The organism is Paenibacillus glycinis (assembly GCF_009909185.1).
Taxonomy (GTDB): Bacteria; Bacillota; Bacilli; order Paenibacillales; family Paenibacillaceae; genus Paenibacillus_Z; species Paenibacillus_Z glycinis.
Map to the genome: position 1 here is coordinate 1 of NZ_JAAAMV010000024.1, position 225,340 is coordinate 225,340.

Sequence of the window (225,340 nt, forward strand, 5' to 3'; positions counted from 1 at the left end):
TCGATAGGTTCGAGGTGGAAGCGCGGCAACGTGTGGAGCTGACGAATACTAATCGGTCGAGGGCTTATCCAAAGACATGCGTAACATCAGCTAAACAAGACACCTTTCGCAAAGGTTCGTATCCAGTTTTCAGGGTGGAAGCTCGATAGCAAGTTGGAGTGCCCACCGATGTGGGTTTTATTTATGGGAAAAGCTGACCAACCCTTGGTAATGCATTACTACATAGTATCATGGCGATCGTGGCGAAGGGGTTAACGCACCGGTTTGTGGATCCGGCATTCGTGGGTTCAAGTCCCATCGGTCGCCCCAGTAATCTTTTTACCGTTTCTTGCGGAAGTGGCTCAGCGGTAGAGCATCGCCTTGCCAAGGCGAGGGTCGCGGGTTCGATTCCCGTCTTCCGCTCCATCCTTTACGACGACAAGTCTTTGTCTGCGCTCGGCGCGGATGAAGGCTTTTTTGTGTTTGCTCGCGAGGGCCAGGGTTTCGCAAGCGTTGGAGACGACCGATTATGCCAGCATAGCGAGTAAACTTGGCATGATTTTATAAAGGATTCCGTGTATTTGTCATACGAATGCGCGGGAGATGTTCTATACTAATCGTAGAAGAAGCAAGGGCAGTCGAGGGGGAGTTCATGTTGGCCGGAGAAGTTTCCTATGCAGGTCCGCTGCGGAATTTGCAGCGGCTCATGATGCAGCCGATACGAATCGGGGGACTCACGATCACGTTATTGGATGCGCTTTCAGCGGAACATGAGGAAGCTTGGTCGCATCCTCCGCATCGTCATCCCTGGTATGAATTCAATTATGTGGGGGACGGCGGGCTGTTCACGACTTCGGCCGGGACCGAGTTTCGGATCGAAGCCGGGCATTCGTACTTGATTCCTCCGGGCGTCGTGCATTCGCATCGGCATGGAGCAGGCGAGGCGGACGACGGATTTTGCCTGCGCTGGCAGTTCCAGCAGGAAGACGGAGGCGATGCCGTCAGCCTTGCGGAGGAAGCAGAGTTTATTCGCTGCTTCTCTACGGTGCGCGCCTATGCGCTGAAACCCGAAACGGCGGCGCCGCTATTCGCGCTGCGGCCGGAGTCGAGCCTGCTGTCGCTGCAAACGGCTTTCGCGGGCTGGTTGACGGGGCTGTTCGAGGACTGGCGGGCCGCTGCGTCCGCTGCGCCGCTGCAGGCGCATGATCATGGCGACATCGTTGTCCGCCAGACGCTGCTGTTTCTGAAAGCGTATTATGCGAACGAGGTTCGCGTGCAGGATATCGCCAATGCCCTGCATGTCAGTTACCGGACGCTCGCAAGGCTGTTCCGTTCGCAAACGGGGCTGACGGTCGTGGAGAAGCTGAACGACATCCGCGTGCAGCAGGCGAAGAAGCTGCTGATCGAGACGGACATGCCGATGAAGCAGATCGCGCTTGCGGTCGGATTCAAGAACGAGTTTTATTTCTCGAATTTGTTCAGACAGGTCGCGATGGCGACGCCGTCGGAATTTCGGGCTCTCCGCCATGACGCGCGCGCGGCGAGTCCCCGATCCGTAGAAAGGGGCAAATGACATGCATCATCACTTATCCGCGATGATCGGAAAATATCCCGAGCTGATGGCTTGCGTGCAGGAGACGGCTCTGGCATATGAGCTCTTGGCCGATTCGTACCGGAACGGCGGCAAGCTGCTCGTATGCGGCAATGGCGGCAGCGCCGCGGACAGCGAGCATATCGTCGGCGAGCTGATGAAAGGCTTTGTTTCCAAACGGCCGGTGCCGGCAAGCTTCAGGGAATCGTTGATCCGCCTCTTCCCGGCGGACGGGGCGCAGCTGGCGGACCGATTGCAAGGCGCGCTGCCGGCGATATCGCTCGCGAGCCATGCCGCGCTGATGACCGCATTCGCGAACGATGTATCCGCGGAAACGGTGTTCGCCCAACAGGTTTACGGCTACGGCAAAGAAGGCGACGTGCTTCTCGGATTAAGCACCTCCGGCAATTCGGCGAATGTCGTTCGGGCGATCCAGGTAGCGAAATCGCTCGGCGTGCGGACGATCGGCCTGACCGGCCGCGACGGCGGAGCGATGAACACGCTGTGCGACGTGACGATCCGGGTCCCGCATGACCGGACGCCGGATATCCAGGAACGGCATCAGCCGATTTACCATGCGCTGTGCATGATGGTGGAGGAGGCATTCTTCGACGCATGAAGCTCTTGGCAGGTATCGATATCGGCGGTACGAAGTGCGCGGTCAGCTTAGGCGCGTTGGATGGCGAAGGGGGCATCGCGATCATCGGCAAAACTCGGATGCCGACGCCTTCGGCTCCTGAAGCGGCTATCGCGCGCATGATCGACGCATTGGAGGAGCAGTTGGGGAAGCTGGCCGAGGGCGAGCTATCCGCGATCGGCATCAGCTGCGGCGGCCCGCTCGACAGCCGGCGGGGATTGGTGCTGTCGCCGCCGAATCTGCCGGGATGGGACGCGGTCGATATCGTGACCCCGTTCGCCGATCGGTTCGGCGTTCCGGTAGCGCTTCAAAATGACGCCAATGCCTGCGCGCTGGCGGAATGGAAATGGGGGGCGGGGCGAGGCTGCCGCAACATGATTTTCCTGACCTTCGGAACGGGCATGGGCGCAGGCCTGATCCTGAACGGCGCGCTCTATTCGGGCACGAACGACCAGGCCGGGGAGGTCGGCCATATCCGTTTGGAGCCGAAAGGCCCGGTGGGCTACGGGAAAGCCGGATCGTTCGAAGGCTTCTGCAGCGGAGGCGGGATTGCCCAGCTGGCGCGGATGATGGCAGAGGAGCGCTTGAACGAGGGCGATCCGCCGTCGTTTTGCCGGACGACAGAGGAATTGCCCTTGCTCACCGCGGAGCTCGTGGGCCGCGCGGCCGAGCGGGGTGATCCCATCGCGATCGAGATTTACCGGTTGTCCGCGCGGAAGCTCGGGCGGGCGCTCGCATTGCTCGTGGATATCTTGAATCCCGAGCGAATCGTCATCGGCAGCATCTACGGCAGGCAGCGGGCGATCATGGAGCCTGTCGTGCTGGCGGAGATGCACCGGGAGTCGCTGCCGCTCTCCGCATCGGCATGCGAAGTCATGCAAGCGGGTCTGGGCGAGCACATCGGCGATTACGCGAGCTTGTCCGTCGCCATAAACCATTTGAACGAGAAAGGCGGCAATCGAATATGACCAACAGGGCGAAGCAGAAGATTCATCTGATCGGCAATGCGCATCTGGACCCCGTCTGGCTGTGGCAGTGGCAGGAGGGATACGCGGAGATCAAGGCGACGTTTCGTTCGGCGCTCGACCGCTTGCGGGAATATCCGGATTTCGTGTTTACCCGCTCTTGCGCGGCCTATTACCGCTGGATCGAGGAGAACGCGCCGGACATGTTCGCGGAAATCAAGCTGCGCGTGGCAGAAGGCCGCTGGGTCATCGTCGGCGGCTGGTGGATCCAGCCGGATTGCAACTTGCCCTCGGGCGAATCGTTCGCCCGGCACGGCTTGTACGGGCAGCGGTACTTTCAGGAGAAATTCGGGACGATGGCGAAGGTCGGCTACAATGTCGACTCGTTCGGCCACAATGGCATGCTGCCGCAGCTCTTGAAGAAGAGCGGGATGGATTATTATGTGTTCATGCGTCCCGAGAAACACGAGAAGGAGCTGGAGCGCAATCTGTTTTGGTGGGAATCCGAGGATGGGAGCCGCGTCATGGCGTTCCGTCTGTCGGACAGCTATTCGACGAGCTGGGGGCTTCCGTTCGAGGAGAAAATCCTTGCGCACGGGGATATGGCGGATACGGACGGTCATCCGCATATGACGTTCTACGGGGTGGGCAACCACGGGGGCGGTCCGACGATCGCGAATCTGGAGACGATCGCAGCCTTGCAGGCCCGCTACGGGCGGGAGCGTATCGTGCTGAGCTCGCCGAACCGCTATTTCGACGAGCTGGCGGCGGCGCAGCCGAAGATTCCGGTCGTGAAGGACGAGATGCAAATGCATGCGATCGGATGTTACTCCACCCATTCGGAGTCGAAGGAGAACAACCGGCGCGCGGAGCATCGGCTCTTGACCGCTGAAAAATTCTCGTCGGCCGCGAACGTGCTGCTCGGCTTGCCGTACCCGCAGGAGCAGCTGAAGCTGGGCTGGGAGAACGTCATGTTCAATCAATTCCATGACATCATGGGCGGCTGCAGCATTCGCGAGGCGTTTCAGGATGCGCGCGAATCGTACGGGGAATCGCTGCATATCGCGGCGAAAGCGTTGAACGCGGCCGCGCAGCGGCTGTCCTGGTCGATCGACACGGTGAAGCCGGAGATCCGGTCGCTGAGCAAAGACAAGCATTGGCTGTCCTGGGAGCATGGCGATCTCGGGACTCCGCTGGTCGTATTCAATCCGCTGTCCTGGGAGGTCGAGGTGCCGATCCATGCCAACCGTCGCATGACGGGCGTGACGGACGATCAAGGCAATGCCGTGCCGACGCAGACCGTCCGCGCGTCGCGTACGAACGGACAGGACAACTGGGATACGCTGTTCATGGCGCGCGTCCCGGCCATGGGATATCGGGTCTATTGGTGCTTTTTGAGCAAGGAAACGGCCCCGGCGGCGTTGAAGACGCCGGTGACGGCAGAAGCGAACGCGCTGGAAAACGCCTTCGTTCGTGTGGAGTTCGAACGGCATACCGGTTATATCTCCCGACTGCTCGACAAGAGAACGAATGCCGACGTATTCGGCGGTCCTGGGGCGGTGCCGGTCATCATCGACGAGCATCACAGCGATACGTGGGGCCATGGCCTGCAAAGCTACCGCGATCTGATCGGGTATTTCGCGGATGCCGAGGTCAAGGTGCTGGAGAACGGCCCGCTGCGCGGCATTGTCCGCGTCACGAGCCGCTATAACGGTTCGACGCTGCGTCAGGATTTTATTCTCCACGCCCATGCCGCGGATATTCAAGTGAAGGTGCAGCTGGATTGGCGGGAGAAGCACAAGATGCTGAAGCTGTCGTTCCCGGTTGCCGTAGAGCAGCCGGAGTCGCATTCGGAAATTCCGTACGGCTATATTCGGCGCGAGACGGATGGCAGGGAAGTGCCGGGCCAGCAGTGGATCGACGTCAGCGGCAAGGTTCCGGATTCGGAGGAGAGGCGCGGGTTGGCGATATTGAACAGCGGCAAATACGCCTATGACGTGCTGGATCGCGAAGCGAGAATGACCGTGGTTCGCAGCCCGATTTTCGCCGATCATTACGGGGTACGCGACGACCAGGTCGAGTTCATGGACCAAGGGCTGCAGGAGTTCACGTACGCCCTCGTCCCGCATGACGGCAGCTGGCAGGACAGCGGCATCGTGCGCAAAGCCTACGAATTGAACGTGCCGCCGATTGCCGTATGGGAGACGTACCATGAAGGGCCGCTTCCGCAACAGCTGGAAGGCATTCGGATCTCGGCGGCGCAGATCGTATCCTCCGCGTTCAAACGGGCGGAAGACGACGACGGCTGGATTCTGCGCTGCTACGAAACCGCGGGCCGGCCGGCGGAAGCCGAGATCGCCATTCCGATGCTGAACCGCCTATGGCAGGGATCGTTCGGCAAATGCGAGATCAAGACGTTACGCATACCGGACGACGCGGGACTTCCGGTCCGGGAAGTGAATTTGCTAGAGTACGAGGCTGCGAAGTAACGATCCTTCGATAATCGGCACCAAATCGAAATCCCTTCGGCCATGATCGTTGCGGAAGGGATTTTTGATTGCGGCCGTCAATCACCGATATGCGATTGAGATCCATATGCGAGACCCAAGGAGCAGAGCCCGTTCGGTTAGGAATCGGCTCCGTGAAACAAGAAGAGCAAGGGATACGCCTCATGCGTCCCTTGCTCTTGCATTATCCGCCTATAACGACCCGGTCCGATTCAAGCGCGTAGCCTTCCGGTCCGACAAGTTCCAGTTCGACCGAGGCCGGCGAGACGACGCGCAGCTTCATGACCTTCGCGCCTTCGTCGATCTGCCAGGAGACGTCGATCCGCCCGCTGCCCGGAAGGGGGACGGAACCGCGAGCCCAGGCGAGACCGGACGGCTTCGGCGCGATGCGCACCTTGGTCCAGCCCGGCGTGACGCCGCTGACGCCCAGCACCTCCGAGCCGAGGAAGAAGACGGGACCGGCCGACCAGGCGTGGCAGTGACTGCGAGTCGGCATCTTATCGTTTTGGGTGATGCCGCTGGTCGGGTATACTTCCCAGACGGTCGTAGCGCCTTTGTCCACCATGGCGCCGTATTGCGTCAGGATATCCTGCGTCATGACATCCTGCCGGCCGAGCTTCGCCAGCGCCTCGTGGTAGAAGAACGACATGAACGGACTGCCGATCTGTACGAACGCGGCCGGCGGCTCCACGATATAGCCCCGCAGCCATTCGGAGCGTTCGCCGTCGGGAATGCCGCATAGGCTGGCGACGACTTGCGTCTGCATGCTGAGCGTCTTCGAAGGGCGGCCGTCGGCGTGGATGCAGTCGAGATACGCCTGTCGATTCTCGTCCCAGAGATGCGCATTGATCGCATCGCGCAGCCGATTCGCCGTCTCTTCGTAGTCGGCTTGCGCTGCGGTATCGTCCGCCGCCGCCGCAAGCGCAGCCGCGTCCCGAAGCGATTTCACCAGGAACATGTTCTGCGGCGCGACGACCCCGTCTCCCGGCTGCTCGAAGTTCGCCCAGTCCAGCAGATTCCACCCTCTGATCTTAAAAAGACCGCGTTCATCGATTTTCGCGAGATAATGGTCCAGCGTGAAGCGGACATGCGGCCATAAGTCGCGCGCGAATGCCGCGTTGCCGGTATAGCGGTAATGCTCCAGGCAGGCCGTGACCCAGAAAAAAGTCCAGTTCGGAATGACGCTACTCCAGCCGCTCGGCACTTGATCGGCATACAGCGGCGTCTGGAACGCCGATTCCGGCACGAGCCGCAGGATGCGCTCGACGATCTCGGCGGAACCGAAGGCGTAATAGTTGATCAGCGAAGCGTTGCGCGCGTCCCCGACCCAGAACGTCTGCTCGAAGGCCGGACAGTCGACGAACGTATCTTCCATGCACAGCCGCGTCGTGTCCCGGCTGATGCGCCAGATCTCGTTCAGCATCGCGTCGCTGGATTGGAAGGTCCCGGCATCGGCGACCGGAAAATTGCTCTGCAGCAGCTTCATGTCGTAGAGCTTAGCCGGTCGCGACGCGCCCCGTACCGTTATCGCCAAATAACGAAGGCCGCGACGGACCAACGACGCGTAGGCTTGTCTGCCTTCGCGGCACGTGTAGCGCAGCGTGTTGTCCAACTCGTACGTATACTGGCGCCAGCCGTCGCGCATGTATTCGAAGCCGTAGAAATCGACGATCGTGCCTTCGGCGGCATCGAGCTCGAACGCCAGGTAACCGCTCAATTCGCGTCCGAAATCAATGAGAATTTCCGTGTCCAGCTCCGCGTGCAGCGGAATGACGCCGGGATCGGCGCTGGCCAGCACGGCGCGCTGCAGGGCGGCGGGCACCGGCTGCGGCCGGTCGACGACGCGCCATGCGGTCTGGCTGTAGACGTCCGCCGTATGATAAAGCCGCGGATCGATCGGCTTCACCCACTCCCGGTAATCGGCCAATTGACGCTCCGAAGCAACCTGCTTGATCGCCGCGTACAGAGGCGGATTGCGATCGATGACGCTTTCCGGCTCATGGTCGATGTGCTCCGCCCAGCCGAAGGAGCCGATCGCGGCAAACGGAACCCCGGAGCTGTCGCTGCCGCCCATGCCGATGCGCGGCGAGCGAACCTCGAACGGAACGTCGCTGTCCAAGCCCAAATGGTACGCATGGCCGTGCATTTCCCGGTTCAAGTCGAGCAGCAGCAAATGCTCGCCGGCCGCGAGGCGCGCTTGCACGAATTGCTGCGGGGCTTCGCCGTAATAATCCGCCTCGGCGCACCAGTGTCCATCCAGGCTGACGCGCAGCGGCATGCGTCCGTTATCGACGCTGCCGACCGTCAGCACGCCGTCCTCCGCCATCGTGACGACGGCGGCGAGCAGCCCGATGATCGTAACCGTATTGGCGTGGTTGACGCTCTCCGGCACCATGATCGTTCGCACGTCGAACGCCGCGCTCCACGGAACGGGCTTCACGAAGTTCATTTCCTCGACCCGCGCCGGATAGACCGGCTCCTCGGTCAAGTAAGGGATCGGGCGCGGCGACAGGGTCGTCCACGGCGCCATGCCCGGAGCGCCGATCGCTTCGGCGCGTTCCCATGCGGAATCGTCGAATTCGGGCAGCTTCCAGCCCTCGTCCCACCCGCGGCCGTCGAATCGCTCCGTAAACCCGAGCTGGCAGGAAATTCGCTGGGAGGTGGCGTCGTAAGCGCCGTGAATCGCGGTCGTCCAGGACGCGTCCGTGCGGACCGGCGTCTCGGAGACTTGTCCGTCCGCGCCCAAACGGTCGACCTGGAGCAGCAGACCGCCGCGACCGCGCAAATATTGAAACGTCGCCAGACCGTAATGGAGCACGATGACGGCGATGGCGTTCTCCGCGCCTTGCTTCAACAGGTGGCCGATCTCGTATTCGTCATAGGGCAGGTTCGAGGGAAAAGAGCGGATCGGCCCCCGTCCGACCTGCGTTCCGTTCACGTACAGCACGTAACGGGAATCCGCGGTCAGCTTGAGCTTCGTCTCGCCTCCCGCCGCAGCCGCCTCTTCGCCGTAATGGAAGGTTTTGCGGAAACAGCGCCATTCGTTGCGGGGGCTTGCTTCGCCTTGCCCCCATATCCAGGATGCTTGCCACATCGGTTGTTGCCTCCTTGTAATCGTATTCATCCCCTTCATTGTAAAGGAGAAGCGGCGCTTGGACAGGGATTGATCCAGACTTAATTCGGGGTCATTTCAGACATTTGGGCTGCGCGAAATCTCGTCAAGCGCAAGGTACCGCTCCCATGCTGACATAATGTGGCAGATAGGCCGATTTAGCCTCCATAACGAATGGTGAGGGCAGGAGAACGCGGAATACGGCCCGAATACCGGCAGGAAGCGTTTTCCTCGATTGCCGGGCATGAATTACAATGACACCAAGCCGATTGCGGCTAGGTGCGCGTAGGAGGACAAGAACGAATGAAAGCTGGAATCGGGCTGCGATGGAATGTCAGAAGATTCGGGGGGACCGTCCCGCCGGAAAGGCAGCTGGGGAAAGACGCGGTGACCGCTCTTCTGATTCATGGCTGCTTTCAGTTCGGGGCCTCCATGTCGGGGCTGTTCCTGAACTTGTACTTGTGGCGCCTGACGCAGGATCTGTACGTGAACGGGATTTACAATATTATCGTTTTTCTATTAACGCCGTTCGCTTTCGCGGTCGGGGGCAAAATCACCAAGATGAAGGACCGGATGGTCACGTATCGGCTCGGCATCGTGACGATCGCGATCTTCTATCTGCTCGTCGTCATCGCGCGGGAGAACGTCGCGGCGTGGTTCATCCCGTTCGCCGTCTTCAACGGCATCGCGACAGGCTTCTACTGGACCGGTTATTTGGTGCTGATGTACGACGTGTCGACGGAGCAGAACCGGGTGCGGTTCCTGGCGGTGAACATGGTCGTCTTCAATTCGGCCGGACTTATCGGCCCGGCGTTAGCCGGCTTTATCATTCAACTTAGCGGAGGCTTGCAGGGCTATATTTTCGTGTTCCTGTTCGCTTTCCTGATGTTCGTCGCGGCTTCCGTCATCAGCTTCCGCATTCCGAGGATCGTCTCCCACCACAAGGCGTACTATTTGAAGCTGATGGGGCTGGTCATGCGGCGCAACGCGCTTTGGGCGAAGGGGCTGCTGGCATTTCTGGTCCTGGGGCTGTTTCAAGGCATCATGCTGTTCCTGCCCAATATCCTGCTCTTCCAAACCGTCGGCCGGGAGGATCACGTCGGTTATTTGGGCGTGTTCTTCTCGGCGCTGACCGTCGGCACGGGCTACGTGATTTCCAGGCGGGTCGGCAAAGAGCCGGTGCGCAAATTCGTGCTGTACTCTTCAAGCGGCATCGTGCTCGGCGCCCTGTTCCTGCTCTATGACGTATCGGCGTGGACGGTGCTCGTGTTCATGATCGCGTTCTCCATCTGCAATCCGCTGGCGGTCAATACGTTGACATCCTATTATTACGGGCTGATCGGCAAGCTGCCGCTCAAAGGGCAGCTGAGAGTCGAATCGGTCGTCATGCGGGAAACGTTCCTGAATACGGGACGGGTCCTGTCCATCGGATTGCTGCTGCTTCTCTCCGGGGACTTGACGTCCATTTGGCTGCCGATCGTCCTGCTCGCGATGGCCGTCATCCAATTCGTGCTGTTCTGGTTGATTCGGGAATAGCGGCCGCCGCTTGAGCGCGTCCATGCCCATACATATTTCGCTCGCCCCCTTCATACTAATTAGTTCTCGGGATCAAGGAGGGCTGCGGCATGGACGTCTGGAAGGAAATGAAGCGCCTGCAGGTAGAGCAGGTCGTGTTCTGCCAAGAGGAGCAGGCCGGGCTGCAGGCGGTAATCGCGATCCACAGCACCCGGCTCGGGCCGGCGCTCGGCGGCTGCCGGATGTGGACGTACGCCACGGAAAACGACGCCGTCGCGGACGCCGTCCGGCTTGCGCGCGGCATGACGTATAAAGCGGCCATTTTCGGCCTGCCTTACGGGGGCGGCAAAGCGGTCATCGTCGGCAATCCTTCGACCGACAAGAGCGAAGACAAATTCCGCGCCTTGGGCCGATTCATCGAGCGGCTGCAGGGGCGTTACATTACCGGCGTCGATCTGGGCACGACGGTGCGGGACATGGACTGGATCCGGCTGGAGACGCCGCATGTGACGGATACGACCGGGACGATCATGGCGGCAGGCGATTTCACGGCGGAGATGACGGCCTACGGCGTCTACCTGGGCATGAAGGCATCGGCGGATTACCTGCTCGGCAGCGGGGATTTGAGCGGAAGAACCGTCGCGGTCCAAGGGCTTGGAAAGGTCGGGTTCCTGCTGTGCGGCCTGCTGCGCGACGCGGGGGCGAACCTCGTCATCGCGGATATCGACAACGCCTTGGTGGAGAGAGCGGTAAAGGCCTATCATGCGAGAGCCGTCGCGCCCGACGCGATCTACGGGGAGAGCTGCGACATCTTCGCGCCGTGCGCGATCGGCGGCATCCTGAACGATGCGACGATCGCGAAGCTCAGATGCGCCATCGTCGCGGGCTCGGCGAACAATCAGCTGCAAGAGGAGATCCGAAACGGCGAGGAGCTGGAGCAGCGGGGCATCCTCTACGCGCCGGATTACGTGGTGAACGCGGGCGGTCTCATCATTACCGCTTGCGAGCTGCAAGGCGTGTCCGTGCCGGAGATGAAACGGAACGTGGAGCGCATCTACGGAATGCTGCTGAAGGTGTACCTGCATGCGAGGCAGGAGGCCGTGCCCACGTGGCTCGCCGCGAACATGCTGGCGGAAGCGGAGCTATCGAAGCCGTGACGGGAGGCAGGAGCATGGCGGTTGCATGGGGCTCGGCCGCGGGTTCAGGCAGCCAGGATCGACGCAGGGAAAAGACGGCCGTCACTTCATCGAAGCGACGAGCCGTCTTTTGGTTTGTTTCCTGCGCAAGAAGCGTATAAAGCGGCCGAGCTTCGAACCGCGGGCGCTTCGCGCCGCTTCCTCCCCGTGCGAATACCGCTCGCTGCGGAATTCGTTTTCCCTCTCGTTTTGCCGGTATCGGTACAATGTCTCCTCCGTGTAAGCAACCAAATATCCATGCATGTTCATGTCCTCCTCGACGGGTTTCTCTCTCTATTATGCGGTCGCAAAAAGAGGGTAAAAAGAGTAGAATATAGCCTACGGACTTCCTCTTTTAGAACGGAACGGGAGGGTTGACGAAATGATGCAGGCAATTCACGCGGAACGTTATCTGGAGTTGGTTCGACGATTCGCCGATGGACAAGCCGCCGGCGCGCCGGTCGAAGTCACCCTGGATGAATTGGCGCAGGCGCTCTTCTGCACGGTACGGAACGCCAAGCTGATCCTTCGCCGCATGGAGGAGGAAGGATGGATCCAGTGGCAGCCCGGACGGGGCAGGGGTAACCGGTCCCATCTGGCGTTCCGGATGGAGCCCGATGTCTTGCTGCTGGATATGGCCAAGCAAACGGCCAGCCAAGGCAGCTATAAGCAAGCGTTCGAGCTGATTCATCGCCACGGCGGAGGGACGCCGGCCAAGGAACGCTTCAATGAATGGCTGACTGGCCATTTCGGCTACCGGTCGGAAACGGAGGACGGCCGACGGCACGTGGATATGCTGCGGCTGCCCGTGCATGTGCCGCTCGTCACCATGGACCCGGCGCAGGTTTATTACGCGTTCGATGCCCATATGATCCGGCAGCTGTTCGACCGGCTGGTATCGTTCGACGCGGCCTCGGGGCAGGTTAAGCCCGCGCTGGCGCATGCCTGGGAATGCTCGCGCGACGCGACGGTCTGGCAGTTTCATCTGCGCCGGGGCGCGTATTTTCACCACGGTCACGAGCTGACCGCGGACGACGTCGCCTATACGCTGGAGCGGCTGCGGGAAGGCAAAGCGAACAGCTGGCTGCTGCGCAACGTCGAGGCCATCGAAGTATCGGGTCCCCGGCTGGTGACGGTTACGCTCGCGAAACCCAACCGGATCTTTCATCGTTTCCTATGCTCGACGGCCGCGTCCATTCTTCCTCGCGACCCCGTGCAGCGCGACCCGGAACACTACTGGCTCCGCCCTTCGGGAACGGGGCCGTTCATGGTCAAGGAGCGGAACGAGGACCGGCTCGTGCTTGACGCTCATCCCGGCTACTATGGCGGCCGCGCGCATCTGGACGGGGTCGTGATCGCGCTCGTGCCGCCCGACCAGGGCCTCGATTCGCAGCAATGCTGGGAGAGGCTGGTGCTCGATCACGATGCAAAGGAACAAGGGCGCGAGCACGGCTGGCCGAAGCTGGAATCGCTGCTGCAGGGCTGCATGCTGATGACGTGGAACCGCAATAAACCGGGGCCGCAGCAATCGCAATTATTCCGCAAGGCGATCGATCTGCTGCTCGACCGTTCCCTGATGCTGGGCGAGCTTGGCGAGAACCGGATGTTTGCCGCGCGAAGCTTCAGACCCGATGCGCATACCGCGCTCCGGCATGTCCGCAGCGACGGCGAGCAGGCGATGGCGCTGCTGCGGGAAGCGGCTTACGACGGCACGCCCTTCATGTTGTACACGCGCAGATGGCATGAACGCGACGCGCGGTGGATTCAGGCGCGCTGCGCGGAGTTTGGCGTGGGGGTGGAGGTTCGCGTGTTCGAAGGCAACGAATGCCGCGGCGAAGACGTGCTGGAGGCGGCCGATGCCATCCTGTACAGCCTCGTGTTCGCGGAGGACGAGGTGTGCGAGATCGAGACGTACGAGCAGCAGGGTAGTTTCATGAACGCGCATATGGAGCCGGCTCTCCTGGAATGGGCCAAAAGCCGGATCGATCTCGCCGTTGCCGCGGAGTCGGTTGAACAGCGGCGGTTCCTGCTTCAAGAGATGGAGGACCGGCTGCGCGACGAGACGCAGGTCATCTTCCTGCTTCATAAGAAAAGCAATACGTCGTATAAACCCGAGCTGCGGGGCATTGCGCTGTCGCCGCTCGGCTGGATCGATTTCAAGGACGTATGGGTGCAATCGGGGCTTGGAGATGCGCCTCTGGTATAGAGTTAGAGCCGCGCAGTGGCCGGGCGAAGATAATCGAGGAGGATGACGAACCATGAATCATAATACGCGGGATAATCAAGCAGCGGATCCGGAGCATCTCCGGTATCCGATCGGGAAGTTCGTCTGGAGCGGGGATATCGAGAGCGAACAGCGGCAGGCATGGATCGCGGAAATCGCGGCGCTGCCGGCTCTGCTGCGGGCTGCCGTGTCCGGCATGTCGGAGGAACAGCTGGACACGCCGTACCGGGACGGCGGATGGACCGTTCGACAGGTCGTTCATCATGTGCCGGACAGTCATATGAACAGTTATATCCGGTTTAAGCTGGCATTGACCGAGGACAAGCCGACGATTCGGCCGTATTACGAAGACCGCTGGGCGGAACTGGCGGATTACTCGGGGCCGGCGGAGGTATCCTTGGCGCTGCTCGATGCCCTGCACGAACGCTGGGTCAAGCTGCTCGGCAGCATGGGCGACGCGGATTATGCGCGAAGCTTCATCCATCCGGAGTCCGGGGACGAGATCCGGCTGGATTACAACCTTGGCGCTTACGCATGGCATGGCAGGCATCATCTCGCGCAAATCACGGAGCTCGCGAAGCGAAGGGGCTGGCAAGGCAAGTCCTAGTCTTGACCCGGACGAACCTGCATTAGAACCGGCCGCGGTTGAGGATGCGCGTTGCTGCGGTTATTGGGGGTGCGCAGGCTAAGCATGACCGTGCGCTAAGAAATGCCCTTCGGCATGCGCGGGTTTGCCGCCGTTCCGGCTAATCCGACAGCTCGTCGAGCGTTTTGCTGAAGCTCGGCGCCATCTCGGCCAGGAACCAATCGACCTCCGGCATGCCGAGGGCGGCGAGCTTGATCTCGGTCTGGCCTTTCGCCACCGCGAATTCGCGGTTGCCGGAGGACAACTCGGACAAGCATTTCATATACGCGTCAAGCAGGTCGGCCGCCTTCACCATTTTGCGCAGCTCGGCCTGTTCGCCGTCCGGCGCGGCATCGAGAATGAGCGGCTCGTAGACGTCCCGCAGCGGCTCCGGCACCATGCCGAGCAGCCGTTCGGCGGCCATGGCCTCGATCTCGCGGAAATTGGCGAGCATCTTCGGATTATGATGCTTGACCGGCGTCGGGATGTCGCCCGTGAACACCTCGGCGGCATCGTGAAAGAGCGCCATCGACGCGGCCCGGTCGGCGTTCAGCGTGCGGCCGAACAAGCGGTTGCCGATCTCGCAGAGCATGTGGGCGAGCAGCGCGACATGATAGGAATGCTCCGCGACCGTTTCGCGGTTCGTATTGCGCATGAGGCTCCAGCGTTCGATATAGCGAAGGCGGTACATATAGGCCATGAAGTGGCTATCCATGATGTCGCAATCTTCCTTTCCTATTAGAATCAGCGCCGGCCCCGGTCAGCAATTGCAGTGTGCCCGCCAAGTTCCGATGTGGTATGATAGATTAGAGTCATTATAATATAGATTATATAGGGAAAGACGACTACCGACCAGAGAGAGGAGCCATATTGGACTCATGCAGCATTTCGAACAAAGCGTATACGACCTTATCGTAGAAACCTCTACCAACCTTCCTGGTGATGTCCGGAAGGTTATTCAAGCCGCGCGGGAAGCGGAGGATCGCGCGACGCGCGCCGGCCTGTCGCTCTCGACGATCGCGACGAATATCGAGATGGCGGAGACGAACGTCTCCCCGATCTGTCAGGATACCGGCATGCCGACGTTCGTCGTGCATACGCCCGTAGGCGCCAACCAAATCGTCATGAAGCAGCAGATCCGCAGCGCCATCGCGCGCGCGACCAAAGACGGCAAGCTGCGCACGAACTCCGTCGACTCGTTGACGGGCGCCAACACCGGCGATAACCTCGGGCCAGGCACCCCGGTCATCCACTTCGAGCAATGGGAGAAGGAAGACATCGACGTCCGCCTGATTCTGAAAGGCGGCGGCTGCGAGAACAAGAATATCCAATACAGCCTGCCGATGGACATTCCGGGTCTCGGCAAGGCCGGACGCGATCTGGACGGCATTCGCAAATGCATCATGCATTCCGTGTACCAAGCGCAGGGCCAAGGCTGCAGCGCAGGATTCATCGGCGTCGGCATCGGCGGCGACCGGACGACGGGCTACGAGCTGGCGAAGCAGCAGCTGTTCCGCCGCACCGACGACGAGAACGAGATTCCCGAACTGCGGCAGCTGGAAGAGTACGTCATGGAGAACGCCAACAAGCTCGGCATCGGCACGATGGGCTTCGGCGGCGAAGTGACGCTTCTCGGCTGCAAGGTCGGCGTCATGAACCGCCTGCCGGCCAGCTTCTTCGTCTCCGTCGCGTATAACTGCTGGGCGTACCGCCGTCAAGGCGTGCTGCTGAACGCGGAGAGCGGCGAGATCCAATCGTGGATCTATCCGAGCGGATCGGATACGCCGATGAAGAACGGCGCGGCCGACGAAGCCGCGGAAGCCGTAACGGAGCGCGCCGAGCGCCGCGAGGTCGTGCTGAACACGCCGCTCAGCGAAGAAGACGTCCGCGGCCTGAAGGTCGGCGACATCGTCATCATCAACGGCGAGATGCACACGGGCCGCGACGCGATCCACCATCATCTGATGGATCATGACGCGCCGATCGATCTGAACGGTTCCGTCCTCTATCACTGCGGGCCGGTCATGCTGAAGGACGAAGCGGGCTGGCACGTGAAAGCGGCCGGGCCGACGACGAGCATCCGCGAGGAGCCGTACCAAGGCGACATCATCAAGAAGTTCGGCATTCGCGCCGTCATCGGCAAGGGCGGCATGGGGCCGAAGACGCTGGCCGCGCTGCAGGACCATGGCGCCGTCTACCTCAATGCCATCGGCGGGGCCGCGCAGTATTATGCGGAATGCTTCAAGAACGTCAACGGCGTGGACTTCATGGAATTCGGCATTCCGGAAGCGATGTGGCACCTCAAGACGGAGGGCTTCGCGGCCGTCGTCACGATGGATGCCCACGGCAACAGCCTGCACGCGGAAGTGGACAAGGATTCCTTCGCGAAGCTGGAGCAATTCAAAGCGCCCGTATTCAAATAACCCGGGCGGGATCGGCAGCAGAGCCGTTTGGCTGCGATCCGCGGCCGGATAGAATAGAGAAGAAGGGATGTCTCACGCTCTTATGCGCAGCTTCGGACTCGCCTTTAACGCAAGGTTTGAACGATGGATGTTCCTTATTATCCCCGGATCCCTTGTCCTGGGATTCTTTTTTTCTCCGTGGCTGGCACGCTTCGTGCCGGCCGTGCCGTATCTGTTCGCGTATGTCACGCTGACGATGGCGATCGGCTGCGGGTTCGGGCAGCTGCGCGCGGTCGTGCGCCGGCCCGGCGTCCTGATGCTGACGTTCCTCATCGCGCACGTGCTGTCGCCGCTGATCGCTTACGGCATCGGAACGTTGTTCTTCGGGGCGGATTCGCCGTACGTCGTGGGGTTCGTCCTGTTCACCATCATCCCGCTCGGCGTGTCCACCGTGCTCTGGGTCGGGATGTCCGGCGGCAGCATCCCGCTGATGCTGGCGATGGTCGTGATCGATTCGGCGCTCAGCCCGTTCGTCGTGCCGGGCGGCATTCATCTGCTCTTCCATCAGGCGGTCAAGACGGATACGTGGCAGATGATCCGCGATCTGCTGCTGATCATCGTGATCCCGACGATCATCGGGGTGGCGCTGTACGCGCTCTCCAAAGGCCGGATCCAGGAGGCCGTGAAGCCGGTCGCGGCGCCGGTCTCGAAGCTGTGCTTCGTCCTCGTCGTCCTGCTGAACGCGGCTGCGATCGCGCCTTACGCGGAGAAACTCGGAGGCGACCTGCTTCGCCTCGTGCCGCTTTCCCTGGCGATGGTCGGCATCTGCTATGCGGTCGGCTACTTCGGCACGATGTTCTACCGCAACCGCGAGGTGCAGGTGACGGTATCGTACGCGACGGGGATGCGGAACATCTCGCTCGGCATCGTGCTGGCCATGGGTTATTTCAGCCCGCTGACGGCCGTGCCGGTCGTCCTCTCCATTCTGATTCAGCAGCCGCTGGCCACGCTGCATCATTATGTTTTACAAAAGCTTCATAAAACTTCGTCTGGCGTTGAAGGCTAAGTGGAAGTACGATGGGGGATGTAGGAGACAGCCTTGGGAGTTGAGACGGAAAATGAACAGTTTTCGCGTGCGGCTGACGCTGATTCTGATCGCCATGATCGGACTCGCGGTACTGGCCGCAGGAATATTCATGGGCAAGACTTATCGGGATAACCATCTGGAAGCCCTGCAGGACAACATGATCCGGGAGATGAGACTCATCCTCGACGACATGGACCTGAAGCAGGGCAATCCGGACGATTTGTACGCATACTATACGAACGCGGCGAAGCATCTGAAGGTGATCACGGATTCGAGGGTGACGTTCATCCGCGCCGACGGTCTCGTGCTCGGCGATTCCGATCACGATCCGAAGACGATGGACAACCACTCGACGCGGAAGGAAGTCGTCGAAGCCAAGAAGGACGGCGTGGGTCATACGACGCGCTACAGCGACACGATCAAGGAAAATCTGCTGTACGTGGCGATGCTCGATCATCCCGAAGATCCGAATTCGGATATTATCCGCCTGTCGCTGAGCCTGAAGAAAGCGGACGAGAGCGTCCAGCGGATCTGGACGGCGCTTCTGGCCGGGCTGCTCATTCTGTTCGTTCTCGCGGCGTTGATCAGCTATCGGGTGGCTCGCGGCTTGACCCGTCCGCTCGAGCAGATTACGCGGGTATCGAAGCGGATCAAGAACCTTGATTACAAGGCCCGGGTCGACGTGAAGAGCAACGACGAAATCGGCGAGCTCGGCATGGCGATCAACGCGATGGCGGACAGCTTGCAGGTGCAGATGACGCGCATCCATCAAAATGAACGGCAGCTCGGCACCGTGCTCGACAATATGATCAACGGCGTCGTCATGATCGACGCCAGCGGCACGATCGTGCTCCTCAACCGGATGGCGGAGGAAGTGCTCGGCTTCTCCGCGCTCGACCTGGTCGGTCATCACTACGCTTCCGCGAAGCAGCAATACGAGCTGTCGCAGATTATTCAGGAAGCGTTGGATTGCCGCGAGCATCTGCGCGACGAGGTGACGTTTTATTTTCCGGAGGAGCGGCTGCTTGATCTGAACCTGGTGCCGATCTTCGAGGATAACGATGAATTCGGCGGCGTGCTGCTCGTGCTGCAGGACGTTACGGCGATCAGAAGGCTCGAGCGGATGCGGAGCGAATTCGTCGCGAACGTGTCGCATGAGCTGAAGACGCCGGTGACCGCCGTGAAAGGCTTCGCCGAAACGCTGCTCGGCGGCGCGGTCGACGATCCCGAGACGGCCCGGTCGTTCCTGCAGATCATCTACGACGAGAGCGACAGGCTGAACCGCCTCATCGGCGATATCCTGGAATTGTCCAAGATCGAATCGCGCCGGGTGCCGCTGCAATTCTCGCCTGTCGAGCTGTCGTCCTTCGTCAACAAGACGATCGAGCTGATGAGCGCGGAGGCGGTGCGCAAGCAGATCCGGGTGTCGGCGACGGTCGAAGAAGGGCTCTACGTAGAGGCGGACGAGGACAGATTGCGCCAAATCGTCATGAATTTGCTGGCGAACGGCATCGCCTATACGACGGATGGCGGCAGCGTCTCGATCGTCGTCGAGCCGGTGCACGACCCGAACCTGTCGCTGGACGAACACGGCCAGGAGAATTACGAGCATATCCGAATTCACATTACCGATACCGGCATGGGCATCCCGAAGAAGGACTTGCCGCGCATCTTCGAGCGGTTCTACCGCGTCGACAAAGCCAGGTCCCGCAGCTCCGGCGGAACGGGGCTCGGCCTGTCCATCGTCAAACATTTGGTTGAATTGCACAAAGGCACGATTACCGTCGAAAGCAGAGTGGGCGTGGGTTCCACCTTCACGATCGAGCTTCCCGTACTCCAGTAGCGGGGAGCCCGGCCGCCGAGGGACTTACCCTTTGCCAGAAACAATGATATGATAGTGTAAAAGAACGTGAAAACCGTGTTGGATTAAGCAACATGGCAGCCGGGGGGTCAACATGACACAAAAAGTGTTGGTCATTGAGGACGAGCCGACATTGGCAAGATTGCTTTCGTACAACCTGTCTCAGGAAGGCTACGACACAACCGTGATCGATCATGGTGCGGAAGGCTTGCAAGTCGCGTTGCAGCGCTCGTTCGATCTTATTATTTTGGATATCATGCTGCCCGGAATGAACGGGTTCGAAATTTTATCCCGCTTGCGTCAGAACGGAAATCGCACGCCCGTTATCGTGCTCACGGCGCGCAATGCCGAAGAGGAAGTCGTGCAGGGCTTGAAGCGCGGCGCGGACGATTACATGACGAAGCCGTTCGGCGTCGCGGAGCTGCTGGCCCGCGTGTCCGCGGTTCTTCGCAGGACCAACCAGGACGACAGCAAATTAACGGAGTCGACGGATAAAGTCATCACGGCCGGCGATCTCTCGATTTATCCGGAGCGTTACGAGGTGATTCTGAACGGCGAGACGGTACCGCTTCGCCCGAAGGAATTCGAAGTGCTGCTCTACCTCGTCCAGCGCCCGGGAATGGTCATCACCCGCGACGATCTGATGAACGTCGTATGGGGCTTCGATTACATCGGCGGCCAGCGCACGGTCGACGTGCATGTCAGCTCGCTGCGCAAGAAGCTGGAGCTCGGCCAGCAGTCGGTCGAGATCGAATCCATTCGCGGCGTCGGCTACAAGCTCGTCATGCCCAAGAAACTCGGATCATCGAATTGATGATGCGGGTTTTTTTATGCTTGATTTGCCGGTATATAATGGAAGAAACGATGAAGGACAGTGTTCATAGCGGCGGCAAAAAGTGGTACAGTCGAGATGTACATACTCATGGAGGTGTTTGGACATGATTTCCTATGGATGGTGCAGAGGGATTGAAGACGCCGGACTGTTGGCGGGATTGAATTACGACTTTATCGAATGCGCGGTCGTATCGCTCCAATTGGAGAACGCCGCGGCACATCGGGAGGCGCTGCCGGCGTATTTGGAAAGTCCGCTTCCTGTAAGCGTGTTCAACGTGTTTTTTCCGGGCGAACTGAAGCTTGTCGGACCCGAAAGCGATCGTGACCGCACGAGAAGGTACGTGCATTCGGCGGCGGAAGCGTTGCACCGGATCGGAGCCAAGACGGTCGTGCTGGGGAGCGGGCGTTCCCGGAGCTTGCCGGAGGGCTGGGAGCGGGCAAGGGGCGAGGAACAGCTGCTTCGCGCGCTGGAGTGGATCGCGGAGGACTTCAAGGGCGCTGGCTTGACGCTCGCCATCGAGCCGCTGAATGCGAAGGAAAGCAACATCATCACCAGCGTGGACGAGGCGGTCTCGTATGCCAAGCAGATCAATCATCCGGCGATCCGGGTGCTGGCGGATTTCTATCACATGGACGAGGAGAACGAAGCGCTGGATACGCTCGTGCGGAACAAGGAGTGGCTGGCGCATATCCATCTGGCGGATACGGGCCGCATGTCGCCGGGGACGGGGTCTTATCCGTACGAGGAGTTCGCGGCCCGGCTGAAGGCTGCGGGGTACGGAGGAACGATCTCGGCGGAATGCACGGTTCGGGAACCGGAGCGCGAGCTGGAAGCGGGTCTTGCCTTCATGAAGCGGATGTTCGGATAAGGCCTGCCGGGCGGATTGCCGGCAGAGGAGCGTTCAAGCCCGGTTCCACTCCAGCATTTTTTTCTGGAACTGCTTGGGGGAGCAATCGTTGTACTTCTTGAACATCTTGTAGAAATGCGCCATGTTCGGCATGCCGATGCGGTCGCCGACTTCCGAGATGCTGAGGTCCTTCGTGAGCAGGATGCGCTCCGCCCATTTGATCTTGCGGTAATTGACGTATTCGGTGAAGGAAAGGCCGATCGCCTTCTTGAAAAATTTCACGAAATAATAGTAGCTCATGTTCGCCATCTTGGACACGTCTTCCACTTGAATGCGATCGGTCAGATGCTCTTCGACGTAATCGAGCACGCCTCGCAGGCGGGCGCGGTCGAAGTCTTCATGATCCGCGAGCACGCGCCGGGAATCGTTGCGGATGAGCAGCAGCAGCAGCTTCTTGATCAGCATGCTCACCGCGAGCTCGTAGCCGTTTTGCTTGGAGGTGACCTCCTTGAGAATTTCGGTGATGCACGCCGCGGCATCGATCCGGGCCTCCTCGTTTTCCTGGAAGATATAATTGGCCCGGCTGAGCGGATTTTTCGTTTCGGAGAAGAAGCGCATGTAGGGCATGGAGCTTTGGTCGATAAACTGCTCCAGATCGAACTGCAGGACGATGTAATCGACCGGATTGCTGACGCTGCGGTCCCGGTGAAGCTGCCTCGAGCCGATGAGGGCGACGTCGCCGCTTCCGAGGCGAACGGCTTCTTCCTCCATATTTACGTCAAGTTCGCCGCTCAGGACAAGCAGGAGCTCGATCTCGCGATGATAGTGCCAATTGATGAACAAGTCGTTGTTGCGCTGGGATTGAAACACTTTGATTGACAATAGAGGGTTTTCATAAACGACCTTCTCATTGTAAAATTCCACGGTACCATCCCTTCGACAGCAAAATCACATAAAAGCAGGCCATTAAAGCGCCTATATTTTTGAATGGGCCATGCACTATACTGTATCTAGCATGCGTCTCTGTGCATCCTTTGCGATACAATGAGCACGCGTACTACAAATTATATCATTTCCCGACTTATGGAGGTAGAAATTTAATGGCAAAGGCTCGCGTAGGTATTATCGGCTGCGGCGGTATCGCCAACGGCAAACATCTTCCTAGCTTGGCGCAAGTGAAAGAAGCCGAAATCGTGGCATTCTGCGATATCATCGTCGAGAAAGCGGAAGAAGCGAAAGCGAAATACGGCAATGAAGAATCGAAAGTATACGCTGACTATAAAGAACTGCTGAAAGACGCTTCCATCGACGTCATTCATGTATGTACGCCAAACGACTCCCATGCGACGATCTCCATCGACGCGCTGGAAGCCGGCAAACACGTGCTTTGCGAGAAGCCGATGGCTAAAACGGCCGCCGACGCCCGCAAAATGCTCGAAGCCGCGAAACGCACCGGCAAAAAACTCAGCATCGGTTACAACAACCGTTACCGCGCTGACAGCCGTTACCTGAAACAAGCCGTCGAAGCCGGCGAGCTGGGCGAAGTGTACTTCGCGAAAGCGCACGCGATCCGTCGCCGCGCCGTTCCGACATGGGGCGTATTCCTGGACGAAGAAAAACAAGGCGGCGGCCCGTTGATCGATATCGGCACGCATGCGCTTGACCTCGTTCTGTGGACGATGGACAACTACAAGCCGAAAGTCGTGCTTGGCCGCACGTACCACAAGCTGTCGCAAACGGAAAACGCCGCGAACGCATGGGGCCCTTGGGATCCGGCGAAATTCACGGTCGAAGATTCCGCGTTCGCGATGATCACGATGGAAAACGGCGCGACCGTTATCCTCGAGTCCAGCTGGGCGCTGAACACGCTTGACATCGACGAGGCGAAAGTTTCCTTGAGCGGCACGAAAGCCGGCGCCGACATGAAAAACGGCCTTCGCATCAACGGCGAAGACAACAGCCGTCTGTACGTCAAGAACATCGAGCTGAACAGCGGCGGCGTCGCTTTCTACGAAGGCGCGAGCGAAACGGCAGAAGTGCTGGAAGCTGCATGGTGGATCGATGCCGTGCTGAACGACAAAGAAACGTTCGTCAAACCGGAGCAAGCGCTCGTCGTTTCCGAAATTCTTGAAGCGATCTACGAGTCTTCCCGTACGGGCAAAGCGGTTTACTTCGAATAGGATTCGTTATCGAAAGCCCAAGGCGTAATATGCCTTGGGCTTTTTCGGCATTCTTGCAAGCCGCGGGAATGACCGCAGCTTGTTCGATCTGAATGGCTGGATAACAGCCTTCAACTGTTAGGAAGGCTAGGCGGCGGGCAGCAGCGGATAGCGAGTGAAAGCACGAAAATAGCCTGCGCTCTCGTACTGCAAAGAGGGCAGGCTATTCTTGTCGCGTTGAGGCAAAAGAATGCGAGCGCAACGCGCCAAGCAGCCGAGTCGCGTTTAGTCGCCGTCCTTCCGGGCATTCACGTAGCCCGCGACGCCGGAGGACGATTCGTCCGACAGCTCGGCGAGCGATTTGACCTCGCCATGCGGTTTCTGGTTCTGCTTGCGGCTCTTCCACGCATTCTCGCGGCGGTTCTGGGATGACGTCATTTTCGCGTATGCTCCTTCGCGTGCCGTAGTCCGCGCAGTCCGGAGCGCAGTCGCTGCGGAAGTCCGCGGTTGCTGCCGCTTACTGCCCGCAATGCCGCGCTGCGTGTTAGCGGCTTGCCTTAGTGTGCGCAGCGCCGTGCATTCTCATAACGGACGATTACGTTTCGTTCTCGGCTTGCGCGAGCCCCACCAGAACAGAAATCCGACCGAAAGGATCAAGACAAGAAACGGCGCGACGAAAATCAGGAATTCCTCGATCATGGCAATCTCCTCCGAAATCGTTATTTTCCGCGCTTGCCCTGCACGTATTTCGTATCGAACAGGAACAGCCGCATCAGCAGGTAAAGCGACGGGACGAGCAGCAGCAGACCGAGGATGAACACCGAGATGAGGGCGATCGCCATCGGTTCGCTGGTGAAATTATCGTGAATCGTCAGGTACGGGTACAGCACGTACGGCATATGGCCGGCGCCGTAGCCGAAGAAGGCGAAGCCGAATTGCAGCACGACGAAAACGAAAGCGATGCCGAGCCGCTTGCGCGTCCAGACGTGATACACCGCGACCAAGAAGCAGGCAAAGGACAGTACGAATAGCCAGGCGTAATGCTCCATCCGCTCGAAATGGACCGGGTTATGATTGCGGATCGCGAAGAAAACGAGCAGGCTGCACAGAATCGTCGGACCGCTCCAGGCCAGCGCGTATTTACGCACGACCTCGAAAGCGCCGCGGTCTTGGGCACGGTCGGCGTAGTAGCTCAGGAACATCGCCGAGATGTAGAGCACGCTCACGAGCGCGAGCAGCACGACCGTCCAGGAGTAGGTCGAGGAAAAGAGCTTGGCGTACAGGAACGTGACTTTGCCGGTGCTGCTTTCTTGGATATAGCCGCCTTCCGAGATCGTCATGACCGTGGAGAGCGAGGCGGGAATCAGCAGGCCGCTGGCGCCGTAGAGCAGCATGTAGAAACGGTTGTTCTTGTTGGTGCCGTACGAGTTGAACGCGTAATAGGAGCCGCGGATCGCGAGCAGGACGATGGCCACGCTGCCCGGCACCAGCAGGGCGGTGCCGTAATAATAAGCCGTGTCCGGGAAGAAGCCGACGATTCCGACGAAGAAGAAGACGAGGAAGACGTTGGTGACCTCCCATACCGGCGACAGGTAACGCTCGATGATGTTGTTGATCAGATGGCGCTTGCCGGTGACCGAGCTGTAATAACTGAAGAAGCCGGCGCCGAAATCGATGGAAGCGACGATCAGATAGCCGAACAGGAATAGCCAAAGCACGGTAATGCCGAGCACTTCGTAGCTCATAGCTCGTCGCCTCCTTTAAATCCCTTTGCCGCGATCTCGTCTTCGGCCCGGTTGCTGCGGAACATGCGGATCAGCACGGTGACCGCCGAGACGCCGAGCACGAGGTAAAGCAGGGCGAAGACGACCAGCATCGTATCGACGTGCTCCGAGGCCGTCGCGCCCTCCGAGGTGCGCATGATGCCGCGCAGCAGCCAAGGCTGGCGGCCGATCTCCGAGAAGATCCAGCCGTGCTCGATCGTCGCCATGGCGAGCGGCGCGGCGAGGATGATGCCGCGGAGCATCCATTTATTGCTGTATGCGGCGTCGCGCTTGCGATACAGGAGCACCATGAATGCTCCGGCGACGAGCACCATGAGCGCCACGAAGCCCATTTTCAGATCGAAGAGATAATGAATGAAGAGCGGCGGGTGTTCATCCTCCGGAATGTCGTTCAAGCCCTTTACTTCCGCATTGGGCAGGCCATGGGCGAGAATACTAAGCGCGAACGGGATCTTGAGCCCGTATTTGATCTCGTTGTCGTCCGTCAGCACGCCGCCGAGCACGAGCGGAGCCTGCGCCGACGTATCGAAATGCCATTCCATCGCAGCCAGCTTCTCCGGTTGGTATTTGGCCAAATATTTGCCCGACAGGTCGCCGATGATGGCGCTGGCGAGGATGAAGACGAACGCGGACATCATGGTCAGCTTGAGCGCCTTCTTGTAGTAGACATGGTTGCGGCCCTTCAGCAATGACCAGGCGGCGATCGCCGCGAGCACGAAGGCGCAGGTCACGTAAGCGGTGACGAGCACGTGCGAGACCTTCGTCGGCATGGCCGGGCTCAGCATGGCGCCGAAAGGAGAGATATCGACGATCTTCCCGTCCTTCACCGACACCCCGGCCGGCGCGTTCATGAAGGCGTTGACGATGGTGATGAAGCAGGCCGAGGCGGACGAGCCGATGACGACCGGGATGAGGAGCAGGAGATGCGTCGTTTTTTTCTTGAACCGTTCCCAGGTGTATAGATAGATGCCGAGGAAGATCGCCTCGAAGAAAAAGGCGAACGTCTCCATGAACAGCGGCAGGGCGATCGACTGTCCCGCGACGCGCATGAAGGTCGGCCAGAGCAGGCTGAGCTGCAGGCCGATGGCCGTGCCCGTCACGACGCCGACGGCAACCGTGATGACGAAGCCGCGCGCCCAGCGGCGCGCCATGAGCAGGTAATGATCGTCGTTGCGCTTGATGCCGATCCACTCGGCGAGCGCGATCATCAGAGGCACGCCGACGCCGATGGTGGCGAATATGATATGGAAAGCAAGCGTAAGTCCGGTGAGCATCCGGCTGTACATGACCGGATCGTAACCGCTTAGCAGCATCGTGATCCCTCCCAAGGATTGAGTATAATATGGATGTTTGCATGCGCCTTACTTATTATTCGAACAAATAGCGGGACAAGGACAGCAACATGATGACGGCTACGATGATACATAACAGAATGAGACGTTTCTCCTGCTTGGCGACGCGGTTGTTGTCCTTCCCGGAACGCTGTTCTCGGGCCATATGCGGATCCCTTCTTTCGGTTGGAAATATGGTGGTTACTGGTAACGTTAACCTGTATAGCGTTATTATAAACGATCGTTGTGATTATTTTCACAATATTTGTGACGACGATTTGAATTTTGTGATTATTTTCACAAAGGTGTCAAAATCGTTAATCGTTGATCTGGGAAAATAAAGCCCGTTAGTCGATTTTACAATAGTAAACATGTTTGTCGATAACGCAGCGAAGCGACTAAGATTGCTGCAAGTAGTTTTTTGATCGATAGTGTAATTCTCCTGATAAAAATGTCAGGCAAGAACGCTTTGAGGGATTTATTATGTTCGGTTTCGATCAAGATGGGTTTTTACTGAATTTTATTTATGAAATAACCGAATAAGCGTCGAGATTTCTACAATGGATTCTTTTTGCCCATTTTTAATCCACATCACCCAAATTTCAAAAACCCCTGCACTCATAAAGTCGATCCAGTAGTTTCGTTTCGCTCCCGTCCAGTCCGGAAAGGGAATAATCTCATCATAAAGCTGAGCAACGTGAATTTTGAAAATTTGATAAATCAGCCCGATATAATCGCCTTCGATCGCCATGTGAAAATCCTTGGAAAGGTCAAGAAAAAAGCTCGTTAGATCGGCTATTTTCTGTTCGTGGCTTTTTTTAATGGCGATTTTATTAAATATATCGGCGAATTTAGGTTCGTAGTATTCCTTCAATACTTGTTCAAGGTTTTCATAATTTCTATAGAATCCCATTCGACTGACACCAGCTTTTTTGACGACCTCTGTAACGGTTAGTTTTGAAAGTCGATTGGTCTTTAAAAGCTCCAGCAACGCAAAAGCAATCCATTCTTTAGTGTCTTTTTTTATGTTTTGGGCGTGTTCCGTCGCTGCCATTACACTTCCTCCATTCTGTCACAGATGTTTGTCTTCCACTTGTTTTAGAGAATATTCAGCTTTAAAATAGTGTACAACTGTTACAAGTGTAACGTCAATGAGAGGAGCATTCACGATGGCGGAAAGCAACAAGCCCTTAGTTCTTGTGACCGGCGGTTCAGGATTTATCGCGGTTCATATTATGTTGAAATTACTCGAGCAAGGTTACAGTGTTCGGGCATCGCTTCGTACCATGAGTAGACAAGATGAAGTAAGAGATATGCTAAGATCAGGCGGAGTTACCTGTTTTGAAGGCCTGTCGTTTATTCAAGCGGATTTATCTAATGATCATAATTGGGGCGATGCTGTTAAAGGAGCGGAATATGTCATTCATGTTGCTTCCCCGACGCCCAATAAAGTGTATAAAGACGAGAATGAAATGATTCAACCCGCACGTGATGGCGTTTTGCGCGTGCTAAGAGCCGCGCGTGACGCGGGAGTCAAACGAGTTGTTTTAACCTCCGCTTTCGGAGCGATCGGCGTGGGCCACAAAAATCATAAAGGACCTTTCACCGAAAAAGATTGGTCGAATACGGACGCGAACATTCATCCCTATCAAAAATCCAAAACCATTGCCGAAAAGGCGGCCTGGGAATTTATTCGCCAAGAAGGAAATGGTTTAGAACTGGCAACGGTAAATCCCGTTGGCGTGATGGGGCCGATCTTAGGCAATGATTATTCTCATTCAAACAGTAGCATTCGTCAGATGCTGGAAAGAAATCAAAAGTATGTCCCCAAAATTTATTCCGATTATGTAGATGTTCGTGATGTTGCCGATTTGCATCTTTTGGCCATGTTGCGTCCCGAAGCAAATGGAGAGCGTTTCATCGCCTCTAGCGCAGAGACGTTGTCGATGTTGGATATTGCGAATATTTTAAGAAAACATTTGGGAGAAGACGCTAAAAATGCTCCAAAAGGTGAACTTCCAAATATTATGGTTCGCGCGATCGCGATCTTCAAACCACACTTAAGAATGATAGCAACACTCCTGGAACAAGATATGTCAACTAGCAATCAAAAGGCCAAACGTTTACTTGGATGGACACCGCGTTCGGCGGAAGAAGCCATAGCTGCAACGGGTAAGAGCATGATAAAGATCATTAAAGAGCAGAAGAAGTCGTAAAAATATAATGAATAAAGCCTCGAAACTTATGAAGTAGTGATCATTTAAGAGGCGTTTATGAGTCACAAAAAGGCTCCCGATCGGGTGCCTTTTTATTATTCGCCGATATAAGGGTTAAGCAGAACTTTATCACATGTGACGTAGAAAAATTAGGTGTAAGAAATGGCCAGCTGTCAAAGCTTATAGCTCCTGTCTAATGCCTGTAGCAGCCGCGAGCTCGATGGTCTCCAGCAGCCTATGCAAGCGGGCCGCGTCGTGGAAGCTGGGCGAAAAATAAGTACCGCCAAGAATATCCGCGGCAAAACGCTCTTGCGCCTTCGAAACAAGAAACTTCATTGATTCTTCCTCTGCAGGAAGTGCCGTGAAGTGCTTGTCGTCAAGCGCTGCCGGGATGCCAGAAGCATACAATGTTTGGTACACCTGCAGGTTGCCAAACTGTACATGGCCGACAGAATGCTGCTGCTTCAATTGAAGCATACCTTTCTCTCCGTAAATATCCATTTGAAATCCGGGATAAGTTCCGTCCTGAATATGGACTGACGCGGAGGCACCGCTGCGTAACATCCCCTCAACCATGATCTGGTCGGCTGCGTCTTTGGCAACCTTTTCAAATGTTTCCAACACCACCGCCTCATTGTAATTGCAGATCATGATAGCCGACAGCTCCTTAAAGTCCCCAAGCAGGCGGCAAAGCACATCCAGCGAGTGTCCGCCATTGATGGCTAGGAGCGTTGCGCCGTTTTCCTCCTTTAACAGATAGGAACTGTCACGGCTCGTAACACTCCCCCTGGTGGTCGATAAGCGCATATTGCAGGACAAAACCCGGCCAAGCTCACCGGATTCGATCCGCTGCTTGATCTTGGATGACAGTGGATTGTCTGGCCTGAAGACCGACGGCATGATGAATGCCGGCTTGATCGGCAAGCACCGCCAATTCTTCAGTAAAATTTCTAACGAAACTTTAATTTCCTGAATCAATCGTCGTCGTCTGGAGTCAGCATTTGCCCGACATCGAACAGCCGCCTACTTTGCGTAGGCGGCAGTTTTTTTGCGTTTCGAATGCGACATTGTTCATCACAATTCATTAACGGAATAGCGGCTCGACGAACACGTGGAAGAGTTTGTCTTTAATCTCATCTCGTGAATATCCGCGATGCTGCCTTTGGAATATATAGACGTCCGGACGCAGCGTCGCCATGATGGCATCCGCCATAAATACAGCATCCAGGACGAGCTGCTCGTTATTCGTCGCGACTTCGTTCAACAGTTGGACGATAACGGAATGAATGGACTCGTAATGCTCCGAATAGAAAGGGACGTTTTGCTGCTCATCGCCGCCGCTGTTGGCTTGGATGGCCGCAAGAACGGGAGAATGCGTCTCAAGCGATTCCAAATGGTACAGAAGGACGGTTTCCAAACGATCTTTAACCGGGCTGGAGGCGCGATCGCCCAAAAACGATTGGATCCGATCGTAGTTCTGGATGCAGCTTTCGCCGATGAGATCCCAGCACAATTCCCCTTTGTTCGTATAGCTTCGGTAAAGCGTGCCTTGTCCGACTCCGGCTTCGCGCGCGATCTGGCGCATGCTGACATGCTCGACCCCATATTCCGCGAACAAAGCGGCAGCCTTTTCTAAAATGATTTGCCTGCGTTCTTCCGCGTCTTTGCGAAGGTTTTTCTCCAACATTTAGATTTCCCCCGTTTACTAAGCATTATCCAGTTGACAATCGGACCGCAGTCCGGTTATATTGTTCAGCAAGCGGACCGCGGTCCACTTATGGGCTTGAATAACTCTCATTAGAACATATCTTATCCATCTTGGATAGGTGGGTCAATATTGCAGGAATGGAGTCCAACGCCCGCGATCGCCAATCAGATTAGAGGAGGAACTATAATGTCGAATCAACAAAAGCAAGCCAATCGCAAGAAAATCGGTGTAGGTATTATCGGGGCAAGTCCTTCCAACCCGGGGTGGGCAGTCGCAGCGCACATCCCGGCTGTTCAAGCGTTGCCGGATTTCGAACTGGCCGCAGTGAGTACAAGCAATCGCGAATCCGCGGATGCAGCCGCCAAAACGTTCGGCGTTCCGGGGTTCGATAATTACCAGGATCTGATCCATCATCCCGGAGTCGACCTTGTCGTGATCGCGATTAACGTGCAATACCATTACGATATCGCTCGTGCCGCGATCGAAGCGGGCAAAATGGTATACAGCGAATGGCCGCTCGGCATGTCTACGGAGCAGGCGCAAGATTTGGCGGACCGTGCCAAGGAGGCGGGCGTTCGAACGTTTATCGGACTGCAGGCGCGTTATTCTCCGGCGATCCAACACGCCCGCGATTTGATTCATCAAGGCTATATCGGCGACGTGCTTGCGACTACGCTATCCGGAACGGCTTTAATCTGGGGCCCCGTCACCATCCGGAAATTCGCCTATACGTACGATGTGAACTCCGGCGCGACCATGTTGGCGTCCGCGGGAATTCATGCCATCGACGGACTGAATGAGGTACTCGGCGATTATGCCAGCGTGTCCGCGAAGCTGGAAGTTCGCCATCCCGAAGTTCAAATTGCGGATGATGGGACGACGCTCAAAGTGACGGCGCCGGATCACATGGCCGTTATCGGCACGCTTGAGAGCGGCGTGTTGGCGACGACCTTATACCGCGGCGGGACATCGCGAGACTTCGACCTGCGTTGGGAGATCATCGGTACCGAAGGCGAGCTTGTCATCACCGCCGATTTCAATGGCAACATGCAAAATACGGAACTGAAATTGAGGGGCGGCAATGGGGATGACAAGACGCTCAGCGATATCGTCATCCCAAGCCGGTATACCGAAGATATCATGGCGATTCCCGAAGGGCCGGCAAGGGCAAGCAATATCGGGAAATTTTACGCAAGCTTGGCTAGAGACCTTCGCGAAGGCACGAATGAAACGCCGGACTTCGCGCATGCCGTCAAGCGCCACCGGCTGTATGACACGATCATGACGGCCTCGCGCACCGGAGTCGCGCAACAAGTGAATCGCACGAACACGCACTACTAATAAACAGTTTCCATTATGATGCCGCGATACACACGAGCACGTTCAATGCGCACCGTGTACTGCATTCTTCGGCGCAATTCGGCAAATCGCACGGAGACTCAAGACTGCTACAAGATGGGGGTTAGTTACGTGAGTGATCGGATTTCCAAAGCGAATATGCTCTTATTGATTTTGGTTTGTTTGGCGCAATTTCTAGAAGTCATGAATTCTTCCACAGTGACTGTGGCAATACCGTCGATTCAATCGGCGCTTCATATGGAGGCGACTCAATTACAGTGGATCGTAACGTCTTATGTGCTCACCTTCGCTTGTTTTCTGCTCATTGGCGGACGCGCAAGCGACTTGATCGGAAGGAAACGCGTGTTGACGCTTGGTTTAGCGATTTTCGCGGCGGCATCGCTCGCCGGGGGCTTCGCGGTGAATCCGGTTTGGCTCATCGCAAGCAGGGCGATACAAGGGATCGGCGCGGCGCTGTCCATTCCTGCGGCAATGTCGCTGATCAGTACGTCCATTCCAGAAGGCGCGCAACGGAATAAGGCTTTTGCCATCTTCGGCGCGTTGGGCTCGGGCGGTTTCGCGGCGGGTTCGATCGTCGGCGGACTGCTGACGGACTCGGTCGGCTGGCGATCGTTGTTTTTCCTGAACGTTCCGATCGGGATTGCGATCATGATCGGATTAATGTTTGTCAAAGAAAGACCCGTGGAGAAAAAGAAGAAACAATCCATCGATTTGCCCGGCGCGATTGCCGTGCTGTTGGGCATATTCGTTCTTGTGTACGGGTTGTCCATGAACGACGTCGACGGCAGCTGGCCGGCTGCCAAAATCGGAACCTTGATCGCCGGTGCCGTTATTCTGGTCGGATTCGTCTTCATTGAGAAATATGCCAAAAATCCGCTCATGCCGCTCCGGCTGTTCCGTATCGGTTCGCTTGTATCATCGAATATGATCGGATTTTTGATGTATTCCTTCATGACCGCTTTTATTTATTTCTCGACGTTGTATTTTCATGCGCTTGGCTATTCTTCATTAGCAACGGGCTTGGCTTTTCTGCCGCTTGGCTTGTCGTCCGTTCTGGCTACCCAAATCACTCCTTATTTCATGCGTATATTCGGAGCGAAAATGCTGTTGATCGTTTCGCAGCTCGTGAATGCACTCGGCTTGTTCTGGTTAAGCGCCATGTCCATGGACAGCGTCTATGCCGCGTTTATTTTACCGGTCTTCATTCTATTGGGGCTGTCGACGGCAGCCGGATTCACAGCTATTATCGTGGGCTCCGTGAGGGACGTGCGGCCTGAAGAGCACGGCGTCGCAGGCGGCATCGTAAATACGTTCCTGCAGCTGGGAGGCAGCCTCGGATTGTCCATTCTGGCTACGGTCGCAAGCTCGGTCACCGCTTCGGCAACCGATCCATCGTCCAACGAAGCCATGCTGTCAGGCTTTCAAACCGCATTAGTCGCGGGCGGCTGCTTCGCATTATTCGCTTTGCTGCTAGCCCTGCTAAGCTTGGGAAAGAAAAAGGCAGCGTTGCGGAACGCTTAAATAACTCGTTAACTACAGCAAGAATGAACCGGCATGAATACGAGTGCGATAAAGAAGAAATGGAAATTTCCAGTCTGCCGCAAGTCGCATGCATCGCACTAGGGAATATGATGACATCCGCGGCGATGAACGGAATCGACGATTCATGTCCGACCGAAGGCTTCGTGCCAGACAGAGTCAACGAGAATATTGGCAAAACGATATTGTAGAATAATAGAACCCATGACAAAGGAGCTGCCGCGGCAGCTCCTTTGTCATGGGTTTGGATTTGCTCCTCAAACGTGTCGACTTGTTCGGGTGTCTTTCTTTGGGTTCTTTTGCAGCTTATCTGATTCCTCTAGATTTTTGAAAAAAATGATTTTATCATCGACTTTCTCCAGCGTCTTTTCAAGTTCCTTCATTTGATCGATAACCTTAATGCGATACGTTTCCATGAATTCTCGTCGAGCCGTTATCGCGGGGATTTGACTATCGTTCAAGGCGAAAAACTCCTGCATCTCCCGAATGGGCATCCCCATCGCCCGAAAGTAACTTAACACCTGAAACCAAACGATATCGGATTGCGAATACTTACGGTATCCATTTTCGTCCCGTTCAATACCGTCGATTAATCCGATTTGCTCATAGTATCGTAAGGTATGGATGCTTAGCCCCGTCGTTTCGGACACCTGTTTGCTTGAGAAATTGTTTTCCATGAGCTTTATTATACCACCGGTTAGAAAGGTATTGCTATCGAGTGCACGCGATACTTTATCATAACGCCTGTAAGCAATCATATTCATTTTTAGGAGGACTTCATGATGCGAATTTTTGTTACGGGAGCTACGGGCTTCATCGGTTCCGCCGTCGTCCGCGAACTTATCGGTGCAGGGCATCGGGTTGTAGGTCTTGCCCGTTCAGACAAGTCTGCCGCGGCATTGGCAGCGGCGGGAGCGGACGCGCATCGCGGCAGCCTCGACGATCTCGACAGTCTGCGCGGCGGCGCGGCTGCGGCGGACGGCGTCATTCACCTGGCCTTCATTCACGACTTCTCGGACTTTGCAGCCGCGGCGGAGACCGACAGGCTGGCGATCGAGACGATCGGAGAAGCGCTTGAGGATTCAGGCAAACCATTCGTGGTCACCTCCGGGACGCTTACGCTCGCACCGGGACGCCTTGGCACGGAAGAGGACGCGGCGATGCCGACTGCGCACCGGCGCTCCGAAGAGGCGGCGATGGCAGTGGTTAAGCGCGGGGTGCGCTCATCCATCGTCCGACTCTCACCATCCGTGCACGGTCCGGGCGATTATGGCTTCATCCCGTCCCTGATCGACATCGCCCGCGCTAAAGGCGTATCCGCCTACATCGGCGACGGATCCAACCGGTGGCCGGCCGTGCATCGCCTCGATGCGGCGCGCCTCTTCCGTATGGCGGTGGAAGGCGCGCCGGCTGGCTCGCGGCTGCACGCGGTCGGCGATGAGGGCGTGCCGCTCCGTGATATCGCCGATGTCATCGGTCGCCACCTGGACCTGCCGGCGATCAGTATATCCCATGAAGAAGCAGCCGATCACTTCGGCTGGATCTCCTTCGCCGCATCTGTCGACAATCCGACTTCAAGCGCGCTCACTCAGGAACGCTTGGGCTGGCGGCCTGAGCACGCCTCACTGATCTCGGACCTCGAACAGGGGCATTATTTCAAAGTCTGAAGGTCAAAACAAAGCGTGAAATGTAAACGAAACCCACGATAAATCGTGGGTTTCTGTATTCATCCCGATTAGATCCTGCGGATCGCGCTTAGACGTCGGCTTTCGCGGTATAGACGTTGACGTGGTCGATATACGCCGATTTGCCTTTAGGAGCCGTCTTCGAGCCTACGAATTTCAGTTGATGATCGCCAGCCGGATACACGTAAATTTTGTCGTTTCCGTTGAACTTTACTTCCTTCGGCATGCCGAGCGCGTCAATGACGGAGTTAAACGTGAATTTACTGAGGCCTCTCGATGGGTCCGTCGGCGGAAAATAATAGCGAAGATCGTACACGACACCGGTTTTGCTGCTGATTCCGAAATCGTATGCGCCTTTGCCCATGCTGAAATCGTATCTCTCGTAACCGCTGCCCAGGCTTTCAAACGAAGCGCCCCAAAGCTTATGAACCTCTTTGATGTTTGTTTTCCCGGAGACGAAGCTGCTGCCTTGCACCTTGCCTTGCTTAGCTTGCGCCAAAATGTTTTTGATCGTTCCATTCTCTTTTGTCGCTGCTGCTTGCGCGGCTGTCTTCGTCGCGCTTGCCGCATGAGCAGGAACGACGGCAGCCAGCGCGCCGATCGAGATCATGGCTGCCAAGCCGATTGCGGACCATATGCGAAGATTTTTGCCGTTCGTGATGCGATTCATTGTTGTACACCTCGTGAAGTTTATTTGGGATCCCTTATGAAATCGATTTTATTTCATACGCGTGCGGCACAAGTTACAATAAATTTAAGGCCCGATGACGAAAAGGTTACAATCCTCGCCGCATGGAACTTGTCGACGGAGACGTCAGCCGTACAAACGGCGCTTCGTTCCATACAACCGTGAACATTCGCAGGTTCTCTGCCTCCTTGCGCATATTTGTACAACATTAACATGATATGGTGCTTGCAGACTATTCTAAGCAATCTCCTAATAATTGATAATCAGTCTGTACAAAAAAGTCATCTTTTCAATGGAGGTATTTGCATGTACCGGAATGAAGCGATTAGACTTATGAAGAAGCCGTTGCGATTACTTGCGTCTATCGGTCTCGCGCTGCTGATGTTCGGCTTGACGGTATTGCCCGCCTTTGCGGCGACGCCCGGGAAAACGGTGAACGCTTCGGCGACGCTCGCTTACAATCTGAAAGGGCTTCATCATAACCTGGCCGTGCAGAAAGCTTACATCGCGTCCACGTATCTCTATGTCACGCAGCGGTCCGGCGGAACGGTGTACCTGTCCAGATTGCTGATGAACGGGACGAACGCGACCTATGTGGACGAGATGACCGTTACCAACGCAGGTCATGGCCAAACCTTGGATATGTACACGTACAAGGATAGCAATTACTTTTATTTCAGCTCCAAGGCCGATCCTTCGACGACGTACGACTGGTCGCTTCAGGTAGCGAGACTTCAATACTCGGCCGGCGCGACGTACGACTATACGGATCTCCGTCGGTTCACCTACATGAATTACGCCAATGGGACCGGCACGAGATTGGGCGAGACGTATCGCGTCGATGGCGGCGGCAATAGCGCCTATACGATTTTCCGCATTCAGACCGCGGAAGGAACGGTCACTTGGTCCGTGTACGACACGATCGCCTTGAACCAGCTTCTCGACGGCAGCGAACAGGTCAGAATGGACAGCGCGGCGGCGGTGAACGCAAACGTCTCCAGCGTTACCCAGGCGGATGGCGCGATCGTCCGGCCGAACGGATCCTTTCAGGGCTTCGACATGCTTTCCGGCACGGATATCTATACGTCTGGCGGGGCCGAGGGCGATACGCCGCAGATTGCGATGATGTCGAGCGCGGGCGCGTACAAGACGCTGGTGAAAATAACGAACGTGGGCACCCATGAGATCGAGGGCGTGCAGACCAAGGACGGAAACGTGTATTTTACCGTCGTGACGGACACGGCGAACAAGCAGGACACGCAGAAAATCTACTACGTTCCGGACAGCCTTTTCTAATCGCGTGACCGGGCGTTCGGCCGCGAAGTTGGGCGGAAGCGATTCGGCAATGAGTTGCCGGGCGCAATCCGAGAAAGAGCGGATGAAGAAAGGGATGGGATCGGGATGGACATAACCGTAATGACGTTTAATTTGCGAACGAGCACGGCAAGCGACGGCGATCATGCCTGGGTCTACCGCCGCGACAAGGCGGCCCGGATGATTCGGGACCATGAGCCGACGATCGTCGGCACGCAGGAGACGCATGCCCATATGCTCGAAGAGCTGCAGCTGTCCGAGTACGCCTGGGTCGGCGAAGGACGACGCGGGGGCAACGAGGACGAGCATTGCGCGATCCTGTACGAGAAGGAACAAGTGACGCCGATCGACCACGGCACCTTCTGGCTGTCGGAACAGCCCGAAGCGCCGGGCAGCATGAGCTGGGACACCTCGCTGCCGCGCGTATGCACATGGGCGCACATGCGGCATTCGGCGGACGGAACAGAGTTCATCGTGTTCAATACGCATCTGGACCATAGAGGCCCGCTGGCGAGGGAGATGGGAATCAAGCTGATATGGAACCGCATCCGTGAGATGCGCGAACGGAAACGGCTGCCGGTCGTGCTCATGGGCGATCTCAACTCGACCCCGGACGAGATCGCGGTGCGAATCCTGCGCGGGGAAGCGCCTGCCGCGGACGGCTTCGTGGACATGCGGGATGCATACGCGGCGATGGACGGGCCGGCAGGGGCGTCCGCCAATATGAATTTTACAGGCAGTCCGGACGGCGAAACGATCGATTATATTTTCGTCACGCCGGATATCGCCGTGCTCTCCGCCGAGATCGACCGGCGCCGAATCGACGGCAAGTTTCCATCGGATCATTACCCGGTGACGGCTCGGCTGCGGTTCCTTGTCGGCGGTACTGATTAGGGGGCGTCCGGCCCCGACGTCGGCTGCCGGGAAGACGACGGAAGTGGTTCTATTTAAGCAGAGACCCGAGTCCATAGACGGACTGGGGTCTCTGTTTATCTCGGGCTGTTTTTATGTAGATTGAATCGTATGGACGCTGCGCGGCTATGGCGAATTTCGAGCTTTGGATATTATCGAGGCTTTGACGGACAGCTGCTCCGGAATGTCGATGAATTCCGGTTCGCCGGCCGGCTCGGCGGAATCTCCGGGCGTATCGTCGCGGAATCGATAGGCGAGGCGCTTGCCGTACGTTCGCTTGTTATTGCTTATATATCGCGAGGAGCCTTGCCCGGCAAGGCTTCTTTTCCCTTTTCGGCAACCGGTCAGCGACGGAGACGGGGCTTTGGCTTCCATAATCTTGGCGAGCGTTTATAATAGGATTATCCGTACGAGAGAGGATGTTGATCCGTTATGAAGTTTGAGGAATACCGTTATGAACGACCCGATGTCGATGCATTCAAACAGGCCTTTACCGCGCAGTTGGGAAAATTGAAGGACTCCGCGACGTTGGAGGAGCAGAAAGCGGCCGTTATCGCCATCAATAAGCTGCGCAGCGAATTCGATACGATGCAGACCCTGGTCAGCATCCGGCATTCCGTCGATACGACCGATGCGTTCTATAAAGCCGAACAGGATTTCATGGACGAGACCGGGCCCGTCGTGCAGGAGTACATAACGGATTATTACAAGGCGCTCGTTCATTCCAAGTTCAGGGCCGAGTTCGAGCAGGAATGGGGCTCGCAGCTGCTCCGGCTTGCCGAGATCTCGCTTCGCACGTTCAGCCCGGAGATCATCGAGGATTTGCAGCTGGAGAACAAGCTGTCGACGGAATATTCCCAGCTCATCGCCTCCGCCAAAATCCCGTTCGAAGGCGAAGAGCGCACCCTGCCGCAGCTTACGCCGTTCGAGCTTTCCACCGACCGCGGCATGCGCAAGCGCGCGTCCGAAGCCAGATATGACTTTATGTCCGGACACGAGTCCGACTTCGACCGGATCTACGACGAGCTCGTCCAGGTTCGCGTCCGCATCGCGAAGACGCTGGGTTACGACAGCTTCGTCGAGCTCGGCTATGACCGCATGATGCGAACGGATTACAATGCCGGCATGGTGGCCAATTTCCGCAAGCAGGTGCTGGAGCATATCGTCCCCGCGGCGCAGAAGCTGAAGCAGCGGCAAGCCGAACGGCTGGGGCTGGAACGCTTGAACTATTACGACGAGAACTTCAACTTCGAGTCCGGCAACGCGACGCCCAAAGGCGACCCGGATTGGATCGTCGCGAACGGCGCAAGGATGTATAAGGAGCTTTCGCCCGAATCGGACGCGTTTTTCGCGTTCATGCAGGATAACGGGCTCATGGACCTGGTCAGCAAGAAGGGCAAGCAAGGCGGCGGCTATTGCACCTTCATCAGCGATTACAAGGCGCCGTTTATTTTCTCGAATTTCAACGGCACCTCCGGCGATATCGACGTGCTGACGCATGAAGTGGGCCATGCCTTTCAGGTTTTCGAGAGCCGTAACCTGGACGTGCCGGAATACGCGTTCCCGACCTACGAAGCGTGCGAGATCCACTCGATGAGCATGGAGTTCATCTGCTGGCCGTGGATGGAGCTGTTCTTCAAGGAGGACGCGGCCAAGTACCGGTTCAACCATCTGGCGGACAGCCTGCAGTTCATTCCGTACGGCGTCGCCGTCGACGAATTCCAGCATTACGTCTACGACAACCCGGATGCGACCCCGGCCGAGCGCAAGCAAGCATGGCGGGAGATCGAACGCAAATATTTGCCGCACCGGAGCTATGACGGCAACGCGTACCTGGAACAAGGGGGCTTCTGGCAAAAGCAATCGCATATCTTCCGTTCGCCGTTCTATTACATCGACTATACGTTGGCCCAGATCTGCGCCTTCCAGTTCTGGAAACGTTCGAACGAAGATTTCGAATCCGCGTGGAGCGATTATTTGCGGCTTTGCCAAGCGGGCGGAAGCATGTCCTTCCTGCAGCTGGTCGAGCTTGCCGGCCTGACCTCGCCGTTCGAGGACGGCTGCATCGGCTCGGTCATCGGAGAGATCGAAGGCTGGCTGAACGGGATCGACGATAAAGCGCTATAAGCAACGATTAGGCGTCAAGTCGGTAAACTCGATAAGCCACCAAACCAGCGCCTCCCGGCTTTCCGGGCGGCGTTTTGCATTGAAAAGATAGCGGTTCCGTTCAATGGTTGGAAAAGCAATTCATATTGGACTCCGTGCAACAAACTGGCTTTTAATTGGTCTACTTGTTGGAAGGATCGGAATTTTCAGGAGATAGGAGGCCGTTAGCATGAAAAAGCTGACCTGCGCGCTCGCCCTGCTCGGGGCGGTCGCGTTCGGATCAACCGCCGCCGCCGCGGACCCTATCGGCATTACGTGGATGGGAAAGCCCGTGCAGACGGATGCCCCGCCGATTGCCGACAAGGGCCGGGTGCTGATCCCGCTGCGCGCCGTCTCGGAGGCGCTCGGCGCCGACGTCGCTTGGAACCGACAGACCCGTACCGTCACCGTCGACAAATGGACGGAGCATCTGACGCTGACGCCGGGACAGCAGGTCGCCGTCATTGAATACGAGGGCGGATCCAAGGAAACGGTTCGGCTGGACGTGCCGGTCAAAGCGGTCCATGATCGGATCTACGTGCCGCTTCGATTCGTGTCCGAACGATTCGGCTACCGGATCGAATGGACCGACGGTACGGTGTCCATCAAGTCGCCGATGAGCGACGAGGAGCGCAAGGCGCTCTATGCCGGGGATCTTGCGACGGCCCGGAAGATCGCGCTCAAGACGAGAGAGGGAGGCGCCCGTTACGAGAAAGCGCCGCTGCAGGCCGACCATCCGACGCAGAATTACAACAACGAGTTCATCTTTCCCGAAGGCGAGGCGCTGCGTTTCATCTATGTTTCCGGCGGCGAAACGGCGACCTTGTTCGAATTCAAGGACGACTTTCTCGTGGCGACGTGGCAGGCGCGCCTCGACCCGTTCGCCGGAGACTCGTTCGTCCAGCTGCTGAACGGCCGGTTCAAGGACGCGACGGGCCCGATGCCCGATATCGGAGGTTCTTTCTACTACTACGATACCGGCTTCTCGGGTCCGACGGGCTGGGAAGACAGCGGCCGCGTCGGAGCGGACGGCCAAATAGCGGTGACGGCCTCCGTCCATAGGGATGCCGCGGATGAGATCCATACGACCGGCACGATCGCGTACGCGCTGCCGCAGGAAGTTCGCAAGGAAACCGTGAAAGTGCCGCGGCTTTGAAGGAACGATTCGGATAGCTAGGCCCATGAACCGCGCAATGCGCGGTTTTTGTTTTGCTTGCCGATCGGCTACGTCGCTGGACGGATACCGCGATCAACCCGGAGACGCTTACCGTCCGAAGAGGAATTTTTTATACTAATTGCGAGTGAATTCCATAAGTGACAGGGGGGCAGCCCGGATGAGCCGAACGGCGTATGAAGCTAGAGGCATCAGTCAGGTCTACAAGAAAGGAAAGCAGCGGGTCAGAGCAAACGACGACATCTCGTTAACGGTCGGGGAAGGCGAAATCTTAGGCGTGCTCGGTCCGAACGGCGCGGGCAAGTCGACGCTGATCAAACAGCTTGTCGGTCAGCTGAAGCCGACGGAGGGCGAGGTGCTGTTCTTCGGCCGCGACGTGCTGCAGCAGACGCGCACGGTCGCGGAGTACGTCGCTTATTTCTCGCAGGAACCGCATGTGCTGTCGGTGCTGCGCGCGCATGAAGCGCTGGCGTTTACCGGACGGCTGCGCGGGATGGATGCCCGGGAGGCATCCCGCCAGGCGCATGAGCTGCTCGCGCGATTCGGCATGGCGGACATGGAGAACAAGTTTCTCAAGCAGTTGTCCGGCGGGCAGAAGCGACTCGTCGGCATCGGCACGGCGCTCATCGGGAACTCCCCGGTGCTCATTCTCGACGAACCGACGAATGAATTGGATCCGAAAAACCGCCGATTGGTGTGGCAGATGATCCAGGAACATAACCGGGCCGGCGCGACGGTCATATTGGTTACCCACAACGTGCTCGAGGCCGAGCAGGTGGTCGATCGCGTCGCGGTCATCAACCATGGACGCCTGCTCGCGATCGATTCGGTGGCGAAGCTGAAGCGGCAGGTCGATCAGCGGTTGAAATTCATGATCACCGTCGAGGTCGGCAGGCGGGAAGAAACGGAGACGGCGCTTCGGCCGTGGGGAATCGTGCAGGAAGCGGGCGAGAATCGGCTTCGGGTGCTGGTCGACAAGCGCAATGCGGGCGAACTGCTCGACTTCATCATCCGGCATACGGAACTGCCGATCGAAGAATATGCGGTTACCCCGCCCAGCCTGGAGGATGTATATTTTCACATCGACGAAGCGTCGGCGGTCCGGGAGGCGATGAACGCATGAAGACGGCAAACGGGTTGGCCGGATTGCCGGATATGGCGCATACGCGCGTTCGGGACGGCGGACTGCGTCGGTGGCGGACGGAGCTGTCCATTCTGTTCCGCATTCAATTCGCGATTATCCGCGACAGCTGGGTCTGGGTCGTGCTCATGGCGACGCTGCTTCCGCTGGCCATGATCCTGTTCATGAATTTCTTCATGGAAAACCCGACGCCGGAGACGATGGTGCGGATCCTGGCGGGCAATTTGATCTTCGGCGTGATCGTCATGGGCCTTAACAGCATGGGACAAGAAATTTCATGGCAAAAGCACCAGGGACACTTCACGTTCTATGCGTCGCTGCCGATCTCCAAGCTCAATTTCGTGATCGCGAACATGCTCCGGGGCTTGATGAGCACCCTTCCGTCCTTCATCATCCTGGGTGCGATCGGCCAGTATGTATTGGGCGTGGAGATTCACTATTCATGGGGGCTGCCGGTCGTCGTCTTGCTGTCGATGTCGAGCGTCGTCGGTGCCGGCGTGGCCCTCGGCTTCTGGTCGCCGAGCCATCAGCTGACGAACGTGCTGGCGCAGTCGCTGATGATGGTCGTGTCGTTCCTCTCGCCGGTCATGGTGGAGATGAGCAGTTTGCCGCCGTTCGTGCAGTGGATCTCTTATCTGCTGCCGACGACGTACGCCGCCGATGCGATGAGAGCAATGCTGCTGGGCGGCTGGAATACGGGCGTGCTCGCCGATTGTTTGATCATGCTGGGCTTTACGGCCGCTTCGGTGGTGTTGATCAATCGGCTGGTCAATTGGCGGGTGAAAGCCTAGATCCTGACGCGGCGGCGTGCGCCGAGGGTACGCGTCGCCATGCGCGGCCGCGGACAAATGGACCGTTCATGGTCAGGCCGCGGCAATGATTGCTTTAATGCTTCCCGATCGCCGCCAAGAAAGCTCGCAGCTTGATCCTCAGCAAGACGAAAGGAAGATGGCTGGGCTTCTTGTCGGGTATTTGCATCCACTTCCAGGCGTTTTGATCGAACTCCTTGAGCTCCTTATTTATTAGCCTCATCTGTTCTTCGTAGAAGTAGGGATGGTTGATCACCGGCTTCGCGCTCCTTTCGTCTATCTAGTGTAAAAAAAGAAGTATGACAGCATCCTGTCATACTTCTTCGTAGCGCACTAACATGTTTTCGATTTTCTTTTTCATCCGGCGCCTCAGCGAAGGGGGTTCGAGTACGACCGCCTCCTCGCCGAAGCCGAGCAATTTTTCGATGAGCCAATCGGTATCGATCGCGTTGAAGAGAGTCAGCGTCAGCGAGCCGTCAGCGTGGAACGTTTTCTCGTCCAAATAAAATTCGTCCAATACCCTGGCGAGCGAACCGCCCGTAAAACGAATGACGGCATGCTCGACCTGCTCCTGGCTGGAGCTGCGGCCGGATAAAACCTCTTCGGTATGTACGTCGCGATGGCGTTCGAATAATTCCGGCAGGACGTCAAGCTCCGAGATTCTCGTCAGCTTGAACACCCGATAGTCGGAGCGCGAGCGACAATAACCATATAAATACCAAGCGTCGAATTTGAGCACCAGGCTGACGGGCTCGACGGTCCGCGCTTGCCGTTCGCCCTTGGCATTCACATAGCGGAAGCGAACGAGCTGGCCGGCGTTAATGGCCGCGTGGAGCATACGGAGGTGCGATATATAGGCTCTCCAACTCCCGAGATCCAGCGTAAGGCTAGGGGGACGGCCGGTGTCGCGCTGAACGGTCTTCAGCCGCTCGATCGTATGATGGGTCCGTTCATCCTGAAACACGGTTGTCGTGCTGCTCAGCAGGGTGATCAAGGACGCGATGTCGTCGGAGCTGAGCAGGCTCTTGTCCATCTTGTATTCGTTCATGATTCCGTATCCGCCATTCGCGCCTTGATGGGAGACGACCGGAATGCCTGCCGCGCAGATCGCTTCGATGTCCCTGTAGATGGTTCTCTGCGAGACGCCGAATCTCTCCGCCAATTCCGATGCAGACACGACTTCTGTATTCAACAGCATGTAGGTAATGGACATTAATCTCTCCAGCTTCACGTACGAACCTCCGCCTCCGGCCGATTTTTTGCATGGCGCCTATTAGATCTTAGTCTAGTTGAACAAGGCGTGAATGAAAAGGAATATGCCGGGAATTGTCGAATATGGTTTTGAACATGAAATGCGAAAATCAGGAAACGAGGTGTGAAATCATAGCTTCGACGCTTATTATTCGAGAGGCACGGCAAGAGGATATAGCTATGCTATGGGAGTTTCTGCAACCGTATTCGGATCACGAGAATGCTTTTATGAAGCGGGTCTCATTGAAAATGAGCGACACCGATCACCACATTGCGATTGCGATGACGGGTGCGCAAATTGTCGGCTATGCATGGGTCCAGGATTACGGCGCACACGTGAGAACAGGCTTCAAAACGGCTCGTTTTCATGATTTGATCGTTGCAGAGCCATGGAGAATGCGAGGTATTGGCCGTGAATTGTTTCAATCGGTGAAAAGCTGGTCGCAGCATCGCGGAGTTAGATGGTTACAGTGGGAAGCTAGTCCCAAGGCCGTTGTCTTTTACGAACGAATCGGGTTAACAGGAGATCCTTGCCCTCAACCGGACTATCAATTCTTTGAAATAGAGTTTACTCTATGATAAGTTAACTAGGCGCTAAACTCGCAGTAAAAGGGCGAAAGAAAATCATCCCTCTTGCATTTACGGGCATACGAGACTAAAATCGGTTTAGCAATCGCGTTTATCGCGCACAATGAAACGAAGATCTTGGAGGTGATACGACAATGACCTTGGATATCGATATCATGGCGATATGCAACTGCACGAAGATAAGGCGCGCCCAACGATTGATCACGCGTCTCTACGATACCTGCCTAGCCGAGACGGGCTCGGGACTGCGTGCGACCCAGTTCTCCCTCTTGGGCTATCTCAAGAGCAGGGGGCAGAAAACGATGCTGGAGCTCGCCGAGCTGATGACCATGGATCGCGCCACGATCGGACATAATCTTCGCCCGCTGGAGCGCGAAGAATTGGTGCGCATTCAGGTCAGCGAATCCGATCGCCGTGCCCGTATCGTTTCGATTACCGATGAAGGGCTTAGACGGTTTGAAATGGGGAAACCGGGATGGGAGCGGGCGCAAGCCGAATTCGACAAGCAGTTCGGCGCGGAGCGTTCACAGAGAATGAGGGATACGTTGGACGAAGTCGCGGGTCTTTCCTTTCACCTATCATAAAGAGTTGATCCGGCCATCGACGATGAGTCGTCATCGTCGAATTGTTTCCAACATTCACAGCACGAATTAATGTCTTGCCTAATAGGGGCATACGAGACTAATTGGCGCATGTTTCCTCGTTCTTTCAGGTTATACGAATGCAATCATCGCGCATATGGCGTCGATACACGTTCGGAGATTGCATGCACGAAACAATGCTCCGGCGGAAGCCGGGAATTTTCTAAGCATCGAAAGGAGAATCAGCATGGGGAGAATGTTGTTGGTCGTGCTTATCATGTCCTGCGCGGCGACGTATGTTTCTTCGTTGTTTCCCGTGTACGGGGAGCATTATCAGATCAGCAGTTTGGAAATTACGATTTTGTTTGCCGTGTATGCCGCGATATTGCTGCCGACCTTGCTGGTCGTGGGAGCCCGGGGAAGCTACTGGGGATTGAAGAAGGTTCTTCGTTACAGCATCTGGATCTCCATCGCCTCGACGCTGCTCTTCATCCTCAGCACCAACGTTTGGATGCTCTTCGCTTCACGAATACTCGAAGGCATCGCTTACGGCGCTTTCACGGGCGTGGCAAGCGCGTTCCTGCTGAAGCAAACCGCTCCCGGCAAGATCGGTACCGCGCTCAAATTGTCCGGGGTAACGGTCAACATCGGGTTTGGCTTGGGACCGGCCATCTCGGGTCTAATCGTGCAATATTTGCACGTGCAGCCGCTTCGTTTGCCGTTTTGGTTCCTGCTCGGCATGTTGGCGATCGCTTTGGCGGTGTTGGAGCTGCTGCCCAAGCATGAGGATCCGAACGCGCGGAAGCTTAAGATATCGCTGGGCATTCCCCAAGAAATCAGCATGCCATTTTGGTCGTTTATCGGACTTCCGATTTTCACCGTGTTTACCCTGGGCGGCATCGTATTATCGCTTATTCCGTCCTTCGTGAAGAACGTGCTTCATTCCGGGAATCTTTCCATATCGGGCCTGCTGATCTTGCTGCTGTTGGGCGGAGGGGCGTTGATGCAGTTCTTCCCATGGCCTCGCAACCCCGTCACCCGGATGCGCATCAGCATACTGGCGCTTGCCGTCGGTTCGTGGCTCATCGTTTTTTCCGGAGAGACCTCGAGCTTGGCACTGCTCTGGGCCGGTTTTTTCATTCAAGGCATCGGAGCCGGCTGGACGTTTCAAGTCGCCTTGCGGTTTGCCGGCCAGCTGCCGCAGCCGGAAGGAAGACCGCGCGTCATCTCCGCGTTCTATATGTGCGCGTATGCCGGATTTATCGTGCCCCCGGTCGCCGTAGGCGTGCTGACTCAGTTCTTGAATTTGAACGCGTCGCTGGTCATCCTTAATTCGTTCGCCGCCATGATCGTCGTCTACGTGTTGATCTATTCTGTCTCGTTCCAACGATATTATGCGACATTCGCTTCGCGGCAATGAACGTTGCCGGCCGTCATTCCTCCTGCGCATACTGCCGCAGGCCGCCATGATGATCGTTCGGATATCCTGCAACGGCGAACGAGCGAACAGCCTTTTATATTCCCGGCTGAACTGCGTCGCGCTCTGGTAACCGACCCGCAGCGCCGCATCCGTCACGTTCGCCCCGTCGAGCAGCAGCCGGCGCGCCTCTTGAAGCCGCAGGCGCTTCTGATACTGCAGCGGAGCCATGGCGGTGACGGCTTTGAATTTGGCGTGCAAATTCGAAGCGCTCATGTTTCCCAGTTCCGCGAGTTCTTCGATCGTAAAGGGGCTGTCGAAGTGCGCTTTGATCCAGTCGATCACTTTGGCGATGCCGGAAGCCTCCTGGTGCAATAACATGTTCTTGTAGAAGCGCGGCCCGTCTTCGCCGTCCAACAAACGGTAAATGATCTCCCGCTTCACGGCCGGCGCGAGGTACTTGGCCGCCCGAGGGTCGGACGACAGCCGGAGGAGACGCTCGAAGCCTTCCAGCACGTCGGCGCCGGGCTTCCCGACGAAGATGCCCGCCTGCAATCCCGATTCCGCGCGCGGAACCAAACCGGCTTCCAACGCCACGTCGGCAACTTCTCCCGGCGTCAGCTCGATGCGCAATGCCAGGTACGGCGAATCGGCCGCCGCTTCCGTCACCTGCCCGTTGACCGGCATCTCGATGCTTGCGGCCAGATAATCCCCGGTCTCGTATTCGATCGTCAGGGGGCCGATCTGCAGCCGCTTCTTTCCCTGCAAGACGATGCATAAGGACGGCTTGAGCACGCCGTGCGCCAATAAGGTCGGGCCGGTTTCCTTCAATACCGTCAGAAACGGAATCGCCGTCTGCACCACCCTCGCGCTGCCTGGAAGCCGCATGCCTCCGATCAGCAGCCGGTCAAGCATCTCCTTCGCTTCAGTCCGCTCGCTGTGCATGGCTTGTCGTTCCTCCATCTTTGTATGCTTAGGCATTATTTAATCACGAAACATACAGGAAATCAATGTACGGCAGGAGGATTAGGCAGAAACCTCGTACGAATGAACTATCGTGCCGGACGTAACTGTTCCTATAATAGCTTATGTCGGGATGACGCAGTCGCAGATGGCCGTTGCCCCGGCTCCGAACGTAACGCATTATACTCGAGGAGGCTATCGTAGGATGCAGTATCAACAGCTTGGCAACACGGGTTTACTCGTCTCGCGGCTCGCGCTTGGCGCCATGACGTTCAGCAGCGGTCAGGGCATTCATAAAATCGTCGGATCGGTCGGGCAGGACGAAGCCGATCAGATGGTGAGAAAGAGCGTGGATATCGGCATCAACCTGTTCGATACGGCCGACGTTTACGGGGACGGCGAGAGCGAGATCACGCTGGGCCGGTCGTTTCGCAATCTGGGAATCGCGCGGAAGGATGTCGTCGTGGCGTCGAAGGCCGGCATGCGGGTCGGGCAAGGGCGTAATGACATCGGCGCCTCGAGAGGCCATATCATGGATGCCGTCGATGCCAGCCTGAAGCGGCTGCAGACGGACTATATCGACCTTTACCAAATCCACCTCGACGATGCTTTGACTCCCGTGGAAGAGACGCTGCGGGCGCTGGACGATTTGGTCAAGCAGGGGAAAGTGAGGTATATCGGGGTATCCAACTGGCACGCATGGAAGATCGCGGATGCGCTGGGGATCTCGAACCAGAAGAACCTGGCCCGATTCGAAACGCTTCAGGCGTATTATTCCCTCGCCGGGCGCGATCTGGAGCGCGAGCTGGCGCCGATGCTGGAAGCGAAGAAAATGGGCTTGCTGGTCTGGAGTCCGCTGGCCGGCGGTCTGCTGTCTGGCCGTTACGACCGCCGCAACCGGCAGGCGGAGGATTCGCGCCGTTCGGCATTCGATTTCCCGATCGTGGACAAGGAACGCGCCTGGAACATTATCGACGTCCTGAAGCCGATTGCGGAAGCGCACGGGTCAAGTCCGGCGAGCATCGCATTGGCATGGCTGTTGACGAGGCCGGTCGTCACCTCCGTGCTCGTCGGCGCGAAGCGGCTCGAGCAGCTCGAAGCCAACGTGGCCGCCGCCGATCTGGAGCTGACCGCGGAGGAGATCCGGCTTCTCGACGAAGCGAGCGCCCTTCCGCCCGAATATCCGGGCTGGATGGTCGATTACCAAAAAATCGGCCGGCTGGAACCAACGGAGAATCGTCTGGAGGCGCACCGACGTTAAACGAACCGTCAAGTCCAACAATGATGCGAGCCGGTTAAGATAAATACGAGATGCCGGTCAGCGACTCCGAGACCTCCCACAACCGGCTCATTAGTCGCGGGTCGTACAACGTCAGCACGGATCCGTCGACCTTGGGATACCCTTTGTTTCCGCCTCTCCCGTCCGGACCGACGTATTCGCCGCCTGCGAGCGACGGGTGCGTCGCCGCGTATAACGTCGGCAGGGCGCCCATCCCGGCCGATTGCGTGCGCAGGAGCTTCACCACGATTTTCATGAGCGGACCGACTTGCTGCTTGCCCGATCCGAGCGAGTACAGATTGGTGTTCGCCCTGCCCGGGTGGCTGCCCAAGCTGACGGTCGAGGCGCCGCTTGCCTGCAGCCGCGCATTCAGCTCGCGGGCGAACAACAAATTGGCGAGCTTGCTTTGACCGTAGAATTTGATTTTTTTGTAGCCTTTGCTGCCGTCCAGATTATCGAAATCGATCGCGGCTCCTTTAATCGCGGTGCTGCTCAGCGTCACGACGCGGGAGGAGGGGACGTTGGCCATCAGGGGCAGCATAAGTCCCGTAAGCGCAAAATGCCCGAGATGATTGCTGCCGAACTGAAGCTCGAATCCGTCTTTGGTCCTCTGATACGGCGGGGTCATGACGCCGGCGTTGTTGATCAGCAGCGTGAGCGAATCGTACGTTTGCCGGTATTCCTCGGCAAATCGGCGGATGCTGGCAAGATCGCTTAGATCCAGCTTCATCAGATTCAACGCCGCGCCGGGATATTCGTGCTTCAGCTGCCTGGCGACCGTTTCGCCTTTCTCCATGTTCCGGATGGCCAGCACCACCTCAGCGTTTTTCGCGGCAAATGCCCTTGCGGTCTCGTAACCGATCCCGCTGCTTGCGCCCGTTATCACGACTCTCGTTCCGCGTTGATCGGGCATGCGGTCCGTTGTCCAGCCGTTTCCCATGATGAATTTGGCCTCCCCGTGGATTGCTTATTCCGATACGCGCTCTGTCCCGCCTATCGGTTGATGTTCATTATAGAGCGATCCTGCCTATATGCAATCGCTAATGCGGGCGCTTCTGTCCCATATCCGACATTCGCCGCGGAAGTGTTGAAGAACAACCCGCGGACAGCAAAAAAACGGCAGAAATGCCGTTTTTTTTGCGCCGTCCCGCGGTTGCGGGGCGTTCACATGTCCGACAAGCGAAGGGGAGCATCGGATGCAACGCGGATGGGCCGGCGGGAAGCGGACGATTCGTATTCGTGCACCGGCGATCGCTCCCGGACGGATACGCTTACGTATACTTCAAGGGCGATATTCGCTTCCGCCTTCGCAACCAGGTGAGCACGAATAACAGGGGAATGAAGGCATACAGGAACCACAAGCCTACCTGATTATATAGCGTCCGTATCGGTTGGATGTCGTTCAAGTCCTTGATTGCCCCCTGCAAGACGGCGAACAGCAGTAGGCATACGACGAGAACGATTCGGGGTTTCGCCCGGAAGGCCAGCTTGGCGCTGTGGCAAACCGCCCACAAGCCGAGCGAGATATTGGCCAGGATCTTGATGAGCCATATCGAGAGAATCAAGTATTCCAGTCGCTGCATAAGCGGAATTTCCAAGACGGAAATCATATTCAGCGTCGGCCAGATCGTATGCAGGATTTGGCCGCGGCTGAAATACATGAACGCGGCGAGGAGCAGCCAGAGAAACATGCAGGTCGACAACAATACCCCGGCATGCGCCCACTTTCGGGACGAAGACGGGTGCTGCAGCAAGGGATAAGCGACGAGCAGCACCTCGAAGCCGATGTATTGAGCAGCCATCTGCTTGGACGAGCGCATGACCTCCGCGAACGAATGATCGAACGCGGGCATCAGGTTGACCGGGTGCAAATAGGGAATGAGCATCATCGAGAAAGGCGCGACGAACAGGAGGGAGCTCAGCAGTCCCCAGAAGCAAATGCCGGCAACGGCCTGAAGGCCCCCGTTGACGGCGTAATAGAGCAGCACGAGGAACAGCAGGCTGAACGGCCAGAAATTCATGGTCGGAAATATCCAGAGCTTGCACATCTCCAAGTATGACCGGTACGTCAGGAACGCGCCGAGCAGGGCGAACGCCATGAACGCCGCATTCAAGACGCTCCCCACCGCTCGGCCGAAACAGAAGTTGTTGATCGCCACGATCGTGGCGTTGGACGGTTCGTAACGGGAAACGATGCCGAATATGAGCCGCAGCAAGAGATGCACGCCGAGGCCCGCCAAGAGAACGGACATCCACGCATCGTAGCCCGCGTCGTTCACGACCTCGCGCTGAAATCCCATCAGGCTGACATCGACGATGCTTACGTACATGACGCACAATAAATGGATGGAAGAAATGGTGTACCTCTCGCGTCCCGCGGCCTCCGTCAATGCGCTCACCTCGTCAGTATATTGCCTAACTTGCCGACGCCCGCCTGCGTAATGCGAAGGTCGACCTTCACGTCCGTTCGCAGCGACGGGTAAGCGGCGTAAAATGGCTTCTCCTTCCAGCCCCTCGTCCGGCTTCGGACGAAATCGCCGAAGCCGACGGGATCCACGTCGAGCTTGACGCAGCGGGCGATAAAGGCCGTAATGCTGCCCTTCAGCTCTTGCTCCAGCCCGGACTCCAGCCGCGCTAAGTCGCGATCGGTGGCCACGCGCAGCGAACGGGGAATATCCTTGAGAACGACGTTCAGCTTTACGCCGAGTTCAACGGCGGGCACCGGCGCTTTCCGCAGGAGACGCATCCTCGTCTTCGACGAGATGCAGCGAATGACCAACGCTTCTTCGGGCCGCGCATTCGGCACCGGCATCGTATAGCTGCCGTCCCGGGCATTTTCCACCAGCAGCTTCAAGATGAACGCTTCATTGATTCCGATCCGGTCCCGGTAGGCTTCGCCTTTGAATAAAGCGATGCCGCCGATGTTCAATTCTCCGCGGTCCAGGGCAAGGGACGGCAAATAAAAATCCCGGCCTTCGCCGAAATAGTCGAATAGCGTGTCTTGAAACGCCCGATGCGGCAAATTGCCGTACCGCATGTTGTCTTCGATGAGATTCATCGCGTACAACGGATCGTTCGATCGGAGCGTGGCCGCGAGCAGCTTGGACGCCTCTCCCTCGGCGACGGCCAGCTGGAGCTTGCTCGATACTTTGGAATCCCGGAAGAAATTTTCCAGTATGGAGCCGATGCCTTGCCCGGCAAAGGAGCGGCCGAACATAATCATGCGCAACTGCCCGTATTGAACGGTTTTGTGCGATTTGGCATGCAGCTTGGGAATCATGTCGAAGGCGGTTCTGGATTCGGTATCGAGCAGGACGATTTTGGTTTCCCCTTTTTTGAAATATTCCCCGATCACGACCGCCGTTTTGACCCGATCCCCGGCCAAGTCGTAGCTGCCGGTCTGGGCGAGGTTGATTTTGTTGATGATCTGCTGGTTGCTGCAGGCGCTTAGCGCCGCGGCGGAAATCAAGATGCCTATGGCGCGAATCCAAGGTGCGCTGGCCGCCAAGATCGTCACTCCTTGTCTAGTATGCTTTCGCGCTTGACGGGCTTCGGTTTATAGCGTAATCGGGATTTGGGCTTCAAGTATCCCGGCCGTTCATTCAGCGCCTGGTACGAGGAACGAACGAGACTGTCCTTGAGCTCCTTCGGCCCCAGCGGATAGAACGGCGCCGTATACGGGGACCCCAACGATCTCAACCGGGTGATGTGAACCAGCAGGAAGCCGCAGCCGAGCAGCATTCCCGGACCGCCCCACAGCGCCGCCAACAGAATGATCGGAAACCGGATGAAGCGAATGGTATTGGACATCTTGTAGATCGGCGTAACGAAGGAAGCGAGCGCCGACAGGGACACGACAATGATGAGGATGTTGCTCGTCAGCGCGGCTTCGACCGCGGCTTGGCCCAATATGATGCCGCCTACGACGCCGATGGTTTGACCGATCCGCTTCGGCAGCCGCGCGCCCGCTTCGCGCAGCAGCTCGACCGTGATCTCCAGAAACAGCACTTCCATGATCGGCGAGATCGGGATGTTGTTCCGGGAGAAGATCAACGGATTCAGCAGATCCTTCGGCACGACTTCGTAGTGATAGGTCGTGATCGCGACGTACAAGGCCGAGGCGAACACCGAGTATACGACGCCCACGACCCGAATGATCCGAAAGAACGATGCCAGCGTCCAGGGAAGCAGATAGTCTTCCGAGGACAAAAAGAAATCGAACAAGGTCGAAGGTCCGACCAGAAAATACGCGGAGCCTTCGCTCGCGACCGCCACCTGGCCCATCAATAACGCGAAAATAACGCGATCCCTTCGTTCCGTCGTGGTGAACAAGGGAAAAGGCGACATGGAATTATCGGAGATGATCTGATCGAGCTGCGAGGTGTCGAACAAGACATCGAAATCCACGCCCTCGAGCCGATGCAGCATATTGGAGACATGATCCTCGTTGGCGACGTTGTCCAAGTAGAGGACGGCCACTCTCGACCTCGACATGCTGCCGATGGCGACTTCCTTCACGACGAGATTAGGGACGTTCAGTTGGCTCCGGATCAAGTGGATGTTGGTTTCCAGATCCTCGATGAAGCCGACGTTCGTTCCGACGACGCTGAATTCGCTCTCCGTGATATTGCTTTGACGGACGCCCTGGCGGCTGTCCAGGGGAATGAGCGCGCAGGCGTCGCCCCGTTGGTTCGAGCGCAGCAGGACGTGGCCCTTGAACAGCTTCGTTTGAATGACATGAACGTCGGCGGTAATTTCGATACCGTCGATGGGCAGCATGCGCACGATCGCCTCCAGATCGGAGGATGCCGGTTCCGGCGCCCTGGTCTGGAGCGGGTCAAGCAAATGCTCCCGCAGCAGCTTGTTGTCGATCAGCGTTTTGAAATACGAGATCGACAGCGGCGCGCCGGAGAAGGCGAGCTCGCTCGTCACGAAATCGCTCGACCGCTTCGCCAATCCGATCAGCGACGCCAGATCATTCGCTTCCGTGTGGACCATATGGATACGCCTCCCCGATCAGATTGCTCCCGTGCAGCGGACGATGATAGAGCGTCCATTATTGTCCGGCATAATGCCCAAACTTATGCAATTTCCGCAATAATTCCCGTTTGCGGGCATACGCCGGATGTTCGGCCGATTTCGAAACCAACGCGGCTTTCAAACGTAGAGAAGAGTCAATACGTGAAGGAGGCGATCCCGTTGAATTGTCCGATTTGCAACGATTCCCGCATGCGGGAGGTGGAGAAGGACGGCATTTTGATCGATGTCTGCCCGAGCTGCAAGGGCGTATGGCTGGACCGGGGCGAGCTGGATAAGCTGATGAACGATGTCCGCGAGGTGCGGGACGAATACAATCAATGGCATAACCGCGACCGGGACCGGGATGATGACGACGACCGCGACGACGACCGCTACCGGATGAATCCGAACCAGCGCGGCGGCTATCCGACCAACAACCAGCAAGGGTACGACAACCGCAACCCGAATTACGGACAAGGGTACGACAACCGCCAAGGCTCCTACGGCCATCCCCATAAGAAGAAGAAGAAATCCGTTTTGGACGTGTTCGGCGATTTGTTCGAATAGCGACGCGATAAAGCGGAACGAAACACCGGTCCGGGCGCAAAGCCCGAGACCGGTTTTCGCATTTGGCGGCGATCCGCTGGGGCGGAAGAACGACGGTCGGCCTGGACGGGTTTACCGCTTCCGCGGTCATTCATGCATGCGGGCTGCACGGCTTCATGCGGCTTTATTCGTTTTGTGGTACGATGTTTGCAAAAACCGCACCGCCATGGGGCGAGGAGGTGTCTTCGGTGACGCTGCAGCAATTAAAATACATTATCGAGGTGGCGAACCGCGGCTCGATCAACGAAGCGGCCAAGCGTTTGTTCATCTCGCAGCCCAGCTTGTCCAACGCGATCCGGGAATTGGAAGAGGAGATGGCGATCTCGATCTTCGAGCGCTCGAACAAGGGCATCGCGCTATCCAAGGAGGGGGCGGAATTCCTCGGCTATGCCAGGCAAGTCGTCGAGCAGGCGGAGCTGCTGGAGAGCCGCTACCTGAACGCCAAGCCTTCGCCGCAGCATTTCTCGGTATCGACGCAGCATTACGCGTTCGCGGTGAACGCCTTCGTCAGCCTCGTGCAGGAGCACGGCCAGGACGAATACGAGCTTGCGCTGCGCGAGACGAAGACGTACGAGATCATCGAGGACGTGAAGAGCATGCGCTCGGAGATCGGCATTTTGTATTTGAACGAGTTCAACGGCCAGGTGATCCGCAAGCTGCTCCATGCCGCTGGCCTGCAGTTCACGAGCCTCTTCACGGCGGAACCGCATGTATTCATCAGCGTCCACAATCCGCTCGCCAAGCAGTCGATCGTCACCATCGAGCAGCTGCAGCAATATCCGTACCTGTCGTTCGATCAGGGGGAGTACAATTCCTTTCACTTCGCGGAGGAAATCCTGAGCACGCTGGCGCACAAGAAGAGCATCCGCGTCCACGACCGGGCCACGCTGTTCAACCTGCTGATCGGCCTGAACGGCTACACGATCTCGACGGGCGTGCTCAGCTCCGATCTGAACGGCAACGAGATCATCCCGGTCCCGCTGGATTGCGAGGAGACGATCAACGTGGGCTGGATCAGCCCGCGCAATATGACGCTGTCGAAGCTCGGGGCGGCGTACATCGAGGCGCTTCACCGGGCAATCGCTGCCGTTTGAGGGATTCGTTATAGCTTTTGGCTATGGCTGGCAATAGATTATCGGAGTTACGCTATATCCGAGCAGGCATGATATCTTTCTTGTAACGAAGCTGCGACGGGATGTTGGCCCGGGACGCACGCAAAAAGGAGAGATCATGATGGTGAAGAGCGGCGTACTGGGTTACCCTCGGATTGGAGCGGACCGGGAATGGAAGAAGGCGCTGGAGGCGTATTGGTCCGGACGGCTCGGGGAGGCGGAGCTGCACGAGGCGCTGCGCGGCATTCGGCTGGCGCATTGGCGCAAGCAGCGGGATGCGGGCATCGATCTGATCCCCGTGAACGACTTCAGCTACTACGATCAAGTGCTGGATCATGCCGCGATGTTCGGGATCGTTCCGAAGCGGTTCGGCTACGCCGCGCGCGAAGGCGAATCGGTCCCGCTGCCGGTGTACTACGGCATGGCCCGCGGCACGGCCGAGGCGACCGCTTCCGAGATGACCAAATGGTTCAATACGAATTATCATTATATCGTGCCGGAGCTTGGCGACAGCGTACCCGTACTGACGGAGAACCGGCCGCTCGCCGCTTACCGCGAGGCGAAGGAAACGCTCGGGATCGAAGGGAAGCCCGTCATCATCGGACCGCTTACCTTCCTGAGACTGTCGAAGGGGTATGCCCCGCAGGAGGCCGACCTCTGGCTGAACAAGCTGCTGCCGCTCTACGTGCAGCTGCTGCGGGAGCTCGAACGGGAAGGGGTGCGTTGGGTGCAGGTCGACGAGCCGATCGCGGTCACCGGACTCGACGAAGACGAGCTGCGACGGCTTCGAGCGGTCTATGAAGCCTTCGCCGCCGCGGTGCCGAAGCTGAACATCCTGCTGCAAACGTATTTCGAATCCGCCGAGCATTACGCCGTGCTGAAGGAGTTGCCCGTTCAAGGCCTCGGCCTGGATTTCGTGCATGGCCGGGCCGCCAACGTCCGGGCGATTCGCGAACACGGCTTCCCGCAGGACAAGGTGCTGGGAGCGGGCATCATCGACGGCCGGGGCATCTGGCGGGCGGCGCTCGGCGAGAAGCTGGCGCTGCTGGAAGAGCTGACGGCGTACGTGCCGCAGGAGCGCCTCATCGCGCAAACCTCCTGCAGCCTGCTGCACGTGCCGGTGACGGCCAGTCGGGAGACCGAGCTTGCGCCGGTGCTGAAGGATGCGCTGGCCTTCGCGGACGAGAAGCTCGCCGAGCTCGTGCAGCTCACGTACGGGTTGAGCGGACGCGCCGAAGCGTTCGCCCCCGAGTTTGCCGAGAGCGACCGGGCGATCCAAGCGTTGCGCGGCTCCGCGGAGCGCAACCGCCTCGACGTGCTGCAGGCCGCGCAGCGGATCGCCGCCGAGCCGGCGGCGCGCTCGCTGCCTTTCTCGGAGCGCCATCCGCTGCAGCAGCGGCACTGGCACCTGCCGATCCTCCCGACGACGACGATCGGAAGCTTCCCGCAGTCGCCGGAGGTGCGCAAGGCGCGTCAATCGTGGCGCCGGGGGGAATGGAACCAGGCGGCCTACGAATCCTTCATCGACGCCGAGATCGATCGCTGGATCGCGCTGCAGGAGGAGATCGGCCTCGACGTGCTGGTTCACGGCGAATTCGAGCGGACCGACATGGTCGAGTTCTTCGGCGAGAAGCTGGCGGGGTTCGCGTTTACCGGGCATGGCTGGGTGCAGTCCTACGGTTCCCGGTGCGTGAAGCCGCCCGTCATCTACGGCGACGTCGCTTATATCGAACCGATGACGGTCCGCGAATCCCGTTACGCGCAGTCGAAGACGGCCAAGCCGGTGAAAGGAATGCTGACGGGTCCGATCACCATCTTGAATTGGTCGTTCGCGAGGGAGGATCTGACGCGCGAGCAGATCGCCTATCAGATCGCGTACGCGCTCCGTCAGGAGGTGGAGGCGCTGGAGTCGGCGGGCATCGGCATGATCCAAGTGGATGAGCCGGCCGTTCGCGAAGGGCTGCCGCTCAAGCCGGCCGAACAGGCGGACTATCTCGCCTGGGCGGTCAAGGCCTTCCGCGCGACGACGTGCACGGTCGCGGATACGACCCAAATCCACACGCATATGTGCTATTGCGAGTTTCACGACATGATTCCGTCCATCGAAGCGATGGATGCCGACGTCATCTCGATCGAGACCTCGCGCAGCCACGGCGAGCTGATCGAGAGCTTCGAGCATCATACGTATCCGCTCGGGATCGGCCTCGGCGTGTACGATATTCACAGCCCCCGCATTCCGTCCGCGGCGGAGATGACGGCGATGATCGAGCGGGCGCTCCGCGTGCTGGATCCGCAGCTGTTCTGGATCAATCCCGACTGCGGCCTCAAGACGCGCGGCCTGCCGGAGACCGAGGCTTCGCTGCGCAACATGGTGGAAGCGACGGAGCTTGCGCGCGCAAAGCATGCGGCGGTCGTGCCCGCCGGCTGACGGAAGAGAGGGCCGGCTTGACCGGTCGCTGTCGAAGACCTGATGGAAGAAGAGCGTACCGCCGTGGCGGCGCGCTCTTTTTCGTTGCAGAAATGATAGATTGACATCCATTAAATATAGGTAATAATATATACATATTATAAAAAACATATATCGAAAGCAGGTGCCCATCATCAGCATGCTTCGTCCCCCAGCCGTTCCCTTGGTAACCGTAGATCCCTTTTTCAGCGTTTGGTCGACCGCCGACCGCCTCACGGACGACTTCACCCGTCATTGGACGGGACAGCGGCACGCCATGACCGGCTTGCTGCGCATCGACGGCACCGTTTGGCGGTTTGCCGGGAAAGCGCAAGCGAACGCGGAGCGCTATTATGCGGAACCGCCCGCCATGGAGCAGACGAGCCTGACCGTGACGCCGCTCAGCACGATCTATGCGTTCGAAGCGGCCGGGACGGCCTTGACGGTTCGCTTCACGACCCCTTTGCTGCTTGACGATCTCGACGTCTTGTCGAGGCCGGCGTCCTACGTCTCGTTCGCGCTTCAAAGCCTGGACGGCGGGCAACATGATGTCCAGCTGTACTTCGACGTAACGGGCGAATGGTGCGTGGATCAGCCCGGGCAGTCCGTCGTGCGCACGCGGGAAGAAACCGGAGCGTGGCTTGCGCTCGGCATGTCCCATGACGGGCAAAGCGTTCTGAATCGATCGGGGGACGACCACCGCATCGATTGGGGGACGTTCTACTTGGCGGCCGCCAAATCCGACGGTACCCAGGCGTTCGAGGGATCGGCCGAGCTGCGCAAGGCCTTCGTCCGCAACGAGGAACTGATCCAGCAACGACCGCCATCCGGTACGCCGTCGGTCGTCGGGGACGAGCAGCCGGTCATGGCGCTTGTGCATGATTTCGGCCGCCTGGCCGAATCGCCCGCGGCGACGACGTTCGTGCTGGCTTACGACGACGTCTATGCCGTCGAATATTTCGGCGACAAGCTGCAGGCGTATTGGAAGCGAGACGGGCAAAGCACGCCCGAGATGCTGACCGCCGCATTCTCCGACTACGAAGCGCTGACGGCGCGGTGCGCGGCATTCGACCGGCAGCTGCTCGAAGATGCAACCGCTTCCGGCGGGGCGAAATACGCGGATCTCCTCGCGCTGTCGTACCGGCAGGCGATCGCTGCCCACAAGCTGGTAACGGATACGCAGGGCGAGCTGCTGTTCCTGTCCAAGGAATGCTACAGCAACGGCTGCATGGCGACGGTGGACGTCAGCTATCCTTCCGTGCCGCTGTTTCTTCTGTACCGGCCCGAGCTCGTCGAAGCGATGCTCCGACCGATCCTGCGCTATGCGCAGAGCGACTTATGGCCGTTCGAATTCGCGCCGCACGACATCGGCCAATACCCGCTCGGCAACGGCCAAGTCTACAGCGACAATGCGATCGAAGGGCAGATGCCCGTCGAGGAATGCGGCAATATGCTGATCATGGCCGCCGCCGTCTGCTTGGCGGGAGGCAAGCCGGCCTGCCTGCTCGGGCACATGAAACTATTGAAGCAGTGGGCGGATTACTTGGCTGAGCATGGCCTCGACCCCGAGAATCAGCTGTGCACCGACGATTTCGCCGGGCATCTGGCGCGCAATGCGAATTTGTCCGTCAAGGCGGTCATGGGCGTGGCGAGCTACGCGATTCTCGCCGGATTGCAGGGCGACGCGGAGGCGGAAGCCGCATACCGCAAGCTCGCGCGGGAGATGGCGGCGCAATGGGAGACGCTGGCGGCCGACGGCGAATGCACGAAGCTCGCGTTCGGCCACGAGGGAAGCTGGAGCTTGAAATACAATTTGATCTGGGACGTCCTGTTCGGAACGGAACTGTTCGCGGCAGAAACGCTGCGCAAGGAGACGGCGTGGTACCTGAAGCGCGGCAACGTCTACGGGACGCCGCTGGACAGCCGGGCGACCTACACGAAGTCCGATTGGGTCTTATGGTCGGCCGCGCTTGCGGAGGAACGGAGCGATTTCATCGCGCTTATGGAGCCGATCTGGACCATGCTGAACGAAACGCCGGACCGCGTGCCGTTCTCGGATTGGACGGATACCCTGACGGCCCGGCAGCTCAACTTCCAGCATCGAAGCGTCGTCGGGGGCATATTCATGAAGCTGCTGCGGGACAAAGGGATACTGCTCCGCCCGTAACCGGAGCCAATGCCCCGCGGGCACGACGGCGCATGATGGCGGCCGGCGACGTCCGATGATCGCGAACCTCCGACGCTTCGCCTTTCGTTAAAGCGCTGCCAAAATGTGCTATAGTGAATCTAGCAGATTTGCGGTTCATGCGCGCTGACGCCAACGAGAAGGGAAGAGGTAGAATGGGAAAATTCAATTACGGCATCATCGGCCATGGCTGGAGGGCGGATTTCTATCTCCGCATCGCGCGGGAGCTGCCGGAGCTGTTCGGCGTAAGCCGGATGCTCGTGCGCCGCGAAGAGACGGCCGCGGCACTGCGCGCGGCTTGGGGCGTGGAGACCTTTCACGACCTGGATTCGTTTCTCGCGGACGCGGAGCTGGCGTTCGTCGTCGTCTCCGTGCCCTGGGAGACCTGTCCGGTCTATATCCGCGAGCTGTCCGCGCGCGGCGTTCCGGTCTTGGCGGAGACGCCGCCCGCGCCGGACTTGGCGGGATTGACCGAGCTGTACGAGGCGGTGGGAAGCGGGGCGAAGGTCCAAGTGGCCGAGCAGCTCCTGTTCCAGCCCATGCACGCGGCGCGGATCGCGCTGTCGCGGTCGGGCAGGCTCGGCGACGTGACGCAGGCGCAGGTATCGGCCGCGCACGGCTACCATGGCATCAGCCTGATCCGGCAGCTGCTGAACGTGCGCTTCGAGGAGGTTGCCGTGACGGGGCAGCGCTTCGTCTCGCCGATCGTGCAGGGACCGGGCAGAGAAGGCCCGCCGAAGGAAGAGATCCTGAAGGATTCCGCGCAGGATATCGTCACGCTCCGCTTCGGCGACAAGCTGGGCTTGCTCGACTTCACGGGCGATCAATACTTCTCGTGGATCCGCCGCGAACGGATGCTCGTCCGGGGATCGCGGGGCGAGATTCAAGGCGACGAGGCCGCCTGGCTGGAGGACTTCCGCACGCCGGTCGTCACGAAGCTGCGGCGCATCGACAACGGGTTCGACGGCAACATCCTCGGCTTTAATTACAGCGGCATCCTGCTCGGCTCGGAGTGGCTGTACCGCAATCCGTTCGTGCCCGGCCGCTTGACGGACGACGAGATCGCGATCGCGACGTCCTTGGTCAAGATGGGCGAGTACGTCGCGGGCGGGCCGTCCTTCTACAGCTTGGCCGAAGCCTCGCAGGACCATTATTTGAGCATGCTGATGGAGCGGTCCATCGCCGAAGGACGAACGATCGTCTCCGAACGGCAGGTCTGGCATTCCTGACCGCCTGCGCGGCAGCGAAGCAAGATGACCTGCGCGATCGCGAGATGACGCAGGAAGGCCCCCGACGTTTAGTCGGGGGCCTTTAGCGTTTCTAACATCGCGACGATCCGCGTGCTCGGCGGCGGAGCTCCTCTTATGAACGGGTGCCGCTGCTTCGTTGACGCTACTCGAACCGCACGCCCGAGTAGTTCTTTTTGCCGCGGCGCAGGATCAGGTACTTGCCGTGGAGACGCTGGTCCGCGCCGATGACGGTGTCGATGCCCGATTGCTTGACGCCGTTCACGTAGACCGCGCCGCTTTCGATATCCTGGCGGGCCTGCCGTTTGGACGGGGCCAGGTTCGCCGCGACGAGCAGGTCGATCAGCAGGGAACCGTCCGCCTCCTTCACGACGGCGCTGGCCATATCCTGCATGGCCTCGAGCAGCTCGTCTTCGCCGAGCGCGGACACGTCGCCGGAGAAGAGCGATTGCGTGATTTTCTCCACGCTCTCCACGGCTTCCGGACCGTGCACGATGCGGGTCACTTCGCGCGCGAGCGTCTTCTGGGCGATCCGCTTCTCGGGGCTGGCCTGCAGCTCGGCTTCCAGCGCCGCGATCTCTTCCCGGGAGAGGAAGGTGAAATACTTGAGGAAGCGCACGACGTCGGCATCGTCCGTATTGAGCCAGAACTGATAGAACTGGTAAGCGGTCGTCTTGTTCCGGTCGAGCCAGATGGCGCCGGACTCCGATTTGCCGAATTTCTTCCCGTCGCTTTTGGTCACCAGGGGCATCGTCATGCCGAACGCTTCGCCGCCGCCCATCTTGCCGATCAGGTCGAGCCCCGCCGTGATGTTGCCCCATTGATCGCTGCCGCCGATCTGCAGCGAGCAGCCGTATTCCTCGTGCAGCTTGTGGAAGTCGTACGACTGCAGGATCATGTAGCTGAACTCCGTGAACGAGATGCCGTTCGCGAGTCGCGAGTCGACCGAGTCCTTCGCCAGCATGTAGTTGACCGTGAAGTGCTTGCCGACATCGCGCAGGAACGAGATAACGTCGAGCGGCGCGATCCAGTCATAGTTGCTGATCAGTCGGGCCGCGTTCTCCGGCGCTTCGAAGTCGAGGAACCGGGAAAGCTGGCGCTTCAGGCTGTCCGTCCAGGCGGCGACGGTCTCCGGGCCGTTCAGGGAACGTTCGCTCGAGCGGCCGCTCGGATCGCCGATCAGGCCTGTTCCCCCGCCGACGAGCGCGATGGAGCGGTGTCCGGCTTGCTGGAAGCGGACGAGGGTCAAGATGGGAAGCAGGCTTCCGATATGCAGGCTGTCGGCGGTCGGGTCGAACCCGCAATAAAGCACGACGCGCTCCGAAGCCAGCTTCTCGCTCAATTTCTCGCGGTTCGTCACTTGGTGCAGAAGGCCGCGGTATTCCAGTTCTTCCAGCACGTCCATTGGGGCGTTGCCGCCGGTAGTCGTCGTTGTCATCACAGCTCACCTCTATCGTAGATTCCGACACAATAACAAAAGAGACCCGCCCCTGTCTATAGACAGGGACGAGTCATCGTGGTACCACCCTAGTTGAGCTTGGCGCATCCCGAAGGGACGGACCGTGCTCCGCTCGAACCAGATAACGGCTGGTTACCGTCCCGCCCTTCCGCGCGGCAAGGCCGCCGGGTTCGGACGAAGACGCTCCGGGACGTAATTCGCGTTCGATCGCATGCCGGCTCGCACCAACCGCCGGCTCTCTGCACTGCTTTATCGCACGCTACTGGATTCCCATCATCGCAATTCCATGTGTCGATCACGTTATAACATTTTTGCGGACAAGTGTCAATATTGCGGAGGGAATCCGGCCGCGCAGCGGTCCCGGGGATTGGATTCCCCGGCCAGCAGCCGGCAACGGTTCGTCAGGAGGCTCGGGCGGCGGGCTCGGCGCTGCGGCCGGGCTTCGGCTTTCCCGGTTTGACGCCCCAGACGGCCAATACCGCGCAGAGCAGGGCGCAGCCCGAGAACAGGTAAAACAAAACCGTCTCGTTCTTCGTCAGCACCGAACCGATCAGCGGCCCGGCCGCGACGCCGATGAATCGCGCGCTGCTGTACAAGGAGGTAATCGTGCCCCGCTCCTGCTTCTCGATGCCTTCGGTGATGAGCGCGTCCAGGCTGGGCAGCACCAGCCCGATGCCGACGCCGCTGACGAACATCGAGGAGAGGAGAAACCAAAGCGCCTTCGTGTTGACCAATCCGCACAAGACCATGGCCGCCGTCAGCAGCAGCAAGCCGACGACGCTGAATACCTTCATTCGCCGTTTGTTTTCGCCGACGATCTTGCCCGTAATGAACGAAGCCGCGCATATCGCGCTGAGCGGGATCGCCAGGAGGAGCCCTTTGACGATGCCGTCAATGCCGTAGTGGTCTTCCAGCACGGAGGACAGGTAGTACAGGAAGCCGAACGTGATGAACATCGCGATGCCGCCGATGGCGAAAATCGCGTACAGCCAGCGCTTCTCGGCCAGCAGGGACTTCAGGCTGCCGGCGAAAGCCCGGATGCTTCGATCGCTCTGGTCGGCTTTCTCCGGCGTCTTCTTCTTCGGGGCTTTCACCAGAAAGGCGACCGAGAGGATGGAGACCGCCGAGATGACGGGGATGACGGCGAACGGCATGTACCATATGATCAGGGCAAGCGCCGAACCGAGCACGGGGCTGAGCACCTTCCCGAACGTATTGGCGGTCTCGATCATGCCAAGGCCGCTGCTGACCTCCTCCTCGCGCTTGAACATATCCCCGACCAACGGGAGCACGATGGGAAACGCCCCGGCCGCGCCGATGCCTTGGACGAAGCGGCCCGCCAGAATCAGCCAATAGCCGCTGTGCCCCATCAGCCATACGGCCAGGCTCGAGACGACGCCTCCGATCGCCGCGATGGAGAGGCCGATCAGAATCACGAGCTTGCGGCCGAACCGATCCGAGAGATAACCCGCGATCGGAATGCAGACGATGGATACGCCGGCGTAAATCGTAATGATGAGGCTTGTCTGCAGGGCGCTTATTTTCAATTTCCGCTGCATCAACGGCAGGATCGGAATCAGCATGGAATTGGCCAGCGTCATCACGAGCGGAATGGAAGACAATGCGGCTAAATCCCATTTCTTTTTCTCTGTCACCACAGAATCTCCTTTGGGCCTGAATCGAGGATTCGGCTGAAGCTACACTTGAATGATGATCGGCAGGATCATCGGTCTTCGCTTGGTGTAGGTATACAGGAATTTGCCGACGTCGTCCTTGATGGCCTGCTTGTAGGCGCCCCACTGGTTGGTCTTCGGCTGCTGCAGCTGCGTGACCGCGTGCAGCGCGATTCGCTGAACCTCTTCCAGCAGGCCTTCCGATTCCCGGACGTAGACGAAGCCCCGCGAGATCACGTCGGGTCCGGAGGTCACCTTGCCGTCCGATTTGGCGATGGACAGCACGAGGATCAGGATGCCGTCCTCGGACAAGACCTTGCGGTCCCGCAGGACGACGTTGCCCACATCGCCGATGCCGAGGCCGTCGACGAGGGTATTCCCGTTCGCGACCTTGCGTTCTTGGCGGGCGGCGCCATCGACGAAATCGACGACGTCGCCGTTGTTGACGATGAACGTATGGCCGGGTTCCACGCCGACCGCTTCGGCCAATAACCGGTGCTGGTGCAGCATGCGGAATTCGCCGTGAATGGGAATGAAATACTTGGGCTTCATCAAGGTAAGCATGAGCTTCAGCTCTTCCTGGCTGGCATGCCCGGACACGTGCATGCCCGTGACCGTACCGGGGCCGTAGATCACGTTCGCCCGCCGTTCGAACAGATTGTCCACGATGCGGGCGACGTTTCGCTCGTTGCCGGGGATGGGCGAAGCGGCGAGGATGACCGTGTCGCCGGGCGAGACGCCGATCTGGCGGTGGCTGCCGCTCGCCAAGCGGGCCAGCGCCGCCAGCGGCTCGCCTTGGCTGCCCGTGCAGAGCACGACGATCTGCCGCGGCGAGAGCCGGTTGACGTCCGAAGGCTCCACGAGCATGCCGTCCGGCAGGCGCAGATAGCCGAGCGAAGAAGCGATGGTCACGACGTTGACCATGCTTCTGCCCAGCAGGCAGATCTTGCGGCCGACCTTGTCGGCGGCATCGATGACCTGCTGCACGCGGTGCACGTTGGAGGCGAACGTGGCCAGGAAGATTTTCCCTTCGGCCTTGACGAATTCCTCCTCGATGTGCGCGCCGACGAGACGCTCCGAGGGGGTAAAGCCCGGCCGTTCGGCATTCGTGCTCTCGGAGAGCAGGGCGAGCACGCCGTTCTTGCCGATGTCGGCCATCTTGTGGATGTCGGCATGCTGCCCGTTCACCGGCGTCAGATCGAATTTGAAGTCTCCCGTGTGGACGACCGTTCCCTGCGGGGTGTGAAAGGCGACGCCGAGACAATCCGGGATGCTGTGATTCGTTCCGAAGAAGCGAACCTGCACGTCGCCGAAGGTCAGCTCGCTGCCCGAGTCGATCTGATGCAGCCGGGTGGAGCCGAGCAGCCCGTACTCCCTGAGCTTGCCCTGTATGAGCCCCAAGGTCAGCCGCGTCGCGTAGATCGGCAGGTTCAGCTGCTTGATGATGAAGGGAATGCCGCCGATGTGGTCTTCATGGCCGTGGGTGACGATCAAGGCTTTGACGCGGTCCCGATTCTCGAGCAAGAAGGCGATGTCGGGGATGATCACGTCGATGCCCAATAAGCTTTCGTCGGGAAATTTGGAACCGCAGTCGATGACGAGGATATCGTCGTTATATTGCAGGACGTACATGTTTTTGCCGATTTCGTTCACGCCGCCGAGGGCGACGATCGAAAGCCTGTCCGCTGTCCGCTTCATGTCTTTGAAACTCCTTTCGTCACAAGCGCTTGCCGGGTCCGTTCCTGCACGGAAATCGAGAATAATGTGTCTCGGAAGAGAGAAAATTATCCATCGCCGCAGCCGAAGCGCGTAATTTTTGGTATAATAAGACAGCGCTTTCAATCGCATGCGCGCCAATGGAATCGCAGCCGCGGTCGCGGCAATCCAGCTTTCCGAAGGGAGTTTTGCCGGATGTCAGAAATGATTCATGCGGTGCCGACCGCAAGCAAAGCCATCGCCGTTACGTTCGACGACGGTCCGAACGCCGAATACACGCGGAAGACCGCGGACATGTTCAACGCCGTAGGAGGCAAAGCCACGTTCTTCATGATCGGCGAGAAGATCGAAGCCCACCCGGATTTCGTGCGGGACATTCACGACGAAGGACATGAGATCGGCAATCATTCGTATTCGCATCCGTTCCTCACCCGGATCAGCGGCGATGAAGCATTCGCCGAATTGGCGCGCACGGACAAGCTGATCGAGCAGGCCACGGGCATCCGCACGGCCGTATTTCGCGCGCCGTACCTGGACAGCAATGACGAGACGCTGGCCATCGCCGACCGGTTCGGCTACAGCTCGATCGGCGCGCTGAACCTCGATACGCGCGATTGGGAGATGCCCGGCACGGATCACATCCTGGCGCAAACGTGGGATCATGTCCGGGGCGGCGCGATTCTGTTGTTCCATGACGGCTCGGGCGACCGTTCCCAGACGATGGAAGCGATTCGCATCCTGCTGGACAAGCTGACGTCGGAGGGCTACGAGCTGGTCACGGTCAGCGAACTGCTGTCGCGACGCAGCCGCTAGTTCGGCTGCGACGACCGCAGCGATCGAGCCGCGTCCGCAGTCCGCGGGCGGTACGTGCTGCTGGCTGCTTGCACGAGGATCGTGTGTCGTGGAGCGGCTACTCCAGCAAGCGGCATTCACCGGCCGGACGGTCCGAATTGTTCGCGTGTTCGGATACGGATATCGCGCGTCAAGACCTCTCGCCTTCGCATGAAGGGAGAGGTCTTGTTTCGTTTGGTGACAAGAACATAGCATTAAGGGCCGCGAAAATCGCGGCTTTTTATATTTATGGGATAGAGTTCATGTCAACATGTCTGGACGGAGGAGATTTGTGTAATTTACTTCCATATTTGTATTTACGAAGTTCAGCAATTTGCGTAAGATGGGGGTATTCACGAAGTTCGTGGATATGACGTTAGCTGAAATTTCCAAAATCGATATTGACTAAGGAGACAGAAATGAAAAGAAATGTTGAAATCTTTTTAGAACATATTGAAGCGATATTCGATAATGATTATAAGATCAACAAGTTTGATGCGATTGATGGCGGATCTCCAATACATTTATTTTCTTATAAAGATATACCTGAAGTTGGCATGACCACATTTATCACTTACGGACTTTCTGAGGGAAACCATACAGAATGGGTGGGTGGGAAACCTGAATTGATATTAAGCCTTGAATCAGTTGATTCAGCTTGGGGCAACGCAATAGCTTACTTAGTATCAGAAAGAAGAGGAATAAAAAGATTTTCTTATGGGGATTTATTTACCTTTACAGATCCTATTAGTCTGGAATCTAGGATGTCAGGATTCGTTGTTTTTTCACCGGCCATATTAGACAAAGAAACAATAAAGATTGATACTAATGACAAACCAATTTTCTTAACGGGCATGTACCCAATTTATATAGAGGAAGCTCAATTAATAAATGAAGTCGGATTAAAACAATTTTGGTTTACTCCAGGCTTTGATCTATATAAAGTCAATAGAAAGAACCTGGGATTGAAGGATTGTACATAGAAGTGGGAACTTCACATAACACCATATTCACGCATCGGGCCATTCGGCTCTCGGTCCGGCAGAAGTTAGAAGCGAATTCGGTGGGGAGCTTTCAGTAGCGAGGAAGCGAAGTCAGCCGGGCGCACCCGCAACACCTAACCGCATCGCGGCCGGTCACTTCGCGACCTTAAGGTGGTGGGGCATCGTGAATACAACAACGTTATATGAAAGTCCAGAAGACTACTAAAATCTTAAATCGGAGGATAAAGAAATTGAATAAAATACTCAATTTCTATTTAGTGCAAAATGCAATAAGCAATTTTGGCTGGCATAAATGTAGCTTTATTAATGAGTTTAGGTTCTTTATTGGAAGGAATGAATATTTTGATGAGATTTCTATCCTTGAAATTGTTTTTCAATATTCTGCACACGAGGATTATTTAATAAAGGTGCAATTTAAAGAATTAGGGAATTATGAATTAAGAGCCGGTGGATCTAGAATACAACTAATTAGCTTTGAGATTGAAGATATTCGAGATCATGGATTGAATGAAATTAATTATAGAATTAAAGACTATGAAAGAGATGAAATACAACTGTATTGCAAAGAAATTGAAATAATCTCAATTGATAATTGTTAGCAGATCAAAGAAGTCCGGAACTTCATAATAACACCGTATTCACTCTTCGGGCATGCGCCTTCGGCCCGGCTAGGTGTGGAAGAGATGGGGGTGGAATCAGCCGGAAAACCCTGCGTGCCCAAGTCTGACGACCCGTTCCCGTTGGTCACATAAGGCTCTCGGGTTTGTGAATACAAGAACGTTATCTCTAATAACCATAAAGCTATGAAGGACTGGTTTAGATGTGGCTTAATATTATTGGTTGGATAATCTCTATTAATAGCTAGTACAGGTTGGTGGATAGCTATAACTAATTTAAATAAACAACATAGAAGAAATCTTGATCTTGACAGCCAAAAATTTATGCGTGACATGCAAATAAAAACTGCCGATGAAGCAATCAAACTACTTTCAAAATCGAGGGAGAGCCTTGGTGAGCTAAACTTGTATTTAATACTATTACCCGGAAATTTACGCATGTGATACACAGTAGATTTTGATATCAATATAGATAGTTGGGAAAAACCTAATGAACAAATTTTAAAACTATGGAATAACTCTTCAAAGGCAATTATTGAGTTTACATATTACTTTGAGTCAAGAGAAGTTATATTAAATCAATTTACTGAAATGAAGCAAGTTTATTTAGATCAGCTGGGCGAGATAAGAACAATGGCAAGTGAGTATTCTGAATACGTAGGTTCGATTTATTATTCTAAATATCTAACTAGAATAGTGCTATCAGAGGAAGAGATGAGACTCTTTGAAGCTAAGACTAATGACTTTAATCAATTTTTAGCATATATTCAAGATTTTATAGTGGAGCTACAAAATACCTTCTTGAGTAAAACATTTGGATATTCAATACCAGTCAGACAGCCAAATGATCCTAAATATAAACTACTAAGGGCGAAATGAAAAATGTTAGGGAATTCAGGAAGATGGTTACTTCAGATTATTCACGCGGCGGGCTGAGGCCCTCGGTCCGGCCGAAGGTATAGAGTAGAGGTAGAATCAGGCGGACAACCCTGCATTGCCTAACCGCGTCGTGGCCGCTCCCGTTGATCGCTTAAGGCAGTGAGGACGTGAATACAGGAACTTTTATCAGTAATTACCGAAATGCTTAATCCGTGCGGGCGCACGGTAGCAGGATTCTGCGAGGGACGCTGCCAAAGATTAGTAATTTTTCATAGTTCGAACCTCTCATTTCGCCGAACGGCTGCGAATTTTATAATAGAATTATCGTTCAGCATGAGAGGAGTCGATATGAAAAAATTTACGATCGCGTTCGCGGCGGCGATTGCGCTTGCCGCATTGCCCGGCGCGGACGCCGATGCCTTGACGTCGGAATTCAAAGACATTCCCGCCACAAGCCCGTACCTGGCTTACATTAGCGACCTGAAGGCGCTCGGCGTCGTGGAAGGCGTCTCCGAAGGCCTGTTCGGTCCGGAACAGACGCTGACCCGCGCGCAATTCGCCAAGCTGGTGTCGCTTGCTTTTCAGTTGAAGGATAACGGCGGCCAAGCGCCGTTCGCGGACGTCCGGGATCACTGGGCCGCCGCGTACGTGCGCGCCGCTTTTCAGGCGGGGATCGTGGAGGGCACTTCCGCCACGACCTTCTCGCCGAATGCCCCGGTCAAACGCGAGGAAGCATCCGCCATGGTGTGGCGCTACGCCAAGCAGAAGGGGCTCGCTCCGGGCGCCGCGCTCAATTACGGCGACCAGCCGGATGCATGGGCAACGGAAGGGATCGACGGAATCATCGCCCATGGCTGGCACGGCGTGGACGCCGTGCAAACGGCCGGCCAATGGTCGTACCGGCCGCAGGCGCAAATGACCCGGCAAGAATCGGCCGCCTTGGTCGATCTGGCGATGAAGGACATCCCCGGCAGCCGGACGGAGCCCGTGAAGCCCAAGCCTCCCGCAACCTCGAACGGCGTAAGCGCAGGCCTGCCTTCGGGCGCCGTCACGTACGGCAGCATGGTCGTCTTGACCGCGTCCAAGCCCGAAGCGACCGTCTATTACACGACGGACGGCAGCGATCCGCGCAAATCGGCCACGCGCAAGCACTATGTCTCGCCGATCAAGGTGCTCGGCGCCCTGCAATTGCGAACCTGCGCCGTGTACCATCCGACCGCAGAGAGCACCGTGGTCAGCGAAGTCGCCATTTACCGCTATACGTTGACCGGCGCCGGAGGACCGACGGGCGGTCTGAACGATCCGCTCTCCGACTACAAGCAGCTGTTCAATCGTTCCAACGTGTACGTCGCGACCGATCATCCCACCTACTTCGGCGACGATGCAAAGCGCGTCGCCCGCGCGTCGACGGCTTCGGGAAGCGTGGTTTATCATACGGGTTACGATATGACCTCCTTTCAGACCTCCAGCTACTTCTTCACGGGCATCGACAAGCAGAAGAACCGCTACTACGCGTCGAAGGACGGCAAGACGTATACGGAAGTGACCGCGAACTCCTATCCGGTCGGCAATCCGGCGGGCAATTGGCTGCAGTACGTCGACGAATCATATTCGCTGCCGGCGAAGACCCGATATTTGAAAATCGAGCTGCGCGGTACCGCCCAAGCCTGGTCGCCGCAGCTTTCCGGCGTGCTCATCAATCGCAGCACCGGTTCCGTCGACATGAAACAGACCCGAAGCGCGGGTTCGCTTCAGGTCGCGCTCTCTACGGCTTCGACGGGGGCCAGAATCTACTACCGCAAGGACGGCGCCGCGAAGTTCGAGCTCTATTCGCAGCCAATCCAGCTCACCGGGTATACGGTGCTGGAAGCTTACGCCGTCAAGGACGGCAGGGAACCGAGTCCCATCCGCAAATACAAGCTTAACGGGAGCAGCGATTTCACGGTCGACGCTTACGGCCAGATGGCCGCCGCGAATTTTCCGGAGAAGGTGACCAGCGATCAGGAGCTGAAGGCGGACGCCGCCGCGGACGCCGCGTATTACGGCGGCCTGCATCCGACCGCGAAGCTGGATAGCTACGGCGGTCTCGCCGGCAGCGCGGCCCAATACGGGATCAAGGGCACCGGTTACTTCGCGATCCAGACGCTCGGCAGCCGCAAGGTGATGAAGACGCCGGACGGCGATATCTTCTTCAGCCTGGGGATGAACGGCATCCATGAAGACGAGACCTATACGGTGGTCAAGGGCCGGGAGGAAGCGTTCGAATCGATCCCTGCCTACGAGGGGGCTTACAAGCCGGCGTATATTACGCCCGATCATGGCAGCTTCTCGTTCTACATGGCGAACAAATACAAGAAAACCGGCACGTTCCCGACGGACAGCTCCTTCTATGCGGAGGCGGTGGGACGCCTGAAAAAATGGGGCTTCAACAGCGCCGGGGGCTATTCGCCCGAGCAGTACGGCGCGGCGAACAAATTCCCTTACGTGCGGATGCTTCCGATCGACATGAACTGGGCGAAGCTGGACGGGATCTCGATCTTCGATATCTTCGCGCCGGGCGCCGAAGCCAAGCTCGACCAGGCGTTCGCGGCGGCGGTCAAGCCGAACAAGAACGACAAGCTGCTCATCGGGTACTTCATGGGCAACGAATACGATTTCCATAAATTCTACTCCGACGTGCCGAAGCTGAAGGCCAGCAAGGCCGCGATCAAAGGCCGTCTGGTGAAGATGCTCCAGGACAAGTACCAGAAGATCGATGCGTTCAACGCCAGCTGGGGAACAAGCTTCGCTTCCTTCAACGACATGCGGGAAGCCGAGCTTCCGATCAGCACTTCGGCTTCGTGGCAGGATATGGACACGTTCTTCCGGTATTACCTCGACACGTTCTACGGGACGGTATCGCGCATCTACCGCAAATACGATCCGAATCATCTCCTGCTCGGGGACCGCTGGATCACGACTTCGTTCCATAACGCGAAGTTCCGCGACGTAATGGCGGAGGTGGAAGGGAAGTATTCGGACGTCATCAGCATCAACTACTATTCCTACAAGATCGAGAGCGATCTGCTGCAGGACGTGTACGAGAAATCCGGCGGCAAGCCGATTCTCATGAGCGAATTCGGCTACGGCACCGCGGAGCAGGGGCTCGCGCCGTTGCTGCCCAACGCAGCCGTGAACCAATTCCAGCGAGGGATGCGCTACCGGAATTACGTAGAGGGCGTTGCCGGCTTGGGATACGTCGTAGGGGCCCATTGGTTCAATTACGTGGACCAAGCCGCGCTCGGACGGTATTGGCAGGGAGCCGGCGATTGGGCGGAGCATTACAATTCGGGCGTGCTGAACGTCGCCGACCGTCCGTACAAGTCGTTCCTGACGGGCGTCATGCAGTCCAATTACGACATCTACGACGTGCTCCTCGGGAAGCGGGCGAAATTCTATTACGATTTCAACGCAACCAGCGGTTGATGTCGCATCCGCAGTCCGCAGGCATGGCCGTTTCATTTCAAAACATACCTATATGAAAAGTTGAATATCGGATTTTCAAAGCGTATGATAGAAACGGACGGGCATGCCGATGCATCGGGTACCAGACTGCCGACCGTCATGTTCAGCATCTCGAATCTATTTTGGGAGGTAGGATCATGTCAGATATCGCCATCATCGGAGCAGGTCCGGCAGGCGGAAGCGCGGCGCTGTTCGCGGCCAAAGCCGGGAAGAAAACGCTGGTGCTCGACAGCGACCAAAGCGTGACGAAGCGAGCTTGGGTCGAGAACCACTACGGCGTACCGGAGACGTCGGGACCGGATCTGGTCGAGATCGGCATCCGGCAGGCGAAGAAATTCGGCGCGGACGTCGTGCAGGCCAAGGTCACGAAGATCAGCAAGACGGACGACGGCTTCAGCATCGCGACGGAATCCGGCGACGCGTACGAAGCGAAGGTCGTCATCGTCGCATCGGGCTTGTTCCTCGATTTCGCGGAGGCCTCCGGGCTGAACACGAAGCCGGGCACCGAGCCGCGGATCAAGACGATTCTCGACGCGGACGCCGATGGCCGGACCAACGTGGCGGGCATCTGGGCCGCCGGCACGTGCGCGGGCGTGAGCATGCATACGATCATCACGGCCGGAGACGGCGCGAAGGTCGCCGTCAACGTTATCAGCGAGCTGAACGGCGCGCGTTACGTCGATCACGATGTTTTGAAATAAAGCGCCATTTTCCAATCGCGTTTTTCATCACGAATCTCTCTTTCTTCTCGGGGGCATGCGGCAGCATCGCCTTCGGAGGAGAGGGGGATTTTTTGTTTGGGGCTTGCAGGAAATCGTGCGGCCGGGTGGAATGAATAATTCGAAAGCGGATTCAAGTAGCGGGGGACCAATTTGATTCGCGGAGGGTTAATCATGCGGCTGAGCCAAGCGCAAGTCGATTTTTTCGAAACGTTCGGGTTTTTGAAATTTCCGGGGCTGATGGCAGATCGTTTGGACTGGATCGTCGACGAGTTCGCGAAGACATTTCCGGAGGACAACAAGCATGACGGCACGAAGCGGACATGCGTCGTGCCGTTCATCGACCAGCGCATGTCCGTGCTGATCGACGATCCGCGCATCCTCGCGATCGGCCGCACCCTCCTCGGCGAGGATTTCAACTATATGGGCAGCGACGGCAACTACTACACGGGCGATACCGGCTGGCATCGCGACGGCTACCACGAGAAATACAAGCATTTGAAAATCGCCTTCTACCTGGATCCGCTGGACGGCAACAGCGGCGCGCTGCGCGTCATACCGGGCAGTCACCGGCTGCACGACAAATACGGCGACGATCTGACGCTTCGCATGCGGGACGCGGCGGCGGCCTGGAACATCGGCGGCGCGGACGTGCCGGCTTGCGTGCTGGACGTGACGCCCGGCGATATTCTGGTCTTCGACCACAATACGTTCCATTCTTCGTGGAACGGCAGCGCGAGCCGCCGCATGTTCACCATCAACATGTGCCAGCGCTACGCGCAGGAAGACATCGGGGAGCTGCGGGATTATATCGCGGGAGCGGCGAGATTTTGGATCGACCGCGCCTTCTCCGAGACGATGATGAACACGGCATCGCCGGAGCGGATGGTGCATTTGGAGCAGGTCATGGCGAACGACGACCATCTGGCGGCGCTGAGCGCCAAGGCGCGGCAGGAAATGGCGGAGCCGTCGCGGGGCTGATGTTGGATGTGCCCATCGCGCACGGATGGCAGGACCGGGACCGTTTCGATGGAAGCGGTTCTTTTCGTTTGCGGGAGCAGCGGATAGGCGAACGTCGTCGGCGTCCGGAGGCTCCTGCCGTCCGCGGCAGGCCGGGCACCGTAACCGGGCCTGGCCGAGACGGATGCCCAGCTTGGCGGCAGGGCGCGTTGGCCGAGCCTGCCGAATCTATCGTTCAGGCAGCGCTGCGGAAGCAGCAATCGCTTCCCGTAGGCATGAACGGAGCTGTGCGCGATCGGCGGTGCGGCATGTCGCTCGCACGCTTGCGTCGCGACATGCAGGTACCGCTTAGCGGGCTCTTTTACGCCCCTTCCGCTTGTGCCGTCTCCGGAATGAAGAGGTGTCCGCGCCTTCGGCAGCCGCTCCGCCCGTCAACGAATCGGTTTCCTGGGCGTCCTCCACGACGTCCTTCGACTTGTCTTCTCCCACGATGGGGAGGATATCCGCGTTCCCGAACAGGATCGTCCCGTTGTTGGTGACGATGATCGCGGTTCGAATCCAACAGGCCATACCGGCATCAGCATCCTCGTCGTCATGTAAGTGAATCGGCTAGTCTAACCTATGCCGGCATAGCCGCGCCCGAATTGGCGCGTATCCCGCTCGCGCGAGAAATCGCTGGGGCCCGGATTAGAGGCGGGCGATTCAACCGCCGGTTGAATCGGCCCTTTCAACCGATAATTGATAGAGCCGGAGCAAGCGGCATGCTATGCTGAATGCAGGCAGTGCGCACTGTACGAATCTAGCAAGCGGAGGCGTTCGATAATGGAAATGCGCAAGATCGGAGCTTATATCTCGAGACTCAGAAAAGAAGCGGGCATGACGCAGGCGGAGTTCGCCGAACGGTTAAGCCTAAGCCATCAAGCGGTATCGAAGTGGGAACGAGGAGAATCGCTCCCGGATATCGGCTTGCTGCCGGCTATCTCCGGACTGCTCGGAACGTCCATCGACGAGCTGCTCGCAGGCGAGCGGCGGATCGTGCTTGCGCCGGCAGCGGCGGCTGCGGAGCTTGCCGCCGGGGAACATGCGCCTGAGCAAGCGGCGCCAGCGCCTGCGGCACCGCGCACGGATGACGCGGCTTACGCGGCGGAGTTATTGGAAGCCGAGCCGGAACACGACAGTTTGGCGCATGAACTTGAGGAAGAAATAGAGCTGGAACTGGAACGAGAGGAAGAACAAGTAGAAACAGCAGAAGCAGAAGCAGAGCAAGAAGATGAACGAGAACTTGTTGAGCAAGAGCCAAGCGAGCGAGATGTAACCGCGGCCGTCGAGCCGATCGACGAGGCGGTCGACGAGGAAGACGCGGACGGGAACCACCCGAGCTTGAGCGCGATCTTGCGGTTGGCGCCGTTCCTGGGCAGCGACACGATCGACGAGATGCTCGCCTTCGTGGAAGACGGCCGGTTGAACGCGGATGTTATTCAAGCGTTGGCGCCGTTCATGGGGCATGAATCATTGGCCCGCGTGGTTGATCGCGCCGCCGGCGGTATTTTCGACATGCGCCAGCTTGTCGCGCTGGCGCCTTTCTTGGCCGAGGAACATATCGACCGGCTCGTGCTGCAGGCGGAGGGCGGCGCGACGAACTGGGAGGTGGTGCACGCGCTGGCGCCCTTCATCGGCCGCGAGACGCTGGACCGCCTAGCCGATCAGACTGTCGATGGCGGGGTCGAAGTCGGCCATATCATTGGACTTGCCCCGTTCTTGAGCAGGGGAAGCCTCGAGAAGCTGCTGGGGCATGTGGAATCGGGCAAGCTCGGCGCCAACGTTCTGACCGGGCTCGCGCCTTTTCTGCACAAGGAGGCCTTGGACCGGCTGGTGCGGCGCATGCTGGATAAGGCGCTGACGCCGGCAGCGAAGCAAGGATAGACAAAATCGGACCACCGGGAGGAAACCGTATCATGAGCAGAACCGGTTCGCAAGCCATTCCGATGCTGGCGGTAGACGATGCCGGCCGGGCAATCGATTTTTATCGACAAGCATTCGGAGCTGTCGAGGTCAGCCGGATCGAGACGGAAGAAGGGAAAGTCGCGCATGCCGAGATTAAAGTCGGGGATGCCCGGATCATGGTTGCCGACGAGTTTTCCGGACACAACCATGCGGCCAAATCGCTTGGCGGCACGCCAGTCATCATTTACCTATACGTCGAAAACGCGGACGACACCGTCCAAGCGGCTGTGAAGGAAGGCGCGATTTCCCTTCGCCCGGTTCAGGATCAGCCGCACGGGGACCGGGTGGGGAAGATCGAGGATCCTTTCGGTCATGTGTGGATGGTTGCTTCTCGGCTGGATGAAGGGAACGAACGGTAAATGCGGATAAAAGGCAGCGGTCTCGCTGCCTTTTATCGTCGTAGAAACGCGGAAGAAACTCACGAAATACGCTATCTTGGACTCGTGGAGGGAGATGTGACCGATGACGCTGCCGCTGGCATTTACGGCCGAAGAAGCGCTTGCGTTCGCGAAGGCGGATTGCTTGGAGGAATGGGTGCATCTGTTCTTGCGGACGGCCGGCAATAACGCCCCGTTCTCGGAAGGACTGAAGCTGCAGAAGCGCTTCTGGGCCGGTCCCGTGCTCGTGCCGCTTGCCGAGCTGGAACGCTGCTGCGGACCGGAGCCGGAGATGGAATATTACAATCCGCCGGAAAGTTGGGAAGCGCGGGTGGAATCGCTCATGGCGGCGCTTCGCGGCGGATGGTCCTGCGCGCCGCTGATCGCGCAGGTCGCGGACGGCAAGCTGTCGATCCGCGACGGCAATCACCGGCACGAGGCGCTGCGCAGGCTCGGCGTCTCGTCGTGCTGGACCATCGTGTGGGGCAGCGAGAGCCAGGAAGAATTGGCGGCTTGGGACGGCGCTTCTTAATCGCAAGCCATGGCTGGCCGCGGCATTATTCCGCTGCCGCTACCTCGAAGATCGAGTCGATTATGACGGGCAGGTTGTCCCGCAGCGAAACGGCGCCGAGAACCGGGCGCGCATGAACGCCCTTGTCGCCGAATACGTCCAGCAGCAGGTCGGAACAGCCGTTCAACAACTTATGGTGTTCCTCGAATTCGGGGACTGCGTTCACGAAGCCTTGCACTTTCACGACGCGCTTGACGTTGTCCAGCGATCCGACGGCGGACTGCACGACCGCCAGGGTCTCGATGCCCGCCAGCCGCGCGAAACGATAGCCGTCCTCGGTCGTGAACGCGTGCCCGAGCTTTCCCTTCGGATGGCCGGAAGGGCCTTTGCCCGAGACGAACAACAAGCCGTTCGCGATGACGTAATTAGCGTATCTGGCGGCAGGTTCGCTTGCGGCCGGCAGGACGATGCCAAGCTCGCGCAGCCGTTGCGAGATCGTTGGTTCGGACATGCGAATTCCCCCTCGTTATTAAGAATTGGAAGGATTGTACGCCCAAACGCGGGAAGCCGTCAAGACTTGTGGATGATTTCGGGCTCGCGAGTACCGTGACGTCCGGTCCGAGGGGCATTGCCGCATCAGCCTTGAATACCCTATATAGGCAATGCCCGATTCGCCATTCAACGACAAAACGGCAGCTCCGGATGCTAAACATGCATCCAAGCCGCCGTTTCCGTTTATAGCACCAATATCCGCGCTCCGTATTCCAAATGCTCCACCATGCGCCGCTTCGCTTCTTCCCCTTGCCCGTCCTGGATCAATTCGAAGATCTCGAGATGATCCCGGTAGGAGGCGAGAATGCGGCCGTTGTCCTTCCGAAGCACCTTCAGCGCCAGCTGAAACAGGCGATCCTGCAAGTTTTCCATCATCTGCACCATCTCGTCGTTGTCGTAGACAAGGGCGAGCCGCCGGTGGAAATCCGAGTCGGCATGCGTAAACGCCAGGTAATCGTGCTGCTCGGCCGTCTGCCGCTGCAGCTCCAAATTCGCGCGGAACCAGGCGCTCTCGTCCGGCGAGAACTTGCGGCTCGACAGCTTGAGGACGATGTGGCTCTCCAGGGCGACGCGGAAGTCGAAGAAATCCGCGACCCGCTGCAAGGACAATTCGGGCAGGCTGAGCCCTTTGTTCGGCGACAGGTTCAGCAAGCCTTCGGCGGCCAGCTTCTCGAGCGCGGCGCGAATCGGCGTCCGGCTCATCTGCAGCAGCTCGACCAAATATTTCTCGGTCAGCTGCTCGTTGCCGTTAATCGTGCCTTCCAGCAAGTGCGCGCGCAGCTGTTCATAGGCTTTCTCTTTCAACGTTACGGGTGGCATAGTCGTTATCCTCTTCTTCCATAAAATGAACGGACCGCAGATAAGCGATGCTTCGTTCCATCCAATCGCGCTCGACGGCGATCGTGTCTTCGACGGAATTCGCGTAAGGCGTCCATAATTCCAATATCGCATTGACGCCGGTCTTGCCGCTGGCCGCGATGATCTCTCTCAGCTGCGGGATGTCCAGCCGTCCCTCGCCCGCCGGCGTGCCGAGAATCTCGAAGCCCATCATGTGATCGACCCGCCGGATGTCGAAATCCTTGATATGCAGGTTGACAAGATACGGCGACAGCGCGCGAACGACGTGATCCGGGGCTTCCAGCGCGCCGAACGAATTCACCGTATCGAGGCAGCAGCCGACATGGGCGTGATTCAGGTTCTGAAATAATTGTACCAGCTGTCCCGTCGTATGCAAGCCGTGATTTTCGACAGCAAGCACGACATCGGCGGCTTCGTAGGCCGGCAGCGCCTCGCGGATGTGCGATTCGGCCGCCGCCAGATCGGGCGTCGTGACGATCGTCCTGACGATGGAGGAGCCGAGCGTGCCCGCGATGGCGAGATAACGGAGCAGCAGCTCCGGCTCGGTGCCGCGCGTGCCGACTTCCAGCTCGACGCCATGCTCGTCGGCCGTCCGTTTCAGCCGAAGCAGCTCATCCTCCGTCCGGAGATGAAGCGGCAGGTTGTCCGCGATTTGCAGCAGGTTCAATCCATGGCTGCGGGCAAGCTTGACGAGCGCCTCCGCCGTAAGCGCCTCCTGCGGGCGCGCGTAGCCGGGGACGCCTACGGACCAGGTTAACGTATAGGTGCTGAGCCCGAGTTTCATCTTCATCTATTTCCTCCTGACCCGTGCTTCGTTCCCGCTTGGGCGCTCCTGCAGCCGGACGCGGCCCCGATGCCGGACTTCGAGCATGGGATATTGCTTCCAGCATAGCAGGATTTCCGATAAGGAGCAATAAATTATATATAAATTGTATACATTTTGTATTGAACATGTTTTTGTAATCGGTTATGCTAGTGGCATCATCCTTGCGGGTGCGGTACGCAACGGACTGAATCCGCTTTAATTCGATTGCAAAGGGGCAAGGAGCATGGCTACTTCTATTCAGATCGCGATTCTTGGCGCGGGCGGCAAGATGGGCTGCCGGATAACGGATAATTTGAGGAAAACGGATTACGGGCTCCTGCTGGTCGAACAGGCCGATTCCGGCAAAGCAAGGCTTGCGGAGCGCGGTCTGTCGGTCACGTCGAACGAAGAGGCGCTTGCCGCTGCGGACGTCGTCATTTTTGCCGTGCCGGACGCGGTCATCGGTCCGCTCTCGCAGGCGATCGTGCCGGGTTTGAAGCCCGATACGACCGTCATTCTGCTGGATCCCGCGGCGGCATACGCGCAGCAGGTCGCGCTTCGCGACGATTGTCATTTCGTCGTGACGCATCCCTGCCACCCGGCGCTGTTCGAGGAGCAGGATTCGCCGGAAGCGCGCCAGGACATGTTCGGTGGAATCGCGGCGAAGCAGGACATCGTCATCGCGCTGCAGCAGGGCACGGAAGAGAAGCTGGCTCAAGCCGAACGAATCTGCATCGCGATGTTCGCGCCGGTTACCCAGTGCCACCGTATCACGGTCGAGCATATGGCGCTGCTCGAGCCGGCGGCCGCGGAGGTCGTGGCCGCGGCGGCCGCCTGCATCATGAAGGAAGCGATGGACGAAGTCATTCGCATGGGGGTGCCCGCGGCGGCGGCCCGGTCGTTCATGCTCGGTCATATCCAGATTCCGCTCGCCATCGCCTTCAACAATGTCAATCCGTTCTCCGATGCCGCCAAGATCGCGATCGAATACGGCTTCGAGAAGATCTTCAAACCGGATTGGAAGCAGGTGTTCACGAAAGAATCGCTCGACGAAGTGCTGCGCTTGATGCTGCATTTGGACGGGAAGAGGAGCTGAGGCGAACATGGAGAAATCATGGAAGGTCGGTCTGATCGGCACCGGCTTCTGGTCGGATAAGCATCTTCAGGCGTGGAGCCGCATTCCGGGCGTTCAGATCGAGGCGCTCTGCAACCGGTCGGAAGAAAAGCTTCGCCTTGCCGCGGCCAAATACGGCGTGCCGGAGGAGCGGCTCTTTACCGATATCGACGACATGCTGGCACGCACCGACATCGATATCGTGGATATCGTGACGGGAACGGAGACCCATCTGTCGTTCGTGACCAAGGCCGCCGACGCGGGCAAGCATATCATGTGCCAGAAGCCGTTCGCGGCATCGCTGGCCGAGGCGGAGGAGATGGTGGCGCATGCGAAGGAGCGGGGCGTGCGCCTCATGGTAACGGAGAATTGGCGCTGGCTGGAGCCGTTCCAGACGATCAAGGGCGTCTTGGACAGCGGCGAGCTCGGCAAGGTGCAGGTCGCGCGCTACATCCATACGGATTACTATACGCCGCGCATGGAGCCGGACGCGGAGCTGCCGCAGCCGTTCTTCCGGACGATGCCGAGGCTGCTGTTCTACGAAATGGGCGTCCACTGGTTCGATACGTGGCGGTTCCTGTTCGGCACGCCGAAACGGCTGACGGCGGAATTGGCCCGCGTAAGCGATTATATTATCGGCGAAGACAGCGGTATCGTCATCTTGGGTCATAACGATTTTTACGGCTTCATGGATATGAGCTGGGCGACCCGCCAGAAGCTGGATCAGCCGCTCGGAGAGCGCGTCGGTCCCGTTCATCTGGAGCAGTTCGTCATCGACGGCAGCGCCGGAACGCTCAAGATGTACACCGACGGCAAGATCTCCGTCGTCTCCAAGGACGGCGGCGAAGAACGAATCGTGAAGGCGAAGACGGGACTGGATCACGAGGAAAGCCATGTCCGGCTGCAAAGCCATTTTATCGCCTGCCTGAACGACGGGAACGCATTCCAGACGAGCGGCGAAGACAATATGGTCACGCTGCGAATGACCTTCGCGGTCTACGACAGCGCGGCCGGGCATAAGACGATTTCCCTTCAGTAGAGGAGATGGATTGGATTGACGATCATCGACGTTCATGCGCATTACGGCTGGGATTACGTGTTCGACGAGGATTTCACTTTGGAGGAGCAGTTGGCCAAGCATGCGGACTTCGGCGTGGGCGCCACGATCCTGCAGCCGGCTTCCTGCCACGACCTGGAGCGGGTGATCGCGCAGCATGACGCGATCGCGGAGGCGGCCCGATTATTTCCGGGGAAATTTTACGGCATGGCAAACCCCAATCCGCATCTGCGGGACGATATCTACGAGGCGGAGCTGCGCCGCTGCGTGGAGGAGCTGGGCTTTATCGGCGTGAAGCTGCATACGTTCGCCCACGCCGTCCATCCGGGCGGGCGCGACGGCACGAAGGTGTTCAAGCTTGCGCGCGAGCTGGGTATTCCCGTGATGGTGCATACGGGCGCAGGAATTCCGTTTGCCAATCCGTCCAATCTGATCGAGGTGGCGGACCGCTTCCCGGAGGTTCCGATCGTGATGGCCCACTGCGGGATGATGATCATGGCGGGAGAGACGATACTTGCCTTGCGAAGATGCGAAAATTTGCATGCGGATATTACATGGACGGCCGGCTTCCAAATCAAGCATTGGGCCGACGAGGTCGGGGCGGACCGGTTCATGTTCGGCACCGACCACGCGGACAATACGGGCACGGAGCTTGCCAAGATTCGTACCTGCGGCTTGAGCGCCGAGCAGCAGGAGCAGATATTGCACGGCACGGCGGAGCGGATTTACGGCATTAAGCTTTAGTCGCAAGGAAGGCGAGGTCGCGATTCGCGGCCTTGCCGCCTGCAGGTTGAGGTCAGCCCGGATGCACGGGCTGGCCTTATTCGCGTTGGCGTACATACGCTCGCGCCGGCTGCGGCCGAGGCTGGCAGGAGGACGAAGGCTTCGCCGGCATCAGGTCAAGATGACCGGGATCGCGCAGCCGTTCGCGTTCAAGGAGGACCGGCCGTTCCTGTTCACCGTCCGGAACGCGACGACGGGCGTCATCGCGTTCATGGGCAGCGTCGCGGATCCGTCGGCGACGGCGGCAGAGTAGACTGCGGCAAGTAGGCGAGTGCGGAGGATGCGTTTGGCGAACGGGCGTCGCGAAACCAAGCTTTATCTTGACGTACGACGGATTATTTCTTCAGCTATACGCTTATCCCTTTCTTCGGGACAACGATATGCATACGCTATCACTACTTCATGCAACGAAGGATGTGATAGAATGCCAGCGATACTCCTTGATTACAAGGTCAGTCAGCCGAGCAACGGAATGCCTGGCGGCGTGCTGCCCGGCGACATTCCGTTACCGGTTACCGTCGAGTCCCCGGATCAGATACTGCTAGCGGATATCGGATTATTTCTAAGCAGCGGTCCGCCGAATCGAGTGGAATTAAGCATCACCGTAGGCGTGGATCATCCTTCCAACGATCTGGAGACGATAGCGGTCGAGTTTTTGCGGGATGATGTCGTTATTTGGACGGGACTGCATGATTTGGAAGGCGTAGGCGATTTGGAAACGGAGAATTTTCAAATTATCACCGCCACGGGCGCCGATTTCGACGTACCCGAGGGGTTCCATGTCTACCAATGCCGGCTATCGTTTACCCTGCAGAGCATCGTTACGATCGATGGGCCGGTCACATTTAGCGGAACGGCTTATGCCATGACGTAAACCGAAAAAGCAGTTCATCCTTAACTGAGGGCGGGCTGCTGGCGGCGCGAACGGCCGGCCTGCGGGGGCCGGTTTTTTCTTGCGAAAAAAGCATGGCGAATCTCTCATATATTTATTGTATACATATTGTGTACGTGAATGGGATGTGATAGTCTGGGACTACGGCCGAGTCCGGCCGGCAGCATCGCAATCATGGGGATTCGATCATTCACACGAAACGGGAGCGTGAGCGGGAACATGACGACGAAGCGTTTGCAGCGTCTGAAGGTAAGCGATAACAAACGGTATTTGATTCAAGAGGACGGCACGCCGTTCTTCTGGCTGGGGGATACGGCATGGGAATTGTTCCATAAACTGAACCGCGAGGAAGCGGCCGAGTACCTGCGGAATCGGGCAGCGCTGAAATTCAACGTCGTTCAGGCGGTCGCGCTGGCGGAATTGGACGGCATCGGCGGGAACAACGCTTACGGACGACGTCCGCTGCGGCAGAACGCGGAAGGCCAATACGATCCGACGCTGCCCGATCTGGACGGCGACGACAATTACTGGACGCATGTCGATTATATCGTGGATCTCGCCGCGTCGCAGGGACTCTATATCGCGCTGCTGCCGACGTGGGGAGATAAGTATCACAGAGGGGGCTTCGGCAAGGGCCCGGAAATCTTCGACGGGGAGAATGCGAAAGCCTACGGCCGCTGGCTGGGAGAGCGCTACGGCGATCGGTCCAACATCGTCTGGGTGCTTGGCGGGGACCGCTCGCTGATCATCCGCAATCATTTCGAAGTGAACAACGGCTTGGCCGCCGGACTGCGGGAAGCCGTCAGGGACACGCAGCTGATCACGTTCCATCCTTGCGGCAACGCGTCTTCTTCCCATCACATGCATGACGAGCCGTGGCTCGATTTCAATATGATCCAATCCGGGCATCACGAGCAGGTGCGCGAGAATTACAAGCACGTGAAGGCCGATTACGATCGGCTGCCGGTCAAACCGACGGTCGACGCCGAGCCTGCATACGAGGACCATCCCGTTAATTTCAATCCCTCCAAAGGGTATTTCGACCAAGCGGACGTGCGCACCGGCGCCTACTACGGCGTGTTCGCGGGCGGATTCGGCACGACCTACGGGCATCACAGCATCTGGTCGATGACGACCGAGCCCAAGCCGTACTTCATCATGACCTGGCAGGATGCGCTTCATCGTCCGGGCGCGGCCCAGATGCGTCATCTGCGCGAGCTGATGGAAGCGCGTTCCTACCTGGATCGCGTGCCGGATCAAAGCCTGATCGCGGATAATCACGAAGGCGCGAACTATATGGTCGCCACCCGCGGCGAGCAGTATGGCCTGATCTACAGCCCCAACGGCATTCCGTTCCGGGCCTCGCTCGGCAAATGGAAAGGAAGCAGCGTGTCGGCATCCTGGTTCGATCCCCGCACCGGCGAATACAGCGCGATCGGCGATTACGCCAACCGCGGCGAAGTATCGTTCTCGCCGCCGTCGAGCGGCAGAGGCAACGACTGGGTGCTGGTGCTGACGGTGACGGGATAAAGTCGCCCCCCGCGGCAGAGCCAATAAGCGACGAACAATCGCCCGCCATTATGCGTACTCGCATGATGGCGGGCGATTTTTGCCCGCTCGGCCGTGATGCCCCGCCGAGGCTTGCGTTATGTCGCCCGCCTCGCGATCGCGGCGGTTTTGCCCGCTCGGCCGTGATGCCCGCCGAGGCTTGCGTTATGTCGCCCGCCTCGCGATCGCGGGCGGTTTTTGCATGATCGGCCGTGATGCCGGCCGAAGCTTGCGTTATGTCGCCCGCCTCGCGATCGCGGGCAGCGTGATGCTGACCGTCGTGCCGCGTCCGGGCGCGCTCTCGTACGAGAGCCCGTAGGCAGCGCCGTACTGCAGCTGGATGCGCTCGTGAATATTCTTGATGCCGTAGCCGTGAAATTCGTCGACCGTCTCCCGGTCCAGGATCTGTGCGACGATTTCGGCGGGCATGCCGTTGCCGTCGTCCGCGACGGTAAAGACGAAGACGTCCCCACGGCGCGCGCCGGCGATGCGGATCGTGCCGGACTTGGCCGGCGTCCGCAGGATGCCGTGCAGGATGGCGTTCTCGACGATGGGCTGCAGCGTGATTTTCAGCATTTCCAGCGTCAGGACCTCTTCGTCGACCGCGACCTCCAGGCGGATTTGGTCCTGGTACCGGAGATTTTGCAGGGTGACGTAGGCTTTGACATGCTCGATCTCGTTCTTGACCGGGATAATGTCGTCGCCCTTGCTCAGTCCGATCTTATAGAACGTCGACAGCGACTGGATCATCGTCTCGATCTCGGCATTGCCGCTCATGACGGCCGACCAATTGATCATGTCGAGCGAATTGTACAGGAAATGCGGGTTGATCTGGGATTGCAGCGACCGCAGCTCGAGCGACTTGATCTTCTTGCCCGTCTCGAACCGCTCCTCGATCATGGCCGCCATCTCGGTGACCATGTAGTTGAAATCCCGCGAGATTTGGCCGATCTCGTCCCGCGACGACACCCGGATGCGCGTCGTGAAGTCGCCGCCGGTCACCTTGCGGATGTTCTTGGCCAGATGCTTCAGCCGCAGCGCGCTGGAATTGAACCACAGATAAGCCAGGAAGAACGAGATAAGTCCGGTCGCGAGCAGCATGAGGATCATGTAGAACCGGATGTCTTTGCCGGTCGACTTGATCTCGCTGTACGGAATGACGGAGATGAACGTCCAGTCCGAATTGGCGACGGGCCGCGACAGCGTCAGGTAATCGTCCTTGCCCGCCCGGATATCGCTGCTTGTCCCGCTGCCGCGCGCCGCGTTCTCGGCAGCGGCGCGCAGCTCGCGGTCCGCCAGCAGCCTCGCGTTCCCGGAGGCGGAGATGAGGTCGCCGCCGCTGTTGACGATATAGGAAAGGCCCATGGACGTGACGTTCGCCTGCTTGACGATCGCGTTCACGACGGGCTCTCGCATGTCGATGCGGATGACGCCGTCGGTCACGTTGAAGGTCTTGATCGTGATCCGCCGCGCCAGCGAGATGATCGGCGTGCCGTTATTCGTCTCCGACGCGAACCGGTCCGGCGCGATCCAGGTCACGACCGACTTCGAGGCCTTCAGCACCTCGTACCACGGCAGGCCGTCCAGGTCCTTGAACACGAAGAAGCTCGCGTTGTCGTACGAGTAGCCGGGAATGTCCCGGATGTACAGCCGGATGCGCTGGACGTCGGCGTTGCGCTCGATTTGGTTAAAGAGCGTCGTCAGGTTGTTCTGGTCGATGTTCTGCTGGATGAAATCCTCGTCGTAGATGGCCGGATTCGTCGTATGCACGTCCTGCAGCGTCTTGTCGAAATAGATGATGTCGGTGGCGTTCAGCAGGTTGCTCAGCTTCGTCTCGAGGTAGGTCTCCGACTGGTCCAGGGCGTTCTGGGACGTGCGCAGCATATTGTCTTCCATCTGCGACGAGACGCGCCAATACGTCAGCGTCGTCAGGACGATCAGCGGCACGAAGATCAGCACCAGGTAGGAGAACAGCAGCTTCGTCTTGATGCTGACCGTCATTTGAGCGCGTTCTCCCGATAGTCCGAGGGCGTGATGCCGGTAATGCGCTTGAACGTCTTCGTAAAATACTTGACGTCGTTGTAGCCGGTCCGGGCGGCTACCTCGAGCAGCTTGACGCCGCGGTCGGCCAGCAGCTCCTTGGCGCGGTCGATCTTGTACGCGTTAAGATAATCGTTGATCGTTTGGCCGGTGTCCTTCTTGAAGAGCTGGCTGAGATAGGCGGGGGTCAGATGCAGATGGCCCGCGATATCGCTGATCGTGAACCCGCCGTTCCGGTAATTTCGCTGGATATAGCGGATCGTCTCGTGCACGACGCGGCTCTTGGCGCCGACCGACGCGACCGCGGCGAAATACTCGCGCACCTCCGATTCCAGGAACGCGAGCAGCTCGTTCAGGGTAACGGCGTCGCTCACCCGATGCCACAGGTATTCTTCTTTCCGCTCCTCCATGTACCGGCCGAGAAATTTGTTTTGCGCTTCCGCGTAGAGCTTGAGCAGCAATCGGTAGAACAGCATTTTCACGTCGTCGATCAAGCTCGCGTCATGCCGGCGAATCTCTTGGGCGATATGGGCGATGAACGGGAAGACGGCCTCGTCGCAGGCGAGCAGATAGCCGGCGAAGGGCTGATCGAAGCTGTCGTCGAGTCCCGCGTGCGCGGCGGGCCTTGCTTCGAACACGGCGACGCGGCCGTTGCCGAGGAAGAAAACCTGCTGCACGGCGGCAACGGCCGATTGGTACGAGAGGTGGATCTGTTCCATGCCCTTCGCCGTCCGGCCGATGCCCGCGAACAGCTTATGGGGCGATCCGGGCCCGCAGAGGCGCGCGAAGTCGGTGCCGATCCGCTCGGCGGCGGAACGAATATCGTCCTGGGTCAGCCCGTTCGCGACCAGCAGATGCGCGACGAGCCGCGTGCCGTCGACCGTGCCGGCCATGGCGGTAATCCGCAGGCTGCCGAGTACGCGCGTGATGGCCTCGTGGAGGAAACCGCGCAGCTCGGCCGTGCGTTGTATCGGGATGTCGGGCGCGAAATGGATGCGGAATAAAACGCTTACATAATGCCCCGCGAAAGGCAGCTCATAACCCGATGCGGCGAGCAGCCGGTTGAACTCCCCGGCATCCGGACCGCCCTGCGCCAGCTGGACCGCGAAGTCCCGCTGCAGCAGACCGATGCTCGTCTCCAGCTTGGCGGCCGTCTCGGCCAGCCGCTTGGACTGCTCCGCTTCCTGCCTGCAGGCTTCCGTCAACGAAGCGATGCATTCCTCCAGCTCCTTGACGCTGATCGGCTTCTCGATATAACGGATCGCTTTCAGCTGGATCGCGGCCTTCAAGTATTCTTTGTCCGAATACCCGCTGATGAAGACGAACTTGCAGTGCGGCAGCTCCGCCTGCGCCTTCCGGGCCAGGTCGATGCCCGTCACCGTCGGCATCCGGATGTCGGAGAGGATGATGTCCGGCTTGTACGCGAGCGCGAGCGCGAGCGCGGTATGGCCGTCGTCCGCCTCGCGGATCTCGCCGATGCCGTAGCTTTGCCAAGGCAGGCACATTTTAAGTCCATCGCGGGTTCTCTTCTCGTCGTCGACGATCAACAGCTTCAGCATGCTCGCATCTCCCCTTGGAACGATTTCCGTATCTTCAAAATAGCAGAGTAGGCCGAGGGTCTACAAGACGGCGCGCGAAATGTCTATCGAATAGTGCACCAAATCATACGATCGTATCCTGTTGAAAGTGCTTTCATCGCTCTATAATCAACTTAAGAAATCCCAGACGACGTAAAACGGAGAGAGCGATCGCACATGGTCCGAAAACGAAACTTCCTGTTCTACCTGGTTCAAAACCGCGCCTTCCTGCTGATGATCCTACCTGCCGTCCTGTTCTTCATCCTGTTCTCGTACCTGCCGATGGCGGGGATCATCGTCGCCTTCAAAAATTTCCGGTTCGACCAAGGCATCTTCGGCAGCGAATGGAACGGCATCAACAATTTCCGGTTCCTGTTCCTGTCCGGGCAGATCTGGAACATCTTCAAGAACACGTTCTTCTACAATACCGCGTTCATCGTGACGGCCACCGTATTTCAGATCGGCGTCGCGGTCCTGTTGTCCGAGATCACCTCGAAGTTCTACAGCCGGTTCTCGCAAAGCCTGATGTTCCTGCCGTATTTTATTTCCTGGGTTATCGTGGGCGCGTTCTTCTACAACATGTTCAACTACGATTACGGTTTGATGAACGCGGTGCTGAAGGCGTTCGGCGCCGACCCCGTCGACGTGTACAGCTCGCCCGGCATGTGGAAATACATTCTCGTCTTCTTCCACAACTGGAAGTGGATCGGCTACGGCTCGGTGCTGTATCTCGGCGCGATTCTCAGCATCGACGAGGAGATGTACGAGGCGGCGGATATCGACGGCGCGAACGTGTTCCAGAAGATCTTCCGCATCACGCTGCCGAACATCATGCCGACGATGATCGTCATGGTGCTGCTGCAGGTCGGCAATATTTTCAGAGGCGACTTCGGGATGTTCTACCAGCTGGTCGGGAACAACGGCAACCTCTACGACGCGACCGACATCATCGATACGTACGTCTTCCGTTCGCTGTCCCAGATGGGCGATATCCCGATGTCCTCGGCCGCGGCATGCGTGCAGTCCGTCATGTGCTTCGCGACGATCAGCGTCGTGAACGGCCTCGTCCGCAAGTTCAGCAAAGACAACGCCCTCTACTAAAGGAGAACGGAACATGAAACCGATCCGCATCGACAAAGTGGTCTTCAACCTCATCGCGTACGCCGTCATCGCCGTCGTCGCCCTGCTTTGCGTCATTCCGTTCATCATGGTCGTATCGGGCTCGTTCTCCACCGAGGCGTCCGTGACGGCGAACGGCTACGGCCTGTGGCCGTCGTCCTTCTCGGTCGAATCGTACCGGGCGATCCTGACGGACCCGACCTCGCTGCTGAAAGCTTACGGCGTCACGCTGTTCATTACGATTACCGGCACGCTCGTCGGGCTGTTCCTCACCGCGATGACGGCCTACGTGCTCTATCGCAAGGAGTTCCGGTACCGGAACTCGTTCGCGTTCTTCTTCTACTTCACGACGCTGTTCAGCGGCGGTCTGGTCGCGTACTATCTCATCATGCTGAAGTACTATCACATGAAGGACAATTTGCTGGCCCTGATCGTGCCCTTGCTGCTTTCCCCGTATTACATTCTCATCATGCGCAACTTCCTGAAGTCGGTGCCGGACGCGATTCCGGAATCCGCCAAGGTCGACGGGGCGGGAGAGTTCACGATATTCACGCGGCTCTGCCTGCCGCTCATGAAGCCGGCGTTGGCGTCCATCGGCATGTTCATCGCGCTCGGCTATTGGAACGATTGGTACCAAGCGGCGCTGTTCATCGACGATCAGAGCAAGTTCCCGCTGCAATACATGCTGTACAAGATGATCACCAACATCGAATTTCTCTCCTACGCGGCGGGCAACAACGGCATTCCGACCGTGGAGCTGCCCCATGAGACCGTCAAGCTCGCCATGACCGTCGTCTCGATCGGGCCGATCGTGCTCATCTATCCGTTCGTGCAGAAGTATTTCGTCAAGGGGCTGACGGTCGGCGCGGTGAAAGGATAAACGCAAGGCGCGGCAACGGTTAATGCCGGGATACGGATTAACATAGATGGCGTATGCAAAAACACGAGGAGGTCATCCAGTTTGAAAACGCACTCAAAAAAAGCATTCATGATCGGAGCGCTCGCCCTGTTCCTCAGCACGTCGCTGGCGGCATGCGGTTCGAACGACAACGGCGGCAGCGACGGCACGTCGAACGGCAACAGCTCGAATACGGGCACGAAAGCGACGAACGACGCGCCGGCGGCAGCCGATGCCGCCACGTCGGGCACCGACGCCGCGGCGGCGGGTCCGGATACTTCCAAGCACGTGAATCTGACCTGGGCCGCGCTCGGCGATCCGCCGAAAGACTTCGACGCGGTGAAGGCGGAGCTGAACAAGAAGACGAACAAGGATCTGAACGCGGACGTCGACTTCGTCTGGATCGGCTGGGGCGACCTGAACAGCAAGTATCCGCTGATGCTGATGTCGGGCCAGAACGTCGACATGATCTATACGGCCGGCTGGCTGGATTACAACGGCAACGCGAAGAAAGGCGCCTTCACCGAGCTGACCAAAGACATGCTGGACCAATACGCGCCGAACGCCGTGCAGAAGCTGCCGCCCGAAGCCTGGTCCAATGCGACCGTCGACGGCAAAATCATCGCCGTGCCGCGGAACTTCCTGGAGTATCAGGATGCGGGGCTTGCCGTCCGGGGCGATTACATGAGCAAGGCCGGACTTACGGCGATCACCGGGCTCGACGACGTGGCGAAATACCTCGAGGTCGCGAAGGAAGCCGATCCGAAGGTCACGCCGTACAACACGGGCGCGGACGTAGGCGATTTCCCGCTGACCTCTTACGTGACGCGGAAGGATTCGCTGATCTCCGTGCCGGGTCTCCCTGCGAACATGCTGCTGTTCAATCCGCTGGAAACCAAGCCGCAGGTCTCGTCCGCGTTCGACAATGCCGATCTGCTGGCCGCGTATCCGAAGATCCGCGACATGTTCCTGAAAGGCTATATCAACAAGAGCGTCCTGAACAACAAGACGCCTTCGCGCGACGCGTTCAAGGCCGGCCAATCCGCGCTTGCGGCCTACGGCGACAATCAATTCCGCGACGCGTACAACGATATCAACACGGCGCATCCCGACTGGAACATCTCCTTCCAATCCTTCGCGCCGGAAGGTCCCTTCATCAAGCTGGCCTACGATTCCGGCATGATGGCGATTCCGTCTTCCTCGAACAACAAAGAGCGGGCGCTGATGTTCATGGATAAGTTCTTCAGCGATCCGAGCTATTACATGCTCATGATGAACGGCATCGAAGGCAAGCACTGGGCCTACACGGCCGACCAGGCGAAGATCGAGGTGCCGGCCGGGACGGATCCGACCTTGTATCCGAAATGGCAATATCCGTGGGGCTTCGGCGACTGGGTCGGCTTCAACAAGCCGTCCACGACGGACTATCCGGACTATGCGAAGCACGTCGAATACATGGCGGGCGTGGCGAAGCCGAACCCGTACGCGAACTTCAAGCCGGACATCGATTCGATCAAGAACGAGATCGCGGCGCTGAACAACGTGTTTACCAAATACGCCGGCGCGCTGTCTTACGGCGCCGTGGACCCGGACGACGCGCTGAAGAAAGCCGCCTCCGAGCTCAAGGCAGCCGGTTACGACAAAGTGAAGGCCGAAATCCAGAAACAGCTCGACGCTTTTACGCCCGGCTCGTAAGCAAGCCTGGCGGGCCGTAAGACCGGCCGCGTACGACGCGACATGCACGGGGGACTGCTGACGACGAATCATCAGTCCCTTCTCGCATGCCTGCATTGGAAGCGCATTCACTAAATTCGAACAAGGAGGATCATGCACACATGATCAGAAAAGCAATCGGCTTGGCCGTCATTTTCGCGATGCTGCTCGGCTTGTTCTCGCCAGGCGCCCGTTCCGCCGCGTACGCGGCGGAGGGAAGCGCGGCGCATTCCCTCAAGGTCAGCATGAACGGCACGTGGGCGAATTTCTCCCAGGATGCCGCCGTGTCGACGAACAGCAGCTATCAAGCTTCCTTCTGGATGAAAGGGAGCGGCACCGTCACGTTCCGGATGATGAGGAGCGACTGGAACGCGACGATCGCCTCTCAAACGTTCGCGGCGACGGGCGAATGGAAGAAATACACCATTCCGGCCCTGAACACGGACAGCAACGAAACCCTGCTCTTCTCGATTACGGACGGTTCCGCGGGAGGCACGGTGTATATCGACGATTGCTTCCTGGGCCAGGCCGGCGGCGCGAACGCGCTGTCGAATCCGGAGTTCGCGGACGGCATGAACGGCTGGACCAACGACGAGTCGCAAGGGCCCGTGTTCAGCCTGGACGACGTCGAGGATCATCCGGGCGCGTCCGGACCGGCGGAGAATCCGCTGGATGCGAACGGGCTGGTCGACGAATTGAACGACGCCGGGCAGCTGTTCGCCCACAGCGACAAGTATGGCATCGACACCTCCAACCCGAACGTATTCGGCGGCGATGCGAGCCGGTTGAGCCGCGGAGCCGCAGGCGTGGGCGAAGAGGTCTATGCCGTGTACAAGACGGACTACGACGTGCGGTCGTTCTCCGCGGACGCGTTCTATTGGGACAGCCAGCCGGTGCGGGACATCGCGGTGTCCGTGTCGACGGACGGCACGAGCTACGAGCCCGTCGGCCTGAATAAGACGGATTTCGGCGGCAGCTGGCGGAAAGTGAACTTCAGCTCGTACGCGCTGCCGGACGGCGTGCGGTACGTGCGGGTCGCGCTGCCCGATCTGCAGGACGGCGAGAACGGCTGGGCCGTGCAGCTCTCGAGGGTCGTGCTCAATAACAGCACCGCGGCGGTGACCGCCGATCCGCCGTCCGGCAAGCTCGCGGGACCGTCGGATGTCGCGTTGTCCTCGGAGACGCCGGATGCCGAGATCTACTATTTCACGGATGCCGATCCGACGGAGAAGCGTTACGACGCGCCCGTCCATATCGACGGCTACACGAAGCTGTACGCCTACGCCACGAAGGCCGGCAAGGAAAACAGCTTTACCGACGTCTTCACGTACTTCACCGCGAATCAGGAGAAGGTGGATACGTACGGGCAGCTGAAAAGCGCGAATTTCCCGACGAAAGTGACGAGCGATCAGCAGCTGCTGGACGACGTTGCCGCGGACCAAGCCTATTATGACAGCCTCCAGGCGCCGGAACGGGACAGCTACGGCGGTCTTCCAGGCAGCAAGGAGCAGTACGGGCTCGAGGAGAAAGGCTACTTCAACATCCAGAAGCTGGACGGCAAGTTCGTCATGGTCGATCCGATCGGCAACCTGTACTTCAGCGTCGGGGTCGACGGCACGGGCTACGTCGGGGATACGTTCACGCAGGTGAAGGGACGGGAATACCAGTACCAATGGCTGCCCGACAAGAACGATCCAACGTATGCGAGTGCGTTCCTGAACGGCAATCCGGACAATTTCTCCTTCTACGTCGCCAACAAAATCAAGAAAGCCGGCGGCAACCCGTTCAATGACGCGGATTATTACAACGAGAGCGTGGAACGGCTGAAGAAATGGGGCTTCACGAGCGAAGGCGGCTTCTCCAATCCGCCGTCCGCCGACAAGCTGGCCGATCCGTTCCCGCAGGTGAAATTCGCGGATCTGCCGACGCAGGACATGATCGGCAGCACGGGACTGTTCGACATCTACAAGCCGACGGCCGCCGCCGATATCGCGCAAGCCCTCGCGGACGAAGGCATCGCCGCCCGCAAGGACGATCCGCTCATCATCGGCTACTTCTTCGGCAACGAGCTGCCGTACCAGAATTTCAGAAGCGTCTTCGCCGCCGCGGATCCCGACGCGAAGAACGCGACCAAGGGCGCGCTCATCGACGAGCTGATCGCGAAATACGGCGATATCGCCACGTTCAATGCGGCTTGGGAAACGACGTTCGGGAGCTTCGACGAGCTGCGCGCGGCTTCGCTGCCAGTCACGTCGGAAGCGGCTTCGGCCGACATGGACACGTTCCTGGAGCATTACCTGGACACGTTCTATTCCACGATCACGAGCGAGTTCCGCAAGGTCGATCCGAACCACATGATGCTCGGCGACCGCTACCTCGTGAACACGATGAACAATACCGACATCCGCGAGATGATCAGCCGGGTCGCGGGCAAGTACCTGGACGTCATCTCGTACAACTACTATACGTACGACCTTGACCTGAACCGGATCAAGAAGATGTCGGAGCTGGCGAACAAGCCGCTCATCTTCACGGAATTCCATTACGGCGAACCGACGCAGGGCTTGACCGGCGGCGTGCGCGTGCTGGACAACGAGCAGGAGAAGGGCGAGGCGTACCGCAATTACGTGGAGAAGGCCGCCGCTTCCGGCGTCGTCGTCGGCGCGCACTGGTTCGAGTACCTGGATCAGGCCGCGACCGGCCGCTGGTTCCAAGGCTATAACGGCGAGAGCTACGGCATCGGGCTGCTGAACGTGGCCGACCGTCCGTACAAGACGATGCTGGAATCCGTCAAGGCGACCAACGACGGCATCTACGACGTCGTGCTCGGCAACAAGCAGCCGTACTCCTTCGACTTCGGTCCGGGACGTTCGGAGCGCAATTCGGACAACAAGACCGACATCAAGAAGACGGCCGCGCCGATGGCAATCGACGGGGAGAAGGACGCTTCCTGGCCGACCGGCGCGACGTTGTCGCTGGACGACAAGGACCGCATCTTGGGTGCCCAGAAGCCGGATGTTTCGGCCGCGTTCGATCTGGCCTGGGACGCCGACAATCTCTACGTCTACGCGCATGTATCGGATCCGACGCCGATGCAGAACGCCTACGAGGGCTTCGATATCTGGAACGGCGACGCGCTCGAGCTGTTCGTCGGCCCCGAGTTCCTGGATAAGCCGGGCGCGCTCCGCGTCTCGGATTCGCAGATCATCCTGAGCGGCGCCGGCGGCTTCTACTGTTACAACAACAAGGATCCGCAGCCGCCGATCGACACGGTCGTCAAGCCGGACGCGGACGGCAAGGGCTATTCGGTCGAAGCCGCCATCCCGCTCGCCGGCCTCAACGTCGCCGACGCGGCCGACGGCCGCCAGCTGCGCTTCGATATCGGCTTCGACAACGGGGAAGGCAACAACCGCGTCGGCCAATATTTGTGGAACGGCGTCGACGGCAACTCCTCGAGCCGCGACAAGTGGGGCATGGCGACGCTCGTCGACCGTCCGGATCCGGTCGCGGGCGGAGGAGGCGGCATCTTCATTCCGGCGGACGGCTTGACCGTCGACGCGGAGAAAGGCGTCATCCAGACCGCGACGCCGGACTTGAACGCCGCGACGGGAGAAGCGGAAGCGACCGTCCCGGCATCGGCATTCGGGCAACTGCCGGCTTCGGCGCCGACGATCACGGTGAACGTGCCGAAGAAGGTAGGCGCGACGGGCTATGCGGTGAACGTGCCGACGGCAGTGCTGGCGCATGCCGCAAACGATCAATCGGTCGTCATCCACACCGCGGCCGGTACGCTGACTTTGCCTTCGAACATGCTCGGCGGGATTGACGTTCAGCAGGCGGAGACGGTGACGCTGGTCATCGGCGCTGCCGACGCAACCAAGCTGGGAGACGATCTGAAGCGCAGCATCGGCGCGCATCCGGTCGTGTACGTCGCGCTGAGGGCGAACGGCAAGGACATTCCTTGGCGCAATCCGCTGGCTCCGGCGTCCGTATCGCTTCCGTATACGCCGACGGCAGCCGAGGCGGCGAATCCGGAGCATATGACGATCTGGTATATCGGCGCAGACGGCCGGCCCGATCCGGTTGCGAACGCGCGGTACGATGCCCAATCGGGCAGCGTCACCTTCCGAACGACGCATTTCAGCATGTATGCGATCGTATACGTCGAGAAGCATTTCGCTGATTTGGATCGCTACGCGTGGGCGAAGAAGCAAGCGGAGGAGCTCGCATCCAAAGGCATCATTACCGGCACGACGGATCAAGCCTTCTCGCCGGCGGCCGACATCACCCGGGCGGACTATCTGACGCTGCTCGTGAAGACGCTGGGCTTGACGGCCGACTTCGACGGAAACTTCGACGACGTGCAGCCGGGCAGCCATTACTACGAAGCCGTCGGCATCGCCAAAGCGCTCGGCATCGCGGCAGGCAGCGGCGGCAGCTTGTTCGAGCCGAAGGCGGCCGTCTCCAGACAGGAAATGATGACCCTTGCGGCGCGCGCGTTGACGAAGCTCGGCAAGCTGCACGCCTCCGGCGGCACGGCGGTTCTCGAACGGTTCAAGGATCGCGGCGACATCGCTTCATATGCGGCGGACGGCGCGGCGGCGCTCGCGGCGGCCGATCTGATCCAAGGAGCGGGCGGAATGCTCAATCCGCGCGGCGCGGCGACGCGCGCCGAAGCAGCCGTATTCCTGTATAACGTCTACCATCTATAATTCTCGCGTTCATCAGTACGCATAGGAAACGCAAACAGCCGGGCGAGTCATCCAGACGCAGCGCCCGGCTTTGTTTGTTTCCATATATCGATCACGGCAGCGGAAAGGGGGGAACGAACGAAGGGGTTCAAGGCAGTTCCAGGATGCAAGGAAAGCGCTAGATGCAAGCCCGAGATGCAAGGAAAGCGCAAAACGAATGCAATCGGGAAAAAACGTTGGAGGTGTTCGTTTGAAGTTCAAAAAAGGCATGATGGCCTGTTTGGCCGCCGCGCTCGTCCTGAGCTTGCTTGCTTTCGCGCCGCGGGCGTCGGCGGCCGTGCCGAGCCCGTGGCAGCAGCAGGATATCGGCTCCGTCGGCATCGCCGGCTCGGCCGATTACGCGTCGGGAACGTTCACGATCCAGGCGTCCGGCACGGATATCGCCGGAACGTCGGATCAATTTCGCTACGTCTACCAGCCCTTGAGCGGCGACGGCACGATCGTGGCGCGCGTCGCGTCGATCTCGAACACGGGCGCTTGGGCCAAGGGCGGCGTCATGATCCGCGAATCTCTGACGGCCGGCGCGAAGCATGCGTCGACGGTCATGGAATACGCGTCGACCTCGGGCGCGCAGCTTATCAGCCGCAGCGCGGCTTCGGGCAGCACCGCGACGGTGACGCAGACGGGCGTCGCGGCGCCGTATTGGGTCAAGCTGCAGCGCGCGGGCAACGTGTTCACGAGCTCGATTTCCGGTAACGGCTCATCCTGGACGACGGTCGGTTCCGTGTCGGTCACGATGAACTCCGGCGTGTACGTCGGACTGGTCGTCAGCGCGCAGAACAACGCGGCGCTGAACACGACGACAATCGACAACGTCAGCGTGACCGGCTCCGGTTCCGGCGGCGGACCGGTGTTCGTGAAGGGCATTAACCTGAACGGCGCGGCGACGACGATCGAAGGCAACGGCTGGATCTCGTACGCCTCCGCGCTTAGCAGCGGACTGTCGGTCACGAACGCTTCGGCCTGGAGCGGGACGTATGGCTTCTCGCTAAACCCGACGCCGGACGCCAACACGCTGTCCATGCTGCAATCCGCCTTGTACCGCTCCGCTCCTCCGAACGGGCAGGGCTTCGGCTTGAACCAGACGATCGCGAACGGCAGCTATCAGGTCTACCTCTGGACGATCGAGAATTACCAGAGCAATTTCCGCAACGAGGACGTGAAGCTGGAAGGGGCGACGGCGGCGACGGGCATCGGCGATCTGGAGCTCGGCAGCTGGGCGAAGTACGGCCCGTACGGCGTCACCGTCAGCGACGGCGTGCTCAACATCGACATCCTGCGCTCCACCAAGGGCGATCCGCAGCTTACCGGCTTGGCGATTTACGCCGCCGGCAGCGGCACGCCCGATACGCAGGCGCCGACGGCGCCGGGCAGCCTGGCGTCGCCGTCCAAGACGGACACGACCGTCAACCTGACCTGGTCGGCTTCGACGGACAACGTCGGCGTGACCGGCTACGACATTTACCGGGGCGGCACGACGCTGGCCGGGACGACGACCGGCGCCACGAGCGCGACGATCACGGGCTTGACGGCGAACACGGCGTATACGTTCACGGTCAAAGCGAAGGATGCGGCGGGCAATTTGTCAGCCGCCAGCAATTCGCTCGGCGTGACGACGAACGCCGGCACGGGCAACCGCAGCGGCCTGCCGTGGAAATCCGGCGTCTACCGGACGACCAACGATCAAGCGAACTGGACCGCCATCCAAAATTTCGAAACGTGGCGGGGACGCCTGGCGGACGTGACGACGAACTTCCCATATCGCTATTCTTGGGATATCATGACGGAGAGCGGCGCGTTCTTCGCCGGCTGGCAGAATGCCCCGTGGACGCCGACCTACGCGGTGCCGATGTTCCCCGAGAATATCGGGGCTACGTTCTCGGGCTGCGCGGCCGGCAGCTACAACAGCCGCTGGACGACGTTCGCGCAAAATCTCGTCAGCCATGGCCAAGGCGGCGCGATCATCCGGCTCGGGTGGGAATTCAACGGCAACTGGTTCGCGCATTCCGTCACGACCGCCAACATGACGGATTGGAAAGCGTGCTTCCGGCAGGTAGCCGCGACCATCAAGGCAACCGCGCCGAACGTGAAGATCGATTGGAACGTCACGCGCGGCGACGGGCTGAAGGCCGCCGGCAACGCGGATCCGGCGCTCGTCTATCCGGGCGACGACGTCGTCGATTACATCGGCGTGGACAGCTACGACCAATGGCCGCCGGCTTTCAGCGACGCGACCTGGACCAGCAGCCATATGGGCGGCTCGTACGGCCTGCAGCACTGGATCGACTTCGCGGTTGCCCACGGCAAGAAGTTCAGCGTTCCGGAATGGGGACTCTATCACGGCGCGGCGCCCAACTTCGGGAACGACAATCCGTTCTACATCGAGAAAATGTGGTCGTTCTTCAACAGTCTCGGCTCCACGCTCGCTTATGAGGCTTACTATGACGAGGACGTGCTGACGCTCGGCAATCTCTCTTACGGCAGCAACAATCCGAACAGCGCGCCGGTGTATAACTCGCACTGGTAGCCGGCCTCAAGCAGCCGCCGCCCGAACGTTTCGGGCGGCGGCTTTCTGGCGCGGGCGAATCTAGCGGCGAACGCCGGAGCAGCGGAAGAGAACAGCCGCAACGAGACTTGGAAATGTCCGCCTATCGGACCGGCGCCTGTTTCTGTTTCCCTGGCGGCCGTCTAAGAGGTAAGAAAGACAGACGCCAAGGAGGGAGCAATCATGCTTCCATTCATCCACGCCAAACTGACGCAACTATCGCTCGCGCTCCTGATCCTGTTCGCCGCGCCGATGCTGCTGTCGCCCGCAACCGAAACGCGATCGCAAGAGCCGCCGGCATGCAGCGCCCCGCTGGTTCAGCCGCCGGCCAAGCTTCAGACGCTCCGGCCGTACGAGTGGGTCCGGCAGACGCCTTTGATCTCGCATGCCCTCGGCGGCATCGACGGTCACGCGGGAACCAACAGCCGGGAAGGGCTTATCCATGCCTACAATTGCGGGCACCGGGTATTCGAGACGGATATCAGCGTCACCGCCGACGGGGAACTCGTGCTGCGGCATGATTGGGAAGCCGGAACGTACCCCGTCCTCGGCCAGCCCGTCCCGTCTAACGCCGGGCCGATGCCGCTTGCGACATTCCGGGCGTTTCCGATTCAGGGGCATTACTCGCCCATGACGTTCAAGGAACTGCTGGCCTTCATGTCCGATCACCCGGACATGCTGCTCGTCACGGATACGAAAGAGCCGGACGACGCCAAAGCGGCGGCGATATTCAAGCGGCTCGTGGCGGAGACCGAGGCCGTCGATCCGAGCCTGCTGAACCGGTTGATTCCGCAGCTCTACCAAGCGGGGAATTACGAAGCCGTGACATCCGTCTATCCGTTCGATCAATTCATCTACACGCTGTATATGAACGAGGACTCGGACGAGCAAGTGATTCGCGACGTCTCCAGGCGCGGCATTCGGATCGTCGTCATGAACGAGAAACGCTATTCGCCCGAATTCGTCCATGCCTTGAAGGAAAAGGGCGTCTATGCCTACGTCCATACGATTAACGACGTCTCGCGGATCCGCAAGCTGAGGGAGCAAGGCGCGCAGGGCGTGATGACGGATTTCGCGGTGCCCGAGGAACTTGATGAAGCGCTTTGACCTGCGGCGATGTATGGTATAATTCCCCTATGCAACTTGTCCCAGTGGAGGTAAAATGACGATGAACGTAACGATTATCCATGCCGCAATGACGCATGACCGAGAGAACGGCTACCGGGGTACCGTGCAATTCGAGGCGGAAGGCCACAAGCATCCGTACGAAATCACGCTGCAGCTGAACAGCCTGCGCGGCACGACGTGGGATTACAGCCTTCGCTTCGCGAAGGATCCGGGCTCGGAGGAAGAGATCGGCGCGATCGAAGCCGCGATCGAGGCGGATGACGATTTGTTCGATAGACTGATCGACGCCGCGGCGGATACGCTGCCCGACGATCACAACGAAGAGGAGGCTTAACGCATGATCGGAATCGATTTGAATGGCCGTACCGCGCTCGTGACGGGCGCGACGGGAGAATTGGGGCGCGTCATGGCGCGTACCCTGGCTGCGGCCGGAGCGGACGTGGCGGTTCACTACAACACCAACGGGGCCAAGGCGCAGGAGCTGGTCGCGGAGATCGAAGGGATGGGCAGAAGAGCCGTAGCGGTTCAAGCCGACATCACGAAATTGGATTCCATCCTGGCGATGCGCGACGCCGTGACGGCAGAGCTCGGCCATGTGCACATCGTCGTGGCGAATGCCGTCATCCAATACCAATGGACGTCCGTGCTGGAGCAGTCCGAGGACGATTACCGCAGCCAATTCGAATCCTGCGTCCTGCAGAGCGTCCACTTGGCCAAGGCGTTCGTGCCGGCCATGATCGAGCAAGGCGGCGGCCGGATGATCGGCATCAACACGGAGTGCGCGATGCAGAATTTCGAGACCCAATCCGCGTACGTCGCGGGCAAGCGGGGCATGGACGGCGTATACCGCATCCTGGCCAAGGAAGTCGGGCCGCATCAAATCACGGTCAACCAGATCGCGCCGGGATGGACCATCTCGGAGCGCGACCGGACGAACGGCACGGAGCGCAGCGAAGGGTACGACAGCCGCGTGCCGCTGAAGCGCAGAGGCACGGACCAGGACATTGCCAACGCGGTCGCGTTCATCGCGTCGGACTTGGCCGGATTCATAACGGGCACGTACATACCGGTTTGCGGCGGCAACGTCATGCCGGCGATTTAGCTCTCATTCTTTCTTCGTTTCGAATCATCTATTCCATAGGAAGGGCGAACCCGCTCGTCGACCGACGACTCCGGGACCGCCCTTCTTTTTTGTCTTGCCGGCGTTACGTGTCCGCCCGGTCCGCCGACGCTTGCGGCTTGCGGCGTCCGGCGGCGCGTCCGAAGCGAAGCAGCGCGCGGTAAGCGATATCCGCGAGCAGGATCCCGCATGCGGCGTCGAGGACCGTATGCTGCTTGATAAACAACGTCGAGACGATAATAAGCGTGGACATGCCGTAGATCAGGGTTTGATTGATGCGGTTGCGGAAGCCGCTTCGGAACAAGGCTTTCATCACGAGATAGCTGGAGAAGCAGTGAATGCTCGGGAAGCAATTGAACGGCCGGTCGCGATGATAGATGAATAAGAGCAGCCGGCTCGCGGGATCGTCGCCGCTGACGACCGGGCGCGGCACCGTCGTCTGGAAGAAGACATAAATGCCGCAGCAGATCAGCGCGCACGCCACGTACGCGACGAGCGTGTCGCGATAAACGGCGGGATCCTTGACGAAGAAATAGACCAGGCAGGCATACAGGTAAAAAATCCAAACGGCATACGGCAGCGCGAACAGCTTCACGAACGGAATCGCCCTGTCCAGGTCCGTCATCAGGCTGTAGATCCGATGATGGGGACGATGATCCGGGTTGTCCGTGAGCGCGTACAGCCATCCCAAGACGGGGAACGCAAGCATGCCGGCGAGCGGCAAATAACGTTTCACGCGGCTCTCTCCTTCCGACGCGGCTCCTTCTCCCAGACTAGCATCTCTTCTTGCAATTCGGTAACATAATAAGATGATCTCCGGGTGCGCGCGAGCACCGAAGTCCCACAGGAACGAGAGGCGATAACAGGAATGGCGAAAATTGCAGTCGTGGACGACGATCCGCATATCCGCGAGCTGGTCCAGCTGTATCTGCGCGACGAAGGCTTCGAGATCGTCGAATTCGCGAACGGCGAAGCCGCGTGGCGATTCATCACCGAGCATACGGTCGACATGGTCATCATGGACATCATGATGCCGCGCATGGACGGCTGGGAGCTGTGCCGCAGGATTCGGGCTTCCGGCGACATGCCGATCCTGATGATCACGGCGAAAGGCGAGTCGGAAGAGAAAATCAAAGGGTTCCAGCTCGGAACGGACGATTACATGACGAAGCCGTTCGATCCCATGGAGCTGGTCGTGCGCGTGAAGGCGCTGCTGAAGCGGTACCGGATCTCGGCCTCGCAGATGATCTCGGTCGGCGGCATCGTGCTGGACAGGCTCGGGTACCAGGTGATCTACAAGGATACCGAGGAAGCGGCGACGATCCCGTTGAAGGAGTTCGAGCTGATGTACAAGCTGGCGAGCCATCCCGGCCAGCTGTTCACGCGGGCGACGCTTATCGAGCAGATCTGGGGGTTCGAGTACGAGGGCGACGAGCGGACGGTCGACGTGCACATCAAAAGATTACGCGAGCGCTTCGCGGCGTATGAGGAAAAGTTCAAAATCGTAACGCTGCGCGGTCTCGGCTACCGTTTGGAGGTCGTCCATGACTAGGTCGCTGTATGTCCGGACGGTGCTGATCTTCATCGCCGCCGTCATCATCAGCCTCGTCTTCTCGTTCGTGCTGGCGATCCATATGTACAGCAGCAACGTGACAACGCTCGCGGAGGAGCAAATGATAGCCCAAGGCAAGAAGATCATCTCGGAACTGACCGAGGCGTCGCCGGAAGAATTGGCGACCGTGGTCGGCAACGCGGTCGAGGTCCCCGGTCTCCGGGTCAAGATCATGGACGCGGAAGGACGCACCGTCGGGTATGGCGACGGAGGCAGCAAGCAGAGGACGCCGATCTCGAAGGCCCAATTGGACCTTGTGCTGCAGGGCGGCATCTACCGTGGGACGGTCGCGTACACCAAGGAGCATCCGGGTCCGGCCGCGCTCCTGATCGGCCTTCCGTTTCAATTGTCGGATAAGCCCTACGCGCTCTACATCACGCCTGAGCTTTACCGTATCTTGGACATGTTCCGCAAATTCACGCTGACCGTGCTCGGCTACGTGCTGGTCGCCGGCAGCCTGTTGATCCTGCTCGCCGCACGGTACATCGTCAAGCCCGTGCAGCGGTTGACCGACGCGACTAAACGAATGGCGAAGGGGGATTTCGGCATCGTGCTGGAGTCCCGCCGCAAGGACGAGATCGGCGACCTGACGGAAAGCTTCAACGAGATGGCGGGCTCGCTGCGCATGCTCGATAAACTGCGGTCGGACTTCGTCAACAATGTGGCGCACGAGATCCAATCGCCGCTGACGTCGATCGCGGGCTTCTCCAAGGCGCTGCGCACGAAGACGATGACGGAGGAAGGGCGCAAGCATTACTTGACGATCATCGAGGAAGAAAGCCAGCGCTTGTCGCGGCTCAGCGCCAATCTGCTCCGCCTGTCGGTGCTGCAGCAGGATCACGAGCTTCATAATCCCGGCTTCTTTCGCCTGGACGAGCAGATCCGCCGCAGCGTTATCGCGAGCGAACCGCAGTGGCGGGCGAAGGACATCGAGCCGGAACTCGAATTGGCGGACGTGACGGTCTACGGCGACCCGGATAGTCTCGAACAGGTGTGGCATAATTTGATTAGCAACGGCATCAAGTTCGCGGAACGGCAAGGGGAAATCGCGATCACGCTCCGGCAGGAAGAGGACGAGGCGGTCGTGGAGATCCGCGACAACGGACGGGGCATCGGGGAGGACGAGCTCCAGCATATATTCACGCCGTTCTACAAAGCGGACCAAGCGAGGGACTACGCCGTGAAGGGCAACGGCCTCGGCTTGTCGATCGCGAAGGAAATCATCGACATGCACCATGGAAGCATCGAAGCGGCAAGCGAGCCCGGCGTTCAAACTTCGTTCACAGTTCGGCTGCCGATCGGGCGAAATTCGGGCCCTGTCTGATTTTGTAACGCCCAGTTCATGATGAGTTCAAAAAACTCCGGTATGATTCGCACTAGATATAGAGAAGAGGAGAGAGTGCCAGAATGAATGCTTTAACGAGATTCAGTTTGAAAAACAGCGTCGCGGTCGTCATTCTCAGCTTGCTCGTCTTGGGCTTCGGATTTTATTCCTCGACCCAGATCAAGCAGCAGACGTTTCCGGACGTGACGTTCCCGGCCGTCTTCATCCAGACGGTATACCCGGGCGCATCGACCGAAGAAATCGAATCCGAGGTCACCAAGCCGATCGAGGACAGCTTGATCGGACTGAAAAACTACGATTCGCTGACGAGCTCCAGCACGGAGAATTCGTCGAGCATTTTCCTGCAGTACGCATTCGGCACGAACATGGACGACAAAATGAAGGACGCCGAAGCCGCGGTCGCCAAGCTGACCCTGCCGGACAACGCGAAGGTCACCGTGCAGCGGCTGTCGTTCGGCGAAGCGCCGATCTACCAGGCGGCGATCTTCTCGGCGAAGGAGGATCCGGCGGCGCTCCAGAAGACGCTCGAGGAGCAGGTGGTGCCGAAGCTCGAGAAGGTATCCGGCGTTAGCTCCGTGTCCCTCACGGGCACGCAGTCCCAACAGCTCCGCATCGACGTGGACAAGGATAAGGCGGCCCAGTACGGCCTCTCGCTGAACGCGATCCAAACGGCGATTCAATCGCTGGATTACGCGTTGCCGCTCGGTTCCGTCAACGCGGGCGACAACACGATTCCGATCCGCCTGGTCGGCAAGATCGACTCGCTCGACCAAATCAAGAACCTGCAGCTCAGCCAGGGCATGGGCGGCGGCGGACAAGGCGCTCCGGGAGCCGGGGGCCAAGGACAAGCCGGTGCCGGCGCGGCCAAAGTGAAGCTTTCCGACATCGCGGAAGTGAACACGGTCTCGTCCCAGAACGAGATCACGCGCTACAACGGTCAGGCCAGCTTCATCGTCGGCGTCGTGAAGACGCAGGACGCCAATACGGCGGACGTATCCGACGCGGTCAAGGACGTGCTGCAATCCTATCAGGATAAAGGCACCCTCGACGTGCGCTTGATTCAAGACCAAGGCGCGGACATCAAGCATTCCGTCTCCTCGCTGATCCGGGAAGGACTTTTCGGCGCTCTCTTCTGCGTCATTATCATTTTCCTCTTCCTGCGCAACGTCCGGGCGACGCTCATCTCCATCCTTTCGCTGCCGATCTCGATCTTCGCGACGATCGCGCTGCTCAACCAGATGGGGTATACGCTGAATATCATGACGCTCGGCGGCATCGCGGTCTCCATCGGCCGAATCGTCGACGACAGCATCGTCGTCATCGAGAACATTTACAGGTGGCGCCAGGAGAAAGGCCGCGAGATGGACGGCAAAGAGCTCGCGTACCGCGCGGCCAAGGAAGTTATCGGCGCGGTGGGCTCGTCCACGATCGCGACGGTCGTCGTATTCCTCCCGCTGGCGTTCGTAACGGGCATCATCGGCGAATTTTTCCGTCCGTTCGCCATCGCGGTCGTCATCTCGATTCTGTGCTCGCTGCTCGTGGCCATGATGCTTATTCCGGTACTGGGCGCGAAGTTCTTCAATTCCATCAAGCCGCATAAGCAGGGCGGCCGGTTCATCGCGTTCTACGAGCGGCTGATCCGCGGCGCGCTGAAGCGCAAGGCATTGGTGCTGATCGTGTCCATCCTGCTGCTGGTCGCTTCGTTCGGCACGATTCCGCTGCTCGGCGTCGCGTTCCTCCCGGCCGGCGAAACGGCCTCGATCGCGGTCAACGTGAAGATGCCGGCGCAAACGCCGCTCGAAGAGACGAATGCCGTCGGCGCGAAAGTGGAAGATTATTTGAAAGGCCTGCAGGACGTCGATAATTATCAAGCGATGATCGGCGGCATGGATAATCCGTTCATCCAGATTCCGAGCACGAACACGGCCTCGTTCAACGTACAGTTCAAGGAAGGCGCCGACGTCGACACGAACGCGCTGATCGACAAGGCGAATAAAGACTTGAAGGAAATCGTGACGGCCGCTTCGCCGAAGGCGACGGTCAACATCACGGAAGGCGCGCAGAACGGGCCTCCGACGGGGAACGAGGTCACGATCGATCTGTACTCCGACGATCTGGCGGCCCTGTCCAAGGCAGCGGTGCAGGTCGAGAATCTGATGAAGGCCAACGCCGACATGAAAGACGTCTCGAACAACCTGAAGGACGTCTCGCCGAAGTGGGTCATGTCGCTGACGCAAACGGCGAAGGATCTCGGCGTATCCTCGTTCCAAATCATGGCTGCCGTCAACGAGCAGCTGCGGCCGGTCAACGTCGGCACGTATACGCTCGACAGCAAGGACTGGGATATCACGATGGGCTTCAAACAGCAGATCTCGTCCAAGGCAGAGCTGGAAAACATCAGCATTCCGACGGTCGGCGGCGTGAAGAAGCTGAGCGAGCTGGCGGACTTGTCCGAATCGACCGCTCCGGTGTCCATCAACCATGAAGAAGGCAAGACGTATGCCGAAGTGAAGGGCAGCGTGAAGGATACGGACAAGACGGCTTCCGTGACGAAGGCGATCCAAGCGGACATCGACAGCCTGTCGCTGCCGGACAACGTCGACGTCAAGATCGGCGGCGGCCTCGAGATGATCACGAGCGGCTTCAAGAGCATCGGCATCGCGATGGGAGCCGCGATCGGACTCGTGTTCCTGGTCATGAGCATTACCTTCGGCGGTTTGCGCACGCCGCTGATCATCCTGTCCTCCCTGCTCTTCGTGCCGGTCGGCGCGCTGGGCGGCCTGCTCATCACGAACAACTCGCTCTCCATGAGCGCGATGATCGGGATGCTGATGCTTGTCGGGATCGTCGTCACGAATGCGGTCGTGCTCCTGGATCGCGTCGAGACGAACCGCAAGTCCGGCATGGAGCTTCGCGAATCGCTGGTCGAAGCGTCCAAGACAAGGCTGAGACCGATTCTGATGACGGCTTGCGCCACGATTCTGGCGCTGCTGCCGCTGGCGCTGTCGAAATCCTCGACAAGCCTCATCTCAGGCGGCTTGGCCGTTACGGTTATCGGCGGTCTCACGACGTCGACGCTGCTTACCTTGGTCGTCGTGCCGGTCATCTACGAGATGACGGGCAAGCGAAGCAAAGTTCGCAAGGACCTGGAGATCTAAACGAAAGCGAAGCGAGGCACGGGTGCATTCCTTCCGGGGAATGCGCCCGTTTTCTTTGATTCGTCATGGCAATTTCCGGTAAACTGGAGCTGGAGGTGGGCGATCATGAAGCAGAACAAGTACGACGACGAAGGCTTCTTCGAGAAATACAGCCAAATGCCGCGTTCGGTGCAGGGGCTGGACGCCGCGGGGGAATGGGCTTCGTTTCGCCCCATGCTCCCGGATATGAACGGGAAGCGGGTGCTGGACATCGGGTGCGGCTTCGGCTGGCACTGCCGGTACGCGCGGGAGCAGGGAGCCGCTTCGGTCGTCGGCATCGATATTTCGGAGAACATGCTGGCGCGGGCCCGAGAGATGACCGACGACGCCGCGATCACGTATCGCAGGCTCGCGATCGAAGACCTCGACTATCCGGCAGGAGCGTTCGACGTCGTGATCAGCTCGCTCGCGCTGCACTATATCGAGCGCTTCGATATCGTCTGCCGGGAGGTGCATCGCCTGCTGGCGCCGGGCGGGAGCTTCGCGTTCTCGGTGGAGCATCCGGTCTTCACGGCGCGCGCCGCGCAGGACTGGCATTACGGGCCGGGAGGCGAGAAGCTGCACTGGCCGGTGGACGATTATTACGGCGAAGGCTTGCGGCAGGCAAGGTTCCTGGAGAACAACGTGATCAAGTACCACCGGACGGTATCCTCGATCATGAACGCGCTGATCGAGGCGGGCTTTGTGATCCGGAAGCTGTCCGAGCCGCAGCCGACGCCGGAGATGATGAAGGCGAACCCGTCCATGCGCGACGAGCTGCGGCGTCCGTTGTTTCTCTTGATCGCCGCCGAGCGGCAGGATTAAATCGACAAAAAAAGGCATGTCCGATGCGCGAACATCGGAACATGCCTTTTTTGCCGTTTTCGCTTACGAATGCAGCGTTTTGCCTTGCAGCGGCGCGCCAGCCTCTTCCCGTCGGCGGTTGACGGCCGCGTGCGCGACGAAGGAAGCGACGGCCATCGCCGCGGTCGCGACGGCGAGCCAGGCGACGGGCGTCAGGCCGCCGCCGTCATAGAGGACGCCCATGACGTAAGGGCCGATGACCCGGCCGGCGGAACCGATGCCGCCGGCAAGCCCCAGGTAGAACGGCGCATGGCTGCCGCCGTTCTCGCTGAGAAACGCCGGAATGGCGGGCGCGATGAGCATCTCGCCGAGCGTGGTGAGCAGCATGCCGAGCACCATGCCCGTAAAGCTGTGCATCGCCAGGATGACGGCGTACCCGCTCAGATACAAGACCGCGCTGGCCGTGAGCTGCGCCTTGATGGAGCTGGCCGAGACCCGCTTGACCAGGTTCGTGACCGGCTGGGCGACGAAGATCAGGATGCCGTTGAACGTCCACAAGTATCCGAACATCTGCTTCGACATGCCGTGCTCGATGATGAAGGGCGATACGCCGGTGTTCCAGATGCTGTTGCCGAGATTGATCAGCATGCCGCCGAGCGCCATGAACAGATAGAGCCGCACGTCCTTGAGGAGCAGCCAGATGCCAGCCTCCGCGGACCTTTTCTTGATCAGGGAAATCCCGCTGCCGCCGGTTCCGACATGCTTCAGGTAGAACAGGAAGAAGACCGCGAAGACGCCGGAAGAGACGCCGTTCAGCACGAAGCTGAGCGAGTAGGACATCTCCGCGAGAAATCCGCTGAGCGCGGTGCCGACCGCGACGCCGATATTGTTGGCGATGTAGACGACGTTGTACAGCTCCCCGCGGCGCTCCGCGAAGCGAAAGCCGATGAACGCCTGGATAGCCGGCATGGAGAGCGCGTTGAACAGCCCGATCAATCCCATCATGACGATGAAGACGGGCCAGTTGTGGCTGAGCGCCGGAAGCAGCAGCAAGCCGGCCGCGTTGAGGCCGAGCGCGCCGATGATCAGCCGCTTCACGCCGATCCGGTGATACAGCGCGCCGCCGAGCAGCTGGCCGGCGATGCCGCCGAGCGATTGGATCAGAATGACGAGCCCGGCATCCGCCATGCTCCGGCCCAGCTCGTCGAACACGAACATGGTGACGAGCGGCCACATCAGCGCGCTGCCGATGGCATTGATGAGACTGGCGAGCAGGAAGACTTTGATTTCCTTCGGATAAGAAGCAAGCATGCTTGGGGCACCCCCGATGAGTTGAGCACAGATGGCAAGCTTCCATTATACCGTATCCGGGCGTGTTAGCCGAAGACGATTTTTGCCAGCGGCGTCATTCCGGCTTCCCGCGCCACTGCGTCGGCGTGACGCCGATGTATTTCTTGAACACGGTCGCGAAGTGCTGGCTCGTCTTGTAGCCCAGATCGAGCGCCACGCCGGTCACGCTGGCGCCCGGATCTCGCAGCAGCCCGCAGGCGCGGTTCATTCGCAGCCGGTCGACGTAGCTGGCCGGCGATTGCCCGTGCAGGTCGTGGAACAACCGATAGAAATGCGATTCGCTTACGCCGATCCTCGCGGCAAGCTCCTTGTTCGACAGGCGCCGTTCGGGCTCCGCGTCGATATCGGCCGTAAGCCGAAGCAGCGCTTCGCGGAGGTCGAGCGGCATTTGCCGCGCGACGGGCGGGTAGAGCAGCTGCAGCAGAATATCCAGCAGATAGTGGCGCAGGAGGAACAGGTCATGCTCGCTGCCGCGTTCGATGAGGCCGCGCAGCTTGAGGAATGGCTCGCGGACGCGCATATCCGCGTTCACGATCCGCGGCAGGGCGGCGAGCGCGTCATGGATGCGGCGCCGGTCGGCGTCGTCCAACCCGAGCCAGCCCGGCATTTCGCCCGGATCCACGAGGATGAGCCACCAGATGCTGGACGGCTCCACGTAATTGGATTTGGCCCGATGCCATTCGCCCGGCTTGGTATGGAAGAACTGTCCCGCATGGGTCGGATAGAGGCCGTCGTCCACTTCCCAGGCCAGCTTGCCGTGCTCGACGTAGACGAATTCGAAGCCGCGCGCGTGCTGGTGATCGTACAGCGGCGACGCTTCGTGAAACCGGTCGAAGCCGATCATCTCGAGTTCGGGCAACGCGGCGAATACGCCGGACTCCGCCCATTCGTGCGCCCAGCGGGCGGAATCGTTTTTGCTGCGCGGCATGGCTGTGCAGCTCCTTTCGCGTTCGTTTCCGATCATCCGGATGTTTCTAATCCTATTGGATAGGTTTTCGGAAGTCAACGCGGCGCGCCTGCTCTTACAATAAGGGCAGCAACCGGATTTCCGCGACCTTGTTAGAGACGAGACTAGACACGAGAGAGGCGATTCAGCGATGGGCGTCATTCCTTACGACGTGACGGAAGAGGACAAAAGGCGGTTCGACGAAGACGGGTATTGGATCAGCCCGAAGCTGCTGGACGACGATACGATCCGGCGGCTGCGGGAGGCGCACGAGCGGGTATGGAGCAAGAAGCATGACGGCCACGGCCTGCCGTTCTACGACTATTCGCTGCCGGAGAACCCGCTGGCGCTGCGCAAGCTCGACAACGGCTGGTGGATCAACGACGAGATTCGGGCCGTCGTGACCGACCGCGAATTGGGCAAGATGGCATCGGAGCTGCTGGACGAGGCTGCCATCCGGCTGTGGCACGACCAAGTCATCTACAAGCCGGGCACGAGCGGGCAGGAGACGAAAGCCGGCAACGTGGGCTGGCATCAGGATTACGGCTATTGGCGCGTGAGCAGCACGACGAACATGGTGACCGTCTGGATCGCGCTGCAGGATACGGATCTGTCGAACGGCGGCATGATGACGATTCTCGGCTCGCACAAATGGGGCGCGGTCGAAGGCAGCGACACGTTCTTCGAGCAGGACATGGGCAAGCTCAAGGCGAAATTCGCCACGCGCGACTGGGTGGAGGAGCCGTGCATTCTGAAGGCGGGCCAAGCGAGCTTCCACCACGCGCTGACCTTCCACGGCTCCGGCACGAACTATTCGAGCGAGCCGCGGCTGTCGGTCGTCGCGCATCTGATGCCGGGCGACACGCATTTCCGCGACGTCAGGCAGAAGCACGACAATTTGCGGCTGCTCGGCGGGCGTCCGGTACCGGGGATGCGCTTCGACCGCGACGAATATTTTCCGCTGCTGTACGCGAAGGAGTAGTCTATTGCCAATACGGAAAGGCGCCGGTCCGATCGGATCGGCGCCTTTCGATTAGCGGTATTGCGCGCCGGATCATCCGTTTGGACTTAAAATCCGACGCCTGCCGAATTCGGGGAGCTTCCGCCAAGTACCGCATGGCAAGCGGCCGCATGCCGTTATTCCTCGCGCGGATCCGATTTCAATTCAATCACGTTCCCTTCCGGTAATGCTCCATTCGCAGGATAATTCCGGTTTCTTTCAGCTTCATGGCGGATCCTCCCCGTTATTTTGATCAGTATGCAGGAATTGGCTGCGATTAGCATCTCTTGATATAAACATACTTTAGTGTATGTAAAGTGTCCATTCGATTTATGTGATAGATGCGATAAGCCGCAGTTATTCCATAAACGGCAAAAAAAGCGCCCATCGAGCCGGAGCCGGCTTCCTGGATGCGTTTGGCGCGCTTGCTTATGCGGATTGCAACGATTAGCGGAGTCGAACGTCGGCGGGCGGATCAACGAATGCCGCTCTTGCGGGAGGAACCCGACCAAGAAGCCTGCCTCTTCGGTTTTCCTTTCGCGGATGCAGGGTTCGAGGGACGCTCGTCCGTTCCCGCCTTGTCCTCGTCCAAGATCAGTCTGCACAGCAAAGCCGTATAGGTCATACCCCAGGTTCTTCTTCTCAAGTTCTCACTCCCTTTTCGTGATCATGCCGATTGAACGATTCCAATCAAGCCCTCGAGGGCCGTGCCGACATGGTAATGAATGGATGTTTGCTTATCTTTCATTAACCGCTGCTCGAAATTTAAATCAGGCATCAGCCGCATTCGGCGGAAATAGCAGGATGATGAAGCCAATATTGACCAATCATGGTCGCGCATTGAAGGGCGAATCCACAACCGCAAAGACCCGCTTCCGTTGACTTAAACGGGAACGGGTTTTTGTTTTTGCCCGAAACCATAATAGTATTTTTGTTTTTGTTTGAAATTGTATATTCAAAAACAAACAAACATGCTAGACTAGGTTCAGAAGCTATTATCACATTCATTCGGAGGTAGCAAAATGGTACAGAGCTTATGGGATAACGCAAAGGCATCGGAGCTGCAGGACGGACTCGCGCAGCTCGTTTATCGCTCCAACATCATCGGCGCGGACCGCCGCGTCTGCAATTGGGGCGGAGGCAACACGTCGAGCAAGACGACGGTCACGGATTTCCGGGGCCGCGACATCGAAGTGATGTACGTGAAGGGAAGCGGCTCCGACCTGGCGACGATGAAGGCCGGCAATTTCACGGGACTGCGCATGGACGATATCCGTCCGTTGTTCGAGCGCGAGTCGATGTCCGACGAAGACATGGTCGCGTACTTGGCGAACTGCATGATCGACGCCAAGCACCCGCGCGCCTCGATCGAGACGCTGCTGCACGCGTTCCTCCCGTTCAAGCATGTCGACCATACGCATCCGGATTCCATCATCAGCTTGTGCTGCGCGGACAACGGCAGGCAGCTGGCCGAAGAAATTTTCGGCAACCGCTTCGTCTGGGTGCCGTACGTGCGCCCGGGCTTCACGCTGTCCAAGATGATCGCGCAGGGCGTGCTCGACAATCCGAACGCCGAGCTCGTCCTCATGGAGAAGCACGGTCTCGTGACTTGGGGCGAGACGAGCGAAGCGGCTTACGCGCAGACGATCAAGATCATCAGCGAAGCCGAAGCGTTCATCGAAGCGCGCGTGAACGAAGCGAAGCTGTTCGGCGGCGCGAAGCATCAGCCGCTGGACGCGGACGTCCGCAGAAGCCTCGCGTCGCAAGTGATGCCGACGATCCGCGGCGCGGTCGGCGACGCGAAGAAAATGATCCTGACGTTCGACGACGAGGCGGACGTGCTCGCGTTCGTCGGGGGCACGGACTCGGCCGAGCTGTCGCAAGTGGGCGCGGCCTGCCCCGACCATCTCGTGCACACGAAGGTCGTGCCGCTCTTCATCGACTGGACGCCGGACGCAACCGACGCCGAAGGCTTGAAAGCCATTCTGAAAGAAAGCATCGCCGCGTATAAGAAACAATACGAAGCTTACTTCGAGCGCAACAAGAACGAAGGCGACGTCATGTTCGAAGCCGCGCCGCGCGTAATCCTCATCCCGGGCCTCGGCATGATCAACACGGGCAAGAGCTGGTCCAATTCGAAAGTCAGCGGCGCGCTCTACCACCGCGCGATCGCGGTCATGCGCGGCGCGACGGCGCTCGGCCGATTCGTTTCCTTGAGCGAAAACGAGTCCTACAACGTCGAATACTGGCCGCTCGAGCTGTATAAATTGTCGCTTGCTCCGGCGGAAGCCGAATTCTCCCGCAAGGTCGCGTTCATCACGGGCGGCGCCGGGGGCATCGGCAGCGAGACGGCGCGCCGTCTCGTGTCCGAAGGCGCGCACGTCGTGCTGGCGGACCTGAACCTGGAAGGTGCCGAGCGCGTGGCCGGCGAAATTAACGAGAAGCACGGCGAGGGCCGCGCGATCGCCGTCAAGATGGACGTGACGAGCGAAGAAGCGGTCATGGCCGCGATCGCCGCCACGTCGCTCGCTTACGGAGGTCTCGACATCGTCGTCAACAACGCGGGACTCGCGACGTCGAGCCCGTTCGACCAGACGTCGCTGAAGGAATGGAACCTGAACATCAGCGTGCTCGGCACCGGCTATTTTCTCGTGGCGCGCGAAGCGTTCAAACTGTTGAAGGAACAAGCCATCGGGGGCAACATGGTGTTCATCGGCTCCAAGAACTCCATCTATGCCGGCAAGAGCGCGTCGGCCTACAGCGCGGCCAAAGCCTTGGAAGCCCATCTGGCGCGCTGCGTCGCGGCGGAAGGCGGCGAGTTCGGCATTCGCGTCAACACGATCCTGCCGGACGCGATCCTGCAGGGCTCGACGATCTGGAACGGCAGCTGGCGCAACGAGCGGGCGACCGCCTACGGCATCGAGCCGGATCAATTGGAAGAGTACTACCGCAAGCGCACGACGCTGCTCGTGAACATTTATCCGCGCGACATCGCCGAGGGCATCGCTTTCTTCGCCTCGTCGAAAGCGGAGAAAACGACGGGCTGCATGCTGACGATCGACGGCGGCGTGCCCGCGGCCTTCACGCGATAAGAGAGGACGGTGCGGACCATGTATCAAGCAAGAGGCGAGAAGCATTGGATCATTCCGGACGGGTTTATTCCGCCGACGAGCGCGCCGGGCGCCTACGAGAGCCATGAATCCATCTGCGTGCTGAACTGCTCCTCGGAGGAGGCCTTGCTGCGGATCACGATTTTCTTCGAGGATCGCGAGCCGCTCGAGAACATACTATCCGTCGTGCCCGGCAGAAGAACCAAACATATCCGCACGTCGTCCCTCGCGGCGAACGGGGCGACCATTCCGGTGGGCGTTCCCTACGCCATCGAGGTGCTGAGCGATATCCCGATCATCGTGCAGTACAGCCGGCTGGACGCCACGCAGGCGGAAAACGCGCTCATGTCGGTGATGGCGCATCCGATTAAATAATAACGAAGGAGCAATGATCATGGACCAAAGCATTGTTGCGAATTACGAAGCGGCCAAAGCGCTGTACGCGCGCCACGGGATCGACGTCGATGCGGCATTGGAGAGGCTCGCGGAGATCAAAATCTCGATGCACTGCTGGCAAGGGGACGACGTCCGCGGATTTTTGAACAAAGATCAAGCGCTTACAGGCGGCATCGCCGTAACGGGCAATTATCCGGGGGCGGCAAGCACGCCGGCCGAGCTTCGTTCCGATCTGGAGAAAGCGTTCTCGCTGATCCCGGGCAAGCATAAGGTCAACCTGCACGCGATCTACCTGGACACGGACGAGAAAGTCGAGCTGGACGCCATCGAGCCGAGGCATTTCGAGAAATGGGTGGCGTGGGCGAAGGAGCAAGGCTTGGGACTCGACTTCAACCCGACCTGCTTCTCGCACGAGAAATCGGCCGACGGCCTCACGCTGAGCCACCCGGATCCGGCCATCCGCCGATTCTGGATCGACCATTGCAAGGCGTCCCGCAAAGTGAGCGCGTACTTCGGCGAGCAGCTCGGCCAAACCTGCGTGACGAACGTATGGATTCCGGACGGCTTCAAGGATACGCCGGTCGATCGGTTAGCGCCTCGCCAACGGTTGAAAGAATCGCTGGACGAAGTGTTCGCGGAAGAGCTGAACCCTGCTTATCACCTCGACGCGGTCGAAAGCAAGGTATTCGGACTCGGCTCCGAGGCGTACGTCGTCGGCTCCCACGAATTCTACATGGGGTACGGGATCGCGAATAACAAGCTGATCTGCCTGGATGCGGGCCATTTCCATCCGACGGAAGTCATCTCCAATAAATTGTCCGCCTTGTCGCTGTTCGCGGACGGCTTCCTGCTCCACGTCAGCCGTCCGATGCGCTGGGACAGCGATCATGTCGTCACGCTCGACGACGAGCTGATCGACATCGGGCGCGAGCTCGTCCGCGGCGACCTGCTCGGCAAGACGCATATCGGCCTCGATTTCTTCGACGCCAGCATCAACCGCGTCGCGGCTTGGGTCATCGGCACGCGCAACACGATCAAGGCGCTGCTCCGCGGCTTCCTCGATCCCGTCGAGGAGCTCCGCAAAGCCGAGCTCGACTTCGACTTCACGACGCGCCTGGCCTTGCAGGAAGAGTTCAAATCGTATCCGTTCGGCGCGGTGTGGGACTACTACTGCGCGAAGCAAGGCGTGCCGGTGCGCGAAGCCTGGCTGGCCGACGTGAAAGCGTACGAGCAAGACGTGCTGCTGAAGCGCGGCGCGGAAGCCGCGGTAGCAAAGCCGTAATCGCGCGCGCCGCGCATGGCAATAGCCGCGGCGCAGCGAACTTCGCGCGCGGCCTAGCGGCACGGCGGATCCCACGCTCGCGGCGTATGCCTGCGGCAGCGAACTTCGCGCACGGCCAAGCGTCGCAGCGGATCCTACGCTCGCGGAGTATGCCTGCGGCAGCGAACTTCGCTTGCGGCCAAGCGTCGCAGCGGATCTCCGCCTGCGGCGTATGCCTGCGATGCGGAAATAGCCGCCGGCGTGAACTCCGCTTCGGCCTTCATCCGCGGCCATCTTGGCGCGGCTGGGGGCCGAAGCGGTCCCGGGCGGCGAAAGACGAACGTTTGGGAGGGTTTCATTTGCCTAGCATTTTAGCGTACGACCTCGGGGCAAGCAGCGGCAGGGCGCTGCTCGGCCGCCTGACCGACCGCAGGATCGAAGTGGAGGAAGTTCACCGCTTCGGGAATGATCCCGTCGCGGTGGGCGACCGCCTGCATTGGGACATCCTCCGCTTGTTCCATGACATCAAGCATGGCCTCTTGAAGGCCAAGCTTGCCGGCGAGACGCCGGGCAGCCTGGCGATCGATTCCTGGGCCGTCGATTTCGGACTGATCGGCCGCGGCGGCGAGCTGCTCGGCAATCCGTACCATTACCGCGACCGCCATACCGACGGCGTCATGGAACGCACGACGGCGCGGTTGACGCCGGGCCGGATCTTCGGCCGGAGCGGCATCCAGTTCCTGCCCTTCAACACGATCTATCAGCTGGCGGCATTGAAGGAAGCAGACTCGCCGCTGCTTGCGCAGGCGGAGCGCTTCCTGATGATCCCGGACCTGCTGCGGTACTTCCTGACGGGCGAGATGCACAATGAATTCTCCAACGCGACGACGACGCAGCTGTACAATCCGCTGCTCGGCGGCTGGGACGCAGAGCTGCTCGGCGATATCGGCATCCCGTCATCGCTGTTCGGCACCGTCGTGCAGCCGGGCACGCCGGCCGGCCGGCTTCGCCCGTCCTTGAAGGAAGAGCTGGGCATCGGGGCGATTCCGGTCTACACCGTCGCCGAGCACGATACCGGATCGGCCGTCGCGGCGGTGCCGGCGCTGGAGCGCGATTTTGCCTACCTCAGCTGCGGCACGTGGTCGCTGATGGGCACGGAAGTGGATTGGCCGGTGATTACCGATCTCGCGCAGGAGCTGAATTTTACGAACGAAGGCGGCGTCGGCGGGACGTACCGGCTGCTCAAGAACATCATGGGCTTGTGGATTTTGCAGGAAACCCGGAGGACGTGGGAGAAGGCTGGGCTGACGCTCGGCTTCCCCGAGCTGGTGGCGCTTGCGGAGCAGGCGCCGCCGCTGCGAGCGTTCATCGATCCGGACGACGCGATGTTCCTGCACGCCGGCGACATGCCCGCCCGCATCGCCCGGTATTGCGAGCGCACGGGTCAACGGGCGCCGGGAACGCCGGGCGAAATCGTTCGCTGCATCCTCGAAAGCCTTGCGCTCAAATACCGTTATGTGCTTGAATTAACGGAGCGGCTCTCGGGCAAGCGGTTCGGCGGCCTCCATATGGTCGGCGGCGGCATTCAGAACGCGCTGCTTTGCCAATGGTCCGCGAACGCGATCGGCAAGCCGGTCTGGGCCGGTCCCGTCGAGGGCAGCGCGCTCGGCAACCTGGCGGTCCAATGGATCGCGCAGGGCGAGATCGCGGATATATGGGAAGCGCGCAAGATCATCCGCGAGTCGTTTCCGGTCACGAATTACGAGCCGCGGGACGGCGCGCAGTGGGAAGAAGCGTATGGAAGGTTCCGCGCGTTGACGAGGCTTTCGTAAGCTTTGGATCGGTAGTGGATACATGTACGGGATGCCTGCCTATTGGCCGGCATTGCGAGGAATAAGAACGTCATCGCTACGTTTACGGGAAGAGGTCGACATATGCTGGTTGCGGAACGCTATGAGAAAATTGTTGGGCTGGTGAACGATCGGGGCAGCATCCGGGTCACGGAGCTGAGCGAGCTTTGCCAAGTGACGGAGGAGACGATCCGCCGCGATCTCGATCGGCTGGAACAGGCCGGCCGGCTCCGCCGTTCTCATGGCGGCGCGGTCAGCGTGAAGGATACGCCCCAGCAGCCGGAGATTCCGTATGCGGAGCGCGAGATCACGCACGCGGAAGAGAAGCGGCGCATCGCCGAGGAAGCGGTCAAGCTGATTCGTCCGAAGGATCGGATCTTGCTGGACGCGAGTTCGACGGCCTGGTACATGGCGACGTACCTCCCGGATTTTCCGCTGACGGTGCTCACCAATTCCATCAAAGTGGCGATGGAGCTGAGCATCAAGGAGCGCATCGAGGTCATCTCGACGGGCGGGCTGCTCGCCCAGCGATCGTTGTCCTACGTCGGTCCGCTGGCCGAGCGTTCGCTGGACGCCTACCATGTCGACAAGGTGTTTTTCTCGTGCAAAGGGGTGCACCTGGAGCGCGGCATCAGCGAATCCAACGAGCTGCAGGCGCGCATCAAACAGAAGATGATCGGCATGGCGGACGACGTCATCCTGCTCGCCGATGCCAGCAAATTCGGCGTGCAGGCGTTCACGCACGTGGCGGAGCTCGGCGACGTGGATACGATCATCACGGACCGGCGTGCGCCGCAGGAGACGCTCGGCGCGCTGGCGGAGCGGGCGATAACGGTACATACGGCGTAAGGGCCGCGCAAGCGCCTCATGCCGTTCCGAAACGCGACGTTCGGCGGCGCGAACGCTCGTTTACCGACCCTATGATTTCGCTTGTTTGTTCCCGATGCGGATTCGAGCCGTCCACCAGGCTGTTCGAATCCGCATTTTCATATTGTCAACCTGTCTGATAACCTGATAAAATAATGGCATAGACCACTCGAAGCGAGGTGCCTGGTTACGTGAAAGTGTCCTTGTTTATTACTTGTTTGAGCGATGCCCTCTACCCCCGCGTAGGGGAAGCGATGGTGCGCCTGCTGGCGAAATACGGCGTCGCGCTGGAGCTTCCGTCCGTGCAGACCTGCTGCGGGCAGCCGGCGTTCAACAGCGGCTATTGGAAGGAAGCGCGCGAGTCGGCGAGCACGATCATCGCCGCTTTCGAAGACGCCGACTTCGTTATTTCCCCGTCGGGCTCCTGCACGTTCATGATCCATCATTATCCGAAGCTGTTCGAGGACGATCCCGTCATGCTGGAGAAAGCGCTTCAATTGCAGGCGAAGGCGTACGAATTCACGCAATTCCTCGTGCAGGTGCTCGGCGTCACGGACGTCGGCGCGCAATTTCCGCACAAGGTCACGTACCATCCTTCCTGCCACGGCAGCCGGCTGCTCGGCGTGAAGGAAGAGCCGCTCCTGCTGATGGAGCGGGTGGATGGGCTGGAGCTCGTGCCGCTTCCGTTCGCCAACGATTGCTGCGGGTTCGGCGGGACGTTCGCGGTCAAGATGTCCGATATTTCCGGCGCGATGGTGACGGAGAAGTCCGATCACGTGCTGGAAACGGAAGCCGAGGTGCTCGTCGGGCTCGACATGGCCTGCCTCATGAACATCGCGGGCAATTTGCGGTATCGCGACAAGCCGGTGCGCGTCATGCATTTGGCGGAACTGCTGTATGAAGGGGTGAAGGGCGCATGAGCGCAACGGGAACGCAGGCTGGGGGAGCGACCGTCAAGGAACGCGCGGAGCTCGCGCTGAACAACGATTTCTTGCGGAAAGCGGTCAAATTCACGACGGAGCGGCTGCGCGCGGGCAAGGAAAACGCCGCCGCCGACCACGGCAACTGGGACGACTGGCGCGAACGCGGACGGCAAATCCGCCTGCATACGATCGCGCATCTGGACTATTATTTGAATCTGTTCGCGGACAACGCGCGGGCGAACGGCGTGCATGTCCATTTCGCGGATACGGCCGCGGAAGCGGTCAAGATCTCGCTCGATATCGCGAAGCACGCGCAGGCGAAGACGGTCGTGAAGTCGAAGTCGATGGTGACGGAGGAGCTGCATCTCAATCACGCGCTCGAGGAGATCGGCGTGGAGGCGATCGAGACCGATCTGGGCGAGTATATCATTCAACTGGCGGGCGAGACGCCGTCCCATATCATCATTCCGGCGATTCACAAGAACCGCTATCAGATCGCGGAGCTGCTCTCGGCCGACGCGGGCGAGACGCTGGCGCCGGACACGCAGGTACTGGCGGGCTTCGTGCGCCGCAAGCTGCGGGAGAAATTCCTCGAAGCGGACATCGGCATGACGGGCTGCAATTTCGCCATCGCGGAGACGGGTTCGATGGTGCTGTTCGAGAACGAAGGCAACGCGCGGATGGTCACGACGGTGCCGAAGACGCAGATCACGCTGATGGGCATGGAGCGCATCATCCCGTCCTTCGCCGACCTCGAGGTCATGGCGACGCTGCTGCCGCGTTCCGCGACCGGGCAGAAGCTGACCGTTTACATGTCCGGCATTACCGGACCCCGCCGCGACGCCGACGCCGACGGGCCGGAAGAAATGCATATCGTCATCGTGGACAACGGCCGTTCCCTGCAGCTCGGCGATCCGGAGTTCCAAGAGCTGCTCAACTGCATCCGCTGCGGCGCCTGCCTGAACGCCTGCCCGGTCTACCGCCATATCGGGGGCCATGCCTACGGCGGCACGTACAGCGGTCCGATCGGCGCGGTGCTCACCCCCGCCCTGAAGAAGAACGTGGCGGAATGGGACGATATCGCCAACGCCTCGAGCCTGTGCGGCGCCTGCTACGAAGCCTGCCCGGTCAAGATCCCGCTGCACGAGATGCTGATCTATCTGCGCCGGCGCAAGCTGGAAGCCGGACGCGGCGACAAAATGGAGGCGCTCGGCATGAAAGGCTTCGCCGCCGTCATGTCGAACGCGAAGCGTTACCGGGCGGTCGTCAAGCTCGGCCAGCTCGGGCAAAAGCTCGTCGTCCGCGACGGAGGGATCCGCGTGAAGCTCGGTCCGCTGAAGGGCTGGAACACGTACCGCGTCACGCCGAGCCTGCCGAAGGCATCGTTCCGGCAGCAATGGAAGACGATGGAAGAAGAAATCCGCCACGGGCTGCAGGACATGGACCCGGCCGTGAAGAGCCGGATGGAACAGATCGTGAAGGACCGCGAATCGGGTAAAGGGGGCCACGGGCATCATGGCTAAATCGGAAGAACATCAATCGTGGCTGGCCGAGCTGGACGCGAAGTCGCGCGCGAAGCAGGCCGGCTTCATCGACGGCATCTCGGGCAAGCTGAAGCGCCCGCGCGTGACGGCGCCGCCGGCGCATCCTTACCGCGGGGCGCCGGATTTCTGGAAGGCGTTCGAATGGCCGCTCGAGGAGCGGATCGCGAAATTCCAAGCGAATTTCAAGGCGGCCGGCGGCCATACGGAACGGCTGGCCTCGATGGAGGACGCGCGCGCCTTCATCGCCGGCAAGGCGGCGGAGCTGAGCGCGCGGTACGTCATCCGCCAGAACCAGCCCGAGCTGAACGGCCTGGGCTTGGAGGATGCGATGCCGGACGCGGCCTTCTCCGTCTGGAACAGCGATCCGCAGGAGCATTGGAAGGCGCGCGCCGCGGAAGCGGACTTCGGCATCGTCGTCGCCGATTACGCGGCTGCTTACACCGGGTCCGTCACGGTGCTGTCCTCTAAGGACAAGGGCCGTTCCGTCAGCCTGCTGCCGACGGTGCTGATGGTCATCATTCCGCTGGAGCGGCTGCACACGCGGCTGGGCGAGATTTTGATCGACTTCGACCGCGCTGGGAGAGAGCATCTCCCGGCGGGCATTCATTTCATCTCCGGTCCGAGCCGCTCGGCGGATATCGAGAACGACCTGACGATCGGGGTGCACGGCCCCGGCGTGGTGTACGCGCTGCTCGTAGGTTGAGGGCCGAACGCCGGCCCGTTGCATTGCGGCACCGCATGATGGTACGATTCTCCAGTGTGCGGCATGCCGGAGGCGACATTGCGCTTGGCCGCATGTAGCAGGAAAGGAGCTTCAGCGATGGAAATCACCCGTTTATCCAAACGCAACCATTACGAGGAGATTGCCGAGCAGCTGAAGCGGCTGATCCTCGACGGCAAACTGAAGGTCGGCGACAAGCTGCCCTCGACCAAGGACATGTCCGAGCAGTTCGGCGTCGGACGCTCCACGATGAGGGAGGCGCTGAGCGCCTTGAAGGCGATGGGCTATATCGAGATTCGCCAGGGCGGCGGCTGCCGCGTCATCAGCAGCGCGCCGTCCCCGTCCCCGGTGGAGCTGCCGGAGCTGCAGACGCTGCGGATGAACCGCGCGACGCTGCTCGAGCTGCTGGAGGCGAGGGAAGCGCTCGAGGTATCGAACGCCTCCCGCGCCGCGGAGAAAGCCACCGAGGCCGATATCGAGGTGTTGCGGAACCTGATTCGGGAGATGGAAGCGGGCATCGGCGACGACCGCGAAGGCGAGCGCACGGACGTGCTGTTCCATCTGACGCTGGCGAGAGCGACCCACAACACCGTCATGCTGCGGCTGTTCGAATCCATCGTCGGCCAGCTGGAGACGGCGATCCGCGACATTCGGCGGGTCGAAATCTACGCGAACCGCTCCGTGGCCGAGAGGCTCTACCGCGAGCATTTGGGGATCTTCGAGGCCGTATCCGCCGGCAACGCGGCGCTTTCGGGCGAGCGGATGAAGGAGCATTTGGCCCATGTGGTGAGCAATTTGCTGCGGGTGCTGTAGAAGCCGGTTCGTGTTTGCCGGTCTCGCCCCGTTATTGCATCGCTTCGTCCAAGTTTGCAATCGAATGCGTCCTGAAGCACAGGCTGTTCGCTCGGCAAGTAGCCGGGCGGGCAGCCTTATTTTGGCGCAATAAACGCCTCCATTTTCCTCGGGTACCCCAAATGGGGTATACTGGAGCAAGCGCCGAGCGCGCGTGCGACCAAACCAAGGAGCAATCATCATCATGGCGGATTTTATCCTTTCGAATTTCATAACCATTCTGACCATCATCAATGTTCCGCTGGCGATCGTCGTCATGTTCATGGAGCGCCGCAACGTCGGCGTGACTTGGGCGTGGCTGATGGTGCTGCTGTTCCTGCCCGCCGTCGGCTTCGTGGTGTATCTGATATTCGGGCAGAACCTGAGCAAGAAGAAGCTGTACAAGCTGAACAAGCGCACGAAAGAAACCCTAGCCGCGATGGTCGAACAGCAGCGCAGGGAGTTTCACGATCACCGCATCGTGTTTAATGATGATGCGGCAGAGCAGCACGCGGACCTGATCTGCATGAACCTGACCAGCGGTTTCGCGCTGTATACGCAGAACAACCACGTCGATATTTACACGAACGGCCCCGACAAATTCGAGGCGCTGTTCGCGGACATCGAGCGGGCGACCCATCATATTCATCTGATGTACTATATCGTCCACAACGACGGACTGGGCAACCGGCTCGTCGACGCGCTGACCGCGAAAGCGAAGCAGGGGGTCAAGGTGCGTTTCCTCGTGGACGACATCGGCAGCTCGATGCTGAAGCGGGAGTTTTTCCACCGGCTGGTCGCGGCGGGCGGGGAAGTGGCGTATTTCTTCCCGTCCAAGATCCCGTACCTGAACATCCGGGTCAACTACCGCAATCACCGGAAGCTCGTCATCATCGACGGCCAGATCGGCTATATCGGCGGCTTCAACGTCGGCGACGAATACATGGGCTTGAACAAGCGGTTCGGCTTCTGGCGCGACACGCATCTGCGGATCACGGGCTACGCCGTGCTGCAGATGCAGGCCCACTACATGTTCGACTGGAACCTGGCCAGCCACACCTCGTTCAGCCGCGAAGTGCTGGGTTTGTTCCCGCCGGCGGCAAGCACCGGCACCACGGGCATTCAGATCGTGTCCAGCGGCCCCGACCAGACGCTCGAGCAAATCAAGAACGCGTATATCAAGATGATCCATTCCGCCAAGAAATCGATTTATATGCAGACGCCGTATTTTATCCCGGACGAGAGCTTGCTGAACGCCCTCAAGATGGCCGTGCTGTCGGGCATCGACGTCCGCATCATGCTGCCGAGCAAGCCGGACCACAAGATGGTCTACTGGGCGACCTTCTCGTATCTCGGCGAGCTGCTCGAGGAAGGCATGAAATGCTACCTGTACGAGAAAGGCTTCCTGCATGCGAAGGCGCTCGTCGTCGACGGCAGCATCGCTACCGTGGGAACGGCCAACGTGGACATCCGGAGCTTTAAATTGAATTTCGAGGTGAATGCGATCCTGTACGACACGGGAACGGCCATGCGCCTGAAACAAATATTCGAGGAAGACATGCTGGATTGCACGGAGCTGACGTACGAGCAGTACAAGCGCCGTTCCAAGCTGGAACGGTTCAGGGAATCGTGCGTGCGGCTGCTGTCTCCGATCCTTTGACGATACCGAGTTTGAAACTAGCAGCAGGAGTGAGAGCCAATGATGGACAAGCAAATGGTCATGGAATGGGCGAAAATGCTCATGAGCTATAAATTCGCGCTGGACGAAGTCAGCACGAAGCTGACGATCCTGAACGAAGAACTCCAATTCATTCAAAATTACAACCCGATCGAGCACGTCAAGACGCGCATCAAGTCGCCGGAAGGCATCGTGGAGAAGCTGCAGCGCAAAGGGCTTGAAGTGTCGAAGGAAAACGCCGCCGAGCATATCCGCGACATCGCCGGCGTCCGGGTGATCTGTTCCTTCACGACGGACGTGTACCGCGTGTACGACATGATTCGCAGCCAGGGCGACGTCGAAGTGATCGAGGTGAAGGACTACATCAAGGATCCCAAGCCGAACGGTTACCAGAGCCTGCATCTGATTATCCGGATTCCGATTTTCCTCTCGGAACGGACGGAGCACGTGAAGGTCGAGATACAGATCCGCACGATCGCGATGGATTTCTGGGCCAGCCTGGAGCATAAGATCTATTACCAGTTCCACGACGACATGCCGGCTTCCATCCGCGAGCAGCTCAAGGCCACGGCCGACATGATCGGCATGCTGGACCGCCGGATGCTCGTCTTGAAGGACGAGGTGCAGAAGTTCAGCGACGGCGCCGAGACCGTCAAGCTGCAGCAGTTCCCGATGCTGCCCGCATCCAAATAAGATCGGTCGGAAGGAAATGGAAATTACTTGCAATATCACTGATTTTGACATGAAAAAGGGAGAAATTATGCCCTAGTTTTTAAATGGTCATTTGTTTACAATGAACAATGACCATTTTTAATTTTGCCATTTTTGAAAACGCTTTCAAATAAATAAAGGAGGCATCCTGCTTGATCCACATCATGATCCGCGGCATCAACGACCTGAAGCTTCGCACGAAGCTGGTGCTTTCCTTTATTTTCGTCGCCTTCGTGCCCGTCCTCATCGTCGGCGCGTTCCTCACGGGCGAGCTGAAGAACATGGCGCTCAAGAACGCGCTCGAGCAGACGGCCAACAACGTCGAGCGGGTCAAGAAACGAACCGGCGAGGTCATCAACGTGTCGTACGACATCTCCTACCGGATGTCCAACGACAGCAGGCTGGAGACGCTGGCGAACCGGCATTACGAGTCGGTCTACGAGGTCGTGAAGGCATACAAGGAATACCCCGACATCAAGGACTACATCCGCCTGTACAAAGACATCTCCAACATCCGGCTGTACGTCAACAACCAGACCCTGCTGAACAACTGGGAGTTCCTGCAGCCGACGCGGAGCATCATTCAGTCCGATTGGTATCAATCGGCGCTGAACAGCAGCGGCCTTGCCGCCTGGTATTACATGCCGGACGAGCGGGACCGGCGATATTACCTCAGCCTCGTGCGCAAAATCGATTTCCTCACGCAGCATACGAGCGGCGTGCTCGTCATCAACGTCAGCTCGGACAAGCTGAACGCGATTCTGAGCCAGGAAACGTTCGAGACGATGATCGTGGACGGGAACAACCGGATCGTGGCCGCGAACCGGCCGGGCAGGATCGGCAGCACGCTGGCCAGCCTCAGCTACGATCCGAAGGTGATCGCGGCGAAGAACGGCAGCTTCCAGGCGAGCGTCAACGGCAAATCCTCGCAAATCCAAATCGAACCGCTCGTGCCCGAATCGAGCATGAACGCGCTCCGGATTATCTCGGTCTTCTCCATCGACGGCATCATGAAGGAACCGAACCGCATCATCAAGCTCGCCTTGACCGTCATCGTCGTCAGCTTGGCGGTCGCGATCATGCTCATCTACGGCTTCTCCGCGGTGTTGTCCAAACGCATGATGCGCCTGAGCAAATACATCGCCAAGGTCGGCACGGGCAATTTGGACGTCGCGCTCGAGATCGACGGCAAGGACGAGATCGGGCAGCTATCCAGGCAGTTCAACGGGATGGTGAGCAGCATCAACGGGCTGATCGTCGAGCTGCAGGATTCCAACCGGCAGAAGGTCGAGCTGCAATCGCGGCAGAACGAGATCAAGTTCAAAATGATGGCGAGCCAGATCAACCCGCATTTCCTGTTCAACGCGCTCGAGTCGGTCCGCATGAAAGCCCATCTGAAGGGCGAGCGGGAAATCTCGAACGTCGTCAAGCTCATCGGCAAAATGATGCGCAAAAACCTCGAAGCCGGCAGCCGGACCGTCCTGCTGAGCCACGAAATCGACATGGTGCGGTGTTATCTGGACATTCAGAAATTCCGTTACGAGGACCGGCTGGCCTACGAGCTGCAGATCGATCCTGACGCCGAGCAGGTGCAGATTCTGCCGCTGATCATCCAGCCGATCGCCGAGAACGCGGTCATCCACGGCTTGGAGAACCGGGAGGCCGGCGGCCGAGTGCGCATCGCGGCGTTCGTGCGCAACGGGAAGGTTCATATCGAGGTCGCCGACAACGGCGAAGGCATGCCGAGGGCCAAGCTGACGGAGCTGTACCGGTCGATGGACGAGACCGAGGAACGCGAAGGCAACCGCATCGGGCTGCGCAACGTGCACATGCGCCTGAAGCTCATGTACGGGCCGGGCTGCGGCCTGCAGATCTGGAGCGAGCCCGGCGTCGGAACGACGGTCCAATTTACGATACCGATGGGGGAGATTAGCCATGTATAACGTGCTGATTACCGATGATGAACCGACGATCCGCGAAGGGCTGCGGACGCTGATCGATTGGGAAGCGCTAGGCTACGCGGTGGTCGATACGGCCGCGAACGGCAAGGACGCGCTGGGCAAAATCGCCGTTTACCGCCCCGACCTGCTGATTGTGGACATACGGATGCCGGGGATGACGGGGTTGGAGCTCGTCGAGGCGGTCAGGCAGACGGGCGATAAATTGCGCGTGCTCATCCTGAGCGGCTACGCGGACTTCGATTACGCCAAGAAGGCGATCGGCTTGGATATCGACGGCTATCTGTTGAAGCCGGTCGACGAGGACGAGCTCGTCGGCCATCTGGATAAATTGAAAAGCGTCCTCGACCGCGAACGGAAGGAACGGGCGGACAGCGGCTCGAGGAAGGCATGGAGCAGGCAGAAGCTGCTCCACGACCTGTTGTCTCCGGATGCCGAGAAGCGGGTCTTGCCGGATGCTGACGAGCTGAAGGCGATGGACCTGGGCTGGGACAGCTACGGCATCGTGCTGATCAAGCTCGAGGGATCGGATCGGAGCATGGAGCCCGGCCGGTTTGCCGCCGTTCGCGACCGCTTCGCGCAGGCGTACGACGCGAAGGACAAGGGCGTCGTCGTTGCGATGGATGCGGCGCTTGTCCTGCTGCTGCCGGACGATCTGTCCGCCGAAGCGGTCAAACGCCGCGTCTACGCCGATCTGGCGGCGCTGATCGCGGAGCCGTGCGCGCGCATCGCGGCGGCAAGCGGCCCGCCCGCGTCGCGGATCGGCGACGTCCGGATGTCGTATTTGGCGGCGGCGGCGCTGCTGGACCGGCGGTTCTTCCACGCGGGCGGGCAATTGATCGACTCGTCCTCGCCGGCGCTTCATGCGGTGCCGGGAGGCATCGCCGAACAAGCGAATTGGGCCGACGACGTGCCCGCGCTCGCGGAGAAGCTGTATTTCGCGCTCGACGTCGGCAATCTCGCGGTGGTGTCGCAGCTGGTCGCGGATACGGGCCGCGGGCTGATTCGGCGCGGGAAATCGGAGGCGGACATCAAAGCCGCGTTCGCCGGCATCGTCACGGCTTTGGCGGGCAAGCTGTCCCGGAGCGGCGACGAACGGGAGCTGGACAACGAGCGGTTGTCCGCGTGCATGTCGACGATCTACGGCCATGTCCGTTACGACGAGCTGGAGCAGGAGCTGATCGCCGTCCTTCCGACGCTGCTGAAGGGGAGCGGCTCCTGCAGCGGCGACAAGCAGATCAAGAAGATGATCGACCTGATCCGGCGCAACTACGTCGAGAACCTGAAGCTGGAGACGCTGGCGGAGGTGTTCAACTACAACAGCGCCTATCTCGGCAAGCTGTTCAAGAGCGAGACGGGCGAATATTTCAACACGTACCTCGACAAGGTGCGGATCGAGAAGGCTAAGGAGCTGCTGGATCAAGGGCTGAAAGTCTACCAGGTCGCGGAGAAGGTCGGCTACGCCAACGTGGACTATTTCCACGGCAAATTCCGCAAATACGTCGGCGTGTCCCCGACCTCCTACCGGAAGAAATAGCGGGCTGGGTCTTAGGGCCAATGCAATTTTCACATGATTTTACCGTCAATTATAGTGGTATTGGAAGCGCTTTATTTCCGATATCATGAAGGCATACAGCAAGGAGGTAACGCCAAATGAAAGCCGCTGCACCATTGAAGCCGCAAGCTGCCGCAAGGCGGAAATCCCGTTTCTGGCACACCTTCTTCCAGCAGAAATACTTGTACCTGATGTCGATTCCGTTCGTCTTGTGGGTGTTCGTATTCAGCTATTTGCCGCTCTGGGGCTGGACGATGGCGTTCCAGAAATTCAAGCCGAAGAAATCGTTCCTGGACCAGGATTGGGCCGGCCTGCAATACTTCCGGGAGCTGTTCCACGACGACCAGTTTTTTCAGGCGCTGCGCAACACGCTGGCGATGAGCGTCATGGGGCTGGTCGCCGGGTTCATCATTCCGATCGTGTTCGCCATCCTGCTGAACGAGGTCCGGATCGGCATCCTGAAACGGTTCGTGCAGACGATCTCCTATCTGCCGCACTTCGTGTCCTGGGTCGTCGCGGCGGGCATCGTCACGAAGATGCTGTCCACGGACAACGGCGCCGTCAACGACCTGCTCGTCGGGCTGCACCTGATCAGCGAACCGATCCAGTTCTCGGGGAAAGGCAACCTGTTCTGGACCATCGTCACCGCCTCCGACGTGTGGAAGGAGACCGGCTGGAACACCATCATCTATTTGGCGGCCATCGCCGGCATCGGCCCTGAATTGTACGAGGCCGCGCGGGTGGACGGCGCGAGCCGCCTGCAGCAGGCATGGAACATCACGCTGCCGGGCATCCGCTCCACGATCATCGTCCTGGTCATCATCTCCATCGGACATCTCGTCAGCATCGGTTTCGAGAAGCAGTTCCTGCTCGGCAACAATCTGGTGCGCGACTACTCGCAGACGCTCGACTTGTATGCGCTTAATTACGGGCTCGGCATGGGGCGGTATTCCTTCGGGACGGCGATCAACATCTTCAATTCCGTCGTCAGCGTCATCCTCTTGTTCGCGGCCAACGGCATTTTCAAGAAAATCACCAAGGAAAGCATCATTTAAGGGGAGGGTGCCAGATGAAAGCAGGTTTGTTCTCCAGCGGCACGCCCTGGTCCGACCGCGCCTTCGATTTCGTCGTTTATCTCGTCATCGCGCTCGTCACGGTCATTACGCTGTATCCGTTCCTGAACGTGCTGGCGATCTCGCTGAACGATTCCACGGACAGCGTCCGCGGCGGCATCACGATCTTCCCGCGGCAGTTCACGCTGAAGAATTACGAGACGATCTTCGCCTTCTCCGGCCTGATCACCGGGCTGAAAATCTCGCTGCTGCGCACCGTCATCGGCACGGTGCTCGGCCTGATCAGCGCCTCGATGCTGGCGTTCACGCTCAGCCGGGTCGACTTCCAGGGGCGGCGGTTCGTCTCCACGTTCCTCGCGCTGACGATGTACGTGTCCGGGGGCTTGATTCCGACCTACATTCTGATCAAAGACCTGCACATGATCGGCACCTTCGCGGTCTACGTGCTGCCGGGACTGGTCAGCGCCTTCAACGTGTTCGTCATCCGTTCCTTCATCGACGGCATCCCGTATGCCCTGCAGGAATCCGCCAAGCTGGACGGCGCGAACGACTTTACGATCTACTGGCGCGTCATCCTGCCGCTCACGAAGCCGGCGCTGGCGACGATCGCGCTCTTCCTGGCGGTCGGCCAATGGAATTCCTGGTTCGACACGTACTTGTACAACGGTTCGAAGGATCATCTGACGACGCTGCAGTACGAGCTGATGAAGGTCATCCAGAGCACGACGACGAACGCCGACAGCTTCCGCGGCCGCAACATGACGGAGGTCATGGCGCAGATCTCGCCGGAGTCGGTGAAGATGGCGATCACGATCATCGTGACGGTGCCGATTTTGATCGTGTATCCGTTTTTGCAGCGGTACTTTGTGAAAGGCATGACGCTGGGGGCCGTGAAGAGCTGAGCCCGGTGGGTAAAAAGCGCCCTGCGGACGGTATGGGTCTCCAATCGCTGTTGTAGTTCGGAAATCCTCATTGTAGAAAGATTAGCGGTGGATTTCCGACTACAAAGGCGAACGCTATCGCTTTTTCGACTCCATACCGCCTCTCCGGGCGCTTTTTACCGGGCTCTACAAGCAGAAAAACCTGGCCTAGGGGAAATATCCTAGGCAGCTAAAATTCTAATAGCCCTGCGCTCAACTGCAAAAGCAGAAAAGCAGAAAAGCAGATGCTTGAACTGCAAGACATCTAAGCAAACAACAATATCTGCAAACGAAGATCGCCAGTTCACAACGGTATCTACAGGTCCCCTGTTTATACGATATACAAAAACAGCATTCAAAATTGGGAGGGTTTGCAACATGCAACGACGGATTTCGAAGAAGGCATCGACGATTCTTTCCATTGTCCTGCTCTCCGGCGTGCTTGCCGCTTGCGGCGGCAACGACGGCAACAACGCGGGGAACAACGGCGCGGCCGCTGCGACGAACGAGACCAAGAACGCGGATACGAACGCGAATGCGAACGACGGCAAGGATGCGGCGGAGGATCTGTCTCCGATCACGTTCAGCTATTTCAGCGAAGACCCGAACCCGAATTGGAACAACATGCAGGACGACGTGTCCAAGGAAATCACGAAGAAAACCGGCGTGACCTTGGATGCCGAATTCGCCGTCGGCGATCCGACGCAGAAGGTGGCGCTTATCGCGACAAGCGGCGAATACCCGGATCTGATCGCGGCGAAGGGCGATATCGGCAAGCTGGTGGATGCCGGCGCCGTCCTCGATCTGACGGACCTCATCGACAAATACGCGCCGAACATCAAGAAAGTGCTCGGCGATTACATGGTGCGCGCCAAGTACACGAACGCGGATCAAGCCATCTACGCCATCCCGACTTGGGCGGCGGCGGACGAGCAGCGCTTCGTGGCGGGCGGCGGCTTCGAGCTGCAGCACCGCGTCGTGAAGGAAGCCGGCTATCCGGAGATCCGCACGGTGCAGGATTACGAGAAGGTGATCCAAGACTACCTGCAGAAGCACCCGACCGACGAGAACGGCAACAAAAACATCGGCCTTTCCCTGAACGCCGACGACTGGCATATGTACATCTCGGTGACGAACCCCGCGTTCTTGACGACCGGCGGCTCGGATGACGGCGAGTACTACGTCGACCAAGAGACGAACGAGGTGACCTACCACTTCCGCCGTCCGGAAGAGAAGGAATATTTCCGCTGGCTGAACCACATGAACGACATCGGCCTGCTGGACAAAGAAAGCTTCGTGCAAAAATACGACCAATACAAAGCGAAAGTCGCGACGGGCCGCGTCCTCGGCTTGATCGACCAGGACTGGGATTACAACGACGCGCAGCAATCGTTGAAGACGGCCGGCAAGTTCGACGAGACGTACGGGCATTATCCGGTCACGTTGTCCAAGGATTTCAAGGACACCTCCTTCTGGCCGACGGGCTTCATGGGCGGTTACGGCATCGCGATCTCCAGCACGTGCAAGGATCCGGTGCGCGCCATCAAATTCCTGGATTACCTGGCCTCCGACGAAGGCCAAATCCTCAACAACTGGGGCATCGAGGGCAAGCATTACGTGATGGAGAACGGCAAGCGCGTCGTGCCGCAGGACGTGCAGGATCGGATCAATAACGACAACACCGCGTTCACCAAAGAATCCGGCATCGGCTTCTACTGGAACATCATGGCCCACTACGGCGACGGCGCCAAGGATCCGTCCGGCAACTACTACACGAAGAACTTCCCCGAGCAGCTCGTGAACGGCTACAGCGACGTCGAGAAAGAAACGCTGGCCGCCTATAAAGCCACGACCTGGAAGGACCTGTTCCCGAAAGAAGACGAGTTCAAGGTCAAATCGTACGGCGCGGCTTGGAACATCTCCATCCCGGGCGAGGACGAAGTGTCCATTCTCGGCACGAAGATGAAAGATATTACGTGGAAGCGGGTTCCGGAAGCGATCCTCGCGAAACCGGCCGATTTCGACAAAGTCTGGGACGCCTACATGGCGGAACTCAAGAAAGCCGGCGTCGAGAAGATGGAAGACGGCTACGAGAAATACGTGAAAGACCGCGTGGAATTGTGGAGCGCGCAATAGGCGCGACCAGCCCGGACAGCCGTCCGGGCTTTTTTCGTTTAACGGCCGGCCACGCCGAGCCGGGTCGCACGCGCAGCCCGATTGGGACATATGTCCTTCTCAACGCCGCCGCTTCTGTATTTTAATGAGGAGGAAGCAGCAACGGGGAGTGGAAATGATGAAGGGACTACTATTCGCGTGTTTGGGCGGGGCGTTCATCACGCTGCAGGGAGCGGCGAACGCCAGGATCAGCCAGGATATCGGCACCTGGCAGACGGCCGCGCTGACCCAATTGACCGGCTTCGTCGCGGCGCTATTGATCCTGAGCCTCGTACGCGACGGGCAATGGCGGAAGCTGCCGCAGGCGAAGCCTCTTTATTTGACCGGCGGCGCTTTCGGCGCGGTCATCATTTTCGGCAACGTGACGGCCATCGGGCAGATCGGGGCGACGCTCGCGATCTCCGCGCTCTTGATCGCGCAGCTGCTGCTGACCTTTCTGATCGACGGCAACGGCTGGTTCGGCGTGGCGAGGCTGAGGATGAAGCCGTCGCAGTTCGTCGGCATCGGGATAATGATCATCGGCGTGGTGATACTAGAGCTCAAATAGGCTATCGATCGTGACGTATAGGATGCGAGAGATTGGGAGGAGACCGGGTCGTGATCGAATCGAAGGACCGCGGGCAGCTGGAAGGGTACCTGCGCGAATATCGCTTGGCGGACGTATTCAACGAAGCGCTGCTGCCGCATTTGACGCTGTGCGTATTTCAACGGGGCGAGCTGATCTGTTCCCAAGGGGAACCGTCGGAGACGCTGTATTTCCTCGTGAGAGGGAAGCTCAAGATCTATACCAATTCGGCGGAAGGACGAACGCTGATCCTTTCCTTCCGCAAGCCGCCCGACACGATCGGGGATATCGAATACGTGCGGGACGCGGACATTCTCAATACGGTCGAGGCCGTCTCGACCGTCCATATGATCGGCGTGCAGTACCGCTGGCTGCGCAAGCACGCCGGCGATCACGCGCCGTTGCTGCGCTTTTTGCTGGACGTCATCGCCGGGAAGTTTTACGCCAAATCGATCTCGCTCAGCTTCAACCTGATGCATCCGGTGGAGGTGCGGCTGGCGAGCTACTTGTTATCGGTCTCGTTCGACGAATCGGACGCGCAGCTTCAAGGGCAGCTGAGCACCGCCGGCCTCCGGGACGCGGCGAACCTGATCGGAACCAGCTACCGGCACCTGAACCGGGTGATCGGGCAATTTTGCGCGGAAGGCCTGCTCGAGCGCGGCAAAGGCGTCATTCGGGTCAAGGACAGAGCGGGGCTGAGCGTGCGCGCGAAGCACAATATCTATGAATAAGCGGTAGAACGGGGGAGCGGGAAGCATGACTCAAGGCATCGTACTGGCCATGATCGCGGGCGGTCTCGTCAGCCTGCAAAATATTTTCAACAGCAAGGTGAACGAGCGCGCGGGATCCTGGGCGACCACCGCGTTCGTGCTCGGGATGGGCTTCGCGGCTTCGCTCGCGCTTGGCCTGCTCATCGAAGGCAAGCGGATGTTCGCGCTCGGCGGCATGCAGACCTGGTACTGCTTCAGCGGCTTGATCGGCGTCGGGGTGGTGTCGTGCCTGGTGCAGGGCATCAAGCGGCTCGGTCCCACGTACGCGATCTCCATCGCGCTGACCTCGCAGCTCGGGCTTGCCCTGCTGATGGATTCGCAGGGCTGGCTCGGTCTGGCCAAGGTGCCGTTCACGCCGAAGCAGCTGATCGGCGTGCTCGTCATCGTCGCCGGCATCGCGGTGTTCAAGTTCGGAGGCGGACGGGCATTCGGCCAAGCCGCCGATCGCGAAGCGCCGGGAAAGACGCGCTTAACGGAATGATCGCTTTGTGATACAATCGTTCAAATTAGCCATGAACGGAGAGATTGCGATGGAAATCAAGCTGGATGACCTAACCGGACCCGAGATCGCGGACCTGCTGCACGAGCATCTCCGGAGCATGGAGAAGCATTCGCCGCCCGAAAGCAGGCATGCCCTGGATCTCGAGGGACTGAGACGCCCGGAAATCACGTTCTGGAGCGCGTGGGAGCACGGCGAGCTGGTCGGCTGCGGCGCGCTCAAAGCGCTTGGCGGCGAGCACGGCGAACTGAAGTCCATGCGGACGGCGCGCGCGCATTTGCGAAAAGGCGTGGCGAGACGCATCCTCGCCCACGTCATCGAGGAAGCCGAACGGCGCGGCTATCGGCGGCTTAGCCTGGAGACGGGCTCCATGGCCGCGTTCGAGCCGGCCAGACGGCTGTACGCCGGCTTCGGCTTTGAAGTCTGCGGACCGTTCGCGGCCTACGTCGAGGATCCGAACAGCGTGTTCATGACCAAGGCACTATGAAATCGCGATAAAATTTCGAAAATCGTATTTACCTCGCATTGCGAATTTGATATCATTAACGTCAACCAAATGCGACGACGAGAAGAGTAAATACATGGATTCTTTCGCAGAGAGCTCCGTAAGCTGGGAAGGAGTAAAGAATTCGGTATTGAACAAAGCCTCCGAGCAGCGCGTCGGAACCTGGAGCAAGGGGATGGCGCGACAGGAGCTCCTGTTATAGAGCTAAAGTATACGCGTTTCCGACGGAACGCCGTACTTGAAGAGGCGAATGGGGCGACCTATTGGCGAATCTGGGGTGGTACCGCGAGCATGCAAATCTCGTCCCTAAGACTGAAGCGCAGTCTTGGGGGTGGGATTTTTTTGATTTTGCGGCGATTAGGCGAGTTGCTCCCGCGCGCCGCACACCGATTCGCCGGTTTTGAATAGTTAGATAGGGAAGCTTTCCGGTAACGGGAAAAGGCACGGCCAGAATACGACTACGAAAGGATTGGGATACGCGATGACGGATAAATTAAAGGTTGGCATTGTAGGCGGAACGGGCATGGTGGGGCAGCGCTTCGTTCAACTGCTGGAGAATCATCCCTGGTTTCGAGTGACGGCGATCGCGGCCAGCGCGGGCTCGGCCGGCAAGACCTACGAGGAAGCCGTGAAGGGCAGATGGAAGCTGTCCGGCACGATTCCGGATGCCGTGAAGCACATCGTCGTGCAGGACGGCTCGAACGTGGAAGAGGTTGCGGCCGGCGTCGATTTTATTTTTTGCGCCGTCGACATGAAGAAATCGGACATTCTGGCGTTGGAGGAAGCCTACGCCAAGACCGGCACGCCCGTGGTATCCAATAATTCCGCGCACCGCTGGACGCCGGACGTGCCGATGGTCATCCCGGAGATCAATCCGGGACATCTGGACGTCATCGCGGCGCAGCGCAAGCGGCTCGGCACCTCGACCGGATTCATCGCCGTCAAGCCCAATTGCTCCATTCAAAGCTACGTGCCGGCGCTTCATGCCCTGCTGGATTACAAGCCGACGACCGTCGTGGCCTCGACGTATCAGGCGATCTCCGGAGCCGGCAAGAACTTTGCCGATTGGCCCGACATGCTGGACAACGTCATCCCCTATATCGGCGGCGAGGAAGAGAAGAGCGAACAGGAGCCGCTGCGCATCTGGGGCAGCGTCGAAGACGGCGAGATCGTCAAGGCCGCAGCGCCGCTGATCACCACGCAGTGCATCCGGGTGCCGGTCACGGACGGCCATCTGGCCACGGTGTTCGTCTCGTTCGAGAATAAGCCGTCGCGGGAGGAAATGCTCGCCCGCTGGCAGCAATACCGGGGACGCCCGCAGGAGCTGGGCTTGCCGAGCGCGCCGAAGCAATTCATCACGTACTTCGAGGAGGAGAACCGGCCGCAGACGAAGCTGGACCGCGATATCGAAGGCGGCATGGGCGTCTCGATCGGCAGGCTGCGGGAGGATTCCGTCTACGATTTCAAATTCGTGGGCCTCTCGCATAACACCCTGCGCGGGGCGGCCGGCGGAGCCGTGCTCATCGCCGAGCTGCTGAAGGCGGAAGGCTATATCCAGGCGAAATAGCCGCCGCGTCGCGAGTCGGCAGGAGCCGCGTGCAATAGGATGCGATGGGAAGGCCGCCGGCAGTTGGATGCCGGCGGCCTTCGACGTTACGGGCGCGGCGCGCGCGACCGGAATTCCCGCGGCGAGCAGCCGGTATGCTTGCGGAAGACGCGGTTGAAGAAGCTGATGTCGCCGAAGCCGGTCTCGAGCGCGATGTCCAGCACTTTTTTGTCCGTGGACCGCAGGAGGGTAGACGCGTGCCGAATTTGCACGGTATGCTTGTAATCGAGCAGGCTCATGCCGGCCGCTTCCTTGAACTTGGCCGTGAACGAGGAGACGCTCATGCCGCTTAGCCGGCTGAGCTGGCGCAGCGTCAGCGCCTGGTAGTAGTGCTGGTCGACGAAGTGGATGATGGATTCCATCCAGGCGCGGTCGCTGACGCCCGGCCGCTGCTCGGATTCGCGGTTATCCTGATGGAACCGGCTCAGCCAGACCAGGCATTCGATGAGGCGGGTCTTGATGACCAGCTGGTAGCCGTCCCGCCGCTGCGCGAACTCCTCGTAGATCGTTTGCAAATGGGCTTGAACGTGGATCTTCTGCGACGGCTGCAGGGGATGGTAGGGCACGAAGGAATGGCTTTTGCGCAGAAACGGCACGAGGTAGAAGAAGTTGATGAACGAAGGCATCTGCTGCAGCACGTTCATCTCGCGCTCGAGGAAAGCGGCGTCGAACAGCACGTTGTAGACGATCGTCTCCCTGTCCGCGGCGCAGGTGTAGCTGTGATAGACGTTCGGCTCCACCACGAACACGTCTCCCGCGGCAAGCTGGTAGGCATGCCCGGACATCTCGTGAACCGCGCTGCCTTCCACGACGAACACGAGCTCGATGAAGTCGTGGGTATGCGAAGGGATGTACTCGTTCTTCCCAATCGTGCAGCGATCGATGAAGAACGGAAAATCATCCAGCTTGAAGTACGTATCGCCTTTGTAGATCGTCATGATCGGCATCCTTCCCCCTCGGACCTCGAGATAGGATGATTATGTCACGGCATGACAGGCTTGTCCATGCGCCTGTGCAGGCGCGTCAGGAATTACACGGAGAGGAGCGGGCGCGATGTCTTGGAGTGAAACGAAACCGGAAGTCGCCGCGTACTTGGAACGGATCGGATACGAAGGACCGCTTGACGGCAGCGCCAAGGCGCTCGCCGGACTGCAGCACGCCCACCTGCTGGCGGTACCCTATGAAAATTTGGATATTTTGGCGGGCGTTCCGTTGTCGCTGGACACGGCGGCGCTATGGGATAAAATCGTCCGCAGGCGCCGCGGCGGCTACTGCTTCGAATTGAATGCGATGTTCGGCTGGCTGCTGCGGGAGCTCGGCTACCCGGTCACGGATCTCGTGGCGCGATTCTGGCGCGACGAGACCGTGCTGCCGCCCATGCGGCGGCATCATGTGCTGCGGGTGGAGGCGGAGGGCGCCGTCTACCTGTGCGACGTCGGCGTCGGCGGCGCCGTGCCGCGCGAGCCGCTTGCCCTCGCGGCGGGGCTGGAGCAGCCGCAAGGGGCGGAATGCTACCGGCTCGACCGGGACGCGCAGTTCGGCTGGTTTCTCAGCGAGCGGAAGAAAGGCGAATGGAACCAAGTCTACTCCTTCACGGAGGAGCCGCAGCTGCCGGACGATTACGTCTTCGCCAGCTACTGGTGCCAATACGCGCCGGAATCGCCGTTCCGCACGGAGGCGAAGCTGGCGATTTGTACCCCGGAAGGCCGAAATACCGGCGCCGGCGGCGAGATCCGTTTGTTCCGGAACGGCGAAGTGCGCGTGCTCGCGCCCGCGACGAAGGCGGAATACGACGAGGCGCTGCAGGCGTACTTCGGCATTTCGATTCCCGAGCCGGATGCCGGCCGAGCGTAATCCGGGCGCGGCCTTCGGGGCTTTGAATCAAACGAAACAAAGCAGAACAAAACAAGACCGCTAGCTTATCGCGAGCGGTCTTGTTTGCGATGAACGCCGCGCGTTCGAGGTGTCCTTTGTCGTCCCTGCCGCGCGCGCCGCGGCCGAGTCGTCCGGATTACGTCTTCAGCTTGCGAGCGGCGATGATCATGCGGAAACAAAGCGCGAATAGCGCGAGCAGGCAGGCAGCGATCAGCAGCGTGCGGAAGTTGTGGTGGACGTACGTTTTGACCGATTCCCAGCGCTCGCCGAGCATGTACCCGATATAAACGAACAGGGTGCTCCAGGCGAGCGCCCCCGCGTAAGCGTACAGCAGGAAGGTCCGCAGCTTGAACCGGGACATGCCGGCCATGTACGCCGTCACGTGACGGAAGCCGGGAATGAAGAAGCCCGCGAACAGCAGCAGCTTCCCGAACCGGTTCATCCAATCCTGGGCGCGTTCGATTCGGGCGGAAGAGAGATGGATACGCGGGCCGAACCTCAGCAGGAAAGGCAGGCCGAAACGGATGCCGATGGCGTAACTGGCGGTGATGCCGATCGCCGACCCGAGGAAGGCGCACAGGACGACCAGCGGACCGAGCAAGGTGCCGTTGCCGACGAGATAGCCCGAATACGTAAGCAGGGCTTCGTCGGGAACGGGAACGCCTACGATGCCGAGGGCCAACGCGAGCGTAAGTCCGATATAACCATAGCGCGAGATAAGCAGCTCTAAGAGGTGTTCCACGGCTGAGGCCTACTTTCTGTTGTGGCGATGATATGAATGTACACTGCGGAATGACGGAAGACAAGCGCGGGCGACCCGATTGTTATATGAAAATGTTGTTGTTTTATATTTCTTCCCATATCGGAATGGACTATACTAGGGACGAATTCATTTTATCGACAAAGGTGGCTATCACATTGACACGAAAATTGCGATGGGGCGTCATCGGCAGTGCCAGCATTGCCGTTCATTCCGTCATCCCGGGCATTAAGGCGTCCGAGACCGGAGAAATGACAGCGATTGCAAGCCGCGGAATCGCCAAGGCCGAAGAGACGGCCGCCAAGCTCGGGATTCCGAAAGCCTACGGAAGCTACGAAGAAATCCTGGCCGACCCGGACATCGATGCCATCTATGTGCCGCTGCCGAACCATCTTCACATGGAATGGTCGATCCGCGCGATGGAAGCGGGCAAGCATGTGCTCTGCGAGAAGCCGATCGCGATGAACGCCGAGGAAGCGCAGCGGATGGCGGACGCGGCGGCGAAGAACGGCGTGCATTTAGCCGAGGCGTTCATGTACCGGCATCACCCGCGCTACGACGAGATCGCGGCGATCGTCGCATCCGGCGAGATCGGCGACATTCGCGGCATTCACAGCACGTTCACGTTCAATAACGCCGGCGACGCCAAGAACGTGCGTTACCGGAGGGAATGGGGCGGCGGCTCGCTGTACGACGTCGGCTGCTATCCGATCAGCGTGGCCCGCATGCTTCTCGGCGCCGAGCCCGAAGCGGCGACGGTGCACGCCTTGATCTCGCCGGAGCACGACAACGTCGACATGATGGCGTCCGGCATCCTGGAATTCCCGAACAGCGTGGCGCTGACGTTCGACTGCGGCATGTGGGCCGCGTTCCGCAATACGCTTGAGATTACCGGCACGGACGGACGCATCGAGGTGCCTTCCGCGTTCATCGGCGACGGGACTTATTACGTGTTCACGAAGGACGGCAAGCGCGAAGTCAAGCAGCCGGAGCTGAACCAGTACGCGCTGCAGGCCGATGCGTTTGCCCGAAACGCTTGGGGCGAGCGGGACGTGCGTTTCTCGCCGGCCGATGCAGTAGCCAATATGAAAGTCATCGACGCCTGCCTGGAATCCGCGTATTCCCGCAAGCGCGTACTCGTATAAAGGGGGATAACAATCTTATGAAGTCTATTCAGCTTCCCGGCTTAAAGCAGGGCGTCTCGCAACTGATCATGGGGTCCGATTATTTCGCGCCGGAGGTCTACGAGCTGGTCAGCGCGAACCTCGACGCCTTCGTCGCCATCGGCGGCAATACGATCGACACGGCGTACATCTATTACGGCGGCAAGAGCGAGCAGGCGATCGGCATGTGGATGGAGGAGCGGGGCAACCGCGAATCAATCAACGTCTGGACGAAGGGCGGGCATCCGCACAACGGCGTGCCGCAAGTGAACAAGCAAGCCATCTACGACGAGCTGATGGTCAGCCTGGAGCGCCTTCGCACGGATTACATCGATGTTTACGCGCTTCACCGCGACGATACGAACGTGGCGGTCGGCGAGATCGTGGAGATCCTGAACGAGCACATCGAATCCGGTCGCATCCGCGCGTTCGGCGGTTCGAACTGGACGTCCGCCAGGCTGCAGGAAGCAAACGAATACGCGGCGGCCCATGGTCTGCGCGGCTTTGATTTCAGCAGCCCGAACCTCAGTCTCGGCAAAGCGCAGGAGCCGTACTGGGCGGACTGCATCAGCGTGGATGACGAGACGCTGGCCTGGCACGAGCAAAGCGGATTGCCGATCTTCTCGTGGTCGTCGCAGGCGCGCGGCTTCTTCACGGGGCGCTTCACGCCGGAGGATCGTTCGGATGCCGATCTCGTGCGCGTCTTCTACAACGACGACAATTGGGAGCGCTACCGCCGCGCCGAGGAGCTCGGCAAGCAGAAGGGCTATTCCACGATTCAAATCGCGCTCGCGTACGTGCTCAATCAGTCGTTTCCGACGGCGGCCATCATCGGCGCCCGCAATGAAGCGGAGATGAAATCCTGTCAGGAAGCGACGACCATCACGCTGACGCCGGAGGAGATCAAATGGCTGGATTTGAGAACGCGTTAATCGAGCTTTGGCCGGAAGGCGCGCCGAACGCGGCGGGCACGACGGATGAGGACCGCCCCGCCCTGACGACGTACCTCGTCGCAGGCAGCAAAGGCGCCGTCATCGTATGCCCCGGCGGCGGCTACGGCATGCGAGCCGAGCACGAGGGGCGCCCCATCGCGGAGTGGCTGAACGGCATCGGCATCTCGGCGTTCGTCCTGCGTTACCGGGTCGCGCCGTATCGGCATCCGAATCCGCTGCTCGATGCGCAGCGGGCGATCCGGTACGTGCGGCTGCATGCGGCGGAGTGGGGCATCGATGAGCGCCGTATCGGCATTCTCGGCTTCTCCGCCGGCGGCCACCTGGCCTCGACGGCCGGCACGCAGTACGACGCCGGCAACCCGGACGCGGCGGATCCGATCGAGCGCATGTCGAGCCGCCCGGATGCAATCATCCTCTGCTACGCGGTGATTTCGATGTCATCGCCGTTCGGACACGGCGGCTCGCGGGATAATTTGCTCGGCAAGGCGCCGGACGAGGCGTTGGTCGCGCGGATGAGCAGCGAGCTTCGGGTAACGCCGGACACGCCGCCGGCCTTCCTGTGGCACACGGCGGACGATGCCGCCGTGCCGGTCGAGAACGCGCTGTTATTCGCTTCCGCGCTGCGGGGGGCAGGGGTGCCGTTCGATCTGCACGTGTACGAGCAGGGCCGGCACGGCCTGGGGCTAGCCGAAGACGATCCGCATGTCGCGACCTGGACGACGGTATGCGGCCATTGGCTGAAGCGGCACGATTTCTAGAAGGACGACGCGTTCAAATGCGCGGCGCCTTGCGCCAAATCCTCTTTCGCCGCGGGCGGGAGAGGATTTTCCGCGATTTCGAGAGATGCGGTTGTTCCTGCGCGCAGGCGAATAATGGTATTATAGTGTCGCGCTGTCCTCCCGATCACGGGCGGACGACGGCTTTATGCCGTCCCGCGGCTCAGCCGCGATGCCCTTTTTCCTCATGTTAGAAATGTCAAAGGAGAGTCGACTACCCAATGAGCAGCAATCAAGCGTATAAAGACACGTACCAAGGCGAGCCGGCCGTATGGCTGAAGTTCGGCCGCTACGAAGCCGTCCTGCTTCCCGAAGTCGGCGGCAACCTGATCGCGTTCCGCGACGCAGAGAACGGCTATGCGTTCCTGCATGAGCCGACGGCGGACGAGATGCCCTCGTTCAAGGCCAGGCCGTTCATTCACGGCATTCCGGTGCTGTTCCCGCCGAACCGTTTCGAGGACGGCAAATTCCCGTGGAACGGCCGCACGCTGGAATTTCCGGTCAACGAGCCGGAGACGGGCAACCATCTGCACGGCTTCGTCCACAGCGAGACCTTCGAGGTGGAGGACTTCGGCACGACCGCGACCGAGAGCTATGTCGTCGCTGCCTTGAAAGTGGACGAGCGGAGCGACGTGTACCGATATTTGCCGTTCCGCTTCACGCTGCGACTGCGCTATGCGATCAGCGACAACGGTCTCGAGCAGCAGTTCGCGGTCATCAACGACGGCGAGGAAACGATGCCTTGCCTTTATGCGTTCCATACGTCGGTGAACGCGCCGTTCGTGCCCGGTCATTCCGCGAAGGACTATCGCCTCAAGCTGACGATCGGCGATCGCTGGAACATGAGCGAGCGCATGCTGCCGACGGGAAGCTTCCAGCCGCTGACGGCAAACGAGGAAGCGATGAAGGGCGAAGGCGTCTATCCGTTCTTCGAATCGCTCGACAATCACTACACCGCCGCGCCGCAGAACGGCCGCAACCGCATGGAGCTGACCGACACGGCGGCCGGCCTGACGCTGGTCTACGATGCCGGCACGTCCTACAAGCAGTGGATGATCTGGAACAACGGCGCGACGGAAGGCTTCTTCTGTCCGGAGCCGCAGATCAGCCTCGTCAACGCGCCGAACGCGGATCTGCCGGCGGACGACATCGGCTTGTTCAGCCTCGCGCCGGGCGAGATCTGGCAGGAACGAGCGAGGATTTACGTGAAATAAGGTAGACGGTCATTCGGCGCCGCCGCGTCTCCCGCGCATGCGGTGATTCGCGGTCCGCGCAGGTCGAGGCCCGGGATCCGCGCACGCCGAACCAAGCCGTCCACGCGTGCCGAATCCCGTGCCTGCCGAGGAGCCGTAAGCATGGCAAATAAGCATGCCCACCAAAGCATGCCATAGCAAAAGCGATTCGCAATAGCAGAAGTCTTGCGATCCATGCATACCAAAGCCCGCAGCCGCTTGCCCCGCTCCCGTTACGGAGCCGGCGCGAGGCCGCGGGCTTATTCGCCGTGCCCGGTTAGCTGGAGTACGGCGCGCGGAGCCACGTCGCCGCCGCTTCAAGGATCGCTTTGTCCCGCTGCAGCATGAAGGTCGTCGAATAGTCGGTGCACGCCGCGAGCACGTAGCCGACGGCTTCGATCGCCTCGTTCAGCGTCATCCAATGCACGGACATGCCGAGCTTCTTCTCGTGCTCCGTCAGCTTGGCCTCATGCTCCTGGACTGCCCGGGCGATATAGCAATAGGATACTTGGAGGAACGCGTTGGCCTTCTTATGCTCCTCGATATAACCAAGGCCGTGCAGGATCTCGGCATCATAGCCGGTCTCCTCACGCACCTCGCGCAGGAATGCCTGCTCGGGCGTCTCTTTGGCTTCGATTCCTCCGCCGGGAAGCTTGTAGAGCGCGGTTCGGGCCACGTACATCATCGCCACGTCCGCCCTGTGGTCAAACAACACGCCTCTCGAGGCGTAGCGGGACACATACGGCAGCAATTCCGGGTCGCCGCCGCGTACTTCACGATCCGTGATCCGACTCATCAGCTGCACGGGAAACTCCCCCTCTTACGTGGTTATCGTTGCGATCGACCGCCGCGAATCGCGAAGGTCGCTGGCCTTTCCGAATCGCGGAAGGCGCTTTGCTGCGCACTTTTTTGAACACGCGGCCGAAGTACGTCATATTGGAGAAGCCGACGAGGCTCGCGATCTCGGTCACGGGATAATCGGTGTCGAGCAGCAGCCGCTCCGCCTCTTGGACGCGAAGCATGTGCATGTATTCGATCAGCGTTTTGCCGGTGACGCTTTTGAAGATTTTGCAGAAATGGCTCGGGCTCAGGCTGACCATCCGCGCCGCTTCGCCGACGCTGATCGTCTCCTGGTATCGCTCCCGCAGCGTCCGGAGCAGACTGGAGAAGTCGTACGGCTTTTGCGCGCGGGAGGGCGATTGGTTCGTGTCCTGCTCGGCGTAACGGAAGTACAAGCCGAAGATTCGCAGCAGCTCGGCCTTCACGAGAAGCTCGTAGCCGGACTGCTTGCTCGTAAACTCGGCGAGCAGCCGGGAGAAGGAAGCGTTCATTTCCTCGATGTAAGGGTCGGCGTTCCGCATCCAGCTGGGCCATTTCGCCTGTTGGTTCAGATAAGGGACGAAATAGTGATGCTCGGTAATGTCAAGGCCGCTTCCGCGCACGAGCGCTTCGTTGAAGACGATGCAGATCAGCTCCGTATCGGGCTCCAGCCTGACCGCGCTGTGCAGCTGCTTGGCGTTGACGAAGGCCAGCTCGCCCTTGTCCAGCTGCTCGAACGAGCCGTCGACCTGGATGCGGGCCTGTCCTTCCTTGACGTAGATCCACTCGATATGATCATGCCAATGCGTGCCGATTTCGCCGGAAACGAGGAAGACGTTGATGGGAAAGGTACGGTCGGGAATGAACGTATTTTCTTTCAGCGGGCTGACCGTCATGGCGCTCCTCCTCCGGCAGACGTACGATTTTACGACATTGGCTCTCATTTGGACGGATGGTACCGTTTTAACCTCGGCAGAAACGTAAGATTGTACGAATATAACACAATTTCGATGCTAGTCTCAACGGGAATCTTTCAGTACGATTAGTTCAGTTCCCAATCGCGCTGAAAGGTGATGACAAGCACGCATGAAATCCATTCGCATCGGTACGCTCGTCGGCGGAGGCACCGCCGACAAAATCATTCCCCAAATCATTCCGCACGGCTTCGAGTCGTTCGCGCTCACCTTCTGGCAATCGACCGGACAGACCGATCTCTACGAGCTCGCCAAGCGGGTCCGGGCGCAGATCGAAGAGCATGACATCGTCATCTCGGCGATCGGCGTCTTCGGCAATCCCTTGACGGGCGCGGGCGACAACGCCGACACGCTGGCCAGCTGGGAGCGGCTGATCGACGCGGCGGAGGCGTTCGGCACGAAGCTCGTAAACGGCTTCACGGGCCGGATGCCGGGCAGCATCGACCAGTCGATGACGCGATTCGCCGAGGTGTTCGGCGAGCTCGCCAAACGCGCGGAAGCGCGCGGCGTGCGCCTGGCGTTCGAGAACTGCGACATGGGCGGCACGTGGGGCGGCGGAGACTGGAACATCGCGCATAATCCGACGGCGTGGGAGATGATGTTCAACGCGGTGCCGAGCGAGCATATCGGCCTGCAGTGGGAGCCCTGCCACCAGATGGTCAGCCTGATCGATCCGATCCCGCAGCTGCGCAAGTGGGCCGCCACGGGGAAGATATTCAACGTGCACGGAAAGGACGCGACGATCGCGTGGGACGTCGTGAAGGAGTTCGGCATCCACGGGCCGCGCGAGTTCGTCTGGCATCGCACGCCGGGCTTCGGCGATTCCAATTGGTCCGACATCATCACGATCCTGCGTCAGAATGGCTATACGGGCAGCATCGACATCGAAGGCTGGCACGATCCGGTGTACAAGAACGAGCTGGAGATGACGGGCCAAGTACACGGCCTGAACTATCTGAAGCGCTGCCGCGGCGGCGATTACGTTCCGAATCCCGTGGAATAGCAAGCAGGCCCGCACAACATGTTCATCGGAATCTTATGACCATTTTTAACCATAAAGGAGCTTGAAACGATCATGACGCATAAAATCGTCGTCGCCGGCTGCGGCGGCATGTCCAACACCTGGCTGGATTACGCGGCCAAGCGGGAAAACGCCGAAATCGTCGGCCTGGTCGACATCTACGAGGAAAGCGCGAAAGCGATGGCGGCGAAGAAGGGGCTGAACGTGCCGACCTTCGCGAATCTGAGCGCGGCCCTCGCGGCGACGGACGCCAATCTCGTATTCGACGTCACGATCCCGGCGAGCCACAAGGAAATCGCCATCACGGCCATGCAGGCGGGCTGCAACGTGTTCGGCGAGAAGCCGATGGCCGAATCCTATCGGGACGCGAAGGATATCGTAGCCGTCAGCAACGCGACGGGCAAACGCTACTCCGTCATGCAGAACCGCCGCTACATGAAGCAAATCTGTTCTTTCCGCGACCTGGTCGGCTCCGGCGCGATCGGAACGCCCGGTTCCATTCACGCCGATTTCTTCCTCGGCGCGCATTTCGGCGGCTTCCGCGACGCGATGGACAACCCGCTCATCATCGATATGGCGATCCATACCTTCGACCAGGCGCGCTTCATTACGGGCACGGATCCCGTCTCCGTCTACTGCCATGAATTCAACCCGCCGGGATCCTGGTACGCGGGCAACGCGTCCGCGATCTGCATCTTCGAGATGAGCGACGGCTCCGTCTTCTCCTATCGCGGTTCGTGGTGCGCGGACGGCTTGAACACGTCGTGGGAATCGGACTGGCGCGTGACCGGAAGCAAGGGCGGCGCCCGTTGGGACGGCTCGAGCATGCCGTACGGCGAAGCCGTGAACCCGGAGAAGCCGGAAGGCTTCATTCGCGAGATGCTCCGCATCGAAGGCGAGCAGACTTGGGAGGGGCAGGAAGGTCACTGGGGCTGCCTGGACGAGATGTTCGCGGCGCTGGAAGCGGGACGTCCGGCCGAAACCGATTGCCTGGACAACATCAAGAGCGTGGCGATGGTGTTCGGCGCCGTCGAGAGCGCGCGGACCGGGCTTAAAGTCATGTTGTAACGCACGCCGCGCGTCCAGGCACTGCGTTCGTGCATCTGCACGGCATGCTGCAGCCTCTTGGAATCCGGGCCATAGACCATCTTCTATCGGAGGAGCTCGTCCTGACGGACGGGCTCCTTTTCGGCATGGCCGCGCTATCGGCAACCGGACGGAGCGGCCTGTTCATAAGTCTTCAGGCCATCTTCAGGAAACCTTCAGAATTTCGCGGAGGGGGCGTTAAGATTCGCGGGCTAAGATGAGAACAGTTCAGGATGCGCGCAAGGCTGGCTCGGGCCTGGCTCGCAGGACGGCTGGACGCGGCACATCGGCCGTCAGCGTCAGCGCTTGAACAATTCATCGAAGCAAAGGCGGAATTCCTATGAAACCGATCGCATTGCCCTCCGGCGCAGCGCCAAAACGCAAGCTCAAAGGCTGGCTGCCCGTGCTGTGGATGCTCCTGATCCCGTTCCTGAACCTATTCTACGTGCTCCTTAACCGGCCGAGCGCGCAGGTCCACCACCTCGCGACCGCGTTCGACAAGGCGCTCCCCGTCATCCCCGCGTTCGTGCTGCCCTACGTGCTGTGGTATCCGTTCATCGGCGCGACGCTGATCGGCATGTTAGGCAAGAACGCCCGCCAGTACTACAGAACCTTGGGGGCGCTCTGCCTGGGACTGGTCGCCTGCTATCTGGTTTATTACGGCTTCCAGACGACCGTCGAGCGGCCGGCGGTTAACGGCACGGGGCTGTTCCCTTCGCTGATGAGATGGGTATACGCGAACGACGAGCCGTTCAATTGTTTTCCGAGCATTCACGTGCTGACGAGCTATCTCATGTTCCGCGGCGCGGTCGCGTTCCGCGCTCCGCTGCGAATCGGGATTCGCGCGATGGCCGTTCTCATTATGATGTCCACGTTATTCATGAAACAACATGTCGTCGCGGATGTCGGAGCCGGAATCTTGACCGCGGAGCTGATGTATCGGCTGGTCGGACGGATTCAGCTCCGCATAGCGGCAAACCGCGGCGATTCTGCGCCGTCCGCCGTTTCGTCTTCGTCGTCCGTGCGCGGCAAGCGCAAGCGTCAAGCCGGATAAATATGTTGTATACTAACTACCAAGGGAAGATCACGGCAGCATAAATCGGGAGTGGAACTGATGAATCAACGAACCGTGCTGGTCGTCGACGACGATCCGGATATTCGCAAGATCGTGCATATTTACTTGCGCAACGAAGGCTACCGCGTATTCGAAGCGGAGGACGGCGCAGCCGCCTTGGAGATATTAAAGGCGGAGGGGGACGCGGTGCATCTGATCGTGCTCGACCTGATGATGCCGCGCATGGACGGCCTGGCGGCCTGCATGAAAATTCGCGAGGAGCACGATATTCCGATCATCATGCTGACGGCCAAAGGCGAGGACCTGGACAAAATCACCGGACTTACGACGGGAGCCGACGATTACGTCACGAAGCCGTTCAATCCGCTCGAGCTGCTCGCGAGGGTCAAAGCGCAGTTGCGGCGGATGAACGTCCTCTCGGCCAAGCAGCAAGCGCAGTCCGTCATTTCGATCGGGGACCTTACCGTCGAGATCGACCGGCACCGGGTGACGGTGGACGGCAGGGAGGTCGCGCTCACGCCGCTGGAGTTCGCCATACTCGGACTCCTGGCGGGCAACCGGGGACAGGTATTCAGCGCCGACCGCATCTATCAGACCGTCTGGAAGGAACAGACCGGCTATTCCGACAACACGGTCATGGTGCATATCCGCAACCTAAGGGAGAAGCTCGAGACCAATCCCCGCGAGCCGGCCTATATCAAGACGGTATGGGGAGTGGGATACAAAGTTGATTAAGTTCAAATTCAATATCCGCGCGCAGCTGATCGTGACGATTCTCTTGAGTTTGATCGCCAGCATTATCGTCATCGCCCTCCTCAACGTCGTGACGCGATCGGCGTACAGAGTTACCTTCACCAGCTATCAACCGAGCAAGGATCTGGTCGAGGACCGCTTAGCCTACCTGCTGGCGGAGCTTCCCGAGCGCATCAATGCGTATTCGCTGCAGGCGGCCGTGGACGAAGCGAGCGACGGCAAGGTGGACATCTACGTCGCGGACGAATCGGGCAAGGTGCTCTTTCACTCCGCCGAAGCGGCCAAGCGGCAGCTCGGCATCATGGGGTATTATGCCGACCGTTCGGATGATACCGAGGACTACGAGGGAAAGCCGTACGCGTTGATCGATGCGGGCGAGTGGTCGGGCAAAACGGTATTTCTCGTGGCGGAGGGCCGGCTGAAAGGGGAGCCGGGCTATTACATCAAGGAACAGCCGCTCAAGAACGTCATGCTGTTCCTGCTCGTGTTTATCGTCTGCTTCTACTGGTTCACCTCGCGCAAGACGCGGAAGATCCAGCAGATCAACCGGCAGCTCGGCGAGATCGCGAGCGGCGATCTGAACGTGCGCTTGAGCACAAGGGACCGGGACGAGCTCGGCATCGTATCGAAGAACATCAACGCGATGGCCGAGAGCCTGCAGCGCCAATTGACGAAGGAACGCAAGCTGGAGCAGTCCAAAATGGAGCTTATCACCGGCGTATCCCATGATTTGCGCACGCCGCTTACCAGCATCGTCGGGTACTTGGACCTGCTTCGGAGCAAGGCGTACCAGGACGAAGCCGAGCATGACCAGTTCGTCAAGAACACGTACAGCAAGACGATGCAGCTCAAGAAGCTGATTGACGACTTGTTCGAGTACACGCGACTGGGCTCCGGCGATATCGAGCTGAAACGCCAAAGGATCGAGATGACGGAGCTGCTTCGCCAGCTGGCGTCCGAATACGAACCGATCGCGCTCGACCGCGGCATCGCCATCAAGACGGAGCTGTCGGAAGCCGCCTTGCCCGCGCAGGTCGACGGCGAGAAGATCGTGCGGGCCCTCGACAACCTGCTCATGAACGCGATCAAATTCTCGATCGTGCCCGGGGATATCCTCGTACGCGCGGCGGCCGTCCGGGATGGGGAAGGAATCGCGGTCGAAGTGGAAAATCAAGGACGGCCGATCACGCCGGAGCAGGAGGAGCAGCTGTTCGACCGGTTCTACAAGACCGACGCGGCGCGCGGCGCCGGTTCGCGGAACGACGGGTCGGGTCTCGGGCTGTCGATCGCCAAGCAGATCGCGGAGCTCCACGGCGGGACGATCAGCCTTCATCACGATCGGGGCCGTTATACGTTTCGCTTGGAGCTGCCGGGCGCGGACGAGGCGAACGGTTGAGGCATCCTCGCCGACCGCGCGATCGAACAGCAAGTCCGGCTAAACAAACAAGCAAGCGAGCAAGTAGCAAGCGAACAAGCGACCAAGCAGCGCCCTTCCGCCTGAAGGGCGCTTTTCGTTCGATCGGCATAGCGGAACAAACAAATGGAAAAACGCAGCAATGTTCGCCGCGCGAGGCCGGGCGATATACTTGAGTTTGAGTGGAGCTCCTGCACAGAGAGAGAAGGCGGGCTGTTTTGGCATGCGCGGAAGGAGGGCGGTACGGAGCAGGCACGACAGGGAACCGAAGGCACGCAGCCATTTTAGGAGACAGAAAGGGAGTGCACGTAATGACCAACGCAATCCATGCCGGCTTCGGCAGAAGATCGGGATTGGCGCTGCTCGCGCTAGTCATGTTGCTCGCGGCGATCGTCATTCCGCAGCGGGCTTTCGCGGCGGATTATACGACGCAAAATTGGCAAACGGTCGAGATCTCGCTGACCAGCTCCAAAACGTACGCCGATCCGTTCGCGAACGTCGACGTCACCGCCACGTTCACGGGACCGGGCGGCACGGTGATCACGCGTCCGGCGTTCTGGAGCGGAGGCTCCGTCTGGAAGATCCGCTTCGCGCCGACCAAGACCGGCGCCTGGACGATGACGACGGCGGCGAACGATCCGACCGACACGGGCTTGAACGGAATCACGAAATCGATTCAAGTCAACGCGTACACGGGCAGTCTGGCGATTTATCAGAAGGGCTTCCTGAAAGTCAGCGCCAACGGCCGGTACCTGACGTACAACGACGGCACGCCGTTCTTCTATCTCGGCGACACGCACTGGATTCTGCCGCATGAACGGTTCGCGACCTCCAATGCGGCGGGCGTCGCCTCGCAGTTCAAGTACGTCGTGGATAAGCGGGTCAGCCAAGGCTTCACCGTGTACCAGTCGGAGCCGATCTGGCAGCCGCACGGCGGCGGCACGCATGCGGGCGCGGACGAGGAGGCGGTGGCCAACCTGAGCGACGGCTTCTCGAGCGCCGACCTGGCCGGGTTCGACAACCTCGACCGCAAATTCAAGTATATCGCCGACCAGGGTCTCGTCCATGCCAACGCGCAGGTGACCTGGGCGCTCGATCCGGCCAACTATGCCGTCTACACCGACGCCTACATGGCGCGCGTGGCGAAATATTGGGTTGCCCGCTTCGGCTCGTATCCGCTCATCTACACGATCGCGCAGGAGATCGACCGCAACATGTACAACGCGTACAATACGACGACGCTGAGCAAATGGTACGCGGTCGGCCAAAGCATCAGCGACAACGACGCGTACAACCAGCCGATCATGCCGCATATGGAGAATACGGGCACGTCGGTGGCGTCCAATTCGCTCTGGGCGAGCAAGTCCTTCGACGACGGCTGGGCCGTGCAGTGGCAGGGCGACATGACCGGCATGAGCACGGCCAAGGATTTCTATAATTTCGGCACGGCGAAGCCTTCCGTCCTGTACGAGAGCGCCTACGACGGGTTCTGGACGGATTCCCGCGGCGCGCTGGGCGCGGGATACAAGGCGTTTCAATACGGCATTTACGGTTACGGCTACGGCGCTTCCGGGGTTTGGAACGACGTCTATTCGAAGAGCGGCGATCCCGACGATTTCGGAACCGGCTACGAGCTGCCCGCGCGGTATACGTGGTGGTACGACGGCGCGAACTACGCGACGGGGAACCAATTGACGTATTTCAAAGCCTTCTACACCGCCCTGGAGTGGTGGAAGCTCGTGCCCCGCTTCGACGATCCGGCGTGGAGCGCGTTCAGCGACGCGTCCAGGTCGCTGCTGTCTTCGGACGGCAACGGCACGTACGTAACGTTCTTCTTCAACGGGACGACGAGCACGGGCACGATCAAGGGCATGGACAACGGCTACTATTACAACGCCCGCTGGTTCAATCCGCGGACCGGCGCCTACACGAGCATCGGAAGCAGCGTGCAGTCGACGTCCGGCCAGTGGAATGTCCCGAACAAGCCGGACAGCAACGACTGGGTGCTGCTCCTGCAGAAGACGTCCGTGCCGGCGCCGGACGCGGCGAACTTGGCGCTCGGCAAGACGTATGCCAGCTCTTCGTCATGGGACAGCACGCAAACGGCGGACAAAGCGTTCGACGGCTTGCCGTCCACGAACTGGCAGGCGTGCAACGCCTGTTGGAACGGCCAGACGCTGGAAGTGAATTTCGGCGCCAACACGACGTTCAACCGCGTCGTGCTGTCCGAATACGACGGCCGCACGACGGGCTATCGCATCGAATACTGGAACGGCTCGGCGTGGCAGACGGCTTACGCGGGCACGAGCATCGGTCCGAGCGGGACATCGAAGACGATCACGTTCCCGGCGGTCACGGGCAGCAAGGCGCGGATCTACTTCACGTCCGGGACGGCGAACGCGCCGATCATCTACGAATTCGCCGTCTATCATGACATCGTGAACCTGGCGCTCGGCAAGACCTATGCCAGCTCGTCGTCGTGGGACGGAAGCCAGACGGCGGACAAAGCATTCGACGGCACCACCGCCACGAATTGGCAGGCCTGCAGCGGCTGCTGGAACGGGCAGACGCTGGAAGTGAATTTCGGGACGAACACGACCTTCGACAAAGTCGTCCTGACGGAGTACGACGGCCGCACGACGGGCTACCGGATCGAATATTGGAACGGCTCGAGCTGGCAGACGGCCTATACGGGCACGAGCATCGGCGCTTCGTACGTGCCGAAGACGATCGCCTTCGGCGCGGTGACGGGCAGCAAAGCGCGCATCTACTTTACGTCCGGCACGAGCTTCGCCCCGATCATTTACGAGTTCGAGATTTACAACCAGTAGCGGGAATAACGCGGAATCCATCCGCGGGAACGAAAAACGCACCGCCTTGGCTCGCAAGCCAAGGCGGTGCGTTTTTCGTTGATTCGGGCGCCCAGACGGCACGATCGCCGAGGTCGCCTAGGACGGATAATGAATCACCGTATAGTAGACGATTTTCTCGCTGCCCAGGTTCTCGTACGAATGCGGCTGGTCGGCGTTGAAATGAAGCGCGTCGCCGGCCTCGAGCTCGTAAACATCGTCCTGGACGGTAAGCCTCAGCATCCCCCGCACCATCAGAATGTACTCCTCGACGCCCTCGTAGTGGGCTTCCGAGGCATGCATGACGCCCGGCTCCAATTCAACGGTGTAGATCTCGAATTTTTTGCCCTGCTCGAACGGAACGAGGGGGTAGGAGCGGTAGCTGCCGTCCTCTTCCACGAAGGGCTCCAAATCCTCGAAGCGGATGTGCGTGACGCTCGCTTTCGTATCTTCGATCAAGGACGTAAAGGAAATATGCAGGCCGTTGACGATTTTCCAGATGATCGAAATGGTCGGGTTGGAATCCCCGCGTTCGATCTGGCCGAGCATGGCCTTGCTGACGCCGGTCAGTTCGGCGACCTGGTCCAGGCTGAGGGCTCTCGATTTGCGGATGGCTTGAAGGTTTTTGCCGATCTTTTTATGAATTTGTTCCTGTTCCATGGGGCCTCCTCGCATTCTGTTCCTGCCCCTCATTATAACGAAAATCGCCGGGAAGGACAGCCCGTTAGAAAAAAATGGTGTACAACATTGCGTACGCATGTATAATATAGCATATACAGCATAACGCACAAATGGATTATATCTTATACGGGTGGGATGAAGCTTGGCGACGATGATGGGATTGGTGAAGGAAGTAAGGGCATCCGGAGCGGCATTGCGCGAGGTGCCGGTTCCCCGCTGCGGTCCGGACGAGGTGCTTGTCCGGATCAAGGCGTCCTCGATTTGCGGGACGGACGTTCATATTTATAAATGGGACGCGTGGGCGGAAAGCGCCGTCGTGACGCCGAACGTGTTCGGCCACGAATTTGCCGGCATCGTCGAGGAGACGGGCAGCGAGGTCAAGCATGTCCGGATCGGCGATCACGTGTCGGCGGAAGGGCATGTCGTCTGCGGCCGCTGCAAAGCCTGCCGGACCGGCAACGCCCATGTATGCCCCAATACGGTCAGCTTCGGCATATCGGCTCCCGGCTGCTTCGCGGACTATGCCATCGTCAAAGCGTCCAATGTCATCCCGAACCGCCCCGACATGCCGTTCGAGCTCGCCTGCTTGCAGGATCCGCTCGGCAATGCGGTGCAGACCGTATTGTCGGGCGACATCGTGGGCAAATCCGTCGCCGTCATCGGGATGGGCCCGATCGGGCTCATGGCCGTCGCCGTGGCGAAAGCGAGCGGGGCCGGCTCCGTCATCGCGCTCGATATCAACCCGTACCGGCTGAAGCTCGCCAAGCGGATGGGCGCGGACCACGCCGTCAACAACGGGGAGGTCCCCCTGGTTGACGCCGTCATGGAGCTTACCGGAGGCGAAGGCGCCGAAGTGGTGCTCGAGATGTCCGGCCACCCCGACGCGATACGAGGCGGATTCGAAGCGGCGGCTCCGGCGGGGCGCGTGTCCATGCTCGGGATTCCGACCCGGGAGGTGTCGCTCGATTTGTCCCGCCACGTGATCTTCAAAGGGCTCCGCATCGAAGGCATCACCGGGCGCCGGATGTACCAGACCTGGTACCAGCTGAAAGGGTTTCTCGAGCATAAGCGCATCGATTTGAGCCCGCTGATCACCCATCGCTTTTCCTTGCACGATTACGAGGAAGCGTTCGAGCTGATGTCCTCGGGCCAATGCGGCAAGATCGTGTTCTCGCACGAAACGAGTCCATCCCTGCAATCATCCATTCTAGCGATATAAGGAGCGTGCCGACCGTGGCGAAGTGGGAAAGAACATTAGGCGAAGAACTGCAGCAATTGAAGCGGGAAGGGCGTTACCGCCCGCTGACCGTATGGGCAAGCGGATCCAGCACGCGGATGGAGCTGGACGGCCGTTCCGTCCTTCAGATGTCCTCGAACAATTACTTGGGGCTCACGGATCATCCGGAGCTGATTCAAGCGGCCATCGAAGCCACGCGGCAATACGGCGTCGGCAGCGGATCGGTGCGCACCATTACCGGAACGTTGGCGATCCATGAGCAACTGGAGCTGGAGCTGGCCCGGTTTAAAGGCACGGAAGCGGCGCTCGTCTTTCAATCCGGATTCACGACGAATCAAGGCGTGTTGGCTTCCATATTGGGACCGGACGACGTCGTCATCAGCGACGAATTGAACCATGCCAGCATCATCGACGGCATTCGGCTGACGAAAGCGCACCGCAAAATCTACGCGCATAAAGACATGGGCCAGCTTGAAACGGCATTGAAGGAGAGCGCCGCTTACGGCAAACGGATCGTGGTGACGGACGGCGTGTTCAGCATGGACGGGGATATCGCGCCGCTGCCGGCCATCGTGGAGCTCGCGGAACGTTACGATGCGTTCGTGTACGTGGACGACGCCCACGCGAGCGGCGTGCTGGGCAAGAACGGCAAAGGCACGACGGATCATTTCGGCCTGCACGGCCGCGTCCATATTCAGGTGGGCACGTTATCGAAGGCCGTGGGCGTCGTCGGCGGCTACGTGGCCTGCGATCAGATCCTGAAGGATTATCTGATCCACAAGGCGCGTCCGTTTCTGTTCAGCACCTCGCAGACGCCGGCCGTCGCGGCTTCGTGCCTGGCGGCGATTCGCGTGCTGGAGCAAAGCGGGGAGCTGATCGGAAAGCTGTGGGACAACGCGGCTTACTTCCGCTCGCAGGTGCAAGCGCTCGGCTTCGACACCGGCGCGAGCGAGACGCCGATCGTGCCGGTCATCGTGGGCAACCCCGCCGAGACGATGCGATTCTCCGACTTGCTGTTGCAGGAAGGCGTGTTCGCCCAAGGAATCGTGTACCCGACCGTCGCCATGGACAAGGGGCGCGTCCGGTTCATCGTCACCGCCCGCCATACGCGCGAGGAGCTCGATTACGCGGTGCAGGCGCTGGGCAAATGCCGTGCCGCACTAAGCCAAGATTAATCAAGCAAAGCTGCCGCTGCATAGCGCGCATATAAAAGGCCGGATGCCCTCGATGTGAGGGCGTCCGGCCTTTTCGGTCTTAGTAGGCGTTCGGCACGTCCACCATCGGGTCGACGTCCGCTTCGTAATCCACGCCTTCGGTCTCGAAGCCGAACAGCTGGAAAAACTCTTTCCGATAGCCGGCGAGGTCCGTCAGCTGCTCGATATTGTCGGTCGTCACGGCTGCCCACAGCTCCGCAACCTCGCGCTGCACGTCCTCGCGCAGCTCCCAGTCGTCGATCCGGATCCGTCCTTCCGCATCGACGGGCACTTCGCCGCCCGCGTACAGGCGTTCCGAGAAGAGGCGGTAGGTCTGCTCGATGCAGCCCTCGTGAATGCCTTTCTCCTTCATGACCTTATAGAGCGCGGAGATGTACAGCGGCACGACGGGAATGGCGGAGCTCGACTGCGTAACCAGCCCTTTGCTGACCGTCACGAATGCGCGCCCGCCGATTGCGCCGAGCTGGTCGCCGAGCTGCTTGGCCGTTGCCTCCAAATGATCCTTCGCTTGCCCGATCGTGCCCTCGCGGTAGATCGGCTGCGTGATCTGCGAGCCGATGTACGAGTAGGAGATCGTCGTCGCGCCGTCCGCGAGCACGCCTCCCGCTTGAAGCGCGTCGATCCATAGCTGCCAGTCTTCCCCGCCCATGACGGCGACGGTTTCCTTCGTTTCCTGCTCGGTGCCGGGCTCGATCGAGATCTCGGTTACCTCGCCGGTATGGAAATTAACGGTCTTGTTCGTATACGTGCCGCCGAGGGGCTTAAGCACGGAATTATACGTTTCGCCCGTCGCCGGATCCGTTCTGCGCGCGGAAGCGACGCTGTAGACGACCAGGTCGACTTGGCCGAGCTCTCTGCGGATCAGCTCGACGGCCTTCGCTTTCGTCTCGGGCATGAAGGCGTCGCCGGTGACGCTGAACGATTTGAGCCCGGCCTGCGCGGCCGCCTTCTCGAAGGCGGCGGAGTTGTACCAGCCCGCGGAAGACGTGCGGCCGGGCTTGCTCTCGCTCGCGCGGAAGACGCCGACCGTGTTCGCGCCGGCGCCGAATGCCGCCACGATGCGCGCGGCCAGCCCGTAACCGGCGGAGGCGCCGATCACGAGCACGTTGCGCGGACCTTGAATGGCCGGGCGTTCCTTCACGTAATCGACTTGCTCCTGGACTTGCAGGGCGCAGCCCGCCGGATGGGCGGTCGTGCAAATAAAACCGCGTGTTCTTGGTTTAATGATCATGGCTGTTCATTCAGTTCCTCTCGTACGGTTGTTAGGGGGCTTGCCCATGGTTCAATGTTACGATAGTACCCCGAATGCGGGCAAACCGCAACCTGGACGAGCAAAAAGCCCGCGTATTCGCGGGCTTAAGCCTATTTGCGCCTATTATTGCGATGCATTTCGCTCACGGATCAGGGCCGTTCCAATTGAAAGACCTCGCCGAGCTTGGCGTAGCTCGTCCCCGCCAGCCGGCTGACGGGCTTGAGCGCGGCGGCGACGATGTGTCCGTCGTCGTACACGTCCTCGCGGAAGTGATAGCGCACGATTCGGCCGATCAAGAGGTCGCAGGCCGGCGATCCGTCGGTTCCGCCCAGCGGGACGATGCGCTCGACTTCGCATTCTATCCTGACGGCGGCCTCGGCGATCCCGGGCACGCGCACGACTTCGCTTGCGACGGGCGTCAGGCCGGCCGCCTCGAGCTCGCTTTCTTCGGGACCGAAGTCGGCGGCGGTTTGGTTCATCCGCTCGACGTTGCGCTCGTCGGCGATATGGACGACGAACTCGCCGAGGCCGGCGGCGTTGCGCGCCGTGTCCTTCATCGCGCCGTTCCTGCGGCCGACGGAGACGGACAGCATCGGCGGGTTGGCCGTGACGATATTGAAGTAGCTGAACGGCGCCGCGTTGACGGTGCCCGCGTCGGTCAGCGTCGTAACCCAGGCGATGGGCCTCGGGATGATGCTGCCGATCATCAGCTTATAGTTGTCCCGTTCGCCGATGGACGCCGGATCGATGCTGATCATGATCGGATCCTCCCGCGGCTCAAGCCGGAAATTCGCCGCGAAACCAAGCGGCGGCCTGCTGCACCTCGGAAGCCGTCAGCCGGTGGCCGTTGTTCTCCCAATGCACGGTCACCGAGGCGCCGGCGCCTTTCAGCAGACCCGTCAGCTCTTCGGTTTCCGATGCGGAGCAGATGGGATCGTTCGTCCCGGCCGCGATGAAGACCGGCACGTTCGCGAGAGCAGGCAATTCCAGGTTGCGCAGCGGAACCATGGGATGATGGAGGATCGCGCCCTTCAACGCATCCGCGTAATGGAAGAGCAAGCTTCCGGCGATGTTGGCGCCGTTGGAATAACCGACAGCCACGACGTTATCGCGGCGGAAGCCGTATTTCTCCGCGGCTTCGTCCAGGAATGCCGCGAGCTCCTTCGTCCTGAACCGCAGGTCTTCCTCGTCGAAGATGCCTTCGGCAAGCCGCCGGAAGAAACGGGGCATCCCGTTCTCCAGCACGTTGCCTCTCACGCTGAGCACGGAAGAGGCGGGGGAGAGCTGCTGCGCGAGCGGCAGCAGGTCTTGCTCCGTGCCTCCCGTTCCATGCAGCAGCAGCAGCGTAGGGGCGTACGGATTCGTGCCGTTCTGGAAGAGATGCCTCATTGGTTGTTTCCCTCCAACTCCCGCACTTCGATCGGGAACAGGTTTTGCTCGATGAGGCCGCGTTTCGGCTCGTACCACGAAGGAAGCATCAGTTTGCCGCCAAGGGTATCGAACGGTTCGTCACGTTGGAACCCTGGCGCATCCGTCGCGATTTCGAACAGGATGCCGCCGGCTTCGCGGAAGTAGATCGCGTTGAAGTACTGGCGGTCGATGATATCGGTCGCGTGGAAGCCGTGCTCGATGACGTGTTTGCGCCAGTTGGCATGGTCCTCGTACGTGGCCGCGCGCCAAGCGATGTGATGCACCGTGCCGGCGCCGCCTTCGCCCCAAGGCATCGATTTCGCGTTGATGTCGATCACGTTGCCGATGTCGCCGGCAGCGCGGTAACGGACGAGTCCGTTTTCTTCCCCGATTCTCGAGAGGCCCATGACGCTCGCGAGCGTGTCTTGGGTTTTCGCGGCGTTGATGCTGTACAGGATCGCGCCGCCGAAGCCTTTGATCGCTTTATCCGTCGGCACGCCGCCGAACGACCATTGGCTCAGGGCGCCTTCTTCGCGTTCGACGATCTCGAGCTGCAGGCCGTCGCGGTCTTTGAACTGCAGGTACGTTTCGCCGAAACGCTCCGTCCGTTCGAAGGCGACGCCGAGACGCGCCAACCGCGCTTCCCAGAAGGACAGCGCGCCCGTCGGCACCGCGAACGTGGTGTAGCCGACTTGGCCGCCGCCTACTTTGCCGAGCCGGGCGCCGGCCGACGGAAAGAACGTCATGATGGTGCCGGGGCCGCCGATCTCGTTGCCGAAGTACAGGTGATACACCTCGGGCGCGTCGAAATTGATCGTTTTCTTAACCAGGCGCAAGCCGAGGATGCCCGCGTAGAAATCCACGTTGTCCTGCGGGTGGCGCACGAAAGAAGTGATATGGTGGATACCGGCTGTTTGATAAGTCATTAGAATTCCCTCCTAGTGTGAGTATGGCCAAGTCAGGCCGCGGTTATCGATCAGAGAAGATGGAACCCGGCTTTGCCGCGCCGTTATTGGGCGGCGCGGCCGCAGAAGAATCTTACCGCGCCGGTTTTGCTTGGCGCAACCGTTAAATTGGCGAAAGCTTCCTGCGTATACGGTTTAACCCAACGAGTAAGCGCCTGCTCCGACCAAGGCTACGCCGACGACGACGACGAGGACCACGAGCGGGTATTCGTATCCGTTGGCCGTCGACCAGACGCCGTTCTTGCCGTGTACCTTCACGATCGCGCCCAGCATGGTCAGGCCGATCAGCACCGCGCCGACGGTCGTAAGCAGGCCGGCTCCGAACAACAGTCCGCCGACCAATTCCATCAAGCCGGATAGGACGGCCATGGCGACGCCGGGCTTAATGCCGACCGAGTCCATCCAACCGCCGGTTCCCTTCGGACCGTAGCCGCCGAACCAACCGAACAATTTCTGGGCGCCGTGCCCCACGAACAACAACCCGATTACCACGCGAATCAACAACAATCCCAAATCCATCATTTTCATCATCCTCCGATATTAATTCTAATTTAATATTCTTTAATTTAAGATATAAGACAAACGACTTGAGCGACGACGACAGGCAGCGAACAGCAATCAAGCGAAACCTATTCCTGCTCCAAATTCAACGATCAGGCAGTTCTACATGCCGCTGCACCTCCATGCAAAGTTCGATCCGTGTCCATCTCGAAATTAATAATCTTAAATTTAAGATAATAATAAGCGACGTTTCGGCTTTTGTCAATACAGGCCGCGCATGAATTTCCGGCATGCAAAAAGCGGCCGCGCGCCGAGGCGACGACCGCAATCGCGTGCGTGATTAAACATGCGCCGGACGAATGGTTATTCCTTCTGGGCGACCGGCATCATCATGCCGTTGTCCATGCCCATCATGCTGACGCTGCTGCCGTCCGTATCGTCGCCTTCGTACAAGTAGACTTCCGTGCCGAACGCCGGCTCCGCGTAAGGCAGATGCGTGCGGCCGCGGGCGAGGATCTGCCGATAATTGCCGGAATCGCCCTCGTAGCCGTCGTGGTCCCAAGGCACCCAGGAACGGGCGTTGCAATAATGGCAGACGTACGAACGGCGGTATCTGTCCGCGGTTCTGTTCGGGAACGAACGGTGGAAGAGATGGGAATGGAAGAACAGCACGTCGCCGGGCTGAAGCGGGACCGGGATCGGCGCCGGATATTTGGCGACCATGCGGGAGAGCGTGTTCACTTCGTCGTCCAGATGACTGACGTTCTGCACGCCGTTCAGATCCGCGAAGGCGTCGAGGGCGTGCACGTTGCCGCCGCCGATTTCCTTGGGCGGGTACACGGGCTCATGGTTCGATCCCGGAACGACCCAGAGGCAGCCGTTCTCTTCGTCGGCCTGCTCGAGCGCGATCCATGCTCCGACTAGCGTGTCGGGATGCGTCTTGATATAGCAGGAGTCCTGATGCCAGCCTTGGCCGCCGCGGCCGGGCGGATTCAGGAACATCATCGACTGCACGGCGTACACGTCCGGCCCGATGAGCGCTTCCGTGACGTCCAGCACGCGGGGATGCAGCATGCCGCGTTCGGCTGCCGCGTCGAGGCGGGAAAGCATATGGATGCGCGTTGCCGCTTTGAATTCTTCCTTTAAAGGATCGTTGCTTCCCGGCTCGTACGATTTCGGCTTCTCGCTGTTCAGCCGCGTACGTTCGGCCAGCTCGTACAGCTCGGCGATGTCTTCTTTCGAGAGTAAACCTTTGACGATCAGGAATCCGTTTCGCTGGTAATGCACGTAATCTTCGACGCTGACCAAGTAGCGGTCTTCTCTAGGGCGAGACTTAGGCGTGTAAAAGGTTGCCATCGTTTTCATGCCTCCAATGAAGTGGGGTATGCTTCTATTTTGCGTCATCGGAGACAGCGGTTTCAATGGAGGGAAAACGATAAACGATGTCTTTATTTGATTTCGGCATTCACGAGGATGTGCCGGTTGGCGAAGGTTCGTCCGGGATCGACCTCAATGGCCGCATGGCGGAAGATGGGCTCCTTGCAGCGCTCCAGGTATTCGGTGGCCGTGATGCCGCGAATGCGCTTGTATATTTTTGAGAAATGATGTTCGTCCCCGAATCCGCATTGGTACGCGATTTGCTTCACGTTGCCGCTGCCCAGCATCATCAGTTCCTCCGCCAGATTAATGCGGCGTTCCAGCAGCATCCGCTTGGGCGATATGCCGACGGAGGCGACGAACATGCGGGTGAAATGCTCGTGCGACCAGCCGGACTGCCGGGCGATCTGCTCGATCGTGACGGGCTCGGTCAGATGCGCTTCGATATAAGCGATCGCCTTCGAGATTTGAACGGGATAACCGGCGGAAGCGAATTCCGGCGTATTGTCGGCAAATGCGGCGATCTCCTCGAGCGCGGCCGCCACGAGCGCGGACAGGCGCCGTTTCCAATGATGCGATTGGTAACCGGCCACGACGATGATCTGCTGCATGATGCCGGCGACCAAGCTGCCGTGCTTGGCGGGCACGATATGGAAACTCGGCTGCAGCAGCGACGCGAACCGTTCGTCGCGTCCGCGCAGCGCGCCGTAGTCGAAATGCACGAACAAGTGACGGGTCGTCCGTTCTTCGTCGAAGAGGTAACGGTGGCGCTCGCCCGGACGCGTGAAGACGAAGCAAGGGACGTCGAGCGCGTGGGGAACGTCTCCATGCTCGTAGACGGTGCCCGTTCCTTCGGGGAAATAAACCAGCTCGTAGTCGTCGATCGCGCGGACGCCGAGGACGGAGCCTCTGCTGACGATGATATCGCCGACGTTATGGACGTACGGCCAGCCGCCTTGATCATGACTCATGGCGCATAACACGTTCCTTCCCGTTTCGCAGCCTCCGCGGTCCCGGCAGGCGGCGAGCGTTGGCTTTTGCGTTTATTATGCCGAAGCGCGGAGCGGGGCGCAATAGGAAGGGGCCGCGCCGCGAGATCTTTCAATTAAGAAACGCGTTTTTTATATTGAAAATGCCGCGGGCGCGAGCTATAGTTAAATCGTAGAAGGTTTACTATATAGAAATTGGTTTTGTATACAAAACCGAGTGAGGCGATGGAGTGTCGGAGGAGCGCAAATACTGGGTCCCCGCATTGGAGAAGGCCGATAAAGTGGTTGCCGTGCTGGCCGCCGAACCGGCCCGGCACAAGCTGATCGACTTGTCCAGGCGGCTGGACATCAACAAGAGCTCGATGTTTTCCCTGTTGAACACGATGGAAGCGCTGCAGTGGGTGGTGCGGGGAGAGGGCGATACGTATTCCCTCGGCCGCGCGTTCGCCGCCTACGGTTCCGCGTACGCGCAGAACTATGACTTGAACCGGTCGTTCCAGCAGGAAGCCGCCGGCGCGCGGGACAGGCTCAAGGAAACGATTCAACTGGCGCGGCTGGAGGGCAACCAGGTGCTCTATCTGGGCAAGCTGGAAGCGCTCTCGCCGGTCCGGCTGCAGTCGGAGCCCGGCATGCTGCTGCCGGCCCATGCGACCGCGCTCGGCAAAGCGATGCTCTCGCAGCTGGACGACGCCGAGCTCGAGCGGCTGTATCCGGAATCGGCGCTGCCGGCGCTGACGCCGCATACGATTCAGGACCGCGAATCGCTGCTCCGGGAGCTGCGGGCCATTCGGGAGCAAGGTTTCGCCGAAGACGACCAGGAGTCCGTCATGGGTTTCCGCTGCGTCGCGGCGGCCATCCGAAGCGGGAGCGGCCAGGCGCCCGCGGCGGTCAGCTGCTCCATGCTGCTGCATCAATGGGAAGCGAAGAATGGCGAGGCAAGGACGGAGATGCTGGCGCTCGCCGGCAGACTGTCCGTGCCGCATTCATAAGGAAGAGGAGATGATGGCATGCGATTGAAGGACAAAGTCATTTTGATTACGGGTTCGGGATCCGGCATCGGCAAGAGCACGGCGCTGTTATTCGCGAGCGAAGGCGCGAAGCTGGTCATCAACGATCTGTCCGAACCGAACGGGACCGCGACGGTACAGGAAATCGAGGCGGCCGGCGGCGAAGCGATCTTCATCCGCGCCGACGTGACGAACCCCGATGAAGTATCCGCGATGGTCGACGCGATCATCGCGAAGTACGGCGTGATCGACGTGCTGTTCAACAACGCCGGCATCAGCGGCGTCGGCGTGCTGCACGAGATCGATCCCGAAGCATGGGACCGCGTCATCAACGTCAACATCCGGGGCGTCTTTCTGCCGAGCAAGTACGTCATCCCGCACATGATGGAGCGCCGCAGCGGTTCGATCATTAATATGTCGTCCTGCATCGCGGAGGTGGGCCTTGCCCGCCGCGCTTCGTACGCGGCGACCAAAGGCGCCGTGCTGGCATTGACGAAGTCGATGCAGGTCGATTACGCGCCTTACCATATCCGCGTCAACGCGCTGCTGCCGGGCACCATCATGACGCCGTTCGTCGAAAATTACCTGAAGAACTCGTACGACAATCAAGAAGAAGCCATCGCGGGCTTGAAGAAGCGCCAGCTGAGCGAAGAGCTCGGCCTGCCGGAGGACGTGGCGAAAGCCGCGCTGTTCCTGGCTTCCGACGAGTCGACGTTCGTTATGGGCTCGCCGCTCTACGTCGACGGCGGCGTCGTGTTCGGCAAGAACGCGTAGCCGGACTTATTCCGCGATGACGACATTTATAAATCAGGAAGGGTGTAAACGAAGATGAAATTGATCAGCATCTCGAAACAAGGCCGCAACGCGCTTGGCGTCGCGACGGAGAACGGCATTATCGACGTCGAGCTGGCGTTGGCGGCAGAAGCGTCCCGCGCGAGCTCGGAGGTTCCTTCGGACGTCATGTCGGTCATCGGCGGAGGCGAAGAGGCATTGGCGTCGCTGCGCGGGTTCGTCGAATCGCTGCCCGCTTCGGGCAACGAAGCTTACTTGCGCGGCGAGGACGAGATCGAATGGGGACCGTGCGTCACGGCGCCGAACAAGATTATTTGCGTCGGCCTCAACTACCGCAAGCATGCGGAAGAAACGAATGCGCCGATCCCGCAGTTTCCGATCCTGTTCAACAAATTCAACAATACGCTGACGGGACATCTGCGGGAGATTGCCGTTCCGAAAGTGACGCAGAAGCTCGATTACGAAGCGGAGCTCGTCATCGTCATCGGCAAGCAAGCCAAATACGTCTCCAAGGAAGACGCGCTCGGCCATGTGTTCGGCTATTGCGCGGTCAACGACCTGTCGGCCCGCGATCTGCAGCTGCGCACGCATCAATGGCTGCTCGGCAAATCCTGCGACGATTTCAGCCCGCTCGGCCCGTATCTCGTGACGGCGGACGAAGTCGGCAACCCGAACGACCTGGCGATCAAAGCGACCGTCAACGGCGAGGTTCGCCAGAACTCCAACACGTCGGACATGATCTTCCATTGCGACGAGATCGTAAGCTATATCTCGCAGCATATGACGCTCGTGCCCGGCGACGTCATCCTGACCGGCACGCCGGAAGGCGTCGTGCTCGGCCTTCCGGAGGCGCAGCAGGTGTATTTGCAGCCGGGCGATGAAGTGACGATCGAAATCGAAAAGCTCGGCAAGTTGACGAACCGTTTCGTCGCGGATCCGGCTTAACCCATAACGCGAGGTGTCTGGAATGAGTCGAACAATCGATGCGCATCAGCATTATTGGGAGCTTGAACGCGGCGACTACGGCTGGCTGACGCCGGAGGCCGGTCCGATCCTGTACCGGGACTACGTCCCGGCGGATTTGGAGCCGGAGCTGGCGCGCGCGGGCATTCGCCAGTCGATCGTGGTGCAGGCGGCCCAGACGCATGCGGAGACCGCTTATATGCTGGAACTGGCGGAACGTTCGGATTCCGTTGCGGGCGTCGTCGGCTGGCTGAATTTTCAGGATCCGAATTGGCGCGACGTGCTGAAGATTTTCCGCGCGCATCCGAAATTCCTCGGCGTGCGCGTCATGCTGCAGGAGATGCGCGACGCCGCGGAGGTGCTCGAGCCGAACAGCCTGGAGGCGCTTCGGCATTTGGCGGAGATCGGCCTGCCCGTCGATCTGCTCATGAAGTCCAGCCAGCTTCCGGAGACGATCGCGCTGCTGAAGCAGGTCCCGAACCTGCATGCCGTGATCGATCATATCGGCAAGCCGCGAATCGGGGAAGGGCGGTTCGAGCCTTGGGCAAGCCAAATGCAGGAAATCGCCGCGAACTATTCCGGCGTGTACTGCAAATTGTCGGGCATGCTGACGGAGGCGGATCATGATGCATGGCAGCCGGAGCAGTTTACCGCGTACGTGCGGCATGTCGTCGCCTGCTTCGGCGTCGGACGCGTCATGTTCGGCAGCGATTGGCCGGTATGCCTGCTGGCGGGCAGCTATGCGGACGTGCGCGACGTGCTGCGCGCGGCGTTGCCGGAGGGGCTTGACAGTGCCCAGCTTGCGGCCGTGTACGGCGACAATGCGGCGGCATTTTATAAGCTGCCGGCGGAATAACGATCGAAAAGGAATAAAGCAGCAAATCGATACGCGAATTTCCTGAAGGGCTTCCGCCGAAAGTGGCGGAAGCCTTTTCGGCGCGTCGGCGTTCTGACGGCTGACGAACGCATCCCTTGAATACTTTTTGGTTTACGACCTAAGACCGTTGACATGGGTCATTCTATTTCGTATAGTCGACATGGACTATGTGATGACAATACCGTTTTCGAAGGAGTCGAGATTTGGATGGCTAATCGTAAGGTTTCCAACATGCTGGCACTTGCCGTCTTATCGCTGCTCAATGAGAAACCGATGCATCCGTACGAGATGTCCGCCACGATGAAACAGCGCGGCATTCCCGATGTCATCAAGCTGAATAACGGCTCGCTGTATTCCGTAGTGGAGGCGCTGCTGAAGCACGGTTGGGTCGTTCCGCTGGAGACGTCGCGGGAAGGAAAGCACCCGGAGCGGACGATCTATGCCCCGACCGATGCGGGGAAGGCGGAATTCCACGACTGGCTTCGGGAGCTTATCTACGAGCCGGCGAAAGAATATCCCCATTTCCCGGCCGCATTGGCGTTCATCGGGCATGTCTCGCCGCAGGAGACGGCCGGTCTCCTGGATCAACGCATCGGCTTCATTCGGAAGAACGTCGCCGAACGTCGGGCGGGCATGGACTACGCGGCGTCCCAAGGGCTGTCCCGCATATTTTTGATCGAAGCGGAGTTCATCGTCCACCAGTCGGAAGCCGAATTGAAGTGGCTGCTGGCATTCAAGGAGGACATCAAGAACGGCAGGCTCACCGAGCAGGTCAACGGAGAGACGGCATGGCATATGTCCGTGCCGCCCGACGAGGAACTGCTGCCGTAGTAAAAAAGAAACGTGGAGGGAACAACAAACAATGAGCGCACAACGCAAAAACGTTGGCATCGTGGTCGCCGGTCTGCTGCTTGGCATTCTCATGGCGTCCATGGACAATACGATCGTCGCCACGGCGATGGGAACGATCGTAGGCGAGCTGGGCGGCTTGGACAAATTCGTCTGGGTCACGTCCGCTTATATGGTCGCCGAGATGGCGGGCATGCCGATCTTCGGCAAGCTGTCCGATATGTACGGACGGAAGAAGTTTTTTATATTCGGCATTTTGATGTTCATGCTGGGGTCGATTCTTTGCGGAACGGCAGACTCCATCGTGCAGTTGAGCATTTATCGCGCGGTTCAAGGGATCGGGGGAGGCGCGCTCGTGCCGATCGCCTTCACGATCATGTTCGACGCCGTGCCGGCGGAGAGCCGCGGCAAGCTGGGCGGATTGTTCGGCGCCGTGTTCGGCCTGTCGAGCATCTTCGGACCGCTGCTCGGCGCATACATTACGGACTACATCAAATGGGAATGGATTTTCTACATTAACCTGCCGCTCGGACTGATCGCGTTTGTCATGATCGCTTTCTTCTATAAAGAATCCGTCCAGCACAGCAAGCAGCGGATCGACTGGGGCGGCGCGGTTACGCTCGTCGGCGCGGTCGTCTGCCTCATGTTTGCGCTCGAGCTCGGCGGCAAGAACTATGCCTGGGATTCCGGCGTGATTCTAAGCTTGTTCGGCGGATTCGCGGTTCTCGTGATCGCCTTCATCCTCATCGAACGCGTCGTCAACGAGCCGATTATCAAGTTCAGCATGTTCCGCGACCGGTTGTATTCGACGAGCAACGCGATCGCGATGTTCAGCGGCGCGGCCTTCGTTACGGCATCGGTGTACATTCCGATCTACATCCAAGGCGTGTTCGGCGGCAAATCCACGGATTCCGGCCTCGTGCTGCTTCCGATGATGGTCGGTTCCGTCGTGACGGCGACCATGGGCGGCGCGCTGATGATGAAGACCTCGTTCCGCTCGCTCATGATTCCGACGTTGGCGCTGCTGACGGTCGGCAACGTTCTGCTTACGACGCTCGGCGTCGAATCGCACCGGTATACGGTCGTGATCTTCATGGTGCTGATCGGACTCGGCATCGGCGCTTCGTTCTCGGTGCTCAGCAATGCCGCGATCTTCTCGTTCCCGCCGCAGGAACGGGGAACGGCAAGCGCGACGCTGAACTTCCTTCGTTCGCTCGGCATGACGATCGGCATTACGGTGTTCGGGATTATCCAAAGCCACTCCATGATGAACAAATTCGCGACCTCGTTCACGTCGGACGAGACGAGCCAGCTTCCGCAGGGCGTTAACCTGAGCGATCCGCGCGCGATCCTGGCGCCCGAGCTGAGAAAAGCGATTCCGCAGCCGATTCTCGACAAAATCACGATGGGACTATCGTCCTCGATTACCCAAACGTTCGCTTGGGCGATCATCCCGTCCGCGCTCGCCTTGTTCTTCGCCTTCTTCATGGGCAAGCGCAAATTGAGCGAAATGGAGCATGCCGATTATACGCCTTCGTCCCACTAGCAACCAGGATCCGATATGCTCGCATAAGTCCGGTGACCCAAGTCGAAACTTGGCACCGGGCTTTTTTTGTCGTCATTCGGTTGGCGAAACGTGACTATAGGTCTGATTTGGCCATGGAAAAGGGGGCTGATATATCAAATCTAGCTTTTGGTTGATATTAACATTTTCTACACAATACATTAACGGCCACTTAACAATACCTGGCAACCGATTAATGACCGCTTAACAATGGATGCCTATAATCGGTCTTGTACATATAAGACGAAGGAAAACAAAACAATTTCAGAAGGGTGATCACAGTCAATGTCCATGAAAAAAACGATTTTGATTTCTGCGCTGGCAGCTGCGCTTAGCACGTCTGCAATCGGTGTTGCTTCGGCAGCTACCACGTCGCAAGTAACGGCACCGGCTTCGTTTAACCTGATGGTAAACGACGCTTCCCTGCAAGTTCGTTCGGTACAAACGAATGGCACGACATTGGTATCGGTGCGCGACCTCGGTTCCGCAGCGGGCGCATTGTTCGTCGTAAACGTGAAGAACGGCGTGACGGCGTACATCAATGGCCATTCCATCGAACTGCACGCAGGTTCGAACGCAGCGCTGGTTGACGGCGCGCAAGTTGACCTGGAGCAGGCAATCGAGAACGTGGGCGGATCTTACTATATTGCGGTTAACGACTTCGTCAGCATCTTCGACGTCGAAGCAACGACGGATGCCGCTGGTCAAGTTTGGATCGACACGGTAGCGAAAATCCATGCCGACAGCATCAACTGGATCAACGCGAATCAATTGCTCGCTTCGTCGCTGACCGAAGAAGGACGCACGGACTACGTCATCGATGCCAAAACGGGCGCGGCTACGAAAGTACTTAGCTCCGAGACGGCTTCCGAGCTTTCCGTATCCCCGGACGGATCCAAAGCGGCTTACACGGACGAAGACGGCGTAGTTAGCGTCATCGACCTGACAAGCCCGACTTTCGCCAGCAAACAAGTTTCGGCTGACAGCTCGATCAAACCTGAGCTTGTTTGGTCCGCTGACGGCAGTGCGATTTACTTCCTGCAAGGCGACAAAGGTTCGGTTATCCAAAAGCTGAACGTGGCCGACGGCACGCTCACGAAAGTGCTGGAAGACAAAGTCGATTACAAAGCGAACCTGAGCGTTTCCACGGACGGCACGAAGTTCTACTACACGGTTACGAAGCCGGGCGCGGTAACGGCTCCTGACGGCAAACCGGTCGATGCGGACGATGTCGCGATCGACACCACGGGCACTGAGCCGCAAGTATACTTCTACGATGCTTCCGTTAAGGAATCGGCACCGGTGAAACTGACGACGACGGCAGACGATAAAATCTTCGTCGGCGCGGCAGCGGACGGCAGCAAAGCTTTCTACGTAAGCGTAGAAGACGGCAAGCCTTCTTCCCTGGTCGCAATTGCGAAAGACAAAACCGTTAAGAAACTGATCGAAGACAAAGACGTGCTGCAAGCAACGATCGCAGGCGACAAAATCTACGCGCTGACGGACGCAGGCGAGCAAACGGGCCTGTACGAAGTGGACACGGCAGCCGGCACGTCCAAGCTGGTTCGCAACCTCGATGGCAACGTAAGCGAAGTCGTAGCAGCCGCTAACGCTCCGGTAGCCGTTGTCGTCGATGACCAAACGTTCGTCATCCAAGGCGATACGCTTAGCAAAATCACGAAATAATTGACTCATCCCTAATACCCGTTAATCACGAGAGGAGAACTACAAACAATGAAAACGAAATGGTTCAGAAATATCGGTCTTGCCGTAATGGCGCTTTCCCTTACGTTCGGCAGCGTATCCGCTGTCAGCGCAGCAAGCAAATTGAGCGGTCGCATCGTCATCAACGGATCCTCGGCACTGCTTCCGTTGACGCTGCAAGCAGCTAACGAATTCAAGAAGCTGAATCCGAAAGTGAAAATCTCCGCATCCGCGGCAGGCTCCGTAACTGGCCCGCAATCGGTTCGCAAAGGCATCGCCGATATAGGCGCTTGCGACTGGGATGCTTCCACTGACGTTCCGGGCTTCAGCAAATTCACGGGTCAAGTCGCGAACAAAGTAGCCGTTATTCCTTTCGCGGCCGTAACGAACAGCAGCGCTGGCGTAACGAGCCTGACGAACGCCCAACTGTCCGGTATCTTCTCCGGCAAAATCACCAACTGGAAAGAAGTCGGCGGCAATGACGCTAAGATCGTTGTCGTTAACCGCGCATTCGGATCCGGCACGCGCGTCAACTTCCAAATCAAAGCACTGAACGGCACGGACTTCATGACGAAGGGCGACAACTACATCGAAGTTAAATCGAGCGGCGACATGAAAACGAAAGTCGAAACAACGCCTAACGCGATCGGCTACATCGACCTTGTCTACGTATCCGGCAGCAAAATGAAAGCCGTCAGCATCAACAACGTAGCTCCAACGGAAGCAAACGTCATCAACGGCACGTACAAAGTATGGTCGTACGGCTACTACATGACGAAAGGCCAACCTACCGGCGCCGTTAAAGCATTCATCGACTACGTTCAAAGCACGAAGTTCCAAAACGGTTCCCTGAAAAAGCTCAAATTCATTCCGCTTGCCGCAATGAAGAAATAAGCAAGTAAGAACCTCATCCTCACCAATTAAATACGAGGAACAAGCGAAGCCAGCTTCTGCACCTTATACGAGAAGCTGGCTTCTCTTTATGACATGAGAGGAGAATAGATGGTTATGAGTATGATGGAAGTGCCGAATTCCGGTACCGTTTACTCTAGCGAAGAACTTGGCCGGAGCTTGGAGAGTTCATCCGGCAAAACATTCGGCCGCAGGGCGCGGCTCGCTTTCTACAACCGTACGTTCAAGATCGTATGTATCGCAAGCGCGGTGTTCGTCTGCTTAATCCTGTTTTCGATTTTATTCTTGATGGGCCGGACCGGTATTCTGACTTTTGAAACCGTGTCCCTGAAAACTTTCTTTTTCTCCACGGACTGGGTACCGGAGAATGAACAGTACGGCGCATTCGTGTTTATTTTCGGCACGATCGCGCTGACGCTTCTGACCATGCTGATCTCGGTGCCGTTATCGCTCCTTATTGCAATCTTCCTATCGGAAATGACGCCTGCTTGGCTGAAGAACGCACTTCGTCCCGTACTGGACCTGCTTGTCGGCATCCCTTCCGTCGTCTACGGCTTCCTTGGCCTGACGATCTTGATTCCGATGCTGCGTTCGCTGACGGGAACCAGCCTGGGCGATGGTATATTGGCCGCCGGGATCGTACTCACGATCATGGTGCTGCCGACGATCAGCCGCATCACGGACGACTCCATCGTCGCCGTGCCGAAGAAATTCCGCGACGCTTCCTACGCATTAGGCTCCACGCGCTTTCAAACGATCGTTCGCGTCGTCATCCCGGCCGCGAGAAGCGGCATCATGTACGCCGTGATTCTCGGCATGGCTCGCGCGATCGGCGAAACGATGGCGGTCGTCATGGTCATCGGCAATACGCCGCAATTGGCAGACGCGCTGTTCAAGCCGACGTCCGTACTGACGAGTAACATCGTCATGCAGATTCCGAACGTGCCGTTCGATTCCACATGGAACTACGCGCTCTATATGATGGGCTTTATCCTGCTCCTGATCTCGCTGATCATGATCATTGCCGTCAGGCTGATCCAGGGCAAAGGGGTGAAACAATGAGCGCTGGCAAAACTACGGCGGATCATCCTTTCGCCGCCCGCAAAAGCTTGAATCAATTCAACAATAAGTTGTTTACGACCGTCGTCTGGGTAGTCGGCATCTGCACGGTTATCTTCATCATCGCGCTGCTGTTCCTCATTCTCGAGAAGGGGCTTCCGAAGCTGGACTGGGGCTTCCTCTACGGGGAACCGAGCGAGATCGAAGAAGGCGGCGGCGTCGGCCCGCTGTTGTTCAACTCCTTCTACGTACTGATCATCTCGCTCCTGATTTCCATTCCGCTCGGCATGGCTTCGGGCATTTATCTGGCGGAATTCGCGCCGGCGAACAAATTCATCGGCTTCATCCGCATTTGCGTCGAAGGGCTGGCATCCGTGCCGTCCATCATCTTCGGTCTCTTCGGGATCGTCTTGTTCGTCGAATCGCTCGACATGGGCTTGACGATTCTCGGCGCCGCGGTCAGCTTGGCATTCCTGAATCTGCCGGTCCTGACGCGCGTCACCGAGGAAGCGATTCGCGCCGTGCCTCAGGAAATGAAAAGCGCTTCGTTCGCCCTCGGCAGCACGCATTTGCAGACGATCCGAAGAGTGCTGATTCCGGTCGCGCTCAACGGGATCATTACGGGGATCTGCTTGGTTGCGGGCCGCGCGTTCGGCGAGAGCGCCGTCATCATTCTGACCGGCGGCGTAACGTCCTCGGGCGTGATGTGGGATTTCAATCCGTTATCTCCCGGCGCTACCCTGGCCGTGCATCTCTGGTACGTGCAGTCCGAAGCGATCGTGCCGGATGCGCAGCTGATCGCCGAGAAATCCGCGGCGGTGCTCGTGTTTATCGTATTGCTCATCAACATCGTGTTCCGCGTGCCGCTTTGGATCAACTCGCGCAAAATGCGGTAGAAACGTGTAGGCCTCCTACGAAATGCCCGGAATTTTAACACTCGTCTAACAATTTCAGGCACATACGATAATGCTTAAGTCCTATAGTGAAGCTAGAAAAGATAGCTTGCGAGAGGGAGTGCTTGAGCATGAGCGTTGCTGTTGCGGAATCGAAGAAGAGCGAGAATATTCCAGGAGGTGCGGCGGATTCGGCCAAGCATGCGACGGAGCACGACCTGATGATGCCATTCGTCCGCCAAACGCCGATCGTCGCCACATCGCAGACCTGCGAAGAAGTCATCGGACAATTCGCGGCAGCGCCGGATCATGAATGCATCGTCGTGTGCACGGCGGATCATAAGCCGCTTGGACTCGTGATGAAGAACCGGTTGACGATCATTCAGACACATCGCTTCGGCAGGGAAATCTATTACGGACGTTCCATCGCCAGACTGATGGATAAACAGCCCCTCGTCGTCGATCATAACGTTTCGCCGCAGGAATTGCTGGATCTCTCGCTCGGCCGCGACGAGAAGACGCTCTACGATTGCGTGATCGTAACGGAAGAAGGACGGTTCATCGGCGTGCTCACGATGTCCGATCTGCTTAAGATGTCCCGATTGCTGCAGCGGCAAACCGTTCAGGCGCAAGTCGCGATGATTCAGAACGCGCAGGGCATGATCCGCGACATCGACCGCTCGGTGCACGAAGTGCATGAAGCATCCGTCAAGGGCGAGACGATGTCGCAAACGATGCTGGACCTGACGCTCAAGGGCAAGAACGAATTGGACAAGGTGTCCGCGGCCATTCACGGCATGTCGCAGCGCGCGAACATCCAAGAGCATCAAATCGGGGAGCTCCAAGAGCGGGCAGGCTCGATCGGAAGCGTGTCGAAACTGATTCGCGAGCTCGCCGACCAATGCAATCTGCTCGCCGTCAACGCGACGATCGAGGCGGCGCGAGCGGGCGAGCACGGCAGAGGCTTCGCGGTCGTCGCCGACGAAGTCAGGATGCTGGCCACGCAGACCAAATCGTCCGCGGACGACATCAACCGGCTGATCGGCTCCATCTTGGACGCCGTGAAGGAAACGGTGCATCAAGTCGGCCTTGGCCGCACCGAAGCCGATGCAAGCCAAACCTACGTGCAGGAAGCCGCCGACGTGTTCCAGTCGTTGTTCCATGCGGCGGCGAACAACAGCAGCAGCGCGGCGGATATCGGCCGGCTGTCGAACCAAGCCTACGATCAAGCGCAGCAGGTTACGGACAGCATTCAAGCGCTGATGGACGACATGCAGGGCAACGCATAAATTTTAATGCGGCGTTTACAAAACGAACATATGAGGTTTACATTTCGGGGCTACGATTAGGGTTGTAGCTCAGAAGAAATGCGGAGGTCCGCCGTCTTGCCGGCGGCTTGGCGCTTTCTTCCCTCAAACGGACGAACGAACGTCCACCACCGATACGGAGGAGAACGGTATGCAAACCATCGCTTCGCAAACACTCATCGACATTCATAAATTGAATTTGTATTACGGCACCTTTCACGCGCTCAAGAACGTCACGATGGATATCCCGCAGAAAGCGATCACGGCGTTCATCGGCCCGTCCGGCTGCGGCAAGTCGACGCTGCTGCGCACGCTCAACCGCATGAACGACATGATTCCGAACACGCGCATCGAAGGCAAGATCACGATCGGCGGAGCGGATATCTACTCCAAGGAAGTCGACGTGGAGACGCTGCGGAAGAAAGTCGGCATGGTGTTCCAGCAGCCGAACCCGTTCCCGAAATCGATCTACGACAACGTCGCGTACGGTCCGCGCCTGCACGGCATCCGCAGCAAGCAGAAATTGGACGAGATCGTCGAGACGAGCCTTCGTTCCGCCGTTTTGTGGGATGAAGTGAAGGATTATCTGAAACGCTCCGCGCTCAGCCTCTCCGGCGGCCAGCAGCAGCGTCTGTGCATCGCCCGCGCGATCGCCGTGAATCCCGACGTGCTGCTGATGGACGAAGCGACGTCCGCGCTCGATCCGATCTCGACCTTGAAGATCGAAGAGCTGGCGCAAGAGCTCAAAGACAAATACACGATCGTCATGGTTACCCACAACATGCACCAAGCGGCGCGCGTATCCAACCAAACCGTGTTCTTCCTAAACGGCGAGGTAGTCGAATTCTCCGATACGGAAAAGCTGTTCTCCAACCCTCGCGACCAGCGCACGGAAGATTACATCAGCGGCCGTTTCGGCTAATATCGGTTAACCTTATTGAGAAAGGAAGAACAACAGAAGCCATGATGACGAAACGGAAAGAATTCGATCACGGTCTCGAAGAATTGAACGCGCTGATCGTGGAAATGGGAAGCCGCGTCGAAGCGGCCATCTCACAGGCGATGAACGCGCTTGAGACAATCGATGCGACGGAAGCGCGTCGTATCGTGCAGGAAGACAAAGAGCTCAACAAGATCGAAGAGAAGATCTCCGAGATCGGCTCGACGCTGATCGCGACGCAGCAGCCGGTAGCGAAGGACCTGCGCCGCATCCTCGTCGCCTTCAAAATCGCCAGCGACCTGGAACGGATGGGCGATCTGGCCGTCGACGTCGCCAAGGTCGTCATTCGCTTGGAAGGACAGGCATTGATCAAGCCGCTGATCGATCTGCCGCGCATGTCGCAAATCGTGCAGATGATGACGCGCGAATCGATCCAATCGTTCGTGGAAGAGAACGTGAACATGGCCTACAAAATGGCCAAGGACGACGATCTCGTCGACGCGTTGTTTTCGCAAATCACCCGCGAGCTGTTCTCGCTGATGATGGAGAATCCGAAAACGATTTCCCAAGCGAACCTGCTCAGCTTCGTCGGTCGGTACATCGAGCGTTTCGCGGATCACGCGACCAACATCGGCGAATCCGTCGTTTACCTCGTCACCGGCGTAAGACCCGATCTGAATTCCTAACATGAAGAGCCGTTTACCGAAGCCGCGCAGCGCTTCCGTAAACGGCTCTTATCGTTTTCTTGTCGTCTGTTAGCAAAAGCAGCTGCACCAAGCAGCTGTAAAAACCAACTTCGGCGGCAAAGAACAAGCCGCCCCCCAACAAGCCAGCCAATGGCGCAGGCTTGTAAAAAAGGCGGCAATCACGCGCCGCCCCAAGCAAGCCAGCCAAAGGCGCCGGCTTGTAAAAAAAGGCGGCAAATACGCGCCGCCCCCCCAGCAAGCCAGCCAAGGGCGCCGGCTTGCGACAGCACTCCAAAGGTAAAGCGTGTCCCGCCAGGGACGAAAGCGAGGACAAGCGCGGACGGACACCAAGCGCGTCTCTGAAGCGGAATACGTTCCCATGGTCCCGGAGGGACACCAGGCTGCACGCGAGCGCGGACGTTAAGTGTGTCCCGCCAGGGACGAAAACGAGGCCCGGCACAATCGTAACTCGGGTGCGCTTCTCTGTAACGCCGACGTTATACCATCCGGGTGTCCAGAGGGCCGGGGCCCTCGGGGTCCCCCTGGAGAGGGGGATTTAGGGGGTCGTCATACTCGCACGCCGGCCCAACAGCGAAACGACGCGCTGCATGAGCGACTGGTTCCAATAATCGCTTCGCCAAGCGGCCGTCAGCTTGACGGAGACCGGGTAGCCGGGCATCGGAACATGGTGCACCCGTTCGTTCGCGCGGGCGGCGGCCGCGGCGGGCAGCACGGCAAGGATGCCGTTCGCCGCCGCGGCGTCGAGGACCATATCGACGCGATCGGTAGACCAATCGGAGGCGAGCGTCACCTTCTCGTGCTGCTCCCATCCGCGAAGCGCTTCCTGAAGCGCCTTGTCCGCAAGCTCGACAAAGCGGTGATTGGCAAGCTTGTAAGGCGGCAATACCGCGTTTCCCGCGAGCGGATGCTTTTCGCCCATGAAGAGCAGCAGCGGTTCTTCGGCCAGCTCTTCGTATTGAAAGTGAGGGACGGCGGTTCCTTTGCCGGAGAAGCTTCCGCCGACCATCAGATCGATGGCGCCTACGTGAAGCTGCTCCAGGAGCGCGTCCTGGTGACCGGTAATCAGTTGAATGCGCATATGGGAGACATCCGCCGCCTCCGCGTGCCAATCTTGGCCGAACAGCAGGGAGGAAGCGGCATCGGTGCTGCCGATGAAGAAACCGTTCTTGCCGTGTTCGCGGTACGATTGGAACCGGGCCTCCGCTTCTTTGTACAGCTTATTGATCTCGGCGGCGTAGCGAAGGAGCATGCGCCCGGGCTCCGTCAAGAGCACCTTGCCGGTTTTGATTTCGAAGAGCGGGACGCCCCATTCCTCTTCGAGCTTCTTCATGTGGAAGCTGACCGTCGGCTGTCTAACCCCGATTTCCTCGGCGACGGCGGTCACTTTTTTGAGCTCGTCCAGCAGCACGAGGATTTGCAATCTTAATATACTCATGATTTATTAACCCCTCAACAGTCGTTCTATACAATTAGTTTATTATAACCGCATATTTTATTCAATTTTTCTATGCAGATTTAGCATTCCGTTAACACTAAGAAAATCTCAAATTAATAAGGGAACCGTACAATATGTCTTGTAAACAAATAAACCGCGGAAATAGCGGAAGGAGAAAAGGAACTAAAATGAAAAAAGCATTATTCATTGTTGTAGCTTTGATGTTGACGATTGGTCTTGCTGCTTGCGGCTCTAACAATGGGGGGAACGGCAACACTACAAATAACGGCACGACAAACACGGGCAACGCCACGAACGCGGGCGGCAATAACGCAGGCGGCGACGCTGCGCTTAGCGGTTCGATCCTGGCTTCCGGCTCCACGGCGCTTCAACCGTTGGTTGACCAAGTTTCCAAGAAATTCATGGAAGATTCCAAATACAGCGGCATCACGGTTCAAGTACAAGGCGGCGGCAGCGGCACAGGCTTGACGCAAGTCGAAGCCGGACAAGCTAACATCGGCAACTCCGATATCTTCGCGGAAGAGAAGTTCGTCGATGCGGACGCCGACAAAGCAAAAGAACTGGTTGACCACCAAGTAGCGGTCGTAGCCATGGCTGCAGTCGTTAACAAAAGCGTAACGGTCGACAACCTGACGAAAGCGCAACTGGTCGACATCTTCACGGGCAAAGTCACGAACTGGAAAGAAGTAGGCGGCGAAGACGAAAAAATCACGATCATCAACCGTCCAAGCAGCTCCGGCACGCGCAAAACGTTTGAAAAATACGCACTTGGCACGGCTTCGCAAGATATCGCGGGTTCCATTCAAGAAGATGCTTCCGGCACGGTTAAAAAATACGTAACGGATACGCCTGGAGCAATCGGTTACCTGGCCCTTTCTTACCTGGACGACACGGTTAAAACCGTGAAATACGAAGGCGTTGAACCGAAAGAAGAAAACATCGTTGCCGGCACGTATCCGATCTGGGCTTACGAGCACATGTACACCAAAGGCGAGCCTGATGCCGTAACGAAAGCATTCCTGGACTACATGGTAAGCGACGAAGTGCAAAATGCGGACGTTGTCGAACTGGGCTACATTCCAGTCGGCAAAATGCAAGTAAAACGCGATGCAGCGGGCAACATCACGAAGTAATCGCTGAACGCAGACCCCTAATTTAAAACGAAATATCGAGTCAGTCATAAGAGGTGGAGCTCTCCGCCTCTTATTGGCTGTCAACGAACATGTTGGAACGAGGAGAGATGAGACGAATGGAGCAGCCCGCTGTGAACGATCAGTCCCGCGTAAAACCGAAAACAGAACGAACCATGGCTAAACCTCATGTGATGGAAGAATGGGTAGGCAGGGTATTCACGACATTGTGCATCGTCGTGCTTGTCGTCACGATCGCCGCGATCGTCTACTTCGTAGCTTCCCGAGGTTTGGCTACGTTTATTACGAACGGCGTCAGCCTCAGCGGGCTGCTTAGCGGACTCAAATGGGATCCGGAAGGCGAAATTCCGCTCTATGGCGCGCTGCCGTTTATTTTCGGCTCCTTCAGCACGTCGCTGCTTGCGGCCGTTATCGCCGCGCCGCTCGGCTGCTGCGCCGCGGTATTCATGACGCAAATCATGCCCGGACTTGGCAAACGCGTGCTTCAGCCGGTCATCGAGCTGCTTGCCGGCATTCCGTCCGTCGTATTCGGCTTCGTCGGCCTCAGCATCGTCGTTCCGTTCCTGCGCTCCGTTTTCCCCGGCCAGGGGATCGGGATCGCGGCCGGCTCGATCGTGCTGTCCTTCATGATTTTGCCGACGATCACGACGATCGCCACCGACGCGCTTTCCAATCTGCCGCGCGGATTGAAAGAAGGCTCGTTCGCGCTCGGCGCGACCCGCTGGCAAACCATTTACCGCCTCGTCATTCCGACGACGCTGCCGGCGCTGCTTACGGGCGTCGTGCTTGGCATGTCCCGCGCGTTCGGGGAAGCGCTCGCCGTTCAGATGGTCATCGGCAACGCGCCGCATATCCCGCACTCGCTGTTCGAATCGGCATCGACGCTGACAAGCGTGATCACGCTCGACATGGGCAATACGGTCATGGGCTCGGCTCATAACAACGCGCTCTGGTCGCTTGCCTTGATCCTGCTTGCCATGACGTTCGTCTTCGTCTTCGTCGTCAGATTCCTGGAAAGGAGAAATAACCGATGAGCGCCAAAACCGCAGATCGTATCGCAACAGCCGTCATCATTGCAATATCCGGCATTATCGTCCTCCTGCTCGCGGGGCTGCTCGGTTATATTCTCTTCAGGGGCTTGCCGCATATCAGCTTTCATTTCTTGACTTCGGGTCCGCAAACGATCAAAGCGGGCGGCGGCATCGGGCCGCAATTGTTCAATTCCTTGTTCCTGCTGGTATTGACGTTGATCATCACGATACCGCTCGGCCTCGGCGCCGGAATCTACATGAGCGAATACGCGAAGCCGGGCAAGCTGACGGATTCGATTCGTCTCATCGTCGAAGTCTTGTCGTCGTTTCCTTCCATCGTCGTCGGCTTGTTCGGCTTGCTCGTGATCGTGAACGTGTTCGGACTCGGCTTCTCGCTGTTCTCCGGCGCGCTGGCTTTGACGGTCTTCAACCTGCCGCTTATGGTTCGGATCACGGAACAAGCGATGAAGGGCGTGCCGAGGGAGCAGAAGGAAGCGAGCTTGGCGCTCGGCCTCTCGCGCTGGAAAACGATCACGTCCGTCATGCTGCCGATCGCCATGCCGGCGATCGTGACGGGCACGATTCTTGCCGCGGGACGCGTATTCGGCGAAGCGGCGGCGCTGCTCTTCACGGCGGGCATGAGCTCGCCGAGACTCGATTTCACGAACTGGAATCCGCTCAGCCCGTTCTCGCCGCTTAACCCGTTCCGTCCGGCCGAGACGCTGGCGGTTCATATTTGGAAGATCAACAGCGAGGGCTTGGCGCCCGACGCCACGCAGATCGCCGCAGGCGCTTCGGCCGTTCTCATCATCATGGTGCTGATCTTCAACTTCGGCGCGAGATGGTTCGGCAGGTACTTACACCGCAAATTTACGGCGACCAAATAAGGGGAGAGTGAGCAAGCATGCAAGCAACGGGAATGTCAGCCAACAACCTCAGCGTCTTCTACGGGGAGAAGGAAGCCATCAAGAGCGTATCGCTTGAATTCGCGCCCCGAGAGGTCACCGCGCTTATCGGGCCATCGGGCTGCGGCAAGTCGACGTTCCTGCGCAGCCTGAACCGGATGAACGATACGATCGGCGGCGTGCGGACGAAAGGAGAAATATGGATCGACGGCGAAAATATTAATGACCCGGGTGTCGATGTCGTTCTGCTTCGGCAGAAAATCGGCATGGTGTGGCAGCGTCCGAATCCGTTCCATAAATCGATCTACGAGAATATCGCTTTCGGTCCGCGCTATCACGGCATCCGCAAGAAAAAGCAGCTGGATGCCATCGTCGAGGAATGCCTGCGCAAATCCGCCCTCTGGGAGGAAACGAAAGACCGTTTGCATTCGTCGGCCCTGGCCCTGTCCGGCGGCCAACAGCAGCGGCTCTGCATTGCCCGCTCGATCGCCGTTCAACCAAAGGTGATTCTCATGGACGAGCCGGCTTCGGCGCTCGACCCCGTATCGACGGCGAAGGTCGAGGAGCTGATCGCGGAACTCAAGAAGGATTTCAGCATCATCATCGTGACCCATAACATGCATCAGGCAGCGCGCGTATCGGACAAAACCGCATTTTTCTATATGGGGAAAGTCGTCGAGTATGATAAAACCGATAAGATTTTTACGAATCCTTCCGAGAAGGCCACGGACGATTACATCTCCGGCCGCTTCGGTTAAGGCACACTAATTGGGGGCGCTGCGCGTGATTAGACGGAAAGAGCTTGACGATGGCCTGGAGCAATTGAAAGGCATGCTGATCGAAATGGGGACGCGGGTGGAGAAAGTGCTGGGCGATGCCATGCGCGCGCTCGAGAATTTGGATACGCTCGCGGCAAGGCGGATCATCGCAGACGATATCAAGCTGAATCAGATCGAAGAAAACGTCGATCTGCTCGGCGCGCGGATGATCGCCACGCAGCAGCCGGTCGCGAAGGATCTGCGGCGCATTCTCGTGGCGTTCAAGATGGCCAGCGATCTGGAGCGCATGGGGGATCTGGCCGTCGACATCGCCAAGGTCGTCGTGCGCCTGGACGGCCAAACGCTCGTGAAGCCGCTCGTCGACCTGCCCCAGATGGCCGAAATTTCGCAGCAGATGATTCGGGAATCGATCCAGTCCTACGTGCAGGAGAACGTGAATTTGGCCTGCAAAATGGCAAAGGACGACGATCAGGTCGATGCTTTGTTCAGCCAAGTGGTCCGCGATCTGTACGGCCTCATGATGGACAATCCGAGGACGATCACGCAGGCCGGCCTGATCAGTTTCGTCGGCAGGTATATCGAACGGATCGCCGACCATGCGACGAACATCGGCGAAAGCGTCGTCTATCTCGTAACCGGCAAGCGCCCCGACTTAAACGCGTAGTGTTCGAAGATCCAGACGGCTGGAAAGCGCTGGATCTTTTTTATTTGCGCAATGCTAAGTATTTATTTACTTTATTTGTATATTCACGCTCGGGCGAAGCGATATTTCCATGATTTATGATATTTTTTACATATAATTAACAAAAGAACAATTCTCTCTTCACAATATTCCCCTACAATAGCCCTATAAGATAGTCAATACGACTTATGCCTAAGAGGGATGATCCCCGTGGATGAAATCGGTTATGGACTTTTAGACCGTACGATGATACATCGGCTGACGGAGCAATGGCATTACGGAGGCGTCGGCGTCATCGTCGTGCATTTGCACGGCAATGCGTCCGCTTCCGTGCACGAGACGCTGACGGGTTGGATGAACGACCAGCGGCGCCTCATCTGGCGGTACAGGATGGAGAACGATTTCTTCTATTTTCTTCAGCGCGGAAAGTCGGAGGAACAATTGGACAGGCTGATCCACCGCGCGGTAGGCGGGCTGCAAGAACGGTTGAAACGCGCCTATGCCCGAGAGGATAACCCGCAAACCGGCGGCAAGGAAGCGAAGGTTGCCGATTTCGCGATCGGCCATGCCTTGGCCTACCCGTCGAGCATCGGCCGGTCCGCGGAAGCGACGATTTATTATGCCGTCAAGGAGGCGCTGTCCGCGGTCATGCGCCTGCGGATCCTGCAGGAGAATGCGGCGGTGTTCGAGCAGTCCGCGGCGGAAGAAGCGGATTACTTCAGCGGCCCGTCGTTCCAGGATATGCAGGAGCCGCGGCCGTCCGGGATGCCGGACAGGCGTTTAAGCCAGCCGTCTCCCCGCGCGCAGCACGGGGTGCCGACCTTCCCGATCGGCGAGCTTGCGAAGTCGATTCCGACGTTCCATCCGAACTCGCTCGTCTCCGACCTTGCGCGGATGTTCGAATCGAACCAGCAGGTGCAGGGAGCCGTCATCGCCAGCGAAGGACGCCCGCTCGGTCTCGTCATGAAGGAAAACATGAACCAGCTGCTTGCCGGACAATTCGGCCTGCCGCTCTATTGGAACCGTTCCATCGCCAAAATCATGGATGAAGAGGCGCTGGTGGTGGATGCCAACTGGCCGGTGGAGCAAGTGGCCCAAATGGCGATGGCCCGCGATATTTCGCGTTTGTACCATGTCGTCATCATCACGCGCGACGACCAGCTGATCGGCGCGGCTTCGGTCCGTTCCATACTGGAATGCATGACGCAGCTGCGGACGGAAGAAGCCCTTACCGCCAACCCGTTGACGGGCCTGCCGGGCAACGCGGCGATCCAGCGGGAACTGCAGCGCAGGATCGACGCCAATCGGCCGTTCGCCATCGTTTACGCGGATCTGGACTATTTTAAATGGTACAACGATTGCTACGGATTCAGCCAAGGCGACGAGCTGATCCGGTTTTTGGCCGCGGTTCTGCAGCATGTCACGGGATTGGCCGGCGGGAAGGACGATTTCATCGGCCACATCGGCGGGGACGATTTCATTCTCTTATCGGAAGCGGCGGATGCGGAGAAGCTCTGCCGGCTCATGATCGCGCGGTTTAACGCCGGGGCCGAGGCGTACTACGGCGGCTCCGAGGTCCCCGCCGTGACGGACCGCGGCGGCAATCCGGTCGCGCAGCAGGGCGTCACCTTGTCCTTGTCGCTGCTGTTGTGGGACGGCGTGGAGCAGGTCACCACCGCCGTCATCTCGCAGGCGGCGGCGCGTTTGAAGAAGCAAGCCAAATCGATCAGCGGCAGCGCCTACGTGTCGGGCAGCGTATATGAGAAGCATCTAGGAGAGGGAAAACGTGAACGTTAGAAAAGACAGCGGCGGGATGGGCATCATCTATTTCGCCTGGCATGGCAAAGCGCAGGAGAGAGCGGAAATCAAAGGCCTGCTGAAGGCGAATTGGCGACGTTTCGCGGAGAAGGTATTGGACGAGAGCATAACGGTCGGTTTAAACAGGGTGTCCCGCATGTGGATGCGGGACGATCTGTTCGTTTGTTTCGCGCTACCGCAAGAACGCAAGGACATGCAGGAGGAGCGGCTGCTCGAGATCGGCAACGATCTCCAGCTGGATTGGGAGCCCCGGTTCATGGACGCGGCATTCGGCGGGCGCGTCCCGGAGCTCCGTTTGCATGCAGGCGTGTCGTTTCTCGACGGGGCCATCGCCTCCGAGGAGGAACGGCTCTACGACGGCATCAAGCGGGCGATCGTTCACGGGCAATCGACGGGCGCGGCGGAACGGAGCTTGAAACGAAGGGAGCTCGAGCAAATTTTGGAGGAGCGCCTCATCAAGCCGGTGTACCAGCCGATCCTCGCGCTGCAGCAAGACGGAGACACGCTTTACGGGTATGAAGCGTTATCCCGATTGCCGGGCAGCCGCTGGTTCGACGGACCGCTGGGCATGTTTCAATTCGCGGATCAAGAGGGATTGACGTACGCGCTCGACCGGCTGGCGCGCGAGAAAGCGATCGAGGGCTGCACGGGACTGTCGAACGGACGCAAGCTGTTCATCAACATCACGGCCAAAATCATGAACGATTCGTCGTTCTCGCCCGGCCAGACGCTGCTGCTGCTGCAGCGGTACGGCTTGTCGCCGCATCATGTGGTGTTCGAGATCACGGAGCGGACGTCGATCGAGGATTTCGACGCGGCGAAGCGGATACTGCAGCATTACCGCAATCAGGGCTATCAAATCGCCATCGACGACGCCGGCGCCGGTTATTCCTCGCTGCAGTCGATCGTCGAGCTGAAGCCCGATTTCATCAAGATCGACCGTTCCCTGATCAGCGGCGTTCATCTGGACAAGATGAAGGCGCATCTCGTGCAAACGTTCTCGGACTTGGCGGCGAAGATGGACGTCAAGCTCATCGCCGAAGGCATCGAGGAGCACGAGGAGCTGCGGTATATTCGGGACCTCGGCGTTCAATACGCGCAGGGGTTTCTGCTGGGCCGGCCGGAGCCGTTCGGCGAATAGCATTTCGGTGGGCGGGGGGACGCTCCCCTTCCCGGCACGATGAGGCTTTCCTAATATTCGCGGACGCGGATATGTTGGGAAAGCTTGTTTGCTTTATGCTATGATAAGTGCTAGGGAAAATAAAGGTGAGGTGTGCCTCTCGGATGGATAAATGGGTATTGATTGACGGAAACAGCATCATATACAGAGCGTTCTTCGCATTGCCGCCGCTCACGAATTCGGCCGGGCTTCATACGAATGCGGTCTTCGGCTTCACGACGATGCTGCTGAGGCTGCTCGAGGAAGAAAAGCCGACGCACATGCTCGTCGCGTTCGATGCCGGCAAAGTGACGTTCCGCCACGAGGGCTACGAGGATTACAAGGGCGGACGGGAGAAAACGCCGCCGGAGCTGTCGGAGCAGTTCCCCGTGTTGAAAGAGCTGCTTCGTTCCTTCGGCATCGCGCAGTACGAGCTGGCCGGCTACGAAGCGGACGACATCATCGGCACGCTCAGCCGCCTCGCGGACGAGCGGGGCGTGGAGGCGCTCGTCGTGTCCGGCGACAAGGACATGCTCCAGCTCGCGTCCGATCATGTGACGATCGCGCTCACGCGCAAGGGCATCAGCGAGGTGGAGCGCTACGATCCTGCCGAGATCAACGAGAAATACGGCCTGAAGCCGCTGCAGATCATCGATCTGAAGGGACTCATGGGCGATACGTCGGATAACATTCCCGGCATTCCGGGCGTCGGCGAGAAGACGGCGCTGAAGCTGCTGCACGAATACGGCTCCGTCGAAGCGGTGCTGGCGAACGCGGCCGAGCTCAAGGGCAAGATGCGCGAGAAAGTCGAGACGCATCAAGACAGCGCGCTCATGAGCAAGAAGCTCGCGACGATCTTCCGCGAGGTGCCGCTCGAGAAGCAGCCGGACGAGCTGACTTACGGCGGCTACGACGCGCAGACGCTGGCGGACATGTTCCGCAAGCTCGAGTTCAAGTCGCTCATCGAGCGCCTGGAGCTGCCGGGCGCGGCGAGCGTGGACGCCGCAGCGGTCGCCGCCGCCGCGACCTACGAGGTCGTCGCGGCGGGATCGCTCGACGGGCCTGCGCTCGCGGCGATGCTGGCCGCGTCGGACAGCGTCTACATCGAGGCCATCGGGGACAACCCGCACCAGGCGAGGCTGATCGGCCTGGCTGCCGCGAGCGGCGAACGCATCGTCGTGGCGACGTACGACGATCTCATGGACGAGAAGCTGTCCGGTCCTTTGCGCGGCTGGCTGGAGGACGAGCACGCGCCGAAACGCGGCTACGACCTGCACAAGGCGGAGCTGGCGCTCGGCTGGCTCGGCATCGCGCTGCGCGGGATCGCGTTCGATGCGCTGCTCGCGGCTTATCTGCTCGATCCGACCGAATCGAGCCAGACGCTGGCGGCGCTCATCCAGCGTCACGGCCTCTCCGCCATTCAGACGGACGAAGCCGTTTACGGCAAAGGTGCCAGACTTGTCGTGCCGCAGGGGGACGTGCTGGCCAATCATCTGGCGGCCAAGGCCGACGCGGTGCGCCGGCTCGTGCCGCTGCTCGCCGAGCAGCTGGAGCAGGGCCATATGACCAAGCTGAACGACGAACTGGAGCTGCCGCTCGCCGTCGTGCTGGCCGGCATGGAGAAGCAGGGCATTCAAGTCAATCCGGCCGTGCTGGAAGAGCTCGGCGCGGAGCTTGAGCGGGGCATCTCGCAATACATGAGCGATATCTACGCCCATGCCGGCATGGAGTTCAACATCAACTCGCCGAAGCAGTTGGGGGAAGTGCTGTTCGAGAAGCTAGGGTTGCCGGTCATCAAGAAAACCAAGACGGGCCATTCCACGGATGCCGAGGTGCTGGAGAAGCTGGAGCCGTATTCCGAGATCGTGAAGCTGATCCTTCAATACCGTCAGCTTACGAAGCTGCAATCCACGTACGTGGAAGGACTGCTTAAGGAGATACGTCGCGATACGGGCAAGGTGCATACGTACTACCGGCAGACGATCGCGGCGACGGGCCGCTTGTCGAGCCAATTCCCGAACCTGCAGAACATTCCGATCCGGCTGGAGGAAGGCCGCCGCATTCGCAAGGCGTTCGTGCCTTCCGAGCCCGGCTGGTCGATTCTGGCGGCGGACTATTCGCAGATCGAGCTTCGCGTCCTGGCGCATATCTCGGGCGACGAGCGGATGAAGGAAGCGTTCATCGCGGACACCGACATTCATACGAAGACGGCGATGGACGTCTTCGGCGTCTCGGCCGATGAAGTGGACGCCAACATGCGCCGCCAAGCGAAAGCCGTCAACTTCGGCATCGTATACGGCATCAGCGACTTCGGGCTGTCGAATAACCTCGGCATCTCGCGGAAGGACGCGGCGCGCTTCATCGAGCAGTATTTTGCCGTGTTCGAGGGCGTTCGGGCTTATATGGACAATATCGTGGCGCAGGCGCGCCGCGACGGCTACGTGACCACGCTGCTGGAGCGCCGCCGCTACCTGCCGGAGATCAAGGCGTCGAACTTCAACCTGCGTTCCTTCGCGGAACGGACGGCGATGAACACGCCGATCCAAGGCACGGCCGCGGACATCATCAAGCTCGCCATGGTCAAGATGGACGGCGTGCTCCGCGAACGCAAGCTGCGCAGCCGCATGCTGCTGCAGGTGCACGATGAGCTCGTCTTCGAGGTGCCGGCCGACGAGCTGGAGCTGATGAAGACGCTGCTGCCGGAAGTCATGGAAAGCGCGCTGAAGCTGGACGTTCCGCTGCGGGCCGATGTCAGCTTCGGCGATAATTGGTACGAAGCGAAATAGGACATTCGTCCGATCCTGTCGTATAATGGAGATTGAACCATTGGCAGGGGAGGAATTAGGAATGCCGGAATTACCTGAGGTGGAGACCGTTCGGCGAACGCTGAACGAGCTTGTGGGGGGAAAGCGGATCGAGCGGGTTACCGTCACGCTTCCGAGAATCATTCAGCGGCCGGCGGAGCCCGAGGCTTTCGCCGCGGCGCTTGCCGGACATACGATTCAGAGTGTGGAGCGCAGGGGTAAATTCCTTCGCATACTGCTTGACGGGCTCGTGCTCGTCTCGCATCTGCGCATGGAAGGGCGCTACGGCGTATACAATCAGGATGAACCGGTGGAACTGCATACGCATGTGCGGTTTCACTTCGACGACGGCATGGAGCTTCGCTATAAGGATGTCCGTCAATTCGGGACGATGCATCTGTTCGCGCCGGGCGAGGATTTGACGCATGCGCCGCTTAACAAGCTGGGCATCGAGCCGCTGGCCGATACGTTTACGCTGCAGGCGTTCAAACGCGAGGTCGCGCACCGCACGACGAAGATCAAGCCGCTGCTGCTGAACCAAGCGTACGTCGTCGGCTTAGGCAATATCTACGTCGACGAGGCGTTGTTCACGGCAGGCATTCATCCCGAGCGCACGGCGGATACGTTGAGAGCTCCGGAGTGGGTCCGCTTGTACGATGCGATCCGCGCCACGCTCGGCCGCGCTGTCGATGCCGGCGGATCCTCGATCAAGTCTTACGTGAACGGGCAGGGCGAGATGGGGATGTTCCAGCATCAGCTGCTCGTTTACGGCCGGGACGACGATGCGTGCTCGCGGTGCGGCGCCACGATCGTCAAGACCGTGGTCGGAGGCCGGGGCACGCACACCTGTCCCGCCTGCCAGCCGCTGCCGGGAAAGAGAGGCAGGCCGAAGGCCGGCCTGCGCGCCAAATAAGTAAGGCACGAGTGACGCTAAGCCGCATATGATGTACCATTCATGTTTTCTAGGCGAATGCACAGATTCGTCTTCATGGGAGGGACATCAGGGTGCTCATTCATGCTTTTTCCTTGGTTTTGCTTGCGTTTGCCGTCAGTTTGGATGGATTCGGCGTCGGCGTCACATACGGATTAAGGCGTATCCGCATACCGTTGTTATCGATCTTCATCATCGCTTTCTGTTCCGGGTTGGTCGTGTGGCTGTCCATGCAGCTCGGCGCTTTGCTGACCGGGTACATGTCGCCGATGACGGCAAAATGGATCGGCGCCATCCTGTTGATGCTGATCGGCGGGTACGCCCTCATCCAGTGGTGGCAGCGCAGGCGCGAGAATGCCGATTCGGCGGACGACGAACGAATTCCCGAAGCGGCGGCCGATATCAACGCGGCTTCGGCCGAGGCCGCGACCGCCTCGACGATCGTGATTTTGGAGCTCAAGCGTCTGGGCATCGTCATTCAGATCCTGCGAACGCCGCAAATCGCCGACGTTGACCGTTCGGGCGTCATCTCGTCTTCGGAAGCGATCCTGCTTGGATTCGCGCTCTCGCTCGACAGCTTCGGCGCCGGACTCGGCGCCGCGATGGTCGGCTTCAATCCGCTGCTCACCGCGCTCGTGATCAGCACCGCAAGCGGGCTGTTCCTGCTGGCCGGCATGCGGCTCGGATTTCGGTTCGCTGCTTGGCGCGGCATGCGCGCGATGTCGGTATTGCCGGGCATCATGCTGATCGTCATGGGCTTGATTCGACTGATGTAGACGCTGCTGGATATCGTTGCCGCTACCACATAAATGGACGTCCGGAACCGCGCCTGAAAATAAAGAAGAGTGTACTTACTTACGAGGTGAATGCGTTGAAACTGGGATTAACCGGCGGGATCGCCTGCGGCAAAAGCACCGTATCCGCGATGCTTGTTGCCCGTGGCGCAAAGCTTGTCGATGCCGACCAGGCAGCCCGGGAAGTCGTCCTTCCCGGCGAGCCTGCGTTGGAGGCGATCGCCGCCGAATTCGGACAAGCCGTCCTGAACGAAGACGGCACGATGAACCGGGCGGAGGTCGGCAAGCTTGTTTTCAATGACCGCGATCGGCTGAACGTCTTGGAATCGATCCTCCATCCCGCGATTCGAAACCGGATGTGGACGCAAATTCGCGCTCACGAAGCGGAGGATCCCGCACAGCTGATCATCGCGGATATTCCGCTGCTGTACGAGACGGGACAAGCCGATCTCTATGATGCCGTCATGGTCGTGTATGCGCCGAAGACCGTTCAAGCGGAGCGCTTGATGACGCGGAACGGCTTGACGCGCGAGCAGGCGGAACAGCGGATAGACCTTCAAATGGACATCGAACAAAAACGAAGCCTGGCGGACGTCGTCATCGACAATAGCGGCACCTTGGACGATACGAAGCAGCAGGTGGAGCGGTTTTGGCAGGAGCAGGGATTGCCATGAAGAAACGCCGATTGCGCAAGCGCGTATTTCTCATCTTGATCTTGGCTTTGCTTGCGCTGTTGTTCGTTCGTTCGGAATGGATGAGCCGATGGTTGTATCCTTTGCATTACCGCGCGGAAATCGCCGCAAGCGCGGATAGTTACAAGCTGGACGCGCATCTGGTCGCGGCCATCATACGCGTGGAGACGAATTTCAAACCGGAAGCCGTGTCCAAGAAAGGCGCGATCGGCATTATGCAGCTTATGCCCGATACCGCGAACTGGGCGATCCAGAAGGGCGGATTTACCGATATCACGGCGGAGAAGGTTTCGCAAGAACCGAGTGCCGGCATCGAGGTCGGATCCTGGTATCTGAATGAATTGAGCGCGCAGTTCAAGGGGAATATGTATAAAGTAATCGCGGCGTATAACGCCGGACCCGGGACGGTCAACCGCTGGCTGGCCGACGGCACGTGGGACGGCGAACCCGGGACGGTGGAGCAGGTCCCCTACGGGGAAACAAGACACTATATACAGCGGGTTATTTATTATTATAATAAGTACAAGAAGCTGTATCCCGACATGCTCGACGAGTAAGGTTTTTTGCGTAAAACGCGAAAAAACTTTGGCCGGCCGCCTTTATCGGCAACCAGCCAAAGCTTGTCGTTTCGATCATCTATTAGCCGCGACCTGCAAGAGATTGCTCTGCGATCTGAACCAATTTACGAGTGATGCTGCCCCCGATGGAACCGGCATCTTTCGTGGTGATGTTGCCATAGTATCCATCTTGAGGAAGAGAGATACCAAGCTCTTGGGCCACCTCGTATTTCATTTGGTCCAGTGCAGCGCCAGCTTGTGGAACTACGAGTTGATTGCTTCCGCTGTTGTTAGCCATTCGTTCGTTCACCTCCTTGCGGTTGGTAACTGTATTATGTGCGTTATCCCTTTTTTCATTACAGGTAACGTTTGGGAAATGATTCAATCGGTCCGGCGCAAGCCGGAAAGAATTCGCATCGCGAGTAGACGGAGGATTAGACGATGAAATGCCCGTACTGCGACAATGCTGGAACGAAAGTGCTGGATTCCAGACCCGCTAACGAAAATAAATCGATACGCCGCCGCCGTGAATGCGAAAAATGCACGCGGCGGTTTACCACCTTCGAGATGATCGAGGAAACCCCGCTGATCGTCATCAAGAAAGACGGGAGCCGTGAGGAATTCAGCCGCGATAAAATTTTGCGCGGCTTGATCCGAGCCTGCGAGAAGCGGCCCGTATCCGTCGATCAGCTTGAAATCATCGTGTCCGAGGCGGAGAAAGAATTGCGCACCACCGCGCAGGCGGAGGTCGAGAGCCGCGAAATCGGCGAGCTTGTCATGTCGCAGCTCTATCCCGTCGACGAAGTGGCCTACGTCCGATTTGCTTCGGTGTATCGTCAATTCAAGGATATCGACATGTTCATGAAAGAGCTCAACAGCTTGCTGTCCAAGGATCCGATGGCGTAGATTCGGAGTTGAACTTGCAAGCTGAAGTGCGCTGGTTGGTTTATGGTTGTTAATGGAGGAGCGCGGCTTCCGTGTTCCTCCGGTTTCAACCAACACAGCAAAATTAATGAAAAAAAAGCTTGTACAAACCATTGTGGCATGCTATAATATTTCTTGTCGCCACTTTAATACGGGGCCTTAGCTCAGCTGGGAGAGCGCATCGCTGGCAGCGATGAGGTCAGGGGTTCGATCCCCCTAGGCTCCACCAAAAAACAAACGCCGAAATCCTTGGTAATCAAGGGTTTTTTTGTGTTTTTAAAAGATGATCTGCAATAATGTTACGGCAAATTGTTACCTTGGGGACGGCTTGGGGACGAAAAAACGATGCACGATCATGCATCGTTTGCTTTAAGGGGATTTTCCTTTTTTGGGGACAAAATGGCGTTAAACGTATTTGCTGCCAAATGATCAGCACTTAACAATGAATGACCGTAGATATTCATGGTCGTTCGAATATCTGCATGACCAAGCCTTCCGGCAATTGTCTTTGCATGGACACCTTGGTTAATAAGCAAAGTTGCCGATGTATGTCTAAGGTCATGGAAACGAATTGGCTTCAGTTTTTTTCGTTTTAGGAAGCGACGAAGCCATGTTCCAGGTACAGTATGGTAATAAGGTTTTCCATGCCATGATGAGAAAATGAAGAAGTGTTCGCCGCCTTCCCAAAGATCATCAAGTTGTATTCTTTCATGGTGGGCTTTTGCATGGAATTGCATCAAATCTTGAATTAGTGCTTCCGGGATTGATACTTTCCTTATTGAGCTTTTTGTTTTCGGAGGTTTAATAATGTGTTTTCCCTTGACGTAAGTCAAGGACTGTTTTACATCAATAACACCCTCGTGTAGATTAAGGTGTTTCCACTCAAGAGCTAATAATTCCCCCCGTCTGAGTCCAGTTGTAAGTGCCAGTGTAATCATAAGCCTCCATTGAATAGGTTCATTTATAATCGCTTGTAACAATGTCGATACTTCAGATTCGTTGTAAACATCGACATTTGTTTTAGAAATTTTAGGTCTTTTTATTGCTTCAACAGGATTGATCTTGATAATTCTCCATTCAACTGCACGGTCGAAGATATCCTTCAGGATACGGTGAATGAACCTAATCGTGGTCGAAGACAGTCCCCCCGATTTACCGTCTTTTCGTGCCCCTTCCTGCTCCAATGTCTTTAGTAAACTCACGATATGCATTGGATTAATTTCATCTAGTCGTTTATTAGCAAATGAAGGAAGAATATGATTTTTCAGCATATGTGAGTAACTTTCCAGTGTTTTAAGTTCTAAATGCTTGATACCGTATTTTTGATTCCATTCTTGAACGAAAGTAGAAAAAGTCATTTTTTCGGGTGCAATGTATTCTCCGGCTTCTACTTCGACTTGGAACATAGCTAGTTTTTTTTCAGCTTCTCGTATGCCTGAAGCCTTGATGGTTTTTGATCGTTTGATTCGTTTACCAGCACTATCGTAACCCGCCTCCACGATCAACCTGTATGAGTTTTTGCTTCGTTTTTCTATGCTTGCCATCCTAACTCCTCCTATTAAAAGTGTTATAGAAAGAGTATTCCCTATTAGGAATAACTAGATACTTACGGTTTCATATCTTAAAGCCAGTATGAAGAAGTGGTGAAAGTAGAACAGCCGATCGCTGGGAGGTTGAGATTCGGGCATACGGAAATATGGGTGAGGTAACCGTCACCAACATGGTTCGATATTTACACATCTCGACTTCGCGCTCGCGATTCTCGTAGGCTTTTGTCCATGTACGTAACCTGTTCGTCTTCTAATATATTTAAAAAATTCTCGTTTCTCATTGAGAATGTTATATCAAAACGGGAAACATCCAAAATAAAAAACATTGCTGAGTCTTTAAGACTAAATCGGTGCAATCCAGTTCCCGCGTTTCATGCTATTTTAGTGCATTTGGACCGGTTGAAATGAGGATTGATATGCTGTGGTTAAAATAAATAAATTAAGCTGATTATTTATTGATATATTTATTTATTTGCTTGTATTTTGCGATTTGATTTATAGCTATTTCGAGAATACAATGTGTAAAGTCAATGTTTATTGACTAATAAATAAACAAATGAAATGGTTTCTAAAGGAGTGTGAAAATGAATTAAAAACTATTATCGCCATTTTTTCTTTTTTAAATGATTATTCAACTAGCTTAGGAGGCGTATGAATGAAGAACAGAAGAATGCTCATTTCAACCGTTGCTTTGTTGTCGTTAGTCTTGGCAGAGACACTCACCGCTTTTGCATCTGGCAGCGCGCCGACAACGTTAGCAACAGCTGAAGCAAAAGTGACAGAAGCCGAGAAAGCACAGGCAGCGGCAGCGTCCAAGCTAGCAGAGGCTGAGGCATCTAAAGCGGCTGCAGAAGCCAAGCTGGCAGAAGCGAAGTCAACTAAAGCGGCTGCAGAAGCCAAAGTGGCAGAGGCTAAAGCTGCTAAAGCTGCTGCGAAAGTTCAACTTACGGAAGCTGAATCGGCGAAAGAGAAGATCAGTAGAAATAACAGTACCTTATACCAGTATTCGGCGATTAATGCGCTGATGCAAGGACAATTTGATGGAGATAAAACGCTTGGTGAAGTGGCCGAACATGGGGATACGGGGCTCGGGACGTTCAATGGGGTAAATGGCGAGTTAACGCAGATGGATGGTAAATTCTATCGATTTGATAATAACGGGCATTTTCTCCAGGTAGATAATAAGGAGAAAACGCCTTTCGTGTCCACGGTATTTTTCCAAAGCGAGAAAACAATTGAGGTTGGGCAAATAAATGAATTTGCGGATCTCACGAAAATTTTGTCTGCTCAAATGAGCAAGAAAAACAATTTTTATGCATTTAAGGTTCACGGTACACTGAACTACTTAAAAGTTCGTTCCGAGCCGAAGCAGGAGAAGCCTTACCCAACCCTTCCCAAAGTGTTGGAAAACCAATCCGTCTGGGAATATCAAAACGTGACGGGTACGTTGGTCGTATTCTACACGCCAAACTACGCCGCTATGCTGAATGTTCCAGGTTTCCACGCACACTTTGTAAGCGACGATAAGAAAATCGGCGGTCATGTGTTGAATCTGAAAATGGTCTCGGGTACCGCACAGATCGATCCAATCGAAAAGCTGCAAGTAGAGCTCCCGCAATCGCCCGAGTTCCACGATACGGATCTGACCCAAGTCGATCCAGCCGATGTTCATAACGTTGAAACGGATCACTAACGTTTAACTTTAACTTTTTCTCTTGAGATGGAGTAGCGGTCACGCAAGGAACCAACGCTCGTTTGAGAGGGGGTTAGAGCTGCGGGCGATTCGGGTACCGATCGATTGGTTCGGTCGCCGCGGTTGCAACACCCGATTAACAGGGTGAATCAAAGGAGGCATTTCTTACAATGGCAGTTCAGTTGTATTATGAAAAAGATGCAGATCAAAGCGTTCTGCAAGGCAAAACGATCGCAGTCATCGGTTACGGTTCCCAAGGTCACGCGCAAGCGCAAAACCTGCGCGACAGCGGACTGAAAGTCATCATCGGCCTGCGCGCCGGCAAATCCGCCGAGAAAGCCAAAAACGACGGTTTCGAAGTGTTGTCCGTAGGCGAAGCCGTGAAGCTGGCCGACGTCGTGCAAATCCTGATGCCGGACGAAACGCAAGCCCGCGTGTACAAAGAAGAAATCGAGCCGAACCTGAAACAAGGCGCAGCGCTCCTATTCTCCCACGGCTTCAACGTGCACTTCGGTCAAATCAAAGCGCGCAAAGACAACGACGTATTGCTCGTCGCTCCTAAGTCGCCGGGTCACATGGTTCGCCGCACGTATGTCGAAGGCTTCGGCGTACCCGGTCTAATCGCGGTCGAGCAAGACGCGACAGGCAATGCGCAAGCAATTGGCCTGGCCTATGCAAAAGGCATCGGCTGCACGCGCGCAGGGGTTATCGAAACCTCGTTCCGCGAAGAAACCGAAACCGATTTGTTCGGCGAGCAAGCCGTTCTCTGCGGCGGCGCGACGGCACTGGTCAAAGCAGGCTTTGAAACGTTGGTCGAAGCAGGTTATGCGCCTGAAATGGCCTACTTCGAGTGTCTGCACGAGCTGAAGCTCATCGTCGACCTGATGTACGAAGGCGGCTTGTCCACGATGCGCGATTCGATCTCCAACACGGCGGAATACGGCGACTACGTAACGGGTCCTCGCATCGTGACGGACGAAACGAAGAAAGCGATGAAAGCCGTGCTGACGGACATTCAACAAGGCAAATTCGCGCGCGACTTCATCTTGGAGAACCAATCCAACAACGCGTTCATGTCGGCTACCCGCCGCAACGAAGCGCAGCATCCGATCGAAGTGGTCGGCGGCCAGCTTCGCGAACTGATGCACTGGATCAAGAAGTAATGCTTTCGTGCCGGTCGGCGTGGTCTATTCTTGAAAAGCCAACGATTACAAAAAACGACCACCTCTAGCGGCAGTTTATATAACTTGATGGCAAATTACGCGGCTGTTAAGTAACAGCCCTCAATCCGATATGGATCGAGGGCTGTTTGTCATGAAGATGAAATATCGCCCACACTCTATTAGGCATCATTACGACGACAGTAAAAATACATCATTTTTTGTAAAGATAAATCATTAATATTCATGAAAATACGCGCTACAATAAGTGCAATTAAACAAACCGCTGAGAGAGCGAAAGCGCATTCTTGGTGCGTATGTCAAACAAGAGAAAGCAGGAGATGAGCATGAGTGTTGTTCTTGAGCAAGCAGGATTGGGCATCCGGAATCCGCGTAAGAAATCGCGCTTCCTTCCCAAGTTGATGAAGCAGAGGTTTCTCTTCTTGCTGTTAATGCCCGGAATGATATACTTTTTGGTCTTTAAGTATGGTCCGATGTATGGGATATTGATTGCTTTCAAGGATTACAGTCCCCAGGACGGCGTATTTTCTAGCCCATGGGTAGGATTCAAGTACTTCAGAGAGATGTTCGAAATGAAATATTTTTGGACGGTTACGGCAAATACCTTGAAAATCAGCATCTTAAAAATTGCCATCGGCTTCCCCGCACCGATTATTTTTGCATTATTGCTGAACGAGATAGTCTCCAATAAATTCAGGAGAATTGTGCAAACGATTTCATATCTTCCGCATTTTCTTTCATGGGTAATTGTTGCCGGCTTGATCTTTCAGCTCGTTTCTCCCAGTTACGGTGTCTATGGCTTGATCTGCGAAGCGTTTGGCTGGCAGCCTCGCGTTTTATTGGGCAACGGCGAGTCGTTCCTTCAGATTCTTATTGTTTCCAATGTATGGAAGGAAATCGGCTATGGCAGTATCATTTATTTAGCGGCCATTGCCGGGATTAACTCGGACATGTATGAATCGGCTGTTATTGATGGCGCGGGGCGCTTTAAGCAGTGCCTGTACATTACGATTCCAAGTATTTTGCCTACCATCTGTATGCTCTTTGTCCTGGGGCTGGGCGGAATTCTGGACGGTGGATTCGATCAAATCTTTAACCTTTACAATTCCATGGTGATGCCAACTGCCGATATTATCGATACGTTTGTGTATCGCGTCGGTTTGGTAGACATGCAGTACAGCTTCTCCATCGCCGTTGGCATCGCGAAAAGTGTAATAGCGCTTGTCCTCGTCTTATCTTCCAATTGGATTGTAGGCAAGCTTTCGAACTATACGGTTTTCTGATCAGAAAGGGAAGAATGTGCATATGAAAAAAAACGCAAGTGAAAAGATATTTAATGTTGCTAATATAGGGTTGATGTTATTGATTTGCTTAACGATAGTTTTCCCTTTTGCACAGCAAGTCGTAATCTCCATTAGTCCTCCTAATGAATCGAGCAAAATCGGGCTTCATCTGTTTACGAGCAACCCCACGTTTGATGCGTATAAGCAAATTTTTAGTACCGGCTCTTTACTTGAGTCTTATTATTGGACGATTCTACGTACGGTCTTGGGAACCGTTCTTACGGTTGTCGTATCGGCCATGCTGGCCTATCCGCTGTCCAAACGGTATTTTCTAGGCAGAAAAATGTGGATGAGTATCGTTCTATTTACGATGTTTTTTGGAGGAGGATTAATTCCGACGTACTTGCTGGTCAAAGAATTAAACATGCTCAATACAGTCTGGTCTTTAGTCATCCCTGGTTTATGCAGTGCCTATACGATTGTGATTATTAGGAATTTCTTCACGTCCCTTCCTGTTGAAGTCGAAGAAAGCGCATACATGGATGGGGCGAACGATTTTTCAGTGTTTTTTAAAATCATCCTGCCTTTGTCGATGCCTATCATTGCAACGGTGACATTGTGGTCGATGGTTGGCCAGTGGAATTCCTGGTTTGATGCCATGATTTATATATCCAACGGAGAAATTAAAGTCTTGCAAATTATTTTGAGAGATGTCCTTAACAACGCACAGGATGCAGCGCTGGCCAACGTCATGGGGATTGAAAATGTCGATATGTCCGGCCAAAGATATACGGCTGAATCGGTGAAGGCAGGGATCCTCCTCGTCACGACGCTCCCGATTATTATGGTTTATCCCTTCCTGCAAAAATATTTCGTGAAGGGAATTATGATTGGCGCCGTAAAGGGCTGATAAAGGTTTCAAAAGCTAGTCAACATATACCATCCATGTAAAGGGGAAAATGTCAATGAAACTTGTCAAAAGCGTTTCTGTTGCTTTAGTTTTTACCACGGCCGCTATTTCTGTTCTAGCGGGATGTTCCTCGCTGAGTAATGACGCAAAAAAAGGAAAGTCCGAGAAAACGACAATCAATATTTTTACGACGAGAATTCAACCCGATCCGAATTCAGAAGTCTTACGGCAAATGAATGAAAATTTAGGCGTGAATCTCAAGATCACGGCAGTACCTGATGCGGACTATGACACCAAGCTGAACTTGTTCGTCGCTTCCGGCGAGATGCCCGACGTGTATGGAGGCTATATTACAAGCAGTAAGGCGCTTTTTGATTCAGCTGCATCGCTGACGGAAGAGGAAGTAAAGCAATATGCCCCCAATATCTATGCGTCATTCGTAGCAAGGGCAGGCAATCAAAAAGACCACATTATCGATCTTTGGTCCAGAGATGGGAAGCTCAAGGGATTTAGCAATGGAGCATTGGGCAATTCATTGCCTTACGGCGTCGCCTTACGAGCAGACATTTTGAAAGAACTTGGAGTGAGTACGCCCGAAACGATTGCCGATTGGGATATCCTGCTGAAAAAGTATAAGGAAAAATATCCGAACTTTTATCCGATTACGGTGCAGAACGGCGGAGAGGCCCAAGCGATGTATTATTTTCTGTCCGCTTATGGCGTACGGCGCGATGCATGGATTTATAAGGATAACCAAATTCAATATGCACCATTTATGCCTGGCATGAGAGAGGCATTGATTCAACTCAACAAATGGTACAAAGCTGGCTATATCAATCCAGAGTACTACACAATGTATCAGAATGCATCGGCGCCTGTCGACGAATTTGTTAATAATAATGCGCTCTTTTACCAGTATTACAATACCACCCTTCAAATCGATCCGCCATTTGATGAAGGAAGCATCGGTGCCAAGCTAACGGCAAAATACCCGAATGCTAAACTGGAATGGGCGCCGTTCCCGACGCTGGGAGATGGCGGCAAGGCCATCGTTGCGAACGCACCAATGTTTACCAACATCGTCTTCTTCAACAAGAAACTGGAGAAAGATCGGGATAAGCTGCATACGATCATGACGGCGTGGGATAAAGTTTTCAGCGATCCGGAGACGTACACGCTTGCCAAGTATGGCTTGAAGGATACGCACTATACGCTTGTTAATGACGCTCCTGTAACCAAACAGGAATTTTCAACGAACGATGCCAAGGCTAAGGAGGGTTTCGGATGGCCATTTATGGGTGCTTTTGATGCCACGGATGAAGTGAATGCGAAAATGCTTCCTTCTTTCGTAAAAGAGAACAGACAGAAATTGCTGTTTGACGACAACGGACTGTACAGCAAGAAAAACGTGGACTACCTCGTCACCACGGATAAACCGACGGTAGAGGGTCCAATTACATCGGAGTCCGGCGAAAATTTGGATGGCAAGAATCAAACATATGCCACGCAATGGAACACCATGTTTACTTCCGTTATCGTCGGAGAGAAGACGATAAAGGATTTCGACGCTTTCATTGCTGACTGGAGGAAACAGCTTGGCGATGAATTGGTAAAGAACGCCAACCGTCTGTATAACAAGAAGTAAGGAGAACGTTGAACGCTATGATGAATGACAAACAGACAGAACGCATGCTGGGCAAGCTCAGGCGATTTGAAAAAACGATAGAACCGTGCATTTTCACGAAAGTGGATCTGTTAGATGTCGATATTTATAGAACGCCGGAACGGCTTCATCACATCCCAGACAGCCGGTTGTTCGTTCAGGCGCATCCCGGAGAGGTGTGGGGAGGGGAGGGGCAGTACTGCTGGCTGAAGGGAACCTACACGGTTAAACCGGAACTGGACAATCAAGACTTGTTCCTAAAACCGCATGTTGGCGGACACGAGACGCTGCTCTGGGTCAACGGAGTGCCTTACGGGACGTTTACATTAAGCCATGGCAATCACTACTGCGATTTACTCAAGTCAAACGTACAAGGCGGAGAGCGTATAGCGATTGCGCTGGAGTCCTATGCCGGACATTTTTCAGCGGCAAGTCAGCCATTGGCTGACTCTCCGCGCTCAGACTTTATGCATACGTTCGAGTCAATAGATGTTTGTGTGAAAAACCACACAATTGCTGATTTTTACTTTGATTTGAAGACGTTTAACCAAATGGCCGGGACACTGGACAAGAACAGTTTTGTCAGGGCAAATATCATTAGAACGCTGACGCAAATCCACGAAATCCTCTATTATTCTCCTGATAATATTGAGGCTCACGTGTTCGAAGGAGCCGTTCAGCAAGCGAGCAAGTTAATTAAACAGCTATATCAATATAAAAATACATCGCTGGCACCGATTGCGGCGGTCATCGGCCATTCCCACATGGATACGGCTTGGCGCTGGACGATCGAAGAAACCGTCAAAAAGTGCGCGCGCACCTACGCCAATCAGATCAGTCTTATGGAGCAGTACCCGGAGTACAAGTTTGTACAAAGTTCTGCCTATCACGGAAAGATGATGCTGGAGCACTATCCGGAACTATTCGAGCGCATTAAGACCGCCGTCAAAGCAGGCAGGTACGAACCGAATGGAGCGGTCTGGATCGAATGCGACGGCAACCTGGTCGGCGGGGAAATGATGCTTCGGCAGTTCCTCTGGGGGCAACGATTTACAAGGGAGCACTTCGACTACACGTCGAATTGCTTCTGGTTGCCGGATACGTTCGGGTATAGTCCATCCATTCCGCAGATCATGAAGGGATGCGGAGTCGATTATTTCCTGACGACCAAGATGTCGTGGAATGATACGAACAAGTTTCCGTATGACACCTTTTACTGGCAAGGGTTGGATGGGACGAGAGTGTTGTCGCATTTGAACAAAACGCATTTGTGGCCGGATCCGGAAACCTGCATCGACTCCGTAATGGATGGACATCGTTCCAAGGATGCCATAACGGACAAAACCGTTTCCAACATGCGTCTGCTTGCCTATGGGTATGGCGATGGCGGCGGCGGCCCGCAGTTTGAAATGATTGAAATGGCGCGCAGAAGCAGCGATTTGGAAGGCTGCCCGAAAGTAGAGACGATGTTCGTTGGCGATTTCATGAAAAGACTGGAGAAGTCCCTGACGAACCCTCCCATATATGCGGGGGAACTCTATCTCGAACTTCATCGGGGTACGCTGACGAACCAACATACGATTAAGCGCAATAATCGATTGTCGGAGATTCGGCTGCATGATTTGGAATTTCTTACTGTGCGAGAAGCCGTAACTCGTGATGCGATATGCCGAGATACCGAAATCAGGCCGCTTGTCGAGACGCTGCTCATCAATCAATTTCATGACATTTTGCCGGGCACCTCGATTCCTGAGGTTCATGACCGGAGCATTTCGGATACGACGCGCCTTATTCAGCAAGCTGATCAATTGATCCAACAGGTCGTACCTGCGCGCTCGTCCGGGCATAAAATCTCGGTTTTGAACACGTTATCATTCGATCGTAACGAGACGCTCTATTTGGATGTTGTCGACGGCCACGTGATCAAAGGCGATTACGCTCAGCAGGTTGTAACTGATCTATGGGGACGTAAGCAACTGGCTATCGCTGGTGTACCGATGAACGCTTTATCGTCTGTAGTCTTGGAGTTTGCAAAAGGCGAACCCGTTCAAGGATCCTGCTTCCATTTCGAGAATAATGTGCTGGATACGCCATACTTCACCGTTGTTTTCGACGAGAAGAAGTATATCAAATCGATGATGGATAAAAGCCTCGATAGAGAGCTTAAAGGGCGGGGCTATCCCTTGAATACGCTGCTCATGGCGGAAGATGTGCCTGCAGCATGGGACAGCTGGGATATCGATGCGGATATCGAACTGAAGTTCAAGGACTGCTCGGAGCTGCTCGCGAGCGAAATTGTTTCGGACGGACTCGTGGAATTCAGAGTCCGCAATCATTACAAGCTGACTGCCAAATCGAGCTTGCATCAGGACGTCATTTTCTATGGCGACAGTAAGCAAGTAAAGTTTGAAACGGTGATGGATTGGCAGGATGATCACCGATTGTTAAAGACAGTCTTCGATACGAGTATCTTCGCGGACTTTGCGAGACAGGAGTTGCAATTTGGTTACATCAAACGGCCAACGACCCGAAATACGGATGTTGAGAAGGCCAAGTTTGAGGTTTGCAATCATAAATATACCGATTTGTCGGAAAACAAGTACGGCATTGTTATGTTAAATGACTGCAAATACGGCATATCCGTGCACCAATCCCAGCTTGGGCTGACGCTTCATAAAGGCGGCTGCAGGCCGGATTACAGGGGAGACAAGGGCGAGCACAGCTGTTCCTACGCCTTCCTGCCGCATCATAGCGGCTTCGATGCAGAATCCGTTATCCAGCCTGCCTACGCGTTCAATTACAAGCCGATTGTCGTTTCGGGCGAATGCAGCTTCGAATCCTTTATTCGCGTAAGCGAGCCTAACATTATCATTGAAGCGATCAAGCCGTGCGAAGATAACGAGAGGGCCTATATCGTCAGACTCTATGAAGCAGAGGGGACGTATACGAATTCGACGCTGACGTTTGCGAATGATGTAACTCAGGCGGCTGTAACCAACATGCTGGAGGAAGACATCGAAGAGCTGGCAGCGGCAAACGAGATCGCTTTTAGTTTCAGACCATTTGAAATAAAAACGATCAAAATTAGCTATTCCTAGCAAAAGAGAAAAAATAAATCTGCCGAAAATTTCGCGGCAGATTTATTTTTTCGGCATATCGGCAAGCCTGCCCTCAAAGCGCTTCTATGCCGACGGTAGCTCGCGTCCCAGTCGGACAGAGAAGCCGGTTATCATTGTTCCCGGCCGTCCATAAATTGTTTTGGGCTTTTACCGGTCATTTTTTTAAACGTTCGGCTGAAGTGTTCAGGGGAGGTATAGCCTACTTTTTCGCAAATTTCATAGATTTTCAGGTTGGATATTTTCATGAATTCAATCGCTTTGGTAATTCGGGCATGAGCCAAATAATCGGTAAACGTGGTATCGCCTTTCTCCGAGAATAGCCGACTGAGATAGCTGCTGTTGATATTGAATTTGTTGGCAACGGATTGCAGGCTAATATCATGCGCATAGTACTCTTCCACGTAGTGCTTGACCTGATTAATCATTGAATTCTCGCCGTTGTGGGCTTTCACGACAGCAATTACGGAGGAAAGCCATTTGTTCAGCGAGTTCATATCGCCGTAAAATTTCAAATGTTCTTCGTAAGCTTTGCTTAAAGCGCGCAATTCACCGTGAAGCCCATTTTGCATAGCAAAATCAATGAGAATAAAGTGATACTGCATGTAAAGCTCTTTGATCGCCCGAATCTGACCAGCACACACGGTTTGAGGCGCAATGAGTAGTTTATGAATATCCGGTTTGAGCTTGTCAAAGAGGATGGCGCTCAACTGATCCTTCAGAATGGAAATTTGTAGTCGACTATCGATTGACAACCTCGACGGCGTTTCTTCAAACTGCGGCGTAAAGGGAATGACGGAACCGTTGCCTGCAACAAAACAATAATCCACGGACAGCCTGGCCTCGTGTAAGAGCTGCGGAAGTGAGGAGAACTCGATAGATGTACGGCTTACGCCGAGATTGACGTGGAACCCACTTGGACGGAATGTCCCCATAGCATACCTGATATGATTCATGATGCAGGTTTCGGATTCCTGAGGGGCATAGAGCGCAAGGATTAGATACTCCAAAGGTGATGTCTGAATAATTTCAACTTGAGCTTGACTGCTGGAAGCCAAGATCTCCTCGGTCGGAGAGAGACACTCTGAAATCGTATTTTTCATAGAGACTTCGGGCGTAGCAGCACTGGCGTCAACCTTATTCAATCTCAGTAGAAGCAGGATAAAGCGTTTTTTTTCACGATTGCACAGCAAGTCCTTCAAGCTGTCGATATCGCTTGCTGTCATACTTTCGGCCGTCAGTCGGCTTAGCAAGGATTCTTTCATCAGATCTTTGTTGGAGGCGGCAGCCAATTTCTTGCGATCATTGAGCCTTAAATTGGACAAGGTCTGATTGATGTGATCTTCCGTCATTTCGGACTTCAATAAATAATCCTTGGCGCCAAGCAAGAAGGCTTCTTTTACTAAATGAAAATCGTTGTAGGCACTGATGACAATAAAGGTGATATCGTTTCTGATGGCTAACGTCTCTTTAATCAATTGCAAGCCGTCCATGAGCGGCATTCTTAGATCCGTAATCACCAAGTCGATGCGGTCGTCTTCCTTCATCCGAAGATAGGCATCTTGCCCGTTGAAGTACTCGCCTACCAAATTAAGAGACTGGTTATCCCAATGTATTAAATTTTTAAGCATTTGTCTGACATAGGGCTCGTCGTCAACGATAATGGCATTCATTTTCCGTTTGTACCTCCTTCGCTGATGAAGTGCGTATCGGTATTCTCCACATCGTTAAGTACCGGCAAAATAATTTTTACGTCGGTGAAGGAACCTGCCTCGCTCTCGATCTCGATGCCATAAGGTTCTCCGTATTGAAGCCGGATTCTTTTGTGAATGTTCACGAAGCCGATTCGCAATGAATCGGAGGCAAACGACGATTCATGATCCAGCAGCTTCTCCAAGATAGAGCTTGTTATACCAATCCCATTGTCGTGAACAGAGAGGATAAGCGTCGTCTTGTTCATTAAAACGGATGATAAAATAATGCTTGATTTGACGCCTGTATTCAAATTCTGATTCAAGCCATGCAGGATAGCGTTTTCAACAATGGGTTGCAGAATCATATGCGGCACGAGCAGATGCGAAGTATGTTCCTCGATTTGGTACTCGACATTCAGCTGGTTATCATACCGAAGCTGCTGCAGACGGATATAATCTTGAATGTTCAGCATTTCCTCCCTCAAAGCAATGACGTTGTTTGGATGGCTAAGCGTATTACGAAGTAGGCGGCTTAACGTGACCAGCATATTAGCCGTCGTTTCATCCTGATGTTTCATAGCCGAAAAGCGGATGGAATTAATCGTGTTGTATAAAAAATGCGGATTGATTTGATATTTCAGCATATCAATCTCGGATTTTCGTTTCTGGCGTTCAATTTCAATTGTGTGCCGAAATAAATTGTCGATGCGTTCGACCATCTGATTGAAGCCGTTTGCGATTTCACTAAGTTCGTTCTTGGAATTGGGCACGACCGTCATTTTAATATTCATTTCTCCAACCTTTTTCATGGCATTCGCCAGACGTTTGACGGGGAGCAAAATCTCTTTCGAAATGAAAAATGAAAACAGAAACATGAGTAGCAGCAAGACGAATACGAGAATAGTAGAAAAAAGAATAATGGCTGAAGAAGATTGTGTTACGTGCTTCGACGGGGACAGCTGGACTATTCGCCAATTGGTCACATTTGAAATGTTCTTTAACGCAAAAAAGTTATCGATATACGAAATATTGTCCGTGTTTTGATTAATCGGAAGCTTTTGTGTCATGGAAGCAATGCGTTGATCGCTAATCGAAAACGTATGATCGTTTCCGGCAATGATCGTATTATCGGTGTCCATAACGCGAACGATGCTGTCGGGAAATCGAAGCTGGTCGTTTACGAGGTCGTTCATCGTTTTCTGTTTCACCAAGAGAATAATTTGGCAAAGGCTCTCTGAAGGGTTATTTCCCATAATATTAAAAATATTTTTGGTGATGATTGAATATTTCCCTTCAAATACGCCAAAAGGGGTGAATTGATTGCTGAACCAGCGCAAAGTAGGACTAGCTTGCGTGCTAGTAATGACGGGATTGTTTTTGAAGTCGTTCGTAACGGATACGAATGATTTGTAGCTGTATACAACGCGCCCGTCAATGACGACCATGGCGGCAGAAATTATATCATCGGTTGCGAATAGACTCTTGATTTGCGGGTCAAGGCTCATCGTTCCTATGTATTTGGCATGTTGAAATTTCCCTTGTTTGATGTCGTTCTGTGCAGAGAGAACGAAGCTGTAGAACGTCGTCGAATTTGACAAGATATCCATATATTTTTGAAATCTTCTGTACAGATCGTCAAGGGAAGACTGGCTTTGCCGCATATCAAATGAAATTGTATTGACCAACTCTTTTTGAGCGTCGGTTTTGATGGTGTGATACGAGTAATAGGATAGTGCTAATAGCGGAATGACAGCAAGAAAAAGATAATAGAAAAAGAATTGATTTTGAATTTTGGTTTTTATTGAAATCGACCACCAATTGACCATATTTTCTCTAATTTACATCTTATTTCTTTATTCGTAAAGAAGTGCAGTCTTCTATCGGATCGCAGCAAGCGATCGCGGTTCAATCGGCGGAAATCGAAACTATAGGAGGAAAAGAAAAATATGAAAGAATTAATCGCAAAGCGGCATCCGTATTTATTTTTCGATCAAGCTTGGGTTGCGCGCTTTCGGGTTCAACTGCAACAAGACGAGAGCCTGGCGAGGGAATGGCAAGCTTTCTTGGAAAAGGCGGATGACCTTCTGAAAAATCCCTTTATCGATGAAGCGGAGGCTGACGGAGAGGATTCCCAGCATGGCAGGTATGGCCCGCCGAGCGAGCAAGTTGCCAAGATGGGCACAATGCTTGGGTTAGCGTATCAGGTAACGGGACAGCGATTTTATGCAGAGAAACTAAGGGACGGGCTCCTTCATTACGGCACCTATCTTAAATGGCACGGTAAAGGCCTGCTGAGGAACGATCCGTCGTGGCATTCGGAGTTAAATACATCCCGGTTCTGTCACGGTTTTGCCGTCGGCTACGACTGCATCCATGATTTCCTGAGTACGGAGGAGCGAACGGTTATTCGCCAGTCCCTGCTAGAACTTGGCGTTCTGCCGACGCTTAAGGATTGGGTATTTGCCGATACCCGTATACATGCGCTCGATTCCATGGGCCATAATTGGTGGGCCGTAATGATTGGAACGGCGGGAGTCGGCGTGCTTTCCGTCATCGATGAGGAGCCTGAAGCGGGCGCATGGCTGGATGAAATCATTCGCATTTTCCCTGAATACTTTTTGTACAAAGGCAGCGTTCTTGGCAATAAAAGTTTGAATTACGATGAAGCTGGGGCATTCTACGAAAGTCTTAACTATGCCGATTATGGTCTTTATGAATACCTGGTCTTCCGACTGGCCTATCAACACTCGTTCGGATATACGGATTTTTCTGATATCCCCGTACTCGCGAAGGCTGGAGGCTTTTTCCTGCAAACGACGTATCCGGCCTCGGAACGGCCGTTGACCGTTAATTTCGGCGACGGCTCCATCTATTCAGGTGCTGTTCAAGCTGCAAAGTTGCTACTGGCAAACGGGTTCGAAGATCCGCGTTTACGCTGGTATTTGAGAGAATGGAAAGCAGAATACGGGTTTTATGATTTTATCCGGCAGGATCTTATTTGGCAGGGGGAAATGAGTCCTCCGTCGTCTGTAGAGACTTCGGCGATCTATGCGGATATCGGCTGGGCAACGATGCGCGATGGCTGGGAGAAGGATCGCACGATGTTGGCGGTGAAGTCCGGATTTACCTGGAATCATGCTCATGCGGATGCCGGTTCTTTCGTTCTTTATCATAAAGGGCGGCCGCTTTTGATAGATTCAGGCAATTGCGCTTACGATAGACCTGAATATGTCGATTACTATTTGCAGAGCGAAGCGCATAATGTCGTTTTGTTTAACGGAGAGGGGCAGCTAAGGTCGGATGTGCGCAGCGGCGTGAAGGAACCTGGTCAGCTGTATCATCTGATAGATCACGCCGGGCTCCGTTATGTGTACGCAGATGCAGCCGGTCCGATGTCACCGCATTTCTCAAGGAACTTTCGTCATTTTCTCTGGGTCGACGGCGTCATCGTTATTATGGACGACATTCGAGCTCATGAGAAAGGCAACTTGCAATGGTTGCTTCATTATGAAGGGGATACCTGCATAGACGAGAGGGGTTCATTACGTATTACGAACGGCGATGCCAGTGTAATCGTGAAGCATTTGTTTCCTAAGAAGCTAATCGTGAAGCAAAAGGAAGGATTGAAGGACCACAACCCTGCTATCAAGGTAACCTATTTATCCTTTGAAGAAGAGGAGCTCGTTCAGGAAGCTAAATTTATTACCGCACTAATCCCAATCGAATCAGAGCGTTCTTTGCCGGAAGTGACTGCATTAGAAGGGCATGAATTGCAAGGAATACGCATTCGATCTGATGGCAAGGAAACCGATATCTATTGGAATCTTCGGGCTGATGGCCGGATTATGCATCAGAATTGCATCCGCAAGTTGAATGGATGGGAGACTGATGCCTATCTGATCGCGATAACGCGGCCCGTAGGTGCTGATGAGGAGGATTTGACGATGGTCGAGCGCTGTTTTATCGGTCACGGAAGTATTCTCCGCCATAAGGGACATACGCTATTTGCCTCGATGTCCAGGGCGACGGCTTGTCTCAAACTAAGCATTGATGAGGTCTCGATCTCGCTGCAAGGTCAACCTTACATTCGCGCGGAGATACGCCCTATCGTTTTGCCTGAGCATGTCACTGCGACTGGGAACGCCAAGGTGATTACCCGGGGCAACGGAGTCATCGTTATTAGTCAGTTAAGCGCCATGGCGACACGTCGTCCGGGTTAAAGGTAAAAATCTATCAAGATTTGTAAAGAAACATCATTCAATAAAGCCTCTAAGCGCACTATAGTAAAGTAGAAAATGTAAGCGATTTCCTATATAAACCGAAAGGGGGCAAGAGATGGATCCATAAACCGATGAAGCGGAAGGAAAGATTTATGAGCGTATCCTATTCATAGGTTTCTGAACATGCAACAAGATGACTTTGTTCTGTTATAGAGGATAAATGAAACAGGAGGAAAATTGCATGAATGCAAAAAAACTATTCGCATTATTCATGTCAATCATGTTGGTACTTCCTATTACGATGATACAGACAAGTGCTTCGGCTTCGGCAGCCACGGCCGCTAAAGACATTATGGACAATCACATTGTCCAGAAAATATTCGATAAAAGGGAACTTAGGTCTTACACGCAAACCAATCCTACCCGGTATGGATTTGGATCGGGCTGGATAAATACCATTGATTTAGATGTGTCGTCTGTGGCTCCGGCCAATCTGGCCTTGAGTTTGCAGCTATATGTCGAGAATAACGATAATCCCGGCAGTATCAATACTTTGATGAAAACAATTAATGGCAGCGGCCGTTTTGAAGTGTCAGATAATCAAATCGGTGGACATTACTTGATGTATAACTCCAAGGATTTGAAAAGGGCAGACGGCACCGAGATTCAGGCAGGCTGGAATGATGTTCTGCTTCCGCTTTCAGCCATGGGCAATACATCTTCAGTCGACCTGGCCCATATCCGGTTTTTCCGTCTCGAGTATTGGGGATTCACCGTTAAGCCGGACACGTACACCATTCGGATGAAAGATGTGAATATCGTTGACATGTCTCGTCCGGCCGACCCGGTGGTTCCGGTGCAATACGACACCGCGCCGTTGGTAGCCAATATTCCCTTCGCCAAAACGTTCAACATTACCGGTGGCGGCAGTACCGGAACTCCTACAGCTTCTTTTGCCGTTCAATTTTCTCCTATTGATGCTTCGCGCCACGATATCAGAAAAGTTAAATTGGTTATGGATACTGAGGTAGAGAACCTTACCCATCCTGGTAATATTACGGTTCTGTCACAAACTCCTGGCCAAATAGAGCTAACCAGCAGCGGCCACAACGACGCAAATGAGTTATCCTTTAGCGTCGGATCGCTGAATTGGCAAAACGGTATATCGAGCGCTTCCATTATGTTGTCTACCGGTGGCGCGACCGGCGGTACGATTGACTATTCAAAAATCAACTATATGCGCTTTTATATGACAAATTGGCCGGCCACCTTTACCGACAATTTGGTGGTCAAAATTTCTAATGTCCGGTTGATCGATACTACCAATGACACCATACTGCCCACCTTTTTCAATGACGGTATGTTGTTTCAGCAGAAGAAATCCATGAATATTTGGGGTTATGCCGATGAAGGCAAAAACATAAAAGTTGAAATATTCAAAGGCAACGAGACTACAGCGCTCGAAACAAAGACTGCAGTTTCCACCGCTTCCAGAAGATGGGATGTTTCTTTATCTCCCCGGGACGGCAGCTATGACAGCTACAAAATCGTTGTCAGCGAAGGCACGACAATCATTCAGTCTATCAAAGATGTTGCCATTGGTGAATTATGGCTCGCGAGCGGTCAGTCCAATATGGCTTTAAACGTGGGTTCGGCTATGACAGGAGCTTTAGAAGTAGCGAACGCCAATAATCATAACATCCGTTTCTTCCTGGTTCCCAATTATCCGGCAGGACAAACCGGCGAGCAACCAATTGATCCAACGCAGGATATTGCCGGGGCCTATTGGGGCGCGGGCGATAAAGGGACCGAAGTCAACAAAGTTTCTGCCGCCGCCTATTTCATGGCAAAATCGCTGCAGGCGAAGTTAAACGTTCCTGTAGGCGTTATCAGCGATGCGACCGGCGGTACCATCATTGAAGCTTGGTTGTCGCGCATGGCCATTGAAGGCGACGCAGGGGTAAAAGCGGCTCTGATGAAACGCGGTCTGTACTATGATGCCGATTGGTGGCCGACAGATGCCGGTAAAATGTCCAGCCTCTATAATCAGAAAATCGGCCCTCTTGCAGGAACTAACATTGCAGGTACAATCTGGTATCAGGGAGAAAGCAATTCCAACCGCAGCGAAATTTATGATATTGAATTAAACCTGTTGAAAAAGAGCTGGAGCGAAGCGTTTGGCTTTGCAAACAACTCCATGCCGTTGATCGTAGCACAGGTTGCCCCGGAGCAGTACGATAATGGCGGTCTTAACCCACAGCATCTCGGCTGGCTAGCCGAAGCCATGACCAAGTCTTACCTGGCCAACGTTGACAAGAATATGACTCTTTTTCCCATCTACGACGTTCCGTTGACTCATGTGCTGAACGGTACTTCACCAGGTGCGATCCATCCTCGGACGAAGGAACAGGTCGGCCAACGGTTTGCCGATAGTGCCATGAGTTTGGTATACGGTGCCAACGACCTGAAATCAAATCCGATCTATAAGAGCATGACCGTTTCTGGCAATACGATCGACATCACTTTTGACAACGTCGGAGAAGGCCTTAAATCCTATGACGGCATCTCCCTTCATGGCTTCAGCATTGCGGGTGCAGATCACGTATATGTTACCGCCAACGCTGAAGTTACGAGTACGAACACGGTTAAAGTTTGGAGCAATTTGGTCTCTAATCCGAAGGATGTCATTTACGCTTTTGACAATTTCAATAACAACGCCAACCTGGTCGGTGCCTCCAAAGGGAATTATTATATCCCGGTCAGTCCATTCCGTACTACCGCGTATGAAGATAACACCAATGCTCCCGATCCGAGTGTTACCTATTATACGGAGCAAGGCTGGATGTACGCGGATAAAGACGAGTGGGCGGTCGATCAAAACGATACCTCTATTAATTCCTACGGATTCCATCCGTCTTGGAAGTCAGGGGCTGTTGGAACCACCTCAGCGGTTACCTACGGATATTCTTCCACGTTAAAGCTGGAAGGTGCCTCGGCTATGGAGGTAAACTATAACGATGCTGCAGGCAAAGTGATTGGCATCAGCCCGATCGTGTCATATGACAGCTTGAAATTTAAACCCGGCAATTACAACTATTTGTCAGTCAATGTCCTCAACGCCAATGAATCAGGCGCCAAACTGGCACTGCAATTCGCAAGTGGCGGCAAGACGTATACGGCAGGTGTCGCTGACACCGACTCCTTTGAAAAAAGCCTTTCAAAAGGCAACAAGTTCGAGACGGTTACCTTTAATCTGCGCAAACTGTTTGATGGAACCCAAGTCGTAACCGATACCAAAAATCTGCTCAATGCCATTAGCGATATGCAGTTTACCTTAACCGGAGTGACGGATGGCAGCCTGTATCTCGATAAAGTAATGGTTGGTACCACTGCCGCCATCAAGACAGATGCCGAGTTGACCGCTGCTAACCAGTCGTTTAATGCTGTGACAATGCGGGCGGATCTGTTAGCAACCTTTGTCGCAGATACCAGCATATATACCGCAGCCTCATTGGTTGCTTACAATGCTGCAAAAACTGCCGCAGATGCCTTAATTCAAGCAAACAGCACCGATATCGTAAAACTTGGTCAGGCTACTGATACTATCAATGCGGCGAAGAGCGCCTTGATTGTGAAACCGATCAGCAAAGAAGATTTACTCGCTGAGATAAACAAAAAGCCAGCAGACTCCAGTCTGTACGTCACTGCTTTATGGGATGCTTACATGAATAAATGGAATGCAGCAAAATCGGTTTACGACAACAATAGTGCCACGGACAACCAGATTTCCACCGCTTCAACGGAGTTGAAAGCTGCTTTTGACAATCTTGAATTATCATCTACTTTGCTGGAATTCGGCGATCCCGTTGTGGAACAGGGGGTAGTCTATACCAAATATAACGGCAATCCTTCTTCCGAACCCCAAACTTTCGTTGAAGCGTATGAAGAAGATACGGTTGGGCGGATTGCTGCTCAAAAATATTTGTATGCTACTTTGAGCGCCGACTCTCCTCTTAGAAGCGCCGAAGACGTGATTTTTACCATCCAATATTATGATGTCGGGACTCAGAAACCTTTTTTAGAATTGGGTCAAAAATCAACCGGAAACGCTTATAATAACAGGCACTTTATCCAACTCTATAATACTGGCGATCTGGTAACGTTGAAAATATATGTTACCGATGCCCAGATGAGAAAGGCACAAAACGGCAATGCTGATTTTAGGATATTAGCTTCCGGCGGAGATTTTTACGTAAAAAGCATACAGGTGGAGAGTGGCAAGGAACCTCCAATTGACGAGACACTTCCGCCTGCATTTGCCGGCGAGACGCCTGGCAATAATATGATCGGAAAGACTTTTGCCGGGTATCAGATGTGGTTTACTGCCAATGCGACCAATTCGGGATGGGTTCATTGGAACTCCGGATCAAGACCCGGAGTTGGCCAACTGAAGTTTGAAAATTGGCCGGATGTAAGAGAATATCCCGACAATGCGCTATTTCCTACGAATTTCGATAAGCTTGAAACCGGAGAACAAGCCAAGTTATTTACATCCAAAAATAAAGATGTAGTAGACTTGCATGTTTCTTGGTTACGTGATTATGGCATAGACGGGTTAGCTGTTCAGCGTTTTTTCAGTACAACCGAAGCGACCGAAAGCCCTATAAAAAATAACATAAACATGGTTCAAGATGCAGCTGAAAAGTTTAACAAACTTTTTTATGTCATGTACGACTTGTCAGGATCAGGAAGCGGCGGAGAAACCATTATAGATAGAATCAAGAAGGATTGGGTTTATAATATTGAACGAAAAGGTATTGTAAGCTCGACGAGTTATGCCTATGCAAAAGGTAAGCCGGTAGTTAGCTTATGGGGCCTTGCGGGAGACAACCCAGCCAGATATCCGAGTGCCGGCGTCGCGCTCACGCTTATTCATTGGTTCCAAGACAGAGGTTATTATGTTATCGGGGGGTTGCCTGATAATACATGGGCATCGGTAACAGACGATTATGCTGCGGTTTATCAGTCCCTTGATATGGCATCTCCTTGGACGGTAGGGCGGTTTAATGGGACAGAGGAAGCTAAAGCCTGGTGGGAGGAAACGGACCAACGATTGGATCGGGAACTGGCTTATTGCCAGCAATACGGAATCGATTTCTTGCCCGTTATCTTCCCAGGGTTTGCGTGGTCGAATCTAAGAGCCGGGGTGAATTCGCCGCCGAATGAGATAGGCAGGGAAAGCGGGAATTTCATGTGGACGCAGGCGGCGCTTTTAAGAGAACATGGTCTTAGAACATCGTATATCGCCATGTTTGACGAGTATGATGAAGGTACGGCAATTATGAAAGGCGCCGAAGATTCCTATGAGATCCCGAAAGGTGAGCAGTATTTGTATACGCAAGCCTCGGAAGGCATATGGCTTTCTTCCGATTTTTATTTGCGGCTGACGGGAGCTATTGCCGACCTGAATAAACGTGAAATCACGGAGGACGATCCTGTAAGCTATGAACTGCCGATTGAGGATTCGCTGGGTCCTGTTTATTGGCGGAACGGTTTTGAAAAACGCGTGGCCGCGGGTGGTCAACTAACCAACGTTGACGTAGGAATTTACAATCCCGATGATGAAAATAAGCGCGAAAATCCAAGCATTTTGAAGCGTCAGAATTCGGACCCCGCTTTAGACGCCTTTGCCATCGAGAAAGATACCGCTCATGGAGGCGTGTATTCGTTCCGATTTAGCGGTAAATCGGAAAACGGCTCCGACAATGCCCAGCTTTATGCGCGAATTGCGCCAACAAAAATAAACGTTCAACCTAATTTGGAGTTATCTTATTATATTCTTGCAGAAAACGAATTAGGCCGGCACGCTTTCATTGATCTGTTGTTTAACGACGGTACGCATTTAAGCGACAAGGTCGGATTTACTGGGAAAAACGCAAAAGGCTCGGTAGGCGAATGGGATAAAGTTTCTTTTTATTTAGATTCTTCTTTTATCGGCAAGACGATAGTAGGGGTTATCGCTGCATACGATAACACGGCGGATGGCGCTTTTACGGCTTACATGGATGATATAACGATTCAAACAGGAGCGCCAACAACGCCAGTACTTAGCGAAGCGATACTTGCGGTTGACGAGACTTCGCTTCTAGCAGGAACAACGTCATCAACGCAGGTATCGGGTACGCTGAACAATGCAGCGCCTGCTGATCTCGCCTCAGCCGCAATTACCTACGGCTCAAGCAATGAAACGGTTGCAACGGTAGATTTGCAGGGGCAGATAACCGCCGTAGCTGAAGGTACCGCTCAAATTACAGCTGCGGTTACTTTGAACGGAGTTACTGTGCAGACCAATGCTGTAACGATCACGGTTGCGAAGCCGTTGTCTTCAGGGGTTCCGGGCATGCCTGTACTCTCCTCCAACAACGCTTATGATACGGGATTGAGTGATGGGAACTACACGGTAACGATGAATATGTGGTGGGGCAATAACGGTACTTTATTTAAATTGTATGAAAATGGCACGCTCATCTCTGCACAAAGGTTGAAAGATACAGCTCCTGAGGCACAAATGGCCCAGGTTGATGTACATGGCAAAGCGAACGGGACTTATACGTATACAAGCGAGCTCATAAATTCTTTCGGTACGACAACGAGCAATCCGCTTATTGTCGCCATCTCGGACGCATCGCCGGGTAAACCGGTTCTTTCCCAAGATAATTGGGATGGAGACGGCACATTTAATATTGCGATGAACATGTGGTGGGGAACGAATGCTACAGCATACCGTCTATATGAGAACGGTACGTTAATCGAAACGAAATCACTTCAAGCCGCGACGCCCGCTGCTCAAAGTACGGTGAGTGCAATTTTCGGACGTGGAGTCGGCACCTACGAGTACCGATGTGAATTGATCAATGCAAGCGGAGTAACCTCCAGTGACGTAGTAACAGTACGAGTAAATAAATAATTGGAAGAGCCTTATGCATTCCTATCGGGATGCATAAGGCTCTTTTTCTTAGAACTGGAATTACATACTGCGAATAAGAACGCATGGATTTACTTGATTAAAAGATCTTTGAAGTTCTTCTTTTCCTCTTTTACTCTCGAAGGCAATTTGATGAATTTATTATAATTCACTTTATATCCAATTACTTCATAACTTTTGGCATTCATAAAGATGGATGCTTCCCTTCCATCGCTTAATTGACAAATCACCTCGAATTGACCATAAACACTGGTTTTTTGAACCTTTACTGTCTTGTTGGAGAGCGACTTACCATTTTTTTTGAGAAAGTCGGAGATCGCACTTTTCACCTTACTATCATCGGTTTTCACGTTCAACTTTTCATCATTATTGTAAAATGCAGTTACATAAACGATTTCACGAGTTTCTTCATTAATGACAACCAGATTCCTCCCATGCAATGATTTGTTGGTAGGGGAGAATGTAATATTAATTACATTGGCAATATGTTTTTTGGTGTTTTCCGTGTTCACCTTCCGATCTTCTTTGGAAACCTCCATTGCTTGCATGTCTTTGATTGCCTCTTTGGCTGAATATCTTGTGACTACAGGATTTTTGAAAAAGGATGTCTCTTTGCCTATGAAATCTTTCAAAGCTTTCGAGGCCATTTGAGCAGCTTCTTTGTCGCTAATCGCTTTTTTAATTGTAGAATTCGAATTGCTTGCCTGACTGGTTCTTGGTGATACGGCTGCGTTTGCCGAGTTGGCCATCATTGATAGGTTACAGGCTAACGCCATTCCTAATGTAATTGCAATGATTTGTCTTCTTCTCATGGTAGATCCTCCTAAATATTGTATTGGTACGAGTACCTACATAAATATAAATATCAGGTATCTCGTAAATACAGCCAACTTGTCTCGGTCTTGTAAATGTTTTCTTCTGTCGATCCGCAATAAAAAACCCCGGTGCGACATTCTGCCAAAGGCTGGCGCCTAAATCAGCATGTCACTCCGGGGCAATCAACAAGGTGAATTCGAGCACACCTTCATTTTGGAGAACCAATCCAACTACATGTTCATTTCGGCTGCCCACCGCAACGAAGCGCAGCACTAAATAAATAGCCGCCGAGGGATTTTTACGGCTATCCGAGATAAAGTCCAATCGTGACATCGTCGTGAAACCCGAGCGATTGATATACACTCCGTCCCATCTTGCTCGATTGGAGCACGGCCAGCTGTCCGCCGGCGGCTTTTCCTTCGAGAACGGCATGCGCCGTGATTGCGCTTCCTATGCCTTTGCGCCGGAAGGCTTCCGATGTGGCGACATTGTAAATACCGATTGTCTCCCCGTCCTGAATCGCGGTCGCCGCTCCCGCGGGCAGGCCGTTCAGAAGACCGACGTAATGTTTGTATACGGCGCGTTCGCCGATCCCGGCCGCTTCGTTGGTTTGCATGAATACATCGCCTGCTTCCCCTTGCAGACCGAACGCGGGAAGCACGATTTCCTTAAACCAAGCGAACTCCGATTTCGTTCGAATTGGTTGGATGTCGAAGCCGGAGATATAGGGCGCATTATAAGTCCAATCGACAAGGGAAAGCGACATGCCGAAAAGGTTGCCGGCTTTTCGAAGCCCATTCTCTTCGAGAATCAAGGCCAGTTCATCGACAGCGGCTTCGTGCGACCAAGTAAGCCATGAGAACGGGGCTTTGCGTGACCGATAGCGGTCCGCGATTGCATTGATCTCAGTGCTGGCGTATTCAGATGACGCCTCTTCGAAGGCGATGACGCGGTTGAACAACGGATGAAGGAGATCGGATTCGTATCGTGTCGCCCGCGGTGTGCGATCGAAGCAGATTCGCGGACAAGCTATACTCATTTGCTCCAACGCATAGATCATGTTCTGTTTGATCTCTTCAGGAATATTCGTCATGATAAACCTCGCTTGCATGATGGATTTTCCCCATTTCAATTTCGGGTCTTTAATTATATCACCTATCCGCCGGTTAAAATGATAAATATACTGATGGAAAAACCAAAATTATGGTATATGTCGAACGGGCAGACTGCTTGGTGCGTAGTGTTTCATTGTTGGGAAATCGAATGAATTCTCAAAGAATAAAAGAATTCTTTACTTGCTTTATATTAAAAATCTTATATCATCCGAGTCATTTCGTTATTTGTATGCCGGGCAAGAAGAGCGCTAAACTATGAGATATCCGCCATTTATATTGAATAGTGGACCGCTTGCATCGATAAAACGTTTTTGGAGGTAAAAGTTGCTCATGAGTTTGTCCTATGAAGTCCATACGCTGAAAGTGGCTTCTGGTGATTATATCAATTATTGCTACGTCATTATCGACAAAGCGACCCGATATGCCGCTATTGTAGATCCAGCTTGGGAATTAGATAAAATACTAGATTTATTGAACGAGCTTCAAGTTGAGTTGAAAATGATACTGCTGACCCACTCTCATGATGATCATATGAACTTAGCGCTTGCCTTGGTTGAACAATTTATTGCTCAACCTTACATGTCGGAACTTGAAATTGATTTCTACCAATTCGAACTTCCATCATTAATCAGCTTTAAGGACTCCGAGCGGATTCAACTCGGATCGACTATGATTCAATGTCTTATTACTCCAGGTCATACTTTTGGGAGCGCTTGTTTTTTATTGAGCCAAGATATTTTTACAGGTGACACGATCTTTTTCGAAGGTTGCGGAGGATGTTCCTACAAGGGTGGAAATCCGGAAAGCATGTTCGACAGCATACAAAGATTAAAAAAGCTCCTTTCGCCAAATATACGCGTTTATCCGGGACATTCCTTCGGAGAATCGCCAGGGCGACCAATGAGTTTATTGTTAACGCATAACATTTATTTTCACCTCGATCGTTTGGATTTTGTCGAGTTTCGCATGCGTAAAAATCAAACCAACTTATATAGCTTTAAGTGAGGCTTCCATGTAACCGCACGCAATGAACTCAAGGTATAAGTAAAATCAGGAGAAATTGTCGAATGAAGACCGACTAGGAGATCATTGGGAATGAAGATATTTGCAGTAAAACGTGTAAGCCATGGTCATGTTCCATCCAAAGCATCATTGATGAGCTTACTAACGGAAGAGAATCGCAACCGCGTCATAAGATTTCGTAACTGGGAGGACGCGGAAAGGGTTATCATAGCAGACTTAATGGTTCGATATTTGATTTCTCAAATACGTGGATGCAATATCAACGACATCGTGATCGAGAGAGATAGTTACGGTAAACCATTTCTTCAGAATATGGGGCAGCTTCACTTTAATGTATCGCATTCCGGGAATTGGGTCGTATGTACCATAGACAGTCATGTAGTTGGCATTGATGTAGAACATATTCGTCCCATTGAAATGGAGGAGCTTGCGTGGCGTTTTTTTTCCAAAGAAGAATATCAAGATATGGTCCAAAAGCCACTGGAACGGCGGCTTGAATATTTCTACGATCTCTGGACATTAAAAGAGAGTTTCGTCAAAGCTGAAGGCAAAGGGCTGCTTATTCCGCTAAATCACTTTACGTTTAAAATTCAAGATAACCAGGTATCGGTAAAACATTCGAATGACGAGTATAATCATCGCTATTTTTTTAAAAGGTACTTTATTGAAGACGACTATAGAATGTCGGTTTGCGGATGCACGCCGGATTTTCCAAGCGAAGTTCAGTATCTTGATCGTTCTTTTTTATTTCAAGAAACTCAAAAACTTTTAATACAATGAGCAACGATGAATAACAGTTAATGTTGGCTTATGCATGCTGCCAGATCTGTATTGAATATATTGCCATCTAAATACCAATCACTTAAGACCAGCGCAGGCTGGTCTTTTTTTGGTTATACCGACCTAATTCATAGCAGGTGGCGTACTGGAATGCTGGTAGCTCCCGGCATACTGTGAGTACCCTTTTCATAGGACCGTAGGCCTTATCGCAAGGGAGGTTTCCAGAATTACCGAAATGATCTTCTCTAGCCACTTTCTGATTGATAAATATAATTATAAATAATGACGACTTTCATTATTTGCATTTATGGATTGTCTGCATTTACAATCATTCCGTGCACATTGTTCTGAAATCGTGATGACACAATGTCGCTACAGTTGACAGAATTTTGGCTCTTATTGTCAAGGTTAGCTTTTTTACAAGCGAGTAGAGTGAGTGTTCAAATTGGATTGCGATCAAGTCATTTTTTTTAATATCGAATCAAATAACATCTTTATTTTGAGAGGGATTGGAAAATGATTGAGAATCTGCCTCAGCTGAATGTCCAGACGAGTTATCCATTGACATTCGCACAACAACGAATCTGGTACACAGAAATGCTGTACCCAAATACCGTATCGAACGTTTTGAGTGGTCAGTTGGTAATCAAGGGTCCCGTTGAAGAGGATAAGTGGAAAGCGGCCTTACATAAACTTGTATTTAGGCACGATTCTTTACGCATTCAATTGTCTCGCGCTGTCGACCAACTTGAACCAAATGTCTATATCGCTCCTTGTGCGGAATTTCACATAGACAGACTGGACGCCCGATCTTTACAATCCAGTAGCTTGAAGGAAATTGTCGATCATCGTAACCATTCCCCTTTTCAACTGTACGATTCGGCATTGTTTGATTTCATGCTTCTACGCATCGGTGATGAGGAGATTCGCATTCATTTTAAATTTCATCACTTGGTGGTGGATGGATTTGCATTGAATGCCATCGGCAATGAAGCGGTGCATATTTATTCGCAGCTTCTAGAAGGAAAAACGCTCTCTGAGGAGGAGGCTTCTACTTATTCCGATCTTATAAATGCGGAACAGAGTTACACATCCAGCTCTAGATTTGAAAAGGATCGAAAGTATTGGGAAGAAGAATACCGCACAATGCCCGTAATCGCCCGAATTGGGCCGAGAGATTCGACACTTGATGAATCTATTTCGGATTCTCTTGTTTTTCCGTTAGGTTTGGAAGACAGAGAGTTCTTATTTGCGTTCTGCAAGTCTCAAGCTATCTCTGTTTTTACCTTGTTTACCGCCGCGTTATTCATTTATATGAATAGGATCAGTGGTGAAGAAGATTTACAGATCGGTACTATATTTGCAAACCGAACAAGCCGCGAGCAGAAATCGATGATCGGTTTGCTCATGAGCACGACCCCTTACCGGATGCAGATCGATCCGACAACGACATTCGAAGCTTTCTTGAAACAGGTGAAAATGAAACAAAGTAAACTAGCTCGCCATCAAAAATACCCGTTCAATCTAATTGGTCCTATGCTCCGTGAGAAAGTCGGACATGATGGATCTTTCATGGAAATGCTCATTTCGTATCGGCCTATGGACTGGAATGGCGGCGCTGAGGGTCAGCTTCTGTTCGACTTTGATTGGAACCGCAATGGCTTTCAACAAAATGAACTGACCATGCATGTTGAAGAGAACGTAGTGACTGGGGAACTGGCTGTTCGGCTGGATTATTTGCAAAACCGGTTTACCGCTCGAGATATGGAGCTTTTAAACAATCGTTTGATCGGATTGCTTCGATCGGCAATCACCGATACGACGCAACGGATCGATCGGTTGTCAATAATTTCTGCGTTGGAGGAAGGTACTTTACTGACTACTGGTGCTGGACCTGCATCAGAATATCCTCGGGACAAAATGATTCACCAGCTGTTCGAAGCGCAGGTGGAACGAACGCCAGACAATATCGCGGTCGTATTCGAGGAGCAGCAACTAACCTACCGGGAGCTGAATGTACGGGCAAATCAGCTTGCACGGGTGCTGCTGGACAAAGGTGTGCAAGCGGACAGCTTGGTCGGCCTGATGGTTGAGCGCTCTTTGGAGATGATCGTGGGCATGCTGGCCATTCTGAAAGCCGGCGGGGCGTACGTACCCCTGGATCCATCCTATCCGGCGGAGCGACTTACCTATATGCTGACAGACAGCCAAGCACGCTGGCTGCTGACCACGCAGGAACTAGCAGGCAAGGTCGTCTTCAAAGGAACTACCGTACGGCTGGATTGCCAGGCGCAGGATGAGGGGGAGGCTGGGAATTTAGAGCCGAGCAGCCAAGCGGCGGCGGCAAATTTGGCGTACGTGATCTACACGTCGGGCTCGACCGGCCGTCCGAAAGGCGTCATGGTCGAACACCGATCCGTCGTCAACTTCATGCACAGCATGGCAGAGCGGCTGGACCTGAGCAGCGAGAGCGCGGTGCTGGCGGTGACGACGTTTTCCTTTGATATCTTTGTGCTGGAGAGCGTGGTCCCGCTCTGTTCTGGCGCGCGCGTCGTACTTGCCATGCAAACGGAGCAGGACGATCCGGCGGCGCTGGCGGCGCTGATCGTGAATCAGCAGGTCGATGTGGTGCAGATGACGCCGTCGCGCATGCAGCTGTTGCAGCAAGTGCCGGACCGCGGCTGGCTGAAGCGGCTGGCTGCGATTCTGATCGGGGGCGAAGCTTATCCGGAGCGGTTGCTGCGCTTCTTGCAGGAGCAGAGCAGCGCGCGGCTGTACAATGTGTACGGCCCAACGGAAACGACCGTGTGGTCGACGATAGCGGACATCACCGATGCCGAGGCGGTCGTGATCGGGCAGCCGCTGGACAATACGCGGATCTATATCGTGGACGCGCAGCAGCGATTGCAGCCGATCGGCGTCGCGGGCGAGCTGTGCATTGCGGGAGACGGGCTGGCGCGGGGCTACCTGAACCAACCGGAGCTGACGGCGGACAAATTTGCAGCGGATCCGTTCCGGGCGGGCGCACGGATGTACAAAACGGGAGATCTGGCGAGATGGCTGCCTGATGGGAAATTGGAGTACCTGGGCCGGATCGACCAACAGGTGAAGATCCGGGGGTACCGGATCGAGCTGGGCGAGATCGAAGCGCAG

Annotated in this window: 184 protein-coding genes, 3 tRNA genes, 1 pseudogene and 2 other annotated features; of the genes and pseudogenes, 135 read left to right on the forward strand and 53 right to left on the reverse strand. The window is 57.2% G+C overall.

The window, feature by feature from the left end; translation table 11 throughout:
• Positions 1-233 precede the first annotated feature (233 nt).
• From GT019_RS23480 to GT019_RS23505, 6 genes are all read left to right on the forward strand, one after another.
• Positions 234-309, forward strand: a tRNA-His gene (locus GT019_RS23480).
• 21 nt (positions 310-330) lie between these two features.
• Positions 331-405: transfer RNA gene (locus GT019_RS23485), tRNA-Gly, on the forward strand.
• A gap of 226 nt (positions 406-631) precedes the next feature.
• Positions 632-1,552: a helix-turn-helix transcriptional regulator gene (locus GT019_RS23490; RefSeq protein ID WP_161745872.1), complete on the forward strand. Its 921-nt coding sequence runs from the start codon at positions 632-634 to the stop codon at positions 1,550-1,552.
• Between the two features lies 1 nt (position 1,553).
• On the forward strand, positions 1,554-2,189 hold the full coding sequence (locus tag GT019_RS23495) for a D-sedoheptulose-7-phosphate isomerase (RefSeq protein ID WP_161745873.1): 636 nt from the start codon (positions 1,554-1,556) through the stop codon (positions 2,187-2,189).
• Positions 2,186-3,175 (forward strand): ROK family protein, encoded by a 990-nt coding sequence (locus GT019_RS23500; RefSeq protein ID WP_161745874.1) that lies wholly within the window; start codon positions 2,186-2,188, stop codon positions 3,173-3,175. Before GT019_RS23495 ends, GT019_RS23500 begins: the two co-directional genes overlap by 4 nt.
• Positions 3,172-5,661 carry an alpha-mannosidase gene (locus tag GT019_RS23505; RefSeq protein ID WP_161745875.1) on the forward strand — a complete coding sequence of 830 codons (2,490 nt, stop codon included), beginning with the start codon at positions 3,172-3,174 and terminating at the stop codon, positions 5,659-5,661. Before GT019_RS23500 ends, GT019_RS23505 begins: the two co-directional genes overlap by 4 nt.
• Before the next feature lie 202 nt (positions 5,662-5,863).
• Here the strand turns inward: GT019_RS23505 and GT019_RS23510 are convergent, their stop codons facing one another.
• On the reverse strand, positions 5,864-8,773 hold the full coding sequence (locus GT019_RS23510) for a family 78 glycoside hydrolase catalytic domain (RefSeq protein ID WP_235949142.1): 2,910 nt from the start codon (positions 8,771-8,773) through the stop codon (positions 5,864-5,866).
• A gap of 321 nt (positions 8,774-9,094) precedes the next feature.
• Between GT019_RS23510 and GT019_RS23515 the strand changes: the two genes are divergently transcribed.
• Together GT019_RS23515 and GT019_RS23520 are read left to right on the forward strand one after the other, a co-directional pair.
• Entirely contained in the window at positions 9,095-10,327 is a 1,233-nt protein-coding gene (locus GT019_RS23515) for an MFS transporter (RefSeq protein ID WP_161745877.1), read from the forward strand.
• 89 nt (positions 10,328-10,416) lie between these two features.
• Positions 10,417-11,463 (forward strand): Leu/Phe/Val dehydrogenase, encoded by a 1,047-nt coding sequence (locus GT019_RS23520; protein ID WP_161745878.1) that lies wholly within the window; start codon positions 10,417-10,419, stop codon positions 11,461-11,463.
• An 81-nt stretch (positions 11,464-11,544) separates the two neighbouring features.
• Here GT019_RS23520 and GT019_RS23525 read toward each other — a convergent pair whose 3' ends face one another.
• Positions 11,545-11,745: a hypothetical protein gene (locus tag GT019_RS23525; protein ID WP_161745879.1), complete on the reverse strand. Its 201-nt coding sequence runs from the start codon at positions 11,743-11,745 to the stop codon at positions 11,545-11,547.
• Between the two features lie 118 nt (positions 11,746-11,863).
• Here GT019_RS23525 and GT019_RS23530 point away from each other — a divergent pair, with 118 nt between their 5' ends.
• Positions 11,864-13,687, forward strand: a complete 1,824-nt coding sequence (locus GT019_RS23530; RefSeq protein WP_161745880.1) for an ABC transporter substrate-binding protein — start codon at positions 11,864-11,866, stop codon at positions 13,685-13,687.
• 52 nt (positions 13,688-13,739) lie between these two features.
• Entirely contained in the window at positions 13,740-14,312 is a 573-nt protein-coding gene (locus tag GT019_RS23535) for a YfiT family bacillithiol transferase (RefSeq protein WP_161745881.1), read from the forward strand.
• Positions 14,313-14,451: 139 nt separating this feature from the next.
• On the opposite strand, the gene yfbR is transcribed toward GT019_RS23535, so the two are convergent.
• Positions 14,452-15,045 (reverse strand): 5'-deoxynucleotidase, encoded by a 594-nt coding sequence (gene yfbR / locus GT019_RS23540; RefSeq protein WP_161745882.1) that lies wholly within the window; start codon positions 15,043-15,045, stop codon positions 14,452-14,454.
• 163 nt (positions 15,046-15,208) lie between these two features.
• Between yfbR and GT019_RS23545 the strand changes: the two genes are divergently transcribed.
• The 5 genes from GT019_RS23545 to GT019_RS23565 all read left to right on the forward strand — a co-directional run bounded on the left by GT019_RS23545 (position 15,209) and on the right by GT019_RS23565 (position 21,383).
• A complete protein-coding gene (locus GT019_RS23545) occupies positions 15,209-16,753 on the forward strand; it encodes a fumarate hydratase (protein ID WP_161745883.1) in 1,545 nt (514 codons plus the stop codon).
• A gap of 127 nt (positions 16,754-16,880) precedes the next feature.
• Positions 16,881-17,798, forward strand: a complete 918-nt coding sequence (locus GT019_RS23550; protein ID WP_235949145.1) for a bile acid:sodium symporter family protein — start codon at positions 16,881-16,883, stop codon at positions 17,796-17,798.
• Between the two features lie 52 nt (positions 17,799-17,850).
• Positions 17,851-19,662 (forward strand): two-component system histidine kinase PnpS, encoded by a 1,812-nt coding sequence (gene pnpS, locus GT019_RS23555; RefSeq protein ID WP_161745884.1) that lies wholly within the window; start codon positions 17,851-17,853, stop codon positions 19,660-19,662.
• A 112-nt stretch (positions 19,663-19,774) separates the two neighbouring features.
• Positions 19,775-20,494, forward strand: a complete 720-nt coding sequence (locus tag GT019_RS23560; protein ID WP_161745885.1) for a response regulator transcription factor — start codon at positions 19,775-19,777, stop codon at positions 20,492-20,494.
• A 124-nt stretch (positions 20,495-20,618) separates the two neighbouring features.
• Positions 20,619-21,383 carry a sugar phosphate isomerase/epimerase family protein gene (locus GT019_RS23565; protein ID WP_161745886.1) on the forward strand — a complete coding sequence of 255 codons (765 nt, stop codon included), beginning with the start codon at positions 20,619-20,621 and terminating at the stop codon, positions 21,381-21,383.
• A gap of 33 nt (positions 21,384-21,416) precedes the next feature.
• Here the strand turns inward: GT019_RS23565 and GT019_RS23570 are convergent, their stop codons facing one another.
• Positions 21,417-22,286 carry a helix-turn-helix domain-containing protein gene (locus tag GT019_RS23570; RefSeq protein ID WP_161745887.1) on the reverse strand — a complete coding sequence of 290 codons (870 nt, stop codon included), beginning with the start codon at positions 22,284-22,286 and terminating at the stop codon, positions 21,417-21,419.
• A 176-nt stretch (positions 22,287-22,462) separates the two neighbouring features.
• Between GT019_RS23570 and GT019_RS23575 the strand changes: the two genes are divergently transcribed.
• Positions 22,463-23,542 carry a Gfo/Idh/MocA family protein gene (locus tag GT019_RS23575; RefSeq protein WP_161745888.1) on the forward strand — a complete coding sequence of 360 codons (1,080 nt, stop codon included), beginning with the start codon at positions 22,463-22,465 and terminating at the stop codon, positions 23,540-23,542.
• Between the two features lie 264 nt (positions 23,543-23,806).
• On the opposite strand, the gene GT019_RS31635 is transcribed toward GT019_RS23575, so the two are convergent.
• The 6 genes from GT019_RS31635 to GT019_RS23590 form a co-directional block, all read right to left on the reverse strand.
• The gene (locus GT019_RS31635; RefSeq protein ID WP_201755554.1) at positions 23,807-23,959 is read right to left on the reverse strand and encodes a DUF6254 family protein; all 153 of its coding nucleotides are present in this window, start codon (positions 23,957-23,959) and stop codon (positions 23,807-23,809) included.
• Positions 23,960-24,103: 144 nt separating this feature from the next.
• Positions 24,104-24,217 (reverse strand): cytochrome bd oxidase small subunit CydS, encoded by a 114-nt coding sequence (gene cydS / locus GT019_RS32715; RefSeq protein ID WP_407945100.1) that lies wholly within the window; start codon positions 24,215-24,217, stop codon positions 24,104-24,106.
• Positions 24,218-24,240: 23 nt separating this feature from the next.
• Positions 24,241-25,266, reverse strand: a complete 1,026-nt coding sequence (locus tag GT019_RS23580; protein ID WP_161745889.1) for a cytochrome d ubiquinol oxidase subunit II — start codon at positions 25,264-25,266, stop codon at positions 24,241-24,243.
• Positions 25,263-26,618 (reverse strand): cytochrome ubiquinol oxidase subunit I, encoded by a 1,356-nt coding sequence (locus GT019_RS23585; protein WP_161745890.1) that lies wholly within the window; start codon positions 26,616-26,618, stop codon positions 25,263-25,265. Before GT019_RS23585 ends, GT019_RS23580 begins: the two co-directional genes overlap by 4 nt.
• Before the next feature lie 55 nt (positions 26,619-26,673).
• On the reverse strand, positions 26,674-26,802 hold the full coding sequence (locus tag GT019_RS32335) for a hypothetical protein (protein WP_268896083.1): 129 nt from the start codon (positions 26,800-26,802) through the stop codon (positions 26,674-26,676).
• Between the two features lie 354 nt (positions 26,803-27,156).
• Complete coding sequence (locus GT019_RS23590) at positions 27,157-27,690, reverse strand: TetR/AcrR family transcriptional regulator (protein WP_161745891.1); 534 nt, start codon at positions 27,688-27,690, stop codon at positions 27,157-27,159.
• Positions 27,691-27,805: 115 nt separating this feature from the next.
• Here GT019_RS23590 and GT019_RS23595 point away from each other — a divergent pair, with 115 nt between their 5' ends.
• A complete protein-coding gene (locus GT019_RS23595) occupies positions 27,806-28,852 on the forward strand; it encodes an SDR family oxidoreductase (protein ID WP_161745892.1) in 1,047 nt (348 codons plus the stop codon).
• A 180-nt stretch (positions 28,853-29,032) separates the two neighbouring features.
• On the opposite strand, the gene GT019_RS23600 is transcribed toward GT019_RS23595, so the two are convergent.
• The gene (locus GT019_RS23600) at positions 29,033-29,830 is read right to left on the reverse strand and encodes a Gfo/Idh/MocA family protein (RefSeq protein ID WP_161745893.1); all 798 of its coding nucleotides are present in this window, start codon (positions 29,828-29,830) and stop codon (positions 29,033-29,035) included.
• Positions 29,831-29,936: 106 nt separating this feature from the next.
• Entirely contained in the window at positions 29,937-30,539 is a 603-nt protein-coding gene (locus GT019_RS23605) for a TetR/AcrR family transcriptional regulator (RefSeq protein ID WP_161745894.1), read from the reverse strand.
• A gap of 207 nt (positions 30,540-30,746) precedes the next feature.
• Between GT019_RS23605 and GT019_RS23610 the strand changes: the two genes are divergently transcribed.
• Together GT019_RS23610 and GT019_RS23615 are read left to right on the forward strand one after the other, a co-directional pair.
• Complete coding sequence (locus tag GT019_RS23610; RefSeq protein WP_161745895.1) at positions 30,747-31,901, forward strand: Gfo/Idh/MocA family protein; 1,155 nt, start codon at positions 30,747-30,749, stop codon at positions 31,899-31,901.
• 15 nt (positions 31,902-31,916) lie between these two features.
• Positions 31,917-33,440 (forward strand): MFS transporter, encoded by a 1,524-nt coding sequence (locus GT019_RS23615; protein ID WP_161745896.1) that lies wholly within the window; start codon positions 31,917-31,919, stop codon positions 33,438-33,440.
• Between the two features lie 275 nt (positions 33,441-33,715).
• Here GT019_RS23615 and GT019_RS23625 read toward each other — a convergent pair whose 3' ends face one another.
• The gene (locus GT019_RS23625; protein ID WP_235949148.1) at positions 33,716-34,222 is read right to left on the reverse strand and encodes a MerR family transcriptional regulator; all 507 of its coding nucleotides are present in this window, start codon (positions 34,220-34,222) and stop codon (positions 33,716-33,718) included.
• A gap of 18 nt (positions 34,223-34,240) precedes the next feature.
• Between GT019_RS23625 and GT019_RS23630 the strand changes: the two genes are divergently transcribed.
• A complete protein-coding gene (locus GT019_RS23630; protein ID WP_161746033.1) occupies positions 34,241-35,125 on the forward strand; it encodes an SDR family oxidoreductase in 885 nt (294 codons plus the stop codon).
• Positions 35,126-35,213: 88 nt separating this feature from the next.
• Here GT019_RS23630 and GT019_RS23635 read toward each other — a convergent pair whose 3' ends face one another.
• Entirely contained in the window at positions 35,214-35,813 is a 600-nt protein-coding gene (locus GT019_RS23635) for a DUF4309 domain-containing protein (RefSeq protein ID WP_161745897.1), read from the reverse strand.
• Positions 35,814-36,164: 351 nt separating this feature from the next.
• Here GT019_RS23635 and GT019_RS23640 point away from each other — a divergent pair, with 351 nt between their 5' ends.
• From GT019_RS23640 to GT019_RS23665, 6 genes are all read left to right on the forward strand, one after another.
• The gene (locus GT019_RS23640; protein WP_407945101.1) at positions 36,165-37,127 is read left to right on the forward strand and encodes a phage baseplate protein; all 963 of its coding nucleotides are present in this window, start codon (positions 36,165-36,167) and stop codon (positions 37,125-37,127) included.
• 105 nt (positions 37,128-37,232) lie between these two features.
• Positions 37,233-38,039, forward strand: a complete 807-nt coding sequence (locus tag GT019_RS23645; protein WP_161745899.1) for an endonuclease/exonuclease/phosphatase family protein — start codon at positions 37,233-37,235, stop codon at positions 38,037-38,039.
• 450 nt (positions 38,040-38,489) lie between these two features.
• Positions 38,490-40,184 (forward strand): M3 family oligoendopeptidase, encoded by a 1,695-nt coding sequence (locus tag GT019_RS23650; RefSeq protein ID WP_161745900.1) that lies wholly within the window; start codon positions 38,490-38,492, stop codon positions 40,182-40,184.
• A 208-nt stretch (positions 40,185-40,392) separates the two neighbouring features.
• Entirely contained in the window at positions 40,393-41,358 is a 966-nt protein-coding gene (locus GT019_RS23655; RefSeq protein WP_161745901.1) for a copper amine oxidase N-terminal domain-containing protein, read from the forward strand.
• Between the two features lie 178 nt (positions 41,359-41,536).
• Positions 41,537-42,499 (forward strand): ABC transporter ATP-binding protein, encoded by a 963-nt coding sequence (locus GT019_RS23660; protein ID WP_161745902.1) that lies wholly within the window; start codon positions 41,537-41,539, stop codon positions 42,497-42,499.
• Positions 42,496-43,308: an ABC transporter permease gene (locus tag GT019_RS23665; protein WP_161745903.1), complete on the forward strand. Its 813-nt coding sequence runs from the start codon at positions 42,496-42,498 to the stop codon at positions 43,306-43,308. The genes GT019_RS23660 and GT019_RS23665 overlap by 4 nt, the downstream gene beginning before the upstream one ends.
• Positions 43,309-43,402: 94 nt before the next feature.
• Here GT019_RS23665 and GT019_RS23670 read toward each other — a convergent pair whose 3' ends face one another.
• Together GT019_RS23670 and GT019_RS23675 are read right to left on the reverse strand one after the other, a co-directional pair.
• Positions 43,403-43,582 (reverse strand): hypothetical protein, encoded by a 180-nt coding sequence (locus tag GT019_RS23670; RefSeq protein ID WP_161745904.1) that lies wholly within the window; start codon positions 43,580-43,582, stop codon positions 43,403-43,405.
• A gap of 57 nt (positions 43,583-43,639) precedes the next feature.
• Positions 43,640-44,557 carry a helix-turn-helix transcriptional regulator gene (locus GT019_RS23675; protein ID WP_161745905.1) on the reverse strand — a complete coding sequence of 306 codons (918 nt, stop codon included), beginning with the start codon at positions 44,555-44,557 and terminating at the stop codon, positions 43,640-43,642.
• A gap of 104 nt (positions 44,558-44,661) precedes the next feature.
• Here GT019_RS23675 and GT019_RS23680 point away from each other — a divergent pair, with 104 nt between their 5' ends.
• The 3 genes from GT019_RS23680 to GT019_RS23690 all read left to right on the forward strand — a co-directional run bounded on the left by GT019_RS23680 (position 44,662) and on the right by GT019_RS23690 (position 47,166).
• Positions 44,662-45,156 (forward strand): GNAT family N-acetyltransferase, encoded by a 495-nt coding sequence (locus GT019_RS23680; protein ID WP_161745906.1) that lies wholly within the window; start codon positions 44,662-44,664, stop codon positions 45,154-45,156.
• 143 nt (positions 45,157-45,299) lie between these two features.
• Positions 45,300-45,749 carry a MarR family winged helix-turn-helix transcriptional regulator gene (locus tag GT019_RS23685; protein ID WP_161745907.1) on the forward strand — a complete coding sequence of 150 codons (450 nt, stop codon included), beginning with the start codon at positions 45,300-45,302 and terminating at the stop codon, positions 45,747-45,749.
• 244 nt (positions 45,750-45,993) lie between these two features.
• Positions 45,994-47,166: an MFS transporter gene (locus tag GT019_RS23690; protein ID WP_235949151.1), complete on the forward strand. Its 1,173-nt coding sequence runs from the start codon at positions 45,994-45,996 to the stop codon at positions 47,164-47,166.
• A 126-nt stretch (positions 47,167-47,292) separates the two neighbouring features.
• Here the strand turns inward: GT019_RS23690 and GT019_RS32720 are convergent.
• Positions 47,293-48,144: pseudogene (locus GT019_RS32720) on the reverse strand (AraC family transcriptional regulator N-terminal domain-containing protein); the annotation flags it as partial.
• A 187-nt stretch (positions 48,145-48,331) separates the two neighbouring features.
• Between GT019_RS32720 and GT019_RS23705 the strand changes: the two are divergent.
• Entirely contained in the window at positions 48,332-49,387 is a 1,056-nt protein-coding gene (locus GT019_RS23705; RefSeq protein ID WP_161745909.1) for an aldo/keto reductase, read from the forward strand.
• A 34-nt stretch (positions 49,388-49,421) separates the two neighbouring features.
• Here the strand turns inward: GT019_RS23705 and GT019_RS23710 are convergent, their stop codons facing one another.
• The 4 genes from GT019_RS23710 to GT019_RS23725 form a co-directional block, all read right to left on the reverse strand.
• On the reverse strand, positions 49,422-50,345 hold the full coding sequence (locus tag GT019_RS23710) for an oxidoreductase (RefSeq protein ID WP_161745910.1): 924 nt from the start codon (positions 50,343-50,345) through the stop codon (positions 49,422-49,424).
• A gap of 331 nt (positions 50,346-50,676) precedes the next feature.
• Positions 50,677-51,795, reverse strand: a complete 1,119-nt coding sequence (locus GT019_RS23715; protein ID WP_161745911.1) for a GerAB/ArcD/ProY family transporter — start codon at positions 51,793-51,795, stop codon at positions 50,677-50,679.
• 5 nt (positions 51,796-51,800) lie between these two features.
• Positions 51,801-52,913 carry a Ger(x)C family spore germination protein gene (locus tag GT019_RS23720; protein ID WP_161745912.1) on the reverse strand — a complete coding sequence of 371 codons (1,113 nt, stop codon included), beginning with the start codon at positions 52,911-52,913 and terminating at the stop codon, positions 51,801-51,803.
• A gap of 5 nt (positions 52,914-52,918) precedes the next feature.
• The gene (locus GT019_RS23725) at positions 52,919-54,403 is read right to left on the reverse strand and encodes a spore germination protein (protein ID WP_161745913.1); all 1,485 of its coding nucleotides are present in this window, start codon (positions 54,401-54,403) and stop codon (positions 52,919-52,921) included.
• Between the two features lie 201 nt (positions 54,404-54,604).
• Between GT019_RS23725 and GT019_RS23730 the strand changes: the two genes are divergently transcribed.
• From GT019_RS23730 to GT019_RS23750, 5 genes are all read left to right on the forward strand, one after another.
• Positions 54,605-54,991: a TFIIB-type zinc ribbon-containing protein gene (locus GT019_RS23730; RefSeq protein ID WP_161745914.1), complete on the forward strand. Its 387-nt coding sequence runs from the start codon at positions 54,605-54,607 to the stop codon at positions 54,989-54,991.
• Between the two features lie 227 nt (positions 54,992-55,218).
• A complete protein-coding gene (locus GT019_RS23735; protein ID WP_161745915.1) occupies positions 55,219-56,124 on the forward strand; it encodes a LysR family transcriptional regulator in 906 nt (301 codons plus the stop codon).
• A 139-nt stretch (positions 56,125-56,263) separates the two neighbouring features.
• On the forward strand, positions 56,264-58,570 hold the full coding sequence (gene metE / locus GT019_RS23740; RefSeq protein ID WP_161746034.1) for a 5-methyltetrahydropteroyltriglutamate--homocysteine S-methyltransferase: 2,307 nt from the start codon (positions 56,264-56,266) through the stop codon (positions 58,568-58,570).
• 178 nt (positions 58,571-58,748) lie between these two features.
• Positions 58,749-60,755: a glutaminase family protein gene (locus GT019_RS23745; protein WP_201755556.1), complete on the forward strand. Its 2,007-nt coding sequence runs from the start codon at positions 58,749-58,751 to the stop codon at positions 60,753-60,755.
• A 173-nt stretch (positions 60,756-60,928) separates the two neighbouring features.
• Positions 60,929-62,002 (forward strand): Gfo/Idh/MocA family protein, encoded by a 1,074-nt coding sequence (locus GT019_RS23750; protein ID WP_161745916.1) that lies wholly within the window; start codon positions 60,929-60,931, stop codon positions 62,000-62,002.
• A gap of 163 nt (positions 62,003-62,165) precedes the next feature.
• Here GT019_RS23750 and tyrS read toward each other — a convergent pair whose 3' ends face one another.
• From tyrS to GT019_RS23765, 3 genes are all read right to left on the reverse strand, one after another.
• Positions 62,166-63,425 carry a tyrosine--tRNA ligase gene (tyrS, locus tag GT019_RS23755; protein WP_161746036.1) on the reverse strand — a complete coding sequence of 420 codons (1,260 nt, stop codon included), beginning with the start codon at positions 63,423-63,425 and terminating at the stop codon, positions 62,166-62,168.
• Between the two features lie 94 nt (positions 63,426-63,519).
• Positions 63,520-63,765: a binding site (T-box leader), on the reverse strand.
• 115 nt (positions 63,766-63,880) lie between these two features.
• Entirely contained in the window at positions 63,881-65,134 is a 1,254-nt protein-coding gene (locus GT019_RS23760; RefSeq protein ID WP_328804029.1) for an MFS transporter, read from the reverse strand.
• Between the two features lie 42 nt (positions 65,135-65,176).
• Positions 65,177-66,850, reverse strand: coding sequence for a ribonuclease J (locus GT019_RS23765; protein WP_161745917.1), 1,674 nt, complete (start codon positions 66,848-66,850; stop codon positions 65,177-65,179).
• 213 nt (positions 66,851-67,063) lie between these two features.
• Between GT019_RS23765 and GT019_RS23770 the strand changes: the two genes are divergently transcribed.
• The 6 genes from GT019_RS23770 to GT019_RS23795 all read left to right on the forward strand — a co-directional run bounded on the left by GT019_RS23770 (position 67,064) and on the right by GT019_RS23795 (position 75,403).
• Complete coding sequence (locus GT019_RS23770) at positions 67,064-67,681, forward strand: polysaccharide deacetylase family protein (protein ID WP_161745918.1); 618 nt, start codon at positions 67,064-67,066, stop codon at positions 67,679-67,681.
• Positions 67,682-68,118: 437 nt separating this feature from the next.
• Positions 68,119-68,682 carry a suppressor of fused domain protein gene (locus GT019_RS23775; RefSeq protein ID WP_161745919.1) on the forward strand — a complete coding sequence of 188 codons (564 nt, stop codon included), beginning with the start codon at positions 68,119-68,121 and terminating at the stop codon, positions 68,680-68,682.
• A gap of 251 nt (positions 68,683-68,933) precedes the next feature.
• Complete coding sequence (locus GT019_RS23780; protein WP_161745920.1) at positions 68,934-69,302, forward strand: hypothetical protein; 369 nt, start codon at positions 68,934-68,936, stop codon at positions 69,300-69,302.
• Between the two features lie 1,245 nt (positions 69,303-70,547).
• Positions 70,548-73,664: an S-layer homology domain-containing protein gene (locus GT019_RS23785; protein ID WP_161745921.1), complete on the forward strand. Its 3,117-nt coding sequence runs from the start codon at positions 70,548-70,550 to the stop codon at positions 73,662-73,664.
• Between the two features lie 176 nt (positions 73,665-73,840).
• Complete coding sequence (locus tag GT019_RS23790) at positions 73,841-74,404, forward strand: FAD-dependent oxidoreductase (RefSeq protein WP_161745922.1); 564 nt, start codon at positions 73,841-73,843, stop codon at positions 74,402-74,404.
• A gap of 192 nt (positions 74,405-74,596) precedes the next feature.
• Positions 74,597-75,403 (forward strand): phytanoyl-CoA dioxygenase family protein, encoded by an 807-nt coding sequence (locus tag GT019_RS23795; protein WP_161745923.1) that lies wholly within the window; start codon positions 74,597-74,599, stop codon positions 75,401-75,403.
• A 327-nt stretch (positions 75,404-75,730) separates the two neighbouring features.
• Here GT019_RS23795 and GT019_RS23800 read toward each other — a convergent pair whose 3' ends face one another.
• Positions 75,731-75,952 (reverse strand): hypothetical protein, encoded by a 222-nt coding sequence (locus GT019_RS23800; RefSeq protein WP_161745924.1) that lies wholly within the window; start codon positions 75,950-75,952, stop codon positions 75,731-75,733.
• A gap of 252 nt (positions 75,953-76,204) precedes the next feature.
• On the opposite strand from GT019_RS23800, the gene GT019_RS23805 reads away from it, so the two are divergent.
• The 3 genes from GT019_RS23805 (at position 76,205) to GT019_RS23815 (ending at position 78,295) form a co-directional block, all read left to right on the forward strand.
• A complete protein-coding gene (locus tag GT019_RS23805) occupies positions 76,205-77,305 on the forward strand; it encodes a helix-turn-helix domain-containing protein (protein WP_161745925.1) in 1,101 nt (366 codons plus the stop codon).
• A gap of 32 nt (positions 77,306-77,337) precedes the next feature.
• Positions 77,338-77,745, forward strand: a complete 408-nt coding sequence (locus GT019_RS23810) for a VOC family protein (protein WP_201755557.1) — start codon at positions 77,338-77,340, stop codon at positions 77,743-77,745.
• Positions 77,746-77,848: 103 nt separating this feature from the next.
• Positions 77,849-78,295: a ParB N-terminal domain-containing protein gene (locus GT019_RS23815; RefSeq protein ID WP_161745926.1), complete on the forward strand. Its 447-nt coding sequence runs from the start codon at positions 77,849-77,851 to the stop codon at positions 78,293-78,295.
• 25 nt (positions 78,296-78,320) lie between these two features.
• Here the strand turns inward: GT019_RS23815 and GT019_RS23820 are convergent, their stop codons facing one another.
• The 3 genes from GT019_RS23820 to GT019_RS23830 form a co-directional block, all read right to left on the reverse strand.
• Positions 78,321-78,785, reverse strand: coding sequence for a RidA family protein (locus GT019_RS23820; protein ID WP_161745927.1), 465 nt, complete (start codon positions 78,783-78,785; stop codon positions 78,321-78,323).
• Positions 78,786-79,009: 224 nt separating this feature from the next.
• On the reverse strand, positions 79,010-79,645 hold the full coding sequence (locus GT019_RS23825; RefSeq protein ID WP_161745928.1) for a GntR family transcriptional regulator: 636 nt from the start codon (positions 79,643-79,645) through the stop codon (positions 79,010-79,012).
• Entirely contained in the window at positions 79,611-80,474 is an 864-nt protein-coding gene (locus tag GT019_RS23830) for a sugar phosphate isomerase/epimerase family protein (RefSeq protein ID WP_161745929.1), read from the reverse strand. The genes GT019_RS23825 and GT019_RS23830 overlap by 35 nt, the downstream gene beginning before the upstream one ends.
• Before the next feature lie 259 nt (positions 80,475-80,733).
• Here GT019_RS23830 and GT019_RS23835 point away from each other — a divergent pair, with 259 nt between their 5' ends.
• The 6 genes from GT019_RS23835 to GT019_RS23860 all read left to right on the forward strand — a co-directional run bounded on the left by GT019_RS23835 (position 80,734) and on the right by GT019_RS23860 (position 85,865).
• Positions 80,734-81,585 (forward strand): phosphogluconate dehydrogenase C-terminal domain-containing protein, encoded by an 852-nt coding sequence (locus tag GT019_RS23835; protein ID WP_161745930.1) that lies wholly within the window; start codon positions 80,734-80,736, stop codon positions 81,583-81,585.
• Positions 81,586-81,592: 7 nt separating this feature from the next.
• On the forward strand, positions 81,593-82,642 hold the full coding sequence (locus GT019_RS23840) for a Gfo/Idh/MocA family protein (RefSeq protein ID WP_161745931.1): 1,050 nt from the start codon (positions 81,593-81,595) through the stop codon (positions 82,640-82,642).
• 15 nt (positions 82,643-82,657) lie between these two features.
• Positions 82,658-83,404 carry an amidohydrolase family protein gene (locus GT019_RS23845; protein ID WP_201755558.1) on the forward strand — a complete coding sequence of 249 codons (747 nt, stop codon included), beginning with the start codon at positions 82,658-82,660 and terminating at the stop codon, positions 83,402-83,404.
• A gap of 61 nt (positions 83,405-83,465) precedes the next feature.
• Positions 83,466-83,696: a serpin family protein gene (locus GT019_RS23850; RefSeq protein WP_161745932.1), complete on the forward strand. Its 231-nt coding sequence runs from the start codon at positions 83,466-83,468 to the stop codon at positions 83,694-83,696.
• Between the two features lie 171 nt (positions 83,697-83,867).
• A complete protein-coding gene (locus GT019_RS23855) occupies positions 83,868-84,317 on the forward strand; it encodes a hypothetical protein (RefSeq protein WP_161745933.1) in 450 nt (149 codons plus the stop codon).
• 237 nt (positions 84,318-84,554) lie between these two features.
• Complete coding sequence (locus GT019_RS23860; protein WP_161745934.1) at positions 84,555-85,865, forward strand: glycoside hydrolase family 140 protein; 1,311 nt, start codon at positions 84,555-84,557, stop codon at positions 85,863-85,865.
• A 252-nt stretch (positions 85,866-86,117) separates the two neighbouring features.
• On the opposite strand, the gene GT019_RS23865 is transcribed toward GT019_RS23860, so the two are convergent.
• Together GT019_RS23865 and GT019_RS23870 are read right to left on the reverse strand one after the other, a co-directional pair.
• Positions 86,118-87,884 (reverse strand): cache domain-containing sensor histidine kinase, encoded by a 1,767-nt coding sequence (locus tag GT019_RS23865; RefSeq protein WP_161745935.1) that lies wholly within the window; start codon positions 87,882-87,884, stop codon positions 86,118-86,120.
• Positions 87,881-89,482 carry a helix-turn-helix domain-containing protein gene (locus GT019_RS23870; protein WP_161745936.1) on the reverse strand — a complete coding sequence of 534 codons (1,602 nt, stop codon included), beginning with the start codon at positions 89,480-89,482 and terminating at the stop codon, positions 87,881-87,883. Before GT019_RS23870 ends, GT019_RS23865 begins: the two co-directional genes overlap by 4 nt.
• A 195-nt stretch (positions 89,483-89,677) precedes the next feature.
• On the opposite strand from GT019_RS23870, the gene GT019_RS23875 reads away from it, so the two are divergent.
• The 8 genes from GT019_RS23875 (at position 89,678) to GT019_RS23910 (ending at position 102,756) form a co-directional block, all read left to right on the forward strand.
• Positions 89,678-90,601: an ABC transporter permease gene (locus GT019_RS23875; protein WP_161745937.1), complete on the forward strand. Its 924-nt coding sequence runs from the start codon at positions 89,678-89,680 to the stop codon at positions 90,599-90,601.
• 13 nt (positions 90,602-90,614) lie between these two features.
• On the forward strand, positions 90,615-91,499 hold the full coding sequence (locus tag GT019_RS23880; protein WP_161745938.1) for a carbohydrate ABC transporter permease: 885 nt from the start codon (positions 90,615-90,617) through the stop codon (positions 91,497-91,499).
• Between the two features lie 81 nt (positions 91,500-91,580).
• Positions 91,581-93,212: an extracellular solute-binding protein gene (locus GT019_RS23885; RefSeq protein ID WP_161745939.1), complete on the forward strand. Its 1,632-nt coding sequence runs from the start codon at positions 91,581-91,583 to the stop codon at positions 93,210-93,212.
• Positions 93,213-93,352: 140 nt separating this feature from the next.
• On the forward strand, positions 93,353-97,942 hold the full coding sequence (locus tag GT019_RS23890; RefSeq protein WP_161745940.1) for an S-layer homology domain-containing protein: 4,590 nt from the start codon (positions 93,353-93,355) through the stop codon (positions 97,940-97,942).
• Positions 97,943-98,171: 229 nt separating this feature from the next.
• On the forward strand, positions 98,172-100,508 hold the full coding sequence (locus GT019_RS23895) for a fibronectin type III domain-containing protein (RefSeq protein ID WP_235949165.1): 2,337 nt from the start codon (positions 98,172-98,174) through the stop codon (positions 100,506-100,508).
• Between the two features lie 201 nt (positions 100,509-100,709).
• Positions 100,710-101,633, forward strand: coding sequence for a phosphatidylinositol-specific phospholipase C/glycerophosphodiester phosphodiesterase family protein (locus GT019_RS23900; protein ID WP_161745941.1), 924 nt, complete (start codon positions 100,710-100,712; stop codon positions 101,631-101,633).
• A 61-nt stretch (positions 101,634-101,694) separates the two neighbouring features.
• Entirely contained in the window at positions 101,695-101,988 is a 294-nt protein-coding gene (locus GT019_RS23905) for a hypothetical protein (RefSeq protein WP_161745942.1), read from the forward strand.
• Positions 101,989-101,991: 3 nt separating this feature from the next.
• Complete coding sequence (locus GT019_RS23910; protein ID WP_201755560.1) at positions 101,992-102,756, forward strand: SDR family NAD(P)-dependent oxidoreductase; 765 nt, start codon at positions 101,992-101,994, stop codon at positions 102,754-102,756.
• Positions 102,757-102,859: 103 nt separating this feature from the next.
• On the opposite strand, the gene GT019_RS23915 is transcribed toward GT019_RS23910, so the two are convergent.
• Positions 102,860-103,510 carry a phosphatase PAP2 family protein gene (locus GT019_RS23915; protein WP_161745943.1) on the reverse strand — a complete coding sequence of 217 codons (651 nt, stop codon included), beginning with the start codon at positions 103,508-103,510 and terminating at the stop codon, positions 102,860-102,862.
• A gap of 132 nt (positions 103,511-103,642) precedes the next feature.
• On the opposite strand from GT019_RS23915, the gene GT019_RS23920 reads away from it, so the two are divergent.
• The 4 genes from GT019_RS23920 to GT019_RS23935 all read left to right on the forward strand — a co-directional run bounded on the left by GT019_RS23920 (position 103,643) and on the right by GT019_RS23935 (position 109,732).
• Positions 103,643-104,326: a response regulator transcription factor gene (locus GT019_RS23920; protein WP_161745944.1), complete on the forward strand. Its 684-nt coding sequence runs from the start codon at positions 103,643-103,645 to the stop codon at positions 104,324-104,326.
• Entirely contained in the window at positions 104,319-105,710 is a 1,392-nt protein-coding gene (locus GT019_RS23925; RefSeq protein WP_161745945.1) for a sensor histidine kinase, read from the forward strand. Before GT019_RS23920 ends, GT019_RS23925 begins: the two co-directional genes overlap by 8 nt.
• A gap of 83 nt (positions 105,711-105,793) precedes the next feature.
• Positions 105,794-108,889 carry an efflux RND transporter permease subunit gene (locus GT019_RS23930; RefSeq protein WP_161745946.1) on the forward strand — a complete coding sequence of 1,032 codons (3,096 nt, stop codon included), beginning with the start codon at positions 105,794-105,796 and terminating at the stop codon, positions 108,887-108,889.
• Between the two features lie 105 nt (positions 108,890-108,994).
• Positions 108,995-109,732, forward strand: a complete 738-nt coding sequence (locus GT019_RS23935) for a class I SAM-dependent methyltransferase (protein WP_161745947.1) — start codon at positions 108,995-108,997, stop codon at positions 109,730-109,732.
• A gap of 63 nt (positions 109,733-109,795) precedes the next feature.
• Here the strand turns inward: GT019_RS23935 and GT019_RS23940 are convergent, their stop codons facing one another.
• Both GT019_RS23940 and GT019_RS23945 read right to left on the reverse strand, forming a co-directional pair.
• The gene (locus tag GT019_RS23940) at positions 109,796-111,022 is read right to left on the reverse strand and encodes an MFS transporter (protein WP_161745948.1); all 1,227 of its coding nucleotides are present in this window, start codon (positions 111,020-111,022) and stop codon (positions 109,796-109,798) included.
• A 94-nt stretch (positions 111,023-111,116) separates the two neighbouring features.
• Positions 111,117-111,989 carry a helix-turn-helix transcriptional regulator gene (locus GT019_RS23945; protein WP_161745949.1) on the reverse strand — a complete coding sequence of 291 codons (873 nt, stop codon included), beginning with the start codon at positions 111,987-111,989 and terminating at the stop codon, positions 111,117-111,119.
• Positions 111,990-112,158: 169 nt separating this feature from the next.
• Here GT019_RS23945 and GT019_RS23950 point away from each other — a divergent pair, with 169 nt between their 5' ends.
• Positions 112,159-112,989 carry a phytanoyl-CoA dioxygenase family protein gene (locus GT019_RS23950; RefSeq protein ID WP_161745950.1) on the forward strand — a complete coding sequence of 277 codons (831 nt, stop codon included), beginning with the start codon at positions 112,159-112,161 and terminating at the stop codon, positions 112,987-112,989.
• A gap of 493 nt (positions 112,990-113,482) precedes the next feature.
• Here the strand turns inward: GT019_RS23950 and GT019_RS23955 are convergent, their stop codons facing one another.
• Complete coding sequence (locus tag GT019_RS23955; protein ID WP_161745951.1) at positions 113,483-113,653, reverse strand: hypothetical protein; 171 nt, start codon at positions 113,651-113,653, stop codon at positions 113,483-113,485.
• Positions 113,654-114,029: 376 nt separating this feature from the next.
• Between GT019_RS23955 and GT019_RS23960 the strand changes: the two genes are divergently transcribed.
• The 21 genes from GT019_RS23960 (at position 114,030) to asd (ending at position 138,486) form a co-directional block, all read left to right on the forward strand.
• Positions 114,030-116,099: a bifunctional aldolase/short-chain dehydrogenase gene (locus GT019_RS23960; protein WP_161745952.1), complete on the forward strand. Its 2,070-nt coding sequence runs from the start codon at positions 114,030-114,032 to the stop codon at positions 116,097-116,099.
• An 18-nt stretch (positions 116,100-116,117) separates the two neighbouring features.
• Positions 116,118-116,492, forward strand: a complete 375-nt coding sequence (locus GT019_RS23965) for a sensory rhodopsin transducer (protein WP_161745953.1) — start codon at positions 116,118-116,120, stop codon at positions 116,490-116,492.
• 19 nt (positions 116,493-116,511) lie between these two features.
• On the forward strand, positions 116,512-117,795 hold the full coding sequence (gene rhaA / locus GT019_RS23970; RefSeq protein ID WP_161745954.1) for an L-rhamnose isomerase: 1,284 nt from the start codon (positions 116,512-116,514) through the stop codon (positions 117,793-117,795).
• A gap of 338 nt (positions 117,796-118,133) precedes the next feature.
• Complete coding sequence (locus GT019_RS23975; RefSeq protein ID WP_235949168.1) at positions 118,134-119,606, forward strand: rhamnulokinase; 1,473 nt, start codon at positions 118,134-118,136, stop codon at positions 119,604-119,606.
• Positions 119,607-119,708: 102 nt separating this feature from the next.
• On the forward strand, positions 119,709-120,473 hold the full coding sequence (locus tag GT019_RS23980) for a DeoR/GlpR family DNA-binding transcription regulator (RefSeq protein ID WP_161745956.1): 765 nt from the start codon (positions 119,709-119,711) through the stop codon (positions 120,471-120,473).
• Positions 120,474-120,682: 209 nt separating this feature from the next.
• A complete protein-coding gene (locus tag GT019_RS23985; protein WP_161745957.1) occupies positions 120,683-121,411 on the forward strand; it encodes a (Fe-S)-binding protein in 729 nt (242 codons plus the stop codon).
• A complete protein-coding gene (locus GT019_RS23990; RefSeq protein WP_161745958.1) occupies positions 121,408-122,937 on the forward strand; it encodes a LutB/LldF family L-lactate oxidation iron-sulfur protein in 1,530 nt (509 codons plus the stop codon). The genes GT019_RS23985 and GT019_RS23990 overlap by 4 nt, the downstream gene beginning before the upstream one ends.
• On the forward strand, positions 122,930-123,661 hold the full coding sequence (locus GT019_RS23995; RefSeq protein WP_161745959.1) for a LutC/YkgG family protein: 732 nt from the start codon (positions 122,930-122,932) through the stop codon (positions 123,659-123,661). Before GT019_RS23990 ends, GT019_RS23995 begins: the two co-directional genes overlap by 8 nt.
• A gap of 117 nt (positions 123,662-123,778) precedes the next feature.
• Positions 123,779-124,492, forward strand: a complete 714-nt coding sequence (locus GT019_RS24000; RefSeq protein ID WP_161745960.1) for a FadR/GntR family transcriptional regulator — start codon at positions 123,779-123,781, stop codon at positions 124,490-124,492.
• A 223-nt stretch (positions 124,493-124,715) separates the two neighbouring features.
• Positions 124,716-126,170, forward strand: coding sequence for a cardiolipin synthase (gene cls, locus GT019_RS24005; protein WP_161745961.1), 1,455 nt, complete (start codon positions 124,716-124,718; stop codon positions 126,168-126,170).
• A gap of 39 nt (positions 126,171-126,209) precedes the next feature.
• Positions 126,210-126,881: a GTP pyrophosphokinase gene (locus tag GT019_RS24010; protein ID WP_235949171.1), complete on the forward strand. Its 672-nt coding sequence runs from the start codon at positions 126,210-126,212 to the stop codon at positions 126,879-126,881.
• Between the two features lie 170 nt (positions 126,882-127,051).
• Positions 127,052-128,842 (forward strand): sensor histidine kinase, encoded by a 1,791-nt coding sequence (locus GT019_RS24015; protein ID WP_201755561.1) that lies wholly within the window; start codon positions 127,052-127,054, stop codon positions 128,840-128,842.
• The gene (locus GT019_RS24020; protein WP_161745962.1) at positions 128,835-130,394 is read left to right on the forward strand and encodes a response regulator transcription factor; all 1,560 of its coding nucleotides are present in this window, start codon (positions 128,835-128,837) and stop codon (positions 130,392-130,394) included. Before GT019_RS24015 ends, GT019_RS24020 begins: the two co-directional genes overlap by 8 nt.
• Positions 130,395-130,603: 209 nt before the next feature.
• The gene (locus GT019_RS24025; RefSeq protein WP_235949198.1) at positions 130,604-131,467 is read left to right on the forward strand and encodes an ABC transporter permease; all 864 of its coding nucleotides are present in this window, start codon (positions 130,604-130,606) and stop codon (positions 131,465-131,467) included.
• A gap of 14 nt (positions 131,468-131,481) precedes the next feature.
• A complete protein-coding gene (locus GT019_RS24030; protein ID WP_161745964.1) occupies positions 131,482-132,387 on the forward strand; it encodes a carbohydrate ABC transporter permease in 906 nt (301 codons plus the stop codon).
• Between the two features lie 396 nt (positions 132,388-132,783).
• The gene (locus GT019_RS24035; protein WP_235949185.1) at positions 132,784-134,541 is read left to right on the forward strand and encodes an ABC transporter substrate-binding protein; all 1,758 of its coding nucleotides are present in this window, start codon (positions 132,784-132,786) and stop codon (positions 134,539-134,541) included.
• A gap of 157 nt (positions 134,542-134,698) precedes the next feature.
• Complete coding sequence (locus GT019_RS24040; RefSeq protein WP_161745965.1) at positions 134,699-135,127, forward strand: DMT family transporter; 429 nt, start codon at positions 134,699-134,701, stop codon at positions 135,125-135,127.
• A gap of 50 nt (positions 135,128-135,177) precedes the next feature.
• Entirely contained in the window at positions 135,178-135,876 is a 699-nt protein-coding gene (locus GT019_RS24045; RefSeq protein WP_161745966.1) for a Crp/Fnr family transcriptional regulator, read from the forward strand.
• Positions 135,877-135,901: 25 nt separating this feature from the next.
• The gene (locus tag GT019_RS24050) at positions 135,902-136,396 is read left to right on the forward strand and encodes a DMT family transporter (RefSeq protein WP_161745967.1); all 495 of its coding nucleotides are present in this window, start codon (positions 135,902-135,904) and stop codon (positions 136,394-136,396) included.
• 49 nt (positions 136,397-136,445) lie between these two features.
• A complete protein-coding gene (locus GT019_RS24055) occupies positions 136,446-136,901 on the forward strand; it encodes a GNAT family N-acetyltransferase (protein ID WP_161745968.1) in 456 nt (151 codons plus the stop codon).
• Positions 136,902-136,966: 65 nt separating this feature from the next.
• Positions 136,967-137,230: a binding site (T-box leader), on the forward strand.
• Positions 137,231-137,400: 170 nt separating this feature from the next.
• The gene (gene asd / locus GT019_RS24060) at positions 137,401-138,486 is read left to right on the forward strand and encodes an aspartate-semialdehyde dehydrogenase (RefSeq protein ID WP_161745969.1); all 1,086 of its coding nucleotides are present in this window, start codon (positions 137,401-137,403) and stop codon (positions 138,484-138,486) included.
• An 86-nt stretch (positions 138,487-138,572) separates the two neighbouring features.
• On the opposite strand, the gene GT019_RS24065 is transcribed toward asd, so the two are convergent.
• Complete coding sequence (locus tag GT019_RS24065; protein WP_161745970.1) at positions 138,573-139,463, reverse strand: AraC family transcriptional regulator; 891 nt, start codon at positions 139,461-139,463, stop codon at positions 138,573-138,575.
• 115 nt (positions 139,464-139,578) lie between these two features.
• On the opposite strand from GT019_RS24065, the gene GT019_RS24070 reads away from it, so the two are divergent.
• A complete protein-coding gene (locus tag GT019_RS24070; RefSeq protein ID WP_161745971.1) occupies positions 139,579-140,379 on the forward strand; it encodes an arylamine N-acetyltransferase family protein in 801 nt (266 codons plus the stop codon).
• A 157-nt stretch (positions 140,380-140,536) separates the two neighbouring features.
• Here GT019_RS24070 and GT019_RS24075 read toward each other — a convergent pair whose 3' ends face one another.
• On the reverse strand, positions 140,537-141,142 hold the full coding sequence (locus GT019_RS24075) for a DedA family protein (RefSeq protein ID WP_161745972.1): 606 nt from the start codon (positions 141,140-141,142) through the stop codon (positions 140,537-140,539).
• 176 nt (positions 141,143-141,318) lie between these two features.
• On the opposite strand from GT019_RS24075, the gene GT019_RS24080 reads away from it, so the two are divergent.
• The 4 genes from GT019_RS24080 to GT019_RS24095 all read left to right on the forward strand — a co-directional run bounded on the left by GT019_RS24080 (position 141,319) and on the right by GT019_RS24095 (position 145,266).
• Positions 141,319-142,305 carry a Gfo/Idh/MocA family protein gene (locus GT019_RS24080; RefSeq protein WP_235949188.1) on the forward strand — a complete coding sequence of 329 codons (987 nt, stop codon included), beginning with the start codon at positions 141,319-141,321 and terminating at the stop codon, positions 142,303-142,305.
• 17 nt (positions 142,306-142,322) lie between these two features.
• The gene (locus tag GT019_RS24085; protein ID WP_161745973.1) at positions 142,323-143,255 is read left to right on the forward strand and encodes an aldo/keto reductase; all 933 of its coding nucleotides are present in this window, start codon (positions 142,323-142,325) and stop codon (positions 143,253-143,255) included.
• Positions 143,231-144,034 carry an alpha/beta hydrolase gene (locus tag GT019_RS24090; protein WP_161745974.1) on the forward strand — a complete coding sequence of 268 codons (804 nt, stop codon included), beginning with the start codon at positions 143,231-143,233 and terminating at the stop codon, positions 144,032-144,034. Before GT019_RS24085 ends, GT019_RS24090 begins: the two co-directional genes overlap by 25 nt.
• Positions 144,035-144,273: 239 nt before the next feature.
• On the forward strand, positions 144,274-145,266 hold the full coding sequence (locus GT019_RS24095; protein WP_161745975.1) for an aldose 1-epimerase: 993 nt from the start codon (positions 144,274-144,276) through the stop codon (positions 145,264-145,266).
• Positions 145,267-145,561: 295 nt separating this feature from the next.
• On the opposite strand, the gene GT019_RS24100 is transcribed toward GT019_RS24095, so the two are convergent.
• Positions 145,562-146,080, reverse strand: a complete 519-nt coding sequence (locus GT019_RS24100) for an NUDIX hydrolase (RefSeq protein ID WP_201755572.1) — start codon at positions 146,078-146,080, stop codon at positions 145,562-145,564.
• Positions 146,058-146,999: a helix-turn-helix domain-containing protein gene (locus GT019_RS24105; protein WP_161745977.1), complete on the reverse strand. Its 942-nt coding sequence runs from the start codon at positions 146,997-146,999 to the stop codon at positions 146,058-146,060. Before GT019_RS24105 ends, GT019_RS24100 begins: the two co-directional genes overlap by 23 nt.
• 190 nt (positions 147,000-147,189) lie before the next feature.
• Here GT019_RS24105 and GT019_RS24110 point away from each other — a divergent pair, with 190 nt between their 5' ends.
• The 6 genes from GT019_RS24110 (at position 147,190) to GT019_RS24135 (ending at position 155,257) form a co-directional block, all read left to right on the forward strand.
• Complete coding sequence (locus GT019_RS24110; RefSeq protein ID WP_161745978.1) at positions 147,190-148,080, forward strand: sugar phosphate isomerase/epimerase family protein; 891 nt, start codon at positions 147,190-147,192, stop codon at positions 148,078-148,080.
• A gap of 72 nt (positions 148,081-148,152) precedes the next feature.
• Complete coding sequence (locus GT019_RS24115; RefSeq protein ID WP_161745979.1) at positions 148,153-149,166, forward strand: Gfo/Idh/MocA family protein; 1,014 nt, start codon at positions 148,153-148,155, stop codon at positions 149,164-149,166.
• A 358-nt stretch (positions 149,167-149,524) separates the two neighbouring features.
• Entirely contained in the window at positions 149,525-150,238 is a 714-nt protein-coding gene (locus GT019_RS24120; protein WP_161745980.1) for a phosphatase PAP2 family protein, read from the forward strand.
• Positions 150,239-150,298: 60 nt separating this feature from the next.
• A complete protein-coding gene (locus tag GT019_RS24125) occupies positions 150,299-150,994 on the forward strand; it encodes a response regulator transcription factor (RefSeq protein WP_201755563.1) in 696 nt (231 codons plus the stop codon).
• Entirely contained in the window at positions 150,987-152,408 is a 1,422-nt protein-coding gene (locus GT019_RS24130) for a HAMP domain-containing sensor histidine kinase (protein ID WP_161745981.1), read from the forward strand. Before GT019_RS24125 ends, GT019_RS24130 begins: the two co-directional genes overlap by 8 nt.
• 329 nt (positions 152,409-152,737) lie before the next feature.
• Positions 152,738-155,257 carry an apiosidase-like domain-containing protein gene (locus tag GT019_RS24135; protein ID WP_161745982.1) on the forward strand — a complete coding sequence of 840 codons (2,520 nt, stop codon included), beginning with the start codon at positions 152,738-152,740 and terminating at the stop codon, positions 155,255-155,257.
• Between the two features lie 117 nt (positions 155,258-155,374).
• On the opposite strand, the gene GT019_RS24140 is transcribed toward GT019_RS24135, so the two are convergent.
• The gene (locus GT019_RS24140; RefSeq protein WP_161745983.1) at positions 155,375-155,935 is read right to left on the reverse strand and encodes a helix-turn-helix domain-containing protein; all 561 of its coding nucleotides are present in this window, start codon (positions 155,933-155,935) and stop codon (positions 155,375-155,377) included.
• Between the two features lie 172 nt (positions 155,936-156,107).
• Between GT019_RS24140 and tdh the strand changes: the two genes are divergently transcribed.
• Both tdh and GT019_RS24150 read left to right on the forward strand, forming a co-directional pair.
• Positions 156,108-157,175: an L-threonine 3-dehydrogenase gene (gene tdh, locus GT019_RS24145; RefSeq protein ID WP_161746047.1), complete on the forward strand. Its 1,068-nt coding sequence runs from the start codon at positions 156,108-156,110 to the stop codon at positions 157,173-157,175.
• A 14-nt stretch (positions 157,176-157,189) separates the two neighbouring features.
• The gene (locus GT019_RS24150) at positions 157,190-158,368 is read left to right on the forward strand and encodes a glycine C-acetyltransferase (protein WP_161745984.1); all 1,179 of its coding nucleotides are present in this window, start codon (positions 157,190-157,192) and stop codon (positions 158,366-158,368) included.
• Positions 158,369-158,447: 79 nt separating this feature from the next.
• Here GT019_RS24150 and fabV read toward each other — a convergent pair whose 3' ends face one another.
• The 7 genes from fabV to GT019_RS24185 all read right to left on the reverse strand — a co-directional run bounded on the left by fabV (position 158,448) and on the right by GT019_RS24185 (position 164,883).
• Positions 158,448-159,638 carry an enoyl-ACP reductase FabV gene (fabV, locus tag GT019_RS24155; protein ID WP_161745985.1) on the reverse strand — a complete coding sequence of 397 codons (1,191 nt, stop codon included), beginning with the start codon at positions 159,636-159,638 and terminating at the stop codon, positions 158,448-158,450.
• A gap of 170 nt (positions 159,639-159,808) precedes the next feature.
• Positions 159,809-160,417 (reverse strand): flavin reductase family protein, encoded by a 609-nt coding sequence (locus tag GT019_RS24160; RefSeq protein ID WP_161745986.1) that lies wholly within the window; start codon positions 160,415-160,417, stop codon positions 159,809-159,811.
• A gap of 19 nt (positions 160,418-160,436) precedes the next feature.
• Positions 160,437-161,048 (reverse strand): alpha/beta hydrolase, encoded by a 612-nt coding sequence (locus GT019_RS24165; protein WP_161745987.1) that lies wholly within the window; start codon positions 161,046-161,048, stop codon positions 160,437-160,439.
• Positions 161,045-161,995: a ring-cleaving dioxygenase gene (locus tag GT019_RS24170; RefSeq protein ID WP_161745988.1), complete on the reverse strand. Its 951-nt coding sequence runs from the start codon at positions 161,993-161,995 to the stop codon at positions 161,045-161,047. Before GT019_RS24170 ends, GT019_RS24165 begins: the two co-directional genes overlap by 4 nt.
• 174 nt (positions 161,996-162,169) lie before the next feature.
• Entirely contained in the window at positions 162,170-162,556 is a 387-nt protein-coding gene (locus GT019_RS24175; RefSeq protein ID WP_161745989.1) for a DoxX family protein, read from the reverse strand.
• 342 nt (positions 162,557-162,898) lie between these two features.
• Positions 162,899-163,891, reverse strand: coding sequence for a phytanoyl-CoA dioxygenase family protein (locus GT019_RS24180; protein WP_161745990.1), 993 nt, complete (start codon positions 163,889-163,891; stop codon positions 162,899-162,901).
• A gap of 92 nt (positions 163,892-163,983) precedes the next feature.
• Positions 163,984-164,883, reverse strand: coding sequence for an AraC family transcriptional regulator (locus tag GT019_RS24185; RefSeq protein ID WP_161745991.1), 900 nt, complete (start codon positions 164,881-164,883; stop codon positions 163,984-163,986).
• Positions 164,884-165,131: 248 nt separating this feature from the next.
• Between GT019_RS24185 and GT019_RS24190 the strand changes: the two genes are divergently transcribed.
• The 13 genes from GT019_RS24190 (at position 165,132) to phoU (GT019_RS24250) (ending at position 178,454) form a co-directional block, all read left to right on the forward strand.
• Positions 165,132-165,890, forward strand: a complete 759-nt coding sequence (locus tag GT019_RS24190) for an IclR family transcriptional regulator (protein WP_161745992.1) — start codon at positions 165,132-165,134, stop codon at positions 165,888-165,890.
• An 18-nt stretch (positions 165,891-165,908) separates the two neighbouring features.
• Positions 165,909-166,682 carry an SDR family NAD(P)-dependent oxidoreductase gene (locus tag GT019_RS24195; RefSeq protein ID WP_161745993.1) on the forward strand — a complete coding sequence of 258 codons (774 nt, stop codon included), beginning with the start codon at positions 165,909-165,911 and terminating at the stop codon, positions 166,680-166,682.
• A 54-nt stretch (positions 166,683-166,736) separates the two neighbouring features.
• Positions 166,737-167,645 (forward strand): fumarylacetoacetate hydrolase family protein, encoded by a 909-nt coding sequence (locus GT019_RS24200; protein WP_161745994.1) that lies wholly within the window; start codon positions 166,737-166,739, stop codon positions 167,643-167,645.
• Positions 167,646-167,667: 22 nt separating this feature from the next.
• The gene (locus tag GT019_RS24205; protein WP_161745995.1) at positions 167,668-168,519 is read left to right on the forward strand and encodes an amidohydrolase family protein; all 852 of its coding nucleotides are present in this window, start codon (positions 167,668-167,670) and stop codon (positions 168,517-168,519) included.
• A gap of 228 nt (positions 168,520-168,747) precedes the next feature.
• Positions 168,748-169,371: a PadR family transcriptional regulator gene (locus GT019_RS24210; protein ID WP_161745996.1), complete on the forward strand. Its 624-nt coding sequence runs from the start codon at positions 168,748-168,750 to the stop codon at positions 169,369-169,371.
• 31 nt (positions 169,372-169,402) lie between these two features.
• Positions 169,403-170,935 carry an MDR family MFS transporter gene (locus GT019_RS24215; RefSeq protein ID WP_161745997.1) on the forward strand — a complete coding sequence of 511 codons (1,533 nt, stop codon included), beginning with the start codon at positions 169,403-169,405 and terminating at the stop codon, positions 170,933-170,935.
• A gap of 303 nt (positions 170,936-171,238) precedes the next feature.
• Positions 171,239-172,639, forward strand: coding sequence for a stalk domain-containing protein (locus tag GT019_RS24220; protein ID WP_161745998.1), 1,401 nt, complete (start codon positions 171,239-171,241; stop codon positions 172,637-172,639).
• Between the two features lie 48 nt (positions 172,640-172,687).
• On the forward strand, positions 172,688-173,551 hold the full coding sequence (locus GT019_RS24225; protein WP_161745999.1) for a phosphate ABC transporter substrate-binding protein: 864 nt from the start codon (positions 172,688-172,690) through the stop codon (positions 173,549-173,551).
• 120 nt (positions 173,552-173,671) lie between these two features.
• Positions 173,672-174,631: a phosphate ABC transporter permease subunit PstC gene (gene pstC / locus GT019_RS24230; RefSeq protein WP_161746048.1), complete on the forward strand. Its 960-nt coding sequence runs from the start codon at positions 173,672-173,674 to the stop codon at positions 174,629-174,631.
• Positions 174,628-175,524, forward strand: coding sequence for a phosphate ABC transporter permease PstA (gene pstA, locus GT019_RS24235; protein ID WP_161746000.1), 897 nt, complete (start codon positions 174,628-174,630; stop codon positions 175,522-175,524). Before pstC (GT019_RS24230) ends, pstA (GT019_RS24235) begins: the two co-directional genes overlap by 4 nt.
• A gap of 128 nt (positions 175,525-175,652) precedes the next feature.
• A complete protein-coding gene (locus GT019_RS32530) occupies positions 175,653-176,810 on the forward strand; it encodes a methyl-accepting chemotaxis protein (protein ID WP_161746001.1) in 1,158 nt (385 codons plus the stop codon).
• A gap of 169 nt (positions 176,811-176,979) precedes the next feature.
• Positions 176,980-177,750 carry a phosphate ABC transporter ATP-binding protein PstB gene (gene pstB / locus GT019_RS24245; RefSeq protein WP_161746002.1) on the forward strand — a complete coding sequence of 257 codons (771 nt, stop codon included), beginning with the start codon at positions 176,980-176,982 and terminating at the stop codon, positions 177,748-177,750.
• A 44-nt stretch (positions 177,751-177,794) separates the two neighbouring features.
• Positions 177,795-178,454, forward strand: coding sequence for a phosphate signaling complex protein PhoU (phoU, locus tag GT019_RS24250; protein ID WP_161746049.1), 660 nt, complete (start codon positions 177,795-177,797; stop codon positions 178,452-178,454).
• A 556-nt stretch (positions 178,455-179,010) separates the two neighbouring features.
• On the opposite strand, the gene GT019_RS24255 is transcribed toward phoU (GT019_RS24250), so the two are convergent.
• On the reverse strand, positions 179,011-179,910 hold the full coding sequence (locus GT019_RS24255; RefSeq protein ID WP_161746003.1) for a LysR family transcriptional regulator: 900 nt from the start codon (positions 179,908-179,910) through the stop codon (positions 179,011-179,013).
• Positions 179,911-180,098: 188 nt separating this feature from the next.
• Here GT019_RS24255 and GT019_RS24260 point away from each other — a divergent pair, with 188 nt between their 5' ends.
• The 12 genes from GT019_RS24260 (at position 180,099) to GT019_RS24315 (ending at position 193,234) form a co-directional block, all read left to right on the forward strand.
• Positions 180,099-181,064: a phosphate ABC transporter substrate-binding protein PstS family protein gene (locus tag GT019_RS24260; protein ID WP_161746050.1), complete on the forward strand. Its 966-nt coding sequence runs from the start codon at positions 180,099-180,101 to the stop codon at positions 181,062-181,064.
• A 116-nt stretch (positions 181,065-181,180) separates the two neighbouring features.
• Positions 181,181-182,116, forward strand: coding sequence for a phosphate ABC transporter permease subunit PstC (gene pstC, locus GT019_RS24265; RefSeq protein ID WP_407945099.1), 936 nt, complete (start codon positions 181,181-181,183; stop codon positions 182,114-182,116).
• Positions 182,113-183,000: a phosphate ABC transporter permease PstA gene (gene pstA, locus GT019_RS24270; protein ID WP_161746004.1), complete on the forward strand. Its 888-nt coding sequence runs from the start codon at positions 182,113-182,115 to the stop codon at positions 182,998-183,000. The genes pstC (GT019_RS24265) and pstA (GT019_RS24270) overlap by 4 nt, the downstream gene beginning before the upstream one ends.
• Before the next feature lie 17 nt (positions 183,001-183,017).
• Positions 183,018-183,776 carry a phosphate ABC transporter ATP-binding protein PstB gene (pstB, locus tag GT019_RS24275; RefSeq protein ID WP_161746005.1) on the forward strand — a complete coding sequence of 253 codons (759 nt, stop codon included), beginning with the start codon at positions 183,018-183,020 and terminating at the stop codon, positions 183,774-183,776.
• Between the two features lie 25 nt (positions 183,777-183,801).
• Positions 183,802-184,461 (forward strand): phosphate signaling complex protein PhoU, encoded by a 660-nt coding sequence (phoU, locus tag GT019_RS24280; RefSeq protein ID WP_161746006.1) that lies wholly within the window; start codon positions 183,802-183,804, stop codon positions 184,459-184,461.
• Between the two features lie 228 nt (positions 184,462-184,689).
• Entirely contained in the window at positions 184,690-186,276 is a 1,587-nt protein-coding gene (locus GT019_RS32535; protein WP_161746007.1) for a GGDEF domain-containing protein, read from the forward strand.
• Positions 186,266-187,438 carry an EAL domain-containing protein gene (locus tag GT019_RS24290; protein ID WP_161746008.1) on the forward strand — a complete coding sequence of 391 codons (1,173 nt, stop codon included), beginning with the start codon at positions 186,266-186,268 and terminating at the stop codon, positions 187,436-187,438. The genes GT019_RS32535 and GT019_RS24290 overlap by 11 nt, the downstream gene beginning before the upstream one ends.
• Before the next feature lie 143 nt (positions 187,439-187,581).
• Entirely contained in the window at positions 187,582-190,242 is a 2,661-nt protein-coding gene (gene polA, locus GT019_RS24295; RefSeq protein WP_161746009.1) for a DNA polymerase I, read from the forward strand.
• A 61-nt stretch (positions 190,243-190,303) separates the two neighbouring features.
• Positions 190,304-191,173 (forward strand): DNA-formamidopyrimidine glycosylase, encoded by an 870-nt coding sequence (gene mutM / locus GT019_RS24300; protein WP_161746010.1) that lies wholly within the window; start codon positions 190,304-190,306, stop codon positions 191,171-191,173.
• Between the two features lie 92 nt (positions 191,174-191,265).
• Positions 191,266-191,967, forward strand: coding sequence for a sporulation membrane protein YtaF (gene ytaF, locus GT019_RS24305; protein ID WP_161746011.1), 702 nt, complete (start codon positions 191,266-191,268; stop codon positions 191,965-191,967).
• A gap of 95 nt (positions 191,968-192,062) precedes the next feature.
• Positions 192,063-192,659 (forward strand): dephospho-CoA kinase, encoded by a 597-nt coding sequence (coaE, locus tag GT019_RS24310; protein ID WP_161746012.1) that lies wholly within the window; start codon positions 192,063-192,065, stop codon positions 192,657-192,659.
• On the forward strand, positions 192,656-193,234 hold the full coding sequence (locus GT019_RS24315; RefSeq protein WP_161746013.1) for a lytic transglycosylase domain-containing protein: 579 nt from the start codon (positions 192,656-192,658) through the stop codon (positions 193,232-193,234). Before coaE ends, GT019_RS24315 begins: the two co-directional genes overlap by 4 nt.
• Before the next feature lie 82 nt (positions 193,235-193,316).
• On the opposite strand, the gene GT019_RS24320 is transcribed toward GT019_RS24315, so the two are convergent.
• The gene (locus GT019_RS24320; protein ID WP_161746014.1) at positions 193,317-193,532 is read right to left on the reverse strand and encodes an alpha/beta-type small acid-soluble spore protein; all 216 of its coding nucleotides are present in this window, start codon (positions 193,530-193,532) and stop codon (positions 193,317-193,319) included.
• 143 nt (positions 193,533-193,675) lie between these two features.
• Between GT019_RS24320 and nrdR the strand changes: the two genes are divergently transcribed.
• Together nrdR and GT019_RS24330 are read left to right on the forward strand one after the other, a co-directional pair.
• Positions 193,676-194,140 carry a transcriptional regulator NrdR gene (nrdR, locus tag GT019_RS24325; RefSeq protein ID WP_161746015.1) on the forward strand — a complete coding sequence of 155 codons (465 nt, stop codon included), beginning with the start codon at positions 193,676-193,678 and terminating at the stop codon, positions 194,138-194,140.
• A 171-nt stretch (positions 194,141-194,311) separates the two neighbouring features.
• A tRNA-Ala gene (locus GT019_RS24330) sits at positions 194,312-194,387 on the forward strand.
• Positions 194,388-194,511: 124 nt separating this feature from the next.
• Here GT019_RS24330 and GT019_RS24335 read toward each other — a convergent pair.
• On the reverse strand, positions 194,512-195,702 hold the full coding sequence (locus GT019_RS24335; RefSeq protein WP_161746016.1) for a site-specific integrase: 1,191 nt from the start codon (positions 195,700-195,702) through the stop codon (positions 194,512-194,514).
• A gap of 661 nt (positions 195,703-196,363) precedes the next feature.
• Here GT019_RS24335 and budA point away from each other — a divergent pair.
• The 6 genes from budA to GT019_RS24365 all read left to right on the forward strand — a co-directional run bounded on the left by budA (position 196,364) and on the right by GT019_RS24365 (position 205,536).
• Positions 196,364-197,401, forward strand: coding sequence for an acetolactate decarboxylase (budA, locus tag GT019_RS24340; RefSeq protein WP_161746017.1), 1,038 nt, complete (start codon positions 196,364-196,366; stop codon positions 197,399-197,401).
• Between the two features lie 170 nt (positions 197,402-197,571).
• Positions 197,572-198,564 carry a ketol-acid reductoisomerase gene (gene ilvC, locus GT019_RS24345; RefSeq protein ID WP_161746018.1) on the forward strand — a complete coding sequence of 331 codons (993 nt, stop codon included), beginning with the start codon at positions 197,572-197,574 and terminating at the stop codon, positions 198,562-198,564.
• A 344-nt stretch (positions 198,565-198,908) separates the two neighbouring features.
• Positions 198,909-199,865, forward strand: coding sequence for an ABC transporter permease (locus GT019_RS24350; protein ID WP_161746019.1), 957 nt, complete (start codon positions 198,909-198,911; stop codon positions 199,863-199,865).
• Between the two features lie 22 nt (positions 199,866-199,887).
• The gene (locus GT019_RS24355; RefSeq protein WP_161746020.1) at positions 199,888-200,775 is read left to right on the forward strand and encodes a carbohydrate ABC transporter permease; all 888 of its coding nucleotides are present in this window, start codon (positions 199,888-199,890) and stop codon (positions 200,773-200,775) included.
• Between the two features lie 55 nt (positions 200,776-200,830).
• Positions 200,831-202,420, forward strand: a complete 1,590-nt coding sequence (locus GT019_RS24360; protein WP_161746021.1) for a type 2 periplasmic-binding domain-containing protein — start codon at positions 200,831-200,833, stop codon at positions 202,418-202,420.
• A gap of 17 nt (positions 202,421-202,437) precedes the next feature.
• The gene (locus GT019_RS24365) at positions 202,438-205,536 is read left to right on the forward strand and encodes an alpha-mannosidase (RefSeq protein WP_201755565.1); all 3,099 of its coding nucleotides are present in this window, start codon (positions 202,438-202,440) and stop codon (positions 205,534-205,536) included.
• 131 nt (positions 205,537-205,667) lie between these two features.
• Here GT019_RS24365 and GT019_RS24370 read toward each other — a convergent pair whose 3' ends face one another.
• Positions 205,668-207,227 carry a helix-turn-helix domain-containing protein gene (locus GT019_RS24370; protein WP_161746022.1) on the reverse strand — a complete coding sequence of 520 codons (1,560 nt, stop codon included), beginning with the start codon at positions 207,225-207,227 and terminating at the stop codon, positions 205,668-205,670.
• Positions 207,224-209,074 carry a sensor histidine kinase gene (locus tag GT019_RS24375; RefSeq protein WP_161746023.1) on the reverse strand — a complete coding sequence of 617 codons (1,851 nt, stop codon included), beginning with the start codon at positions 209,072-209,074 and terminating at the stop codon, positions 207,224-207,226. Before GT019_RS24375 ends, GT019_RS24370 begins: the two co-directional genes overlap by 4 nt.
• A 120-nt stretch (positions 209,075-209,194) precedes the next feature.
• Here GT019_RS24375 and GT019_RS24380 point away from each other — a divergent pair, with 120 nt between their 5' ends.
• Positions 209,195-211,468: a heparinase II/III domain-containing protein gene (locus tag GT019_RS24380; protein WP_161746024.1), complete on the forward strand. Its 2,274-nt coding sequence runs from the start codon at positions 209,195-209,197 to the stop codon at positions 211,466-211,468.
• Positions 211,469-211,709: 241 nt separating this feature from the next.
• On the forward strand, positions 211,710-218,435 hold the full coding sequence (locus GT019_RS24385; RefSeq protein ID WP_161746025.1) for a sialate O-acetylesterase: 6,726 nt from the start codon (positions 211,710-211,712) through the stop codon (positions 218,433-218,435).
• An 89-nt stretch (positions 218,436-218,524) separates the two neighbouring features.
• Here GT019_RS24385 and GT019_RS24390 read toward each other — a convergent pair whose 3' ends face one another.
• Together GT019_RS24390 and GT019_RS24395 are read right to left on the reverse strand one after the other, a co-directional pair.
• Positions 218,525-219,265 carry a hypothetical protein gene (locus tag GT019_RS24390; protein WP_161746026.1) on the reverse strand — a complete coding sequence of 247 codons (741 nt, stop codon included), beginning with the start codon at positions 219,263-219,265 and terminating at the stop codon, positions 218,525-218,527.
• A 308-nt stretch (positions 219,266-219,573) separates the two neighbouring features.
• A complete protein-coding gene (locus GT019_RS24395; RefSeq protein WP_161746027.1) occupies positions 219,574-220,362 on the reverse strand; it encodes a GNAT family N-acetyltransferase in 789 nt (262 codons plus the stop codon).
• A gap of 352 nt (positions 220,363-220,714) precedes the next feature.
• On the opposite strand from GT019_RS24395, the gene GT019_RS24400 reads away from it, so the two are divergent.
• The 3 genes from GT019_RS24400 to GT019_RS24410 form a co-directional block, all read left to right on the forward strand.
• Positions 220,715-221,389, forward strand: a complete 675-nt coding sequence (locus GT019_RS24400; RefSeq protein WP_161746028.1) for an MBL fold metallo-hydrolase — start codon at positions 220,715-220,717, stop codon at positions 221,387-221,389.
• A 90-nt stretch (positions 221,390-221,479) separates the two neighbouring features.
• A complete protein-coding gene (locus tag GT019_RS24405) occupies positions 221,480-222,187 on the forward strand; it encodes a 4'-phosphopantetheinyl transferase family protein (RefSeq protein ID WP_161746029.1) in 708 nt (235 codons plus the stop codon).
• Between the two features lie 516 nt (positions 222,188-222,703).
• Positions 222,704-225,340, forward strand: a 2,637-nt coding sequence (locus tag GT019_RS24410) for a non-ribosomal peptide synthetase (protein ID WP_161746030.1), incomplete at its 3' end; no start/stop codon positions are given.

Excerpts from the sequence above, each read along its gene's own strand:
- GT019_RS23490 (WP_161745872.1), top strand. The coding sequence starts at position 632 with ATGTTGGCCGGAGAAGTTTCCTATGCAGGTCCGCTGCGGAATTTGCAG.
- GT019_RS23495 (WP_161745873.1), top strand. The coding sequence starts at position 1,554 with ATGCATCATCACTTATCCGCGATGATCGGAAAATATCCCGAGCTGATG.
- GT019_RS23500 (WP_161745874.1), top strand. The coding sequence starts at position 2,186 with ATGAAGCTCTTGGCAGGTATCGATATCGGCGGTACGAAGTGCGCGGTC.
- GT019_RS23505 (WP_161745875.1), top strand. The coding sequence starts at position 3,172 with ATGACCAACAGGGCGAAGCAGAAGATTCATCTGATCGGCAATGCGCAT.
- GT019_RS23510 (WP_235949142.1), bottom strand. The coding sequence starts at position 8,773 with ATGTGGCAAGCATCCTGGATATGGGGGCAAGGCGAAGCAAGCCCCCGC.
- GT019_RS23515 (WP_161745877.1), top strand. The coding sequence starts at position 9,095 with ATGAAAGCTGGAATCGGGCTGCGATGGAATGTCAGAAGATTCGGGGGG.
- GT019_RS23520 (WP_161745878.1), top strand. The coding sequence starts at position 10,417 with ATGGACGTCTGGAAGGAAATGAAGCGCCTGCAGGTAGAGCAGGTCGTG.
- GT019_RS23525 (WP_161745879.1), bottom strand. The coding sequence starts at position 11,745 with ATGCATGGATATTTGGTTGCTTACACGGAGGAGACATTGTACCGATAC.
- GT019_RS23530 (WP_161745880.1), top strand. The coding sequence starts at position 11,864 with ATGATGCAGGCAATTCACGCGGAACGTTATCTGGAGTTGGTTCGACGA.
- GT019_RS23535 (WP_161745881.1), top strand. The coding sequence starts at position 13,740 with ATGAATCATAATACGCGGGATAATCAAGCAGCGGATCCGGAGCATCTC.
- yfbR (WP_161745882.1), bottom strand. The coding sequence starts at position 15,045 with ATGGATAGCCACTTCATGGCCTATATGTACCGCCTTCGCTATATCGAA.
- GT019_RS23545 (WP_161745883.1), top strand. The coding sequence starts at position 15,209 with ATGCAGCATTTCGAACAAAGCGTATACGACCTTATCGTAGAAACCTCT.
- GT019_RS23550 (WP_235949145.1), top strand. The coding sequence starts at position 16,881 with ATGTTCCTTATTATCCCCGGATCCCTTGTCCTGGGATTCTTTTTTTCT.
- pnpS (WP_161745884.1), top strand. The coding sequence starts at position 17,851 with ATGAACAGTTTTCGCGTGCGGCTGACGCTGATTCTGATCGCCATGATC.
- GT019_RS23560 (WP_161745885.1), top strand. The coding sequence starts at position 19,775 with ATGACACAAAAAGTGTTGGTCATTGAGGACGAGCCGACATTGGCAAGA.
- GT019_RS23565 (WP_161745886.1), top strand. The coding sequence starts at position 20,619 with ATGATTTCCTATGGATGGTGCAGAGGGATTGAAGACGCCGGACTGTTG.
- GT019_RS23575 (WP_161745888.1), top strand. The coding sequence starts at position 22,463 with ATGGCAAAGGCTCGCGTAGGTATTATCGGCTGCGGCGGTATCGCCAAC.
- GT019_RS31635 (WP_201755554.1), bottom strand. The coding sequence starts at position 23,959 with ATGACGTCATCCCAGAACCGCCGCGAGAATGCGTGGAAGAGCCGCAAG.
- GT019_RS23580 (WP_161745889.1), bottom strand. The coding sequence starts at position 25,266 with ATGAGCTACGAAGTGCTCGGCATTACCGTGCTTTGGCTATTCCTGTTC.
- GT019_RS23585 (WP_161745890.1), bottom strand. The coding sequence starts at position 26,618 with ATGCTGCTAAGCGGTTACGATCCGGTCATGTACAGCCGGATGCTCACC.
- GT019_RS32335 (WP_268896083.1), bottom strand. The coding sequence starts at position 26,802 with ATGGCCCGAGAACAGCGTTCCGGGAAGGACAACAACCGCGTCGCCAAG.
- GT019_RS23590 (WP_161745891.1), bottom strand. The coding sequence starts at position 27,690 with ATGGCAGCGACGGAACACGCCCAAAACATAAAAAAAGACACTAAAGAA.
- GT019_RS23595 (WP_161745892.1), top strand. The coding sequence starts at position 27,806 with ATGGCGGAAAGCAACAAGCCCTTAGTTCTTGTGACCGGCGGTTCAGGA.
- GT019_RS23605 (WP_161745894.1), bottom strand. The coding sequence starts at position 30,539 with ATGTTGGAGAAAAACCTTCGCAAAGACGCGGAAGAACGCAGGCAAATC.
- GT019_RS23610 (WP_161745895.1), top strand. The coding sequence starts at position 30,747 with ATGTCGAATCAACAAAAGCAAGCCAATCGCAAGAAAATCGGTGTAGGT.
- GT019_RS23615 (WP_161745896.1), top strand. The coding sequence starts at position 31,917 with ATGATGCCGCGATACACACGAGCACGTTCAATGCGCACCGTGTACTGC.
- GT019_RS23625 (WP_235949148.1), bottom strand. The coding sequence starts at position 34,222 with ATGAATATGATTGCTTACAGGCGTTATGATAAAGTATCGCGTGCACTC.
- GT019_RS23630 (WP_161746033.1), top strand. The coding sequence starts at position 34,241 with ATGCGAATTTTTGTTACGGGAGCTACGGGCTTCATCGGTTCCGCCGTC.
- GT019_RS23635 (WP_161745897.1), bottom strand. The coding sequence starts at position 35,813 with ATGAATCGCATCACGAACGGCAAAAATCTTCGCATATGGTCCGCAATC.
- GT019_RS23640 (WP_407945101.1), top strand. The coding sequence starts at position 36,165 with ATGAAGAAGCCGTTGCGATTACTTGCGTCTATCGGTCTCGCGCTGCTG.
- GT019_RS23645 (WP_161745899.1), top strand. The coding sequence starts at position 37,233 with ATGGACATAACCGTAATGACGTTTAATTTGCGAACGAGCACGGCAAGC.
- GT019_RS23650 (WP_161745900.1), top strand. The coding sequence starts at position 38,490 with ATGAAGTTTGAGGAATACCGTTATGAACGACCCGATGTCGATGCATTC.
- GT019_RS23655 (WP_161745901.1), top strand. The coding sequence starts at position 40,393 with ATGAAAAAGCTGACCTGCGCGCTCGCCCTGCTCGGGGCGGTCGCGTTC.
- GT019_RS23660 (WP_161745902.1), top strand. The coding sequence starts at position 41,537 with ATGAGCCGAACGGCGTATGAAGCTAGAGGCATCAGTCAGGTCTACAAG.
- GT019_RS23665 (WP_161745903.1), top strand. The coding sequence starts at position 42,496 with ATGAAGACGGCAAACGGGTTGGCCGGATTGCCGGATATGGCGCATACG.
- GT019_RS23680 (WP_161745906.1), top strand. The coding sequence starts at position 44,662 with ATGGTTTTGAACATGAAATGCGAAAATCAGGAAACGAGGTGTGAAATC.
- GT019_RS23685 (WP_161745907.1), top strand. The coding sequence starts at position 45,300 with ATGACCTTGGATATCGATATCATGGCGATATGCAACTGCACGAAGATA.
- GT019_RS23690 (WP_235949151.1), top strand. The coding sequence starts at position 45,994 with ATGGGGAGAATGTTGTTGGTCGTGCTTATCATGTCCTGCGCGGCGACG.
- GT019_RS23705 (WP_161745909.1), top strand. The coding sequence starts at position 48,332 with ATGCAGTATCAACAGCTTGGCAACACGGGTTTACTCGTCTCGCGGCTC.
- GT019_RS23710 (WP_161745910.1), bottom strand. The coding sequence starts at position 50,345 with ATGGGAAACGGCTGGACAACGGACCGCATGCCCGATCAACGCGGAACG.
- GT019_RS23725 (WP_161745913.1), bottom strand. The coding sequence starts at position 54,403 with ATGGTCCACACGGAAGCGAATGATCTGGCGTCGCTGATCGGATTGGCG.
- metE (WP_161746034.1), top strand. The coding sequence starts at position 56,264 with ATGGTGAAGAGCGGCGTACTGGGTTACCCTCGGATTGGAGCGGACCGG.
- GT019_RS23745 (WP_201755556.1), top strand. The coding sequence starts at position 58,749 with ATGCTTCGTCCCCCAGCCGTTCCCTTGGTAACCGTAGATCCCTTTTTC.
- GT019_RS23750 (WP_161745916.1), top strand. The coding sequence starts at position 60,929 with ATGGGAAAATTCAATTACGGCATCATCGGCCATGGCTGGAGGGCGGAT.
- tyrS (WP_161746036.1), bottom strand. The coding sequence starts at position 63,425 with ATGGACGTGCTGGAAGAACTGGAATACCGCGGCCTTCTGCACCAAGTG.
- GT019_RS23765 (WP_161745917.1), bottom strand. The coding sequence starts at position 66,850 with ATGAAGCGGACAGCGGACAGGCTTTCGATCGTCGCCCTCGGCGGCGTG.
- GT019_RS23770 (WP_161745918.1), top strand. The coding sequence starts at position 67,064 with ATGTCAGAAATGATTCATGCGGTGCCGACCGCAAGCAAAGCCATCGCC.
- GT019_RS23775 (WP_161745919.1), top strand. The coding sequence starts at position 68,119 with ATGAAAAGAAATGTTGAAATCTTTTTAGAACATATTGAAGCGATATTC.
- GT019_RS23785 (WP_161745921.1), top strand. The coding sequence starts at position 70,548 with ATGAAAAAATTTACGATCGCGTTCGCGGCGGCGATTGCGCTTGCCGCA.
- GT019_RS23790 (WP_161745922.1), top strand. The coding sequence starts at position 73,841 with ATGTCAGATATCGCCATCATCGGAGCAGGTCCGGCAGGCGGAAGCGCG.
- GT019_RS23795 (WP_161745923.1), top strand. The coding sequence starts at position 74,597 with ATGCGGCTGAGCCAAGCGCAAGTCGATTTTTTCGAAACGTTCGGGTTT.
- GT019_RS23800 (WP_161745924.1), bottom strand. The coding sequence starts at position 75,952 with ATGGCCTGTTGGATTCGAACCGCGATCATCGTCACCAACAACGGGACG.
- GT019_RS23805 (WP_161745925.1), top strand. The coding sequence starts at position 76,205 with ATGGAAATGCGCAAGATCGGAGCTTATATCTCGAGACTCAGAAAAGAA.
- GT019_RS23810 (WP_201755557.1), top strand. The coding sequence starts at position 77,338 with ATGAGCAGAACCGGTTCGCAAGCCATTCCGATGCTGGCGGTAGACGAT.
- GT019_RS23815 (WP_161745926.1), top strand. The coding sequence starts at position 77,849 with ATGACGCTGCCGCTGGCATTTACGGCCGAAGAAGCGCTTGCGTTCGCG.
- GT019_RS23820 (WP_161745927.1), bottom strand. The coding sequence starts at position 78,785 with ATGTCCGAACCAACGATCTCGCAACGGCTGCGCGAGCTTGGCATCGTC.
- GT019_RS23825 (WP_161745928.1), bottom strand. The coding sequence starts at position 79,645 with ATGCCACCCGTAACGTTGAAAGAGAAAGCCTATGAACAGCTGCGCGCG.
- GT019_RS23830 (WP_161745929.1), bottom strand. The coding sequence starts at position 80,474 with ATGAAGATGAAACTCGGGCTCAGCACCTATACGTTAACCTGGTCCGTA.
- GT019_RS23835 (WP_161745930.1), top strand. The coding sequence starts at position 80,734 with ATGGCTACTTCTATTCAGATCGCGATTCTTGGCGCGGGCGGCAAGATG.
- GT019_RS23840 (WP_161745931.1), top strand. The coding sequence starts at position 81,593 with ATGGAGAAATCATGGAAGGTCGGTCTGATCGGCACCGGCTTCTGGTCG.
- GT019_RS23850 (WP_161745932.1), top strand. The coding sequence starts at position 83,466 with ATGCACGGGCTGGCCTTATTCGCGTTGGCGTACATACGCTCGCGCCGG.
- GT019_RS23855 (WP_161745933.1), top strand. The coding sequence starts at position 83,868 with ATGCCAGCGATACTCCTTGATTACAAGGTCAGTCAGCCGAGCAACGGA.
- GT019_RS23860 (WP_161745934.1), top strand. The coding sequence starts at position 84,555 with ATGACGACGAAGCGTTTGCAGCGTCTGAAGGTAAGCGATAACAAACGG.
- GT019_RS23865 (WP_161745935.1), bottom strand. The coding sequence starts at position 87,884 with ATGACGGTCAGCATCAAGACGAAGCTGCTGTTCTCCTACCTGGTGCTG.
- GT019_RS23870 (WP_161745936.1), bottom strand. The coding sequence starts at position 89,482 with ATGCTGAAGCTGTTGATCGTCGACGACGAGAAGAGAACCCGCGATGGA.
- GT019_RS23875 (WP_161745937.1), top strand. The coding sequence starts at position 89,678 with ATGGTCCGAAAACGAAACTTCCTGTTCTACCTGGTTCAAAACCGCGCC.
- GT019_RS23880 (WP_161745938.1), top strand. The coding sequence starts at position 90,615 with ATGAAACCGATCCGCATCGACAAAGTGGTCTTCAACCTCATCGCGTAC.
- GT019_RS23890 (WP_161745940.1), top strand. The coding sequence starts at position 93,353 with ATGATCAGAAAAGCAATCGGCTTGGCCGTCATTTTCGCGATGCTGCTC.
- GT019_RS23900 (WP_161745941.1), top strand. The coding sequence starts at position 100,710 with ATGCTTCCATTCATCCACGCCAAACTGACGCAACTATCGCTCGCGCTC.
- GT019_RS23905 (WP_161745942.1), top strand. The coding sequence starts at position 101,695 with ATGAACGTAACGATTATCCATGCCGCAATGACGCATGACCGAGAGAAC.
- GT019_RS23910 (WP_201755560.1), top strand. The coding sequence starts at position 101,992 with ATGATCGGAATCGATTTGAATGGCCGTACCGCGCTCGTGACGGGCGCG.
- GT019_RS23920 (WP_161745944.1), top strand. The coding sequence starts at position 103,643 with ATGGCGAAAATTGCAGTCGTGGACGACGATCCGCATATCCGCGAGCTG.
- GT019_RS23925 (WP_161745945.1), top strand. The coding sequence starts at position 104,319 with ATGACTAGGTCGCTGTATGTCCGGACGGTGCTGATCTTCATCGCCGCC.
- GT019_RS23930 (WP_161745946.1), top strand. The coding sequence starts at position 105,794 with ATGAATGCTTTAACGAGATTCAGTTTGAAAAACAGCGTCGCGGTCGTC.
- GT019_RS23935 (WP_161745947.1), top strand. The coding sequence starts at position 108,995 with ATGAAGCAGAACAAGTACGACGACGAAGGCTTCTTCGAGAAATACAGC.
- GT019_RS23940 (WP_161745948.1), bottom strand. The coding sequence starts at position 111,022 with ATGCTTGCTTCTTATCCGAAGGAAATCAAAGTCTTCCTGCTCGCCAGT.
- GT019_RS23945 (WP_161745949.1), bottom strand. The coding sequence starts at position 111,989 with ATGCCGCGCAGCAAAAACGATTCCGCCCGCTGGGCGCACGAATGGGCG.
- GT019_RS23950 (WP_161745950.1), top strand. The coding sequence starts at position 112,159 with ATGGGCGTCATTCCTTACGACGTGACGGAAGAGGACAAAAGGCGGTTC.
- GT019_RS23960 (WP_161745952.1), top strand. The coding sequence starts at position 114,030 with ATGGTACAGAGCTTATGGGATAACGCAAAGGCATCGGAGCTGCAGGAC.
- GT019_RS23965 (WP_161745953.1), top strand. The coding sequence starts at position 116,118 with ATGTATCAAGCAAGAGGCGAGAAGCATTGGATCATTCCGGACGGGTTT.
- rhaA (WP_161745954.1), top strand. The coding sequence starts at position 116,512 with ATGGACCAAAGCATTGTTGCGAATTACGAAGCGGCCAAAGCGCTGTAC.
- GT019_RS23980 (WP_161745956.1), top strand. The coding sequence starts at position 119,709 with ATGCTGGTTGCGGAACGCTATGAGAAAATTGTTGGGCTGGTGAACGAT.
- GT019_RS23990 (WP_161745958.1), top strand. The coding sequence starts at position 121,408 with ATGAGCGCAACGGGAACGCAGGCTGGGGGAGCGACCGTCAAGGAACGC.
- GT019_RS23995 (WP_161745959.1), top strand. The coding sequence starts at position 122,930 with ATGGCTAAATCGGAAGAACATCAATCGTGGCTGGCCGAGCTGGACGCG.
- GT019_RS24000 (WP_161745960.1), top strand. The coding sequence starts at position 123,779 with ATGGAAATCACCCGTTTATCCAAACGCAACCATTACGAGGAGATTGCC.
- cls (WP_161745961.1), top strand. The coding sequence starts at position 124,716 with ATGGCGGATTTTATCCTTTCGAATTTCATAACCATTCTGACCATCATC.
- GT019_RS24010 (WP_235949171.1), top strand. The coding sequence starts at position 126,210 with ATGATGGACAAGCAAATGGTCATGGAATGGGCGAAAATGCTCATGAGC.
- GT019_RS24020 (WP_161745962.1), top strand. The coding sequence starts at position 128,835 with ATGTATAACGTGCTGATTACCGATGATGAACCGACGATCCGCGAAGGG.
- GT019_RS24025 (WP_235949198.1), top strand. The coding sequence starts at position 130,604 with ATGTCGATTCCGTTCGTCTTGTGGGTGTTCGTATTCAGCTATTTGCCG.
- GT019_RS24030 (WP_161745964.1), top strand. The coding sequence starts at position 131,482 with ATGAAAGCAGGTTTGTTCTCCAGCGGCACGCCCTGGTCCGACCGCGCC.
- GT019_RS24035 (WP_235949185.1), top strand. The coding sequence starts at position 132,784 with ATGCAACGACGGATTTCGAAGAAGGCATCGACGATTCTTTCCATTGTC.
- GT019_RS24040 (WP_161745965.1), top strand. The coding sequence starts at position 134,699 with ATGAAGGGACTACTATTCGCGTGTTTGGGCGGGGCGTTCATCACGCTG.
- GT019_RS24050 (WP_161745967.1), top strand. The coding sequence starts at position 135,902 with ATGACTCAAGGCATCGTACTGGCCATGATCGCGGGCGGTCTCGTCAGC.
- GT019_RS24055 (WP_161745968.1), top strand. The coding sequence starts at position 136,446 with ATGGAAATCAAGCTGGATGACCTAACCGGACCCGAGATCGCGGACCTG.
- asd (WP_161745969.1), top strand. The coding sequence starts at position 137,401 with ATGACGGATAAATTAAAGGTTGGCATTGTAGGCGGAACGGGCATGGTG.
- GT019_RS24065 (WP_161745970.1), bottom strand. The coding sequence starts at position 139,463 with ATGACGATCTACAAAGGCGATACGTACTTCAAGCTGGATGATTTTCCG.
- GT019_RS24070 (WP_161745971.1), top strand. The coding sequence starts at position 139,579 with ATGTCTTGGAGTGAAACGAAACCGGAAGTCGCCGCGTACTTGGAACGG.
- GT019_RS24085 (WP_161745973.1), top strand. The coding sequence starts at position 142,323 with ATGAAGTCTATTCAGCTTCCCGGCTTAAAGCAGGGCGTCTCGCAACTG.
- GT019_RS24090 (WP_161745974.1), top strand. The coding sequence starts at position 143,231 with ATGGCTGGATTTGAGAACGCGTTAATCGAGCTTTGGCCGGAAGGCGCG.
- GT019_RS24095 (WP_161745975.1), top strand. The coding sequence starts at position 144,274 with ATGAGCAGCAATCAAGCGTATAAAGACACGTACCAAGGCGAGCCGGCC.
- GT019_RS24100 (WP_201755572.1), bottom strand. The coding sequence starts at position 146,080 with ATGAGTCGGATCACGGATCGTGAAGTACGCGGCGGCGACCCGGAATTG.
- GT019_RS24105 (WP_161745977.1), bottom strand. The coding sequence starts at position 146,999 with ATGACGGTCAGCCCGCTGAAAGAAAATACGTTCATTCCCGACCGTACC.
- GT019_RS24110 (WP_161745978.1), top strand. The coding sequence starts at position 147,190 with ATGAAATCCATTCGCATCGGTACGCTCGTCGGCGGAGGCACCGCCGAC.
- GT019_RS24115 (WP_161745979.1), top strand. The coding sequence starts at position 148,153 with ATGACGCATAAAATCGTCGTCGCCGGCTGCGGCGGCATGTCCAACACC.
- GT019_RS24120 (WP_161745980.1), top strand. The coding sequence starts at position 149,525 with ATGAAACCGATCGCATTGCCCTCCGGCGCAGCGCCAAAACGCAAGCTC.
- GT019_RS24125 (WP_201755563.1), top strand. The coding sequence starts at position 150,299 with ATGAATCAACGAACCGTGCTGGTCGTCGACGACGATCCGGATATTCGC.
- GT019_RS24135 (WP_161745982.1), top strand. The coding sequence starts at position 152,738 with ATGACCAACGCAATCCATGCCGGCTTCGGCAGAAGATCGGGATTGGCG.
- GT019_RS24140 (WP_161745983.1), bottom strand. The coding sequence starts at position 155,935 with ATGGAACAGGAACAAATTCATAAAAAGATCGGCAAAAACCTTCAAGCC.
- tdh (WP_161746047.1), top strand. The coding sequence starts at position 156,108 with ATGATGGGATTGGTGAAGGAAGTAAGGGCATCCGGAGCGGCATTGCGC.
- fabV (WP_161745985.1), bottom strand. The coding sequence starts at position 159,638 with ATGATCATTAAACCAAGAACACGCGGTTTTATTTGCACGACCGCCCAT.
- GT019_RS24160 (WP_161745986.1), bottom strand. The coding sequence starts at position 160,417 with ATGATCAGCATCGATCCGGCGTCCATCGGCGAACGGGACAACTATAAG.
- GT019_RS24165 (WP_161745987.1), bottom strand. The coding sequence starts at position 161,048 with ATGAGGCATCTCTTCCAGAACGGCACGAATCCGTACGCCCCTACGCTG.
- GT019_RS24170 (WP_161745988.1), bottom strand. The coding sequence starts at position 161,995 with ATGACTTATCAAACAGCCGGTATCCACCATATCACTTCTTTCGTGCGC.
- GT019_RS24175 (WP_161745989.1), bottom strand. The coding sequence starts at position 162,556 with ATGATGGATTTGGGATTGTTGTTGATTCGCGTGGTAATCGGGTTGTTG.
- GT019_RS24180 (WP_161745990.1), bottom strand. The coding sequence starts at position 163,891 with ATGGCAACCTTTTACACGCCTAAGTCTCGCCCTAGAGAAGACCGCTAC.
- GT019_RS24185 (WP_161745991.1), bottom strand. The coding sequence starts at position 164,883 with ATGAGTCATGATCAAGGCGGCTGGCCGTACGTCCATAACGTCGGCGAT.
- GT019_RS24195 (WP_161745993.1), top strand. The coding sequence starts at position 165,909 with ATGCGATTGAAGGACAAAGTCATTTTGATTACGGGTTCGGGATCCGGC.
- GT019_RS24200 (WP_161745994.1), top strand. The coding sequence starts at position 166,737 with ATGAAATTGATCAGCATCTCGAAACAAGGCCGCAACGCGCTTGGCGTC.
- GT019_RS24205 (WP_161745995.1), top strand. The coding sequence starts at position 167,668 with ATGAGTCGAACAATCGATGCGCATCAGCATTATTGGGAGCTTGAACGC.
- GT019_RS24210 (WP_161745996.1), top strand. The coding sequence starts at position 168,748 with ATGGCTAATCGTAAGGTTTCCAACATGCTGGCACTTGCCGTCTTATCG.
- GT019_RS24215 (WP_161745997.1), top strand. The coding sequence starts at position 169,403 with ATGAGCGCACAACGCAAAAACGTTGGCATCGTGGTCGCCGGTCTGCTG.
- GT019_RS24220 (WP_161745998.1), top strand. The coding sequence starts at position 171,239 with ATGTCCATGAAAAAAACGATTTTGATTTCTGCGCTGGCAGCTGCGCTT.
- GT019_RS24225 (WP_161745999.1), top strand. The coding sequence starts at position 172,688 with ATGAAAACGAAATGGTTCAGAAATATCGGTCTTGCCGTAATGGCGCTT.
- pstC (WP_161746048.1), top strand. The coding sequence starts at position 173,672 with ATGATGGAAGTGCCGAATTCCGGTACCGTTTACTCTAGCGAAGAACTT.
- pstA (WP_161746000.1), top strand. The coding sequence starts at position 174,628 with ATGAGCGCTGGCAAAACTACGGCGGATCATCCTTTCGCCGCCCGCAAA.
- GT019_RS32530 (WP_161746001.1), top strand. The coding sequence starts at position 175,653 with ATGAGCGTTGCTGTTGCGGAATCGAAGAAGAGCGAGAATATTCCAGGA.
- pstB (WP_161746002.1), top strand. The coding sequence starts at position 176,980 with ATGCAAACCATCGCTTCGCAAACACTCATCGACATTCATAAATTGAAT.
- phoU (WP_161746049.1), top strand. The coding sequence starts at position 177,795 with ATGACGAAACGGAAAGAATTCGATCACGGTCTCGAAGAATTGAACGCG.
- GT019_RS24255 (WP_161746003.1), bottom strand. The coding sequence starts at position 179,910 with ATGAGTATATTAAGATTGCAAATCCTCGTGCTGCTGGACGAGCTCAAA.
- GT019_RS24260 (WP_161746050.1), top strand. The coding sequence starts at position 180,099 with ATGAAAAAAGCATTATTCATTGTTGTAGCTTTGATGTTGACGATTGGT.
- pstC (WP_407945099.1), top strand. The coding sequence starts at position 181,181 with ATGGAGCAGCCCGCTGTGAACGATCAGTCCCGCGTAAAACCGAAAACA.
- pstA (WP_161746004.1), top strand. The coding sequence starts at position 182,113 with ATGAGCGCCAAAACCGCAGATCGTATCGCAACAGCCGTCATCATTGCA.
- pstB (WP_161746005.1), top strand. The coding sequence starts at position 183,018 with ATGCAAGCAACGGGAATGTCAGCCAACAACCTCAGCGTCTTCTACGGG.
- polA (WP_161746009.1), top strand. The coding sequence starts at position 187,582 with ATGGATAAATGGGTATTGATTGACGGAAACAGCATCATATACAGAGCG.
- mutM (WP_161746010.1), top strand. The coding sequence starts at position 190,304 with ATGCCGGAATTACCTGAGGTGGAGACCGTTCGGCGAACGCTGAACGAG.
- GT019_RS24315 (WP_161746013.1), top strand. The coding sequence starts at position 192,656 with ATGAAGAAACGCCGATTGCGCAAGCGCGTATTTCTCATCTTGATCTTG.
- GT019_RS24320 (WP_161746014.1), bottom strand. The coding sequence starts at position 193,532 with ATGGCTAACAACAGCGGAAGCAATCAACTCGTAGTTCCACAAGCTGGC.
- nrdR (WP_161746015.1), top strand. The coding sequence starts at position 193,676 with ATGAAATGCCCGTACTGCGACAATGCTGGAACGAAAGTGCTGGATTCC.
- GT019_RS24335 (WP_161746016.1), bottom strand. The coding sequence starts at position 195,702 with ATGGCAAGCATAGAAAAACGAAGCAAAAACTCATACAGGTTGATCGTG.
- budA (WP_161746017.1), top strand. The coding sequence starts at position 196,364 with ATGAAGAACAGAAGAATGCTCATTTCAACCGTTGCTTTGTTGTCGTTA.
- ilvC (WP_161746018.1), top strand. The coding sequence starts at position 197,572 with ATGGCAGTTCAGTTGTATTATGAAAAAGATGCAGATCAAAGCGTTCTG.
- GT019_RS24350 (WP_161746019.1), top strand. The coding sequence starts at position 198,909 with ATGAGTGTTGTTCTTGAGCAAGCAGGATTGGGCATCCGGAATCCGCGT.
- GT019_RS24355 (WP_161746020.1), top strand. The coding sequence starts at position 199,888 with ATGAAAAAAAACGCAAGTGAAAAGATATTTAATGTTGCTAATATAGGG.
- GT019_RS24360 (WP_161746021.1), top strand. The coding sequence starts at position 200,831 with ATGAAACTTGTCAAAAGCGTTTCTGTTGCTTTAGTTTTTACCACGGCC.
- GT019_RS24365 (WP_201755565.1), top strand. The coding sequence starts at position 202,438 with ATGATGAATGACAAACAGACAGAACGCATGCTGGGCAAGCTCAGGCGA.
- GT019_RS24370 (WP_161746022.1), bottom strand. The coding sequence starts at position 207,227 with ATGAATGCCATTATCGTTGACGACGAGCCCTATGTCAGACAAATGCTT.
- GT019_RS24375 (WP_161746023.1), bottom strand. The coding sequence starts at position 209,074 with ATGGTCAATTGGTGGTCGATTTCAATAAAAACCAAAATTCAAAATCAA.
- GT019_RS24380 (WP_161746024.1), top strand. The coding sequence starts at position 209,195 with ATGAAAGAATTAATCGCAAAGCGGCATCCGTATTTATTTTTCGATCAA.
- GT019_RS24385 (WP_161746025.1), top strand. The coding sequence starts at position 211,710 with ATGAATGCAAAAAAACTATTCGCATTATTCATGTCAATCATGTTGGTA.
- GT019_RS24390 (WP_161746026.1), bottom strand. The coding sequence starts at position 219,265 with ATGAGAAGAAGACAAATCATTGCAATTACATTAGGAATGGCGTTAGCC.
- GT019_RS24395 (WP_161746027.1), bottom strand. The coding sequence starts at position 220,362 with ATGACGAATATTCCTGAAGAGATCAAACAGAACATGATCTATGCGTTG.
- GT019_RS24400 (WP_161746028.1), top strand. The coding sequence starts at position 220,715 with ATGAGTTTGTCCTATGAAGTCCATACGCTGAAAGTGGCTTCTGGTGAT.
- GT019_RS24405 (WP_161746029.1), top strand. The coding sequence starts at position 221,480 with ATGAAGATATTTGCAGTAAAACGTGTAAGCCATGGTCATGTTCCATCC.